At 65.0% G+C, this 230,686-nt stretch carries 187 protein-coding genes, 3 tRNA genes and 1 riboswitch (1 of these 191 cut by a window edge); of the genes, 116 read left to right on the top strand and 74 right to left on the bottom strand.

The window, feature by feature from the left end:
- The 4 genes from pyrE to D3I60_RS00930 all read left to right on the top strand — a co-directional run.
- Nucleotides 1–3, top strand: the 3' portion of a protein-coding gene (gene pyrE, locus D3I60_RS00945) for an orotate phosphoribosyltransferase (protein ID WP_062862586.1). The gene continues 564 nt to the left of window position 1, outside the view; 3 of the gene's 567 nt are visible here — the last part of the coding sequence; its start codon lies beyond the left edge, outside the window; it ends in the stop codon at nucleotides 1–3.
- 180 nt (nucleotides 4–183) lie between these two features.
- The gene (locus D3I60_RS00940) at nucleotides 184–1,059 is read left to right on the top strand and encodes an ABC transporter ATP-binding protein (protein WP_262774151.1); all 876 of its coding nucleotides are present in this window, start codon (nucleotides 184–186) and stop codon (nucleotides 1,057–1,059) included.
- A complete protein-coding gene (locus D3I60_RS00935) occupies nucleotides 1,059–2,714 on the top strand; it encodes an ABC transporter permease (protein ID WP_262774149.1) in 1,656 nt (551 codons plus the stop codon). Before D3I60_RS00940 ends, D3I60_RS00935 begins: the two co-directional genes overlap by 1 nt.
- Nucleotides 2,711–3,340 carry a TrmH family RNA methyltransferase gene (locus tag D3I60_RS00930; RefSeq protein WP_262774148.1) on the top strand — a complete coding sequence of 210 codons (630 nt, stop codon included), beginning with the start codon at nucleotides 2,711–2,713 and terminating at the stop codon, nucleotides 3,338–3,340. The genes D3I60_RS00935 and D3I60_RS00930 overlap by 4 nt, the downstream gene beginning before the upstream one ends.
- Nucleotides 3,341–3,752: 412 nt before the next feature.
- Here D3I60_RS00930 and D3I60_RS00925 read toward each other — a convergent pair whose 3' ends face one another.
- Together D3I60_RS00925 and D3I60_RS00920 are read right to left on the bottom strand one after the other, a co-directional pair.
- On the bottom strand, nucleotides 3,753–4,898 hold the full coding sequence (locus D3I60_RS00925) for an acyl-CoA dehydrogenase family protein (protein ID WP_262774146.1): 1,146 nt from the start codon (nucleotides 4,896–4,898) through the stop codon (nucleotides 3,753–3,755).
- A 38-nt stretch (nucleotides 4,899–4,936) separates the two neighbouring features.
- Nucleotides 4,937–6,130, bottom strand: coding sequence for an acyl-CoA dehydrogenase family protein (locus D3I60_RS00920; RefSeq protein WP_262774144.1), 1,194 nt, complete (start codon nucleotides 6,128–6,130; stop codon nucleotides 4,937–4,939).
- Between the two features lie 818 nt (nucleotides 6,131–6,948).
- On the opposite strand from D3I60_RS00920, the gene D3I60_RS00915 reads away from it, so the two are divergent.
- The 10 genes from D3I60_RS00915 (at nucleotide 6,949) to D3I60_RS00870 (ending at nucleotide 23,513) form a co-directional block, all read left to right on the top strand.
- Nucleotides 6,949–9,567 (top strand): AAA family ATPase, encoded by a 2,619-nt coding sequence (locus D3I60_RS00915; protein WP_262774142.1) that lies wholly within the window; start codon nucleotides 6,949–6,951, stop codon nucleotides 9,565–9,567.
- Nucleotides 9,552–12,245 (top strand): LuxR C-terminal-related transcriptional regulator, encoded by a 2,694-nt coding sequence (locus tag D3I60_RS00910; RefSeq protein WP_262774140.1) that lies wholly within the window; start codon nucleotides 9,552–9,554, stop codon nucleotides 12,243–12,245. Before D3I60_RS00915 ends, D3I60_RS00910 begins: the two co-directional genes overlap by 16 nt.
- Before the next feature lie 242 nt (nucleotides 12,246–12,487).
- Nucleotides 12,488–13,732, top strand: a complete 1,245-nt coding sequence (locus D3I60_RS00905) for a DUF1254 domain-containing protein (protein ID WP_262774138.1) — start codon at nucleotides 12,488–12,490, stop codon at nucleotides 13,730–13,732.
- Between the two features lie 223 nt (nucleotides 13,733–13,955).
- Complete coding sequence (locus D3I60_RS00900) at nucleotides 13,956–15,038, top strand: ATP-grasp domain-containing protein (protein WP_262774136.1); 1,083 nt, start codon at nucleotides 13,956–13,958, stop codon at nucleotides 15,036–15,038.
- Between the two features lie 7 nt (nucleotides 15,039–15,045).
- Nucleotides 15,046–16,314, top strand: a complete 1,269-nt coding sequence (locus D3I60_RS00895) for a hypothetical protein (RefSeq protein WP_262774134.1) — start codon at nucleotides 15,046–15,048, stop codon at nucleotides 16,312–16,314.
- Between the two features lie 239 nt (nucleotides 16,315–16,553).
- The gene (locus D3I60_RS00890) at nucleotides 16,554–19,238 is read left to right on the top strand and encodes a LuxR family transcriptional regulator (RefSeq protein WP_262774133.1); all 2,685 of its coding nucleotides are present in this window, start codon (nucleotides 16,554–16,556) and stop codon (nucleotides 19,236–19,238) included.
- A 238-nt stretch (nucleotides 19,239–19,476) separates the two neighbouring features.
- Nucleotides 19,477–20,472 (top strand): sugar transferase, encoded by a 996-nt coding sequence (locus D3I60_RS00885; RefSeq protein ID WP_262774131.1) that lies wholly within the window; start codon nucleotides 19,477–19,479, stop codon nucleotides 20,470–20,472.
- The gene (locus tag D3I60_RS00880) at nucleotides 20,469–21,092 is read left to right on the top strand and encodes an arsenate reductase/protein-tyrosine-phosphatase family protein (protein WP_262774129.1); all 624 of its coding nucleotides are present in this window, start codon (nucleotides 20,469–20,471) and stop codon (nucleotides 21,090–21,092) included. The genes D3I60_RS00885 and D3I60_RS00880 overlap by 4 nt, the downstream gene beginning before the upstream one ends.
- A 154-nt stretch (nucleotides 21,093–21,246) precedes the next feature.
- Complete coding sequence (locus tag D3I60_RS00875) at nucleotides 21,247–22,869, top strand: polysaccharide biosynthesis tyrosine autokinase (protein ID WP_262774126.1); 1,623 nt, start codon at nucleotides 21,247–21,249, stop codon at nucleotides 22,867–22,869.
- 5 nt (nucleotides 22,870–22,874) lie between these two features.
- Nucleotides 22,875–23,513 carry an arsenate reductase/protein-tyrosine-phosphatase family protein gene (locus tag D3I60_RS00870; RefSeq protein WP_262774124.1) on the top strand — a complete coding sequence of 213 codons (639 nt, stop codon included), beginning with the start codon at nucleotides 22,875–22,877 and terminating at the stop codon, nucleotides 23,511–23,513.
- Nucleotides 23,514–23,566: 53 nt separating this feature from the next.
- On the opposite strand, the gene D3I60_RS00865 is transcribed toward D3I60_RS00870, so the two are convergent.
- Nucleotides 23,567–24,835 (bottom strand): lipopolysaccharide biosynthesis protein, encoded by a 1,269-nt coding sequence (locus D3I60_RS00865; RefSeq protein WP_262774122.1) that lies wholly within the window; start codon nucleotides 24,833–24,835, stop codon nucleotides 23,567–23,569.
- Between the two features lie 301 nt (nucleotides 24,836–25,136).
- Here D3I60_RS00865 and D3I60_RS00860 point away from each other — a divergent pair, with 301 nt between their 5' ends.
- Together D3I60_RS00860 and D3I60_RS00855 are read left to right on the top strand one after the other, a co-directional pair.
- On the top strand, nucleotides 25,137–26,723 hold the full coding sequence (locus D3I60_RS00860) for a polysaccharide biosynthesis tyrosine autokinase (protein ID WP_262774119.1): 1,587 nt from the start codon (nucleotides 25,137–25,139) through the stop codon (nucleotides 26,721–26,723).
- Nucleotides 26,720–27,814, top strand: coding sequence for an EpsG family protein (locus tag D3I60_RS00855; protein ID WP_262774117.1), 1,095 nt, complete (start codon nucleotides 26,720–26,722; stop codon nucleotides 27,812–27,814). Before D3I60_RS00860 ends, D3I60_RS00855 begins: the two co-directional genes overlap by 4 nt.
- Here D3I60_RS00855 and D3I60_RS00850 read toward each other — a convergent pair.
- Nucleotides 27,804–28,868 carry a glycosyltransferase family 2 protein gene (locus D3I60_RS00850; protein ID WP_262774115.1) on the bottom strand — a complete coding sequence of 355 codons (1,065 nt, stop codon included), beginning with the start codon at nucleotides 28,866–28,868 and terminating at the stop codon, nucleotides 27,804–27,806. The two genes, D3I60_RS00855 and D3I60_RS00850, sit on opposite strands and share 11 nt — an antisense overlap.
- Nucleotides 28,858–29,928 carry a glycosyltransferase gene (locus D3I60_RS00845; protein ID WP_262774113.1) on the bottom strand — a complete coding sequence of 357 codons (1,071 nt, stop codon included), beginning with the start codon at nucleotides 29,926–29,928 and terminating at the stop codon, nucleotides 28,858–28,860. Before D3I60_RS00845 ends, D3I60_RS00850 begins: the two co-directional genes overlap by 11 nt.
- A gap of 318 nt (nucleotides 29,929–30,246) precedes the next feature.
- Between D3I60_RS00845 and D3I60_RS00840 the strand changes: the two genes are divergently transcribed.
- The 4 genes from D3I60_RS00840 to D3I60_RS00825 are packed head-to-tail and all read left to right on the top strand — an operon-like array spanning nucleotide 30,247 to nucleotide 36,576.
- Nucleotides 30,247–32,205, top strand: a complete 1,959-nt coding sequence (locus D3I60_RS00840) for an SDR family NAD(P)-dependent oxidoreductase (protein ID WP_262774111.1) — start codon at nucleotides 30,247–30,249, stop codon at nucleotides 32,203–32,205.
- A gap of 32 nt (nucleotides 32,206–32,237) precedes the next feature.
- On the top strand, nucleotides 32,238–33,356 hold the full coding sequence (locus D3I60_RS00835) for an aminotransferase class I/II-fold pyridoxal phosphate-dependent enzyme (RefSeq protein WP_262774109.1): 1,119 nt from the start codon (nucleotides 32,238–32,240) through the stop codon (nucleotides 33,354–33,356).
- The gene (locus D3I60_RS00830) at nucleotides 33,353–34,333 is read left to right on the top strand and encodes an LCP family protein (RefSeq protein ID WP_262774107.1); all 981 of its coding nucleotides are present in this window, start codon (nucleotides 33,353–33,355) and stop codon (nucleotides 34,331–34,333) included. The genes D3I60_RS00835 and D3I60_RS00830 overlap by 4 nt, the downstream gene beginning before the upstream one ends.
- On the top strand, nucleotides 34,330–36,576 hold the full coding sequence (locus D3I60_RS00825) for a helix-turn-helix transcriptional regulator (RefSeq protein WP_262774106.1): 2,247 nt from the start codon (nucleotides 34,330–34,332) through the stop codon (nucleotides 36,574–36,576). The genes D3I60_RS00830 and D3I60_RS00825 overlap by 4 nt, the downstream gene beginning before the upstream one ends.
- An 84-nt stretch (nucleotides 36,577–36,660) precedes the next feature.
- Here D3I60_RS00825 and D3I60_RS00820 read toward each other — a convergent pair whose 3' ends face one another.
- The 4 genes from D3I60_RS00820 to D3I60_RS00805 all read right to left on the bottom strand — a co-directional run bounded on the left by D3I60_RS00820 (nucleotide 36,661) and on the right by D3I60_RS00805 (nucleotide 41,866).
- Nucleotides 36,661–38,334, bottom strand: a complete 1,674-nt coding sequence (locus D3I60_RS00820) for an FAD/NAD(P)-binding protein (RefSeq protein WP_262774104.1) — start codon at nucleotides 38,332–38,334, stop codon at nucleotides 36,661–36,663.
- A gap of 219 nt (nucleotides 38,335–38,553) precedes the next feature.
- On the bottom strand, nucleotides 38,554–40,290 hold the full coding sequence (locus D3I60_RS00815) for an ABC transporter permease (protein WP_262774103.1): 1,737 nt from the start codon (nucleotides 40,288–40,290) through the stop codon (nucleotides 38,554–38,556).
- Nucleotides 40,287–41,225 carry an ABC transporter ATP-binding protein gene (locus D3I60_RS00810; RefSeq protein WP_262774101.1) on the bottom strand — a complete coding sequence of 313 codons (939 nt, stop codon included), beginning with the start codon at nucleotides 41,223–41,225 and terminating at the stop codon, nucleotides 40,287–40,289. The genes D3I60_RS00815 and D3I60_RS00810 overlap by 4 nt, the downstream gene beginning before the upstream one ends.
- Nucleotides 41,222–41,866, bottom strand: coding sequence for a TetR/AcrR family transcriptional regulator (locus D3I60_RS00805; RefSeq protein ID WP_262774099.1), 645 nt, complete (start codon nucleotides 41,864–41,866; stop codon nucleotides 41,222–41,224). Before D3I60_RS00805 ends, D3I60_RS00810 begins: the two co-directional genes overlap by 4 nt.
- 133 nt (nucleotides 41,867–41,999) lie before the next feature.
- Here D3I60_RS00805 and D3I60_RS00800 point away from each other — a divergent pair, with 133 nt between their 5' ends.
- Together D3I60_RS00800 and D3I60_RS00795 are read left to right on the top strand one after the other, a co-directional pair.
- The gene (locus D3I60_RS00800) at nucleotides 42,000–42,341 is read left to right on the top strand and encodes an ArsR/SmtB family transcription factor (protein WP_262774097.1); all 342 of its coding nucleotides are present in this window, start codon (nucleotides 42,000–42,002) and stop codon (nucleotides 42,339–42,341) included.
- 31 nt (nucleotides 42,342–42,372) lie between these two features.
- Nucleotides 42,373–42,861, top strand: coding sequence for an SRPBCC family protein (locus D3I60_RS00795; RefSeq protein WP_262774095.1), 489 nt, complete (start codon nucleotides 42,373–42,375; stop codon nucleotides 42,859–42,861).
- 120 nt (nucleotides 42,862–42,981) lie between these two features.
- On the opposite strand, the gene D3I60_RS00790 is transcribed toward D3I60_RS00795, so the two are convergent.
- Entirely contained in the window at nucleotides 42,982–44,316 is a 1,335-nt protein-coding gene (locus D3I60_RS00790) for an MFS transporter (protein ID WP_262774093.1), read from the bottom strand.
- A 234-nt stretch (nucleotides 44,317–44,550) separates the two neighbouring features.
- Between D3I60_RS00790 and D3I60_RS00785 the strand changes: the two genes are divergently transcribed.
- On the top strand, nucleotides 44,551–46,464 hold the full coding sequence (locus D3I60_RS00785; RefSeq protein ID WP_262774091.1) for a BCCT family transporter: 1,914 nt from the start codon (nucleotides 44,551–44,553) through the stop codon (nucleotides 46,462–46,464).
- 273 nt (nucleotides 46,465–46,737) lie between these two features.
- Entirely contained in the window at nucleotides 46,738–47,763 is a 1,026-nt protein-coding gene (fbaA, locus tag D3I60_RS00780) for a class II fructose-bisphosphate aldolase (RefSeq protein WP_262774089.1), read from the top strand.
- Between the two features lie 224 nt (nucleotides 47,764–47,987).
- On the opposite strand, the gene D3I60_RS00775 is transcribed toward fbaA, so the two are convergent.
- Nucleotides 47,988–49,526, bottom strand: coding sequence for an alanine/glycine:cation symporter family protein (locus D3I60_RS00775; RefSeq protein ID WP_262774087.1), 1,539 nt, complete (start codon nucleotides 49,524–49,526; stop codon nucleotides 47,988–47,990).
- Nucleotides 49,527–50,001: 475 nt separating this feature from the next.
- On the opposite strand from D3I60_RS00775, the gene D3I60_RS00770 reads away from it, so the two are divergent.
- The 4 genes from D3I60_RS00770 to D3I60_RS00755 all read left to right on the top strand — a co-directional run bounded on the left by D3I60_RS00770 (nucleotide 50,002) and on the right by D3I60_RS00755 (nucleotide 55,726).
- A complete protein-coding gene (locus tag D3I60_RS00770; protein ID WP_262774085.1) occupies nucleotides 50,002–51,636 on the top strand; it encodes an ABC transporter substrate-binding protein in 1,635 nt (544 codons plus the stop codon).
- A gap of 141 nt (nucleotides 51,637–51,777) precedes the next feature.
- Complete coding sequence (locus D3I60_RS00765; RefSeq protein WP_262774083.1) at nucleotides 51,778–52,869, top strand: ABC transporter permease; 1,092 nt, start codon at nucleotides 51,778–51,780, stop codon at nucleotides 52,867–52,869.
- Entirely contained in the window at nucleotides 52,869–53,930 is a 1,062-nt protein-coding gene (locus D3I60_RS00760) for an ABC transporter permease (RefSeq protein WP_262774081.1), read from the top strand. Before D3I60_RS00765 ends, D3I60_RS00760 begins: the two co-directional genes overlap by 1 nt.
- Nucleotides 53,927–55,726 carry a dipeptide ABC transporter ATP-binding protein gene (locus D3I60_RS00755; RefSeq protein WP_262774080.1) on the top strand — a complete coding sequence of 600 codons (1,800 nt, stop codon included), beginning with the start codon at nucleotides 53,927–53,929 and terminating at the stop codon, nucleotides 55,724–55,726. The genes D3I60_RS00760 and D3I60_RS00755 overlap by 4 nt, the downstream gene beginning before the upstream one ends.
- Before the next feature lie 67 nt (nucleotides 55,727–55,793).
- On the opposite strand, the gene D3I60_RS00750 is transcribed toward D3I60_RS00755, so the two are convergent.
- Nucleotides 55,794–56,453 carry a TetR/AcrR family transcriptional regulator gene (locus tag D3I60_RS00750; RefSeq protein WP_262774079.1) on the bottom strand — a complete coding sequence of 220 codons (660 nt, stop codon included), beginning with the start codon at nucleotides 56,451–56,453 and terminating at the stop codon, nucleotides 55,794–55,796.
- A gap of 317 nt (nucleotides 56,454–56,770) precedes the next feature.
- On the opposite strand from D3I60_RS00750, the gene D3I60_RS00745 reads away from it, so the two are divergent.
- A complete protein-coding gene (locus tag D3I60_RS00745; protein WP_262774077.1) occupies nucleotides 56,771–57,349 on the top strand; it encodes an NADPH-dependent FMN reductase in 579 nt (192 codons plus the stop codon).
- Nucleotides 57,350–57,550: 201 nt separating this feature from the next.
- Nucleotides 57,551–58,312: a 3-hydroxyacyl-CoA dehydrogenase gene (locus tag D3I60_RS00740; RefSeq protein WP_262774075.1), complete on the top strand. Its 762-nt coding sequence runs from the start codon at nucleotides 57,551–57,553 to the stop codon at nucleotides 58,310–58,312.
- 14 nt (nucleotides 58,313–58,326) lie between these two features.
- On the opposite strand, the gene D3I60_RS00735 is transcribed toward D3I60_RS00740, so the two are convergent.
- Both D3I60_RS00735 and D3I60_RS00730 read right to left on the bottom strand, forming a co-directional pair.
- Nucleotides 58,327–58,959: a response regulator gene (locus D3I60_RS00735; RefSeq protein WP_262774073.1), complete on the bottom strand. Its 633-nt coding sequence runs from the start codon at nucleotides 58,957–58,959 to the stop codon at nucleotides 58,327–58,329.
- Complete coding sequence (locus D3I60_RS00730) at nucleotides 58,956–60,365, bottom strand: sensor histidine kinase (RefSeq protein WP_262774071.1); 1,410 nt, start codon at nucleotides 60,363–60,365, stop codon at nucleotides 58,956–58,958. The genes D3I60_RS00735 and D3I60_RS00730 overlap by 4 nt, the downstream gene beginning before the upstream one ends.
- 512 nt (nucleotides 60,366–60,877) lie before the next feature.
- On the opposite strand from D3I60_RS00730, the gene D3I60_RS00725 reads away from it, so the two are divergent.
- The gene (locus D3I60_RS00725) at nucleotides 60,878–61,264 is read left to right on the top strand and encodes a CPBP family intramembrane glutamic endopeptidase (protein WP_262774284.1); all 387 of its coding nucleotides are present in this window, start codon (nucleotides 60,878–60,880) and stop codon (nucleotides 61,262–61,264) included.
- Here the strand turns inward: D3I60_RS00725 and D3I60_RS00720 are convergent.
- The 3 genes from D3I60_RS00720 to D3I60_RS00710 all read right to left on the bottom strand — a co-directional run bounded on the left by D3I60_RS00720 (nucleotide 61,261) and on the right by D3I60_RS00710 (nucleotide 65,224).
- The gene (locus D3I60_RS00720; protein WP_262774069.1) at nucleotides 61,261–62,154 is read right to left on the bottom strand and encodes a hypothetical protein; all 894 of its coding nucleotides are present in this window, start codon (nucleotides 62,152–62,154) and stop codon (nucleotides 61,261–61,263) included. The two genes, D3I60_RS00725 and D3I60_RS00720, sit on opposite strands and share 4 nt — an antisense overlap.
- A 104-nt stretch (nucleotides 62,155–62,258) precedes the next feature.
- The gene (locus D3I60_RS00715; RefSeq protein WP_262774067.1) at nucleotides 62,259–64,316 is read right to left on the bottom strand and encodes a sensor histidine kinase; all 2,058 of its coding nucleotides are present in this window, start codon (nucleotides 64,314–64,316) and stop codon (nucleotides 62,259–62,261) included.
- Nucleotides 64,313–65,224, bottom strand: a complete 912-nt coding sequence (locus D3I60_RS00710) for a hypothetical protein (protein ID WP_262774065.1) — start codon at nucleotides 65,222–65,224, stop codon at nucleotides 64,313–64,315. Before D3I60_RS00710 ends, D3I60_RS00715 begins: the two co-directional genes overlap by 4 nt.
- 168 nt (nucleotides 65,225–65,392) lie before the next feature.
- On the opposite strand from D3I60_RS00710, the gene D3I60_RS00705 reads away from it, so the two are divergent.
- Nucleotides 65,393–66,124 carry a response regulator gene (locus D3I60_RS00705; RefSeq protein WP_262774063.1) on the top strand — a complete coding sequence of 244 codons (732 nt, stop codon included), beginning with the start codon at nucleotides 65,393–65,395 and terminating at the stop codon, nucleotides 66,122–66,124.
- Between the two features lie 48 nt (nucleotides 66,125–66,172).
- On the opposite strand, the gene D3I60_RS00700 is transcribed toward D3I60_RS00705, so the two are convergent.
- Nucleotides 66,173–67,204 (bottom strand): nitronate monooxygenase, encoded by a 1,032-nt coding sequence (locus D3I60_RS00700; protein ID WP_262774061.1) that lies wholly within the window; start codon nucleotides 67,202–67,204, stop codon nucleotides 66,173–66,175.
- Between the two features lie 253 nt (nucleotides 67,205–67,457).
- On the opposite strand from D3I60_RS00700, the gene D3I60_RS00695 reads away from it, so the two are divergent.
- Nucleotides 67,458–69,011: an acyltransferase family protein gene (locus D3I60_RS00695; RefSeq protein ID WP_262774059.1), complete on the top strand. Its 1,554-nt coding sequence runs from the start codon at nucleotides 67,458–67,460 to the stop codon at nucleotides 69,009–69,011.
- Nucleotides 69,012–69,063: 52 nt separating this feature from the next.
- Here D3I60_RS00695 and D3I60_RS00690 read toward each other — a convergent pair whose 3' ends face one another.
- Entirely contained in the window at nucleotides 69,064–69,555 is a 492-nt protein-coding gene (locus D3I60_RS00690) for an SRPBCC domain-containing protein (protein WP_262774057.1), read from the bottom strand.
- Nucleotides 69,552–70,004: an ArsR/SmtB family transcription factor gene (locus D3I60_RS00685; protein ID WP_262774055.1), complete on the bottom strand. Its 453-nt coding sequence runs from the start codon at nucleotides 70,002–70,004 to the stop codon at nucleotides 69,552–69,554. The genes D3I60_RS00690 and D3I60_RS00685 overlap by 4 nt, the downstream gene beginning before the upstream one ends.
- Nucleotides 70,005–70,387: 383 nt before the next feature.
- On the opposite strand from D3I60_RS00685, the gene D3I60_RS00680 reads away from it, so the two are divergent.
- From D3I60_RS00680 to D3I60_RS00615, 14 genes are all read left to right on the top strand, one after another.
- Entirely contained in the window at nucleotides 70,388–72,052 is a 1,665-nt protein-coding gene (locus D3I60_RS00680; RefSeq protein WP_262774053.1) for an ABC transporter substrate-binding protein, read from the top strand.
- Nucleotides 72,049–73,056, top strand: coding sequence for an ABC transporter permease (locus D3I60_RS00675; RefSeq protein ID WP_262774051.1), 1,008 nt, complete (start codon nucleotides 72,049–72,051; stop codon nucleotides 73,054–73,056). The genes D3I60_RS00680 and D3I60_RS00675 overlap by 4 nt, the downstream gene beginning before the upstream one ends.
- Complete coding sequence (locus tag D3I60_RS00670; protein WP_262774049.1) at nucleotides 73,053–73,940, top strand: ABC transporter permease; 888 nt, start codon at nucleotides 73,053–73,055, stop codon at nucleotides 73,938–73,940. Before D3I60_RS00675 ends, D3I60_RS00670 begins: the two co-directional genes overlap by 4 nt.
- Nucleotides 73,940–75,811: a dipeptide ABC transporter ATP-binding protein gene (locus tag D3I60_RS00665; protein WP_262774047.1), complete on the top strand. Its 1,872-nt coding sequence runs from the start codon at nucleotides 73,940–73,942 to the stop codon at nucleotides 75,809–75,811. The genes D3I60_RS00670 and D3I60_RS00665 overlap by 1 nt, the downstream gene beginning before the upstream one ends.
- On the top strand, nucleotides 75,804–77,225 hold the full coding sequence (locus D3I60_RS00660; RefSeq protein ID WP_262774045.1) for an NtaA/DmoA family FMN-dependent monooxygenase: 1,422 nt from the start codon (nucleotides 75,804–75,806) through the stop codon (nucleotides 77,223–77,225). Before D3I60_RS00665 ends, D3I60_RS00660 begins: the two co-directional genes overlap by 8 nt.
- A gap of 1 nt (nucleotide 77,226) precedes the next feature.
- Nucleotides 77,227–77,859 carry an NAD(P)H-dependent oxidoreductase gene (locus D3I60_RS00655; protein ID WP_262774043.1) on the top strand — a complete coding sequence of 211 codons (633 nt, stop codon included), beginning with the start codon at nucleotides 77,227–77,229 and terminating at the stop codon, nucleotides 77,857–77,859.
- Nucleotides 77,856–78,818, top strand: a complete 963-nt coding sequence (locus tag D3I60_RS00650) for an LLM class flavin-dependent oxidoreductase (RefSeq protein ID WP_262774041.1) — start codon at nucleotides 77,856–77,858, stop codon at nucleotides 78,816–78,818. Before D3I60_RS00655 ends, D3I60_RS00650 begins: the two co-directional genes overlap by 4 nt.
- Complete coding sequence (locus D3I60_RS00645; protein WP_262774039.1) at nucleotides 78,805–80,781, top strand: FAD/NAD(P)-binding protein; 1,977 nt, start codon at nucleotides 78,805–78,807, stop codon at nucleotides 80,779–80,781. Before D3I60_RS00650 ends, D3I60_RS00645 begins: the two co-directional genes overlap by 14 nt.
- Nucleotides 80,782–80,954: 173 nt before the next feature.
- Nucleotides 80,955–82,241 (top strand): trans-sulfuration enzyme family protein, encoded by a 1,287-nt coding sequence (locus D3I60_RS00640; protein WP_262774037.1) that lies wholly within the window; start codon nucleotides 80,955–80,957, stop codon nucleotides 82,239–82,241.
- Between the two features lie 216 nt (nucleotides 82,242–82,457).
- Nucleotides 82,458–84,365, top strand: a complete 1,908-nt coding sequence (locus tag D3I60_RS00635; protein ID WP_262774036.1) for a sensor histidine kinase — start codon at nucleotides 82,458–82,460, stop codon at nucleotides 84,363–84,365.
- Nucleotides 84,353–84,997: a response regulator transcription factor gene (locus tag D3I60_RS00630; protein WP_262774034.1), complete on the top strand. Its 645-nt coding sequence runs from the start codon at nucleotides 84,353–84,355 to the stop codon at nucleotides 84,995–84,997. The genes D3I60_RS00635 and D3I60_RS00630 overlap by 13 nt, the downstream gene beginning before the upstream one ends.
- Nucleotide 84,998: 1 nt before the next feature.
- Nucleotides 84,999–85,934 (top strand): DUF4097 domain-containing protein, encoded by a 936-nt coding sequence (locus D3I60_RS00625; protein WP_262774033.1) that lies wholly within the window; start codon nucleotides 84,999–85,001, stop codon nucleotides 85,932–85,934.
- A 68-nt stretch (nucleotides 85,935–86,002) separates the two neighbouring features.
- A complete protein-coding gene (locus D3I60_RS00620) occupies nucleotides 86,003–86,752 on the top strand; it encodes an SDR family oxidoreductase (RefSeq protein ID WP_262774031.1) in 750 nt (249 codons plus the stop codon).
- A gap of 100 nt (nucleotides 86,753–86,852) precedes the next feature.
- The gene (locus D3I60_RS00615) at nucleotides 86,853–87,392 is read left to right on the top strand and encodes a DUF421 domain-containing protein (protein ID WP_262774029.1); all 540 of its coding nucleotides are present in this window, start codon (nucleotides 86,853–86,855) and stop codon (nucleotides 87,390–87,392) included.
- Between the two features lie 3 nt (nucleotides 87,393–87,395).
- On the opposite strand, the gene D3I60_RS00610 is transcribed toward D3I60_RS00615, so the two are convergent.
- Complete coding sequence (locus tag D3I60_RS00610) at nucleotides 87,396–88,391, bottom strand: amidohydrolase family protein (protein ID WP_346659541.1); 996 nt, start codon at nucleotides 88,389–88,391, stop codon at nucleotides 87,396–87,398.
- 69 nt (nucleotides 88,392–88,460) lie between these two features.
- On the opposite strand from D3I60_RS00610, the gene D3I60_RS00605 reads away from it, so the two are divergent.
- On the top strand, nucleotides 88,461–89,303 hold the full coding sequence (locus D3I60_RS00605) for a DUF402 domain-containing protein (RefSeq protein WP_262774027.1): 843 nt from the start codon (nucleotides 88,461–88,463) through the stop codon (nucleotides 89,301–89,303).
- Nucleotides 89,304–89,378: 75 nt separating this feature from the next.
- The gene (locus D3I60_RS00600; protein ID WP_262774026.1) at nucleotides 89,379–90,401 is read left to right on the top strand and encodes an NADP-dependent oxidoreductase; all 1,023 of its coding nucleotides are present in this window, start codon (nucleotides 89,379–89,381) and stop codon (nucleotides 90,399–90,401) included.
- Between the two features lie 93 nt (nucleotides 90,402–90,494).
- Here the strand turns inward: D3I60_RS00600 and D3I60_RS00595 are convergent, their stop codons facing one another.
- The 5 genes from D3I60_RS00595 to D3I60_RS00575 all read right to left on the bottom strand — a co-directional run bounded on the left by D3I60_RS00595 (nucleotide 90,495) and on the right by D3I60_RS00575 (nucleotide 98,635).
- Complete coding sequence (locus D3I60_RS00595) at nucleotides 90,495–91,949, bottom strand: rhamnulokinase (RefSeq protein WP_262774025.1); 1,455 nt, start codon at nucleotides 91,947–91,949, stop codon at nucleotides 90,495–90,497.
- 29 nt (nucleotides 91,950–91,978) lie between these two features.
- Nucleotides 91,979–94,021, bottom strand: a complete 2,043-nt coding sequence (locus D3I60_RS00590) for a bifunctional aldolase/short-chain dehydrogenase (RefSeq protein WP_262774023.1) — start codon at nucleotides 94,019–94,021, stop codon at nucleotides 91,979–91,981.
- 1,259 nt (nucleotides 94,022–95,280) lie between these two features.
- The gene (locus D3I60_RS00585) at nucleotides 95,281–96,042 is read right to left on the bottom strand and encodes a DeoR/GlpR family DNA-binding transcription regulator (RefSeq protein ID WP_262774021.1); all 762 of its coding nucleotides are present in this window, start codon (nucleotides 96,040–96,042) and stop codon (nucleotides 95,281–95,283) included.
- A 23-nt stretch (nucleotides 96,043–96,065) separates the two neighbouring features.
- Nucleotides 96,066–97,499 (bottom strand): xylulokinase, encoded by a 1,434-nt coding sequence (locus D3I60_RS00580; protein ID WP_262774020.1) that lies wholly within the window; start codon nucleotides 97,497–97,499, stop codon nucleotides 96,066–96,068.
- Nucleotides 97,496–98,635, bottom strand: coding sequence for a 2-hydroxyacid dehydrogenase (locus D3I60_RS00575; RefSeq protein ID WP_262774019.1), 1,140 nt, complete (start codon nucleotides 98,633–98,635; stop codon nucleotides 97,496–97,498). Before D3I60_RS00575 ends, D3I60_RS00580 begins: the two co-directional genes overlap by 4 nt.
- Before the next feature lie 177 nt (nucleotides 98,636–98,812).
- Here D3I60_RS00575 and D3I60_RS00570 point away from each other — a divergent pair, with 177 nt between their 5' ends.
- On the top strand, nucleotides 98,813–99,553 hold the full coding sequence (locus tag D3I60_RS00570; protein WP_262774018.1) for a DeoR/GlpR family DNA-binding transcription regulator: 741 nt from the start codon (nucleotides 98,813–98,815) through the stop codon (nucleotides 99,551–99,553).
- 21 nt (nucleotides 99,554–99,574) lie between these two features.
- Here the strand turns inward: D3I60_RS00570 and D3I60_RS00565 are convergent, their stop codons facing one another.
- The 3 genes from D3I60_RS00565 to D3I60_RS00555 all read right to left on the bottom strand — a co-directional run bounded on the left by D3I60_RS00565 (nucleotide 99,575) and on the right by D3I60_RS00555 (nucleotide 103,104).
- Nucleotides 99,575–101,008: an MFS transporter gene (locus D3I60_RS00565; protein ID WP_262774016.1), complete on the bottom strand. Its 1,434-nt coding sequence runs from the start codon at nucleotides 101,006–101,008 to the stop codon at nucleotides 99,575–99,577.
- A gap of 176 nt (nucleotides 101,009–101,184) precedes the next feature.
- Nucleotides 101,185–101,514, bottom strand: coding sequence for a carboxymuconolactone decarboxylase family protein (locus D3I60_RS00560; protein WP_262774014.1), 330 nt, complete (start codon nucleotides 101,512–101,514; stop codon nucleotides 101,185–101,187).
- A gap of 87 nt (nucleotides 101,515–101,601) precedes the next feature.
- Nucleotides 101,602–103,104 carry an MFS transporter gene (locus tag D3I60_RS00555; protein WP_262774012.1) on the bottom strand — a complete coding sequence of 501 codons (1,503 nt, stop codon included), beginning with the start codon at nucleotides 103,102–103,104 and terminating at the stop codon, nucleotides 101,602–101,604.
- A 177-nt stretch (nucleotides 103,105–103,281) separates the two neighbouring features.
- Here D3I60_RS00555 and D3I60_RS00550 point away from each other — a divergent pair, with 177 nt between their 5' ends.
- A complete protein-coding gene (locus D3I60_RS00550; protein ID WP_262774010.1) occupies nucleotides 103,282–104,013 on the top strand; it encodes a hypothetical protein in 732 nt (243 codons plus the stop codon).
- Nucleotides 104,014–104,046: 33 nt separating this feature from the next.
- On the opposite strand, the gene rhaI is transcribed toward D3I60_RS00550, so the two are convergent.
- Genes rhaI through D3I60_RS00535 form a run of 3 tightly spaced genes read right to left on the bottom strand, consistent with a single transcriptional unit; the run spans nucleotide 104,047 to nucleotide 107,021 of the window.
- Entirely contained in the window at nucleotides 104,047–105,216 is a 1,170-nt protein-coding gene (rhaI, locus tag D3I60_RS00545) for an L-rhamnose isomerase (protein WP_262774008.1), read from the bottom strand.
- A gap of 58 nt (nucleotides 105,217–105,274) precedes the next feature.
- On the bottom strand, nucleotides 105,275–105,658 hold the full coding sequence (locus tag D3I60_RS00540) for an L-rhamnose mutarotase (protein ID WP_262774006.1): 384 nt from the start codon (nucleotides 105,656–105,658) through the stop codon (nucleotides 105,275–105,277).
- Nucleotide 105,659: 1 nt separating this feature from the next.
- The gene (locus tag D3I60_RS00535; RefSeq protein ID WP_262774005.1) at nucleotides 105,660–107,021 is read right to left on the bottom strand and encodes an MFS transporter; all 1,362 of its coding nucleotides are present in this window, start codon (nucleotides 107,019–107,021) and stop codon (nucleotides 105,660–105,662) included.
- A gap of 313 nt (nucleotides 107,022–107,334) precedes the next feature.
- On the opposite strand from D3I60_RS00535, the gene D3I60_RS00530 reads away from it, so the two are divergent.
- The gene (locus D3I60_RS00530; protein WP_262774003.1) at nucleotides 107,335–108,342 is read left to right on the top strand and encodes a LacI family DNA-binding transcriptional regulator; all 1,008 of its coding nucleotides are present in this window, start codon (nucleotides 107,335–107,337) and stop codon (nucleotides 108,340–108,342) included.
- A gap of 7 nt (nucleotides 108,343–108,349) precedes the next feature.
- Here D3I60_RS00530 and D3I60_RS00525 read toward each other — a convergent pair whose 3' ends face one another.
- Nucleotides 108,350–109,351, bottom strand: coding sequence for an asparaginase (locus tag D3I60_RS00525; RefSeq protein ID WP_262774001.1), 1,002 nt, complete (start codon nucleotides 109,349–109,351; stop codon nucleotides 108,350–108,352).
- A gap of 53 nt (nucleotides 109,352–109,404) precedes the next feature.
- Between D3I60_RS00525 and D3I60_RS00520 the strand changes: the two genes are divergently transcribed.
- Genes D3I60_RS00520 through D3I60_RS00495 form a run of 6 tightly spaced genes read left to right on the top strand, consistent with a single transcriptional unit; the run spans nucleotide 109,405 to nucleotide 118,193 of the window.
- Nucleotides 109,405–109,839 carry an MmcQ/YjbR family DNA-binding protein gene (locus tag D3I60_RS00520; RefSeq protein WP_262773999.1) on the top strand — a complete coding sequence of 145 codons (435 nt, stop codon included), beginning with the start codon at nucleotides 109,405–109,407 and terminating at the stop codon, nucleotides 109,837–109,839.
- A 55-nt stretch (nucleotides 109,840–109,894) separates the two neighbouring features.
- The gene (locus D3I60_RS00515) at nucleotides 109,895–111,358 is read left to right on the top strand and encodes a DUF3375 domain-containing protein (protein WP_262773997.1); all 1,464 of its coding nucleotides are present in this window, start codon (nucleotides 109,895–109,897) and stop codon (nucleotides 111,356–111,358) included.
- Complete coding sequence (locus D3I60_RS00510) at nucleotides 111,355–112,155, top strand: DUF4194 domain-containing protein (RefSeq protein WP_440588543.1); 801 nt, start codon at nucleotides 111,355–111,357, stop codon at nucleotides 112,153–112,155. The genes D3I60_RS00515 and D3I60_RS00510 overlap by 4 nt, the downstream gene beginning before the upstream one ends.
- The gene (locus D3I60_RS00505) at nucleotides 112,152–115,682 is read left to right on the top strand and encodes an ATP-binding protein (RefSeq protein ID WP_262773995.1); all 3,531 of its coding nucleotides are present in this window, start codon (nucleotides 112,152–112,154) and stop codon (nucleotides 115,680–115,682) included. Before D3I60_RS00510 ends, D3I60_RS00505 begins: the two co-directional genes overlap by 4 nt.
- On the top strand, nucleotides 115,679–117,040 hold the full coding sequence (locus D3I60_RS00500; RefSeq protein ID WP_262773994.1) for a Wadjet anti-phage system protein JetD domain-containing protein: 1,362 nt from the start codon (nucleotides 115,679–115,681) through the stop codon (nucleotides 117,038–117,040). The genes D3I60_RS00505 and D3I60_RS00500 overlap by 4 nt, the downstream gene beginning before the upstream one ends.
- Complete coding sequence (locus D3I60_RS00495; protein ID WP_262773992.1) at nucleotides 117,027–118,193, top strand: MFS transporter; 1,167 nt, start codon at nucleotides 117,027–117,029, stop codon at nucleotides 118,191–118,193. The genes D3I60_RS00500 and D3I60_RS00495 overlap by 14 nt, the downstream gene beginning before the upstream one ends.
- Before the next feature lie 23 nt (nucleotides 118,194–118,216).
- Here D3I60_RS00495 and D3I60_RS00490 read toward each other — a convergent pair whose 3' ends face one another.
- Complete coding sequence (locus tag D3I60_RS00490; protein WP_262773990.1) at nucleotides 118,217–119,296, bottom strand: Fic family protein; 1,080 nt, start codon at nucleotides 119,294–119,296, stop codon at nucleotides 118,217–118,219.
- Between the two features lie 335 nt (nucleotides 119,297–119,631).
- Between D3I60_RS00490 and poxB the strand changes: the two genes are divergently transcribed.
- Nucleotides 119,632–121,347: a ubiquinone-dependent pyruvate dehydrogenase gene (gene poxB / locus D3I60_RS00485; RefSeq protein WP_262773988.1), complete on the top strand. Its 1,716-nt coding sequence runs from the start codon at nucleotides 119,632–119,634 to the stop codon at nucleotides 121,345–121,347.
- 224 nt (nucleotides 121,348–121,571) lie between these two features.
- Here poxB and ribH read toward each other — a convergent pair whose 3' ends face one another.
- The 4 genes from ribH to ribD all read right to left on the bottom strand — a co-directional run bounded on the left by ribH (nucleotide 121,572) and on the right by ribD (nucleotide 125,523).
- Nucleotides 121,572–122,042 (bottom strand): 6,7-dimethyl-8-ribityllumazine synthase, encoded by a 471-nt coding sequence (gene ribH, locus D3I60_RS00480; protein WP_262773987.1) that lies wholly within the window; start codon nucleotides 122,040–122,042, stop codon nucleotides 121,572–121,574.
- 175 nt (nucleotides 122,043–122,217) lie between these two features.
- Nucleotides 122,218–123,639 (bottom strand): GTP cyclohydrolase II, encoded by a 1,422-nt coding sequence (gene ribA, locus D3I60_RS00475; protein ID WP_262773985.1) that lies wholly within the window; start codon nucleotides 123,637–123,639, stop codon nucleotides 122,218–122,220.
- Nucleotides 123,632–124,375 (bottom strand): riboflavin synthase, encoded by a 744-nt coding sequence (locus tag D3I60_RS00470; RefSeq protein WP_262773983.1) that lies wholly within the window; start codon nucleotides 124,373–124,375, stop codon nucleotides 123,632–123,634. The genes ribA and D3I60_RS00470 overlap by 8 nt, the downstream gene beginning before the upstream one ends.
- Before the next feature lie 53 nt (nucleotides 124,376–124,428).
- Nucleotides 124,429–125,523, bottom strand: a complete 1,095-nt coding sequence (ribD, locus tag D3I60_RS00465; protein ID WP_262773981.1) for a bifunctional diaminohydroxyphosphoribosylaminopyrimidine deaminase/5-amino-6-(5-phosphoribosylamino)uracil reductase RibD — start codon at nucleotides 125,521–125,523, stop codon at nucleotides 124,429–124,431.
- A 114-nt stretch (nucleotides 125,524–125,637) separates the two neighbouring features.
- Nucleotides 125,638–125,766: riboswitch (FMN riboswitch) on the bottom strand.
- 200 nt (nucleotides 125,767–125,966) lie between these two features.
- Between ribD and D3I60_RS00460 the strand changes: the two genes are divergently transcribed.
- The 3 genes from D3I60_RS00460 to D3I60_RS00450 all read left to right on the top strand — a co-directional run bounded on the left by D3I60_RS00460 (nucleotide 125,967) and on the right by D3I60_RS00450 (nucleotide 128,687).
- Entirely contained in the window at nucleotides 125,967–126,455 is a 489-nt protein-coding gene (locus D3I60_RS00460) for a MarR family winged helix-turn-helix transcriptional regulator (RefSeq protein WP_262773980.1), read from the top strand.
- A gap of 88 nt (nucleotides 126,456–126,543) precedes the next feature.
- On the top strand, nucleotides 126,544–127,857 hold the full coding sequence (locus D3I60_RS00455; RefSeq protein ID WP_262773978.1) for an MFS transporter: 1,314 nt from the start codon (nucleotides 126,544–126,546) through the stop codon (nucleotides 127,855–127,857).
- 230 nt (nucleotides 127,858–128,087) lie between these two features.
- Nucleotides 128,088–128,687, top strand: coding sequence for a DUF805 domain-containing protein (locus D3I60_RS00450; protein WP_262773976.1), 600 nt, complete (start codon nucleotides 128,088–128,090; stop codon nucleotides 128,685–128,687).
- A 309-nt stretch (nucleotides 128,688–128,996) separates the two neighbouring features.
- On the opposite strand, the gene D3I60_RS00445 is transcribed toward D3I60_RS00450, so the two are convergent.
- Nucleotides 128,997–130,076, bottom strand: a complete 1,080-nt coding sequence (locus D3I60_RS00445; RefSeq protein WP_262773974.1) for a tellurite resistance/C4-dicarboxylate transporter family protein — start codon at nucleotides 130,074–130,076, stop codon at nucleotides 128,997–128,999.
- A 377-nt stretch (nucleotides 130,077–130,453) separates the two neighbouring features.
- On the opposite strand from D3I60_RS00445, the gene D3I60_RS00440 reads away from it, so the two are divergent.
- Nucleotides 130,454–131,311: an ATP-binding cassette domain-containing protein gene (locus tag D3I60_RS00440; RefSeq protein WP_262773973.1), complete on the top strand. Its 858-nt coding sequence runs from the start codon at nucleotides 130,454–130,456 to the stop codon at nucleotides 131,309–131,311.
- 40 nt (nucleotides 131,312–131,351) lie between these two features.
- Nucleotides 131,352–133,529 carry a YhgE/Pip domain-containing protein gene (locus D3I60_RS00435; protein WP_262773971.1) on the top strand — a complete coding sequence of 726 codons (2,178 nt, stop codon included), beginning with the start codon at nucleotides 131,352–131,354 and terminating at the stop codon, nucleotides 133,527–133,529.
- 25 nt (nucleotides 133,530–133,554) lie between these two features.
- Here D3I60_RS00435 and D3I60_RS00430 read toward each other — a convergent pair whose 3' ends face one another.
- Nucleotides 133,555–134,274 (bottom strand): AAA family ATPase, encoded by a 720-nt coding sequence (locus tag D3I60_RS00430; RefSeq protein ID WP_262773969.1) that lies wholly within the window; start codon nucleotides 134,272–134,274, stop codon nucleotides 133,555–133,557.
- Nucleotides 134,275–134,367: 93 nt separating this feature from the next.
- Nucleotides 134,368–134,967, bottom strand: a complete 600-nt coding sequence (locus D3I60_RS00425) for a LysE/ArgO family amino acid transporter (RefSeq protein ID WP_262773967.1) — start codon at nucleotides 134,965–134,967, stop codon at nucleotides 134,368–134,370.
- Nucleotides 134,968–135,037: 70 nt separating this feature from the next.
- On the opposite strand from D3I60_RS00425, the gene D3I60_RS00420 reads away from it, so the two are divergent.
- Complete coding sequence (locus D3I60_RS00420) at nucleotides 135,038–135,937, top strand: ArgP/LysG family DNA-binding transcriptional regulator (protein WP_262773965.1); 900 nt, start codon at nucleotides 135,038–135,040, stop codon at nucleotides 135,935–135,937.
- A gap of 18 nt (nucleotides 135,938–135,955) precedes the next feature.
- Here D3I60_RS00420 and D3I60_RS00415 read toward each other — a convergent pair whose 3' ends face one another.
- Nucleotides 135,956–136,558 carry a TetR/AcrR family transcriptional regulator gene (locus tag D3I60_RS00415; protein ID WP_262773964.1) on the bottom strand — a complete coding sequence of 201 codons (603 nt, stop codon included), beginning with the start codon at nucleotides 136,556–136,558 and terminating at the stop codon, nucleotides 135,956–135,958.
- 148 nt (nucleotides 136,559–136,706) lie between these two features.
- Here D3I60_RS00415 and D3I60_RS00410 point away from each other — a divergent pair, with 148 nt between their 5' ends.
- The 3 genes from D3I60_RS00410 to D3I60_RS00400 all read left to right on the top strand — a co-directional run bounded on the left by D3I60_RS00410 (nucleotide 136,707) and on the right by D3I60_RS00400 (nucleotide 139,744).
- Nucleotides 136,707–137,180, top strand: coding sequence for a hypothetical protein (locus D3I60_RS00410; RefSeq protein ID WP_262773962.1), 474 nt, complete (start codon nucleotides 136,707–136,709; stop codon nucleotides 137,178–137,180).
- Between the two features lie 18 nt (nucleotides 137,181–137,198).
- Entirely contained in the window at nucleotides 137,199–137,531 is a 333-nt protein-coding gene (locus D3I60_RS00405; RefSeq protein ID WP_262773960.1) for a hypothetical protein, read from the top strand.
- 74 nt (nucleotides 137,532–137,605) lie between these two features.
- Complete coding sequence (locus D3I60_RS00400) at nucleotides 137,606–139,744, top strand: RecQ family ATP-dependent DNA helicase (protein WP_262773958.1); 2,139 nt, start codon at nucleotides 137,606–137,608, stop codon at nucleotides 139,742–139,744.
- Nucleotides 139,745–139,747: 3 nt separating this feature from the next.
- Here D3I60_RS00400 and D3I60_RS00395 read toward each other — a convergent pair whose 3' ends face one another.
- From D3I60_RS00395 to D3I60_RS00385, 3 genes are all read right to left on the bottom strand, one after another.
- The gene (locus tag D3I60_RS00395) at nucleotides 139,748–140,233 is read right to left on the bottom strand and encodes a hypothetical protein (protein WP_262773956.1); all 486 of its coding nucleotides are present in this window, start codon (nucleotides 140,231–140,233) and stop codon (nucleotides 139,748–139,750) included.
- A gap of 63 nt (nucleotides 140,234–140,296) precedes the next feature.
- Nucleotides 140,297–141,058 carry a VOC family protein gene (locus D3I60_RS00390; protein ID WP_262773954.1) on the bottom strand — a complete coding sequence of 254 codons (762 nt, stop codon included), beginning with the start codon at nucleotides 141,056–141,058 and terminating at the stop codon, nucleotides 140,297–140,299.
- A gap of 66 nt (nucleotides 141,059–141,124) precedes the next feature.
- The gene (locus D3I60_RS00385; RefSeq protein WP_262773953.1) at nucleotides 141,125–141,898 is read right to left on the bottom strand and encodes an isocitrate lyase/PEP mutase family protein; all 774 of its coding nucleotides are present in this window, start codon (nucleotides 141,896–141,898) and stop codon (nucleotides 141,125–141,127) included.
- Nucleotides 141,899–141,997: 99 nt separating this feature from the next.
- On the opposite strand from D3I60_RS00385, the gene D3I60_RS00380 reads away from it, so the two are divergent.
- Nucleotides 141,998–142,732: a DUF998 domain-containing protein gene (locus D3I60_RS00380; protein WP_262773952.1), complete on the top strand. Its 735-nt coding sequence runs from the start codon at nucleotides 141,998–142,000 to the stop codon at nucleotides 142,730–142,732.
- Between the two features lie 4 nt (nucleotides 142,733–142,736).
- On the opposite strand, the gene D3I60_RS00375 is transcribed toward D3I60_RS00380, so the two are convergent.
- Nucleotides 142,737–144,461, bottom strand: coding sequence for an amidase (locus tag D3I60_RS00375; protein ID WP_262773951.1), 1,725 nt, complete (start codon nucleotides 144,459–144,461; stop codon nucleotides 142,737–142,739).
- Between the two features lie 195 nt (nucleotides 144,462–144,656).
- On the opposite strand from D3I60_RS00375, the gene D3I60_RS00370 reads away from it, so the two are divergent.
- Entirely contained in the window at nucleotides 144,657–145,349 is a 693-nt protein-coding gene (locus tag D3I60_RS00370) for a helix-turn-helix domain-containing protein (protein ID WP_262773950.1), read from the top strand.
- Between the two features lie 38 nt (nucleotides 145,350–145,387).
- Here the strand turns inward: D3I60_RS00370 and narI are convergent, their stop codons facing one another.
- The 5 genes from narI to D3I60_RS00345 form a co-directional block, all read right to left on the bottom strand.
- A complete protein-coding gene (gene narI, locus D3I60_RS00365; RefSeq protein WP_262773949.1) occupies nucleotides 145,388–146,119 on the bottom strand; it encodes a respiratory nitrate reductase subunit gamma in 732 nt (243 codons plus the stop codon).
- The gene (gene narJ / locus D3I60_RS00360) at nucleotides 146,116–146,967 is read right to left on the bottom strand and encodes a nitrate reductase molybdenum cofactor assembly chaperone (protein WP_262773948.1); all 852 of its coding nucleotides are present in this window, start codon (nucleotides 146,965–146,967) and stop codon (nucleotides 146,116–146,118) included. The genes narI and narJ overlap by 4 nt, the downstream gene beginning before the upstream one ends.
- 1 nt (nucleotide 146,968) lies before the next feature.
- Nucleotides 146,969–148,621, bottom strand: coding sequence for a nitrate reductase subunit beta (gene narH, locus D3I60_RS00355; RefSeq protein WP_262773947.1), 1,653 nt, complete (start codon nucleotides 148,619–148,621; stop codon nucleotides 146,969–146,971).
- Between the two features lie 62 nt (nucleotides 148,622–148,683).
- A complete protein-coding gene (locus D3I60_RS00350) occupies nucleotides 148,684–152,466 on the bottom strand; it encodes a nitrate reductase subunit alpha (protein ID WP_440588542.1) in 3,783 nt (1,260 codons plus the stop codon).
- On the bottom strand, nucleotides 152,463–153,812 hold the full coding sequence (locus D3I60_RS00345; RefSeq protein ID WP_262773946.1) for an MFS transporter: 1,350 nt from the start codon (nucleotides 153,810–153,812) through the stop codon (nucleotides 152,463–152,465). The genes D3I60_RS00350 and D3I60_RS00345 overlap by 4 nt, the downstream gene beginning before the upstream one ends.
- A gap of 208 nt (nucleotides 153,813–154,020) precedes the next feature.
- On the opposite strand from D3I60_RS00345, the gene mobA reads away from it, so the two are divergent.
- Nucleotides 154,021–154,935: a molybdenum cofactor guanylyltransferase gene (gene mobA / locus D3I60_RS00340; RefSeq protein ID WP_262773945.1), complete on the top strand. Its 915-nt coding sequence runs from the start codon at nucleotides 154,021–154,023 to the stop codon at nucleotides 154,933–154,935.
- On the opposite strand, the gene D3I60_RS00335 is transcribed toward mobA, so the two are convergent.
- Together D3I60_RS00335 and ykgO are read right to left on the bottom strand one after the other, a co-directional pair.
- The gene (locus D3I60_RS00335) at nucleotides 154,916–155,230 is read right to left on the bottom strand and encodes a hypothetical protein (protein ID WP_262773944.1); all 315 of its coding nucleotides are present in this window, start codon (nucleotides 155,228–155,230) and stop codon (nucleotides 154,916–154,918) included. The genes mobA and D3I60_RS00335 overlap by 20 nt on opposite strands.
- Nucleotides 155,231–155,573: 343 nt before the next feature.
- Nucleotides 155,574–155,696, bottom strand: a complete 123-nt coding sequence (gene ykgO, locus D3I60_RS00330; RefSeq protein ID WP_262773943.1) for a type B 50S ribosomal protein L36 — start codon at nucleotides 155,694–155,696, stop codon at nucleotides 155,574–155,576.
- A 45-nt stretch (nucleotides 155,697–155,741) separates the two neighbouring features.
- On the opposite strand from ykgO, the gene D3I60_RS00325 reads away from it, so the two are divergent.
- Entirely contained in the window at nucleotides 155,742–156,776 is a 1,035-nt protein-coding gene (locus tag D3I60_RS00325) for a GTP-binding protein (RefSeq protein ID WP_262773942.1), read from the top strand.
- 40 nt (nucleotides 156,777–156,816) lie between these two features.
- Here D3I60_RS00325 and D3I60_RS00320 read toward each other — a convergent pair whose 3' ends face one another.
- The gene (locus tag D3I60_RS00320; RefSeq protein WP_262773941.1) at nucleotides 156,817–157,218 is read right to left on the bottom strand and encodes a Fur family transcriptional regulator; all 402 of its coding nucleotides are present in this window, start codon (nucleotides 157,216–157,218) and stop codon (nucleotides 156,817–156,819) included.
- 210 nt (nucleotides 157,219–157,428) lie between these two features.
- On the opposite strand from D3I60_RS00320, the gene D3I60_RS00315 reads away from it, so the two are divergent.
- The gene (locus D3I60_RS00315; protein WP_262773940.1) at nucleotides 157,429–158,586 is read left to right on the top strand and encodes a CobW family GTP-binding protein; all 1,158 of its coding nucleotides are present in this window, start codon (nucleotides 157,429–157,431) and stop codon (nucleotides 158,584–158,586) included.
- A gap of 337 nt (nucleotides 158,587–158,923) precedes the next feature.
- Nucleotides 158,924–162,583: an efflux RND transporter permease subunit gene (locus D3I60_RS00310; protein ID WP_262773939.1), complete on the top strand. Its 3,660-nt coding sequence runs from the start codon at nucleotides 158,924–158,926 to the stop codon at nucleotides 162,581–162,583.
- An 82-nt stretch (nucleotides 162,584–162,665) separates the two neighbouring features.
- Here the strand turns inward: D3I60_RS00310 and D3I60_RS00305 are convergent, their stop codons facing one another.
- Nucleotides 162,666–163,451: a FadR/GntR family transcriptional regulator gene (locus tag D3I60_RS00305; RefSeq protein WP_262773938.1), complete on the bottom strand. Its 786-nt coding sequence runs from the start codon at nucleotides 163,449–163,451 to the stop codon at nucleotides 162,666–162,668.
- Between the two features lie 231 nt (nucleotides 163,452–163,682).
- Between D3I60_RS00305 and D3I60_RS00300 the strand changes: the two genes are divergently transcribed.
- Together D3I60_RS00300 and D3I60_RS00295 are read left to right on the top strand one after the other, a co-directional pair.
- A complete protein-coding gene (locus D3I60_RS00300) occupies nucleotides 163,683–165,371 on the top strand; it encodes an L-lactate permease (RefSeq protein ID WP_262773937.1) in 1,689 nt (562 codons plus the stop codon).
- 89 nt (nucleotides 165,372–165,460) lie between these two features.
- Nucleotides 165,461–166,729: an alpha-hydroxy acid oxidase gene (locus D3I60_RS00295; RefSeq protein WP_262773936.1), complete on the top strand. Its 1,269-nt coding sequence runs from the start codon at nucleotides 165,461–165,463 to the stop codon at nucleotides 166,727–166,729.
- A gap of 143 nt (nucleotides 166,730–166,872) precedes the next feature.
- Here D3I60_RS00295 and fepB read toward each other — a convergent pair whose 3' ends face one another.
- Nucleotides 166,873–167,904 (bottom strand): Fe2+-enterobactin ABC transporter substrate-binding protein, encoded by a 1,032-nt coding sequence (gene fepB, locus D3I60_RS00290; protein WP_262773935.1) that lies wholly within the window; start codon nucleotides 167,902–167,904, stop codon nucleotides 166,873–166,875.
- Between the two features lie 135 nt (nucleotides 167,905–168,039).
- Here fepB and D3I60_RS00285 point away from each other — a divergent pair, with 135 nt between their 5' ends.
- From D3I60_RS00285 to D3I60_RS00255, 7 genes are all read left to right on the top strand, one after another.
- A complete protein-coding gene (locus tag D3I60_RS00285; RefSeq protein ID WP_262773934.1) occupies nucleotides 168,040–169,068 on the top strand; it encodes an ABC transporter substrate-binding protein in 1,029 nt (342 codons plus the stop codon).
- Between the two features lie 42 nt (nucleotides 169,069–169,110).
- On the top strand, nucleotides 169,111–169,794 hold the full coding sequence (locus D3I60_RS19255) for an AAA family ATPase (RefSeq protein ID WP_369415264.1): 684 nt from the start codon (nucleotides 169,111–169,113) through the stop codon (nucleotides 169,792–169,794).
- Between the two features lie 220 nt (nucleotides 169,795–170,014).
- Complete coding sequence (gene dnaK / locus D3I60_RS00275) at nucleotides 170,015–171,877, top strand: molecular chaperone DnaK (RefSeq protein ID WP_262773932.1); 1,863 nt, start codon at nucleotides 170,015–170,017, stop codon at nucleotides 171,875–171,877.
- On the top strand, nucleotides 171,877–172,551 hold the full coding sequence (locus tag D3I60_RS00270) for a nucleotide exchange factor GrpE (RefSeq protein ID WP_262773931.1): 675 nt from the start codon (nucleotides 171,877–171,879) through the stop codon (nucleotides 172,549–172,551). The genes dnaK and D3I60_RS00270 overlap by 1 nt, the downstream gene beginning before the upstream one ends.
- A 181-nt stretch (nucleotides 172,552–172,732) precedes the next feature.
- Nucleotides 172,733–173,746, top strand: coding sequence for a DnaJ C-terminal domain-containing protein (locus D3I60_RS00265; RefSeq protein WP_262773930.1), 1,014 nt, complete (start codon nucleotides 172,733–172,735; stop codon nucleotides 173,744–173,746).
- A gap of 14 nt (nucleotides 173,747–173,760) precedes the next feature.
- The gene (locus D3I60_RS00260; RefSeq protein WP_262773929.1) at nucleotides 173,761–174,201 is read left to right on the top strand and encodes a heat shock protein transcriptional repressor HspR; all 441 of its coding nucleotides are present in this window, start codon (nucleotides 173,761–173,763) and stop codon (nucleotides 174,199–174,201) included.
- A gap of 149 nt (nucleotides 174,202–174,350) precedes the next feature.
- Nucleotides 174,351–175,226, top strand: coding sequence for a DUF1206 domain-containing protein (locus tag D3I60_RS00255; RefSeq protein ID WP_262773928.1), 876 nt, complete (start codon nucleotides 174,351–174,353; stop codon nucleotides 175,224–175,226).
- A gap of 126 nt (nucleotides 175,227–175,352) precedes the next feature.
- On the opposite strand, the gene D3I60_RS00250 is transcribed toward D3I60_RS00255, so the two are convergent.
- The 3 genes from D3I60_RS00250 to D3I60_RS00240 form a co-directional block, all read right to left on the bottom strand.
- Nucleotides 175,353–176,687: an LPXTG cell wall anchor domain-containing protein gene (locus D3I60_RS00250; protein WP_262773927.1), complete on the bottom strand. Its 1,335-nt coding sequence runs from the start codon at nucleotides 176,685–176,687 to the stop codon at nucleotides 175,353–175,355.
- A gap of 241 nt (nucleotides 176,688–176,928) precedes the next feature.
- On the bottom strand, nucleotides 176,929–178,842 hold the full coding sequence (locus D3I60_RS00245) for a hypothetical protein (RefSeq protein WP_262773926.1): 1,914 nt from the start codon (nucleotides 178,840–178,842) through the stop codon (nucleotides 176,929–176,931).
- Nucleotides 178,843–179,063: 221 nt separating this feature from the next.
- Complete coding sequence (locus D3I60_RS00240; RefSeq protein ID WP_262773925.1) at nucleotides 179,064–180,179, bottom strand: diacylglycerol/lipid kinase family protein; 1,116 nt, start codon at nucleotides 180,177–180,179, stop codon at nucleotides 179,064–179,066.
- 81 nt (nucleotides 180,180–180,260) lie between these two features.
- Here D3I60_RS00240 and serS point away from each other — a divergent pair, with 81 nt between their 5' ends.
- On the top strand, nucleotides 180,261–181,541 hold the full coding sequence (gene serS / locus D3I60_RS00235; RefSeq protein WP_262773924.1) for a serine--tRNA ligase: 1,281 nt from the start codon (nucleotides 180,261–180,263) through the stop codon (nucleotides 181,539–181,541).
- 111 nt (nucleotides 181,542–181,652) lie between these two features.
- Complete coding sequence (locus D3I60_RS00230; RefSeq protein ID WP_262773922.1) at nucleotides 181,653–182,513, top strand: HAD family hydrolase; 861 nt, start codon at nucleotides 181,653–181,655, stop codon at nucleotides 182,511–182,513.
- Nucleotides 182,514–182,581: 68 nt separating this feature from the next.
- Here D3I60_RS00230 and D3I60_RS00225 read toward each other — a convergent pair whose 3' ends face one another.
- The 5 genes from D3I60_RS00225 to ilvA all read right to left on the bottom strand — a co-directional run bounded on the left by D3I60_RS00225 (nucleotide 182,582) and on the right by ilvA (nucleotide 187,092).
- Complete coding sequence (locus D3I60_RS00225; RefSeq protein WP_262773920.1) at nucleotides 182,582–183,424, bottom strand: HAD family hydrolase; 843 nt, start codon at nucleotides 183,422–183,424, stop codon at nucleotides 182,582–182,584.
- Entirely contained in the window at nucleotides 183,424–183,993 is a 570-nt protein-coding gene (locus D3I60_RS00220) for a hypothetical protein (RefSeq protein ID WP_262773918.1), read from the bottom strand. The genes D3I60_RS00225 and D3I60_RS00220 overlap by 1 nt, the downstream gene beginning before the upstream one ends.
- A complete protein-coding gene (locus tag D3I60_RS00215; RefSeq protein WP_276584300.1) occupies nucleotides 183,990–184,595 on the bottom strand; it encodes a proteasome activator in 606 nt (201 codons plus the stop codon). Before D3I60_RS00215 ends, D3I60_RS00220 begins: the two co-directional genes overlap by 4 nt.
- Nucleotides 184,596–184,598: 3 nt before the next feature.
- A complete protein-coding gene (locus tag D3I60_RS00210; protein ID WP_262773916.1) occupies nucleotides 184,599–185,603 on the bottom strand; it encodes an NAD(P)H-quinone oxidoreductase in 1,005 nt (334 codons plus the stop codon).
- 217 nt (nucleotides 185,604–185,820) lie between these two features.
- A complete protein-coding gene (ilvA, locus tag D3I60_RS00205; protein ID WP_262774275.1) occupies nucleotides 185,821–187,092 on the bottom strand; it encodes a threonine ammonia-lyase IlvA in 1,272 nt (423 codons plus the stop codon).
- Between the two features lie 265 nt (nucleotides 187,093–187,357).
- Here ilvA and D3I60_RS00200 point away from each other — a divergent pair, with 265 nt between their 5' ends.
- Together D3I60_RS00200 and D3I60_RS00195 are read left to right on the top strand one after the other, a co-directional pair.
- A complete protein-coding gene (locus tag D3I60_RS00200) occupies nucleotides 187,358–189,859 on the top strand; it encodes a maltokinase N-terminal cap-like domain-containing protein (RefSeq protein ID WP_262773914.1) in 2,502 nt (833 codons plus the stop codon).
- A gap of 173 nt (nucleotides 189,860–190,032) precedes the next feature.
- Nucleotides 190,033–190,120, top strand: a tRNA-Ser gene (locus D3I60_RS00195).
- A gap of 200 nt (nucleotides 190,121–190,320) precedes the next feature.
- Here D3I60_RS00195 and D3I60_RS00190 read toward each other — a convergent pair.
- The 3 genes from D3I60_RS00190 to D3I60_RS00180 form a co-directional block, all read right to left on the bottom strand.
- Nucleotides 190,321–190,917, bottom strand: coding sequence for a hypothetical protein (locus D3I60_RS00190; RefSeq protein ID WP_262773912.1), 597 nt, complete (start codon nucleotides 190,915–190,917; stop codon nucleotides 190,321–190,323).
- Nucleotides 190,918–191,596: 679 nt separating this feature from the next.
- Nucleotides 191,597–192,085, bottom strand: a complete 489-nt coding sequence (locus D3I60_RS00185; protein ID WP_262773911.1) for a DUF1648 domain-containing protein — start codon at nucleotides 192,083–192,085, stop codon at nucleotides 191,597–191,599.
- Nucleotides 192,086–192,576: 491 nt separating this feature from the next.
- Complete coding sequence (locus D3I60_RS00180) at nucleotides 192,577–193,998, bottom strand: APC family permease (protein ID WP_262773910.1); 1,422 nt, start codon at nucleotides 193,996–193,998, stop codon at nucleotides 192,577–192,579.
- Between the two features lie 14 nt (nucleotides 193,999–194,012).
- On the opposite strand from D3I60_RS00180, the gene D3I60_RS00175 reads away from it, so the two are divergent.
- From D3I60_RS00175 to D3I60_RS00165, 3 genes are all read left to right on the top strand, one after another.
- Nucleotides 194,013–194,219, top strand: coding sequence for a hypothetical protein (locus D3I60_RS00175; RefSeq protein ID WP_262773908.1), 207 nt, complete (start codon nucleotides 194,013–194,015; stop codon nucleotides 194,217–194,219).
- A 91-nt stretch (nucleotides 194,220–194,310) separates the two neighbouring features.
- Entirely contained in the window at nucleotides 194,311–195,393 is a 1,083-nt protein-coding gene (locus D3I60_RS00170) for an MBL fold metallo-hydrolase (RefSeq protein ID WP_262773906.1), read from the top strand.
- A 44-nt stretch (nucleotides 195,394–195,437) separates the two neighbouring features.
- Nucleotides 195,438–196,586 (top strand): C45 family autoproteolytic acyltransferase/hydolase, encoded by a 1,149-nt coding sequence (locus tag D3I60_RS00165; RefSeq protein WP_262773904.1) that lies wholly within the window; start codon nucleotides 195,438–195,440, stop codon nucleotides 196,584–196,586.
- 28 nt (nucleotides 196,587–196,614) lie between these two features.
- On the opposite strand, the gene D3I60_RS00160 is transcribed toward D3I60_RS00165, so the two are convergent.
- Entirely contained in the window at nucleotides 196,615–197,595 is a 981-nt protein-coding gene (locus D3I60_RS00160; RefSeq protein ID WP_262773902.1) for a hypothetical protein, read from the bottom strand.
- Nucleotides 197,596–197,692: 97 nt separating this feature from the next.
- Nucleotides 197,693–198,349 carry a TetR/AcrR family transcriptional regulator gene (locus D3I60_RS00155; protein ID WP_262773900.1) on the bottom strand — a complete coding sequence of 219 codons (657 nt, stop codon included), beginning with the start codon at nucleotides 198,347–198,349 and terminating at the stop codon, nucleotides 197,693–197,695.
- 208 nt (nucleotides 198,350–198,557) lie between these two features.
- On the opposite strand from D3I60_RS00155, the gene D3I60_RS00150 reads away from it, so the two are divergent.
- Entirely contained in the window at nucleotides 198,558–201,518 is a 2,961-nt protein-coding gene (locus D3I60_RS00150) for an MMPL family transporter (RefSeq protein ID WP_262773898.1), read from the top strand.
- Entirely contained in the window at nucleotides 201,515–203,905 is a 2,391-nt protein-coding gene (locus D3I60_RS19120) for a YhgE/Pip family protein (protein ID WP_262773897.1), read from the top strand. Before D3I60_RS00150 ends, D3I60_RS19120 begins: the two co-directional genes overlap by 4 nt.
- Nucleotides 203,906–204,161: 256 nt before the next feature.
- Here D3I60_RS19120 and D3I60_RS00140 read toward each other — a convergent pair whose 3' ends face one another.
- Together D3I60_RS00140 and D3I60_RS00135 are read right to left on the bottom strand one after the other, a co-directional pair.
- A complete protein-coding gene (locus D3I60_RS00140; protein WP_262773896.1) occupies nucleotides 204,162–206,513 on the bottom strand; it encodes an FAD/NAD(P)-binding protein in 2,352 nt (783 codons plus the stop codon).
- Nucleotides 206,510–208,555 (bottom strand): LCP family protein, encoded by a 2,046-nt coding sequence (locus tag D3I60_RS00135; protein ID WP_262773894.1) that lies wholly within the window; start codon nucleotides 208,553–208,555, stop codon nucleotides 206,510–206,512. The genes D3I60_RS00140 and D3I60_RS00135 overlap by 4 nt, the downstream gene beginning before the upstream one ends.
- Nucleotides 208,556–209,400: 845 nt before the next feature.
- Here D3I60_RS00135 and D3I60_RS00130 point away from each other — a divergent pair.
- The 4 genes from D3I60_RS00130 to D3I60_RS00115 all read left to right on the top strand — a co-directional run bounded on the left by D3I60_RS00130 (nucleotide 209,401) and on the right by D3I60_RS00115 (nucleotide 213,239).
- Nucleotides 209,401–209,489, top strand: a tRNA-Ser gene (locus D3I60_RS00130).
- 184 nt (nucleotides 209,490–209,673) lie between these two features.
- Nucleotides 209,674–210,921 (top strand): FAD-dependent oxidoreductase, encoded by a 1,248-nt coding sequence (locus D3I60_RS00125; RefSeq protein ID WP_262773892.1) that lies wholly within the window; start codon nucleotides 209,674–209,676, stop codon nucleotides 210,919–210,921.
- Between the two features lie 116 nt (nucleotides 210,922–211,037).
- Nucleotides 211,038–212,129 carry a proline racemase family protein gene (locus D3I60_RS00120; RefSeq protein ID WP_262773890.1) on the top strand — a complete coding sequence of 364 codons (1,092 nt, stop codon included), beginning with the start codon at nucleotides 211,038–211,040 and terminating at the stop codon, nucleotides 212,127–212,129.
- Nucleotides 212,130–212,234: 105 nt separating this feature from the next.
- Nucleotides 212,235–213,239: an Ldh family oxidoreductase gene (locus D3I60_RS00115; protein ID WP_262773888.1), complete on the top strand. Its 1,005-nt coding sequence runs from the start codon at nucleotides 212,235–212,237 to the stop codon at nucleotides 213,237–213,239.
- A gap of 87 nt (nucleotides 213,240–213,326) precedes the next feature.
- Here the strand turns inward: D3I60_RS00115 and D3I60_RS00110 are convergent, their stop codons facing one another.
- Entirely contained in the window at nucleotides 213,327–215,087 is a 1,761-nt protein-coding gene (locus D3I60_RS00110) for a PucR family transcriptional regulator (protein WP_262773886.1), read from the bottom strand.
- A gap of 113 nt (nucleotides 215,088–215,200) precedes the next feature.
- Between D3I60_RS00110 and D3I60_RS00105 the strand changes: the two genes are divergently transcribed.
- The 5 genes from D3I60_RS00105 to D3I60_RS00085 all read left to right on the top strand — a co-directional run bounded on the left by D3I60_RS00105 (nucleotide 215,201) and on the right by D3I60_RS00085 (nucleotide 220,536).
- Entirely contained in the window at nucleotides 215,201–216,685 is a 1,485-nt protein-coding gene (locus tag D3I60_RS00105; protein WP_262773884.1) for a CoA-acylating methylmalonate-semialdehyde dehydrogenase, read from the top strand.
- An 80-nt stretch (nucleotides 216,686–216,765) separates the two neighbouring features.
- Nucleotides 216,766–218,181 (top strand): aspartate aminotransferase family protein, encoded by a 1,416-nt coding sequence (locus D3I60_RS00100; RefSeq protein ID WP_262773882.1) that lies wholly within the window; start codon nucleotides 216,766–216,768, stop codon nucleotides 218,179–218,181.
- Between the two features lie 265 nt (nucleotides 218,182–218,446).
- Nucleotides 218,447–219,826, top strand: coding sequence for an inorganic phosphate transporter (locus D3I60_RS00095; protein WP_262773880.1), 1,380 nt, complete (start codon nucleotides 218,447–218,449; stop codon nucleotides 219,824–219,826).
- Complete coding sequence (locus D3I60_RS00090) at nucleotides 219,823–220,056, top strand: hypothetical protein (RefSeq protein ID WP_172171696.1); 234 nt, start codon at nucleotides 219,823–219,825, stop codon at nucleotides 220,054–220,056. Before D3I60_RS00095 ends, D3I60_RS00090 begins: the two co-directional genes overlap by 4 nt.
- Before the next feature lie 312 nt (nucleotides 220,057–220,368).
- A complete protein-coding gene (locus tag D3I60_RS00085; protein ID WP_262773876.1) occupies nucleotides 220,369–220,536 on the top strand; it encodes a hypothetical protein in 168 nt (55 codons plus the stop codon).
- A 213-nt stretch (nucleotides 220,537–220,749) separates the two neighbouring features.
- Here D3I60_RS00085 and D3I60_RS00080 read toward each other — a convergent pair whose 3' ends face one another.
- Complete coding sequence (locus D3I60_RS00080) at nucleotides 220,750–222,582, bottom strand: phosphoenolpyruvate carboxykinase (GTP) (RefSeq protein ID WP_262773874.1); 1,833 nt, start codon at nucleotides 222,580–222,582, stop codon at nucleotides 220,750–220,752.
- 374 nt (nucleotides 222,583–222,956) lie between these two features.
- Between D3I60_RS00080 and D3I60_RS00075 the strand changes: the two genes are divergently transcribed.
- A tRNA-Arg gene (locus tag D3I60_RS00075) sits at nucleotides 222,957–223,029 on the top strand.
- Here the strand turns inward: D3I60_RS00075 and D3I60_RS19250 are convergent.
- Nucleotides 222,988–223,308, bottom strand: a complete 321-nt coding sequence (locus D3I60_RS19250) for a helix-turn-helix domain-containing protein (RefSeq protein WP_369415265.1) — start codon at nucleotides 223,306–223,308, stop codon at nucleotides 222,988–222,990. The genes D3I60_RS00075 and D3I60_RS19250 overlap by 42 nt on opposite strands.
- A gap of 97 nt (nucleotides 223,309–223,405) precedes the next feature.
- Here D3I60_RS19250 and D3I60_RS00070 point away from each other — a divergent pair, with 97 nt between their 5' ends.
- From D3I60_RS00070 to D3I60_RS00005, 14 genes are all read left to right on the top strand, one after another.
- Nucleotides 223,406–223,609, top strand: a complete 204-nt coding sequence (locus tag D3I60_RS00070) for a helix-turn-helix domain-containing protein (protein ID WP_262773872.1) — start codon at nucleotides 223,406–223,408, stop codon at nucleotides 223,607–223,609.
- On the top strand, nucleotides 223,606–223,785 hold the full coding sequence (locus tag D3I60_RS00065) for a hypothetical protein (RefSeq protein ID WP_262773871.1): 180 nt from the start codon (nucleotides 223,606–223,608) through the stop codon (nucleotides 223,783–223,785). Before D3I60_RS00070 ends, D3I60_RS00065 begins: the two co-directional genes overlap by 4 nt.
- Nucleotides 223,782–224,042, top strand: coding sequence for a hypothetical protein (locus D3I60_RS00060; RefSeq protein ID WP_262773869.1), 261 nt, complete (start codon nucleotides 223,782–223,784; stop codon nucleotides 224,040–224,042). Before D3I60_RS00065 ends, D3I60_RS00060 begins: the two co-directional genes overlap by 4 nt.
- Nucleotides 224,029–224,238 (top strand): hypothetical protein, encoded by a 210-nt coding sequence (locus D3I60_RS00055; protein WP_262773867.1) that lies wholly within the window; start codon nucleotides 224,029–224,031, stop codon nucleotides 224,236–224,238. The genes D3I60_RS00060 and D3I60_RS00055 overlap by 14 nt, the downstream gene beginning before the upstream one ends.
- Nucleotides 224,235–224,522 (top strand): hypothetical protein, encoded by a 288-nt coding sequence (locus D3I60_RS00050; protein WP_262773865.1) that lies wholly within the window; start codon nucleotides 224,235–224,237, stop codon nucleotides 224,520–224,522. The genes D3I60_RS00055 and D3I60_RS00050 overlap by 4 nt, the downstream gene beginning before the upstream one ends.
- Nucleotides 224,519–224,824, top strand: a complete 306-nt coding sequence (locus D3I60_RS00045) for a hypothetical protein (protein ID WP_262773863.1) — start codon at nucleotides 224,519–224,521, stop codon at nucleotides 224,822–224,824. The genes D3I60_RS00050 and D3I60_RS00045 overlap by 4 nt, the downstream gene beginning before the upstream one ends.
- Nucleotides 224,821–225,078 carry a WhiB family transcriptional regulator gene (locus D3I60_RS00040; RefSeq protein WP_262773862.1) on the top strand — a complete coding sequence of 86 codons (258 nt, stop codon included), beginning with the start codon at nucleotides 224,821–224,823 and terminating at the stop codon, nucleotides 225,076–225,078. Before D3I60_RS00045 ends, D3I60_RS00040 begins: the two co-directional genes overlap by 4 nt.
- 373 nt (nucleotides 225,079–225,451) lie before the next feature.
- Nucleotides 225,452–225,718, top strand: coding sequence for a hypothetical protein (locus D3I60_RS00035; protein WP_262773861.1), 267 nt, complete (start codon nucleotides 225,452–225,454; stop codon nucleotides 225,716–225,718).
- Between the two features lie 172 nt (nucleotides 225,719–225,890).
- Nucleotides 225,891–226,193, top strand: coding sequence for a hypothetical protein (locus tag D3I60_RS00030; protein WP_262773860.1), 303 nt, complete (start codon nucleotides 225,891–225,893; stop codon nucleotides 226,191–226,193).
- Nucleotides 226,190–226,408 (top strand): helix-turn-helix transcriptional regulator, encoded by a 219-nt coding sequence (locus tag D3I60_RS00025; RefSeq protein WP_262773858.1) that lies wholly within the window; start codon nucleotides 226,190–226,192, stop codon nucleotides 226,406–226,408. The genes D3I60_RS00030 and D3I60_RS00025 overlap by 4 nt, the downstream gene beginning before the upstream one ends.
- Nucleotides 226,405–226,740 (top strand): HNH endonuclease, encoded by a 336-nt coding sequence (locus tag D3I60_RS00020; protein WP_262773856.1) that lies wholly within the window; start codon nucleotides 226,405–226,407, stop codon nucleotides 226,738–226,740. The genes D3I60_RS00025 and D3I60_RS00020 overlap by 4 nt, the downstream gene beginning before the upstream one ends.
- Nucleotides 226,737–228,887, top strand: a complete 2,151-nt coding sequence (locus tag D3I60_RS00015) for a phage terminase family protein (RefSeq protein WP_262773855.1) — start codon at nucleotides 226,737–226,739, stop codon at nucleotides 228,885–228,887. Before D3I60_RS00020 ends, D3I60_RS00015 begins: the two co-directional genes overlap by 4 nt.
- 87 nt (nucleotides 228,888–228,974) lie before the next feature.
- Nucleotides 228,975–230,168, top strand: coding sequence for a phage portal protein (locus D3I60_RS00010; protein WP_262773853.1), 1,194 nt, complete (start codon nucleotides 228,975–228,977; stop codon nucleotides 230,166–230,168).
- A partial coding sequence (locus tag D3I60_RS00005; RefSeq protein ID WP_262773851.1) for an HK97 family phage prohead protease occupies nucleotides 230,165–230,686 on the top strand: 522 nt, incomplete at its 3' end. The genes D3I60_RS00010 and D3I60_RS00005, both read left to right, overlap by 4 nt.

Here is a 230,686-nt window from a genome sequence, read left to right as displayed (position 1 = left end):
TGAGGCCCGCCTCGGCGAGGTGGGGCGAGACGGTGCCGCCTCGGCGAACTCGGCTCACCGATCACGACCTGGGACTCGACTGGCAATTCTGTCGAAATCGAGGACGTGGTTTGAAACAAGTCTCTTATTTCAACACGATAGATGAGACACTCCCCAAGAACTGTTTGATGTAAAGGATGACGCGTGCTCACACTGAAAGAGGTTTCCCTGCGCAAAGGGAAGCGGACATATCTGGACGAGGTGAGTTTCACCGCCGAGGCGGGCCGGATCACCGCAGTCGTGGGAACCCGCTCGGCGGGCCGCACCGAATTGGTGCGCATCATCATGGGCCTCATCGCCGCTGATGAGGGCACCATCGAACTCGAGGACTTCGAACTCGACTTCGGCGACCGACAGAACTTCGGCTATCTGCCCGCCGAGCGCGGCGGATACCCGAACATGCGCGTACTCGACCAGATCGTCTACCTCGCCCGCCTGCACGGGATCACCCTGGGCGCGGCCGAACGGAATGCGCTGACCCTGCTTGGCCATCTCGAGCTCGCCGACCGCGGCTACGCACCGCTGAAGAACCTCTCCGGCGCCGAGATCGCCCGCGTCGACATCGCCGCGACCCTGGCCGCCGACCCGGACGTCGTCGTCATCGACGATGCCTTCGCCGGCCTCGACGCCGCCTCGCTGCGCCTGGTCACGTCCCTGCTGCGGGCCCACGCATCCTCGGGTGTGCCTGTCATCCTGGCCACCGACGACTGGGAGGCGGCACAGACGTTCGCCGATGATGTCATCATTCTGAGCCAGGGCAAGGTGACCGCCTCGGGCAGCGTCGAGAAGCTGCTCGGTGACCCGCACTACCGCGTCGAGACGACGGATACCGAGACGGCCGCCTCGGCGCTGAAATCCCGAACGGGAATCAGCGATGTGAAGTCCGTCGGACGCGAGGGCGTGAACTTCCGCGCGAATGATGCGAAGTCAGCCGCCGCTGCCGTGGCCGAGCTGAAGAATGTGAAGAACTTCGAAAGTGTCCGCCCGACACTGTCCGAGCAGTACAAGGAGGCTCTGTAATGGCGCGCAAAGACAATGGTGCGAATGACGAGTCCCCGGAACCGCTCGTGTCCAAGGGCACGGCCGGCGAAGGCATCGACGACCTCGGTGTGCCCGTCGACGACGATGTGATCGAAGACGAGTCCACCGCCGAGGCGGTCGACTCGGACGACGAGGCGACCGCCGCTGGTGCGACCACGGGAGCGGCCGCCTCGGCGAAGAAGGGCACCGAGGCGAAGGACGCGAACGAGTCCGGCGCCACCGCCGGCCTCGACGACGTTCCCTTCGAACTCGCCGAGGACACCCCCGATCCCGACGAACTGCCGGAGACCGGACTGGTCTCGGAGTTCGTCGATGTCGGCAACCGCCAGGCCGCGTGGCTCGTGTCGAACCGTGAGTCCACCACGGCCATGCGCAGCCCCTACTTCCTGGTCACGGCCGCCGTGATCATCCTCGGCGTGCTGGCCGCGATCATCTCCGGAATCGTCGCCGACGTGCAGAAGGACTCGGGCACCCCGACCATGGCGATGGTCGGAGTCGGCGAGCAGGCGGCGATGTACGAACAGCAGCTGGGTGTGAAGATCACCGACGCCAAGGACGCGCCCGCAGCCGAGAAGCTCGTGCGTGAAGGCAAGGTCGACGCTGCGTTCATCCAGGACCCGAGCGGTCAGGGACAGCCGACGATCATCGCCCTCGACAAGCAGCCCGATGCCCTGCTCGAGAAGCTCGCGCCGAAGACCGAGGCGACGCTGCTCGAGACCCCGGCCGTCGACGGTGCCGTGGCCACCCCGCTGCTGTGGGGCATGGTCGCGTTGTCGCTGCTCGTCGTCGCCACCCTGGGGACTGCGCTGTACCAGAACCTGCGCTTGGAGAAGCGCAACCGGATCACCGAGATCATCGCAGCCACGATTCCGCCGCGCGCCTCGGCCTCGGGCCGGGTCACAGGCATGCTGACCCTGGTCGTCGTCCACCTCGTTGCGGCCGCCGTCATCACCGAGCTTGGACTCTCACTGTCGGGTAAGACGTCCCTGGCATTCGCCATGCTGCCGGGCCTGGGCTGGTTCGCGCTGGCACTGCTCCTCACCGCCTGGTCGGTGTTCGCGCTGCTCGTCTGGGCGTCGACCGTCGTCGGCTCCAAGGTACGCGCCACCTTCCTCACGATCATCGGCGTCATCACCGTGGCGGGCTTCTTCGCTCCGGTCATCATCGGCCCCTCGGGCACCGTCGCGAAGGTGCTGTCGTGGACGCCGTTCACCTCGCCGCTGGGCATCGCCGGCCGCTCCTTCGCCGGTCAGGCCGAGTGGTGGGAGGGCCTCGTCGCCGCCGGCATCGCCCTGGTCCTCGCCGTCATCCTCCATGCTCTGGCCTCGGGTGCGTACGTGCGCTCGGTGCTGTCCGGTGGCGGTCGCGGCGGCAAGACCGTGAAGATGAGCAAGCGCGCGCAGAAGGTCGGTGCCACCACCTCGGCGAAGGGCGCCGCGAAGTCGGACTCGAGCGCCGATGACGCGGATGATGCCGATTCGGACGACACGGACGACGCGGATGCGGACTCGGACGACGCGAAGTCGGCGGCCACCTCGGCGAAGGAATCCGGCGCGAAGAAGTCAGGCGTGAAGTCCGGCGGAGAAGACGAAAAGGACGCGAAGTCGGCGGATGATTCCCGCGACGACAAGTGACCGAAAGCGCTGAACCGCAGGTGGGGGTCGGTCCATGGACCGGCCCCTGGCCTGTGGGCGAGCACTTCGATCCGGAGCTGCTGGCTCAGGGTGATCGGCGCAATGTCGTCGACAAGTATCGGTACTGGAAGCACGATGCGATCGTGGCCGACCTCGATGCCTCGCGGCACGATTTCCACGTCGGAGTCGAGAACTGGCAGCACGACCTCAACATCGGTTCGGTCGTGCGCACCGCCAACGCCTTCAACGCCGCAGCCGTGCACATCGTCGGCAGACGCCGCTGGAACCGGCGTGGAGCGATGGTCACCGACAAGTACCAGCACGTCATCCACCATCCGAGCGTGGACGACCTGCTCAGCTGGTGCGCCGAGAACGACGTGCCTCTGCTGGGCATCGACAACTTCCCGGACTCCGTGCCGCTGGAAACCTACGACCTGCCTCGGCGCTGCCTGCTGCTGTTCGGCCAGGAAGGACCGGGACTGAGCGAGGTAGCGCACCAGGCGAGCCGCGACGTGCTCTCGATCGCGCAGTACGGTTCGACACGGTCGATGAACGCCGCAGCCGCCGCCGCGATCACCATGCACTCCTGGATCCGCCGGCACGTGTACGACCAGCCCGTGAACTGACTTCTCTGCCGGCAACGGAGGCCTCGCAGGGGAGGATTTGGTCTCCCTGGGGAAGTCCCGTCCTCCTCGTACAGGAGGCCGCGGTCTCGCCGAGGAGGCCCTGGCTAAGCTATTGAACGAACTCGACGATTCAACAGGTGTTGCAACGACAGCTTGAATCCGCCGCGCTCAGATCAACGCGGATCGCCCCAACAATCCAACTCTGCCGGAGCGCGGTGGACCGAGACGCCGTCACGGAGGTTGCCGACCGGCATACTGAGACGAAGAAGCGCCGAGGCGGCACGACGATTATCGTGCCGCCTCGGCGCTTCCGTGCTGCCGGGAGCCGGCTGCCTCGGTGGGCGTTGATAGGCCCCGACGACGCAGCGCCGCACCCTCGAGGTCGAACGTGCGGCGCTGAAGCGCCGCTGCCTCAGCTGAGGTCGGCGGCGTGGGGTTCGATGAGTCCGCCGAGTTCGGCGAGCTCCGCGGTCAGCGAATCCGAGTCGTCGAAGGTGCGGGTCATGACCGTCAGGCGCTTGGCGTAGTGACCGATGGGGTATTCCATGGTCATGCCGATGCCGCCGTGCATCTGGATCGACTCCTGGCTGATGTTGCGAGCAGCCCGGTCGACGACGATCTTCGCGGCGATGACGTCGCGGTGGCGGTCCTTCTCGGCGCCCGGAACTTCGGAAGTCACGGCCAGGCGAGAGTACAGAGCCATGCTGCGCGCGTACTCGAGTTCGGCGTAGAGATCGGCGGCGCGGTGCTGCAGGGCTTGGTTCGCACCGATCGGAGCACCGAACTGCTCACGGGTCTTCAGATACTCGGCAGTCATCGTCAGAGAGGCTTCGAGCGCACCGACGGCCTCAGCCATGATTGCAGCGTTGCCCAGGTCGAGGACCTCGGACAGCACGGCGTTGGCGTCGGCTGCGTCGAGGCGCTGGGCGGCGACCCCCTCGAGCTTGAGGTTCGCGCTTCCCAGACCATCGGCCTGGCGCTGAGCCACACGGGTCAGACCCTCGGCATCGGCGGCGACGAGGTAGAGGCCCAGCTCGCCGTTCTGCGTGGCGGTGACGACGAAGTGGTCGGCGACGTCTCCGCCGAGCACATTGTTCTTCTCACCGGTGAGGGTGAAGCTGCCGTCGGCACCGGAGACCTGAGTCTGCGGAGCGTCGACTGCGTAGCGCAGTCCGGGCTCGAGCGCTGCGAGAGCGAGGAAGGTCTGGCCCTCTGCCACACCGGGCAGGATGGCCTGTTTCTGCTCCTCGCTGCCGCCGAGCAGAACGGCATTGGCACCGAGGACTGCGGTAGCCAGGAACGGTTCGAGGACGAGTGAGCGACCGAACGCCTCGGCGACCACGGCCACCTCGTTGAAGGTCATGTCCGCGCCGCCGTAGGACTCGGGAATCGCAAGTCCGAGCAGACCCATCTCGGCGAAGGCCTGCCACTTCTCGCGGGAGATGCCCTCGTCGCTGCGAAGGATCTCTTCGCGCTTGGCGATGTCGTACTCGCTGCGCAGGTACTTGTTCAGTGTGCTGGCGAGTTCTTGCTGAATGTCGTTGAGTTCAAGATCCATTGTTGTCCTTCTTGGGAGATCGAGTGAGCGTCGGTACCTCAGAGACCGAGCAGTGCCTTCGAGATGATTCCGCGCTGCACCTCGGACGAACCGCCGTAGATGGTGACCTTGCGGGTGTTGAAATAGCCGGGCAGTGCGTCGACGGCACCATTGGGCAGATCGGACAGGCCCTGGCCCTGCACACGGTCGGAGACGAAGTCGAGACCCTGCGGACCGAGTACGTCGACGAGGAGTTCGGAGATGTCCTCCTGCAGCTGGGAGCCCTTGAGCTTGAGCACCGACGAGCGCGGATCCGGCTTGTCGGATCCCGAGGCCTGGGTGGAAAGGATCCTCAGCTGGGTCATCTCGAGAGCGGTGAGTTCGGCTTCGATCTTCGTCAGACGAGCGGAGAACAGGGGATCGTCGAGCAGAGTGCCGCGAGCGGTCTTCGTCACCGCGGCATAGGCCTTGGCGCGGGCGAGGTTGACCTTCGAGCCGCCGATGCGGGCGATTCCGGTGCGCTCGTTGCCGAGGAGGAACTTCGCGTAGGTCCAGCCCTTGTTCTCTTCGCCGACGAGGTTCCGGACGGGCACCTCGACATTGTCGAAGAAGACTTCGTTGACCTCGTGGCCGCCGTCGATGAGCTGGATCGGACGGACGGTGACGCCGGGGGTCTTCATGTCGATGAGCAGGAAGGAGATGCCGGCCTGCTTCTTCACGTCCGGGTCGGTGCGCACCAGGTTGAAGATCCAGTCGCCGTACTGGCCCAGGGTCGTCCAGGTCTTCTGACCGTTGACGATGTACTTATCGCCCTGGCGCACCGCAGTCGTCTTGAGCGAGGCGAGGTCCGAACCGGCGTTGGGCTCGGAGAATCCCTGCGACCACCAGATGTCGATGTTCGCGGTGGCGGGCAGGAAACGTTCCTTGATCTCCTGCGAGCCGAAGGTGGCAATGACGGGTCCGACCATGGAGACGTTGAACGGCAGCGGCTGCGGAACGCAGGCCAGCTGCATCTCTTCGAGCCAGATGTGACGCTGCACGGGAGTCCAGTCCTGGCCGCCCCATTCGACCGGCCAGTTCGGCACGGCGTAGCCGTGCTGGTTGAGGATCCGCTGCGAGGTGACTATGTCATCCTTGCTCAGCTCCTGGCCGGTGGCGACCTTGAAGCGGAGTTCCTCAGGGATCTCCGTGCGGTAGAACTGACGCATCTGCTGCGCGAATTCGCGCTCTTCTGCATTCAGTAGTGTGTCCATGCGAACTCCTTATAGATCGTTCAGTAACTTTCCTCCAATGGTACGGTCCGGTGTTCGGGCTCACAAGTGGGCGAGGGGTGCGTGGGGCGTCGATTGTGCCATCTGCGAATAGTGCGAAGTCGCCTTCGGGGGCAGTGCCCAGCGGTCTCCTTCTTGACAGGCTGCCCGGCGGTCGGGGAGCCCTGAAGCGATCAGAAGGAAGCTTTTGATCGCCCGGAAATCGATACATATGTAGTATTTCATTCTTGTCACGCTTAGACATTTTCTATATTACAAATTCTTAACGTTGTGAACATATATGGTGCAGACCCGCGTCCCCGTCCTACTATCAGAGAAGTTCCTCGGCTGTCTGCGGACGACTGATCGAACCTTGCAACTGCGTATGGCACATCGAAGTGCGAAATCCCCCCCCGGTTGCTCGAAACGCGATCTCTGAGAGAAGTGGACGACGGGATGATTGGCTTATCCCAAACCGGCTGCATGGCCGGTGAAATCAAATGCGCGGATCCCCTCGAATCCGATGCCGACGTGACTCGTTCGGCGCCGATCTCGCCTGCGGGAAATGAAACACCCTGCTGTGGAATCCGGAAGATCCGTACTTCGCGGCATCGTGTTTCGCGTGCCGTCGTGGTCGGCGGCCCCGCTGCCGTGACTGGTCGCCGCGGTGAAATCTCTGTGGCTGATTCCGAGGTCTGTCAGCTCAACCACCTCGTAATCGACTGGTGCTGGACCTCGGAGGCCCTATCGTGTACCGAGGGAAACTCGCTCTTGGGCTGTCTCGAAGGTGCGGATGAAGCCGCGCGCATAAGTGAGACGACATGACCGCCCCTGTCGTCTCGCGTTCTTCCGTGGTCGGCTCGACAGTGGCGCGGCAGTCCGAAATCGTCGATATCGCCGCGATCCTCGCGGATCCGACCATCAATGGAGCTCTGGTCATCGGCGCGACGGGAATGGGAAAGACCACCGTCCTCAACGCGGTGGCGGCCAATCTCGAGACCGAAGTCCCCGTCTTCCGGTTCCGCGGTTCGAATCTGATCGCCAACAGAGATCTCGGCATCTTCGAAGTCCTGCTCTCCACCGAGGGGGAAGCCTCCGATGAGATCTCATTGGGCGCCGCATTCTCGATCGTGACGCGAGCGATCGCACGATCCGCGATCGAACACACTCCTGTGGTCGTCGTCGACAATGCCGATCGAGTAGACGAGCAGTCGTTGTCGATCATCTCGCAGCTGGCGGCGGAAGGCCGCATCAGGGTTCTGGCTGCCGCTGAGACGGTCAGACGCCCGGTGGACCTTCTTGCCGTTCTGTGGGGTTCCGGCAAGGTCGTCCGCATCGACCTGGGAAGCTTGGACGACTCGGCCATTCGGGACTGTGCCCGAGAAGCCGGTTACGAAGTCGACGAACAGGTTCTCGCCGATCTCCGAACGCGGTCACGCGGCAATCCTCGTCTGCTCAGCCGGCTCTTCATCGACCGAGAGTCGACTCCGCTTGCGCGCCGAGGTGCTGAAGACCGAGTCCTGTGGAACGTCCTCCCGGCTCAGCGCCGGGTTCTCGAACTCGTCGCCATGATCGGATCACTTCCGTACGATGCTCTGCAGGCCATGTGCGATGTCGATCTGCTGGACAATCTCGTCGAGCGGGGAGTCTTGGCCATCGGCAAGGACAGATACTCCGAAGTGTCTTTGGTCGAAGCGGCCCTGGCGCAGGTCATGCGTGACAGCGTTCCGTCTTCGCGTTCCCTGGAGCTGCTCCGCGAAGTCCTGCCCGTGCTGGCTCCCATGACTCTCCACGGCGCTGCGCTGTTCGGGAAAGTCAGGTGGATGCAGGAATGGGGCGTCCACGTCGATCCGGATGCGATTCTCCGGGCTGCCTCCTGGGCCAACGGACGTGGTGACTTCGCCGGAGCGGTAGGAATGCTGAGGAGTTCGCATTCGGATATTCCGGAGCTGCACCTGGAGCTGGCCCGCGCGGAGTACGGCCGCGGAGACACCGTCGAAGCCGAGGCCATCCTCGATCGACTCATCTCCTCCTCGACCGACGGAGACGGCTCTGACGAATTCCTCTCACGCCTTGCGTGCCTCGAACTGCGCGTCACTGATCCCCGCGAACCTCAGAGCCTGAGAACCGAGTGGGTCCGGGACCGTCTCGTCAACGCAGTCGATATCGGGCGGTTGGACGTCACCAGAGCTCAGTTCGTCATGCGGGGAGGGCGATTCGACGAGGCGCAGATGATCTCTGAACGCGTCCTGCGCGATTTCAGCTGTCTGACTCGCCACCGACAGCGCGCCTGCTCGATCCTCGGGGCTGCGGCGGTGATACGAGGGCGGATCGAACGCGGACACACATATCTGGTCCAAGCCGAAGCGATGTTCGACCTCCCCGACACCACAAGTTTCGAAGTCGAGGATTCGGCTCCCCAGATCTTCGCCGGTCATTATCTCGCCGGTTCATGGGACAGGGCCAGGGCCGCATTGAAGCACACGGCCCCGCGCATGGATACTCCGACTGCGGCAGCTCTCATCGATCTGTGGACGGGGCACATCACGCGTGCCCACCAGAGTCTGGACAGAGCATCTCGCGATCGGGACGAGAGCGAGCAGGATCGGGCACTCAGGCTCGCCGCACTGCAGTTGGCCGAGGGCTGTCTGCGGATGCGTGAGGCGTCGACATCGCTTGCGACGAAGACGGTCCCAGGAAAACGGACCTCGCATCGACGCGACAGGCAGAGATTCGGCCGCCGTGCGTACGGCCGAGAATCCGGAACGATCCGCGGTGTGCCGAATTCCGAGTACGACTGGCTGCTGGACTTCACAACCGATCTTCTCGAACTCCAATCACTGGCTTTGTCAGACCCGGAGGAGTCGGCCGAAGAACTCTATGCGCTCGGCACCGCAGCCGATGAACTCGGCGCACACGCGCTCGCCGTCTATGCCTGGATGGAGGCGAGCCGGAACGGCAGCAGGTCGGCACAGCTGGACCTCGGCAGGGCTGCCGACCACGTCGACGGAGAGTTGGGGCGATTGGCAGCCGCCATCGCCCGGGCCTATGACGACGGGGGAGACGCTGCGATGACCGACGCTGCCGCAGCGGCACTGAACTTCGGTGCGGTCGTGATGTCCGTCGATCTTGCACGAACCGCACGTGACAAGGCAGTGAAGAAGGGTGACGCGGTCGGAGTCAAGCGTGCCCGGGCCCTGTTGGACTCGAGTCTGCGCACGATCACGTTCGATGCCGGCGGTGCCGATCTCTCGGCAATGCTCACCGATATCGAGAAGCGACTGGTGCTCGGAGTAGCCGATGGATCCACCAATGCAGAACTCGGTGCTCAGCTGTATCTGTCGGTTCGAACCGTGGAATGGCACCTCGGCCGGATCTATCGACGACTGCATGTCAGCGATCGCCAGGAACTCAAGCAGATCGCATGGAGGTTGACATGACCGGTCAGGTGAATCTGCACCGCCCCCCACTTCTGGGCCGGGAGGCCGAGCTGCGAGCTATCGAACAGTCGTTGACCGACTCATCCGTTGCCGGCATTCTCATCGGCGGTGATGTCGGAATGGGCAAGTCACGTCTGGCGAGGGAGATCCATCGGCGACGCGGCGGACAGGAGACTTGGCTGCGTGGCGATCGAGTGCTGAGCGCGGCGCCCTTCGGCGTCTTCGCAATGATCGTCGATCTCGATGATCCGGTCGGTCTGCCCAAGCGAGTGATCGAAGCGCTGACCGGAGGTGCTCAGACTCCGACGGTGTTCGTCGATAACGCTCACCATCTCGATGCGCGCAGTCTGCGCCTGCTGACGCAGCTGGCGTCCACGGGAACGATTCGGATCGTGGCGATGACTCGTCAGCCAGCTGTCAGAAATTCCTGGCCCTTCGCCGAACTCGTCGACGAACAGGCCATGGCACAGATCACTCTCGGCCAGCTGACGCAGAGGGATCTGCGCACTGCGGTCGAATACAGCTTCGGAGGAATAGCGGCCCAAGCGGTATTGGACATCGTCGATTTCCACTCGGGACGCAATCCCGGCAAACTGTTCGAACTCCTCGGCTACTGCAAGCGGAAGAACCGACTGCTACTGCGAAACGGCGTCGTCATCCTCGATGGACTCGACACGGACTTCGACGTTCGGGCGCGTGATTTCGCCCGAATCGATCTGGAGGAGTACTCGGACGAAGAGCGGACCGCGCTCGAGCTTGTGGTCATGGCAGGCGAGATCGACATCGAACTCATGCTCTCCCTCGGGCTCGGAGCGGCGGCAGATCGGCTGGTCGACCTCGATGTCCTGCGGATCGTCGGTGCTGCCAGCCGTGTCTATGTCGCGCGCGAGCACCACGCGTCCGAGACGATTCGGGTGAGCATTCCCATCGGCCGCAGCCGAAAATGGTTCGCCATCGTCCGGGACTATCCGGACAAGCCGAGCGACAGATCTCGGATGCTGCGGACGGAATGGGCATTGGGCTGCGGGATCGACCTCGATGACCGGCAGATCATCGATGCCGCGATGATCGCCATCGAAGCGACCGAGTGGCATCGCGCCCTGCGGATCATGGCCGATCTTCCCACGGGCAACCTGAATGCCGCGGAACTCTTCGAGCTCGCGTATCTCTACTGCAACGTCGGTCAGCTCGAACTCGGGCTCGACCTGCTTGCGCATTGCCTGCACAAAGCGTGCTGTCCAGGACTGGTGATCGCGGCTGCCGTGGTCTGGGGAAACCGTCAGACCGCGTATCGATCCGCGGCACTCGAGGCGACGTCCTTCCTCGACGCACTCGACAGAATGGCCGACGACGACAGCGAGTGCTGCGCCGTCAGCACCTGCTCCGCTCATTCCGAGGAGCACAGTCAGGCAGCGAAATGGTTTGCAGCCGATGGTCTCAGCGTCGACTCGGCCAAAGATCTGCTCCAGACGATTCTGTCCGTCGTCGGCGCCGGCGGCCACCATGACGAGGGTGCTCTGTCTCGACGTCCCGACGGCGATCTGCTGCGCACTCATGCTCTCGACGAATCGCTTCCCGATATGTACCGAATGGCCGCAGGATTGGTCTGCGGCTCCTTCGAACTGGAGAAGGGACGACCCGGAAAAGCTCTTGAGATCCTCAACTTCGTCAAGCGCGAGCTCCGTTCGTTGGGCATGGGAAGCATGATCCTGAGATTGCTCGACGCTCGCACTCGGATGGAACAGGGAGACCTCGCTGCGGCTCGACGGTCGCTGCAGGTGCCGCGAACGAACGACATCGCTCAGCTCGCAGCCCGCAGCGGCGTCAGTGACATCATGGAAGCAGAGATTCTGCTCCGTGAAGGAGAGATCGACTCGGCCCTGCGGTTCGCTCGAGCGGGTGTCGAGGCGCTGGACTATTGGAACCAGTCGTCTGCCCTCGCAGCGGCACTGGGTCTTGCCCAGTACCTTGCCACGCTCAGCGGAGAGTCGCAGATGGCCGAAGAGTTCGATATTCGCTTCGTTCGCCTCGTCCGTTCCAGTTTCCAGATGGAGTACAGGCGAGCGGTCGCGCATGCCCTCATCTCCCGTCGGCTGCGCAACTCCGATTCGGAAGCCGAGAGGGAGCTGAACCGGATGCTCGAGGACGCGGAGAGGGAAGAATCATTCGGTTTGGCCGCGGAGATCCGCTGCCTGCTCTTCCGCCACTTCGGTGACGCCGATTCGGACGCGATGTGTCGACTCGCCGCGGCGGGGGAGGGACAGACATTCCGATTCTTGGGAGCAGTGGGATCGGCTCTGCGGGAGAAGGACTCGGCGAGCCTGCTGAAGATCGCCGAGGCGCAGCGATCAGCGGCACCGGACGTTGCCGCACGATGTGTGCAGCTGGCGAAGGACCGCCTCAAGCATCGAGGCAACCTGCCGTCGACGGTTGTCTCCTCCGAGCTGCCGATTGAACTGACGGAACGGGAACGGGAGATCTGCGGACTTCTGGTCAAGGGCCGATCGAACGCGGAGATCGCGGAGCAGCTCGGAGCTGCCGTCCGCACCGTGGAGGGGCATGCTTACCGCCTCTACCGAAAACTGGGAATCACTCGCCGAGACCAGGTCGCCGAGGCATTTGCGAGGCTGAATATCGAGATCGCAGGTCGAGCAAAGCAGAAGACCGACAGCATCTGAGCGTGCGTTCCGGCGCACGGCGCAGTGAAGCGGCCGCCGTCCGACAGGCATGGAACGCGGCGGCACGACCACAACCGGCCCGCAGCTGGTGGATCTCGACGTCCGGATCCGATCTGGATTCCACGACAGGGTTCGGATTCGTTGAGATCTGACGCTGAGGCGACTTCCCTCTGGCAAGCGATCGAACTCGAGGGGCAGTATGCGTAAGCTGAAGGATATGACGAGAGATGGGGAATTCTGCCGTGACTATATCTGATGCATTGGCGCGCGACGCCTACATCTATGCCTATTCCATCGACAAGGCGTACTCGTTCTTGTACGAGACGACGATCGAACCAGGACGACCGTTCAACGAGTTCCAGAAACTTCGCGATCTTGCCGACGACACATACACGGCACATCCCACCATCAATAACGACACATTGCATCTGCAGGGGTGGTTCGACGTTGCGGCGGAACCAGTGGTGGTTACGGTGCCCGACTTCGACGAGGGGCGCTATTGGATCCTCCACACGATGGATCTCGGCCACTACACGAACGCTATGATCGGTTCCCGGGTCCGCAAGACAAAAGGGGGAACCTTCCTTTTCGCCGCATCCGATTGGGACGGTGCGATTCCAGACAGCGTCGACGAGGTCGTCCGGTCTGATTCCCACCTCATCAAGGTGATGGGCCGAATAATGACGGTTGGTGGTCCGGACCTCGGCGTTGCTCGCTCCTTGATGGACGAATGGACGCTTGAGACCCTCTCGGTCTACTTGGGCGAGGCATCACCGCCGCCGGAGGAGCGCCGTTTTCCGGACCCGGAGAGCTCGACCTGGTTGGAGCGCGTGAACTTCGTCCTCGCCGATGGGAGTATGGCTCGGGCTGACGCGGAATGGCTGACGCGATTCACTGCGTTGGGTCTTGAGGCGGGGAGGGCCGATTTCACTGAAGAACAGCGTGCTGCTGCGGTCCGCGGGGAAGAGCTTGGTCTGGCTCACCTCAAAGAGTTGGCGCCGACTCTCACCAACTCGAAGCAAGTCCTGGGAACGCGGGAGGAACTCGGTTCGGGACCGCGGGATCTCTTCGCTGTGGGAACGCTGATCGGTCAATGGGGTCTTCCGCCGGTGGAGTCGGTCTACGTGAAGATCGAGGTGGGATCCGATGGTCTGCCTTTGAACGGTTCCGGCGGAAAATGCTATCGCGCAACGTTCGATGCGCCCGACGTCACGGAGTTCTGGTCGTTCACTGCATACGGTTTGGACAGCAGGCTGATGGAACACAACTCACTGAATCGGCATTCTCGCGGGGATCGTACGATGACCCGCAACGAAGACGGCACTTTCTCTCTCCTCCTCGGGTCTGAGGTCGAGTATGACGGAGAAGACCCGAATTTCCTCCCGATTCCCGAGAAGGACACCTATCTGATTCTGCGTCTCTACGGACCCAGTGAAGCGATTCAGAACGGCGAATACGCGGCGCCCGAATTCACCGTGGTCGACTGAATCCTGCCGATCGACGCGAGGACCACTTCTGGCGTCAAGGCCGTGCAGAAGCTTTTCCGAATGGCGACCGGGCCCGGAGGCGCCTTCGCGCAGTGCTTTCGGTAAACCGCAAAGATCCCTGCAACCGGACAGCGGACAGCTGCCGCACAGCTATTGTGAAAAGACATCGGGAACCTACACTTCGAATGTCGAGACCAGGAGTCCGGAAGGTCGGGAGAGATCATTGAGAGCTGAAGATGCGCCGATCGTGATCGGCTCCGCGGGGCGACGGCTCTACCTCATCGACTGGTTTCGGACGGCGATCGAGACCCTCGGTCTCAACAGTCGGATCATCATCGCCGAGAACGATCCCACCAGCGCTGCCTCATCCTATGGCGATGAGATGCGTCTGCTGCCGCCCTACACCGATCCGTCCTACGCCGATGAGCTCCTGCGGCTCGTCGATGAATTCGAGCCGAGGCTCCTCCTGTCCGCGAACGACTACGAGCTCATGCATCTGCACGTGGACACGAATATCGCCATCGGTCTGCGTGGGAGGGGCATCGTCGTTCCCGGGGTCTCGCCCGCCTGGCAGAAGGGCTGCGCGGACAAGCTCCACATGTCGCGCATGCTCGACGACATCGGTGTGAGGACTCCGAGGACAGTGACGGGAAGTGAACTCGACCGTCTCCTGGACACAGCGGCCTCCTCTGACGAGTTCGTGGTCAAACATCGATTCGGCTCTCGCTCATCCGGGTTGGCTCTTGTCACCGCGAATCGGCTCGAAGAAGCCGTCATCAGTTCCGCGAAGACCGTCAGGCGCCGGGCAGACTGCACGGACGTCCTCGACGAAGTCATCGTCCAACCGCGGGCGCCGGGACGCGAATACGGGGTGGACATCGTCTCGAGCCTCGTGGACGAAGGGGTCCTGTCCGGGGTATTCGCGCGACGCAAGCTGCGGATGCGCGCAGGGGAGACCGACAAAGCCGTGACCGTCGACCCCGAACTCTTCCGCGACGTCGCGGGCAAGATCGCTCGCGCCGCAGAGATGTCCGGACTCATCGACCTCGATATCTTCCTCGACGATGCCGGCACAGCCTCGGTGATCGACATCAACCCCCGGTTCGGAGGCGGCTACCCATTCGTGCACCTCGCCGGGGCCGATGTCCCTCTCTACTACCTGAGCCAGATCTTCGGACTCAGGATCGATGACACGTGGCGTGACTACGAATACGGAGTCGTCGCCGCCAAATATCAGGAGACGCGTGTGACCGCTCGCGGCCAGAGAAGTAACGATTCGGCGAGGTCCGCCGTCAACGTCGCATAGGCAAGGTATGGCAGCCATGGATTCCTCGGACGAACCACCGATCACTGACCCGCCGACGCCTGCGTTCGTCATCGATGAGGCGACGCTCGGAACCCTGGTGAGTCGATTCCATACGGCATTGTCGAGGCATTGGCCGAATTCCGTCATGTCCTACTCCGTGAAGACCAATTCACTCCCGTGGCTGCTGAGCTACATGAAGCAGAGAGGAATCCGGGCAGAGGTCGTCTCCGATACCGAATACGGACTGGCACGTGCCCTCGGCTTCGCCCCGGAACGAATCGTGTACAACGGTCCGGTCAAGAGCCGTGCGCTTCTGCGGAGTGCGTTGGCCGACGGCACACTGACGAATCTGGACTCCGGCAGAGAGGTCAGGTGGGCGGCGGAACTGGCCAGGGAGAAACCCGATCTGGACGTCCGGGTGGGGCTGCGCGTCAATTGGGACCTCGAGCGGCTGTGCCCCGGGGAGAGCACCGTGGGCGATCAGTCGAGTCGCTTCGGATTCGATTTCGGCAACGGCAGCCTCGGTGAGGCCATCGCCGAACTGACCACGGCCGGCGCGAAGGTGGCCGGGCTCCACATGCACCGCAACTCCCGGACGAGCAGTCCGAAGGTCTTTCAGGCATCCGCCGCAGTCGCGTCCGAGATCATCTCGACTCTCGGCCTCGAGCTGGACTGGCTCGACATCGGCGGAGGATTCTTCGGCAGTCTGAATGACGCCGCACGCTTTGACGAGTACATCTCAGGCATCCGTTCGACCCTCACTGATGTCGTCGATCCCCGGCGGACCCAGTTGGTCATCGAGCCGGGAGGGTCGGTGATCGCCGCTCCAGTCGAACTCCACGCGCAGGTGCTCGACGTCAAAGACATCGGGCGGCAGCGCTTCGTCATCACCGACACGAGCAGGGTCGACCTCGATCCGCTCTTCCGCAAGACCACCCCGTTCGACATCCGCGCCGAGGCGGCAGCGCAGCAGACCCATCCGGAGCAGGTGATCGCCGGCTTCACCTGCATGGAGGACGATCGGCTTCTGGTGCTCAACGACCATCCGACCCTGTGCGAAGGCGATCGCATCGTCTTCCGCAAGGTCGGGGCCTACACGATGGCCTACCGGTCCTCTTTCATCGAATACCCTCCCGCCGTCTACCTTCGACACGATGACGGGCTGCTTTCGCTCATCCGGCCTCGCGGCGAGGTCGAGGACTACCTGCGGTCCAATGGTTGGACGGACGACCCGGCGACGTCCTCGGCCGGATCGTCGGCGATCGCGGCGAGCTGATCGCCGCGCTGAGCGGTCTCACTCACGGGTGCACGACCGTCCGTGCCGACATCTGAGTAAGACTGAGTACCTGCGCCAGTGCTGTCCCGATCATGACTGAGTACTGACTCGAACATGTCCGGGCATGACCACCTGTCCACGGCTCGGTCACGGCACGATCATGAGGTCATGGACACAGCAACGACTCTGCGTGCGCGATCACACGGCGACGCAGACACAGGCACGAAGCGGAGCTCATGATGACGATGCAGATCCGTGACACCGAGCTCGATCAGATGCGCACCCTGTTGGCAAGGCACAGCGCGGTCGCTGTTATCGGCCCGCCGGGAATGGGCGGCGATGAGATGCTGTCGGCACTGGAGGCCGATGCCGATGGGCCCGTCATCAGGGTTCCGATCGGGCAGGCTGAGGACGCGAGGCCCTATTCCGGGTTGGAGATCATCTTCTCGGCACTGAGAGCGCTGGAGCCGAAGAGCTTCGGATCCGTCTTACTCGACAGCCGACCGAGACCGGACTCCGGTGCGGACACGGCAACCGCACTGGACATCGCCGACGAGGTCACCCGTCGGATCGCCAGTCTGGATCTGAAGCACACGACCCTGGCGATCGTGCCCGATGCCGATTTCATGGACCGATCGTCACAATTGGTGCTGAGTCATCTTCTTCGTCGCATCGCAGGAAGTCGACTGAGGTTCGCGGTCTCGACCGGCGAGCTCAACCCGAGCAGCCTGCTCGCCGGAGTCCCGAGCGTGGAACTCAAGCGCGTCAGCGATCGACGGATGGCTGATCTGGCGGACAGCCTGACGGGCGGTCGGATAGCCCCTGGAGTCGCCGCGACGGTCGTCCGCACCGCGTCGGGCCGTCCCTCCGCGCTGTACGGAGTGATCGAGCGTCTGCCGCGGAACCAGATGGAAGGGGATCAGGCACTCGACCTGCCCCTGCGGGTCGGGCCGAATGCCGAGGACATGGTCAGAACCGGGACGGTCGGTCTCAGCGCCGACGCGAACGAGCTCCTGAGCCTGATGTGCCTGGCCCCACTGTCTCCTCGGCCCGCAGCTCTCGGAGACTCTCACGACAGCGTGGAATGGTTTGCGGAGCTGGAATCCCGCGGCATCGTCGAAAGAGACGGAGCATACAGCCGCTGTTCGCAGGAGCTGATTCGTGCCATCAGGCACGGGCAGTCGAGCGCCGAGGCCCGTCTGAGCGGCCACATGCTGCTGGCCGGGCGCTGCGGGGGAATCTACCCGGAACTGCATCATTGGCACCGGTCCTTCTTCGACGCCGCTGACGAGACGCCGCTGACCCTGCTCGACGATGCCTGCCATCTTGTCCGGGAGCACATGGTGTGGGCAGGAGTCGAATTCGCGGAGCGGGCGATGGCCCTGGGCCCGGACACCGAGGGAGTCTCCTCATTTCTCAATGACCTGGCCGAGCGGCTGCTGGACCGTGGGCAGATCAGCTTCGCCCTACGCTACCTCGACCATTCCGCCCGCAGCGGCTCCGTCAAGGACTCGCTCCGAGCACGGGCTCTGCGGATCTGGGCCGAGTTCCTCTCCCAGCAGTCGGTTCCGCTGCGTCTGCGCAACCAATGGAGCAGGAGCGAGGTCGCAGAGGCGCCCATGGAAGTCGCCCACCTGCAGCTGGTCATCGGTCTGTGCCATGCCCTGCGACGGGAGACTGCCGAGGCCCAGGAGCTGTTGGAAACCGCGCGCAGCCTCGGCGCTCATTTCGACAAGGCGTCTCGCGAGATGTCCGTGTCCCTCGGCATTCTGCTCGAATGCGGGCGCGGACTCGACGAGCGTGCGCTCGAAGCATTCGAGAACCTCGACGCCGCCGACGACGTCGATCCCATCGGTCTGCTTCTGCTGTCGCTGGGCCTCATGATGACGGAGAACTACGATTCCGCTCTGGCGACGCTGGACTGCCTGGACGACGGTGGAGGCCGTGGAGAGGCCTGGGAGGTCCAGTCTCTGTGCATGCGCGCCGAGATCGCGATCCGGCGCGGCGAAATCGGACTGGCGATAGGGCTCATCGACAGGTGCGCTCCGAGCGTCGACGTCGAGCAGACGATTCGTCGTGACCGACTCCTGCTTCTCACGTGTTGGAGCCTTCTTGCACAAGGACGTGCCAGCGACGCGGACGCCGTGGAGTCCGCGCTCACCACTCATGCGATGGCCTCACAGAACCGCAGCCTGCTGGCCGAACTCAACGCGCTCCAAGGCAACTATCTCCTTCGCGTCGGACTCCCGGCTGAGGCGGTGCGCCATCTCCATCGATGTGAGGAACTCGCATCGAATGAACTCAATCCGAATATCATCCGGTACGAGCCGGACCTCATCGAAGCGCTGCTGGCGACCGGTCGGCGCGAGCACGCCGGAATGCTGGTCCAGGTCTTTCACGGAAAGGTCGAGAGGGCCCCGTCGCGGTGGGCCGATCTGGCCCTGGAGCGGTCCCGGGTTCTGCTGCTCCCGACAGACGCCGGTGTGGCAGCCATGGGACGCCTGCTCGGTTCCTGGCGGCCCGAAGACTCCCAGTTCGAGAAGGGAGTGACACTGCTGGTCATGGCCCGAAAGATGGCCGAATCGGGCGCCGCCGCAGCTGCTGCAGAGCGATCCCGCTTGGCAGCGGGCATCTTCCGGGAGGTCGGATCCGACCACCTCGCCGCAGCAGCGCGCTGCGAACCCGCCGAGGCGGCCGCACAGCCTGCGCGCAACAGCCTCTTGGATGCGCTGAGTCCGGATGAGCGAGAAGTGGTCGGACTGGTGAGCGAAGGACTGAAGAATCGGGAGATCGCTTCGCGGATCTTCGTCTCCCTGCGCACCGTCGAGCTGAGACTGACCTCCGTGTACCGCAAGCTCGAAGTCGGCTCGCGCACCGAACTCATCGCCCGACTGGCCAGGGGACCAGAGGTCTCAGTGGCATGAGCCTGCACCCCCCCCAGCGACAAGAACCCGGGGACGACCACATCAGATCAGCGGCAACCCGCCGGTTCGTCGCGTGCCGATGGTCGAGGTCGGAACGGGTGCTTAGCCTGAGAAACAGCCGGAGAACGAAGGAGTGAGTCACCATGCCGTCAACCGAAACGAGCGGGCGCATCGACGCCTGTGTCCACCGATTCGACACCGGCACCCAGATCGTCATCACAGCGAAGGACGGCCACCGATGATCGGATATCACATTGCCAAGAGGATGCTCGACATCATCGCGGCACTCCTCGCCCTGGTCGTTCTCTCACCGATCTTCATCGTCGTCGCCGTCCTGGTGGTCGCTCTGCTGGGTTCGCCGATCTTCTTCACTCAGCAGAGAGTGACGAAGGGAGAGAAGGTCTTCCGACTCTGGAAGTTCCGCACCATGCTCAACACCGACCCGGCGCGGGGACTGGTCACGGACGCCCAGCGGATGACGCGGTTCGGCCGGCTGCTGCGCTCGAGCAGCCTGGACGAACTGCCGAGCCTGTGGAACATCCTGCATGGAGAGATGAGTTTCATCGGCCCACGGCCCCTGCCGACTCACTACCTTCCGCACTATTCCCCACAGCAGCGGCGCAGGCACCTGGTCCGTGCAGGTCTGAGCGGATCGGCGCAGGTCAGCGGCCGCAACCACGTGCACTGGGACGACCGGTTCGATCTAGATGTCGATTACGTGGACACGGTGAGCCTCGCGCTCGACCTGCGGATCATCATCCGAACCATCGGAATCGTGCTGCGCGCCGACGGGATCAGTCAGGACGGAGAGGCGACCGCCGACAACTTCGGCGGAACGCTGAAATCCGACCTTCTGGTCTTCGATGACGAAGTGCGCAGCGAACGGACCCGGAGCTGGTCGGTCCGGAGCACAGCCGGCCACGAGGTCGGGCACTGCGATATCTCGGCTGCCGGTGATGACACCGTGGTGATCCGCTTCGATGCCCATCCGGAAGCCGAGAACGACGAGAAGGTCCGGCGCGAGGTCATCCGCCTCGTGACGAACCGTGCCCGGGCCACCGAAGCGACCTTCGCGGTCTGGGTCCTGCCCACGGGCAGTGAGGACCTGGCGATTCTCACCGAAGCCGGCTTCGACGATTGTGACGAGCCTGCTGATCTGTCGAGATTCGGGCACAGGCCCGGCCCCGATCAGACGGTCGCCGTGTGCACTCTGTGGCCGGAGTCCGCCTCATGACGGAGCGAGAGAAGAGCGGAGACTGGGCCGTGATGCCTGCAGGGTTTCGGATCCTTGTGGTCGGAGCGACTGACACCTGCCGGTCTCCGCTGGCCGCACGCATTCTGCAACGCGAATTCGACGACAGGGCCCCTGGCGAGTTCACCGTCTCGACTGCCGGTGCACAAGCCGTCGCGGGACGACCGGTGGCTGTCGAGGTGTTGGAACTGGCGGCTCGACGCAACATCAGACTGCACGGCTGCGTCGCCAAGGAACTCGACGAGGCGGCCATCAACGGGGCCGACCTCATTCTCGTCATGGATCGGCCGCTGCGCAGAGAAGTCGTCAAGCTGGTCCCGCACGTCCTGCGGATCACGTTCACTCTGCGGGAATTCGCCCGCATCGTCCCTGCGATCCGTCCCGAGCAGCTGGCGAGTCCCGCAGGGAGGTGGCAGTCGCTGGTCGCGCTGGCTCCGCGCTATCGCACCGCACCGCGAGGCGACGGCAGCGACGATGACGTCGTCGACCCGCTGCATCGTTCTCTGCGGGCGTTCGACCGTATGGGCTCTCAGATCGATCAGGCCGTCGAGGCGATCGGAGCGTGGGACGTGCGGGAGTTCGTCCCGGAAGACAGACGCTGAGCTTCGATGGTCGGGGTGTGGGCTCGTCCGCCGCAGCCTCCTTGCGGGACGCCGCAAGCCCGACGAGGAGACCGATCGCCCACGGCACCGCGAACGTAGAGTTGAGGACGATCAGCAGCGCCGCTGTCCGTCCTCCGACCCGATTGGAACCGAGATGAGTATCGTCGACTACGTGCGGATCCTGCGCAAGAACGCCGTTGTGCTGATCGTGATGATTGCGGCGGGTGGACTGTGTGCGGCGGCCGCGTTCTTCCTGCAGTCGCGTGAGTACACGTCCCAGACCGAACTGTTCGTCTCGACGGTCGAAGCCGCGAATCCGGATCAGAGGCAGATCGCCTCCGCCTTCGTCCAAGAGCGGGTGCGCACCTATGTCGACCTGGCGAACTCCAGGAACGTGCTCGAACCGGTCATCAGCGAGCTGGACATCGACGTCAGCCCTGAGGAACTCGCCGACACGGTCTCAGCCTCATCGGACCCAGGGACCGTGATGCTCACCGTCGACGCCACCGCCGCCTCACCGGGCCAAGCGGCGGTGCTGTCCGAGTCGGTGGCGGACAATCTCTCGAAGACGATCACCGACCTCGAATCCCGACACGGAAAGGCACAGTCGGGCATTCGCCTGACGATCGCCAATGACGCGATCGTCCCGGTGTCTCCCGACGGCCCTGCACTGTGGATGTACGTGGTCTTCGGCATGCTGCTCGGGGCCGCAGCCGGCATCGCTGTCGCACTGTTCCGATCGGCTGTGGACTCGAAGCTCCGCGATATCGCCGGGATCCGAGAGATCACGAAGGCGCCGATCCTCGGGTCGCTGCCGATGCACCACGACTCCCGGATGGGTACGGCGGCACAGCATCAGGACTCGCCGTACGCCGAGGCGATCCGACGGCTGCGGACGAATCTGCGTTTCGCGCGGGTCGAGGCCTCGAGCAACATCCTGGCGGTCACCTCGTCGATACCGTCCGAAGGAAAGACCTCGACCAGCATCGAACTGGCCGTTTCGCTGGCTCAGTCCGGGCAGCGTGTCGCTCTCGTCGACGTTGATCTTCGGCAGCCGGCAATCGCTGACAGGCTCGGCTTGGAGAACTCCGCCGGCCTGACGACGGCCTTGGTCGGCGCCGCCGACGTCCACGATCTGCTCCAGCCCTGGGGCCAGGACGAACTCTATGTCCTGACCGCCGGAGACAGAGTCGCCAATCCGGTCGAGCTCATCGAATCGAGGGCGATGGCCAAACTCATGGCGGTCTTGGGCAATGACTTCGACACGGTTCTTCTCGACTGCCCTCCGGTGCTGCCGGTGACGGACGGCCTGCTCCTCGCCATGTCCGCCGGACGGATCGTCCATGTCGTCGCCGTGAACCAGGCTTCCCGCAATGAACTCGACGAAGCACTGCAGGATCTGTCCGTGGTCGGCACCCCGCTCAGCCTCGTCGTCAACAAGGTTCCCCTCGGCCATGCGGATCTCAGCGGTTATGCAGTGGCCTATACCTCCGCCACGCAGGCAGCCCCCGCGCAGCCGCAGCCGGTCTACTCAGGTGGCCGGTCGAGGCGCGATCACACGATTATTGCGGAGCGAGCGGCCCCGGTCGGCTGGATTTCTGATCAGCTCGGATCGGAGACGACGACCCACATTCCCCGGGTCTGGCCAGGAACTGAGCCGGGAACCGAGCCGGGACGAGGACCACAGGACGAGAAGTCTCCCAAATCCTCAGCGATGCTTGCAAGAAGGTCCGCGAAGAAGTCGAACCGTCGCTTCGGCCCCGGACGTCGGAGTTGATCCCTGTGGGGATCTCGAGCGGGTCGTCGAGTCTGACAACGGGGCCGGCCGATCGCGAACGCCTTGAGTTCAGGATCCTCGTCATCTGCACTGGCAATCTGTTCCGTTCGCCGCTGGCTGCCGGACTTCTCCAACAGGGCTTCGACGAGGTGGCCCCGGGTGGATTCCGGGTCGACAGTGCCGGAACGGTGGGAGTCAGCGGCGCACCTGTGACGAATGAGGTGAGGTCGTTGGCGGCAGAATGGGGCTTCGACCTCAGCGGGTTTCGGGCCAGACGACTGGAGCGCTCCGACATCATCGATGCCGATCTCATCATCGGCATGGAACGATGGCATCGCAGCCAAGCCGTGATCCTCGAACCCGGCGCACTCAGACGGTCGTTCACCCTGCGTGAGTTCGCGAGGATCATCCGACCGTTCTCGACGGTCGACGGGCTCACCTCGAGGAGGCGCTGGACGCAGCTGGTCGCGCAGGCTCAGCGATCACGCATGCCGCATGCCGACGGGCCCGATGGCGACGACGTCGTCGACCCCCACGACGACTGGTCCCGACTGAGTGAGACGATGATCGACCAGATGGTTCCCGACGTCTTCGACATCGTCGACTGGGAGCACCGCAGCACTGCGGGTGCACCGCGCAGTTGAGCTCGCACGGGCGCGGTTCCCCATGCTGAGCCGCCGAGGTGGGCACTATCGGTTCAGCCGGAAAGATGCGCGCCATCGGCGGGCACTGCGGCGCGGGCTTCATCGCGTCGTGGTCTCGAGCAGAGGATCTCGCCGACCAACCGGACCATCGAACCGAGGAACACCGCCAGGCTGCCCGCCTCGACCGCCGGCGTCCCGATCGATCCGGCGGCGCCTCCTCCCACCAGCACCGCGACGATCGCTGCGGCACCGACGAAGAACGTCGACCAATACCGGTTGAGGACCAGCAGGTTCGCCGATGCCAAGTACGTTGGGAGCGTGCAGACGGCCGCCAGCGACAGGAAGAGCACGGAGACACGAGTGAGTTCGAATCCGGCACCATAGACCGCCGACAGCAGCCAGGGGCCGATGAAGAGCGCGAGGACGACGAACGGGACGAGAGCGAACAGCCCGATCGCGCACAGCCGCTTGACCCGTTCACGCAGGACGAGTGCGCCGTCGGACTCGTAGACTGCGCGAAAACGCGGCAGCACGACGGTCTCGATCGATGCCCCGACCAGATTCGCGAAGACGACCAGGTAGGCGGCCGAGGCATAACGACCGACGTCTTCCGGTGAGCCGAACCAGGCCACGACTGCCAAGGGGACATAGGACAGCAGGGAATAGACCGCCTGCATCATCGACATCGGGACGCCGGCGGTCAGGAGAGCCTTGACCTCACCGCGGACCGTGGTACGCGACGTCACTTCGACCGCCGTCTCAGCAGAACGCGCCGAGGCGGTCCACACCGTGACGACCGTCCCACCGACCGTGACCACGGTGGCCGCCCACAGCGCCGTAACCGGTGATCCGGTGGCCAGGATGACAACGGTCACGACGGCGGCAGAGACCACAGCCACGATGATGAGAATGAGGCCGAAGGCGAAGAGACGTTCGGTCTTCTGCAGCCGTGCGTAGAACAGGTCTCCGATCGATTCGCTGACCTTGATGAGCAGCAGCGGCCAGGCCAATGAACTCTGGATCTGCTCGGGACCGAACACGACCAGTCCGACGATGATGAGGACGGACAGCCCGACTGTCGACAAGCGACAACTGAGATAGATCGACCACCGGACCGTTCGCTGCAGGGTGACGAAGAGATTGCGCAGCCCCAGCTGGGAGGCGATGAAGACGGGAGCCATCATCGCGATGAGGGTGGAATAGTGGCCGACAGCGGTGGGCCCGCTCTGTTGGGCGAACAGCCAGACGATGTACCACTGGGCACCGGCAATGGCGATGTTTCCCAGGGTGACGAGGAAGAAGGCCGAACGTGAGCTATTCACCTTTTTCCTCCTGCTTCCCGGCCGTGCACGACGGCGGTGCCCGTCGAATCGTCTGGCCCGAGTTCCAGTATGGTCCCAGTCCGCCGGCGATCGGCCCGCCGCTCAGCCTCTTTGCGGAAGTGTGCGTCAGCGGTGCGGCATTCCGTGCATTCGGCGCGGAGAACCGTAGCGACTGCCGAATCCCGGTTCCGGACCGGACGGTTCTCAGTAGGCTGATGACGTGAGCATGAGCCCCGGACATCGAGCATCGCTGCGATGTCATCTCCTGCCGGTTCTCCGGCCCAACCGAAAATGACGTCTGATGAAAATCCCGCAGCTCCTCCGCCTCCTCCGCCGTCACCTCATCCTGCTCGTCGTCACGCTGATCGCCGGTGGGGTGGCCGGATTCGGGATCTCCGCCCTGCTGCCTCCAACCTATTCGGCACGGACCGAACTCTTCGTGTCCGTGCCGACTTCGGGCGATCCCTATGAGATGCGCATGGCCTCCGACTTCATCAAGGAGAGGATCCAGACCTACGTGGGAATGGTCGGCACCGAATCCGTCCTCGAACCGGTCGTCAGCGACCTCGACCTCGACACGACACCGGGGGAGTTGGCCTCTCGGGTGGAGGCGATCAGCGATCCCGAGACAGTCCTCATCACCATCCAGGCCAGCGCGGACGATGCCGACAGCGCCGCGCGACTGTCGACCGCGGTCTCTCGCAGTCTGACGGAGCGGATCAGCATGCTGGAGAATCCGGGAAAGACGGATTCTTCGGCGATCGACCTGATAGAAGCCAATGAGGCGGTGCCGCCCACCCGACCTGACGGACTGCCGCGTTGGCTGTTCATCCCGATCGGTGCTCTGCTCGGTCTGGCGGCGGGAATCGCCGTCGCAGTGGTGCGGGGAACCTACGACAACGTCGTTCGGACGAAGAACGATCTGGCGGCGGTCACCTCGGTGCCCCTGTTGGCAGCTGTCCCGGAAGACCGCGACATCACCTACCGTTCGAACAGGGACGGTCCCGCGATCAGCGGCGTCCGCGGAGAGTCCATCCTGCGGCTGCGGACGAACCTCTGCTTCGCTCATGTCGACGAAGACAGCACGGTGCTGCTCGTCTCGTCGTCACGGCCGGGAGAGGGCAAGACGACGGTCGGGATCGATCTGGCCATCGCCAGTGCACGTGCAGGACACAACGTCGTCCTCGTCGACGCCGACCTGCGTCGACCCACGGTGGCGGCGCGCCTGGGCCTCGAAGGTGCGGTCGGGCTGACGACCGCCTTGGTCAGCGGGCTCGGACTCGACGAGCTGCTGCAGACCTGGGGCGATGACGATCTGCACGTACTGGCCGCCGGCCAGATTCCGCCCAACCCCACGGAGCTGCTCGAGACCCGGGCGATGAGCGAACTGGTGTCCGAACTCGCCGGCAGATTCGACCTCGTCATCATCGACAGCCCACCGCTGCTGCCGGTGGCCGACGGCCTCGTCCTGTCCAAGCTCGCCAACAGGACCCTTCTCGTCGCCGCGGCCGGAGGAGTCAAATCGCGGACCGTCGCCGAGTCGGTGAGAGCACTCGATGAGTTGGGATCCCCGATCGGGCTCGTGCTCAATCGGGCAGAGATGTCGAGCGCAGAAGTCGATAGGCACAGAACGTACGGCATCCACACAGTGCTTGCCGACGGCCCGGGAGACGCGCGAGGACATGGCGGGCACGACAGCCCGGGAGACGTGGTGGGCCCGGAAGACGTGCGAGGACATGACGGGCGGGATCACCCGGAAGACGCGGAAGGTCCGGGCCGGCAGGAACGACCGGCCACCTCGGTGGGGGCTTCGGTCGAGGACTCGGACGGTCCTGAGACGAGGCCGATGCCGTTGGTCCGCGACGACGGCGGCTACTCCCGATCATGATCGCCATCTGGTTCGCCCTGACGACGGTCTGGGTGCTCATGCTGGTTCTCAGCTGGAGGATCCCGAAGCTGCGGCATTGGAGCAACGCGGTGCTCCCGCTGGTGTCCCTCGTGCTCATCAACACGATCGTCGCAGCGGTGAGCAACTTCGACATCTCCGACAAGTCGATCTATTCGATGGAGTTTCAGATCCTCAGCTTCGCCCCTGCCGACGAAGTCTTCTACACCTACGCTGCGGAGGGGCGGGAGCCCGCGTTCCTCGTCCTCAGCTGGATCATCGGTCTGTGCACCCATGACCCGAATGTCTACTTCTTCATCGTCGCGCTGCTGGGGTCGACGATCATGGCTTTGGCTCTGCTGTGGCTGCTCCGATCTGCGTGGCAGGTCACGCTCGTGTACTACATCACCTTCTGCTTCGGCTTCTTCACCGGGTATTCGAGCTACCTCCTGCGGCAGGGACTGTCGTTGGTGTTCCTCATCCTCGGGCTCGTCGCGCTGTGCCGTCACACCCGACTGTGGAAGATAGTCGTGCTTCTGGTCGTCGCGTCGCTCTTCCACTGGTCGGCCATACCCGCAGCGCTGATCGTCCTCGGCATCCGCGTGCTGCCGAAGGTGCCGACCATCGTCCTTCTGGGTGTGTGGGCGCTGTTCTCACTGCTGTACCTGTCGGGCCTCAACGCGGCTCTGCTGGCGCCGTTGGCGTCCTCATCCGAAGAGATCGAGATGTATACCGACCCCGCGAACGCCGAACTCTACACAGGCGGGACGAACCGGTTGGACTTCTGGGTCCTCGGCTTCGGCGTCCTGGTGTTCGGCTATGTCGTGCTGCGGAAGTTCGACAATCTGCCCGAGTGGTACGGCCAGCTGTACCACGCCTTCATCTTGCTGAATACGTATTATCTGGCCCTGGGATTCGTCTACTACAGCGACAGGATAGCGGCATATTCGTGGTCGATCGTCCCGCTGGTCGTGACCGTGCCGGTGATCTCCCTGGCCGGGTGGAAGCAGGGGTGGGGCAGCGTGACGCTCATGGCCGGTTTCCTCGGTTGGAGTGAGTACATCGGTCTCATGGACAACCTGCTCAACGCCTGAAGCCGCCCGGGGCCGCGGTCCGTGTTCGGCGAGCCTGCGCGGCCAGCAGCCATGTGAGTGCGAACAGCGCGCGGTGGCCGATGAGGTTGTAGGCGGTCCCGAAGGTCTGCTGGATCGTGCCCAGACCGCGAAGACTCACATGCGGGGCCGAATCCCGATACCGCCTGGCCGTCGTCAGCTTCGTCCGCAGCGGAAAGTCACACCCCCGGTGATGGAGGTCCTTGGTTGAGGACACCGCATTCTTGGCCCGAATGTAGCCGGCCGCGGCTCGCAGCCTGGTCGAACCCACCTCGGCGGCGAATTCCTGGAGCGCATCGTTGACGCTCATCAGCTCATCGTGTTTGCCGGAGAGGAACTGCCGAGTCACCGACGACGAATTGTCCTGCCGGTAGTAGTAGCCGAGCAGAGGCAGATGGACCGCGGAGACCGCTCCGCGGGCGACGGCGAGGTTGAACAGCAGATCTTCGCCGAGGCTGACCCCGGCGGGAAACCGGGCCCCGGACCTCTCCACGGTCCGACGGCGGTACGCCTTGTTCCAGACGGTGTTGAGCGATTCGTCGACGATCCTCGGGGCCAGATATTCGGCATCGAGCACTCGTCGGGGTCGGCTGCCGAGGCTCCTCTCGCCCGCACACAGGTGCCGGGGGACCACTGCCCGGTCACGCGCCTCGGCGAGGGCGATCGGGTCTCCGGTGGTCTCGAAGGTGACCACATCGGCTCCTGCAGAGTCGGGCCCGGCGACGGCGGCGAGCAGACAGGGACTGAGCATCTCGTCGTCGGCGTCGACGAACATGATCCATTCGCCTCGCGCGACGTCGAGGCCGGCGTTGCGTGCCCTCGACGTCCCTCCGTGGTCGGCGAGCAGACGCACCACACGGTCATCGGCCGTGGCGAAATCCTCGATGATCGCCGGTGTCGAATCGGTCGAACCGTCATCGATGACGATGAGTTCGAGCTCCTCATGGCACTGGGCGAGGACCGATCGTAGGCAGTCCGCGAGGAATCGTTCCCCGTTGAAGACGGGAACGATGATCGAGATCAGCTCATTCGACATGCTGATTCGTCTCCAGCGCAGGTGAGGTGGCTCCGCTTCCGACGAGGGTTCGCAGGAATCGACGTATCCCGTCGGCCGCATGCGAGTAGTCGAGAGTGCTGCGGTCGAAGGGCATCGGCTCGAGCAGCCGCCCCGAAGTCCAGTCGGCGGCGATCCGGGCGGCCAGTTCCGCGGTCTCACCGTCGGCGGCGAGGCGTGCTGAGGGAATATCGCGGACCCCTTTGACGTCGAATGCGTAACTGGGGCATCCCATCGCCAAGCTCTCCAGCATGACCCGGGGGAGCCCCTCCCATTGCGCGGTGTGCACCAGGGCATGACTGCGCTCCAAAGCGGCGGCGGCATCGCCGGGTCCGATCGCGGTGACGATGCCGGACAGGCCCCGGAACTCGATCTCTGCGCGGCTCTCGGTGCGGAATCGTCCCTCGCCGAGCATCTCCAGTCGGAAGACTAGCCCGCTGTCGCGCAGATGAGCAGCGATGTCGAGGGCGAGGTGGGGGCGTTTCCGAGACGAGAACTCTCCGATCCAGCAGAGCCGGAGAGGCCCCTCCGGCACCGGTCTCACCGGGTAGTCGAGCAGATCGAGACCGACTCCCGACGCCAGATGCAGGTGCGGGCGACCGGCGAAGCGGGTGGCGAACCAGCGCTGATCGTCGGAGTTCAGCGAGATGATTCCGGCTGTGCGCGGCAGAAGTGCGCGTTCGATGAGGGGCCAGATCCGGTCTCCGATCGAGCGGGCCTCGTTCCAATGGAGACCGTGGCAGAAGTAGACGACCGGGGCCGTTCCGACCGCCAGCCTCACCAGCGCCGAGGCGGTCGCCGAGTTCGTGACGATGACGTCGAGGCCCTCACGCTGCGACCACCTGCGCAGACCGGTCAGGGCCTGAAACATCCGCCGATCGGGACGGCGGGAGAGGCCGGGGATCACGGTCGATCGGGCCGCCTCCATCGGCGATCCCGCTGCGAAGCTGACATGATGACCGTGCGAACGCCACGCCTCGGCGATCTCGATGAAGAAGGAGTCCAACATTCCGCCAGTGCTGGCCAACAGTCCGATTCTCACTTCACGTCACCGTCCCTTACATCTGCGCACTCGTCGACATCCTCAGAATAGGAGGCGGAAGCAGTGGACAGCCGGTGATGCGGAGCTGACTACGGTCTCCCGCAGACGCCGTGCGGTTCACCGTCGGGGCCCGACCACACGATCGTCCCACGGCCTCTGAACAGCGGTTTTGCCTCGACCCTCGGCTGAAGTCGAAAGCGCATCGAGTGGCTGAGTAACGGGTACCAGTGATGACCTGTCCATGACAGAGTAATGACACGAAGCTGTCCGGAGTCGACCCCCTAGTGACCGGGGTTGAGGTGCGGAAGCCTGGGCATCGTGAAAACTCTCAATGATCTCCCAGAACCCCTGTCCGCCCCCGGTGAGACTCAGCCCCGTCGGCTCCGCTCCAGCTCCGTCGGACTCGCCTGCATGGACGCGGGAGCCCTCATCGTGTCGTGGTTCCTCGTCGTCTCACTCTTCGGCCGAGTCTGGGGAGGTGAGTTCTTCCTCCTGCTGCCGATGCTCATCATCGGCCAGCTCGGACTCGGCTACCTGCTCTCGCTCTATCGGAACCGATACCAGCTCGGCTCCGACCACGAGCTGCGCAATCAGGGCATGGTCGCAGCCGTCCTCTTCACCGGCACGTCACTGGCCGGTGTCGTCCCCGAATACCGCGAGGACATTCCCTGGCTGCTGCTGGCGCTCCTCTTCGCGCAGGCACTGATGATCTTCGGCAGGCAGCTCATCCGCGTGCTCCGGCAGCTGCGCCTCGTGCCCGTGTCCGGTGAACCGGTCGTCATCGTCGGCGCCGGGGACCTCGGTGCTTCGTTGGTCTCGCAGATGATGGCCGACCCGCTCAGCCCGTATCGCCCCGTGGCGATCGTCGATGATGACTCCACGAAGGTCCGGCAGCTCATCCACGGGGTTCCCGTCCGCGGATCGACCTCCGCCATCGCCGAGGTGGTCGCTTCCTCCAACGCGGCAGGTGTGATCGTCGGCATCGCCGACGCTCCTGCGACGGTCTTCGCCTCTTTGGTGCAGCGTCTCGACTCCGAGCAGATCTGGGTCAGGGCCGTCCCCTCACCGCTGGACATGCTCTCCTCGGATGTCGGCATCTCCGACATCCGCGACCTCGACGTCACGGATCTCATCGGTCGACCGGCGGTGGAGCCGGAAAGCGAACAGATCTCTCAGCTCGTCGAAGGACGGACCGTCCTCGTCACCGGAGCCGGCGGATCGATCGGCTCGGAACTGTGTCGGATCATCTCCCGACACAGTCCCCGCCGGCTCATCATGCTCGACCGTGACGAGTCCGAGCTGCACTCTCTGTGCATGAGCCTCGAAGGACGCGCCCTGATGGACTCACCGGACCTCGTCCTCGCCGACATCCGCGATTTTCAGGCGCTCGACCGCGCCTTCACCGAACTCAAACCGGACATCGTCGTCCACGCGGCCGCTCTCAAGCATCTGCCGATGCTCGAGAGCTACCCAGCCGAAGGGTGGAAGACCAATGTGCACGGTTCACTCAATGTGCTGCGTGCCGCGCAGAATCACGGCGTGGGCCGCTTCGTCAACATCTCCACGGACAAGGCCGCGAACCCCAGCAGCGAACTCGGGCGGTCGAAGTTCGTCGCGGAGCGATTCACCGCCCACTTCGCTGCGGCAACCGGCCTTCCCTACGTCTCGGTGCGATTCGGGAACGTCCTCGGCTCTCGCGGATCGGTGCTCATCTCGTTCGCCGACCAGATCCGCCGCGGCGGACCGCTGACCGTGACCCATCCCGATGTCACACGCTTCTTCATGACCATTCCCGAGGCCTGCCTGCTCGTACTGCGCGCCGCCGCTCTGGGCAGCAGCGGACAGACGCAGGTGCTGGACATGGGCGAACCCGTGCGCATCGTCGATCTCGCCAAGCGGCTGATGGCGGTGACGGGACGAACGTGCCCGATCGTCTACACGGGGCTGCGCGCCGGAGAGAAGCTCAACGAAGAGCTCTTCTCCCCGGAGGAGCTCGACCGAACCTCGGCGAATGGGGTGTCGTGGACCGTCGACGTGCTTCCTCTGGACCCTGATGCCGTGCCCGATCCGCACGCCTCGCTCGACGACATTCGACGCTGTTACCTCAGCACGGTCGATTCCGCGCAGTCACCGTTGACTGCGGCCTCGGCCGAGCCGGTCGATGACGCCGACGCCCGGACGTCGGAACCGGCGATCTCCGACTCCCAGAAGATGCCGGGCATCGAGGTCGACCGCGGCGCAGGGGTCCTCGGGCTGACCGCACAGGGACGGGCATGATGAAGATGCGGATCCCCCTCTGCCTCCCTTCCGTGGGAGAGCTGGAAGAACAGGCGATGGTCTCTGCCCTGAGGTCGGGCTGGGTCGCCCCGGCCGGTCCTCAGCTCGCCGAGTTCGAGACACGCCTGGCAGCCGTGACCGGCCGGAGGCATGCGGTGGCGGTGAGCTCCGGAACCGCGGCGCTGCATCTGGCTCTGCTCTCACAGGGGATCGGGCGCGGCGACCGTGTGGCGATTCCGACCCTCACCTTCGCAGCGACGGTCAACGCCGTCCACTATGTGGGTGCCGAACCGGTCTTCATCGACTGCGACGAAGCGGGCCTCATCGACACGTCCGTCCTCGAAGTCGCATGCTCCGAAGCGCTGACCACTGACCGACCGATCCGAGCGGTGCTGCCTGTCGACCTCTACGGCAGACCCGCCGACTATCCGCGGATCACCCGCATCGCCGAAAACTACGGTGCCGTCGTCCTGTCCGACGCCGCGGAATCGCTGGGTGCCGGAACCCCAGGCGCCCCGGCCGGATCCCCAGGTGCTCCGGCCGGATCCTTCGGAACCGTCGCGGCAGTGTCGTTCAACGGCAACAAGATCATCACGACCTCCTCGGGCGGGGCGGTTCTGTGTTCCGATCTGGAGACCGCCGAACGGGTCCGCTACCTGTCGACGCAGGCGAGGCAGCCGGTGCTCCACTATGAGCACACCGAGGTGGGGTACAACTACCGCCTGTCCAACCTCCTCGCTGCTTTGGGCACCGCACAGCTGAAGCGGCTCGACGCGATCGTGGAGAGGAAACGCGAGCATCACCGCAGCTATGCTCGGGCGCTGTCGCACATCGCAGGGCTCGACCTGCTCCCCGCTGCCGAGGGCAACTGCTGGATGAGCGTCCTCATCGTCGGCCCGGAATCGGGCACGGACGCGTGGACATTGGGAGAGACCCTGCTCCACCGCGGAATCGAAACACGTCCGGTGTTCAAACCGATGCACATGCAGCCCGTCCACGCCGGTTGCGATCTGCGCTATATCACCGGTCGCGCTGAGGCGCTCTACGGCACCGGTCTCGCCCTGCCGTCGAGCACAGACCTGACTGCCGGCGACAGGGACATGGTCACTGCCGAGATCGCCGCTGCCATCGGAGAGGCGGTCACGGTATGAGAAGGCGGGCTGCAATCCTGGCAGCGGGCCTCACGGTCGTCGCACTGCTCGTACTCGGAGCAGGACTCGGCGCCTATAACGGGTATCTCGCGATGACCTGGGATTCAAGCGTGACGACGATCACTGATCCCGACCTCGCCGCGCAGCTGGGGGAACCGACCGAGACAGCTTCGTCCGGGGAATCCTCGGCCGTCGACATCCTCATCATCGGCGGCGAGCACACGCAGAACGACACGGGCGCCGCCGACGGCAGGGGCCTGGACGCCGGGCTCGTCATGCTCGCCCACATTCCCGCCGACCGCAGCGGAGTCCAGCTCGTCTCGATTCCCGAAGACGCCTCGGTGAGTGTCCCGGGAGGCGGCCAGGACACGATCAATGCCGCTGTCTCACTCGGCCCGCCGATGGCGGTGCGAGCCGTGTCGAATCTCCTCGGAACGGGGATCGACCATGTGGTCCTCGTCGATCTGGCCATGCTCGATGCCGTGGCCGAACTCCTCGGAGGAATCGAGGTCGAGTCGACGGTGGCGTTCGAATCCGCAGGCCACAGCTTCACCTCGGGGCCAAACCTGCTCGACAGCTCCTCGGCGCTCGCCTTCTTCAGCGGCGACCGTACGCTCAGCCCGCAGCGGTTCCTCAACCGGCAGGAATTCATCCGTGCCGCCGGCTCTCAGCTCGTCTCGACGGGTCATCTGTCCGATCCGCTGAAGATCACTGCCGCCATCAGACAGGTCAGTCCCTATCTGAGCGTGGACTCGGGGTTCGACGCCAGCACGCTCGTGGGGCTCAGTTCGCAGCTGAGGGCGATCGGTGAGGACGATATCGACTTCATCACGCTTCCGACCGCACACGGAGAAGCCACCGTCGACGACGGCGGACGGCTTCGAGCGGACACATACGATGTGGAGGAGTTGAAACGATCGATCGCTGCCGATTCCGTCGGCGACTTCGCTGCCGAAGTCACGGTGCGACCCCGATGATCGACCAAGCTGCACTGCGACTGACCGTGGCTCAGATGCGGGATCAGTTCGATCTCGCCGAGGATGAGGCCGCGGCCCTGCAGATCGCCAGCGGCGGCTGGGTGTCCTTCGCCAAAGCGGCTCTCGACGCCGTCGAGTCCAGCGGGCGGGGACTGTTCGAAGTCGTCAGCTCCTCGGCCCTGGCCGATTTCGTGGTGGCGCACTTGGACGAGTTCTCGCTGTCGCTCTCACCTGCGGATCAGCGTGCGCTCGGGGTGCTGTCGCTGCTCGAGGGATTCGATGACGATGTGGCCGAGGTCGCTCTGGAAGCGGCTTTCGACCACTGGCCAGAGCATCTTCGAGCCGATGTCCCCACGGTGATTCTGCGCCTGCAGATCTCTGGGGCGGTGACCTCTGGTCCCAGGGGCACTCCGTGGCACGTGCCCGTCCTCGTCGCGGCCTGGGCCCGCAGAGTCCTCACCGAGGCCGTACCCGAGTGTGAGAGTGAGACCATCGAGAGCTCCCTGGCCGCGGCTCTCACCACACAGGAGGAATTGGCGGGGCCTGTGGACACTCTGCTGGTGGACAACGCGGTTGCCCTGGCCCGCAGGACACGAGGCTGGAGCCTGCTCGATCGGATATTCCAAACCTGCGGTTATCCGATCTTCTACCTCTTTCCCCGGTCCAGCATTCCGGCGTTCGCCCGCCTTCCGGCAACGGCCCTGCGCGCGGTTCCGGAACTCGAGGAGATCACGACGGTGGCGACCATGGCGCAGGAGGCCCTGCTCGGTCTCGACACGGAAGCGGACTTCCCGGAAACGGTTCGGGCCTGCGTGGCTCGTCTGACCGCTCCTGGGGCAGCACACGACAAATACACGGTACAGCCGGATCACAGTGACTCCGAAGACGAGTCTGTGCCTATCGAAGAGATCGGAAGTTCCATGAGATTCCATACAGTGATGAATGAGATGGCACGTCTCGGCCATGCCGGGGAGCACCGCACAGCAGCTGAGTCAGGATCGTCCTGGACGACTGGCGGAGTGGCTCGGCGATCCCACCGGGTCGTTCGCCTGCAGGCGTCGATCCACAGTGTGCTGGCCGATGAACCCGGTCGTGCGCTGGCACTGCTGCGGTCGATCGAGGACGAGGTGAAGGAGGAGGCGGTGCCAGGGGACTCTCTGCCCCCAGCCGTCATCGCCTGGTCAGCTCTGGCGTCGTATCTCGCGGGAGATCAGGAGCGTGCCGACGCAGAGCTCGCCGAGTTCGCGCTGTTCGACCATCCTCCGTTCGTGCAGGAGCAGGTCTTCCGACCTGCAGCGCTCGTCGTCCAGGCCTACCGCAGTCTCGACGCCGTGAACCTCGCGGATGTCGAAGCGGTGGTGCGTCGGATGCATGACTATCCGGACATGGGCGAACTGTGGTATCACGTGCCGATCATCGAGCGGAAGCTCGTTCAGCTGGTGGCCACCTCCCGGTCGGCTCTGCTGCGGTCGGAGGAGTCGATCAATGTGCACGCGTACAGGGCCGCCTCGGACAGGCGCATTGAATCCCTGGTCGCCTCGCGCATCGGTATGCTCATCTGTCTCGGACAGCTGCATCGTGCCGAGACTCTGTTGGAGTCGATCACCGGACCCTATGGCGCCGGGCAGGTGCTTCAGGCTCGCGGCGAACTGGCGGCGGGACGCAATGGGGCGGCTGTGCGCATCGCCGAGGCACAGTACTACGAGAACCACATCTGTACGCGGGACAGGGCCGACCTCACGGGAATCAAAGCCGCCGCACTGCTTCGCCTCGGCCAGACGAGTCAGGCATTGGATTCCTTCGCGGAGCTGCTGGAACTCTCCGTCCTGGTGGGGTCGCTTCTGCCGGTCGTTCAGATGCCCATCGTCGAACGACGTGAGCTCTTCCGGGCCAGTGCGAACAGGCCGGTCTGGCAGAAGATCTCGAGGATCGTCTCACCCTCGCTCGGCGACGAATTCACCGTCGCAGGGGCACCGGAAGCTCTGATCGGACGCTTGGGCGACCTCGGTGCGGCCGTGATCGGAGTGGTGGACTCGCCGACGCTCGGCCACCGTGAAATGGTCCTGCTCGAAAGTCTCGAACGCGGGGCGAGCGTGTCCGAAATCGCCCACGATCTGATGTTGGTTCAAGGCACGGTCAAGAACAATCTCTCGTCCCTCTACCGCAAGCTCGGAGTCAACAGTCGCGACGCGGCGGTCGCGCGGGCCCGGAGCCTCGGCTACCTCGATGCCGGCGGCGCATAGAGGACGACCCGACGGTTCCGTCGCCGCAGGGCCGCGGTCACAGCGCGGGAACCTGCCACTCATGCGGGGGCCTGCGTACCGCGGTCACAACGCGGGGACCTGCACCCGCGCATCCAGCGTCTGCCGATCGAAGAGGTCGACGACGAGTTCCTCGGCGACCTGACCGGCCAGCGAGAGGATCCTGATCACACTCTCGATGTGCCAATAGGCGGCCGCCCCCTGAGTGTGGCCGGCGATGAGCGGTCCGAGGACGAAGATCCCCGACGCGGCGCGGAACGACGCATCCAGGACGAGGCCCGTCCGTGAAGCCGAGGGGCGGGCGACGCCGGATCCGAGCATCTGACGCAGCAGGGCGGACCGGGTGTCGGTCACCCGTTCGAACCCCGTCCCGTTGACGATGACGGCATAGTCTCGAGCCGGTGATGTCGATGAGGAGTCCGGCGCCGCGGCCTGGCGCGCCGGATCCACGGTGACGGCCAGTCGGCCCGCGGTGATCCGGGCTTCGCGGAAACGACCGGGAACGAAACCGATGGTTCCCTCATCGATGCCCTCGACGAGGAGGTCGAGAGAATCGCCTCCGGAGCGGCGCAGCAGATCATTGATGATGAGACCGTGCTCGGCGGCCATCGAGCATCTCTCGTAGTCGTCCATATAGGCCAGAGAGGAGCCGACCGCTCCGATGAGCACCGCAATAGTCGAATTGGCGGTGCCCTTCTCGATCGCGGCGGTCAGCTCCGCCGCGACCGTGCGGCTGAGTTCCTGTGCCCGCAGCGGCTCACCCGCCTCAGCGGCGGACAGCAGCCGGTCGAGCAGCGGTGTCGACGCGGTCTCTCCCGGGCGATCATGGTGCCAGTAGTGCGGTCGTCCCCGGGAGCAGAGGATGTGAAGGCGCGCTGCGGTGGCGCGGCGGAGCCGGTGCGAGGCGAGGATGAACTCCAGTGCATCGGCATTGCCCCCGACGAGGAGGATGTCGCGCTGGTCGACCGGCAGGGACTCGAGCCGCGCCCAGGTCCGCTCGATCACATGGTCGAGGCTCGGTTCGTGAAGGTCGGCGATGATGCCTGAGTCGAGCTCGTCCTCCGCGCTGCCGGCAGCCGAGCCGCGCCCGCCGTCGACGACGATGAGCTCTTTGACGGGAGGTGAGCCGATCGCCAGGAGCAGCGAGCGAGCGTGCAGCTCGAATCGGCTCCCACCCGTGACGGCGTTCTCGCGCAGAAGGACACCGGCTGGGGTGTGTGTGATCTCGTCGATGTCTGCGTGGACGAAGTCGACCTCGGCGACATCGCGAGCCTCCTCGAGTGCCGCAGAGACGAGTTCGGCAAGATGCTGACCATAGAGACGCCGGGGAAGATAGAGACGCTCCCACCGGCTCTGTCGTATGTCCTGCTCGTGGCGGAGGATCCAGTTGATCTCCATGGCCTCAGCGAGAGGGGAGTCCGGGGCCCTGCCGGCTGCGGCCCACCGCAGCATCTCCTCACGCTGGCCCTCCAGCCAGGCGATGAAAACGCCGCGTTCACGGTCGGGGAGGAAATGCTCGAGATCGGAGATGAGCAGCGATGATCGTCCCGAGCGATGTCCATAGGGCAGGCCCGAGTGGAACTGCTGGTCACGGTCGATGACGGTGATGCGCACAGGCTCGAGGAGTTCGGTCCTCCTCGCGGTCAGGCGCGAGAGGATCTCCAGGAGACCGTGAGTCCCTGACGCACCGGAGCCGAGGATCGCGATATCGGTCATCAAGGGGATTGAGCTGCTCATCATGGCGGGCGCCTCTTCGGTGGGGTGCGTTCGGAAGGAGTGCAGGGTCCTGGGACCGCATGCGACGGGGGAGAAGCCGTCGAGGACGGCCCGAGGTGTATCCAGCGTAGAACTGCGCGGAGTCATCTCAGGTGACGAATCCATTCCGATCCCGCGCTGACGATCATGACCCCCGGACGCCCATTCGCTCAGCGGGCCGCTCTCTCACGCAGCCCACGCCCCTCACGCGGTCACCAGATCCCGCCTTCGGAACCCGAGCATGCCCGCCCCGGTGAGAACCACAGCGATCACGACGAACCAGAGCACCGCCTCGGCGGAGAGATCCTGGGCCGGATATTGGCCGATATGGGTGAACAGGGACAGATCGAGGACAGCGTCGTCGAGCTGCATCAGTCCGCCGAAGAGGGCGAGCACCGCCGAGGCGCCGAAGACGATCCAACTCAGGCTCATCAGCCGCGGGACGAATCCATAGAGCAGGTAGGCGAACCCGAGCAGCGCCCAGATCGACGGCGTCTGCGCGAGATGCCCGAGCAGGGTCGGCCACACCAGGGACCAATCGTCCATCGACATCGCGGCTCCCACCCCTTCACCGAGGCCGGCCATGCCCATCAGCCAACCGGCCCCGACCAGAGTCACCACTGCCCAGGAAACCAACCATCCGCTGCGGGAGACTGCGGTCGCGAGCACCGGTTCGGTGTGGAATGACGCTTCCTCGGACCGCACCCCGCCTGCGGCGATGACGGCATAGGCGGCAACGATGATCGCGAAGTACAGGGCCATATAGCCAAGGTAGCCGTCAACGATTCCGGACCGCCCGCCCATGATCGACAGGATCTCCGGGGGCATTCCCGCGGCTCCTTCGTCCATGGGCCCGGTGAACGAACCGAACACCACGCCCATGACCAGCATGCTGATCGACCACCAGATCAGATTCGAGGCCTGCAGCCGCAGGGCCAGACCCAGGGGTGTCGACAGCAGCGGTCCCGCCTGCGACCGGCCCGGCCGTTCGGCGACGATCCCGGCACCCAGATCACGACGTGACTGCAGCACCAACGCCAAGACGGTCAGGACCGCGAACAGACCGACGGAGTACAGCAGCGGCCACCAGCGGTCGAGGGTGAACGGCGCTGTCTGCTGCGCCCATCCCAAGGGTGAGAGCCACGACAGCCAATCGAGCGAACCCCCGGACACCGCCGACATGTCGCCGATTCCACGGAGGACGAAGGTGAGCGCGAGCACCGCGCCGGCCATCGACGAGGCAGCCCTGGCGAAGGCGCTCAGCTGCACCGTGACCGCGGTGACTGCGGCGAAGACACACCCCACCGCGCCGATTCCGACCGTGAACAGCACCGTCGCCGACCACGAATCCGGTTCGGCCTGAGAGAACCCGAACGCCGCCGCCATGCCCGCGCTGAGCAGGAGATTCATGATCACCGTGAGCACGAGGGCCGCGATGAGCTGAGTATGCCGACCGGTGACGCCGGCGCGGACGAGTTCGGCCCGCCCGGTCTGCTCCTCGGCGCGCGTATGCCGGGAGACGGTGAGGATCGACATCAGAGCCGCCCCGATCATGAGGAACACCCCGTACATGCCGACGATGAACCGCGGGATCGTCACCTGGTCGAGCCCGTAACCCGGCCCCGTGATGAGCGCCATCACCGGATTCTTCGCGAACGCCGTCATCGCCTGCAGCGAATCCGAATCCATGACCACGGCGATCGCATTCGCGAAATACGCGGTGAGTGCGGAGAGAGCAAGCACCCAGACAGGCAGCCACAACCGGTCCCGTCGGAGCATGAACCTCAGCAGATGGCCCAGCCCTGCCAGGGTTTCCCCGCCGAGGCGGCCACGCCGTTCCCGCTCATGTGCACCATGATGATGCCCGGTTTGCGGTGAGTTCCCGGGACCTCCGTGGACAGTGCGATCCCCGTCGTCCGTGTATGCGGCCAGCAGATTCATGACTCCTCCTTGCCGTAGTGACGCAGCAGCAGCTGCTCGAGAGTCGGCGGGGTCGCGGTGAGCGAGTCGACATCGTGTTCGCCGAGCGCCCGCATGATCCGGGGCAGCTGCGCCGTATCGGCGCTGAAATGCAGCCGTGATCCTTCGCGGACGAGGTCGTGGACACCGGTCATCTCGGCCAGGGCGGGCACATCGTGTTCGAGCCCGACGGTGATCGTCGTCCGGGACAGGTGTCGCAGCTCCGACAGAGTTCCCGTCTCGACGATGCGTCCGGAGCGGATGATCGACACCCGATCGGCCAGGGCCTCGACCTGGGCGAGGATGTGGCTGGAGAGCAGCACCGTGCGACCGGCCTCCTTCGCCTCGCGGATGCAGTCCTGGAACACCGCCTCCATGAGCGGGTCGAGCCCGGCCGTCGGCTCGTCGAGGAGCAGCAGTTCGACGTCCGAGGCCAGTGCGGAGATGAGCGCAACCTTCTGCCGGTTGCCCTTCGAATAGGTCCGGCCCTTCTTCCGCGGGTCGAGGTCGAAGCGTTCGATGAGTTCATCGCGGCGGCGTCTGTCGACCCCTCCGCGCAGCCGGGCGAACAGGTCGATCGCCTCACCGCCGGTCAGTCCCGGCCACAGTTCCACATCGCCGGGAACATAGGCCAGGCGGCGGTGCAGGGGCACCGCCTTCGACCAGGGATCCTCGCCGAGGAGGCGCACCGTACCCGAGTTGTGTCGCAGGATTCCGAGCAGAATCCGGATCGTCGTCGACTTGCCGGCGCCGTTGGGGCCGAGGAAGCCGTGGACTTCGCCGCGCGCGACCTCGAGGTCGAGGCCGTCGAGCGCGCGGACGCGTCCGTAGGATTTCACGACGTCTCGCATCGAGATCGCCGCCGAGACGGAGGCTCTGCTGTCGTCGATGCGGCGGGTGCGGGTCAGGGTGCTCATGATTCCTCATCTCCTAAATCAGAGTCTTCCGGGACGGACTCGATCGCTCCGTGCAGGTAGAGATCGAGCAGATGCGGGGCGAGTCGGGTCATCATGTCGGTGGTGTCTTCGGTGCCGAGAACCGAATGCAGGCGATGTTCGAGGATGGAGGGGGCCAGCGCCATGACCGCGATGGTCGCCGCCTGTCCATGAGGATCTTCGCTCTGTCGGAAGGTGTATCCGGCGAAACCGTCGGTGAGATAGGACTCGACGAGGTCGACGTAGTGGTCGAAGTACCGCTGACCGTGCTCACTCGGGTCGAGCAGGGACTTGACCAGGTAGTCCACGGCGGTGGACATCTCAGGATCGTCGAACATCATCTGCACGGCCATGGTGGCGTAGCTGGCGTTTTTCGCCTTCGACTCGGTGATCCGTTCGAACACGTGCTCGTCGCAGGCGCTGCGCAGTCCGTCCTTCGACCCGAAATGGTGGATGACCAATCCGGGGGAGACCTCGGCTGCAGCGGCGATGCCGCGAACAGTCGTCTTCGTGAACCCGTGGCGGGCGAACTCGGCGACGGCGGCAGTCAGGATCTTCTCCGCTGTCTCGGGCGAGGAGTTCGGAGAGCGGCGGGAGTCGGAATCCGGATCTGTTGAACGCATGTTTAATATTAAACGCGTGTTCAAGCGCGGGTGTCAATGGTTCGGATGCAGAAAGTTCTCGCACCTCTGTTCTGGATGAAAAAGTTCTCCCGCCTCTATTTACATACAACCAGTCGGTTGTATGATTGACCGCATGAAAGGACTTCTCGATGACGAGGCGGATGCGCTTTTCCAGGCATTGGCCGACCGCACCCGGCGCGATATCGTGCGTCGAGTCGCAGGGGAGGGACTTTCCGTGTCCGATCTGGCCGACGGCTACGACATGAGCTTCGCCGCAGTGCAGAAGCACGTCGCGGTCCTCGAACGTGCAGGACTGGTGACGAAGCGCCGAGTCGGCAAGCGGCAGATCGCTCACGCAGAGGTGGGCCCGCTCCGCACCATCAGGAGCATGCTCGCCGAGCTCGAAGGCCAGTGGGTCGAACGAGTGCAGAGAATCGACGACCTTCTGGCCGGGGACCAACGGGCCGGGTCGTGAGGCAGACCACCACAACGCTCGAGGAGCAGCCATGCCTGTCACCGACACATTTCATGACGAAGAGACACTGACGCTGACGATCGTCGCCGAATTCGCGGCGCCGGTCGAGCGGGTGTGGGAGGTCTACGCCGACCCCCGCCAGCTCGAGCAGATCTGGGGTCCTCCGACGTATCCTGCCACGGTCGTCGACCATGCGCTCGAACCCGGCGGCAGAGTCACGTACTTCATGACGAGTCCGGAGGGGGAGAAGTTCTGCGGGCTGTGGGAGCTGACCTCAGTCGATCGTCCGAAGCGACTGGAGTTCCAAGACTACTTCGCCGATGAGGACTTCGCCGTCGTCGAATCGATGCCCGGAAGCAGCTGCATCTACAGCTTCGAAGCGATCGAGACCGGCACCCGCGTCACCTACGAATCCGTCTTCGACTCGGTCGAAGGGCTGCGCACCGTGCTGGAGATGGGTGTCATCGAAGGCTCGACCGGCGCGATCAACCAGATCGACGACCTGCTGGCCCACGGCTGAGGCGCGAACCGACCCGACCGGACTCGCAGAGGACGATTCTGCGGGAGACTTATGTTGCTTCGCGCCGCTGAAATCAACATTCTTCTCCCGCGGAACGGCGCACAGTCGCCGGGGTCCGATTCAGCCCTGCGTCCGGGCCTGCATGGAGCGTGCCGGGGCGTCGGGTCGGACGGGGATGATGAGAGCCAGGCCGATGGCCAGAACGATGAGGATGCCCAGCGTCCCCGCCCGCTGGAAGCCGAAGAGCGTGATCGCCAGCGCGAACATGGCCGGACCGAGGAAGCTCACGGCCCTTCCCGTCGTGGCATAGAGCCCGAAGTTCTCCCCGGCCGATTCCGGCGGCGTGATCCGGGCCAGGAACGACCGGCTTGATGCCTGAACCGGACCGACGCAGAAGCTCAGGATCAGGGCGCAGACCCAGAACACGTCCGCCTCGGCGCTGAAGAGGATCGGCAGCCCGCCTAGGATGATGACGATGAGGCCGGCGATGATGACGGGCTTCGGACCGAGCCGATCATCGAACCATCCGGCGATCATTGCCCCGGCGCCCGCTGCGACGTTCGCGGCCACACCGAGGATGATGATCTCCGAGGCGGAGAAGCCGTAGCTGCCGGCCGCGAGGACGCCCGCGAAGGAGAAGATCGCGGCGAGACCGTCCCGGAAGACCGCCGAGGCGATGAAGAACCGCAGCGTCTGATGCTCGGCCGACCACATCCGGATCAGACGGCGGACGAGGCCCGCATAGTCGGACAGGAACGCCCGGATCGGATGCCCACCCGAGGTGCCCTTGGCGTTCGCGCCCGGTGCCGAGAACAGGACGGGGAGTGCGAAGATCGCGAACCACACGGCTGACAGCACCGCGACGATGCGGAACCGCAGCCCCTCTTCGTCGCTGGCGCCGAGGAAGCCGACCTCGGGTTGGATGACGAGGACGAGGAGGATGACGAGGAGGACAAGCCCTCCGACGTAGCCCATGCCCCAGCCGAATCCGGAGACCTTGCCGACGTTGTCGGGGTCGGTGATGCGGACCATGATGCCGTTGTAGGACACCTCGGCGAATTCGAAGAAGACGCTGCCCACAGCCAGGAGCAGCAGGCCCAGCCACAGGTAGTCGGGGGAGTCGCGGACGAAGAAGAGCCCGAACATCGTGAGCACGACGATCCCGGTGTGCACGCCCAGCCACAGACGATGGCGTCCCCCGGCGTCGGCTCGCGTGCCGGCCGCCGGAGCGATGACGGCGATGACGAAACCGGCTGCGGCCATCGACCAGCCCAACGCCGAGGAGCCGGCTTCCTCGGTCGCGGCGACGGACTTCGTCAGATATGGAGAGAAGACGAAGGTGATGATCACAGCGTTGAAGGACGCCGAACCCCAGTCCCACAGTGCCCAATTGAAGATGCGCAGGCGATTGCCCGAACCGGGGCTCGAACCGGGTGAAGTCAGCGTCGAGGCCATGAGGCCACTGTACTGAATGCCGGGTCCGAAACGTGGGGTGAGCCGTGGGGCGATTCCCCGGCTTGGTCCGCTCTTCTCGCAAGTCGACTTTCCTGTTGCGGCGCAGAGCGAATTCTCTGCGTGACCAGGGATTTCACCCCTGCTGTGGGCGTCTTGGCTGAAAGTTGCCTTGAAGGAGACTGGGAAATGGGGCAGAGTGAAACGGTAATCCAATCATCCGATAAGGAGAGCGAAATGAGTAACCCCGACACGAATTTCCAGTCGGGAAACGGGTTGGGACCGGGCCCGGAAGAGCAGCTGCTCTTCGGTGAACCCGACCCCGTAGAACTGCATCTGCCTGAGAAGCTCCACATCGGCGAATCCGATTCCGACGACGCGATCACGCAGAAGCTGCGCCGGCAAGGAGTGCACATCGGCAAGGGCATGATCGCTCCGCGCGTATTCTGGCCGGCGCTGATCATCATCGTCGGAATCGTCGTGTTCTCCGTGTCCCTGCCCGAGGGCACGGGCCAGGTCATCTCGAGCATCCAGAACTGGATCGTCACGGACCTCGGCTGGTATTACATGCTCGTCGTCGGACTCTTCGTCGCCTTCGCCATCGTCGTCGGCTTCTCGAAATTCGGCAAGATCAAGCTCGGCAAGGACGATGACGAACCCGAATTCGGCGTGATGTCCTGGTTCGCGATGCTCTTCGCCGCCGGCATGGGTATCGGCCTCGTCTTCTACGGTGTGGCCGAACCGCTCACCTACGCCACCACCGGGCCGAAGCCCGGCTGGGCCGGCGGGGAGGTCGAGAACGCGCAGATGGGCATGGCCCAGACCTTCGTCCACTGGGGACTGCACCCCTGGGCGCTCTACGCGGTGCTCGGCATGGCGCTGGCCTATGCCATCCATCGTCGCGGTCGCCCTCTGTCGATCCGGTGGGCACTCGAGCCTCTGCTCGGCAATAAGGTCAAGGGCTGGGCCGGAGACGTCATCGACATCATCGCGATCTTCGGCACCGTCTTCGGCATCGCCACCTCGCTGGGCCTCGGTGTCCAGCAGATCTCGGCTGGACTCAAACACATCGGGGTCGTCGGCGACTACGACAACACCTTCCTCATCATCCTCATCGTCATCATCACCTTCCTCGCCACCGCTTCGGTGGTCTCCGGTGTGGGCGCAGGCATCAAATGGCTGTCGAACATCAACCTCACGATGGCCGGCGTCCTGCTTGTCACGGTCCTGGTGCTTGGCCCCACTCTGTTCCTATTCCAGAACTTCGTCGAATCACTCGGAGTCTGGCTGGCGAACGTGCTGAACATGACCTTCGACATCGGTGCCTACTCCGGCAAGGAGGGGGCCGAATGGAACTCGAGTTGGACCCTCTTCTACTGGGGCTGGTGGATCTCCTGGGCACCTTTCGTCGGTGTCTTCATCGCACGCATCTCCCGCGGGCGCACGGTCCGCGAGTTCATCGCCGGTGTCCTGCTGGTGCCGTCGATCGTCGGCTTCTTCTGGTTCTCCGTCCTCGGCGGTACCGGCATCTACCGTCAGATCTTCGGCTCCGGTGACCTTGTCGATCCGGATGAGGGAGTCGTCGCCGAGCGTGTCCTCTTCGACGTCCTCGGCGACCTGCCGTTGGGCTCGATCCTCTCGGTCATCGCGATCATCCTCGTGGCGATCTTCTTCATCACTTCCTCGGACTCCGGCTCGCTCGTCGTCGACATGCTCGCCTCGGGCGGTCACCCGAACCCGCCGATCTGGTCACGCGTGCTCTGGGCGCTGATGGAAGGTGCGATCGCCATCGCGCTGCTCGTCGCTGGCGGTCTGACCGCGCTGCAGGCGGGATCGCTGGTCACAGCGTTGCCGTTCTCGATCGTGCTGCTGCTCGTCTGTGTGTCCACACTCAAGGCCTTCGGCATGGAGGCCAAGCGGACCGCCGCGATCGAACGTGCCGCACGCTACCGTGCGGTCGGTGAGCACCTGGCCGACGACTTCGACGAATACCTGGGCGAGAAGGTCGACGAGCGCATCGACTACCGGCTCAGCAGTTCGCAGGGTCTGCTCGGCAAGCAGCGGTCGAAGTCGGCCGGTCGCGAAAGCAATCGCGGCGGCCGCGACGTGCCGACCCGGGAGACGGAGACACCTCCAAACTCCGAGTCCTGACCCGCCCGGGTCCTCATCCGCACCGCGGCGGCTCACCGCCGTTGAAACCGCCCGACCCGATGGTCGGCCGGTTTCGTCGTTCACGGGCGATGCCAAGGGCGGGCATCCTCGGTGAGGGGACCGGAAACCGCACACCGGGACTTGCCCGCAGAACTCGTCAGGGGAATGCCTCCTCGGTGAGGTGAGGCCGTCGGTCGGGCCACCTGCCACGGCCGGGACGGAACGAGTAGGCTGGTGGCAGCAGATACGGCCGACCCCGACCAAGGAGCATGTATGCCCATCGCCAGCCCCGAAGTGTATGCCGAGATGATCGACCGCGCGAAGTCCCAGGGCTTCGCCTACCCCGCGATCAACTGCACCTCCTCGCAGACGATCAACGCCGCCATCCGCGGCTTCGCCGAAGCCGGTTCCGACGGCATCGTGCAGATCTCCACGGGAGGCGCCGAATACATGTCCGGCCCGACGGTCAAGGACCGTGTCCGCGGTGCGATCGCGTTCTCCGTCTTCGCCGCCGAGGTGGCTAAGAGCTACGACGTCAACATCGCACTGCACACCGACCACGCACCGAAGGACGCCGTCGAAGCCTGGGTCAAGCCCCTGGTGGCCGCGTCGACCGAGCGCGTGAGGAACGGCGGTGAGCCCTACTTCCAGTCGCACATGTGGGACGGTTCGGCCGTTCCCCTCGACGAGAACCTCACCCTCGCCGAGGAGCTGCTCGAGCTCTCGGCGGCCGCACACTCGATCCTCGAGATCGAGGTCGGCGTCGTCGGCGGCGAAGAAGACGGCGTCGAGAACGAGATCAATGACAAGCTCTACACTACGGTCGAGGACGGGCTGGCCACCGCGCGGGCGCTGGGCACCGGTGAGAAGGGCCGCTACCTCACGGCTCTGACCTTCGGCAACGTCCACGGCGTGTACAAGCCCGGCAATGTGAAGCTGCGTCCCGAACTCCTCGGTGAGATCCAGGACAAGGTCGGCGCCGAGGTCGGCAAGGACGCTCCCTTCGACCTCGTCTTCCACGGCGGCTCGGGCTCGAGCGCAGAGGAGATCGCCGAGGCGGTCCGCCACGGAGTCGTGAAGATGAACATCGACACCGACACCCAGTACGCCTTCACTCGTCCCGTCGTCGAGCACATGTTCCGCAACTACGACGGAGTGCTCAAGATCGACGGCGAGGTCGGAGACAAGAAGCTCTACGACCCGCGCTCCTACGGCAAGGCCGCGGAGAAGGGCATGGCCGAGCGCATCGTCGAAGCCTGCCAGAACCTCGGCTCGGCAGGCACCAGCCTGAACAAGTGAGCTGAGGGGGCGCGGGGCAGGCGGCGCAGGCCAAACGTAGGTCGCTATCGGACATTTCTGAGCGCCAGAAATGTCCGATAGTGCCCTACGTTTGCCGACCGAAGTCCGATTGCGACCTATTCTCTCGGCGGGTGAATGGCACGAGGCCCGGGACGCCATTGTCCCGGGCCTCGTAGTCTGTCCCTCGGATCGGCAGACGAGGTGTCTGCCGATCGGGTGGGGAATCAGCCTTCAGGCACCGCTTCGCCGGCCTTGAGCCGAGCAACCCGCTGATCCCAGAAGTCGGCGTTGCGCACTCCGATCTTCTCGGGCTCGAACACCGGGTCCAGTCCGTGCTTGGTCTGGCGTTCGAAGTCGCGCAGGAGCTTGAACGCCGGCTGCTGCAGGATGAGGATGCCGATGATGTTCAGCCAGGCCATGAGGCCCACGCCGATATCGCCGAGCGCCCAGGCGCTGCCTGCCGTCGACATCGCACCCACGGCGACGGCGACGAGGATGAGCAGCTGCAGCACGCGCTTGCCGATGGCGAGCACCAGGGTGTTCTTGGCCTTGCCAAGTAGGTACACGAGGTTCGTCTCCGCCATGTAGTAGTAGGCGACGATCGTGGTCAGCGCGAAGAGGAAGATCGAGATCGCGATGAAGCTGGCACCGAAGCCGTGGATCATCGAGTCGAGTCCCGCCTGAGGCCACTTCTCGCCCGGAGTCGCGGCGATCTCCTCGGCCATCTGTCCGCGACCGGTGCCGATGATCGTCGTCTCGTCGGCATCGAAGACCTTGTACATGCCGGTGGAGAGGATCATGAACGCGGTCGCCGAGCACACGAACAGGGTGTCGATGTAGACCGATCCGGCCTGCACGAGTCCCTGCTTCGAAGGGTGCGAGACCTCGGCAGCCGAGGCTGCGTGCGGTCCGGTTCCCTGTCCGGCTTCGTTCGAGTAGATGCCGCGCTGGACGCCCCACTGGACCGCCATGCCGATGATGCCGCCGAAGGCTGCTTCCGGTCCGGCATCGATGCCGAAGGCCGAGTTGAACATCAGTTGGAAGACCGGAACGATCTGGTCGGCGTTGATGATGGTCACGGCGATGGCCGCAACGATGTAGATGACGGCCATGAACGGCACGGCCAGCGAAGCGAAGTGCGCGATGCGCTTGATTCCGCCGACGACGATGAAGCCCATGATGATGACGAGCGCGATTGCGGTGCCCCAGGTGGGAACGCTCCAGGCGTTCTCGACGGCGCCGGAGATCGCATTGGACTGGATGCCCGGCAGCATGAAGGACATGGCGATGACGGTCACGGCCGCGAAGACCATGCCGTAGACCTTGAACAGGCCGCGGGCCTTGGTGTGGCGGTAGGCCTTCTCGAGGTAGAAGGCCGGGCCGCCGCGGTACTCACCGGTACGGGGATCCTGTTCCTTGAAGATCTGTCCCAGGGTGGATTCGACGTAGGACGTCGAGGCGCCGAGGAGGGCAGAGATCCACATCCAGACGACGGCACCGGGGCCGCCGAAGCCGATGGCGGTGGCGACACCGGCGATATTGCCGACGCCGACGCGACCTGCCAGAGAGATCGCCAGAGCCTGGAAGGACGAGACTCCCTCATTGGAGCTCTTTCCCGTGAACATCTGCTTGAAGATGGCGGGGATCTGACGGATCTGAACCGCGCGCGAGCGGATCGTGAAATAGACACCTGCGCCGAGGCACAGGTAGACGAGGGCGGATGACCACACAACCCCGTTGAGCCAGTCGATGAAAGCGGACACGCTTCTCCATTCGTTCTTCAGTGCCGGGATCGCCGACACGGTGTTGCTTATCTAGCATCTGTGCCAGAGCACCGGCCGGCGGGGGACCGGCCAGTTTCACGAGAGTTTCCCTAGCGTTCTCTGTGATGCACCTCATAAGTCAAGCCGATTGTCATCGGTGACGCAAATCGCATTCGCCGAGGCGCCTCCCCGTCGCGCTGCCGTGGACGCGGTCGTGTGATTTCACGGGGCCGGGGAACGGTTCGCGGCAGGAGCGTGCGCGATATGGGGCGATGCTGGAGGGGATCTCAGCCATTGCGGCAAGGGACGTTTCGCTGTGTCGTCAGGGCCGCCTCGGCGAATTGTTGCGAAGTCGTTGCGAACTGGATCACTTCATGTGCGTCAGTTCACTATTTGGGACGGGAACCGTAAGATGTGGTGCGGATCTCTTCGAGCAAAGAAGACACGAAGAGCACTTGTGAAAGACAGGAACACCATGAAACGACGAACTGGCGCAAAGGCCGTGGCCATCGCTGCGGCCGGCGCTCTGCTCCTCTCCGCCTGCTCGACCTCGACGACCGGAGGCGGCGGCGGGGACGACAAAGGCGGAATGCTCACGGTCGGAACCACGGACAAGGTCGTGGCTCTCGACCCGGCTGCTGCGTACGACAACGGAAGCTCGCTCGTCGAACAGCAGATCTACCCGTACATCCTCGCCTACAAGCCGGGTACGGCCGAGCTCAACCCTTCGATCGCCGAGTCCGCTGACTTCACCGAGCCGACGAAGTACGAGGTCAAGCTCAAGGACGGACTCAAATACGCCAACGGCAACGAACTGACCTCCTCGGACGTGAAGTTCTCCTTCGATCGTCAGCTGAAGATCCAGGATCCCAACGGGCCCTCTTCGCTGCTGGGCGGTCTTAAGTCCGTGGAGACCCCGGATGAGAAGACCGTCGTCTTCAACCTCAAGCGCAAGAACGACCAGACCTGGCCCGGAGTCCTCGCCAGCGCCGCTGGCCCGATCGTCGATGAAGACGTATTCTCGGCCGACAAGGTCACGAAGGACCAGGAGATCGTCGACGGCAAGGCCTTCGCCGGCCCGTATACGATCGACGGCTTCAAGTTCAACGAGCTGATCACCTACAAGGCGAATCCGGACTACAAGGGCTTCATCGAGCCGGCCAAGACCGAGACCGTGCAGATGAAGTACTACTCGGACGCGAACAACATGAAGCTCGACGTCCAGGAGAACACCATCGACGTCGCGTGGCGTTCGCTCTCGGCCACCGACGTCGAGGACCTCGGCAAGAACGAGGACCTCAAGGTCCACAAGGGGCCCGGCGGCGAGATCCGCTACATCGTGTTCAACTACGACACGATGCCCTTCGGTGCGAAGACCGATGACGCCGACGAGAAGAAGGCGCTCGCTGTCCGCCAGGCCATGGCCGACTCCGTCGACCGTCAGGCGATCGCCAGCCAGGTCTACAAGGACACCTTCACTCCGCTGTATTCGCATGTGCCCGACGGGCTTCCCGGCTCCGATGAACCGCTGAAGGCCGAATACGGCGACGGCAAGGGCGGCGCCGACGTCGAGAAGGCGAAGAAAGCGCTCAAGGATGCCGGAGTCAAGACCCCGGTCGAGCTCAAGCTCCAGTACAACCCTGACCACTACGGCCCCTCCTCGGGTGATGAGTATGCCCTGGTCAAGGACCAGCTGGACAAGACCGGGCTGTTCAAGGTCAAGCTGCAGTCGACCGAGTGGGTGCAGTACTCGAAGGACCGCACCGATGACGTCTACCCGATGTACCAGCTGGGTTGGTTCCCGGACTACTCGGATGCCGACAACTACCTCATGCCGTTCTTCTACGACACGGATGAGACTCCGTCGTTCCTCGCCAACCACTACCGTGATGAGGCGATGAACAAGGAGCTCAACGCTCAGTCCTCGATCGCTGATAAGGGCAAGCGCGAAGATGCCCTGAAGAAGATCCAGGGCGAGCTGGCCGACGAACTGCCGACCCTGCCGCTGCTGCAGGGCAACCAGATCGCCGTGTCCGGCAAGGACGTCAAGGGCGTCGACGACACCCTCGACCCCGCGTTCCAGTTCCGTCTGGCACTGCTGAGCAAGTGATCACCCACACGAGGTGCAGGTGAGCCGATCAGGCCGCCTGCACCTCGTGGCGCGTCCGCGGTCAGCTCCGTACACCTGCAGTGACCCTCACTGAGTTGCGCCCTGTCGCGAACGCGTCGAAACACATCTCATAAGGAACACATGTCTGCTGCCATCAGCGAACCAGGGGCTGAGGCCGCCGAGACTTCGGTCGCGGTCAAGAAGCCCTCGGGAGGCGGTCTGGGACGTTATGTCCTCATCCGCTTCCTGCTCATCATTCCCACCATCTTCATTCTCACCACTCTGGTGTTCTTCCTCATGCGCATCACCGGTGACCCGATCACCGCAGCGCTGGGCGGACGTCTGACAAAGGCCCAACTGGCCGAGCGCGTCCACGCCGCCGGCTACGACCGGCCCATCCTCGTCCAGTACTTCGAATACTTGGGCAATCTGCTCAAGGGCGACTTCGGCACTGCGGTCTCCGACGGGCAGCCGGTCTCGTCGATCCTGCTCAACTACGGTGCAGCGACCGTCGAACTCGTCTTCTATGCGCTCATCGTCGCGTTCATCCTCGGCATCCCGCTGGGCATGCTCGCCGCCTACCACCGCGACAAAGCCCCGGACGCGGCACTGCGGGTGCTCGCGATCCTCGGCTACGCGACCCCGGTGTTCTTCGCTGGCATGATCCTCAAACTCGTCTTCGGCGTCTTCCTGCCGATCCTTCCCGTCGCCGGCCGCGGCACCACAGAGACCGAATACGTCATGTCCGGTGTCGTCGGCCCGACGAGGTTCTACCTCATCGACGCCCTGCGCATCGGCAACTTCTCCGTCCTCGGCGACGTCCTCGCCCATGCGGTGCTGCCGGCGATCGCGCTCGGCGTACTCACCGCCGGAGTGTTCCTCCGGCTCGTGCGCACGAACCTCATCGGCACGCTCGAGCAGCAGTACGTCGACTCCGGTCGATCCCGCGGAATCTCCGAATACCGCCTGGTCACCAAGCATGCGTACCGTCCTGCGCTGATCCCGATCATCACGGTCATGGGTATGCAGATCGCGCTCATGCTCGCCGGCGCCGTGCTCACCGAGACGACGTTCGAGTGGAAGGGGCTCGGCTTCAAACTCGCCGAGTACCTGACCGCCCGTGATTTCGTGGCAGTGCAGGGAATCGTCGTGTTCCTCGCCGTCATCGTCGCGGTCACGAACTTCCTCGTCGACGTCATCGCCGCGTTCATCGACCCGAGAGTGAGGTACTGATGTCCACTCCAGACAACCCGCAGAACCAGGGCCCGGTTGAAGAGGCCCAGACCTTCGCCGAGGAGGCTCCCGGCTCCGGAGTACCGGCAGCGGCGTTCGACGACCGGGCCAAGAAGTCCTGGTTCTCCCGCCTGCCGATCATCTCGCATCTGCGCCAGTCCGTGGGGCTGCAGCGCGGAATGCTCATCACCGGCCTCGTGCTGTGCGGAATCGTGCTCATCTGCGCGATCTTCGCACCGCTCATCGCCCCGTACGGCTTCAACCAGCTGGGCACATCCGAAGGCAACTTCGGGTCGAAGCTGCCACCCGGCGGCACCCACATCTGGGGGACGACCGTCGGCGGCTACGATGTCTTCTCCCGTGTCGTCTGGGGTGCCCAGACCGCAGTGGCCGTCATCGTCGTGGCCGTGGTCATGTCGATCTTCGCCGGCGTCATCCTCGGTCTCGTCTCCGGCTACATCGGCGGATGGCTCGACCGCATCCTCGTCGTCATCGCCGATGCCGTCTACGCCTTCCCGACCCTGCTGCTGGCGCTTGTCATGTCGATTGCGATCTCCGGCGGGCAGTCGAGTGCGTGGGGCGGCATCGCCGCGGCCGCATTCTCGATCACGGTCGTCTTCATCCCGCAGTATTTCCGCGTCGTCCGTGCCGAGACCCTGCGGCTGAAGGCCGAACCCTTCGTCGAATCGGCGATCGTCCTCGGCGCGTCGAAGACGCGGATCATCTCCAAGCACATCTTCCGCAATGCCACGCGGACCTTGCCGCTGATCTTCACACTCAACTCCTCCGAGGCGATCCTGACCTTGGCCGGACTCGGGTTCCTGGGCTTCGGCATCGAACCCACCTCGGCGTCGGAATGGGGATACGACCTCAACAAGGCACTGCCGGACGTCACCTCCGGTGTGTGGTGGACGGCGGTGTTCCCGGGCGTGGCCATCGTGCTCACGGTGCTGGGAATCACCCTGGTCGGTGAGTCGATGAACGACCTCAACGACCCGCGTCTGCGCGTGCGGCGCAAAGCCAAGGTCAAGAACGTCAAGCCCGCGGAGGTCACGGCATGAGCAAGCAGAAACACGAGCAAGCCGCCTCGGCGACGGGCAGCATCCTCGATGTCGACAGTCTCGACGTCACCTTCTCCACCGATGGCGGGGAGGTCCACGCCGTCAAGGACGTGTCGCTGAGCGTCTCGCCCGGTGAGGTGCTGGCGATCGTGGGTGAGTCGGGGTCCGGTAAGACCGTGACCGCCCGGTCCATCCTCGGTCTGCTGCCCGAGACGGCGCAGCGCTCCGGGGCCATCGTCATCTCCGGGCAGAACGTGCTCAGCGTCTCCGCCGATGAGCTGCGGGCCATGCGCGGCCGGGATGTGGCAATGGTCTTCCAAGAGCCGTCGACGGCGCTCAACCCCGTCTTCACGGTCGGGTGGCAGATCGCCGAAGGTCTGCGGGCGCACGATAAGAAGGCGAGCAAGGCCGACCTCAAATCTCGCGTCGTCAAGGCCATGCGGCAGGTCGGGATCCCCGATGCCGAAAGCCGTTTCGACTACTACCCGCACCAGTTCTCGGGCGGGCAGAAGCAGCGCATCGTCATCGCCATGGCCCTGGCTCTCGGGGCGAAGCTCATCGTCGCCGACGAGCCGACCACCGCCCTCGACGTCACCGTGCAGGCCGAGATCCTCGACCTGCTGCGCGAACTGCGCGACGAGACGGGCACCGCCATCGTGCTCATCACCCACAATATGGGCGTCGTCGCCGACCTCGCCGATCGAGTGGCCGTGATGCTGCGCGGGGACCTCGTCGAGGTCTCGTCCGTCGAACAGCTCTTCAATGATCCGCAGGAACAGTACACGCGCGAACTCCTCGCCGCTGTGCCGCGGATCGGGTCGACCGTGGCCGGCAGCCGCAAGGCCGCCGCCGACTCAGCACGCACCGCCTCGACGGGGGAGACCTCGGATGGGGTCGCCTCGGCGGGGGAGACGTCGGACGGGGCTGCCTCGGCGAAGGAGGGAGCCGCCTCGGCGAAGAACGGGGACGCGCGCGAATCCATCGTGACCGCGCGCGAGCTCGACATCGTCTACCCGGGCGGGATCGGCAAGTCGGACTTCCACGCGGTGAAGAAGGTCAGCTTCGACATCAGGGCCGGCGAGGTCTACGGGCTCGTCGGTGAGTCGGGGTCGGGCAAGACGACGATCGGACGCGCGATCGCGGGCCTGACCAGGGCAAGCGGCGGCAGTCTTTCCGTGCTCGGACATGAGATGGTCGGGTTCAAGGAGCGGGAGTTCACGAAGATCCGGCGTCGGATCGGGTTCGTGTTCCAGGACCCGGCGGCATCATTCAATCCGCACCTGACGATCGGGGAGTGCATCGCCGAGCCGTTCGCGATCCACCGTCGGGAGATGAGTCCGTACGACCGGTCGCAGCGAGTGCTCGAGCTCCTCGATTCCGTGCAGCTGCCGAAGGCGTATGCGGCGCGGTATCCGCATGAGCTCTCCGGCGGTCAGCGTCAGAGGGCGTCGCTGGCGCGCGGACTGGCGCTCGATCCGGAGCTGCTCATCGCCGATGAGCCGACCTCGGCGTTGGATGTGTCCGTGCAGGCGAAGGTGCTCGAGCTCTTCGTCGAGCTGCAGAACCGCTTCGACTTCGCGGCCCTGTTCATCAGCCACGATCTCGCCGTGGTCGACATGCTCTCCGACCGCATCGGGGTGCTCTTCCACGGTGAGCTGCTCGAAGAGGGCACGGGTGAGCAGGTGCTCGGTGCGCCGCGTGAGGACTACACGAAGCGCCTCATCGCCTCACTGCCGGTCCCGGACCCGAAGGAGCAGGCGAAGCGCCGCGAGCTGGCAAGAACCCTTCGCCCCTGATTACTACCTGACGGCGGCGCAGCAACCTCGCGCGAGGTTGCTGCGCCGCCGTCAGATAGCAACGGGGTCAGTTGGTGTCGGCGATGAAGTCGAGCATTCCGGCCTGATTGACCGGCAGGGCCAGCAGGCGGTCGAGTTCGGCTTCGTCGGGGTCGATACCGAGGATGCGCATCGAGTACTGAGTGAAGTCGCGCTCGATCATGTCAGGCGTCAGGTCGCCCGTCGGCCGGTACCACAGCGAGAGCGAATTGCAGATCGAGTGGATGGCGCGAGTGGCCAGAGCCGCACTGCTGACGCGGAACTTCCCTACGTCGATGCCGGCCTGGACGATATCGCCCATGATCTCGCGGGCCTCCCGCTGGAGTTCTTTCACGCGGACGGCGTTGTCGCCGGTGAGCCGTTCGGTGTCGCGCAGCAGCACGGTGGAGACCGAGACGTTCTCCATGCGATAGCGGGCGAGGTAGCGCACCGCCACGGCCAGCTGGTCGACGACATCGTCATCGACGTCGGCGATGACCGCTCGGCAGTGTTCGACGTACCAGGTATACGCTGTGTGGACGAGCTCGTAGAGAGCTTCCTGTTTGGATGGGAAGTAGTAGTAGAGCGCTGAGAGGCTCAGACCTGCTGTCTGTGCGATATCGCGGATGGACGCGCCGTCGAATCCTTTGTCCGCGAAGGTGTCCCGGGCCGAGCGGAGAATATTGTTGCGGCCGTTGGTTGAGCGCACGATGACCGGACTCCTTGCCTTGTTTTCCGTTGAAGCCGACTTTTTAACGAACAGTCTTTCACTTGCCCAACGACCATACACGACAGGTGGTCTCTGCGGGCCTGATTTCGCGCGGAATCACGGTATCACCGTGTTCGGCGTCCGGCTCCAATTGTGATCAGCATCACACCCGCGACCGGAATGATTGAGTCTTCAACAATGTTGGGCAGTGTGGAGTTGTAGCCGATCCGGTTCGCCCAGGTCGCAGGCTCCACCCGAGAACTCGACCGCCATGGCCGCCCGGCCGGTGGACACCGCTCAACGATTTGAGGACGCATATGCTCAACATTGCCATCATTCCCGGAACTTCCCGCCCGCAGGCCCTCAACCCGCAGATCGTGAACTGGGTCGAGCAGCAGCTGGCCGCCAATGACGATGTCCGCGCCGAGGTCGTCGACTTCGGCACCTTCGACCTGCCGCTGCTCGACGAGATCATCCCGGCGGGTGCGAAGATGTACGCCAACGACCACACGAAGGCCTGGGGCGCGAAGCTCGAAGAGTTCGACGCCTTCATCTTCGTCACTCCTGAGTACAACCACTCGATCTCCGGCTCGCTGAAGAATGCCCTCGACTTCGTCGCCACCGAGTTCAACCACAAGGTCGCCGGCATCGTGAACTACGGCGCCGACAAGGGAGTGCGCGCTGCTGAGCACCTGCGCCACATCCTCGCGAACTACAAGCTGGCCGTCGTGCGTGACCAGGCATCATTCTCGATCTTCACCGACGTCGCCGACGGCACGTTCACCCCGACCGAGGTCTCTGCCGCCCCGTTCGCATCCATGGTCGACGACATCGTCGCCTGGGGCGAGGCCCTGAAGTCCGTGCGCGAAGCCCGCGCCGAGGAGCAGGCCGCCTGAGTCTGCCGACAGCGCTGAACTGAGACAGGCCCGCCGGTCACCCGACCGGCGGGCCTCGTCGTCCCCGCCGCGACCGACACCATATCGGCCTGGTGATCGCCTCCCCGAGGCGGCCCGGCCCGACCGTGCACAGTGACCGTCCCCACGCCTGCGTTAGAGTCACAGTGATCAACCGTTCACTCAGCGATGCAAAGGACACCCATGGAACTGAAGAACACCGTCGCCCTCGTCACCGGCGGAGCCTCCGGACTCGGCCGCGCGACCACCGAACGCCTCCTGGCCGCTGGCGCCCAGGTCGTCATGGTCGACCTCAACGCCGAGGTCGGGCAGCAGGCGTCAGCCGAACTCGGCGATGCCGCTCACTTCGTCACCGCCGACGTCACCAACGAAGAGCAGGTTCAGGCCGCAGTCGACACCGCCACCGGGCTCGGCGCGCTGCGCGTCGTCGTCAACTGCGCCGGTGTCGCGACGCCCGGGAAGCTCGTCTCCCGCAAGGGCCCGCTGCCGCTCGAGGCGTTCCAGAAGGTGCTGAACATCAACATCGTCGGCACCGTCAACGTCTGCCGCCTCGCCGCCGCGGCCATGCAGGACCAGGAAGCGGAGGGCGAAGAGCGCGGGGTCATCGTCAACACCGCATCGGTGGCGGCTTTCGACGGTCAGATCGGCCAGATCGCCTACTCGGCGTCCAAGGGTGCTGTGGCCGCGGTGACCCTGCCGATGGCCCGCGAACTCGCCGCCTCCCTCATCCGCGTCGTCACGATCGCTCCGGGCATCTTCGAGACCCCGATGATGGCAGGCCTGCCCGACGACGCGCAGGAGTCCCTGGGCAAGTCCGTGCCGCATCCGGCTCGGCTGGGCAAGCCCGCCGAGTACGCGCAGCTCGTCGAATCGATCGTCGCCAACCCGATGCTCAACGGTGAGACGATCCGCCTCGACGGTGCCATCCGGATGGCACCGAAATGATCGGCTAGGGAAGTTCAGCGGTGTGCGTTGACGAGCAGCGCCAGCTGCACCCGGGAGGTCACCTCCAGCTTGTCGAAGATGCGCGCCAAGTGGGTCTTCACCGTCGCCGTCGAGACGAACAGTGCCCTGGCCACCTGCGCGTTCGTCAAACCCTGCGCGACCGCCTCGGCGATCTCCCGCTCCCTGGTCGACAGGGAAACTAGCGGATCCCGACCCGGCGCCGAGGCAGCCGGACGGGACGACATCAACGTGGCCAAGGCGGTCTCCGACAGCGTGCGGGTGCCGTCGGCTGCCGCGCGAACGGCATTGATGAGCTCTTCCGGCGGGGTGTCCTTGAGGATGTAGCCTGCCGCCCCGGACTGCAGGGCGCGGTGGATGAAATCGTCGGTCCCGAAGGCCGTGAGCATGAGCACCTGCGGATGTTCGGGATCGGACAGCAGCGTCTGCGCGGCCTCGAGGCCGTCGAGGCGGGGCATCCGGATGTCCATGAGCACGAGGTCGGGACTCAGCCGACGGGCGAGGTCGATGGCTTCGACTCCGTCGACCGCCTCGGCGATGACCTCGATATCGGTCGCCGCGCCGAGGAGGAGCTTGAGCCCCGAGCGCATGAGCGATTCGTCGTCGGCGATGACTACCCGAATGCTCATGTCTGCGTCTCCTGCTCGTCGGGGGAGTCGATCGTACCGGCAGTTCCCGGGGCGTCGCCGTCTGTGAAGATGTCGGCACCGACGGGAATGCGGGCGCGGAGGGTGAACTCCGGGGTCGTCGTCACCGTGAGATCGCCGCCCATGGCCTCCATTCTCTCCCGCAGTCCGAGCAGCCCCAATCCGGATCCGGTGACGAGCTGCTGTGCTCCGGCGCGGAAGGCCGGGGCCAGGCCCGTGTGCGGATTGCTGGCGACGAGTTCGAGGTGACCGTCGGCCTCGTCGAAACCGACCTTGATCGTCACCTTCTGGCCCGGGGCATGCTTGACCGCGTTCGTGATCGCTTCCTGGACGAAGCGGTAGATCGTCGTCTGCTCGAGTGCCCCGCACCGGTGGAGCGCCTCGGCGGTCACCGGTTCGCGGTATCGCAGTTCGGCGGTGTCGCCCCTGGCCGCGACGAGGCGGTCGATGTCGGGGTCGATGACCGTGCCCTGGTCATCGCTGCGCAGCATCGTGAGCACCTCACGGAGTTCGACGCCGGAGCGGCGGGCAGCATCGGCGATGAGACGAGCACTTTCGCGGACTTCGTCGGGGTCGAGGTCCTGCCGCACGGACAGCGCACCGGAGTACATCGCGATGACGGACAGGTGATGGGACAGGGAGTCGTGCATGTCGCGGGCGATGCCGCGGCGCACCTCGGCAATGGCGCGGTCCTGCCGGGAGCGTTCGCGCAGCAGGGTCTGCGCGGCGGAGTCGATGAAGCCCTGTTCGCGGGAGCCGCGGATGACGCCGACGATGACGATGACGGCGTAGAGCGTGCTGCCGAAGACGAACACGGGAAGATCGAAAGCCCCCGCCGCCTGCGGAGTGAGGACGTAGGTCGCGGAGAACGCTGCCAGTGTGGCGGCGAGCCCGCCGAAGTCGAGTGCCCAACTGCGTCGGGCCGACAGTGAGACGAGCATGACCGAGGCGGCGAAGGCGCCGAGGATGCTGACAGTGCCCAGGAGGATCCCGATGATCCCGACGGTGACAGGAACCCAGCCGCCCGGTCGGCGCTGCAGAGTTTCGACAGATCCGTCGGCTGCGAGGAACTCATCGCCGCCGTGGCCGGTGACGGTGAGGAACTCGCGCAGCTTCTCCGCGGCCAGCACCTTCGGACGCAGCTGTTTGCGCGGCACCCGGCGTCCATCGACGACGAGGACGATGGGCAGACAGACGAAGGAGACGAGGCCGAAGGCGACGTGGACGAAGATCTCGGCACTGAGCGCATCCGCCCGGGGGCCCGCATCCTCGGTTGCCGGCCATTGGTTTCCGACGATGACGACGAGCAGGAGCACGCCGACGACGGCGGAGATGCCTGTCCAGAGGAGGGCATGCGCCAGAGGGCGGCGGACGAGGCGAGGAGTCACCCTTCGAGCCTACCGGGGTGACGCCTGTGAGGCTGTCGTCCGAAAGGATGAGTTCTGCCGGACACAGTGGTCGCAAGCCCCCGTCCAGAGGCCATCTGACGTGCGCATTCATTCGATCGGATGACACGAATCATGCCCTCGGCCGATGGTGGGCGGCCGTCGGTTTCGAAAGGGTGGAGACATGAGAGATCAACCCCACTCACTGCGCTTTCATCGGCAGTTCGCCGCGCAACCGGGACACCGGTGGTTCAAGCCGATCCTCGTGGCGCTCCTGACCTCGGTGTTCTACCTGATCGCCGTCATCGGCCTGTTCACGGCCTTCTTCGTCTGGGCACTGTTCGCCCTCGGCGCCGACGGTGAATTCAACTCGTGGTCGGACCAGCTCTTCGACATGAACACGACCACGGGCGTCCTCTTCGGACTCGTCAGCGTCATCCTCATGTGGCCGGCCGTCGAGTTCGCGACCCTATGCATCTACAGGCGCTCGTTCTCCTCGATCATCTCGCTCCTGGCTGCGTCACCCTGCCTCGGCCGTCCTCATTCCCGTGCCGGTCTTCGTCGTCGGCCACGTCTACGACCTGCCGGGACTCATCGACGTCGGCATCTTCGCCGTCATCGTCGGCACCCTGACCATCATCACCGGCAGCCTCGAAGCCGGAATCGCCTTCCACATCGTCAACAACGTCTTCGCATTCGGGCTGGGTGTGCTCGCCGGTGCCGACCTCAATGCGACGAGCGCCCCCACGGTCGAGGTCGTCATGTCGATCGCGGCTCCTATCGTCTTCGGCATCATGGTCGTCCTCGATCATCGCCGCCGAGGTGGATCGGCCTTTCGCCGAGGCGGCCCGACCGACCGTGAACCGATGCGTCCCCGTAGGGGCCGGCCCGAAACGGCCTAAGGGGTTCGATGCTCCGCGGATAGAAGCCGATCGATGAGCTCGTCTGCCGTGATGCCCTCGGCCCTGGCGGCAGCATCGACGCGCTCGAGCATCGCAGGAGACAGAGTCGGCGATGGCGGAGTCGAACCATGCTGAGTCGGATGAGTCTGTGCCGATCCGGTCGACGTTCCAGCATGAGCGCCAGTTATCGTGTTCGTGACTGCCGCGGCCGGCGCCGCCTCCGTCGGCTTCGTCCCGGCCCTGAGCAGCAGTGAAGTCAGCGGCACGATGACGACTCCGAGTGCGGCGAGGATCCATACGATCCCGTTGAGGCGGGTCAGCCACTCGAGTTCCCACGCCGATTCCACCCAGATCGTGACGAGTACCAGGCTAGTGCCGAGAGTAAGCAGTCCGAGCGTGATCGGCAGCCCGATCCGCACCAACCAGGATCGGGGTGCCAGCAGCAGAATGAGCGCGGATATCGACGCGACAGCCGTGACAAGGACGAGCGAGGACAGGGCCTGGAAGAGGACCTCTCCGAGCTCATAGTCTTCCGGATCTGCGAATGGATCACCCCAGATGAACCACAGACTCAGCGCCATCGTGACCGCTGACATGCCGATCGTGGCGATCCCGAACCATTGGGTCCGACGCCCGATGAGCGTGGCACCGCAGAACGCTGCGACGCTGACGGCGCCGGTCAGAGCCGTGGTGCCGATGACCTTGAAGGTCGCCTCGGACTCGATGTCACCGAGGAGGACGATGATCCCGCCGATCGCAGCCAGGCTGAAAGCCACGACGATGGTGATGGCAATCGTGCGCCGCAGAATCCGCACCGATCGTCTCGGTGCATTCGGATCAGACGCCGACGAGGCCGGAGAGGCAGACAGCGAAGGGGGCGGCTGTGACATGGGGATACAGTCCTTCCTGAGGGGAGCAGGTGGGGACTTTCAGTATGACACCGATCGACCGACGCCTACCTGATCCGCCGCGAATCCGCGTCTCCCTCGGACCCTCACCACACCGGCAGCGACGCCCTCACAGCGAACCCGCCGGTAGCCGTCGGCCCCACCTGCAGGCTCCCGCCCAGAGCTTCGACACGTTCGCGCATTCCCTTGATGCCGAAACCTCCGCCGAGGTGGCTGTGCCCACCCGCGTCCGACCCGCCGTCGGGTTCCCCGTTGAGAACGGAGATCTCGAGTCGGGGCCCGATGACCGTGACGGTGACCGTCACCGGGGCGCCGGCGGCATGCCGAAGTGCATTCGACAGGCTCTCCTGTACCACGCGGAATGCGGTGAGGCTCGTCGTCGGCGGAAGCGACAGAGGCTCGGAGGGGAAGTCGAGCTCGACGACCGCACCGGAGCCGCGCGTTACATCGACGAGCGCGGGAATGTCCTCGACGGTCGGCTGCGGGGCCAGGTCTGCGTCCCGGCCGCCGCGGAGGATGGCGAGCAGTCCGCGCATCTCGGTCAGCGCCTGGCGAGCCGATCCCGCCATCGAATCGAACTCGCTGAGGCTCCGTTCATCGAGTCCGGGCAGACGGTACTTCGCTGTCGTCGCCTGCACGCTGATGACCGACATGCTGTGGGCGACGACATCATGGAGCTCCTGTGCGATCCGATTGCGCTCTTCCAACTCCTGTCGTTTCGCCAGCTCCGCGGCACTGAGTTCGCGTTCGGATTCGAGCTGCCGGCGACCTCTGATGAGCAGGTTGCCGATGACGCCGATGACTCCTGCGCCGGCGGCGATGGCTGCGGTGGTGATGACGTTCGACAGGGCCCCGGGCAGCTCGCCGGCATGCGGCAGGATCAGGGCGAGCACGCCGATGAGCGCACTGCCCGACCACAGTGCGACGAGGTGGATCCAGCGGTGACGCAGACCGATGATGAGGTGGAGGAACACGAGAGCCAACAGCGAGGTGACCGTGAACGGACGGACTGCTCCCGAGACGTCTGCGGTGAGCAGAATGCCCGCCGCCTGAGAGGCGAGTCCGAGACCGATTGCCGGGATCGGCCAGCGCACGGCAAGCAGGAGCGCGGCGCTGAGGCCGAACGCGAGAAGCATCGCATAGACGGTCGGGATGCCATAGAGGACGGTGGTCACCGGCCAGGCGACTGCCACGAGCACGGCACCGACGAATGCTGCGATGAGCCAGAACCAGCCCTGGCTCCCCGCGAGGGCCGACAAAGGCGAGGACTGCGCCGGATGACGCGGCAGTTCTGAGCGAGCCGCCTGCGGCGCGGCGGACAAGTAAGAACCTGGCGTCTGGGCCGAGTGTTCCGGCTGGGCCGACTGCATCGCGGCAGCTGCCCCATCAGTCGACAGCGCGGCGCGGATCGCAACGATCTCGAGCAGGGCCATGGCATGAAGGACGAAAGGGAACGTCAGCAGCAGAACGATGCCGACGACGAACTGGAAGGCCGCCTCGGCGGAGAACCCGAGGTCCGTGACCGGTGAGTTCGTCACCCACGCGACGACCCAATCGACCGTGTCGCCGTCGTCGTCGGGCAGGAACCGCCCCCAGAAGAAGAAAGTGGTGCCGCCGAGGCCGCCAGCGAACCAGGCAAGGGAGACGGAGAACGTGAGGAGTCGGATCGGCAGCGCGAACACGGTTTCGAAGAGCAGATCCAGCCACGCCCGAGCATCGGACAGCGGAGCCAGCCACCAGCGGAGTCCGCGTCCACGTGGACGCGGAGCAGCTTCGGCGATGGGGGCACCCCACGTGCGGGCACGGGCCCGGGAGAGGTTGCCGAACGCGCGGGCCACAGTCAGCGTCAGCGGCAGGAGGAGCACACCGACCCAGACGATGACCGTGGCGATCGAGACCGAGAACAGAGCGATGAGCACCGGAAACGCGATAAGGGAGACGAGCAGGCTCGGGGCGACGAGGCCGGCATCGCGGCCGAGATTGTGCCACAGTCCGGCCCACCACGAACGCGGCGCGGCCGCGGCCTGGGAATCGGCGGTCGTTGCGGAATTCGGGCCGATCTGCGGAGGCTCTGCTGGGCGGGGCACGTCTCCAGCGTACGTGTCGGCGGGTGCGGGGGAGGTGAGATCGGGGGAGTGGTTCACAGCGTGATTCCTTCCTGTGCTGTGTTTGAGGTCGAGTGCGCGGTGCCGACCGCAGTGTCAGTGCGAGCGGTGCTGCGAGATCCGAGGACCTTCGGATGGAAGCGCGAGAGCATCCACACTCCGCCGATGCCGATGGCTGAGGAGACGAGCAGACCGAGAGTGGCCGGCGGAGTCAGGCCGGTGTACTCGCCGAAGAACGCGGCACCGATGATGACGGCGACGATCGGGTCGATGACGGTGAGGCCGGCCAGCACCGTCTCGGCAGGGCCGCAGGCGTACGCGGTCTGGACGAGCCAGAACCCCGCCGCCGATGCCAGACCGACCGCGGCCAGCAGCGTCCACCAGCGCAGACCGAATGTATCGAGCCCGGGCAGTCCCGATATGACGACCGACCGCGCCAGGACGTGCGTGGCAGCGGCGACCGTGCCGAAGACGACCCCGGTCATGATGACCCGGGGAATGTGTCCTGCGGAGCTGAACGAGAACAGTCCGGCGAAGAGGGTGAGTGCGATGAGCACGGCGAGCAGCCAGGTCACCGACTGCTCGTTCACGGAGATCTCGTGAGCGAACCTCGCTGAGGTGGCCACGAAGGTGAAGATGCCGAAGAGCGTGACCGCGATGCTGATGAGCAGCGGTGCACCGAGGCGGAGCCCGAAGTACCCCCGACCGATGAGGACGGCGAAGACGAGGGAGACCGCGCCGATGGGTTGGACGATGGCGACCGGCCCGAGCCCGAGCGCGACGACGTTGAGCACCGTGACCAGCCCCATGAGGCCGAGCCCGGTGACCCAGATGGCGCGACGGCGCAGGCCCGGAGCCATGTCAGCCACGGCATGCTGCTGGAAGTGGGTGCCCAAGGCCAGGCAGAACGCTGCTGCAGTGGCGAGGATGACGGCGGTGATGATCATAACTCGAACGTTAGGGAGCCGGTATGCGCAGGCACATCATACGCAGGAGTGAAATGAGTGCCGCACGTATCACCCATGAGGATGAGATCTGCGCGAAACCGGCCCCGAGCGGCAGATTCTCGGGGATTGCGAGGATTCTCCGACCCCGCTGTCCGGTAGATTTGGACCATGCCGGGATTTGAGGACGCGGGGAACGGAGTCGGGGGAGCCGCCTCAGCGAGTGTGCCGCCTCCGTCGGAGACGACGATCAGGGTCGCCATCGTCGACGATCAGGCGATGGTGCGGCAGGGGTTCGGGGCGCTGCTCGACGCGCAGTCGGACATGCAGGTCGTCGGCAGCGCCGATGACGGGTCCGCCGTCGTCGACCTCGTCCGCCGCACGAACCCCGATGTCATCCTCATGGACATTCGGATGCCGACGCTCAACGGGCTCGACGCCACCCGAGCGATCTTCAACATGCCCGGCGACCACCCGCGGGTCATCATGCTCACCACGTTCGACGCCGATGAGTACGTGTTCTCCGCGCTCCGGGCCGGTGCCAGCGGATTCCTCCTCAAGGACGCCACCGCCGAAGACATGATCACCGCGGTCCGTGTCGTTGCCGGCGGGGAATCGCTGCTCGCGCCCTCGGTGACCCGCCGCCTCATCGCCGAATACGTCGCCGGGCCCACTGTGGCCAAGGACACCGCGGTGCTCGGTCAGCTCACCGACCGAGAGATCGACGTGATGACCCTGGTGGCGAAGGGGCACGCCAACGCCGAGGTGGCCGAACAGCTCTACCTCGCCGAACAGACCGTGAAGACCCACGTCTCGAGGATCCTGTCGAAGCTGGGGTTGCGCGACCGCACCCAGATCGTCGTCGCCGCCTATGAGTCCGGGTTGGTCGTCGCCGGCAGCTGACGGGCGCGGTTCGGAGAGGGGCGTCTGCGGGGGACGCCCGCCCGCTGACTATTCGCGGGCGAAGCGGGCGCCGAGGTCCTTGACGATGGTCTCGGCCGATCCCTCCCGCGCACTGCGGTAGCCGGTTCCCGCCCACAGGTGCAGGCCGTGCGGGTCATCTGACTTTTTCGCCGCGGCCCGGAACTCCTTCGTCAGATGGTGCACTGCCGGGTAGGCGTCGACGGCGATCGAGTCGAACCTCCGCACGAAGTCATTGACCAACGAACGCGCGGGGCGCCCGGTGAACGCCCTGGTCAGCTGGGTGTCCGTGAACTCATCGGCGGCGAGTGCGGCCCGATGCGTCGGTGCCGTCCCCGCCTCGTCGGAGCGCAGCAGCAGGGTGCCGACAACGACTGAGCTCGCCCCCGCACCGAGGAGCTCGCCCACCATGGCCTCACCGTTGACTCCGCCTCCGGCTGCCAAGGGCAGGTCCGTCTCGGCGAGGATGTCCCGGACGAGATCGACGGTCGCGCGGTCCTCGATGGTCCGCGTCGGATCGGCCGTACCTGAATGTCCGCCGGCACGCGGTCCCTGGGCGACGAGCCCGTCGACCCCGACTTCGGCGGCCGCGCGAGCCTCGGGAACCGAGGTCACCGTGGCGACGACCTGAGTGCCGACGGCGTGGAGACGATCGACCGCCTCGGCAGTGGGCAGATTGAACGTCATCGAAACCAGGGGAACGGGGTGCTCGGTGAGCCAGTCGAGTTTGTCGTCGAAGTGGTCGTCATCCTCGATCGGTTCGGGATCGAGCGTGATCCCGCGGGCGGCTGCGGCCGGTTCCAGCGCACTGACGAAGTCGTCGAAAGCCTCGCGATCGACGGGGACGGGATTCGGAGCGAAGAGGTTGACGCCGAAGTTCGAGGTCGTCTCGCGCATGCGTGTGACCAGTGGAGCGAGGGCCTCGGCGGTGAGATAGCCGCCCGCGACGAAGGGGAATCCGCCGGCCCGGGCGACCGCCTCGGTGAGTTCGGGCGTCGTCGTCCCACCGGCCATGGGTGCTCCGATGATGGGCAGCGGGGTCTTCGCGAAGGCGATCGTCACGGTTCTCTCCTTTGTCATGGCCGGAAACCCGGCTCGGTGTATGTCGCCGGGCGAGGCGGCCGCGTGGTCGGGCGTGCTCATCGCCATTCTCACACGCTCGGATGTCGTGAGTATGAGACGGTCAGTCGACGGCATCCCTCGGAAGTATCGGTCGGTGGGTGAGAGGTCGGCTCTTCGGCGTGATGTGCCGAGGCAGATGCGGTTCCTAACTTCGGTGTCATCGCACCTCGACGACCCGGAAAAGGGAACCGATATGACATTGACGCTCAACGACCCGCTGCCGTCCGATGATCCCCATGAGAACACGCAGCTCGCCGCCAGCACCGCCCCGAACACACCGCCCGCGTCGCCGGGCGGCCAGGCCGAGACCGGGCAGGCCCCGGCCAAACCTCACCGCGACCGGGCCATCGACCTTCTGCGCTTCGGCTGCCTCGTCGTCGTGGTCATCCTCCATTCGATGATGAGCTCGGCGGTGCTCGGACCCGGCGGCACTGTGGAGCCTGTGGTCGCGCTGTCGAACACCGCCCGGTTCGCCGCCGCCTCCTGGTTCTTCCAGATCATGCCGTTGTTCTTCGTCATCGGCGGGTACGCGGGCATCACGGGCTGGCGCCGCACACGCGCCCGAGGCGGCACATGGGCCGACTATCTGCGTGCCCGCCTGCGCAGGCTCGTCGTGCCCCTCGCTGTGCTCATCGGCCTCGCTGGTCTCGGGCTGTCTGCGGCCGGTGAGCTGGGCGTCTCGCCCGACCTCCTCGCCGAGGCCAGCCTGCGGATCGGCCAACCGCTGTGGTTCCTCGCCGTCTACGTCGGCCTCACCGCGCTCGTCCCGGTCGCCGTGCATGTCCACGAAACCGCGCCGAGGCGGTCGCTTGCGACCCTCGCTGGTGGCTTCATCGTCGTCGACGGTCTGGTCGCGGTCACCGGCATGACCGGCCTCGGCTACCTGAACTTTCTGTTTGTGTGGCCCCTGGTCCAGCAGCTCGGGTTCTTCTACGCCGATGCGCTCGATCGTCCCGTCCGCAGGTTCCTCGCCTGGACGGTGCTCGCGGCAGCGCTGCTGGCCCTGGTCGGGCTCGTCTCCGCCGGTGTGTACAGCCCCAACATGCTCGTCAACCTCAACCCGCCGACCGGTGCTCTCGTCCTGCTCGGGGTGGTCCAACTGTGCGGAATGCGGCTCGTCCACGCCCGGCTGGGTCGAATGCTCAATGCTGCGGACGAGATCGAGGGCAGTCCCACCGGTGAGACGGCACTCGACCCCCGAGCGCTTCGTGCGCAGATCTGGGGCCGGGTCATCACTTGGGGCAATCGGTATGGGATGCACGTCTACCTGTGGCATATGAGCATCGTCATCGTCCTCATCGGCTCACTGGGCGCGCTCACTCAGGCGGTGTCCTTCGTGCCCGGTGCGTCCGAGTTCGTGCTTCCGGAGATCGGGTCGTCGTGGTGGTGGGCCACACGTCTGCCCTGGCTGATCGTCGTGATGGTGCTGTCCGGCCTGGTGGCCATGGCTGCCGAGCGAATTCCGCTTCCATCGGAACAGCGGCTCGCCTCGGTCGGGCGCACGATCGTCGAGCACGTCCGGGAGATGTTGGGGCACGGGTCGGCAGGTGCCCGCGCAGGTGCCGGCGACATCGGGCCGACTGTCGGACGTCCGCGGCTGCGGGCCGCCATCGCCGTCGGTGCCGCCACGGCCGGCATCGCCGTGGCGCTGTTCGTCGGTATCGCCCCATTGGCCTGGACGGTGGCTGTTTTCGGCCTGCTCATCACCTCGCTCACCGTCTCTGCCGGGCTGACCGCGCAGGGCTGACTGCCCAACTGTGCCCGGCCCGCGTGACGGACCGGGCACAGCCGCGCACGAGTCATTCCACCGAGGCGGCCAACTGGTCGGTGACGGTGCCCCACCCGTCGAAGAAGCCGAGCTCCTCGTGGCGGGCCCGCTGTTCAGGGCTGCCGTGTCGGACGATGGCGTGGTAGTCGGTGCCGGCGGGATGGTCGCCGAGGATGATCTCCGTGGTCATCGCCACCGGGTCGGGCAGAGCCGGATGCCAGGAGCTGTTGACCGCATTCGTGAAGACGAGCCGGCTGCCCTCCTCGATGACGAGGAACACTGCATCGACATGAGGGTGCCATTGGGTGCCGTCCTCGCTCATCTGGGTGACGAAGGCGCCGCCCGGAGTGAGTTCGAGAGAATTCACGCGCAATTGCAGCGGCGCTGGGATCCACCATTGGGCCAACTGATCCGGTGTGGTCCAGGCGTCCCACAGGGCCTGCTTCGGGGCGCGGATGACGCGTTGGATGCTGAGATCGAGGTCCGGATTCTGATTTCGGGTGCGAGAGAGTTGGGTGGTCATGATTCCTCCTTGGTGACGAACTCTTCGGTGACGAACTTTTCGAGCCGATCGGTGCTCTCTTCCCAGATCCGCCGTTGTTCCTCCAGCCAGCCGGTGAGCAGGCGGAAGCGATTCTGATTGAGAACGCAGGTGCGTACTCGCCCGGACTTCTCGGTTCTGATCAGTCCGCACGATTCGAGGCTGTGCACATGTTTCATGAATGACGGCAGGGAGATCGACAGCGGACTCGCCAGTTCCCCGACGCTGGCCGGGCCGGCGCCGAGGCGCGCGATGACCCTGCGTCGTGTGGGATCCGCCAGCGCCGCAAACATCGCGTCGAGCTCGTCCGATAGATTCTGATGCTTAGCCATAAGGCTAAGCATTACACCATTGGGTGGCTCGAAGGAAGGGACAGTCGAATGCTCTATGACGAAGGATGACGTCGGCCAGCGGGGACTATTGTTGAGCAATCGGGTTTACTGATACTGTGTGATTCGTCAATATTCCACGACATCACTTCAGCAGAGGGCATGATGATCGCTTTCAAGAATTCGCAGACCTGGGCGTTGTCCGCGCGGTTCGAAGCTCTTGATTGTTGCCGTCGAATGTCGGCTTCTTTGCGAATGACCAGCTGATCAACTGCGGTCGGAGCGGATCGAACCGCTACTGATGCGGCGTCGTCGAGTCCCGGCCGGCCTCCTTCTTCCCTGGGGTCTCCGCCTCCTTGGGGCTCGGGCTGCCTGTTCGAGGCTGCCCGCTTCTGTTTCTTAATTGTTGAGCAATACATGCCTAATGTTCGGCGGAGATCTGCTCAAAATCCTCCCTCCCATCACTGACACATCTCAGGATTCTCATGACCTTTGCCGAAATGTCTGCCTCCGAATTTGTCCACTCGACCGATACCCGCCGCATGGGCACTGCTGAGAACCGTGCCGGCGTCCTGCTGGCGGCACTTGCTGCAGGCTCCCTCCTCCTGACCGGGTGCTCCGGTTCGGCGCAGGCCGACGGAGAGAATGCCACCCCCCAGGACGGCGGGGTTCTCAAGGTCGCCTACGACGTCGACCCGACCTGCCTCGACGGCCAGCAGGTCGGTCAGAATGTCACGCTCAACATCACTCGCCAGATCACGGACTCGCTGACTGATCAGGATCCGAAGACCGGTGAGATCAAGCCCTGGCTCGCGCAGTCCTGGGACGTCTCCGATGATGCGAAGACCTTCACCTTCCATCTCCGCGACGGAGTGAAGTTCCAGGACGGCACGGACTTCACCTCTGCCTCGGTGAAGGAGAACATCGAAGCGATCGAGGACCTCGGAGCCAAGGCCACGATCGGTCAGTCATATATTGACGGGTTGACGTCGATCGAAACTCCCGACGAGCAGACCGTGACGTTCTCCTTCGACAAGGCCAATGCACAGTTCCTCCAGGCGACGTCGACGATGAACCTCGGCTTCTACTCGTCGAAGACGCTCAAACAGACCGCGGAGCAGCGCTGCACCGGCAAAGACCTCGTCGGCACCGGCCCCTTCGCGCTCGACAAGGTCGAACACAACAAGGCCATCATCCTGAAGCGCAATGACGACTACGACTGGCCGTCCTCACTGGCCGGCCATGACGGCCCCGCCCACCTCGACGGCATCGAGTTCTCGATCGTCCCCGAAGCCTCGGTGCGCAACGGGTCGCTGCTCTCGGGCCAGGTCGATGTCGACACCTCTGTGCAGTCTCAGGATGAGAAGACCCTCGAGGCTCAGGGCCTCGACATCGTCTCCCGCGCCAATCCGGGTGTCGTGTACAACCTCGTGCCGAAGACCACCGGCGCGATCGCCTCGGACAAGGCGGTGCGCAAGGCTCTGATCAAAGGCATCGACCGGGAGCAGCTGAATACGGTCGTCTCCGACCATCAGGCTCCGGCCACCTCGGTGCTGGCGAAGTCGACCCCGGGGTACGAAGATCTCTCGGCCGCGCTGGCCTACGACCCTGACGGGGCGAAGAAGCTGCTCGACGACGCCGGGTGGAAGCCCGGAGCCGACGGCATCCGGGTCAAAGACGGCACGAAGCTGTCGACGACGCTGACCTACTGGCAGGACGCCCCGTTCCTCGAGCTCGTTCAGCAGCAGCTGCGCACCATCGGCTTCGACCTGCAGCTGGAGAAGAAGACGATCGCCGAGGTCACCGCGCTTCAAGCCGAAGGGAAAGAGGACTTCACGTTCGGCAACCTGACCCGTTCGGACGCGGACATCCTCCGCAACTACTTCGGCGCGAAGGAGCAGAACGCGAACTCGCGCAAGCCCGGCGAGATCGACGAGATCCTCGCCCGCACCACCGAGACCCTGGACGAGGACGAACGAAAGGCCGACTTCACCGAGGCGGCCGAACTCATCCTCGATGAGGGGTACTCGATTCCGATCGTCGAACTCACCGGCATCGTCGGGACCGGCAGAGACGTCCACGACTTCTCGTTCGAAGCCTCGTCGCGCTACCAGCTCTACGACACCTGGCTGGGTGGTGACCAGGGATGAGTCTGCGCTACCTCGCCTCCCGACTGGTCCAAGGACTGTTCGTCCTGTGGGTCGCGTTCACCCTCAGCTTCTTCCTCCTCTACTGGCTGCCCGGGGATCCGATCATCGCGATGCTCGGTGCCGGGGGAGAGCTGCAGAGCTATGATTCCGCCGAGGTGGCCCGGCTGAGAGCCGAATTCCACCTCGATCAGCCGCTCATCGTCCAATACCTCTTCGCTCTCGGCGACCTGCTCTGCTTCGACTTGGGCACGTCGATACAGGCCGGCACCCCCGTCACCGAGGCGATTGCCACCGCTCTGCCGTCCACGCTCGCGCTCGCCGCATCGGCTCTGGTCATTGCGCTCGTCGTCGGGACAGCCATCGCCGTGGCTGCGACTCTGACCCGCCGTCCGTGGCTGCGTGACACCCTTGCCGCACTGCCGGGGCTCGGGGTGGCCCTGCCGACGTTCTGGGTCGGGCTGATGCTGCTGCAGATCTTCTCCTTCCGGCTCCCGCTCCTTCCCGCAGTCGGCACCGGAAGCCCGGCCGCCATCGTGCTGCCGGCAGTGACTTTGGCGATCCCGCTGTCGGCGATCATCGCCCAGGTCCTGTTCCGTTCGCTGCAGAACGCATGGATCCACCCCTTCGTGACGACGTTCCGCGCATCTGGCTACACCCGCCTGCGACTGCTGCTGCGTCAGGCCCTGCCCGTTGCCCTGCTGCCGGCGCTGACGATGGGCGGTGTGCTGTTCGGCCAGGCGCTCGCCGGATCCGTGGTCGTCGAGAACGTGTTCTCGCGACAGGGACTCGGTCGGCTCGCTCAGACCGCTGTGGCCGGGCAGGACATCCCGCTCGTCCAAGGCATCGTCCTCTTCGCCGCGGCCGTGTTCGTCCTCGTCAACCTCATCACCGATCTGTCCTACCCCCTGCTCGACCCGCGGTTGCGCGACGCCGGTCGCACGGTCGAGAAGAAGGACAGCGGCACCTTCGCCGAGGCGGCCGGAAACGAAGGAGCGCGCCCATGAGTGTCGCGACCGAATTGCAGAAGAACAATCTGAACGAGGTCGTCGAAGCAGGCGGACTGCATCGCTTCACCTCGGCGGTGGGTGCCTCTCGGATCGGGATCGTCGAGGTCATCGCGATCATCGTCCTCGGACTCGCAGCCCTCGCCGCGCTGTGGCCCGGCCTGCTCACCAGCGTCGATCCGCTCACCGGGGACCCGGCCGTCCGTCTGCTGCCGCCGAGCGCCGAACACGTCTTCGGCACCGACCAGCTCGGCCGCGACGTCTTCTCCCGCACCGTCCACGGTTCGGCGCAGACGCTGGCGGCCAGCCTCGCCGCCGTTCTCATCGGGGTCGGCGTCGGTGTCCTCATCGGTCTGCTCTCCGGATTCTTCTCCGGGGTTCTCGATGCAGTCTTCATGCGCATCGTCGACGTTCTCCAGGCCGTGCCCGGTCTGCTGCTGTCGATGGCCGTGATCACCGCGCTGGGCTTCGGCACCCTCAACGTCGCCGTGGCCGTCGGCGTCGCGGCTGTCCCCTCGTTCGCTCGCCTCACCCGCGCCGAGGTGACCCGGTGGCGGTCGACCGAATTCGTCCGTGCCTCCCGCGCCGACGGACTCTCCGCCGCATCGGTCCTGGCCCGACACATCCTGCCTCAGGTCAGAGGCCCGATCGTGGCCCTGCTCGCCCTCGAATTCGGGTCCGCGGTGCTCGCCGTCTCGGCCTTGAGCTTCCTCGGCTTCGGAGCCCCTCCACCGCAGCCCGAATGGGGACTGCTCGTCTCCGAGGGTCGTGACTTCCTCGCCGCCGCATGGTGGATGACAACATTCCCGGGACTCGTCGTGGCCGCCGTCGTGCTTGCCGCGAACCGCCTGTCCCATGCCGTCAATTCCGAGAAGGGATTCTGATGATCCACACCGATCTCCTCGCCTGGCCCTCGGCCGGTGCAGGCACCGAAGTCCTCGACGGTGCCGGGGCACCCGCGACCGATTCCCGACTCGAGGCCTCCACCGCCGTGGAGAGTCCAGTCGGCGCTTCGGCAGCGGATTCCCGGCTCGAGCCGATGCCCCATGAGAACGAGGCGGTCCTCGACGTCGCGGGGCTCAGTGTCACCTACCCCGGTGCCGCAGCCCCTGCGATCTCCGACGTCGACCTCAGGTTTGCGCCAGGTGAGACTCTCGCGATCGTCGGAGAATCCGGATCGGGGAAATCGACGACGGCCGCGGCTCTCACCGGTCTCCTTCCCGCTGGGACGAGAGTCGAGGCGGCCACGCACAGCCACCTCGGCGAGGATCTCACCTCGGCGAAGCCGCGCACCTGGCAGCGGATCCTCGGAACGGGCATCGCGTACGTTCCGCAGGACGCAGGCGCCGGGCTCAACCCGGTGCGCACGATCGCCTCCGCCCTGTCGGAGACTCTGGCGGTCAACGGGTATGCGAAACCGCAGATCAGGCCCCGCATCACCGAGGTGCTCTCGGCAGTGGGGCTCGACTTCGAGCTCCACGGGCGACGGCATCCGCACGAGCTCTCCGGCGGACAGCGCCAACGTGTGCTCATCGCCAATGCCATCGCCGCCCGGCCGTCGCTCATCATCGCCGACGAACCCACTTCGGCACTCGACGCGACGGTCGCCAAGCAGGTCCTCGACGTGTTGAGCAGCCTCGTCGCCGGATCACAGACCGCGCTCGTACTCATCACCCACGACCTCGGGGTTGCGAAGGAACGCGCCGCGAAACTCCTGGTCATGCAGGCCGGACGCATCGTCGAGGCCGGGCCCACCGACCGGGTCCTCGCCGAACCTCGGCACGCCTACACACGGTCGCTGCTCGCTGCGGCACCGCACCTCGGGTGGGGGAGGCTGCGGCCGAACAGCGGCACGGCCGTCCCGGACCCCACCGGCACCGAGGCGGTCCTGGCCGGCCGCGGACTCGTGCGGGACTTCGGCGGGGATCGTCCCGCGGTCAACGGGCTCGATATCGCCTTGCGGAAAGGGGCGACCGTGGGAATCGTCGGCGAGTCCGGATCGGGGAAGACCACGTCGGCGAGGATCCTCCTCGGCGCCGACCGGGCGGATGCCGGCGAGATCACCCTCCATGGAAAGCCTGTCGGGCGGTATCGGCGGAAAGACCTCGGCCGGCGGATCCGCTACGTCCACCAGGATTCGAGTGCCGCTCTCGACCCGCACTACTCGGTGGAGAGAATCCTCACCGAACCCCTGCGCGGTCACCGCATCGGCACCCGTGCCGACCGACCGGCTCGGGTACGGGAACTCCTCGACTCCGTCGCCCTCGAGCACAGCCTGCTCACCCGCACGCCGCGGGAGCTCTCCGGCGGGCAGCGGCAGCGGTTGGCGATCGCGCGGGCGCTGGCCGTCGATCCCGAGGTGATCATCCTCGACGAACCCGTTTCCGCGCTCGACGTCGGCGTGCAGGCGCAGATCCTCCAGCTGCTCGTCGACCTGCAGGCCCGCCTCGGCGTCGCCTACCTCTTCATCTCCCACGACCTCGCCGTCATCGAACAGATCGCTGATGACGTCATCGTCATGAAGGACGGGCTGGCAGTCGAATCCGGACCGACCGCTCGCGTCCTCCACGAAAGCCGCCATCACTACACGCGGGCGCTCATCGACGCGGTGCCGTGCTTCGACGACTCTGCCGTGCGCACGATTGCAGCCGACTCCGGGAATACTGCCGGCACCGCCGCCCACACCAGCACCACCACTGACAGCACGGCCACCGCCGTCGAACCCACCGAACCGACAGGAGCGAATCATGCCTGACCTCGACAGCTCACATACCTCCGGCAGTCCCGACCGCAGCATCCTGGGCCAGCCGCGACAGGTCCACCTCGCCGCCCACTTCCCCGGAGTGAATAACACGACCGTATGGTCCGATCCCGCCTCGGGCAGCCATATCGAATTCGACTCGTTCTCTCACCTCGCTCAGACCGCCGAGGCCGGGCTCTTCGACTTCTTCTTCCTCGCCGAAGGACTGCGCCTGCGCGAACACCAGGGCCGGATCTTCGACCTCGACGTCGTCGGCCGCCCGAACACCACTGCCGTGCTCTCCGCCCTCGCCGCCGTCACCAAGCACATCGGGCTGGCGGGCACATTGAGTTCGACATTCAACGAACCCTTCGACATCGCGCGTCGGCTCGCGACCATCGACCATCTCTCGAACGGTCGCGCCGCCTGGAACGTCGTGACCACCTCGAACGCGTTCACCGGGGAGAACTTCCGCCGCGGCGGCTACCTCGACTACGCCGACCGCTACCGCCGCGCCGAGGACTTCATCGACGTGGCCCGGAAACTGTGGGACACCGCCGCCGGAGACGGAGCGTTCACGCATGACAGCGATTTCTTCGACATCTCCGGCCGATTCCCGGCCGGCGCCCTGCCCGGCGGTCACCCGGTCGTCTTCCAGGCCGGGGACTCCGACTCCGGCCGCGACTTCGCCGTCGGTTCGGCCGACGTCGTCTTCACCCGCCACTCCGACCCCGAATCCGGCCGGAGGTTCTACGCGGACGTGAAGTCCCGCCTCGCTCGCTACGGTCGGACCGAGGACTCACTGAAGATCTACCCGGGCGTCTCCATCATCCTCGGAGACACCCCCGCCGAGGCGATCGAGCACTCGCGTGAGGTCGCCTCCCAGCAGGTCAGCGAGGCCGGTGCCATCGCGTTCCTCGAACGCGTCTGGGATCGTGACCTCTCCGCGTTCGACCCGAACGGCCCCCTGCCCGATGTGCCGCCGGCCGGCGAATCGATCTCCCAGGGGCGGGTCAAGCACATCAAGGACGCGGAAGCGACGATCGCATCCTGGCGGCAGATCGCCGAAGCCGAGAAGCTGACCGCACGCGAACTCGTCATCAGGGTCTCGGCCCGCCACTCCTACGTCGGCACACCGGCCCAGGTCGCGGCCGAACTCGCCGAGGCTGTCCGGACCAAGGCTGCCGACGGCTTCATCCTCGTCCCCCACCTCACACCGGGCGGACTCGACGAGGTCGTCGAGAAGGTCGTGCCCGAGCTCCAGGAACTCGGTGTCTACCGCACCGAGTACCCCGACGGCTCCCTGCGCGAGAACATCGGACTGCCCGCGGCCCGCTCGGCCGCCGACTGGGCCGCCGCTCGTCGCGACGCCCGGGGCGCCGCCGACAGCCATAGCCCCCACGTCCGCGAACTCAAGGAGGTGGGCTGACATGTCCAGCGTCGTCCTGCTCTCGGCCAGCCCTGCGGGGAACTCGAAGACCGAGGCGCTGCTCGAATTCATCGCTCGCCGCCTCAGCCAATACGGTCACCGCACGGAGTTCATCAAGCTCCGACATCTGCCCGCCGGGCCCCTCCTGGCGGGGGATTCGAGTGACAGTCTCATCGCCTCGGCGCGGGCCACGATCGCCGCCGCCGACGCCGTGGTCGTCGGGTCGCCCGTCTTCAAAGCCACGTACACCGGACTGCTCAAGGTATTCGTCGATCTGCTGCCGATGGACGTCCTGCACGGCAAACCCGTGCTGCCGGTGCTCACCGGCGGGTCCGTCGCCCACGTCCTCGCCCTCGACTACGGACTCAAACCGCTGCTGGCCACCCTCGGGGCGAGCTCGATCGGGCGCGGCCGCTTCGTCTCATCGAGCAACATCCTCCCGGCCACGGACACGACGCCGCCGAGTATCGACGAATCAGTCGAACGCGACGTCATCGACGCCATCGATCATTTCGATTCGGAACTGACCGTCCGTGCCCGGTCCTGCCCCCACGCCGAGGCAGTCGATGCCGAACCACTGGATCCCGAAACTCTCATCACCGCCCCGACCGCAACCGAGAGGAAACCCTCATGAGCCTCATCATCGCCACCACTCTCGCCCCTGACCCGACCACCGGCCCGGCGACCGCGAAGACCCTTGACGGCCATGCCGACTTCGCCCTCATTCCCGATGATCTCACCGGACTCGACGCGATCGAGTTCGCGTCCTGGATCGGACCGCTCACCAGCCGCCTCGGAATCCTCCCCGAGGCACGCATCACCCATCTCGAACCCTTCCACCTGGCCACCGCCTCGGCGACGCTCGACTATGTGGCCCGCGCCCGTGCCGGACTGGCCGTCGACATCTCGACCACCCCCACCGAGGCGGACCTCTTCGGCCGCCGCGCCTCCGCTCCGGCGGCCGACGCCTGGGCCGAAGCCGCCGGAGTCATCGACGTCATCCGCCGCCTCTGGGACTCGTGGGATGATGATGCGATCATTCGCGACCGGGCCACCGATCGTTACATCGACCGCGACCGCCTCCACTACATCGATGCACATCTGCGGGATTCGACCGGCACCGACTACTCCGTGCTCGGCCCCTCGATCACACCCCGTCCGCCGCAGGGGCATCCGCCGATCGTCGTCCGTGCAGAGACCGGCAACGAGGCGGCCCGTGCCGCAGCAGACCTCGTCCTCGTCGACGAGGCCGCCGGCAGCGTCTCGCTCGAGGACCTGCACACCGAGCTGGCCTCGGGAGCACCGGTGCTTGCAGTGCTGCCGGCCCCAGCCACTCGCGTCGAAGCGGCCGAGCTCGTCGGATCCGTGCGCGTCCTCTCCGAGCGCGGGGCCTCGGGGGTGCTGCTGACCACATCGGCTGAGGAACAGCTCGAGTTCAGCGTCCGTCTCGTCTCCGAGATCATCCCCTCCCTGCATGCGGCGGGCCTGCGCGAGACCCCGGGGGCCGCTGCCGCACGCAACGGCGGCGGCCCGGCCGACCTGCGCACCCGCCTCGGACTGGCTCCGGCAGTGAGCCTCTATGCCGGTGCGTGAGCATCCGGGGCAGGTGGGGCACTCCGACCAGAGTGCCGACCTCACGTTCATCGGCGCCGGTCCGAAGACACTGGGCATCCTGCTCGCGCTCGCCGCGACAGAGGACGCCGGAGCGGGCCTGTGCATCCACCTCATCGACCCGTTCCCGCCAGGGGCCGGACGGATCTGGCGGACCGAACAGTCGCCGCACCTGTGGATGAACTCACGCACCGAGGACATCACGATCTTCCCCGACGAGTCCTGCCGCCTGGTCCGCCCCGGCATCATGGGACCGACCCTGCACGAGTGGATCCACGGGTCTGGCCGGGACCGTCTGACCGAAGCAGGTCTCGGCGCCGAGGCGGAAGCGCTCGATTCCCAGTCGTTTGCCGGCCGCCGGGTCCAGGGGCACTATCTGTCGGCGGCCTTCGAGCTCGCTCTCGAGCGGCTCGCCGCCGAGGTGCACATCCACCGAGCCCGCGCCGAGGCGGTCGTTCGCGGCGTGGGAGACCGCGGTTTCGTGGTCACCACTTCGACCGGTGCGACGATCGCCACCGACGTCCTCGTCTCGGCGCAGGGGCATCTCGATATGCACCCCGCCGCGCAGGAAGCGGTGCTGGCCGACCATGCGACCGCTTCGCAGGGGGAAGGGCTGTACTATCAGGCCCCCGGATACACTGCCGACCTCGACTTCAGCGGCATCCCCGCCGCCGCAGAGGTGCTCACCCGCGGGCTCGGGCTCGCATTCGTCGACTTCATGGTTATGGTCACCGAAGGCCGCGGCGGTGAGTTCGTCGACGAGGGGGAGCGGCTCCGCTATGTGCCTTCAGGCACCGAACCGGTGCTGTGGGTCGGGTCCTCGCGGGGAATCTCATACAGTCCGAAACTCGGCTACAGCCGCGCCGTCATCCCCGGCGCACCAGCCGTGGAGCTGCGGTATCTGGACCGTCTGGCAGACGGCGCCGAGAGTGAGGGAGGGGATCGTCGCGGAGGTCGGGACCGCCTCGGCGAGAGCTCCCGGTTCATCGACTTCACCGCAGTCCTCGGTCCGCTGTTCGAACTCGAACTCACGTACGCCCATTACGAGCACGTGCTGTGGAAGCGCGGCATCGACGCACCCTCCCTGCTCGAGTGCATCGACGAAGCCGCCGAGCGGGTCCGCACGGGCCGCTCGGATGCGAACGGCGTCGAGACCATCGCCGGGGCTGCCCGCGAAGTCATCACCGACGAGGCAGACCTGTTCGAACTGGCCCGCATCGACCGACCGCTGGCCGATCTGCGCTGTGATGATCTCACCGCTGCAGAGGCGAGCGTGCGCGATCACATCGCCGGGGCGCTGGAGCGCAGCGCCGATGCACACCACTCGGCCGACCTCGCCGTCTTCGACGCTCTGGTCAAAGCGTATGTGCAGATCAGGATGCTCGTCCGCGAGGGTCGGGTCAGCACTGACGATCGCGCGGAATTCGTCGAAGGCGGCCTCCATTCGCTGTTCTCCTTCATCGGCAGCGGCCCGCCTCCGGAGAGAGTCAAGCAGATCCTGGCTCTCCACGAGGCGGGTCTCGTCCGGTTCCTCGGTCCCGGGTTGAGCATCGAGGCCCACGCCGCCGGTTTCACCGCCCGCTCTACCGCTCACCCGGAGGCGAAGACGTTCACGCATCTCGTCGATGCGCGACTGGCGCGGCAGAGCGCGGAGAATGCAGCAGATCCGGTCTTCGAAGCACTGCGTTCGGAGGGTCGACTGCAGCTCGAGGCTGCGGCTCATGCGAAGCTGCGCACCGATGGGGCCGGTCGTGCTCTCGACGCGCTTGGTCGGGTGCAGGAGGACCTGTTCCTGCTCGGCCCCGCGGTTTCCGGGTCGACGGCCGAGGCCTTCAGTCGCCCGCACACCGGTGCTCCGGTGTTCGCTGACAACGAGCGCATCGCCGCGACGATACTCGACTCGGTAGCGTCAGGATCTGCCCGTCGGGAGCTCCTGGCAGGGTGACCGGCCGCCTCGGCGAAGGATGACGACTCTGTGCGTCGAAAGATGACGACGATCAACGACATATGACATGCCGTGACAATGCGCGTCAACGGGCACGCACGAACGAGATTCGGCCACTCACACTGATGAAACCGCAGATTCAGCGGTGCCCATCAGTGAAGGAAGGATCCGCCGTGAGTTCACCCCGTCTCGAACCCACCCCAACCGCCGGAATCTCGACCCGATCGGTGCACTCGGGAGCCATCCCCGAGGCGCACACCGGTTCGGTCGTGGCCCCGATCTTCCAGACCTCCACCTTCATGATGGACACCCCGGGTCAGACCCGCGCCGGCTTCGACTACGCGCGCACGGGCACGCCGAACCGCAGCGACCTCGAACAGGCGCTGTGCGAATTGGAGGGCGCGTCATTCGCCGCGGCCGTCAACTCGGGAACCTCGGCCGAGGTGGCCGTGTTCTCCGCGCTGCTTCGTCCCGGTGACGAGGTCATCCTGCCCCGCGACGTCTACGGTGGTACCTTCCGCCTCCTGCAGAACGAATACGTGCGCTGGGGAGTGGTCATCCGCACCGTCGACCTCACCGACACCGCGGCGCTCGCCGCCGCCATCAACGACAACACCGCAATCATCTGGGTCGAGACCCCGAGCAACCCCGGACTCGACATCATCGATATCGCCGAGGCGGCCCGCCTCGCCCATACCGCGAACGCCCTGCTGGCCGTGGATTCGACCTTCGCGACCCCTGTGCTGCAGCGTCCGCTGGAGCTCGGCGCCGATATCGTCGTCCATTCGACGACGAAGTTCATCAACGGCCACTCCGATGTCATCGGCGGTGCGGTCCTCGTCGGTGACGGGACGAGCTGTCCCCGCGCCGCCGAGGTGGTCGACCGTCTCGAGAGCCACCTCGCCTCTGTCGGGCTGGGCATCTCCCCGTTCGACGCCTGGCTGACCCGGCGCGGGATCAAGACCCTGCCGGTGCGGATGAAGGCGCACTGCGCCAACGCGCAGGCAGTCGCCGAATGGCTCGAGACCCGCGACGAAGTGGCCGAGGTGATCTATCCGGGTCTGCCGTCCCACCCCGGGCATGAGGTGGCGAAGCGGCAGATGAGCGGATTCGGGGGAGTAGTATCCCTGCGCACCGACACCGAAGAGCGGGCGTTGGCGCTGGTGGCGAACACGAAGCTCATCACCCTGGCTGAATCGCTCGGAGGAGTCGAGTCCCTCATCGACCACCCGGCGACGATGACGCATCTGTCCGTGGCCGGCAGCGAGGTCAGCGTCTCCGGCAGGTTCATCCGCCTGTCCGTCGGGATCGAAGACATCGACGACATCCTCGCCGACCTCGCGCAGGCGCTCGACGCCACGTCCGGTGATGCGGGCACGAGTCCTGCCGACGGAGCCGCACATACCGCTCCTGCGGGACAGCACCACGTCTCGTCTCCAGCGGTTGCGGTCCCCGTATAGCCGACGGCATCACGTACCGGGAGCGACACTTCCTCCCGGTGCTTCGGCATCCCTCACCCTTCGTGGCAGACCACCTCGTTGCAGCGAGGTGATTCGTCGCGAAGGGTGAGGGATGTGCGGTTGGTGTCTGCGGTCACAGGGTGTCGGGAAAACCCGACGTAGGGGCGGAGGTCTTCGTGCTGTTCGCGAGCCCGCGGCTCCCGTAGCGTATTTGCTATGAGTGAGAAGACCCCCGAGAACCCGCAGGACCAGGAGCCGCTCGGCCCCGATCCGCAGGAGCCTCAACCCCCACAGCGCGAAGAGTCAATCAGCGCCGAAGCGATCGTCAACGCACCGCCGACCACCGAAGTCGAGGCAGCAGCGGCCGACGAACCGACCGCTCGCGAAGCAGGAGAGTTCCGGACGAAACCCGTCGACCTCGACGTGCCGTTCGCGACGGGCTCGACCCGAGTGGTGGGAGCCGGCGAACAGGCCCAGCGTCCTGACTACCCGCCGATGAGCCCCACCAGACCGGTCACCTACACTCATCCGACGGCTCCTGCGCAGCCTGGCCCCCGCACCCATCCCTCGGCTCAGGCCGCACCCTCCGGGTACGCGCCCTCGAACAACCCGAACTACCCCACCCCACCCGGCCACGCCCCTCAACCCGGACCGCTCCAAGCACCACAACCCGGCCCCCAGTTCGGTCGGCCCGCGCCGCATGCACAACCCATGCCGACAGCGCAGCCGATGCCGATGGCACAGCCGATGCCGCGTCCGGGGCCGCCTCGGCGGATGAAACCCAAACGTGACCCCGTCGCTTACGCCCCGGTCACCGGTTCGCTGCCGCTGACCCGGGACGAGGTCACCGAGATCCCCGCCGACGGACCCATCACCTGGCCCAAACGCCCCACCGGAATCATCGGCGTCGCGAACCTCGTGCTCTCCGCCGTCCTCGCCCTGATCTGGGCGTGGATCCCGCTGGGACTGCTGTTCACCGGAATCGGCGGCATCTTCGCCCTCGGTCTGGGCGTCCTCGCCCTCCTCGTCTGGGTCCTCGTCCAGCAGGGCGCGAACAACGCCGAACGCTACCGGGCCGAACTCATCTACTCCGATAAGATCCCCGTCCCGAAGATCGAAAGCAGCAATCGCGAGCCCGGCATGGGCCGGTTCCTCCACAACCGTTGGCTGCAGGTGAAATCCGGTGCCTTCTGGCGCTCGACCGCCCACCACTACATCAAGATGCTCCTCGGCCTGATCGTCGTCGCCGGCACCATCGCCGCAATCTGCGGATCCATCTTCGGCATCTTCGCCGCCATCAACCCCCAGGGAGTCAATACCTTCTTCATCGGCGAAACCATCGACGGACCTGCCCGCATCGGTGTGGCCATCGGCTCCGTCATCGTCCTCGCCAGCTCCCTGGCCATCCTGTGGTTCGCCCCGCTGCTCGACCGCGCCCTCGATCGGGCCCTGCTCGCACCGGCCCGCACCGTGGCACTGCAGGCCGAGGTCACCGAACTCGACCGGGCCCGCATGGCCGGCATCGAGGCGGCCGCTGCGGAGCGCCTGCGCATCGAACGCGACCTCCACGACGGGGCTCAGCCCCGGCTCGTCGCGCTGACCATGACCTTGGGCATGGCGAAGACGAAGATCGACTCCGATCCGGAACGGGCGAAGGAACTCGTGGCCGAAGCCCATACCGAAGCCAAGGGCATCGTCACCGAACTCCGTCAGCTCGCCCGCGGAATCCACCCCGCTGTGCTCACCGACCGCGGCCTCGACGCCGCAGTCTCGGCGCTGGCCGGCCGGTCGACGATCCCCGTCGATGTGGATGTCCGACTCGAGGGGCGGATCGGGCGCGAAGCCGAAGCCGTGTCCTACTTCGTCGTCGCCGAATGCCTGACGAACATCACCAAACACTCGGGAGCCACTCGCGCCAGCGTGTTCATCGCCCCGACCGAGACCGGTGTGCAGATCGTCGTCACCGACAACGGCCACGGCGGCGCACGCGTCGACCGCACCGGCCGTCACACCGGCATCGCCGGTCTCATCGACCGGGTCGAAGCCGCTCGTGGCACACTGAATCTGACCAGCCCCGCAGGTGGGCCAACGACTGTAGTTGTGGAGGTGCCATGCGCATCGTAATCGCTGAAGACTCTGCCGTCCTGCGGGCCGGACTCGAAAGACTGCTCGCCGATGCCGGTCACGAGATCATCGCCGCCGTGCCCGACGCCAACGAACTCCTCGCCGTCGTCCACAACGACCCGCCGGATCTCGCCGTCATCGACGTGCGCATGCCTCCGACGTTCACCGATGAGGGCATCCGCGCCGCCGTCCTCATCCGCAAGCAGAATCCGGACGTCAAGGTCCTCGTGTTCAGCCAGTACGTGGAAGAGCAGTACGCGTCCGAACTCATCGCCGAGAACACCGGCGGCTTCGGCTACCTGCTCAAGGACCGGGTCGCCGACGTCGAAGACTTCCTCACCGCCGTCGACGAGGTTGCAGGCGGCGGCACCGTCCTCGACCCGGAGGTCGTGTCCCAGATCCTCGTGCGCACGCGCAAGAAGGACGGATTGTCGACACTGAGCCCTCGCGAGATCGAGGTCCTCCAGCTCATGGCCGAAGGCAAGTCCAACGCCGCGATCGCCCGCACCCTGTACCTCAGTGCCGGTGCCGTAGAAAAGCACATCTCCTCGGTGTTCACGAAGTTCGGTCTCACTGCCGACACCTCGGAGAACCGTCGAGTCCTCGCCGTCCTCACATTCCTCGGAGCATAGAATGCCTGCCACAGTACGCATCAGCGAATCCGCCCGCGTCGGTCTGCGTGCGGTCCTGATCATCCTCGCCGCCGTCGTCCTCCTCATCCCCGTCGTCGTCAGCACCGCTCAAGGAGCCTCCCGCCTCGACTACGGGCGGATCGACTCGACCGAACCGCTGCCCGAAGCGATGAAAGAACTCAAGATCGGCCTCGACTCCGGCGGTGCCGTCGACATCAAGACCGCCGATGTCGCCGAGGCGACCGTGAAGCTCACCGGCACCGGTCCCCGTGACAGCTCCGCGAACCTTGAGGTTCACAGTCGAGCCGATACCGCCGAGGTGGCGGTGAAGAACGGCGGGAAACTCGAGAACACCCGGTTGACCGTCACCATCCCGACCAGTGAGGCGAAAGACCTTGCGCTGGACTTCGACGGCAACTACGGCCGGTTCGACGTCACCGGCGACTTCGCCGAGATCAACGCTGATACCGGCGGTGGAACCGCGAACGTGACCGGTTCGGCTCAGAAGGTGCGGACCACGAGCGATTGGGGTGCCACCTACCTGGACGGTGACTTCGGGACGGTGTCGGCCAAGACCGGGGTCGGTGCCATCGAAGGCGAGAACCTCAGCGTCAGCGACCGCATCGACGTGGTCAGTTCGACGGGAACGGTCGATCTCGACTTCACCAATCAGGCGATGCCCGTCGGCGGAATCATCGCGAAGACAGAAGAAGGTTCGATCGACATGCGGGTGCCGAATCTCAAGCTCACCTCAGAAGAGCTGGATGAGGACTTCTTCTACCGGATCAACGCGAAGTCCAATGACGGCACCGTCGACCTCGCCTCCGATCTGGAGAAGTACGATGTGGCGGATGACCCGAAGGAAGCCAAAGGCAAGATCCTCGTTCCGGTCTCGGCCACAGCCGATACTGGTACCGTCACAGTCAACCAGAACTGAGAAACGACCGGCGCACGGGCGGCCTCGACTGCGGGCCCGCCCGTGCGGCGTCTGAAGGGTCGACGATCATGCAGATCACCGTCTATGGAGCCACTGGAACCTTCGGCAGGCAGTTGGTGCCCCAGCTGCGCGAACGCGGACACACTGTCATCGCCGCTCATCGCGGAAGCGGAGTCGACACGGTGACCGGTCAGGGAGTCGCCGAGGCGGCCGAAGGCAGCGACGTCCTCGTCGACTGCGTCAATCGGCTGACGACGAATGCGCGCAAAGCCATCGATTTCTTCTCTCGCAGCTCCCGTTCGATCGCCGAGGCGGCCGCCGAACAGCCCGGCACCTCCGTGGTCGTCCTGTCGATCGCGTTCCGCCCCGAGGCCGCCGAGTCGCGGCTGCTGGGCTACTACCAGGGCAAAGCCATGCAGGAGCGGATCTTCCGCCGGCTCGTCCCAGACGAGCAGCTGCTGATGTTCCGGTCGGCTCAGTGGTTCGAACTCGTCGACACGATGACGGTCAAGGCCGGGCCGCTGCGTTTCGTGCCGAAGATGCGCGTGCAGGCCCTGGCTGTCGCCGAGGCGGCCCGCATGATGGCCGAAGCCATCGACGCGCGCGAGCGCGGCACGATCGAGGTCGCCGGTCCCGAGATCAGCGACTTCGCTGAGATCGCCCGCCGTCTCACCGCGGCAAGAGCCCGGAAGGCAGGTACGAGACGTGCGAAGGTCATCGGCATTCCCCTGCCCGGGCCGATGGCCCGCGACGGACTCATCCCACCGTCACCGAGGATGTCCGACGTGACCGTCGACGAATGGGTGCGCTCGGTCTGAGTACCGGATGAGGCGTTGAGTCCCGTGTGAAGCGCTGATCCGGTTCCCAGCGCAGCGACCCGAATCCAGGGCAGGGGTATCATCCGTTCCGGAGGTAATCATGGATTGGATGGAATACGGGCTCGACTGGGTCGACGCGGTCAGGATCGTCGTCTCATGCGTGGCCTTCTACTTCGGGATCATTCTGCTCCTGCGCATCTTCGGCCAGCGCACGCTGGCGAGTCTGTCGAGTTTCGACGTGGCCGCGATCATCGCGATCGGTGCGATCATCGGCCGGTCCATCCTCGGCGATACACCGACTCTGGCGGGCGGAATCCTGGGTCTGGCGACCCTGCTGATCCTGCAGGCGCTCAGCGGATTCGGCCGACGCTTCGGATTCGTGCGCAGCTTCGTGAACTCCCCTGCGGTGGTGCTCATGGCCGGTCCCGAGATCCTCACGCACAACCTGTCGAAGAGCCACGTCGACCATGACGAACTCATCGCCAAACTTCGATCTGCCGGCATCCGCAATCGTGATGAGGTGGCGTGCGTGATCCTCGAATCGACCGGTCAGATCAGCGTCATCCGGCGCGGTGCCCCGATCGCCGAGGAGATGCTCACCGGGGTCGTCGGCGCTGATCGGGTGCCCCGAGACAGCTGAGATTCAGTCGAGGCCGAGAACCTTCGCTCCGTTGGCCCACAGCACCGAGCGCATCCAATCGTCACCGAGGCCCAGGGCGGCGAGCCCCGAGATCTGGTCGACGTACGGGTAGGGGATGTTCGGGAAATCCGAGCCGAGGATGACCTTGTCCTGCAGTCGGGCCAGGCGGTCGCGGTAGTCGGGGGCCACCTCGGCGGGGGTGGAGAAATACCCGGAGGCGAACATCGTCGTGTCGAGATGGACGTTGTCGTATCTCTCGGCGAGGTCGGCGAATTCGTCGTACTCGGGCATGCCCATATGGGCGATGACGAATGTCAGCTGCGGGAACCGCTCGAGGACGTTCGCCACCGCCTGCGGGCCGGTGTACTTGCCGGCCAGGGGAGCGGATCCGGCATGGATGACGATGGGCACGCGCGCTGCTTCGAGAGCCTTCCACGCGGGGTCGAGGACCTCATCATCGGGTGAGAACACACCTACCTGGACGTGGACTTTGAACAGCGTCGCCCCGGCCGCCAGCGCCTTCGGCACGTAGTCGGCGCACTCGGGCTCGGCATAGAGGGTGCCGCAGTGGATGACGTCGCCGTGGGCGGCGGCGAACTCGGCGTTCCATTCGTTCAGCCACGCGGCCATTCCGGGTTTGTGTGGGTAGGTCAGGGCCGGGATCGCGCGCAGGCCGAGCTCGCGGACGATATTCAGGCGGGTGTCCGTGTCGAATCGGTAGTTGATCGGCCAGTCGCGGCCGTAGTTGTCCGCGGCATTGTCGAAGTACTCCCACACCTTGTCGAGCACGTTCTGCGGTAGGAAGTGGACGTGGATGTCGGCGAGTCCCGGTAGGCCGAGGGCGCTGACGTAGTCGGGGACCTCGGCATCGGAGCGCGGCGGAACGGTCATCGTATCGGGGACCTCGACGACCCGGCCGATCGTCGTCTCCGGGGCGGGATTCGCGGTCGTACGGGCAGGTGAGGGGGTCTGAGTGGCTGCACCATCGGAGTCGTCCATGGCCCCACTCTATGACCTCGCCGCCCGGGTCTTCAGCGCTCGCCCATGCCCGACGCATAGACTGCCCGCATGAGCCTGCGCGATCCGTTCACGATCCCCACTCCGTTCCAGGTTAGACCCGTGGGGCAGGCGCCGTACTGGCCTCCGGGGCAGACCGTGACCTGGACGTTCCGTCGTTTCGATTTCGGCCGCGACCTCGCCGAGGTGGCCCGCCCGATGCGTGTCATCGCCGACGGACCCGAGGGCTCTGTCCTGTGGTTGGCCGGGGGTACCCCGACACAGGAGACCCGCATCGTCGGGTGGGAGGACGCGAACGCCCACGATGTGCCGTTGAAGGCACGGTTCCGGCCGCTGGCCGAGGCGCCGACGAGGATCAATGTCGAGGGCACGTGGCGGGGGCGCGGGGTGCTCAAGATCGTCCCTCCCGAGGTTCCGTTCTCCGTGTGGGTGTTGCTCAAAGATGCTGTGGGCGGTGTCGATCGTCCAGAGTTCGGCGGCGTGCGGGTTGAGTGGTACATCAATCTTGAGGCCACGCACCGTCGCACCAACAATTTGCTGTTCACCAGCGATCACATCCTCGATATCACCTTCCCGATCGCGTCTATGCCCCTGCACGCCGAGGACGGCCGGCTCGACCCGACCGGCGCCGTGTTCAAGGACGTCGACGAACTCGCCGCGGCGGCGAACTATGGAGCGTGGCCGAAGGAGTGGTCGGAGATCATCCGGGACAATGGCAGCCATCTGCTCGACCACCTCGGCGATTTCGGTTGGGCCTTCGATCCCGAATGGGAGACGGTGGCCCGCGATCTGGTGGGGAAGGCCCGACTGGGTGCCGCCTCGGTTTCAGAAAAATCGTTCGATCAGGAACATCGGGCGATTCCGAATGGTTGTTATGACCGACAGCATCGGTGATCGTCGCGGATGCACCTGTCGCCTCAATGAAGCACACAAGCGAAGAATGATCTGCTGCTGAAAGGAACCGTCTCCATGACGACCAACCATCGGATTCGCCTGAACTCGCGCCCCGTGGGCGCTCCCACTGCAGAGAACTACCTGCTCGACGAGGTGCCTGTGCCGACCCCGGGCGAGGGGCAGGTGCTGCTGCGCACCCTCTATCTCTCGCTCGATCCGTACATGCGCGGGCGGATGTCGGACGCGAAGTCCTACGCCAAGCCCGTCGAGGTCGGCGATGTCATGGTCGGAGCCACCGTGTCCGAGGTCGTCGAATCCAATGCCGATGGCTTCGCCGCCGGTGAGATCGTGCTCGGCTACGGCGGTTGGCAGGAGTATTCGGTCGAGTCGACCGGACACCTGCGCAAGATCGACCCGGAGATCGCGCCGATCTCCACTCACCTCGGTGTGCTCGGCATGCCCGGGTTCACCGCGTACGCGGGTCTGCTCGAGATCGGTCAGCCCAAGGCCGGCGAGACCGTGGCCGTGGCCGCTGCGACCGGTCCTGTCGGATCCGTCGTCGGACAGATCGCGAAGATCAAGGGAGCGACAGCCGTCGGCATCGCCGGCGGACCGGACAAGATCGCTCACCTGCGTGAGCTCGGCTTCGACGTGGCGTTGGACCACCGGAGCGGGAACTTGCGGCAGGAGCTGAAAGATGCTGTGCCACAGGGACTCGACGTCTACTTCGAGAACGTCGGCGGAGACGTGTTCAACGCCGTGCTGCCCAGGCTCAATACCTTCGCGCGCGTTCCCGTGTGCGGACTCGTTGCCAACTACAACCTCACTTCGCTGCCGGAGGGACCGGACCGTTCGGGTGCGCTCATGGGCCAGATCCTCACGAAGTCGCTGTTGGTCCGCGGGTTCATCCAGACCGAGTTCGCCGAACGTCTGACCCCGCAGTTCCTTACGGACATGAGCGGCTGGCTCAAGGAAGGCAAGGTCCGCTTCCGTGAGGACATCCGCCCCGGTCTCGACAAGGCTCCCGAATACTTCAACGACCTGCTCACCGGCGGAAACTTCGGCAAGATGGTCGTCGCCGTGGGTGTCGAGAGCTGAGGCTTCGGTTCATCACCGATGTCGCGCGGAAGAGGCGGCGTCGGCCGAGACTGGCCGACGCCGCCTCCATTCTGTTGAAGTCCGCATCGCGATTCAGGCCGGGAGGTACTCGGTGACGGGGAACGAATTCCTCACGACCTGACGCAGTTCGTCCAAACTGCTGGTCGGATCGACTTGTCCGACCGCTCGCGCCTGGACGAGCAGATTGCCGATCGCCGTCGCCTCGACAGGCCCGGCGATCACCTTCCGTTCAGCACGGTTCGCGGTCAGCTGGCAGAGCAGAGTGTTCTGCGAACCGCCGCCGACGATGTGGATCGCCTCGACGTTTCTCCCGGTCAGCTGCTCCGCAGTCGCCAGGGTCTTGGCATACGCGGCGGCGAGGGATTCGAGGATGGACCGGACCACCTCGGCGCGGGTGCGCGGAGGTTCGACACCGTGCTCAGTGCACCAATCACGGATGCGCGTGGGCATGTCCCCTGGCGGGGTGAATCGGTCATCGGACGGATCGAACACGGCAACGGGAGTCTCGATCGCTGCAGCCTCGGCGAGCAGGCTCTCGAGGTCCGAACTGCGCTGGGCATCGGTGGCGTCGTGTTCCCACTGCCGCATCGATTCGCTGAGAAGCCACAGACCTGACACGTTCTTGAGGAACCGGATCGTCCCGTCGACTCCGCCCTCGTTCGTGAAATTTGCCTGGCGGGCTGCCTCGGTCACAACCGGTTCGTCGATCTCGAGTCCGACAAGAGACCAGGTGCCGCTGGAGATGAATGCCGAGTTCGTCCCTTCCAGAGGAACTGCGACCACCGCCGAGGCGGTGTCGTGGCTGCCCACGGCCGTAACCTGGATCGGTGCGGTGGCCCCGAGACGCTGAGCCACAGGTGGAGAGAGTTCGCCGATGCGCTCGCCCGGAGCAATGAGATCAGGCAGCAGATCGGCAGGCAGCCCGAGATTCTCCATGAGGCCGGTGTCCCAGCTGCCGTCATGAACTGAGAGCAGCCCAGTGGTAGAGGCGTTCGTAAGCTCCGAGCGCATCTGACCGGTGAGCCAGAAGGCGATGAGATCAGGAACGAGCAAGGCTCGGTCGGCGAGGTCGAGGAACCCGGATTCGGCTTCGACCGCTAACTGGAACACGGTGTTGAAGTCGAGGTGTTGCAGACCGTTGTGCGCGAAGAGCTCGTCCGGGGCAACGCGTTTGTGGACGATTTCGACACCGCGCAGATTCCGTCCGTCCCGATAATGGTGCGGAATTCCGAGCAGCTCACCACTGCGCAGCATTCCATAGTCGACGGCCCACGAGTCGATGCCGATGCTCACCAATCCTGGACTCCTGAGGAAGGCTTCTCGGAGGCCCATGCTCAATTCGGCGAAGAGTGACTGGATATTCCAGTGCATGCTCCCGCCCAAGAACTGCGGCACATTCGCGAATCGAGCCACGGGCTTCATACGCAGCACACCGTCGCTCACCCCGCCCATGATGACCCGGCCGCTCGTTGCGCCCAGATCGACCGCGGCGAGAGTGAGACCGGCAGCAGAATCAGTGGTGTCCATATGTGTGAGGATCTCCGTTCGAACGCGGCTCAGCGCAGGAACGCTGCAGCGACACCGGCATCGACGGGCACGTGCAGACCGGTCGTATGCGAGAAGTCGGAAGTACACAAAGCATAGACGGCGTTGGCCACATTCTCCGGAACGACCTCGCGGCCGAGGATCGTCCGCTGAGCATAGAACTTGCCGAGGTCCTTCTCTTCCACCCCATAGGTCTTGGCGCGCTGGGCGCCCCAACCGCCGGCGAAGATTCCGGAGCCGCGGACCACGCCGTCGGGGTTGATGCCGTTGACGCGGATGCCGTACTTGCCGAGTTCGGCGGCGAGCAGTCGCACCTGGTGGGCCTGATCGGCCTTGGTGGCCGAGTAGGCGATGTTGTTGGGGCCCGCGAAAACGGAGTTCTTCGAGGAGATGTAGACGATATCGCCGCCCATGCCCTGGTCGACGAGGATCTGCGCGGCGTTCTTCGACACGAGGAACGAACCCTTGGCCATGACGTTGTGCTGGAGGTCCCAGTCCTTCTCCGTGGTCTCGAACAGGGACTTCGACAGAGAGAGTCCGGCGTTGTTGACGACGAGGTCGATGCCGCCGAAAGCGAGCACCGCTTCATTCAGTGCCGCCTGCACTCCGGCTTCGTCGGAGACATCGGCGGCGACCCCGATGGCGACATCGGTGTTGCCGAGTTCGGCGGCTGCCACCTGGGCTTTCTCGAGGTCGAGGTCTGCGATGACAACGCAGGCGCCCTCGTTCGCCAAGCGGGTGGCGATGGCCTTGCCGATGCCGCTGGCGGCACCGGTGACGAAGGCGATCCGCGAGGCCATGGGCTTGGGGGCCGGCTTGCGCTTGAGTTTCGCCTCCTCCAGTGCCCAGTATTCGATCCGGAACTTCTCTTCTTCCGAGATCGGGCTGTAGCTCGAGAGCGCCTCGGCGCCGCGCATGACGTTGATGGCGTTGACGTAGAACTCGCCGGCGACGCGAGCGGTCTGCTTATCGGCACCATAGGAGAACATGCCGACACCGGGGAGCAGGATGATGGCCGGATCGGCACCGCGGATGGCGGGGGAGTCGGCGGTGGCGTAGCGATCGTAATAGGCCTGGTAGTCCGCGCGGTAGGCCTCATGAAGGGCCGGCAGGGCGGCGACGATGTCCTCGACCGAGGTATCGGCGGGCAGGTCGATGACCAGGGGCTTGACCTTGGTCCGCAGGAAGTGGTCGGGGCAGCTGGTGCCGAGTTCCGCCAGCGGGGCGAGCTTCTCACTTGCGAGAAAGTCGAGGACGACATCGGAGTCGGTGAAGTGGCCGACCATGGCGCGGTCGGCCGAAGCGATCCCGCGCAGGTGAGGGGCGAGGGCGGCGGCCTTGGCGCGGCGCTCGGCCTCGGGGAGGGCGGTGAAGCCCGAGCGGGTGGCACCGAAGGGTTCGGCTGCGCCGTTGTCCTCGATGTATGTGGCCGCGGTGTCGATGATCCAGCGGGAGTTCGCCTCGGATTCCGCCGAGGTGTCACCCCAGGCTGTGATCCCGTGGCCGCCGAGGATGGTGCCGATGGCCTGCGGGTTCGCTTCCTTGATCGCGGCGATGTCGAGTCCGAGCTGGAAGCCGGGGCGGCGCCATGGCACCCAGACGACCTTGTCGCCGAAGATCTGCTTCGTCAGTGCTTCGCCGTCCGCTGAGGTGGCGATGGCGATTCCGGAGTCCGGGTGGAGGTGGTCGACGTGCTTGGCGTCGACGAGCCCATGCATCGCGGTGTCGATGGAGGGAGCGGCTCCGCCCTTACCGTGGAGGGTGTAGTCAAAGGCCGCGACCATCTCGTCCTCGCGTTCGATGCCGGGGTAGGTGCCGGTCATGGCGCGCATCCGGTCGAGACGGAGCACCGCCAGTCCTTCGGGCGTGAGCGTGCCGAGGTCCCCGCCCGAGCCCTTGACCCAGAGGAGTTCGACCTCTTCGCCCGTAACCGGGTCGACATCGGTGCCCTTCGCCGAGGAGTTCCCTCCTGCGTAGTTGGTGGTGCGAGGATCGGCTCCCAGCGAGTTGGATCGCTGGACGAGTTCTTCCACGGTGGGGTTGATGGCGGTCACGGGGGCTCCCTTGGGTGAGTGACGATGTGTGCGTTCATGTTTAATTTAACAGTTTGGCACATGTTTGGGAAGAGGTGGCGGTGCGTCGGTAGGTAGGGTTGCCGGGTGGGTGGCCATTGGTGCGGGTCGGCGCGGATTTGGACAAGCTGCGGATCGACATGTGCCTTGAGGGTCAAGCGGCCCAGTCGGATAGGTTCAGGATCTGCGTGGCGAGGCCGTCGGATTTTCGCTCGCCCGTGCCGATTCGATGGACGGTGCTGGGTGCTGCCTGTCGAGGTGCCTGGCCATTGGGGTGCCGCCAAGAGTTGCGCTTCGCTTTCGGCAATCCTGGGATTACCGGAGTCAAGCATCGTGTCGACGCGGGCTAGGTGGATGTCGATGACTGCTTGCACTTTTTCGGGGCCGAGTCGGCCAAATTTTCGTAGGAGCTCGACGTCGTTCTTGACGGCACGCAGAACGCGATGAGTTCGGCTGTGGTCGGCACTTTCGAGCGTGTTTGGCACGTCGACTGCGTCTTCAGCCGTGTTGGACATGCGCAGGAAAACGAAGATCTGCTCTCGTAGTGAATTGCCGGTCCATGCGGACCTCCATTCGCGCGTGTCGATAAGGAGGTCCGCGATGTCCAATGCCCAGGCTGGACGCCCATCGCCTCGTGTGAGAAGCTGCATGATTACGGAAGGTCTTGTGATACCGCGTTCGCGGAGTGTTGCTCCGAGTCCATCGCGAGTAAGCAGTTCAACCTCGGGGTGGACCAAGTCGGGGAAGTGATCTGCGATCCGGTCAGTTCTGTGCGGCCAGCACCTCGCAATGATGCGGTAGTCGAGTTTCTCCGCGTGGCAGAGGTGCAGGAGCAGATCGACGTCCTGCCTTCGTACGCCGGAGGCGCCAACCATGACAAGGGCAGGCTTGGTAGCGATGAGGTCATCGAGGAGTCATTCGGGTGTGGGGCTCCGCTCGAGAAACAGGGCGCCGTCGAGTGTGCCGGCTACGTGACTTTTTCAAACGCCCGGAACTCCGAACAGGACCACACGTTGGTCGACGTAGTCGAGCAGATTCATCCCAACCACTCCCGCGTTGAACTGCATCCTCATCAGTGGACGTGTCCCATGCGGCGAGCCTATCTCCGAGCGCCGACGCCGGTTGCGCGCTGACGAAAGAACACTGGTGATTGGGGAGGTGCTAGTGGTTGAGCTGAGCCGATTCGCGCGACTTCGCGAAGCTGCTAACGTTCGTTTCGATGTCAGCCGCGAAGGTACTAGTCAAATAAACTCCACCAACCCCCGTGACCCGTCCAACCGCGAATCCCCCGGGTCCAACTCCGTCACCAGCATCGACACCTCATCCAGCGCCAACGACTTCGCCACCGACACCTGCTCCAGCTTCGATGAGTCCGCGCACAGCACTGTCCGCCGAGCATGCGCCGCGAAGACCTTCTTCACCTGGGCCTCCGCCAACGACACCTCGGTGCATCCGGCTGAGGCATCGACCCCGCCGGTCGAGGCGAAGAACATTTCGGTGTGGAAGTCGGCGGCATTGCGTGTCGCCAATTCCCCCACCAGGCTGCCTGTGCTCGGCTCGCGCTGACCACCTGTGAGCAGGGCGGTCACTCCGGCCAAACGGTCGAGCGCCTCGGCGGTGGGGGCGGAGTTCGTGAGCACGGTGAGATCTTCGCGGGGACCCATCGCCTCGGCGAGGGTGGTGATAGTGCTCGAGGCGTCGAAGGCGATGACGCCGCGCATCGGAATGAGCGAGAGGGCCTTCTGGGCGATAATCGACTTCGCCCCGGCGCGAACGGCCTGGCGCTGTTCGAAGGGGCGGGCGGTGACTACGGGCACGGCGCCGCCCCTCACCCGACGCAACAGGCCTTCGTCCTCGAGTTCGCCGAGGTCACGGCGGATCGTCATCGACGAGACATCCAGCGAGGACGCCACCTGCTCGATTCGGAGCTCGCCGTTCGCATCCAGCAACGCAAGGAGCTTCTGCCTGCGCTCCTGGGAGGAGAGACTTGAACCGATGACCATGGTTCTCATCCTAGACGGGACCCCTACCGATCCCGCGCCACCTCGAGCAGCCGCCCGAACCGCTCCAGCTTCCTCTCATACGCCTCCCGCATCGCAACATCGGGCGTGAACCGCGACCGGATCTCCCCGCTGAACCCGCGGATGTCCGCAATATCCAGTCGTCCGATGGCCAGTCCACCGAGGAACGCCGCGCCGTGCGCCGCACCATGACCGGTCCTCGGCCTGGCCGCCTCGACCTGGAGCACATCGGCCTTGATCTGCATCCACACATCCGAGGCCGAACCCCCGCCGGTGCTCAGTATCCGCGGCACTTCGAAACCGTGCTCGTGCAGGATCCGCAGGTCCGTGGCCAGCGCCAGGGCATTGCCCTCCATCGCGGCGAGCATGAGATCCACCCCGTCGCTGCCCAGATCGATGCCGTCGATGAGCCCTCGCGTCCGCTGATTCCAACTGGGCGTGCGCTCCCCGGCCAGCGCCGGGACGAATGTGAGCCTGGACGGCCGCGACCTCTCCTGCAGTGGCCCGAGTTCGCGCAGATCCTGCTCACCGCCGGCTGTGCGGTTGAGCCAGTCCACAGTGGCACCCGCGGTGACCTGGGCGGTGATGAGCAGATCGACACCGGGAACACAGTGGCGCGAGTGGATGAAACCGGGGACACGGGTGCCGCCCGGCACCGGGAGGATCGTCACGCTCGAGAAACCGCTCATCTCGACGAGCGGATCACCCACCTCGAGGGCTCCGGCCTCCAGGGCGCTCCCGATCGAATCGATGGCGCCCGCGGCCACCGGAGTCCCGGCCGGAATCCCGGTGAGCGAGGACGCCGCCGAGGTGACCGTGCCGATGATCTGAGTCGTGGGCACCACCTCGGGCAGCAGTTCGAGGCCGAAGCCCGCCCCGGTCAGGCGTTCATCGAACCGTCCGGACGCCTCGTCGAAGGCCTGCATGAGCGAGGCGGTGCTGTCGTCGAGAGCCGCCGCCCCCGTGAGTCGGTGGGCGATGAAGCCATTGGCGCTGAGCACCTGCGCCGTGCGCACGGCGATCTCCGGACGCTCCTCCTGCACCCAGGCGAGCTTCGCGGTGCCGAAGAAGGGATCGCCTCCGTGCCGGTGTCCCGGAGCGATGTTCTCGATGCGCTCGCCCTGGCCCACGGCCCGTCGGTCGAGCCAGGTCAGTGCCGGCCCCGCCGCGACACCGCAGGCGTCGATGGGAACCAGGGTCGGCGCCTGACTCGTCACCGCCACCGCCGCCACCGGGTCCCCGGCGACCACGGTCGAGCAGATGTCGAGCAGCGTCGACCACCACACCTCGGCGTCCTGTTCGGCACCGTCGCCGTCCTGCCTCACGGTGGTGGGATACCGGGCGACTGAGTCCCGAAGCATCCGGCCGTCCATCGACGAGGCGACGACCTTGACCCCGGAGGTGCCGACGTCGATTCCGAGCAGAATCTCCATACTCATCGCGCTGCCTCGGCGGGCGTCGAAGTGGCAGTCTTCGAAGGCGTACCGTCGACCGACGCAACCGGTGCCGCCGCACCCGCAGCGAACGGCCGTGCCTCGGTGAGCGGGTGCAGTGGTGCCTCGCCGTCGAGGGCCAGCCGCAGCTCCCGGGCTACACCGTGGGCGGCACGCTCGGCGGTCTGAGTGCTGGCACCCGCGATGTGCGGGGTGACGACGATATCGTGGCCCGCGCGGGCCAGCTTGAGGATCCGTTCGTCCATGTCCACGGGCTCATCGGGGAAGACGTCGAAGGCTGCGGCGCCGAGGTGACCGGACTCGATCGCATCGGCGACGGCACCGTAGTCGACCAGCGGTCCGCGCGCGGCGTTGACGAGGATGCTGCCGGGCCGCATGAGGCCGAGGCGACTGGCGTCGACGAGGTTCTCGGTCTCCGGAGTGAGCCGGGCATGGATCGACACGGCATCGGCCCGGGAGAAGAGCTCGTCGACCTCGGCGACACGGGTGACGACTCCGTCGAGGGCACCCGCGGGCAGGTACGGGTCGTGGACGAGCACCTCGGCGCCCATGGCACTGAGCACCGTGGCTACATGGGAGCCGACGGCACCGGCACCCACCAGCCCGATCGTCGAGCCGGACACCTCGCGGCCGACCTGGTCGTGGCGGTAGAAGCCACCCCGCCATTCGCGGTTCATGAGGGTGTTATGCGCGACGGGAATCCGACGGAAGGCCGCGAGCAGCAGCCCCAGGGTCATCTCGGCGGTGGCGATGCCATTGCGGCCGGGAACGTTGACGACGAGCACACCGCGCTCGCGGGCCGCCTCGACGTTGATATTCGTCGGTCCGCCTCGGGAGACGCCGATGAAGCGGAGCTGGGGGCAGGCTTCGAGCACCCTCTCGGACACCGGCGCGAGCTGGGTGACGAGTGCGGTCTTGCCGGCAAGTGCCGCGATGAGCTCGTCCTCGGTCCCGGAGGCCTCATTCACCTCGGCGACGGAACCGAAGGGGACATCCGGCCAGGGAAGAAGCAGCTCCTCGATCTCTGCCCGTCCGGGGAGCTCGGCCTCGAGCGCCCGGGCGAAGGTGCCGGGGAGGATGAAGTTGTCGCCTGCGGCCAGAACGGCTGGTGTCGTGCTCATCGTGTTTCCTTGTCTCGTTCGTGTGTGCGTGCTGTGTATCGGAAGTCTTTGTGTGGATCGGTGGGTGTCTGCGTGTGTTGTCGAAAGTGTGCCATGTGCCGGACGCCCGGCACTCGCTTGAGGTAGCGGCACCCTGAAATCAAGGACCGGCACCCTAATATTGGGAGTATGGGGTCATTGGCATCTGAAGAGCGACGGAACTGGCTGCTGTCCGAACTCAAGGCCGCGGAATCGGTCTCCCTCACAAGTGCCGCCCAGGCCTTGGGCGTGAGCGAGATGACAGTGCGCCGCGATCTCGACTCCCTCGAATCGGCTGGGCTCGCCCGGCGCGTGCGCGGGGGAGCGGTGTCCTCCGGACCGGTGAGCTTCGAGAACCGCGATCGCAGCCATGCCGCGGAGAAGCGCGTCATCGCCGAGAAGCTGCTCCCGCTCGTCCCTGCCGAGGGCGTCATCGCGATGGACTCCTCGACGACGATGCACCGCCTCGCGAGCCTCATCACGGGAGCCGGCCGTCTGACGGTGGTGACGAACGGCCTCCTCACCTTCGAGACCCTGCAACGGCGCCCCGGTGTCATCGCCGTCCTCACGGGCGGCACGGCGGACGAACGCAGCGATTCGCTCGTCGGCCCGGTGGCCACCGCGACGCTCGACTCCATGCGGTTCCCCGTCTTCTTCGCCTCGGCGGCGGCCATCGACCCGTACGGCTGCTCCGAGGACACCTTCGAGGAGGCGGAGGTCAAACGGGCCTTCTCCCGTGTCTCCGCCGAGTTGGTCGTCGGGGCCCATGCGCAGAAGCTCGGGCGGACGGCGACTGCCTCGGCGGTGCGGGCCGAGGAGATCACCACCCTGGCCACGGACCTCGCCCCGGGAACGAGGGAGCTGGACGCATATCGCGATTCGATTGCCACGATTCTCTGATCCTCCGGATGCCGGGCCCGATCAGGCCCGGGCCGAACCCGGCGTCTCCGGAGTCTCGGGGACGGCGGGGTCCACCGGTGCGACATCTTCCGGGGAATCCGGTGAGCCCGCGCCGACGGCGGATGCGGCCGGCGCCACGGGCTCCGTGGCAGCAGCCGCCGCGGAGCCCGCAGCCGCCTCGGCGGTCTCCCGATCGGCCTTCGCCAGCGCATCCTGATCGACCTTCTGCAGGAAGCTCAGCCCGAAGGACACGAGGTAGGTGCAGGCCAGGGCGATGACGGTGCCGGTTGTGCCGATGGCGTCCCAGAGCAAAGTGACGATGAGCGAACCGATGAACTGGGACAGTCCGGCGGCGAGGTTGAGCAGTGCGACAGCGTTGCCGCGGCGATGCGGGTCGAGTGCCGGCATGAGCGCCGAGAGCGGAACATAGGCGGCGATGGCGAAGCCGAAGACGATGACGGCAATCGCGGTGAGCCAGGGATTGGGTCCGAAGACCGTCGGCACGAAGTACATGAGCAGGGTGGCTGTGAACATGCCGATCGCCCCGAACCAGCGCACGGTGCGCACCCAGCCGATCTTGTCGCCGAGCACTCCCCACATGAGGTTCGTGAAGACGGTGACGAGGTAGACGAGGCTCCACAGCTGCAGCCATGTCGTCTGCGCGAAGCCGATATCGCGGACGAAGACGATGGGCAGCATGACGATGAAGCCGTAGAGGGAGACCTGGTTGATGATGCGCTGGATCATGCCGTAGGCGAGCTGCACGTTCTGGAAGGGCATCGCGATAGTCTCGCCGAGGACCTTCCCGAGACCGGCGGCGGTGCGCGGTCCGGAGTGCTCGGGCCCACGTCCCTTGACGAGGAATGCCGCCATGATCCCGCCGACGAGGACGAAGCCGATCGAACTCCACAGCGTCGGGAGTTCGCCCATGACGGGGATGACGAGGCTGGGAAGATACGAGCCGAAGACTCCGACACCGATGGAGTAGAAGCACCAGAACCAGCCCATCGCCGAGGACAGACGGTTCGAGGGCGCGGCATAGGAGATCCAGACGACGAAGCCGTATACGAACATCGGATAGGCGAAGGCGCGGATCGCGTAGAGGATGAGCGTCGCGGTGTAGTTGGCCTGCATCACGCCGAAGAGCAGAAAGCCGATGTGGAAGACGATCCAGGCGACCACGGCGATCGTCATCACCCGACGCGGTCCGAAGTATTCGGCGAGGACGCCCGAGGCGAAGGCCGCGATCGCAGCCATGAGGCCGTAGACGGTGAAGATGGTGCCGATCTGGCCGGTGTTGAAACCGACAGAATTGGACAGGTAGTCGGAGAGGAACGCCTGCTCCAGGCCGTCGCCGGTCATGAAGAAGGCGATCGCCACATATCCCCAGAACAGGGACATCGACAACCCGAGGAAGTTGCGTGTAGGCGCCGGGGGCGCAGTGGTCGTGGACATCAGATGCTCGACTCCTTCGTCATCGAAACTGTGCCCCATGGCACATGCACATGTAAGAGTATGTCATATCATGTGAGAAGTTGTGAAGAATAATCGCCGAGGTGAATGCGCGAGAGGGAGCACCGCCCGTGGGCAGCGCTCCCTCCTGCGTGATCCCGGCTTGCGCGATCAGCGGCTCATTCGTCCTCGCTGATCGCCTTCATGGCTTTCCAGCCGTGGGTGACCCCGCCGCCGGCGCGCAGAGCGGCGGCGACCATGACGGCCTCGGATACATCGGCCTGGGAGGCCCCGGCCTTGACGGCGCGCCGGGAATGGTCCTCGATGCAGTAGGGGCACTGCGTGGTCACCGCGACGCCGACGGCGATGAGTTCACGGGTGGCCAGATCCAGATTGCCGGTGTCCTTGGCGAACACGGCCTTGTCGAACCCGAAGAAGGCCGAGACCATCTCCGGTGCGCCCTCCTTGATATCGGTCATGAACGTCGCTTCATTGGTGTGCGAGTGCATCTGCTGGTCCTTTCGTGGGGTGATTGGTGGCGGAGCCCGGAGTCTCCGGGCGCTGCTGTCCCGGAGCCTCCGGGGGATCAGAGGGTCTCATGCGGCGGGTCGTTCGGCGTCGACGATAATCGCGGTGATGACGGCGGCGGCGAGGAGCGAGATCGCGCCGACGGTCAGTGCGCCGGTATAACCGGTCACCAGCGCCTCGGCGGATTGAGTGATGAGGGCGGCATCGCCGTCCTTGCGCCCCTGGGCCAGCCGTGCGAGCGCATCGGGCACATGATTGCTGGTGATGGCGACGGCGATGCTCGAGGTCACGGCCATTCCCATGGCGGTGCCGATCTGCTGGCCGGTGTTGAGCAGTGCGGAGGCGATCCCGGTGTCCTGGGGTGCCGCACTGCTCACGGCCGCCGAGGTGAGCGGCACGAAGTTGAGAGCGAAGCCGAAGGCGGTGGCGAAGATCGCCGGCATCAGATGTGCCCAGTAGGAGGTGTCCGTGCCGATGAAGGTCAGCGAGAACAGGCCGGCGGCGGCGATGAGCATTCCGACTCCGATCACCCAGCGCGGGGCGAGGCTGGCGGCGAGCTTCGAGCTGATCCCGGCGCCGAGGACGATGCCGATGGCGAAGGGCAGCCAGGCCAGGCCGGTCTGCAGGGGCGTGAAGTCGAGCACGTACTGCATATAGAGGTTGAGCAGGTAGAACATGCCCAGAGGGCCGAAGGAGACCATGAGCATCCCGAAGTATGCACCCGAGCGGTTGCGATTGCCGAAGATCCGCAGAGGCAGCATCGGATCGGACGTCCTCGACTGCACCAGGACGAACACGAGCAGCAGGACCGCGGCGGCGCCGAGAGATCCGAGGGTGACCGGGTCTGACCACCCGTGTTCGCCGCCGCGGGTGATGGCATAGACGAGGGACGCCATGGCTCCCGTGCCGAGGACGGCGCCGGGCATGTCGAGTCGTCCCTGATGGCTGTCGGCCTCGACCAGGGTCCGAGTGCCGGCGAGCAGGATCAGCCCGATGGGGAGATTGAGATAGAACATCCAATTCCAGCCGAGGGTGCCCGCGAGCACACCGCCCACGAGGAGCCCGACGGCGATGCCGAGGCCCGACATCGCCCCGTAGAGAGCGAGCGCGGTGGTTCGCTGCTTGCCGGCGGGGAAGGTGGAATTGATCGACGCGAGCACATTCGGCGCGGTCAGCGCCGCGCCGACGCCTTGAATGGCGCGAGCGAGGATGATCATGATGCCGCTGGTGGACAGTCCCGCGAGCAGTGCTCCCGCCATGAAGACGATGAGTCCGATGCGCAGCAGACGGCGACGTCCGTAGAGATCGCCGAGGCGGCCGCCGAAGAGCAGGAGGGCCCCGAAGAGGAGAATGTAGGCGTTGACGACCCAGGGCATCGTGCCGGCTGACATGCCGAGATCGGCCTGGATGGCGGGCAGGCCCACATTGGCGATGACGTCGTTGAGGACGATGAGCAGCTGGCCGCCGGAGACGACGAGCATCGGGACGAGGAGTCCCTTCCTCGTCGGTGCTTCGGCGCGCTGCCCGGCGGGAGCGGTGGATGATGTGGATTCGGTGGATGGAGTGGTCATCGGTGTCCTATACCTCATAGGGGTATTATCGGAGCTCACGATACCCCCATGGAGTATTCCAAACAAGTCTCGGCGGCCATACGGGTGGCGCCTCGCCTATGACGAATCGCAGGTGGGGGCTCCGATCCGATGACATAGCATCGAGATGGGGATGATGCCTATTGACAAGGAGCGGCGATGGCGGAGACGAACGATGTTCCGGGCGGTGGCGGTGAGGGCAACCCGGACGGTGGCGGTGGGATTGCCGGTCGCCCCGGCCGGTCCCGTCCGTTCATTGCGGCAGGGACGACCGCGGGTGTGGCGACTCTGTTCCTGCTGCTGCGGCTGATGGCCGTTGCCGACTGGAACTGGGGGACAGCGTCCTCGATCGCCGAGACCCTGGACTTCTCCGATGCTCTCCCGATCGTCCTCGGCACCCTCTTCGCGGAACCGACTCTCACCGGCATTCTGCTGGCGGTCCTGCTGCCACTGGCGTTCATCGAGCTGATCTGGCCGGCCGTCGACCTGGGGCGGGGCCGGACCCTGAGCGAACTGCTGTTCCCTGCGGCGCTCCTGGCAGCCTCGGTGACGTGGTTGCTCAGTTTCCGCTCACTCTGGTTCGTTGTCGGTGCTCTCGGGGTCGGAATCCTCGTCGTTCTGCTGCGACTGCTGTGGCGTGAGGGGGTTGGTCATGATCTGGTGGGTCGGTTGCTGCGGCGGCTCGGAATCGCCTCGGTGGTCGGATTCCTGGTGCTGGCCGTATTCGTCGATACCCCGTGGATGGCGCACGAGGAGATCACCGTCGATGGGCAGACGCATACCGGTTATGTGCTCACCGCAGAGGCAGGATTCATCCGGGTCCTCACGGATGAGCGGGAGGTGCTCATCATCAGTTCCTCGGCCATCACCGGCCGCGGTATCCTCGACTGATCCGGGCCTTCGCCGATGGCATGGGATGCGGGCTCAGGCGCCCCAACCGGCCTGGGCTCCGCCGACGCGGTCGGCTGCGATCTGCTCCTGGTAGCCGGATTCGCGGAAGGCACGGATAGGGTCGGCCGGCAGTCCGCGGGATACTCGCCAGTCAGCGAGGTCGCCGCGCACATCGGTGTAGAACGCATCCATGAAGATGTCGTTGGCGGTGATGACATCGCCGGCCCGCTGAGCCTCGGTGAGTGCCTCTGTGTCGATGAGGAGTGCGCGGGCGGTCATCTCCTGGACATTGAGCACAGACCGGATCTGACCTTCGATCTTGTTCTCCACGTTGTGGCACTGGTCGAGCATGAACGCGATATCGGGACTGTTGAGGCCGTCTCCGCGAATCACCTCGTGGATGATTCGGAAGAGCTGGAATGGATCTGCGGTGCCGACCATGAGGTCGTCATCGGCGTAGAACCGGGAATTGAAGTCGAACGAGCCCAGCTTGCCCAGGCGCAGCAGCTGCATGACGATGAATTCGATGTTCGTGCCCGGAGCATGGTGGCCGGTGTCGAGGCAGACCAGCGCCTTGTCGCCGAGCGCTGCGACCTGGGTGTAGCTCGTGCCCCAGTCGGGCACATCCGTATGGTAGAACGAGGGCTCGAAGAATTTGTATTCGAGCACCATCCGCTGTTCCTCGCCGAGACGGTCGTAGATCTGGGAAAGCGAATCGTGGAGGCGGTCCTGACGGCCCCGCATGTCCGCTTGGCCAGGGTAGTTCGATCCTTCGGCCAGCCAGATCTTGAGGTCCCTGGATCCCGTTCGATCCATGACGTCGATGCATTCGAGATGGGCGTCGATGGCCTTGGCGCGGATGCGATCGTCCTCATGGGTGAGGGCACCGAATTTATAGTCGTCGTCCTGGAATGTGTTCGAGTTGACGGTGCCCAAACGCACCCCGAGTCCGGCGGCATGGGCAGCCAGATCATCGAAATCGCAGAGGTCCCACGGAATGTGCAGGGCCACCTGTGGAGCGAGTCCGGTGAGTTCGTGGACCTTTGCGGCATCGGCGATCTTCTCGAATGGGTCCCGCGGTGTGCCCGGGGTGCCGAAGACCTTGAACCGAGTACCGGAGTTCCCGAACGCCCAGGAGGGCAGTTCGATCTCCTGTGCGGCGAGCTGATCGGTGATGTCGGCGAAGGTGGGGCGAGCGGTCATGAGAATGGGTGTTCCTTACTGTTGCTGTGATGCTGAGTTCAGGGCAAGGGCTGAGGGATCAGCGGGTCGCTGGATCCGATGCAGTGGTCACTCGGGGGTGTACTTCGGCCCGGGCCGCAGCGAGTTGGTCCTCGAGGTGGAAGACCTCGCGGATTCGTTCCGGTCCTGCGTCGAACGACCCGCCGGCAGTGAAGTACGGAGACATCGACTGCTGCCAAGCAGCGTTGATCTCCGTCAGCTCCATTCCCTTCTGCGCGGCCTCGTAGTCGTCCGTTTCGAGATAGCCGATGACCATGCCGGTCGGATCCGCGAACAGGGAGTAGTTGCGCCAACCGGCGGATTCGAGGGCCTCGAGCATGTCCGGCCATACGGCCCGGTGGGCCGCGACGTACTCATCGAGGCGGGCAGGATCGACCTGCATGCGGAAGCACACCCGCTCCATCTCAGCGTTCCCTGACTGCGGTGGAATCGGTCGAACCGGATGTTGCGGTTCCGTCGGTGCGGATATTGCCCGCGGCCACCTCGGTGGCGTGATCGGCATCGAGGAGGCGGCCGTAGCGTTCGATCTCGATCTCTTCGAGGGTCTTGTTCTGGGTGTTCGGTGCCCAGATCATGCCGATGAGCAGGGCTGCGACGAGGAGTCCGACGATGAGGAACCCGACGCCGTGGATGCCGGTCTTCTCGAGCATGAGAGGGAACCACAGGGACAGGACGCCGACCATGACTCGCACGATCATGAACATGAAGCCCTGGGCTGAGGCACGGTAGCGGGTGGCGAAGAGCTCGGCCGCCCACAGTCCGTAGAAGGCCTGAGCGCCCAGTCCGGATGAGATACCCCAGCCGATGGCGAAGACGAGGAGGGAGAACCAACCGGCCGGTCCCCAGATGAGCACGGCCCAGGCGATGACGCCGAGTCCGGCGCCGAAGCCGTAGAGCCAGCGGCGGGAGACCTTGTCGCCGTAGCGCATGAAGCCGAAGAACGTTGCGGCGCTGGTCAGACCCCAGACGAGGACCTGCAACAGGTACTGGGAGCGGGCGTCGGTGAGTCCGGTGGCCTCGTAGATGCGGGGCTGGAAGATTCCGGCCTGACCGGCCACCGTGTTCCACAGGCCGTAGACGCCGATGAGGAAGAGGAGTGCTGTGATGTTCTTCTTCTTGGTGAACATCTCAAAGATCCCGCGGTAGGTGCCCACGGTGTTCGGGTTGGCCTGCTTCTCCGTCCAGCGACGCGATTCGCTCAGCCCGCGGCGGACCCACCAGGTGATGAAGGCGATGACGAAGAGGTGGGCGAAGATGATGCGGGAGCCGAGCAGGCCCATGGGTTCGAGCAGGGCGGCCAGGAGGAAGCCGATCATCGGCCCGATCGACCAGGCCAACTGGGCCACACCGACATGGCCGGCCCGACGGCCGTCGGGGGCCTCCTCGGCGATATAGGTCCAAGCGGCGGTGACACCGGCACCGACGGCGATGCCTGTGAGGACGAAGCCGATGAGCAGCGAGGCGAAGTTGAACGCGAAGATCGCGAACAGCGTGCCGAACATGTACAGGAGCAGGTCGTAGGTATAGATGAACTTCCGACCGTAGCGGTCACAGAGCGGACCGCCGATCGCCGCACCGATCGCGGCACCGAAGGCGTTGGCGCTCAAGGCGGACAGCAGGCCGACGGCCATGCTGTCGAGGCCGAATTCGGTCTGCCACAGGCTGATGCTCGTGGCGATCGCGATGATCGAGCCGGCTTCGATGTAGTTCGACATAGCCACGGCGACCGTGGCCTTCCATTTGGACGACGTCGTTGTGTCCTTCATAGGTTCCTCCAGGATGGCTCGGTGATCGCGACTTCGCGAATCCGACGGGCTTGATGGTGACGGTGAAAGGTGTGAGTGTGAAAATCGATAGTATTGAAACGTTTCAATATTGTTGCTCGGAACACTAGCATGTAGTTCGGGTCACATCAAGGCAGTTGTTGGCGGCTGTGTGGGTCGAGGAGGGTGCGACGGCCGGAGTGACGGTGCGTCAGGCACAATGAGACATGCCTGCCGACAATATTCCAGAGAGCCACGGTACGGATTGCGGCACAGTGCGGACGTCTGAAGCAGTACGGATGACAAAGGGAGACTCATGGCGAAAGTGAGCATGCGCGAGGTCGCCGATCGCGCGGGAGTCTCGGTCGGCACGGTCTCCCACGTCGTCAACGGATCGTCGAAGGTCGCCGAAGCGACGGCGCGGAAAGTCAATGAGGCGATCGAGGAACTTGGCTTCGTGCGCAATGCCGCGGCCAGGCAGCTGCGATCTGGGCACAGCAATAGTCTCGGCCTCGTCGTGCTCGATACGTCGAACCCTTTCTTCGCCTCTGTTGCGCATGGTGCCAGGCAGGCTTGTGATGAGGCCGGATTGGCGCTGCTCATCGGGGACTCCGGTACTGACGAACAGCGTGAGGGGAAGTACCTCGACCTCTTCGCCGAACAGCGAGTCAATGGTCTGCTCGTTACTCCGACCGGCTCGGATCTGTCGCGCCTCGAATCGATCGCGTCTCGGGGCACTCCCGTCATGCTCGTCGACCGTGACTCGAATGGCTATGCACTGTCCTCGGTGACGGTGGACAATATCGCCGGAGGGCGGATGGCGCTCGACCACATCATTGCCGGAGGCTGCATACGACCGGTCTTCATCGGGGGACCGCAGTCGCTGCCGCAAGTCGCCGATCGCTTGGCCGGAGCTGCGGAGAGGGCGCATCAGTCCGGACTTGATCTGCCGGTGTACAGCACCCCGGAACTGACGATCCTGGCGGGGCGCGATGCGGGCGAGAAAGTCGTCGGTCTGCCGGCAGACCGACGACCCGATGCGGTCTTCTGCGCCAATGATCTGCTGGCGGTCGGTTTCATGCAGGCCGTCATCATGTTCAGCGACCTGCGCATCCCTGATGACATTGCGATTCTCGGCTATGACGACATCGACTATGCGTTCTCAACGATCGTGCCGCTGACATCGGTCCGGCAACCGGCCGCGATGGTCGGGCGGACGGCGGTGGAGACACTCCTGCAGGAGAACGCATCGGCGTCGGGCGATCATCACGATCGCCGGTTCACCCCGGAACTCGTGGTTCGGGGGTCGACCCGACCGGTGTGAGCAGGTGTTACGCGGAGTGAGCGAACACCTCGGCGAGGTCAAGGCCGAAGCTCAGCGCCAGGTTGAGCACGATGCGGGCCCTGCGGGCATCGAGGATGCCAGCGGGCACGAGTCCCGCTTCGAGCAGGCCGATCTCTCCTCCCGGATAGCCGTAGGTGCGGTGCAGGCTCGCACCCGAACCGGTGCGTGAGGCCAGCACCACGGGCATCCTCTCCGCCAGTCGAGCCACAGCGGGCAGCAGCTCCTCGGGGACGTGGCCGCCGCCGACCCCGGAGACCACGGCGCCGTCGAAGCCGGAACCGGCGATGAGATCAAGGGTCTCCTCCGGTTCGCCCATCCCCACCTCGGCGAGGGCGACCTTGCTCAGCTGAGACGGACGGGGAAGTCCGGCGAACGGTGATTTCGGAGGCTGGGGCGCGTGCGGGAGATGGAGATCGTCTTCGCTCAGCCATCCGATCGCGCCGAGGATGGGCCCGGAGGAGAACGCGGCCGTCGAGGTGGTGTGCGACTTCGTCACGAACCTCGGATCGTGGACCTCGTCATTGAATACAAGGGACGCAGGCAGGTTTCTGACCTGGTCGGACAGGGCAGTGAGGGCGGCAGAACGGACATTGGCGGGGCCGTCGGCTCCGGGCAGGGTCGGATTGCGCATGGCCCCGGTGACAGCGATATGAGTGCTCGAGTCATTGAGCAGCCAGAGCCCGAACGCGGACTCTTCAAGAGTGTCGGTGCCTTGGGTGAGGACGATTCCGTCGGCCCCGGACGTACGGGCGAGCTCGACGACGTCGAAGAGCATCTCGAGGGTGACATTGGCGCTCGAAACCTGCGCAACCTGAGTGAAATCGGCCTGCAGATCCGGCCAGACCTGATCGAGTCCCGCGGCCGCAGCGATCTCCGCGCCGCTGAGCGCTGGAGCAACCCCACCTGATGCATCGGCGGTCGACGCAATGGTCCCGCCGAGTGCGGCCAAGAGCAGGTGAGGGGCGGTGCGTGGCGGAATCTCAGGCATGATTCGAGTCTAACGTCAGTTCCTACGTCAGTGGCCTTTGCTAGTCTCCACGCATGGACCCCGCCACCGTGCTCCGCTCGGCCCACGACCAAGCCATGCAGTACCCCTCGGTCGAGCTCGACCACCCATTCGGACCGGACAATGCCGTGTACAAAGTGCGCGGGAAGATGTTCATGATGGCATACGAGCTGCGGGGAGTTCCGAGTCTCAACCTCAAGATCGATCCCCTCGACGGTGAGGTGCTGCGCGACGCCTATGCGGAGATCTCACCCGGCTATCACATGAACAAGAAGCACTGGATCACCGTCGCTGGGGAGGGAAGCGATGACGGCGGCGAACCCGGCGCCGCAACGGCCGGCGTTCGTCTCGATCCCGACCTTCTCCACGACCTCGTGCTCGAGTCCTATTGTCTTGTCGTGGCCAAGATGCCCAAGAAGGACCGACCTGTTGACCCTGACACCTTCGGAGGGAGGATCGACAGCCGTTGACCTCACTCGACTCGCGAATTGGCGCGCACCCGCCTAGGCGCAGAGAATAGTCCCTATGTCCGCCCTGTCATCCGCGCTCGCCTACCGGCGACTGCTCGAATCGAATGCCACCCTGCGCATGCTCCGGGCCGACAACCTCGCTGTCATGGCCGGAACCCTCGATGCCCACCTCGGCAAGCCCGGCACCAGGATGAACACCGAGGATCTGCACGAAAGCATCGACGCCGACCTCGAGGAGCTCCGCGACCACTTCGACCTCTCGCTGCGGACAGCGAAGGCGTACTGCGATGACTGGCGTCGCGCCGAAATCCTCGTCCGCCGTCCCGCCACCGCCGCCAGAGGCGAAACCTACGAACTCTCCGCCGCCGGCTTCGATGCCATCCGCATGCTCGAGCAGCTGCGCACCCCACCACAGACCGCCACCGAATCCCGGCTGGTCAGCCTCGCCCAATCCGTGCGACAGCTGGCCATCGACACCGACCCGGACAGCTCTCGCCGCCTCGCCTCCTTGCGCGCCGAACGCGACCGCATCGACGCCGAGATCGCCCGTGTGCGCCGCGGTGATCCGCGCTCCGTTGTCCTCGACAGGCGCCGCGCGAACGAACGCGTCTCCGACATCCTCCAGCAGGCGCAGGGACTGCCCGCCGACTTCGCCCGCGTGCGCGCCCGCTTCGAAGAACTGAATCAGGAACTGCGGGTCTCGATCCTCGCCGCCGAAGACTCCCAGTCCCAAGTACTCGACGAAGTGTTCCGCGGCGTCGACCTCATCGAATCCTCCGACGAAGGTCGGACGTTCTCGGCGTTCTCCGCCCTCGTCCGCGACCCCGAACAGTCCGCGGCCTTCGACGACGACATCGCCGCCATCCTCGACCGGGACTTCTCCGCCACCCTCTCTCTGGCCACCCGCCGTTCCCTGCGCACCCTGATGCGCCAGATGAAGGACGGGTCCCACGAGGTTTCGGACATTCTCACCGAGTTCGCTCGTGGCCTGCGCCGCTACGTCCACTCCCACGAATTCCAACGCGACCGCGTCATGCGCACTCTCCTCCAAGAGGGTCTCGCCGCGGCCGCACCCGTGTCGCAGGAGCTCAAACCCTACGACGAGATCGGCATCGACCTCGAACTCTCCAGCGTCTCACTCGGCAGCGTCGGCGAGGTCATCCTCCACGACCCCGAGGAGTTCAACGCCGGAGCGGAACTCGGCGAGGCCACGGACTCCGAGATCGACTTCGCCGAACTCATCGCTGTCGCCCGCGAATCCGAAATCGACTTCGCCGAACTCACCGAGAACATCAACTCCGTCGTCACCTCCACCCACGAGGCCTCCGTCGCGGAGGTGCTCGAAACCTTCCCCGCCACACAGGGACTCGCCAGCGTCGTCGGCCTGTTGTCCCTGGCCAGCACCTATGGCCACGTCGATGTCGGCAACCGCGAAATCCTCACCTGGGCCGGCGTCGACGGCATCGTCCGCACTGCCGCGATCCGCCGCCACTACTTCACCGAAGGCGTCACCCTATGAGCCCCACCCACCACGACAACGACACAGCCCCCGGGGTCGCCTCGGTGATGGAATCCACCGACTCCGCGGACGACCTCAGCCACAACCCCAGCGGTCTGTGGTCCGGTGACACCGGAACGCTGGGAGAGCGCACCCGCCGAGTGCTGCTCGAACTGCTCAAAGGGCCGTATGTGTCTGGGACGCAGGCCCCGCAGCTGTGGGCAGCCCTCGTCGCGGACGAGAGCCTCGTCCGTTCGCGCCTGCACGATCTGTTCCTCGACCTCGTCATCGACCGGGTCGACGAATTCGCATTCACCCGCAAGATCGTCACCGACGAGATCGACGCACCCGCCGCGGTGCGCAGCGAACGACTCACCTTCCTCGACACGGCAATGCTGCTGGTGCTTCGGCAGCTGCTGTTGGCCGCGCCGGGAGAGAAACGCGTCATCGTCGATCGCGAAGAGGTCTATGAACGCCTCGCGATCTACCGCACAGGGGACGAATCGACCTTCCAGCGCAATCTCAACGGCGCGTGGTCGCGGATGAGCAACCGACTGCGTGTGCTCCACAAAGCCGGTGAAGACCGCTTCGAGATCTCTCCGATGGTGAAGTTCCTCATCGACGAGGACCGCGTGCGCGAGCTCATCGCCGTCTACGAACGCATCGCCGCTGGTGAGACCGGTGCCGGAGAAATCGACGCTGACGAGACCGATGACGGTGAGGACTCCATCGCCGAGACGGTCGTGGACAACACCGACACCGACGCATCCGATGCCGATATCGACATCGACGCCGACACCGAGGAGGACGAAGCGTGACAGAGGCACTCTTCCCGCTCGACGCGGCGTTCGTCGCCGACCAGGCGCGTGCTCGCGGAGCGAACCGACCCGACGTCGGCAGCCAGTGGCGCCTGAGCGAGATCCAGATCGCGAACTGGGGCACCTTCGACGCCGACATCCACCGCATCCCCGTCTCTCACAAGGGTCACCTCATCACCGGGCCCTCGGGCTCGGGCAAGTCCTCCCTCCTCGACGGAATCGCCGCCGTGCTCACCCCGGACAAGTGGCTGCGCTTCAACGTCGCCGCTCAGACCGCGGGCGCTCGCCTCGACCAGCGCAGCCTCGTCAGCTACGTCCGCGGGGCCTGGACTCGCACCGCGGATTCCGAAGAGGACCGGGTCGTCAGCAAATATCTGCGTCCGCGCGCCACCTGGAGCGGAATCATCCTCCGCTACGACAACGGCAGCGACAAGCCCCTGTCGTTGGCCCGACTCTTCTTCATCAAGGGTTCGGGCACGAAGGCGACGGACCTCTCCGACGCCTGTGTCCTCGAGCGCGCGGACCTCGACCTCTCCGACCTCCAGCACTATGCGCGCTCCGGACTCGAGACCCGCAAACTCAAGGCCGATCATCCTGATGCGGTGGTCACCTCGAACGGCCACCACGGGAAGTTCTATGCACGGATGCGCAAGACCTTCGGCATGGCCGACGAGTCCGCACTCCAGCTGCTGCACAAGACACAGTCGGCGAAGAGCCTGGACAGCCTCGACCGGCTCTTCCGAGACCATATGCTCGAAAGTCCGGTGACCTTCGACCTCGCCGAGACCGCCGTCGCCCAGTTCGGTGACCTCAAGGACGCTCATGACCATGTCGTCGAACTGCGCAAACAGCGCGACCATCTGCTGCAGCTGCGCGAAGCCGCCTCCCGATTCGAGACCGCCAACGACATCGCCGCGAAGTCGATCGCGCTCAGCGAAGCTCTGCTGCCGTACCAGAAGCGGCGCGAGCTCGATATCCTCCGCACCGACCTCTCGGCGCTGACCAGACAGATCGTCGAACTCGAAGTCGCCGCCGACCGCGCCAAACGCGACTTCGACGCTGCCGTCGACGAATACGACTTGGCCAGACGGGCCACTTTGGAGCTCGGCGGGTCCGAGGCCGAACACCTTCAGCAGCGCATCGACACCGCCGAAACCGAACGCCGCGCCATCGCCGAACGTTGGTCTGGGCTGGCTCGTCAGCTTGAGCAGGCCGGCATCGAGCACGCCCCGACCACGGCCGCCGAATTCGCCGAACTGCAGGCTCAGATCGCCTCCAGCCTCGACGACGACACGCAGGTCGCCGGACCCAGCCACGCCGATCACGACCGGTTCTCCCAGGCGAGGGCGAAGGTGCGCGAGCTCGAAGGGGAGATCGAATCCCTGCGGCGGTCCGGATCGACCGTGCCGAACAACCTCATGACGATCAGGTCCGAGCTCGCTGCCGGCACCGGACTGAGCGAGAAGGCGCTGCCGTTCGCAGCCGAACTCATCGAAGTCGACCCCGACGAGGCCCGGTGGACGGGTGCTATCGAGAGGGTGCTGCGCCCCATGGCACTGACCGTCCTCGTCCGTTCTGAGAACCTCTCGGCTGTGCGCACGTGGGTGGATTCCCATCGTATCCGCGGCCGCCTTGTCTTCGAGGAGATCCCGCGCTCAGTGCCGAGCCCCCGCCCTGTGGGCAGTGAGAAGTCGCTGGTCAACAAGGTGAATGTCAGCGACACCGGCTTCGGCGTCTGGGTCCGGACCACCTTGTCCGAACGCTTCGACTTCGCCTGTGTCGACCACCCGGACGAACTCGACGACCATCCGCGCGCCGTCACCGTCAAGGGCCAGGTCAAGACCTCACGCACCCGTTACGAGAAGGACGACCGGCGGGCCATCGACGATCGCAGCCAATGGGTCCTCGGCGACCGCGAAGCGAAACTCGAAGCCCTCGTCGAATCCCTCAAGGAGGCTCAGTCGGAACTGGCCGCGGCCGAACAGGTGGTCGCGGCTGCTGACGCCGAAACCGCACGGGTCCACCGTCGCCGCGGCCTCCTCGCCGGTATTCGCGAACAGTCCTGGCGCGACGTCGACCGAGACGGAGCGGCCGAGAAGGTCGCGACTCTCGAGCGGCAGCTGGCCGAACTCGAAGATGCCGACGGAGACCTGCAGCAGGCGATCGGTGCCGAACGTGAGGCGAAAGCAGTCAAGGACGCGGCCGAGACAGCGAAGAACGACGCCGACTATGCTCTGCGCCGAGCGAACGAGGAATCTACGGGTCTGCGCTCGAACATGACCCGGATCGAAGACGACGTCAACTCCGGTCGGGTGGCGGAAGTCGAGGGCCACCTCGGCGAACAATTGGACGAACGGTTCCGGAAGATCCAACGCAGCATCAAGCGGGAGAACCTCGCCGAGGTGGGCCAGCAGGTCTCGCAGGTGCTGCAGGAGGAGAAGGACCGGGCGCAAGCCGATGCAAGTCGGTCGGGGCAGTCCGTGACTCGGTTGGCTGCCGAGTTCAAGGCCGCGTGGCCGTCTGTATCGTCCCAGCTCACTGCGGAAGTCGATGATCGTCGCGCGTACCTGTCGATGCTCGACGAGATCCTCGCGCACGGCTTGCCCGATCATGAGAACCGTTTCCGGGATCTGCTGCAGCAGCGGTCCCGGGACCTCATCGGCGAACTCCTCAACGAGATCCACGCCGCCCCGCGTGAGATCGAGGATCGGGTCGCGCCGATCAATTCGTCCCTTCTGCGGTCGCAGTTCGACGAGGACCGGTACCTGCGGCTGAAGGTCAAGACCCGGCGGTCCGAGACCGTCAACGCCTTCATCGCCGATCTCCGGCTCGTGGCGAGCGGCAGCTGGGGTGAGGACGATATGGAGACTGCGGAGAGGAAGTACGACACCCTCGCCGAGGTGATGCGCCGATTCGCGTCCAGCGAGCACGTCGACAAGGTCTGGAAGACCCAGTGCCTGGACACACGCCTGCACGTGAGCTTCCTCGCCGAGGAGATCGACGATCATGGTCGTGCACATGCCACCTACGATTCGGGTGCGGCGATGTCCGGTGGTCAGCAGCAGAAGCTCGTGATCTTCTGCCTGGCGGCAGCGCTGCGCTATCAGCTCGCCGACCCGGATGAGGCGATCTCGAAGTACGGCACGATCATCCTCGACGAGGCCTTCGACAAAGCGGATACGCGGTATACGCGTATGGCCTTGGACATCTTCATCGAGTTCGGATTCCACATGGTGCTGGCGACTCCGCAGAAGCTGCTGCAGACGATCGAACCCTATGTGGGAGCGGCCACATCGATCGAGAATCCGAGTCGGCAGAAGACCCTGACCTCGACGATGGTGTGGGACGAGACGGAGCTGGACGGGGCTGGAACTGAGTCGGTCTCGGAGTCAGAGTCGGCCGACGGCGCGGACGAGGAGTCGGCTGGACCTGGTGGGTTAGGTGATTCCAAGGGTTCGGACAGTTCCGAGAGCGTCCGTGTGGCCGGTGAAGTCGAGCTTGAATTCGAGGAGTCGGACGCCCGATGACGATGCTCTCTGTCGCCGAGGCCCGGACGAAGGCACGCGCTCGCCTGAATTCGTCCATGGCCTCGTGGGCGGCGGAGGCGACAGGTGAGGTGCGTGTTGAGATCGCCCTCAAACCACCGACGGAGAAGCAGGTGCTCTCCGATCAGGCTGCTGCCGCCGACTGGGCCGGCAGTTGGCGGGCGGTCCGGGAGGTTGCGGGGGCGGCAGCCGAGGGCGCACCTGCAGACCTCGAGATCGATTGGGAAGAACGCAGCTGGGGCCGCGTCGGCAGTCAACGCGTTCCGGTCCGACTGCGACTGCTGACCCCTGATGCTGTGGCCGCTTACGTCGGCGGCGACACCGCTCGAGAATGGCGGAGACTGCGAGACCGTGCCGTCAGCATCCGGCAGCGACTCGGGTCCGTATCGAACGGCATCGCGGCGACTCGCGACGCGGACGCGGAGGTCAGCTCGGACGGGGACTCCCTTGCCGCGGCGATACGTTCCCACTCGAAACGGATCCTCTCCTTGTCCGACGCCGCATTCGTTACTGTCATCGACGTCGTCGACTGGCTGTGCACCCATCCGCTCGGATCGCTGCGACCCAGACAGCTGCCCATCCGCGGGGTGGACTCGAAATGGTTCGAGACCCACCGCAGCCTCGTCACCGCCCTGCTCGGAGGGATCGGCCAGGCCGATGCGGTGACCGTCCTCGACGCCGAACCGCGACTGCGCCTGCGTATCCTCGACGGGACCCTGATCGGCGCCGTGGATCATGAGGTCACCGTCGATCGCACCTCGGTCAGAGCAGCCGCCGTGCCCCTCGACGATGTGACCGCTCCGATCTCCCAACTCGGTCGACTGCCCATATCGCCGAGGCTGGTCTTCGTCTTCGAGAACCTCGAATCCGTGCTCGCCATGCCGGAATGGCCGGGTGCCGTGGCCGTACACGGCTCGGGCTATGCCGTCAACGGGGTCGCTCGATTGGACTGGATCGCCGGTACGCGCGTGATCTATTGGGGCGACCTCGACTCCCATGGTTTCGCGATCCTCAACCGCCTGCGCAGCCACCTGCCGGAGGTCGAATCCGTGCTCATGGACGAAGCAACACTGCTCACGCACCAGGATCTCTGGGTACCGGAACCGAAGCCGAGCACCGGCACCTTCGCGCATCTCACCGGCACCGAGGCACGTGCCCTCGAACGACTACATGCTGAAGGAGGCGTCCGGCTCGAACAGGAACGCATCCCGTGGGATATGGCTCTGAACCGGCTGCGGACCGCGGCTGAGATGGAGACCTCGGGTCACCTCAGCGAAGGAACAGGTCATGGCGTGGGAACGGAGCACCGCCTCGGGGAGGGCCTCGATGGCGACCGATAAGCCGCGCGGGGGACTGACCGCCCTCTGCGTCGCCGAACTGGTGTGCTGGGGTCTGCTCTACTACTCCCTGCCGGTGGCGGTCACCCCGATCTCTGACGATATGGGCTGGAGCCACACGACGGTGACGGCGGCGCTGACCGTCGGGCTCATCGTCTCAGCACTCATGGGACCCAGTATCGGGCGGATGCTCGACCGGCACGGCCCGCAGCTGATCATGGGTGCGGGTACGGCCATCGGAGTTGTCGCCCTCGGACTCGTCGCGATCGCGCCGAATCTCGCCGTGTTCTTCGCCGCCTGGATCCTCGCCGGATTCGCCCAGGCAGCGACGCTCTACCCACCGGCTTTCGCCGTCATCACCCGCTGGTACGGGGCGGAACGGACGAAGCCCCTGACGACGATCACGCTCGTCGGCGGGCTCGCATCAACGGTCTTCGCCCCGATCATCGCCTGGCTCATCGACAGCCTCGGCTGGCGGGGAACCTACGGACTGCTCGCCGGACTGCTCGCCGCACTCGCACTGCCGATGCACCTGTTGTTCCTCAACCGCACCTGGACCGACGAGGCGGCCGCATCCACGGTCAAGCCGAGCCGGGCCGAACTGCGCCGAATCACTCGACACCCGCGCTTCATCACCCTGCAGATCACGGTCGCGATCGCCACGTTCACCCTGTTCGCGGTGACGATCAACATCATCCCGCTCATCATCGAACGCGGTGCCGACTACAGTCTGGCGGCCATCGCCCTCGGCCTCGTCGGCTTCGGTCAGGTGGCAGGACGATTCGGCTACCCGGGTCTGGAACGGCACTCGTCGACACGGTCGCGGACGGTCATCCTCTTCGCCTCGGGCGCCGTCGGACTGTGGCTGCTCGCCCTGGTTCCCAGCCCGATCTGGCTGCTCATCGGCATTGCCATGCTAGCCGGTGGTGTGCGCGGCTGCATGACATTGCTGCAGGCCACGGCGGTCTCCGACCGGTGGGGGACGAGGAACTTCGGGGCCGTCAACGGCGTCTTCGTCGCGCCGATCACCGCGGGCACGGCGCTTGCGCCGGTCGCGGGTCCGGCGCTGGCCGGGGTACTCGGCGGGTACCCGATGATGGCGGTGACCATGGCCGGGCTGCTCACGCTGGCGACCCTGCTGTCGGCGCGGACGTGAATGGAGCTGCTCTGGTTCAAGCGTCAGGACGGTCGCGAGAGCACCCTCAGCAAGCGTGAGTTGATGAAGAGGCGGTCTCTGCCGACTTTGACGGTGTCCAACATCGACTGAGACACGAGCTCATTCAGCCATTTGGAAGCCGTTGGTCGAGAGACCTCACCGCGCTCGATGACATCGACGATTCGGCAATAGGGGCGCTCGAACAGAAGGTCGAGCATGTCGGAGTTGGCACCGATCGCTGTCTTCGCTTTCACTTCCAAGCGGAAGTCTTCCTGAAGTTCTTGGACCTTGTCGATGAGATCAAGCGTGAGGTTCGCTGTCTGTCGGACTCCTTCGAGCATGAAGAGAATCCACTCTTCCCACGCCGAATCTCTCGTGACCTCCAGCAGGAGTCGGTAATACTCATTCTTGTTTTCGATGATGTACCGGGAAAGATACAGCACCGGTTCCCGTAGAAGTTCGGATTCGATCAGCATGAGTATGTTGAGAATTCGTCCGGTCCGACCGTTCCCATCCGGGAATGGGTGAATGGCTTCGAAGTGGTAGTGAGCTGCCGCCATGACTACCAGGGGGTCGAGCTTGTGCTCCCCGTGTACAAAGCGTTCCCAGTCATTGAGTTTATCGGCGATGACGCTGGGGCCGTCCGGTGGAGTGTACCGAACAGTGTGTGCGATTGAGTCTCCGATGAATGTGCCGGGAAGATCGCGGATGTGCATGTCTCGGCCGTTGACGCTCGAACAGACCTGTGTTGCAGTAATGGTGGACAAAGGGCGAGAGTCCAGTGCGGCGATCCCTGTGTAGAGCGCGGTTCTGTAGCGAAGGGTCTCGCGTGTTGCAGGGTTGGCATGAGTGCTCTCTACCGAAGCAAGTTGGAACAGTTCATCTGTAGTCGTCACGATGTTCTCGATTTCCGAGCTCGCCTGTGCTTCGAGCAGTGTGACCGCGTTGAGCAGTATCGACGGATTGGGTAGGCGGTGCACCGCCTGATCGAGCGCGGCCAACCCGGCCCGTGCCTCTGTTGTCGCTTTGAGGACCTCACGGGATTCGAGCTTCTCAACCGGCGGTTCTCGCAGTTCATTGTATGGCTCAGTCGGTGTCCACATATGACAAGTCTATTGCCACGTTCATCGAACATGTAAAAAAATCGGAGAATTTTTTACACGTTTCGAAGATATGGCAAATTGCTTGACACATCATTCGGGCACTTCTGCGAACCTCCTGGCAAGCACCTCGTCGGAGGATTCCGTGCTGCGAACCCATCCGTCAGCGCCGCCTCGGCGGAGATATTCCCGCAGTCAAGGGTGAGGAATCGGACAGCATCGGCGGCGAATCCGGGTCTAGACTGGCAGTGCGGTCAAGGCCCCGAGCGCGGGGCAGCCCCTGCCGGGGATACGCATCAGCGCATCTCCGGCGTTCATGGTTCAACGGAAGGAAGTCAATGCCCACCGTCGCCAGAAACATCGTCGATACCCTCGTCGCCAGCGGAGTCAAGCGCGTCTACGGCATCCCGGGTGATTCGCTCAACGGATTTACCGATGCCCTCCGCGTGAACCCGCAGCTCGAATGGGTTCACGTCCGCCACGAGGAGGCCGCTTCCTTCGCCGCCAGCGGCGAGGCCGCCCTGACCGGTGAACTCGCGGTCTGCGCCGGCAGCTGCGGACCCGGCAACCTTCACCTCATCAACGGGCTCTTCGACGCCCAGCGTTCGCGGGTTCCCGTGCTGGCCATCGCCGCCCAGATCCCCAGCGACGAGATCGGCTCGAACTACTTCCAGGAGACCCACCCGACCGAGCTGTTCCGTGACTGCAGCGTCTACGTCGAGAACGTCTCCTCAGCCGAGCAGATGCCCCGACTGCTGCGCATCGCCATGCGTGAGGCCATCGAGAAGCGCGGCGTGGCCGTCCTCGTCATCCCCGGTGACGTCGGTCTGGCCGACATCGATGCCGCCGCCGAGGTGGTCAAGGCCTATCCGTCGCACATGATCCCCGCGGAGTCCCAGGTCGAAGCTGCGGCCAAGGCACTCAACAAGGGCAAGAAGACGACGATCCTCGCCGGTGCCGGCACCGAAGGCGCCCATGATGAGCTGCTCGCCATCGCCGAGAAGCTCCAGGCCCCGATCGTCCATACGATGCGCGGCAAGGAATTCGTCGAACCCGACAATCCATATGATGTGGGCATGACCGGTCTGCTCGGATTCTCCTCCGGCTACGCCGCGCTCAAGGACTGCGACACTCTGCTCATGCTCGGTACCGATCTGCCCTACCAGCAGTTCTACCCCGAGGACGCCACCGTCATCCAAGTCGATGTGCGCGGGTCCCAGATCGGCAGGCGCACGAAGGTCGACATTCCGCTTGTCGGAACGGTCGCCGACACCGTCGAGGCGCTGCTGCCGAAGATCAAGGCCAACCGCAGCAGCACGCATCTGAACTCCCTGACCAAGCACTATCAGAGGACGCGCAAGGACCTCGACGAGCTGGCCACACCATCCAAGCGGACGATCCACCCGCAGTACCTGACCCGGCTCCTCGACGAGATGGCCGATGACGACGCCGTCTTCATTCCCGACGTCGGATCACCCGTGGTGTGGGCGGCGCGCTACCTGACGATGAACGGCAAGCGTCGCCTCATCGGGTCCTTCAGCCACGGATCGATGGCCAACGCCCTGTCCCAGAGCGTCGGCGTGCAGTCGGCGTTCGAGGACCGGCAGACCATTGCGCTCGCCGGTGACGGCGGACTGGCCATGCTGCTCGGTGAGCTCATCACGCTCACGCAGAACAAACTGCCGGTCAAGACTGTCGTGTACAACAACTCCTCGCTCAACTTCGTCGAGCTCGAGATGAAGGCGGCCGGTTTCGTCACGTTCGGAACGGACCTCGACAACCCCGACTTCTCCACCATCGCCGAGGCGGTCGGGATCAAGGGCTTCCGTGTCGAGAAGTCCAAGGACCTGCCGAAGGTCGTCAAGGAGTTCCTCGCCTACCCGGGGCCTGCGGTCCTCGATGTCGTCACCGAACGTCAGGAGCTGTCGATGCCGCCGTCGATCACCGTCGAGCAGGCCAAGGGCTTCGCGCTCTACGCGATCCGCACGGTGCTCTCGGGCAAGGGCGACGAACTCATCGATCTCGCCCGGACGAACATCCGTCAGCTCTTCTGAGCTGAGTAAGGTCGCGCCGCCTGCGCCGCCTGCGGCGCCGGCGCAACCTGCCGCACAGCACGATAAGTGTGCGCAGATTGCCACTTGGGACACCCAAACGGGCAATCTGCGCACACTTGTCTTCGCGGAAGCAGGGCTCGACGGGGCCGGTCGGCTCGAAAGCACGATCAGCCCGAAGGCCCGCCAGCTTGGCCGAGCCTTTCAGCCCAGCCCAGCTCAGCTGTTCAGCTCTGAGGGTACGGCGCCAGGACCTGAGCTGTGGCGAGCGCTGCGGTCATCGCCTCATGGCCCTTGTCCTCGACCGAGCCCTCGAGCCCGGCACGGTCGAGTCCCTGCTGTTCGGTGTCGCAGGTGAGCACCCCGAAGCCGACGGGCTTGCCGGAGTCGATGGCGACCCGGTTGAGGCCGTCGGTGGCGGCTTGGCAGACGTAGTCGAAGTGCGGGGTGCCGCCGCGGATGACCACGCCGAGAGCGACGACCGCGTCGAAGTGCGGTGCCAGGCGGGCCGCGGCGACGGGCAGTTCGAAGCTGCCGGGCACGCGGATGAGCGTGGCTTCGGCTCCGGCCTCGGCGGCGGCGCGCTGGGCCCCGTCGACGAGTCCGTCCATGATCTGGGTGTGCCAGGAGGCGGCGACGATGGCGACGCGCAGGTCAGCGGCTTCGACGGTGAGTTCTGGTGCTCCGGAATGAGCCATGATCGTGTCCTTTGTTCGAAGGCTCCGCAGAGCCTGGTTCGTGTCTGTGTGGGTCGGATAGAGGGGGCGGCCCGCTCGCATATGGAGCCGGAAGCTCGCCGAGGCGGCTGCCGCACCCGTGGGTCCGTTCGGTCCCAGCGGGGCCGGATGTCCTCGCCGAGGCGGTTGCCGCTCGTCAGCTGGCGACGGCTCCGGCTGTGCCCGCGCCAGTGCCGGATGTGCCCGTGACCTCCGGCAGCGAGAGCACATGGTGCATGCGTTCGCGCTTCGTGGCCAGGTAGTGCGTGTTCTCCGGCCGCGCCGCGACCTCGAGTGGAACCACAGCTTCGACCGTGATGCCCAGCTCTTCGAGAGCCGAGGTCTTCGCCGGGTTGTTCGTGAGCAGGCGGATGCGAGTCAGCCCGAGTGAGCGCAGGATGGTCGCCGCGGCACGGTAGTCGCGGGCGTCGTCGGTGAACCCGAGATCCCTGTTCGCATCCACGGTATCCCGCCCCTGATCCTGCAGAGCGTAAGCGCGCAGCTTGTTGCTCAGCCCGATTCCGCGACCCTCGTGACCGGTCAGATAGAGCACCGCCCCACCGTGTTCGGCGATGAGGCCGAGCGCCAGGTCGAGCTGCTCACCGCAGTCACACCGGTGCGAACCGAAGACGTCCCCGGTCAGGCACTCCGAATGCAGCCGCACGAGAGGCGCCGGACCCGCTGCGTCAGAATCCGGGGACCCCGCAAACACGCCGAGGTGGTCATGCCCGTTGATCGTGAACGCGCGGGCCCGCAGGCTGCCGTGCTCCGACGGCAGAGCGACCTCCGCGGTCGCCTCAACCGGTTCGTCCCTGCCGGGTGCACCGGCGACGTTCACTGAGGCGGCCGCCTCAGTGCGGGAAGCATCCGCAGTCGATGACACGGCCGGGGCCGAAGACACGCCCGGGACCGCTGCAACGGCCGCCGGGGAGTCGTTCGACGCATCCGTGGCATGCAGCTCGAGGTAGGCGACGAGCTGTTCGATCGAGACCATGACGAGGTCGTGGGCGTCGGCGAAGTCGCGGACCGCGTCGAAGCGCATCATCGAACCGTCGTCGTGGACCACCTCGGCGATCATCGCCACCGGATGAGCACCGGCCAGGCGCGCGAACTCGACCCCGGCCTCGGTGTGACCCGGACGTTCGCGGACCCCGCCGTCCTTGGCGATGAGCGGGAAGATGTGGCCGGGCCGCGAGATCGCAGCCGGATCCGGATCGGCGGCGGCGAGGACTCGACCGGTTGCGGCGCGTTCGGCGGCGCTGATGCCCGTGGTCACCCCGACAGCGTCGCAGCTGACCGTGTAGGCGGTGCCCTTCGGATCCTCGTTGTCGGTGACCATCGGCGGCAGACGCAGGGACGCGGCTCGGTCGGCGGTCATGGGTGCGCAGATGACGCCCGAGGTGTGCCGGACGAAGAAGCCCATCGTCGTGGGATCGGCGAACTCGGCGGCCATGATGAGGTCGCCCTCGTTCTCCCGGTCCTCATCATCGACGACGAGGATGGGCCGGCCGGCGGCGACGGCTGCGATGGCCGCATCGATGGGATCGAGGCGGCTGGCGTGGGCGATGGGATCAGTCATGATCGACTCCTTGCTGGGTGCTGTTCGAAAGCGATGAGTCCGCCGAGGCGGGGCTCGAGTGAGTGGGGACCGCGTCGGCGGCGACAACTGCGTCACCCGCAGGGACGTGGTCGGCTTGGGTGCGGAAGGACAGGAGGCGCGCGGTGTACTTCGCGAGCACGTCGACCTCGACGTTCACGGCCGCGCCTACCGGCAGCTCGCCGAACGTCGTGTGTGCCAGGGTAGCCGGAATGAGGCCGACCTCCACCCACGCCGAGGATGCGCTCGGTTCGGACACGGCCGTCAGCGTCAGCGACACACCGTTGAGGGCGATCGACCCCTTGATCGCGGTCAGCGGTGCGAGGTCGTTCGGGATCCCGATGCGCAGGGTCGACCAGTCGGGTCGGTCGATGCGGTCGAGGAGTTCGCCGCGTCCGTCGACGTGTCCTTGGACGACATGGCCGTCGAAGCGCCCCGAGGCGGGCGTGCAGCGTTCCAGGTTGACGCGGTCGCCCGTGGTCAAGGCGCCGAGCCCGGTCAGGCGGAGGGTCTCGCCCATGACCTCGGCGGTGAAGAGGCCGGGGCATTGCTCGGTGGGCCGCCTCGTCGAAGTCAGGCAGACTCCGTTGACGGACAGCGAGCCGCCGAGGTCGAGGTCGGCGACGAGAGGGCCCGCGTCGATGGTGATCGCGGCCGAATCGTTCGTGTGCTCGATGGACTCGACGGTGCCGAGTTCTTCGATGATTCCGGTGAACATGTGACTCCAGATTCTTCAGGCGGTGGTCGGTGGTGGCTGGGGGAATGCGGCGACTACGTACCTGGTTCGGGGGAGCCGGTTTCGGCAGGTTCCGGATCCGCAGTTGTGAAGTGCAGCAGGAAGTCCGAGCCGAGCCGTGACACCGCCTGTGTCCCCGTGTCGTCGGGGATCAGCTGCAGCGCCTCGGACAGGGTGCCGATGTCCAAGCCGTCGACGCTGCTGCGGCCGGGGCCGATGAGAAGCGGAGCCTGATAGCAGAAGACCTCGTCGACGACCCCCGCGGAGAAGAACGCGCCCAGCACCGTCGGCCCGCCTTCGACGAGGAGATGGCGCACTCCTGCGGCGTACAGTTCGTCCAGGGCCGCACGGACATCGTGGGTGCGCAGCTGCAGAGTGTTCGGATTGAGGGCGAGAAACGATGTGACAGGCAGTTCCGAGGTGCCGAGCACGACGGGCCGCGGCTGGTCGTCAAGTGAGATTCCGTCCGGGCCGCGTGCATTGAGACGCGGATCGTCGGCCAAGGCGGTGCCGGTGCCGACGAGGATGGCGTCGACTCGGGCTCTGACCTCGTGAGCGTGTGCGCGAGACTCCGCGGAGGTGATCCACTGACTGGTTCCGTCGGCGGCGGCGACGGCCCCGTCGAGGCTCTGTGCGATCTTCGCTGTGACGAACGGGCGGGCCTCGGCCGTCGACCGGACCCAGCGGGAATTGAGAGCGCGGGAGTCCTCTTCGTGCAGTCGCGAACGGACCGTCAGTCCCGCCTCGGCGAGGGCCTTTCCACCGCCCGCGGCCAGGGGATTCGGGTCGGGGGAGGCGAAGACGACGGAGGGGATCGCGGCGTTGATGACCGCCTCGGTGCAGGGGCCGGTCCGGCCGTGGTGGGCGCAGGGTTCGAGCGTGACGAACAGCGTCGAGGTGGTCAGATCGATGTCGAGGTCGTGGGCGGTGGTGATTGCGTCCACCTCGGCGTGGGGCGTGCCCGCACCTCCGTGGTGACCGGTGACGATCTGCCCGTCGGCTGTCAGGATTGCCGCGCCCACCAGCGGATTCGCTCCGCGAACACCTTCGCGGGCCGCATTGAGTGCGGCGGTCATCGCCGCGGATTCGAGGTCCGTGAATTCCGCTGCGTCATCTGGCTGCGCGCCCATGAAAAAACCTCCCGAGCCTTCGCCGGGAGGGAGGATATTGCGGGTGCAACCATCAGGGCGTCTCATTCGCGTGCGACGGTGCGGTCGATTGCACCAGACACAGCGGCCGAGGCCACCATGCTCCTCCCATCCAGACTCTGACTGTCGGTTTCGGAATTTCACCGAATCAACCGTCTGCACGAATGCGAGCGGCTCGCGGACTATGACCGCCGGTACGGAATTTCACCGTCCCCGGAACATGTGAGGCCAGAGTAGCATGACCATCACCGAGGCGGCCGTGAGGTCCGTCACATGGTGGCATCCGGGCGGGGCGGGGCGGTTCTGCGTGCGGATGGGGAGGAGCGTCTCCGTGGTCCGGGCGGGCCGGCATTCGCGAGCGGCGGGAAGGCGCTCCCGGTGACCGTGATTTGCCGAAATGTATAACTTGGGTATATAAATAAGTTATGGATGATGTGGATTCGGCCGAACTCGTGTCGCGGCTCGTTGTCGTCTCGTCGCGCCTGACCAGAGCGTTTCGACGAGTGATCGGCAATGAGAACTCGCTGGCGGCGCTGCGTGCGCTCGCAGTCGTCGAGCAGTATCAGCCCGTACGGGTGGGCCATTTCGCGCAAGGATATCTGTGCTCTCAGCCTGCGGCGACGAAGCTCCTCGCCAAACTCGAAGAAGCCGGACTTGTCGTGCGCGAATCCAGTCCCTCGGACGGCCGCGCGTCGCAGTTCTCTCTCACCGATGCCGGACGGGCGAGGCTGGCGGAGAACCGATCGATCATGATCGAGCAGATGCAGCCCTACTTCGAGTCGCTGAGTGTCGAGGAGCGCCAGAGTGTCGATCGTGCGCTCGGGCTGGTCTCGGACTTCCTCAAGGACCGCCACCCGGTCGACGGCGTCGACGAGCCCGCCGACGAATCGGACTCCGACTCGGCCGCGGTCTAGCCGCCGAACACATCTCAGTTTTTCAACCACGCTTCCGAAGCGGACTTCGGAGCGGAACGCACCATAGGAAAGGGGACGCGACCAGCAGATGAGAGCGTCAGCAGACAACGAAACAACAGGGGACGAAACACCCGGCGATTCCGGGGCGGGAGCGTCGATCCTTCGCCAGCCACGTGCTGTCTGGGCGGTCGCGTTCGCTGCGGTCATCGCCTTCATGGGCATCGGTCTGGTCGATCCGATCCTGCCGGCCATCTCGGCCGAGCTCGACGCCACCCCCGCCCAATCGATGTTGCTGTTCACCAGCTATCTGTTCATCACCGGCGGAATGATGTTCTTCACGAGCTTCCTGTCATCCCGCCTCGGTGCGAAGACCACGCTGCTCATCGGTCTCGTCCTCATCGTCGCGTTCGCGGCTCTGGCCGGATTCTCCGGTTCCGTCGACCAGATCATCGGCTTCCGTGCCGGCTGGGGTCTGGGCAACGCGCTGTTCATCTCCACCGCTCTGTCGACGATCGTCGGTGCTGCGTCCGGTGGTGCTGAGAAGGCGATCATCCTCTACGAGGCGGCTCTCGGCGTCGGAATCGCCACCGGCCCGCTGCTCGGCGGTCTCCTCGGCGGGATCTCCTGGCGCGGACCGTTCTTCGGCACCGCAGTGCTTATGGCCATCGGCTTCATCGCCATCGTTGTGCTGCTGCCGGGAGGCACGAGCTCGAACGGGGCCTCGGCGGAGCCGACCAAGCTCAGCGCTACGTTCCGTGCGCTCGCCCGTCCGGGTGTGGCCATCCTCGGCGTCTCCGCTCTGCTCTACAACTTCGGCTTCTTCATCCTGCTGGCCTACAGCCCATTCCCTGTCGAGGCTGCCGCCGCGAAGCTGGGCATGGATGACTTCGGCGCCATGGGCCTCGGCTACGTCTTCTTCGGTTGGGGCATCTGCGTGGCGATCACCTCGGTGTTCGGCGCTCCCGTGCTGACCAAGCGGATCGGGCGTCGTCGCAGCCTCATCGTCACCCTGGTCGCACTGGCTGTGCTGCTGGGCGTGATGTCCTTCCTCGTCGAGTCGCTGGCCGGAATCATCGTCTGCATCATCGTGGCCGGCATGCTTCTGGGTGTGCTCAACACGGTGTTCACGGAATCGGCGATGGAGGTCAGCGACCTGCCTCGTCCGGTCGCCTCGGGGACCTATTCGGGTGTGCGTTTCATCGGCGGTGCCGTTGCGCCGATCGTCGCCGGTGCGGTGTCGGAGTCGATCAGTGCGGGATCTCCGTACCTCTTCGGTGCGGGGGCCGTGCTGCTGTCGGTCGTCGTCATCTCGCTCGGCTGGAAGAAGCTGCGTCGCGTCGACGGGCATATCGATGAGTCGCCGGTCGACGAGGCTTATGCCCTCACCGGAGGTGACGCCTGAGGCGGCGGCGAATCGCTGATCACGGCGTCCGAGGAATCATTCCTCGGGCGCCGTTTCCGTGTCCGGACCATGACAAATGAGTGAATCATGCGCTGTGTTGCAGATCTGAAACCGGTTCGACACATGATCGATGGAAAGCCTGGTGCAGAATAGATTTCGCGCTTCCTGAAGATCGGCTGATCAAATTCGGCTCATCAACGACGGAGCGCGATCGGAAACGTCACCTACAGATGAAGGTCATCATGTCCTACGACGCGAATGCAGCATACAACTCCGGCGCACCCGGTCAAGGAGCTCCCGGTGCCGCCGGCCAGGGCTACGGAGGGCAGGGCTTCGGTGGAGCACGACGCGGTGCCGCCAGCCCCGATGACCTCTCACTGCCGCTCTACGGCGCTTCCTTCGGCCAGGCCGTCAAGCGCTTCTTCAAGAACTACGTCAACTTCAAGGGACGCGCCTCGCGCAGCGAGTACTGGTTCGCCTACCTGTTCATTGGTCTGCTGATGATAGTTCCTGCCATCCTGTACTCCATCGGACTGGGGATGATGGGTGCCTCCGCATCGATGGCGGCGGCCGACCCATACGGTATGTCTGCAGCCGCAGGCCCGTCCGGTGGGTCGATTGCTCTGACCGCTATCGGCGGAATCCTCATGGGCATCATCGGTCTGGCTGTCCTCTTGCCGCAGCTCGCCATCTCGTGGCGTCGGCTCCATGACGGGAACTTCCCCGGTCCCATGTGGTTCCTGGGACTCATCCCCGGCGTCGGCGGGATCATCGTGCTCGTGCTGATGATCATGCCATCCAAGCCCGAGGGTCAGCGCTTCGACGTCTGATTTCGAGGTCTGACCGAGGCGCCTGTGCTCGGACGGAGCATCACGTCTAGTTGCTGACACGTAACACAGCTGCGCAGCCATAATGCCCCGTCAGTGTCATCTCGCATCATTGCAAGAGTGCGAGATGCCGCCGGCGGGGCGTTGTGCTGCCGGGAGGGCGCATTGCGAGTACCGGGGAGAGGTGCGACGTGTAGTGGGAATTGAGTTCGGCGGTGCCCGATGCGCGACTGCAATCCCCTCGCCGAGGAGGTCCGACGTCGGCGCCGATTGCCGGCTTTCTAATATGCCCCGCCGAGGAGGACCGACCGATCAACGACTGCGGAGGGCCCTGACGAAAGACAGGACCATCGAGACGAAGACGATCGCCCAGACGGTCAGGGCGATCCAGTACCAGTGGTGCCCGATCCATTCGATCGCCGGCACATGGTCCGACCGGCCCAGGCAGATGCTCGCCGCTGCGTACATGCCGACAGGGAACACCATGCTCCACAGTCCGGCCGCATATGTCATCGGCACCCGGTGGACGGCATGCCTCCAGACTCCCGCGGCGACGAGCGCCGGGATGAGCCACGTGGCGATCGCCCACAGCAGCGCCGAGGAAGCGCCGACCAGTACACGTGTCGCCTCGAGCAGGGGAGCGTCGCCGAGATCGAGAATCCGCGAACCCGCAACGATCGTGATTGCCAGTGCCCCCATCGTCACCCAATACGGAGCATCGAGGTCCTTGGGCCCGAACCGATGTTGAAGCACGCGCACGCCGATCGCAATCACGCAGACGACGTAGAGCGCCAGTCCAACGGCCCACATGATCACCGCCGCGAGCGCGAGGAATGTGACCAGACCGGGTGCGGCATATGCGGTGTTCGGAAGCTCGATCCCCAGGCTCGCGGCGACCACCGCCACTGACTGAGCGGCCACCGCCCACACAAGCCACGTGCCGTTCACCCCTGCAGATACCGGCCGTGTGCTCGATCCGAGGATCGCGGTGAAGGGAATCCCGTACCCGAGCACCAGCCAGAGCAGAACGCCGAGACCGAAGAAGGCGAGGGCCAGCGGGATCATGCCGAAACCGACGAGCCCCGTCGCCAGGACATTCGTGCCTGCCACAGCGGTGAAGAAACCGAATGCCCGGGAGGGATCATGCAGGTCGGCGCGAACTGCTTCTGGATATCGGAGGATCCGCACCACGGTGAGTACGGTGAAGAACACATACAGAGCGACGGCGAGCCAGAACAGACCCACTGACAGCGCGTGCAGCTCTTTGAGCTCGGCACCGATCGACACGATCCCGGTCGCCATCACAGAGGCGAAACATCCGGGTGCCAGCGTTGAAGGGCTCAGCCCCCACCGTCTGTGCAGTCCGGTGAGGTTACGATCGGCCGTGCTCATTCGCTCCTCATTCTCGTCGCCGTGTGTCGGGGGACATCGACGTCTTCGATAGTACGACCCCACCCTTGAAGCCGCGTTGCAGCCCCGCCCTCCTGGTCCGCGCCGCGGCCCCCACCGAGAGGCCGCCGAGAGGCCGCCCGATGGCCTCTGTCCGGAGAATCGATGTGCAATTCGTGACATCTGGGTCTTCTCGAGTCACTCTCCCATCATTTTCATGAGAGAATTCACTAGTGTTACCAGTGAGTAACTTCACGTGGAGTCGCCCGCTCCACACCCCCACGTGCCGGTGGTGGCGTAGTCTGCAGTCACCTGCGCGGTGCAGAATTCTCCGGCACTGACCGGATCGACGAGGGCACAGACGATTGGGAGCGATGGCTATGGAGAGCACTAGGGACACTCTCGCCGAGGACACCGACATCGACGCGCCAGCGGTCGCGCTGCGCGGTTGGTCGCTGTCCGGCAAACAGGGCGATGTGTTCACCGATATCGACCTCGAGGTGCCGACCGGTGCCATTGCCGTCGTCCGTGGGCCCGCCGGCAGCGGGAAGACCTCTCTCCTCCTGTCCTTGGCTGGAAGGATGCGGGTCTCCGAGGGGGAGGGCCGCCTCGGCGATATCGATATCCGCAAGCGGGCCCGCACCGTGCGCGGGCAGGTTGCTGTCGGACATATCGGTGGGCTGACGGACCTTGAGGACGACTTCACGGTTGCGCAGCACGTCGCCGAACGACAGATCATGCTCCAGCCCTGGTACAAGCCGTGGGCGTCGAAATCGACCCTGCGAGAGGTCATCGGTCTCATCCGGGACACCTTCACCACGGCTACGGAGATCATCGATGAACTCCCGCCGGGGACGTTCTCGAAGCAGGACGCCCAGCGCGCGGACTTCCTCATCGACGATGACGGAGAGGTATTCGTCTCCGAGCTGAGTGAGCTGCAGAAATTCTTCCTCGAATTCGGGCTGGCGAGCCTCAGCCGCCCACCTGTCGTCGTCATCGACAATATCGACTACCTGCGCGAATCCGCCGACCGAGCCCGTGCTTGGGCCGGGATCCTCATCTACCAGCAGCTGCGCAGATCACGGGATCTGGAGAACCCGCTCACGGTCATCGTCTCCTGCGAGGACTCGAGTGAACTCGACATCGCCACCAGATCGCTCGGCTTTCGCGCGGAGCCGCCGCTGGTCGAACTCGAACTGCCGCCCCACCCTCCCGCTCAACGCGGGTCCAAACACTGAACTACCTGCCCCACGTATACGAATCCGAGGAGATTCCCGAATGTTCTCCCTGCCCTGGTTAGAACTCTCACGATTCAAACGCCACACGATCACGCGCTTGGCGATGATCGTCATCATCGTCATCCCGTCGATCTACGGCGGGCTGTACCTGGCTTCGAACTGGAACCCGACCGAGCACCTCGACAAGCTGCAGGCGGCAATCGTCAACGAGGATACCGGCGCGGAGAAGCCCGACTCGGACGGAGAGAAGCTCAACGCCGGTCAGGAACTCGTCGACGAGATCACGCCGAAGGGCGAAGGCGGATTCGACTGGCAGGAGACCAGTCAGAAAGAAGCCGACGAGGGACTGGCCGAAGGGAAGTACTTCGCGGTCCTCGAGATCCCCTCGGACTTCTCCGAGATGCTCGTGTCGACCGGAGGTGACGATCCGGAGCAGGCAGGGCTGCAGCTGCGCACCGACGACGCCCACAACTTCATCGTCGGACAGGTGGCCGGGACCATCCTCTCCGAGATCAAGGGCGGACTGAGCAAGACGACGACCGCCGAGTACGTCAACCAGGTGTATCTCGGATTCAACGACATCCATTCGGAGACGGAGAAAGCTGCAAACGGTGCGTCCGACCTGCACGACGGAGCAGGCCAGCTCCACGACGGCACCGGAGAGCTCGTGGACGGGACGACGAAGCTCGACAAAGGAATCGGAACGCTGCAGACCGGGCTCATCGACCTCGATCAGGGTGCGGGCGAGCTGAAGAAGGGCAGCGGCGACCTCGCCGACGGAGCCGATACCCTGGCGAAATCCACCACCGAGGCGAAGAACGGATCGAAGAAACTCGCCGACGGTGCCGGGCAGGTCGCCGACGGCACCTCAGAGCTGCGCGATACCGCCGATGAGGCGACGGAGAAAGCCGAAGACGTCAAACGCAAGGCCGACGACGTCGTCGACGGAGCGCGGCCGAAGCTCGAGCGCGCCGAAGGGGACTTCGACGACGCCCGCACCACCGTGCGCGGGGACATGGACGACCGGATCAAGCAGCTGAAGGAGGACTATCCGGACGACCCGAACGTCAAGAAACTCGCCGAGGATGCCAACGGCCTCGGCGAGGACCTCGATTCCGCGCACAAGCGCGCCTCCGATGCCAAGGATGAAGCCAAGAGCCTCGAGGACAAGCTGACCGACGCGGTCGACGGAGTGATGGACAAGATCCGCACGGCCGATAAGAAGATCGGTCAGCTCGACGACGGAGCGCAGAAGGTCGCGACTGGTGCCGATGACCTCCATTCCGGTCTGGTCAAGCTCGACGCCGGAGCAGGCAAGCTCGCCAAAGGGGCCGGCGACCTGCATGACGGGGCCGTCCAGCTCAAGGACGGCACGGCGAAGGCCGAAGACGGAGTCGGTGATCTCAAGGACGGTTCGGAACAGCTCGTCGACGGGTCGACCGAACTCGACAAGGGTGCGGGCAAGCTTGATGACGGTTCCGGAGAACTCGCCGACGGGCTGGAGAAAGGACTCGAGCAGATCCCGACCTACGACAAGAAGGACCGGGAGAACCGTTCGGATGTCGTGGCGGTTCCCGTCGATGCAGACAAGGTCAAGGACAACGCCGTCGATGCCTATGGCGAAGGACTGTCCGCGTTCTTCGTCTCCCTGGCTCTGTGGATCGGCGGAATGATCACCTACATGGTGCTCAACGCCATCCCATACCGAGCACTGTTCTCATCGGCCACCTCGTCGCGCATCGCATGGGCCGGCTACGTTCCCGGGCTGCTGTTCGGCATCGCCCAAGTCGCGGTCCTCTATGCGATCCTCGCCTTCACCTTGGACTTCTCGGCCGGATCGTGGTTGTGGACACTGCTGTTCTCGATGCTCGTGGCGGCCTGTTTCCACTCCGTGCACCAGTTGTGTGTCGCGGCCTTGGGCGGTGTCGGCAGGCTGATTGCCCTGGTTCTGCTGATGCTGCAGATCGCATCGGCAGGCGGAACCTATCCGGTGGAGACGGCGCCGAAGGTCTTCCAGATCATCTCGCCGTTCCTGCCGATGACGCACGCGGTCAGCGGCCTGCGCACACTGGTTGCCGGTGGTGACATGTTCATCGCCGCGCAGGCAGCCGTGGTCCTGCTGCTGATGACTGCAATCTGTCTGGTCGCCACAACTGTGGTCTGCAGCCGCAAACGCATGGTCACGCTCACTCAGCTCCACCCGAGCCTGCAACTGTAGGCCGGGCCGGGGCTCGGCTGGCGGCTCAGCCTTCGAGGTAGCGCAGGTACCGTTGCGGGTCGTGGAGGAAGCGGCGCCAGTGATCGACCATTTCGAGGTCCTCCCATTGGGATTCTCGCAAGCCCCAGTCGCCGACCTCGATGATCTTCGCACTGTCGGCTCTGGCGAGGATGGGGGAGTGGGTGGCCATGACGGTCTGCAGGCCCTTCCGCTGGCGTTCGCGGACGAGCTGAAGAAGAGTCAGCGAGGCTGTGAAAGACAGGGCGCTCTCCGGCTCGTCGAGGATCCACAGTCCCAGCTCCATGAAACGGCTCGTGAGCATGTCGACGAACATCTCGCCGTGCGAGCGCTGAGCATAGTGATAGCCGCGCATTGAATCGACGCTCATGAGATAGGCCATGTTCTCGTGCATCGTTTCAGCACGGAGGAAGAACCCGCTGCGATTCGTCGTCGCTCCGCGCACGATCTGCAGGTGTTCACTCAGCTCGGGAGGGGCCTCGACGTGATCGCGCACCTCCCAATCGGAGCCGCCGCCGTGCGGGAGCTCGAGGGCCGTGGCGATGGCCTCGATGATGGTCGACTTGCCTGAGCCGTTCTCGCCGACGAAGACGGTCGTCCGATCGAACTCGAAGCCGGACAGAACGTCGCGAACGGCCGGCAGATCACGCAGCCACGGGCTCAGCTCCGGAGGGGCCAGGGAATGCTTGGCCACTGATCGCAGCGGCAGATCGATGCGGGGATCCATGTCTGGGACGGTATCGCTCGGCCCCGACACGACCGCGGATCCTCCACCTGGCGGCCGACCCGAATGCCGGCACAGTCTGCAGCGACTTCCCGGCTACCCGAGCGCCAGCCGCACGGCCAGCACCACAAGCACGACGGCGATGACGATGTCGAGGACTTGCCAGACCCGCGGCCGTCCCAGGTATCGGGAGAGTCCGCGGGCGCCGTAGCCGATGACGAGGAACCAGCTGACCGAGCCGAGCATCGCCCCGAACGTGAACGGCCATACCCCGTCCGGGCCCTGCTGATTCGCGAGGTTGCCGAGCATGACGACGGTGTCGATGTAGACACCGGGGTTGAGGAACGTCAGCGCCAGTGTGGTGACGATGATGGACTTGAGGGTCCGCTGGTGTGTGTCCGCCTTCAGCCCGGTGGCTTCGCGCGCCGATTTCAGGCTCGTCCACGCGAACCACAGCAGGTAGGCCACGCCCAGCCACCGCAGGACTTCGAGCGCCCACGGCGCGAGCAGCACGATCGCCCCGATCCCCACTGTGCCCGCCGCGATGAGCAGCACGTCGGCGACGATGCAGATGGTGACCACGACGCCGAGGTGCTCGCGCCGGATCCCCTGCCGCAGCAGGAGTGCGTTCTGCGGGCCGACGGCGATGATGAGGGACCAGCCGGTGAGGAGTCCGGTGACGAGATGAGTGAACACGGACTCAACAGTAGAGACCGATAGTTCAGAAGAAAAACAACAGAATATGCATCTGATGCACAATTGCTTCATGAACATCGATCACGTCAAGGCGCTCGCCGCCGCTGTCGACGAAGGCACCGTCGAGGGAGCGGCCTTCGTTCTGGGCATCACCGCCTCGGCGGCTAGTCAGCGCATCCGCACACTCGAGTCCCGCCTCGGGCAGGTGCTCATCCGACGAACGAATCCGATCACCGTCACCGGGGCGGGGCAGGCGATCCTCCGCTACGCCCGGCAGGTTGAGCTGCTCGAGTCCGAGGCGCTCGACCGGCTGCACGGCATCGACGCCGACTCCCTCGGAAAGGGGCGGTCCGGAGCCGAGCGGAGTGAGCCCACCGTGCTGCGGGTGGGTGTGAACGCCGATTCGATGGCGACGTGGTTCCGTCCGATCTTCGCCGAGGCGGCCGACTGGGACGATGTCGTCCTCCGCATCGAGATGGTCGACCAGGACAAAGCGCTGCCGCTCCTGGCATCGGGGGAGGTGCTCGGCACGATCACCTCGACAGCGACGGGCGGCTATGGGACGACGGTCGCCGACCTCGGGGCGATGCGCTACGTCGCCGTGGCCGAACGCTCCCTGCTCGATCGGCATTCCACCGGCACCGAGGCGGATCTGACCGTGCTGCCGATGGTGAACTTCGGACAGGACGATGACCTGCAGTTCGAGTTCCTCCGCCGCTGCGGAATCGACGGGAGGCCGCCGATGTCGGTGGTGCCGGGGTCGGCGGAGTTCGCGGCGGCGGTGGAGGCGGGCCTCGGCTGGGGGATGGTGCCGGTCATGCAGCTCGACGGTCTGGACGCAGACCTCGTCGAGATCGGCGCCGATCCGCATATCGACGTCCCGCTGTACTGGCACCACTGGACGTTGGCCTCGGACAAACTGGCCAGACTCACCGAGTCGCTGGGGCGTGCGGCCGCCGCCATGCGGTGATTCTCTGCCGGGCCCCGATCATGGCTCGCCGTGCCGCTCAGGGCGGAGGAGTTCGTCGATCGTCCACTTGATCTGCTCATGGATCACGTCGACGGTCGTGGTCTCCGGCTTGATGATCGCATGCAGGCTGAGGCCGTCGATGGTGGTGAAGAGCAGGGTGGCTGCCGGTTTCACCGCGTCGGGGTCGATATGCCCTTCGCGGGCGAGCTGATTCAGCCAGCGATGCAGGGCGTCGTAGGTGATTTCGTGGGCGTGCTCGAGAAGCCGGTGGGAGACACCGCGTCTCTCTGGGCCGAGGGCGTGCAGATGCATGCCGAACCACGCCTCGAGCTGAAGATCCCGGTGCTCATGATTCGGCAGGAACTGGGCGCAGCACTCGTACAGACGGTCGGCAGGGCTGACCGTTGTGTCGGAGATGGAGAAGTCGTTGACAACGGTATCGAAGGCACGCCGCATGACGGCTTCGTGGAGATCGGATTGGGTGGGGAAGTAATGGCGCAGCGTCGATGGTCCGACTCCTGCTTCCTTGGCCACTGCGCGAACGCTGAGGTTTGCATGCCCAGGCTGCGACCCCTCAGCTAGGCGAATCGCCGCGGCGATGATCTCATCTCGCTTCGACAACCGTGACTCCTTGCTTCATTGACAACGATAGTTCTGCTCAGTGTATAGTACGTTGTACTAGTACGGTGTGCCAACGCGTCGAAACGGCGTGGCAGGAACAGCGTGCTGACCCGACCAGAGGACCCGAACGGAAGAAGAGAGAGCCCTCATGATCGACAGTCTGCAGGAATTCGCCGGAAACTTTCCCGACTGGCTGCAGTGGGCGGGCGTTCTGCTCGTCTCGGCCATCCCCTTCGTCGAGTCGTATTTCGGCTCCGTCATCGGAGTTGCCATCGGCCTGCATCCCGTGGTCGCCATCGTCGTGGCCGTCATCGGCAACGTCATCTCGATGCTCGCCTTCGTTTATGGGGCCGGTGCCATCCGCGACAAGGCGACGAAGAACAAAGAGGTCGAGGAGAAGCCGAAACGACAGCGGCTCAAGCGCATGTTCGACAAATTCGGCGTGCCGGGAGTCTCGCTGCTCGGCCAGACGCTCCTGCCTTCGCAGATCACATCGTCCGCGATGGTCGGCTTCGGTGCGAACCGCAATGTCGTAGCCTTCTGGCAGGTCATCTCGATCATCCTCTGGGGCGTCCTCTTCGGAGTGCTTGCTACCTTGGGCATCGAGCTGGCGCTGCGCTGATTGGTCAATTTCGGAGAGATGATGAACCCCGGCCTGGATGACTTCGCACAGAAACTGACGTCGATCGGTCATGTCGACCGCATCAGTGAGACGTCCTTTGCTGTGCGCACTGCTGATCCGGTGCTGCCCAGGTCGGCGATTGTGGAAACAACTCAGGCGGATCTCGAGTTGCGGCTCACCGACCTAGTCGGCGGGCACCCGGAGCAGATTTGGGGCCAGCCTGGGCTGACGTCTGACGAGGCAGCCTGGCGGCTGCTGGCCGTGCATGTGGAGGAGACCATCGACTGCATGGACGAGGATGGTCAGACGGTTGTGATCCTCGCGGGCGGTGTTTCGGTCAAGGGCAAGTAGCCCTTCCCCGAGGCGGCCGACCGTCAACTGCCCGTGCAGGCAGTCGTGTCACACCCTCCACCTAGACTGGCCCCATGACGGAATCCACCTCGACATCCCCACCCGCGGCCGAATCGTCCGGTGCCCCCGACGACTTCGCGATCGAGGCGCAGCGCATCCTCGCCGAGCTCACCGCGAATCCTAACGCGCAGTTCCGCGACGGCCAGCTCGAGTCCATCCGTGACCTCGTGCAGGCGAAGAAACGCGTCCTTGTCGTCCAGCGCACCGGGTGGGGCAAGTCCGCGGTGTACTTCGTGGCTACTCGGATGCTTCGGGCTTCAGGCACCGGGCCGAGCCTCATCATCTCCCCGCTGCTGGCACTCATGCGCGACCAGATCGCCGCGGCCGAACGTGCCGGAGTCCGCGCCGCCAGCCTCAACTCCTCGAACGTCACCGAATGGGACTCCGTGCTCGAGGACCTCAAGGCCGGCAGCCTCGACGTCCTCCTGGTCTCCCCGGAGAGGCTGAACAATCCGCAGTTCCGCGACGAAGTGCTGCCGCAGCTGCTGGCCTTCCTCGGCCTCATCGTCGTCGACGAAGCCCACTGCATCTCCGATTGGGGCCACGATTTCCGCCCCGACTACCGCCGCATCGGCCGGATCCTGTCCGAACTGCCACGTGACACCCCGGTTCTCGCGACGACCGCGACCGCGAACTCCCGCGTCGTCACCGACGTCGCCGAACAGCTCGGCGACGACACCACCGTCGTCCGCGGCGAACTCGCCCGAGATTCCCTGCGCCTCGGCGTCCTCCCAGGGCTCGACGCCAGTGCCCGCATCGCCTGGCTGGCCTCCCATCTCAACGACTTCACCGGGTCCGGAATCGTCTACACGCTCACCGTCTCCGCCGCCGAGGACATCACCCGAATGCTGCGCGAACAAGGCCACGAGGTCCGCGCCTATACGGGCCGGACCGATGCCGAAGAACGCGCGGAACTCGAGCAGCAGCTCAAGGACAATCGGATCAAGGCGCTGGTGGCCACCTCGGCGCTGGGCATGGGATTCGACAAACCCGACCTCGGATTCGTCATCCACATCGGCGCGCCCTCCTCAGCCGTGGCCTACTACCAGCAGGTCGGCCGAGCCGGCCGCGCCACAGACTCCGCCGATGTCCTCCTGTTGCCCGGAGCGGAAGACGAACAGATCTGGGAGTACTTTGCGACCGCATCGATGCCCAATCAGGACGACGCGAACGCCGTGCTCGCAGCCCTCGCCGAGGCGGACTGCCCCCTGTCCGTGGCCCGCTTGGAAACTTTGGTCGGAACCAAACGCTCCCGACTCAACCTGCTGCTCAAGACCCTCGAGGTCGAAGACGCAGTGTCGAAGGTAAAGGGCGGATACGTCTCGACCGGGCTGGGGTGGACCTATGACCGGGAACGCTATGAGAAGGTCGCGGCCGTCCGAGCCGAAGAGGCCCAGGCCATGCTCGATTATGAGGCGACCGGGCAGTGTCGGATGGAGTTCCTCATCCGTCAGCTCGACGATCCCGACCCGAAACCCTGCGGCCGCTGCGACAACTGTGCGGGAGTGTGGTTCTCTGCCGAGATCTCCGACGAACAGCGCCAAGCGGCGGCCGGCAACCTGCACAAGATCGGCCTGCCGATCGAGCCGCGCAGCACCTGGCCCAGCGGATTGGCCAATATCGGTGTCCCTCTCAAAGGGCGGATCCCGGCTGAAGAGCTCGCCGAGGAGGGACGTGCCATCGCCCGCCTCTCCGACCTTGGTCAGGGGCAGAGTCTGCGCTCGTTTCTCGCCCCTGATGCTCCCGACGCCGAGGTGCCCGGTCAGATCGGCAAGTGGTGTCTGGAAGTCCTGGCACAGTGGAATTGGAAAACACGGCCCGAGGTAGTCGTATCGATCCCGAGCAACCGACGTCCCGTGACGGTGCGGTCTCTGGCCGCGAATCTCGCCGCGGCCGGCCGACTTGTGGACGGCGGGGAACTGCTCCAGGTAGGCGATCACGGCACCCCTGATGTCAACAGTGCTTTCCGCGTCAAGGACCTCTATGAGGCCTTCGTTGTTCCTCCGGAAGTCGAGGAGGCAGCGGCCGGGAAGTCAGTGCTGCTCGTCGACGACGAGGTCGTCTCGCGGTGGACGATGACGGTCTGTGCACGATTGCTGCGGCGAGCAGGAGCAACTTCGGTGCTGCCGTTTGCCCTTGCACTGCGGGCCTGAACGTCAGGCCCACCGCAGGTCTCTGACCAGCCTCGGCGTCGACCAGCGTCCGACCTGCCCTGCCCATGTCGACCACGGGTAGGAGAGGCGGACATGGAAATAGTTGACGTACTCGGCCACAGCGAACAGCCAGATGACGATGATGAGAACCGCGCTGAGTGAAACGCCGGGCCAAGCGACGACGATGCCGATGAGTGAGGCGAGAAGCACGATCGGGTTGCTGACTCGCAGAAACCGATAGATTCGAGCGACCGGTCTTGGAATCGGGGCCGGCAGATGATGCCGAGCGACCAGCCAATAGACTCCGGCTTGGACGAGGATGAAGAGCAGAGGGATCAGCCCTGACCACAGTGCGGCCTCGGCCCGATCTGCCGCGATGAAAGCGAGACGTGCCGGGACAATCGCGAAGACCGCTGCGGCGACGATCTCCCCGAGCCCGAGACTGAGGAATCGTCGCCGCAGCGGTGCAAAACGGTCGGTGTCAGTCACAGCCGGATCAGTGGCTGCCGCAGAGCAGCCGACCGAACCAGTGCCGTGCCGCCTCCGTGACGGTCACAGATTCTGCTGAAGCTGGAACGTCGCACCTTCCGGATCGGTGACCGTGACGATGCGTCCGTACGGGGAGTCTTCGGGACCGGCGTGCACCTTGCCGCCGAGCTCGGTCACCTTTCCTGCCGCGGCATCGGCGTCTTCGACGTTGAAGTAGGTGCGCCAAAAGGAGTTCTGTGCCCACTCGCTGGCGTCACAGATTCCGGCCACAGCCTCGTCACCATCGCCGTGCGTCGAGTACGGGAAGCCCTCCATCGGGGTGATGTCGAATGAGAAGACGTTGCCGTAGAACTCGTTCGCAGCCTGGTAGTTCGTCGTCATGAGTTCGAACCACACGGGGGTTCCCGGAGTGAGCGGGGTATCGAAGCCGGAGAACTCACCGGGCTGCCACATGCCGATAGGTGATCCCGTCGGATCGACGACGACGGCCATCTGGCCGAGTGGGCCGACGGGCATCGGGCCGACGACGTCCGCAGCACCGGCACCCAACGCTGCTTGGTGGACTCCGGCGATGTCCCCAGTGTGCAGGTAGGTCGACCAAGCCGTGGGCATCTCCGGGCTCGGGGTGCCGTCCATGTTCATGGCTCGCATGGCGCCGCCGACGTTGCCTCCGTCCTTCGTGATCATGTTGTAGTGGCCGAAGTCCTCACCCATGTCGGTGAATTCCCAGCCGAAGAGCTGATTGTAGAAGTTCTGGGCGGCATCGAGGTCCTGGCAGACATAGTCGATCCAGATCGGCTGGCCTTCGCGGGGGTTGGCAGGCATTGCGTCTCCTCTTGTGATGGGTGGAAGTGAGTTGCAGTGAATGGTGCCGACGGCAGGGGGATGACCCTACTGCCAAGCGCGCGTGAAATCCGCGAAGCAGTCGGTCAGCGCCGCCTGCAGAAGCGGACCGAAGGTCACGCGCCCGACCCCGAGCTCAGCGAGCTGGGCGAGGTCGAGTTCTTCGGGCACCGCGCCCTTGATCGGGTGCGCGGTGACGTTGAGCGGCAGAGTGATCTGCGCGAGGATCGACTTGAGTGCGCCCACATCGGGCAGACGGACGGGATAGACGGAGTCCGCGCCTGCGTCGGTGCACAGACGCAGACGTCGGACCACCTCGGCGGTGGGGTCTTCGAAGTCGCCGGGATATTTGAAAACGTCGGTGCGGGCGTTGATGACGACGTGGACTCTTTGAGCCTCGGCCGCTTGGCGCAGGCTCCAGATGTATTCGGCGTGCTCCTCGGGGCTGCGCATACTGCCCCGACTGTGGACCGTGTCCTCGATATTCACACCGATCGCTCCGGCCTCGAGGAGGCCTGCGATGAGCTCGGGAGCGGGGGTGTCGTAGCCGGATTCGAGATCCGCGGTGACCGGAACATCCACCGCCGAGGTGATCCTGGAGATCCCCTCGAGCGCTTGCTCGAGCGTCATCTGCTCACCGTCGCCGTGGCCGAGTGAATCGGCCAATGGGTGCGACCCGACGCTCAGAGCGTTGAAACCGACGTCGACCATCGCACGAGCCGACCAGGCATCCCAGACGGTCGGCAGCACGAGAGGTTCGTCCTGGTGATGCCCCTGCAGGAGGGTGAAAGCGCGTTCGGCGAGAACCGTGTAATCGACCATGGTCAATACTGTTCCACTGTTGTGCCTCGACACGCCAGGGGTCGGACTGGTTCACCAGAAGGTTTCAGGCAAGCGCAGTGATAGCGTGAACAACATCCGATGTCGCCGTACGGAGGAGCAGAGGTGGCCGGTTCGGGCACCATCCGCGTTTCGCCCAAACCCGAGCGGGTGTGGGCACTTCTCGCCGTGCTTGCCGGCATGGCCACGATCCTCATCGAGATTCCCGCTGCGCTGATGTCCGAAGGCGGCTATTCGTTCACGCAGCAGCCCATCAGCCATCTGGGGATGACCGGATGCGGGGACTGGGGAGACGTCGGAACCCCGATCGAGGTCTGCTCGCCGGCCCATCCCTTCGTCAACGGTGTTTCCATCATCGCCGGATCGATGCTTGCGATCATCGCCTTCATCTGGCATGACTGGATCGCCCCGAGTCGCTGGGGCAGGTGCGGGTCCTTCCTGCTCGCCGCCGGCGGAATGCTGTTGGCCGGAACCGGGATGTTCCCCGCCGATATCGATCCGACTCTGCATACTGTCTTCGGTTTCGGCGGATCCGGAATCCAGAATCTCGGTCTGCTCGCCGCGGGCGTTGCTTTGACTCGCTGGACCGAGAAGCGCTGGATCGGTCCCGTCGAATTCGGCGGGCTCACGCTCGGACTGGGCGCGTTCGGTCTCGCCGGAGCACTGTTCTTGGCCGCTCCCGAGACTTGGAACCTGCCCGTCGGCATTGTCGAGAGAGCCGCGTCCTACCCGTTCCTCATCTGGTTCATCCTTGCCGGATGGATGCAGCTGCGTGACGCCTCCAGGCGAAAACGCGAACTCGCTTCAGGGCGCTGAGTCTCTACAGCCGCGGAGTCCGCGGCGGCACCTGGCGACGGTTGCCCGTCGCCTCGAACGCTGCGGCGATCTCGATGAGCGCATTATCGTCCCAGCCGCGCCCGGCGATTGTCAGGCCCACGGGGATTCCGGTGTCGGTCATCGTGCCCATCGGCACCGTCACCGACGGGATTCCCAGATGACGCGGCACGAGGTTGCCGTTGGCCACCCATGTGCCGTTGCGCCATCCCAGGTCCGCAGACGTTTCATTGACGTCCATGTCCGCCGGGCCCACGTCGGCCATCGCCGGGAAGATCACCGCATCGAGAGCGTGGGCGTCCATCCACTCTTCGAGGTCGACCCGCCTCGTCTCCTCGAGCCCGCGCACGCCGGACTCAAGTTCAGGGATCTCTACCGGCGACGAATAGCCGTGGGCCCGCACCTGTTCGGGGTAAGTTGCGATGTCATCGTCGAACCCGTCGTACCGGTCCGGCAGCGCACCGGCTGGGTGGGGGAAGATCAAGGATCCGTCCACCTCGGCGAGGGTGTTCAGTTTCGGGTCGCCGTTCGCGGCGAGGAAGTCATCCCATCCCCACGACGAGAGGTCGTTGATCTCTCGATCGAGGTAGGAGGCGGTGACGAACCCCCGCGTCGCGATCGTCGGCGCACCGGGCCGGTCGCCCTCGTAGTTGCTCACGACCGGGAAGTCGGTCTCGACCACCTCGGCGCCTGCGGATTCGAGATCGGCTCGCGCCGCCTCCCATGCCTCGATCACCGAGGCGCGGGTGTCGATTCGCTGACCGGTGGGCCCGCCGATACCGCCGTCCGGGTTCGTTCCGGCCTCGTCATCGGCGTTGATGTACATCCGTGGCACGCCGAGGCGCTTGCCGGCCAACACCGTCTGTGCCGCCGCGAGCGTTTCCGGCAGCAGTGCGGCATAGGAGTCAGGGCGCACCGCGCTCGCCTTCGGGATGTCTACCCAGGGCTGGACGCGCCAGAAGTCCCCGCGAGTCCGCTCGTCGTCGGCGACGATGACGTCGAGGACCTCTGCCAGATCGGCCATTGTGCGAGTGTGGGGGACGACGACGTCCATGGTCGGCACGAGCGGCCAGTTTCCGCGCACGCTGATGACCCCGCGTGAGGGGGTGTAGGCGATGAGCGCATTGTGTGACGCCGGTGCACGACCCGATGACCAGGTCTCCTCGCCGAGGCCGAAGGCTGCGAAGCTCGCCGTCGTGGCCGTTCCCGAACCGTTCGACGAACCGGAGGCGAAGGCGCTGGTCAGCCAGTCGGCGTTGTAGGGACTTTCGGCGCGGCCGTAGAGTCCGCGCTGCATGCCGCCGTTGGCCATCGGCGGCATATTCGTCAGGCCCAGGCAGATGGCGCCGCCTGCGCGCAGCCGTTCGATCGTGAACGCATCCCTCTGCGCGATGAGGTCGGCGAAGGCCGGAGACCCGGAGGCGACCGTGAGGCCCGCGACCATGTAGCTGTCCTTCGCGGTGTACGGGATCCCGTCGAGGGGGCCGAGCGTACGGCCCGCGGCGCGGCGTTCGTCGGAAGCGGCCGCCTCGGCGAGGGCTTGCGGGTTCTTCACGATCACAGAGTTGAGCTTGGTGTCGGTGTCGGGGCCGTCGAATGCGGCGATCCGATCCTGGTAGGCCTCGACGAGCTCCACCGAGGTGGTGCGGCCGTCCTCGAGGGCGGCTCGCAGATCGGCGATGGACGCTTCGACGACATCGAACTTCGACATGATCTTCCTCCGGGCACTCGACGGTGCGTGCGCGATGTGGGTGTGTTCCTGCCCAGAGTAGCGCCGATCCGGTTGGGCTGCGCTGCGGATTTCGTTGTCGACGGCCAACGAGAACGTCTTCTACGCATTGTAGAATGGTGGTGGAGATGGTCTCCGAACTGTTCCCCACTGAGGCAGTCGCAAGGATGTGATGACATGCCGCGAAGAGTGAACGACTATCGAGGACTGGCCGAGGTCAGTCGGGTCCTGTTGCTGGGTGCCGTGCAGAATCACCCGGGCAGCCGTCTCAAGGAGCTCGCCGACGAGGTCGGATTGCACACGAACACGGCCCGTGACCATCTGCGGGTGCTCGTCGAGGAAGGGTTCGTCTATCTGCAGCCCGAATCGACAGGAGTGAGGGGCAGACCGCCGATGGTCTACCATCCGGTCGACGATCCGGAGTCGAACTCCGCCGCGGCTGAACGCATCGCCCGCGCACGCGAACATCACGACGTGCTGACCCGCCTCATGGCCGGAGCGGAGCTGCGTCCGACCGGCCTCGACGCACTCGGCGACCAAGCAGGCATTCAATTCGATCTGCTCTACGAACATCTCGACGATTCGGGAATGGAGCCCGAGCCCGATGCCGAAGAGCTGCGGATTTCATTGGCTCCATGTCCGCACTATCGGATGGTGGGTGACGATCGTGCGATCGCCTGCGGCATCCACGCAAAGATCGTCAAAGACCTCCTCAGCCAGGTGTCGGGTCCGCTTGAACTTGACCGGCTGCAGCCGTTCATTTCGGCGGACACCTGCCAGATTCTGCTGCGCGACGCCCACTGCCCGGGCACCTCAATGGAGTCGGAAGCCGGACCGGGGGACGGTGCCGCGCAGGACTCCCAGCCCTAGCAGGGCCTCGATGCCGGCTCGGATTCGCAGGACGATCCTCAGTAGTCGATGGTCTCCCATCCGCGGCGCTGCGGCTGACGTTGCCAGTCCTTCGAGCGGTAGATGATGTACGGCCTGGTCAGGTAGCCCAGTGGGGCGGCAAAGACGTGGACGAGTCGGGTGAACGGCCATAGCGCGAAGATGAGGATCGCGGACATGACATGGACCTTGAAGCCCAGTGGTGCCTGTGCCATGAGGCTGACATCCGGCTGGAACATCCAGAACTGACGGAACCACACGGACACGCCCTCACGATAGTCGTATCCGCCGAGGGCCGAGTCGAAGATCGTCGAGTACACCCCGGCGAAGATGACGACTGCGAGCATGAGGTACATCAGCTTGTCGAGACGGGTGGTCGCACCGAAGACCCGGTTGTTCGTCCTCCGGCGATAGATGAGCAGGACGAGCCCACCGACCGTCGCGGCCGCGGCGCCCAGGCCCACCGTGATCGCCATGAAGTGGTACATGTGGTCGGTGATGCCCACGGCAGAGGTCCAGGTCTTCGGGATGCCGAGGCCGATGACATGGCCCAGGAAGACGAAGATGATGCCGTAGTGGAACAGCGGCGAGCCGATCCGCAACAGCTTCGATTCGTAGATCTGACTCGACCTCGTCGTCCACCCGAACCGGTCGCGGCGGAAGCGCCAGACATGGCCGAGGACGAACACTGCCAGCGCCATGTAGGGGATGATCACCCACAGGAACGTCTCGAGCACTGTCGGTGAGTTCATGATCGCTCTCCTGTCACTTCCGTCAACGGAATGAATGTCTGTCCTCCGCCTGGCGAGCAGCCGCCCGGGGCCGCCTGGGCCGAGCCGGGCGGCATCGAGGCGTGAGGTGCCGCTGCCATCGCCGCCGCAGTCTCGGCCGCACTAGGCGGAGCGTCACCGTACCCGCCGAGCCCGTCGAGGCCGACGGTCTCCGTGGCCGGGCCCTCGGCGGCCAGTCGTTCGACGGCGTGGATGTCGTCACTGTCGAGGGCGGGAAGGGTGGCGCAGACGGCGCGGATCGTGCCCGCCCAAGGAGAGCTGATCTCGGTCAGGTGCAGGCGCAGCAGCTCGATCCCGGCCCGGTTGGCCAGCAGGATCCGCACTCCAGCATCGAGATCGTGCCCGGCCGCGAACTCGAGAACGTAGGAGAGATGGTCGGGAAGCTGTGTCTCATCCGTGTCCAGGCCCGCCGTCCGATAGATCTCCTTGATCTCCAGCAGGGCCTGCCCGCGCTTGCGTGTGTCGCCGTTGGAGAAATATGTGAGGAACAGGCAGCCGCGCCGCCTGGTATCGAAAGTCTCGACATAGTCGGCACGCAGACCGATGGGATCACCGGCACCGAGGTGGCCGATCGTCGCGCCGAGATCCTCCTTCAGGTGATCTGGGACTTCTGCATGGTCCAGCAGTGCTGAGATCTGCGGAAGCCGTTCAAGCAGATCCTCATCGGGGTAGTCGACGAGCCACGATGCGGCTGCGAAGACGGCTCGCAGCGCGTCATCGTCGATCCCCGGGGCCGTCTGCCCGCCGGACTCGGCATGCGCGGCGGCGAGTTTCGTCCACTTGGACAGGAATTTCAGCGGTCTGTACATCTCAGGCCCCTGTCTGTCCGTCTGCGCTGGGGAACAGTCCGGTCGGACGCCCCTTCCCGTCCCAGTTGAGCAGGTTGAGCCGACCACGCAGATGCGAGCGTCCTCCCTCGTCCTCGGCGCTGCGTTCGGCCAGCGGGTCCGACATCCCAGAGGTGCCCGCGAACCCCCTGGAGGCGATGTCGGGCATCTCGTTCATCCCAGGTCCGCCCTCGGCGTTGAGTGGGCAGTCCGAGCCGATGCCCTCGAGGCTGTGCGCCTGCTCCGAGTGGCCGGCGGGGATGACATAGCGTTCGTCGTACTTCGCGATCGCCAGAAGCCGGTACATGTCCTCCATCTCCTCAGGATCCATCCCCACCGAGTGCGGGATGCGCTCATCGGGTTCGATGCCCATATTGATGTCGCGCATGAACGCCCGCATGGCGGCCATGCGCCGGAGCACATCGGCGACGATATCGGTGTCCCCGGCAGTGAAGAGGTTTGCGAGGTATTCGATGGGGATGCGCAGCTCGTCGATCGCGGCGAAGAGGTTCACCGCGTTCTCCGCGTCGTAGCCGGTGTCCTTGACCACGTCGACGACCGGCGACAGCGGCGGGATATACCAGACCATCGGCATCGTCCGGTACTCCGGATGCAGCGGCAACGCGAGGTCGTAGTCCTTGATGAGCTTGTACACCGGGGAGCGCTGGGCCGCCATGATCCAATCGTGGGGGATGCCGGCCTGTTCGGCTGCGTTCATGACATCGGGATCGTGCGGGTCGAGGATGAGGTTCTTCTGCGCTGCGAAGAGGTCCTTCTCATCGGGCACCGACGCCGCCTCGGTGACACGATCGGCATCGTAGAAGACCAACCCGATGTAGCGCAGACGGCCGACGCAGGTCTCCGCGCACACGGTGGGTTCGCCGTTCTCGATCCGCGGATAGCAGAAAGTGCATTTCTCGGCCTTGCCGGTGCGGTGGTTGAAGTAGATTTTCTTGTACGGGCAGCCGGAGATGCACATCCGCCAGCCGCGGCAGGAATCCTGGTCGACGAGGACGATGCCGTCCTCCTCACGCTTGTAGATTGCGCCCGACGGGCAGGAGGCGACGCAAGAGGGGTTGAGGCAGTGCTCGCAGATGCGGGGCAGGTAGAACATGAAGGTCTCTTCGAACTCGAGCTTGACCTTGTCTCCGATCGATTTGAGCATCGGGTCGAGATCGGCCTTCGCGTAGGTTCCGCCGAGGTCGTCGTCCCAGTTGCCCGACCATTTGATGTCCATGCGCTCGCCGGTGAGCAGGGACTTCGGCGGTGCCGTGGGAATGTGCTTCTGCTCCGGAGCCGAGAGCAGGTTGTCGTACTCGTAGCTCCACGGCTCGTAGTAGTCCTCGATGCCCGGCAGCTTCGGGTTCGAGAAGATGGATGCGAGCTTCTTCAGCTTGCCGCCGGCCTTGAGCTTGAGCCGGCCGTTCCTGCTCAGCGCCCAGCCGCCCTGCCACTTATCCTGATCCTCGTAGCCGCGCGGGTAGCCCTGCCCGGGCCGGGTCTCCACGTTGTTGAACCACACGTATTCGGTGCCCTTGCGGTTCGTCCACGCCTGTTTGCACGTGACCGAGCATGTGTGGCAGCCGATGCATTTGTCGAGGTTCATCACCATCGCCATCTGCGCCATGATTCTCATCAGTGTTCCTCCTGTCCCCGAGCCGGTGTCCGGTACTGATCGTCTGTGTGGGCCACGGCTGCTCAGTACTCCACGTTCTGGTTGCTGCGACGTCGGATCACGGTCACCTCGTCGCGCTGATTGCCTGTGGGCCCGTAGTAGTTGAAGGCGAAAGACAGCTGGCCGTACCCACCTACGAGGTGAGTCGGCTTGATCATGATCCGCGTCAGGGAGTTGTGGATGCCCCCGCGCTGTCCGGTCGTCTCAGTGAGCGGAACATTGACCGTTCGCTCCTGCGCGTGGTGCATGAACGCCGTCCCCTTCGGCATCCGGTGGGACACGACGGCACGGGCGGCGACGACGCCGTTGCGGTTGATCGCCTCGATCCAGTCGTTGTCGGCGATGCCGACGGCCTCGGCGTCCTCGACGCTCATCCAGATCGTCTGCCCGCCGCGGCCGAGGCTCATCATGAAGAAGTTCTCCTGATACATCGAGTGGATCGCCCATTTGTTGTGCGGGGTCAGGTAGCGCACCGCGATCGCGGTGCCGTCCGAGTCGCCGATCTGCGGTTCGCCGAACAGAGCATTCATGTCCAAAGGCGGGCGGAACGTCGGCAGTGCGTCACCCATCTCCATGAACCAGTCATGGTCGACGTAGAACTGATAGCGCCCGGTCAGCGTGTGCCAGGGTTTGAGCCGCTCCACATTGATCGTGAAGGGCGAGTAGCGGCGGCCGCCGGACTCGGAGCCTGACCATTCCGGGGAGGTGATCACCGGCACTGGTGCGGCCTTCGCATCCTCGAAGGAGACCTGTTTGCCCTCGTGCTCGGCGGAGAGATCTGCCAGCTTCTGGCCGGTGCGCCGCTCGAGGGTGGTGAAGCCCTCGGTGGCCATCAGCCCGTTCGTCGTGCCGGACAGACCGAGGATGTAGTCGGCGGCGCGCCGGTCGGTGTCCAGTCGCGGCTGGCCCTTGCCCGCACCCCTGCTCGCGACTCCGTTGAGCCGACGCAGCCGTTCGACGTGATGGTCGACGTCATACCGGATGCCGCGGGCGTTCATCCCCTGGGACTCGAGCAGCGGACCGATCGAGGTGTACTTGTCGTGGATGGCGGTGTAGTCGCGTTCGACCTCGACGAGTTTGGGCATGGTCTTGCCCGGCACCGGTTCGCATTCGCCGAACTTCCAGTCCCTGACCCGCCCGTGCGGGGTGTTCAGGGCGTCCGGGCTGTCGTGCTGGAGCGGTTGGGCCACGACATCCGTGCGCGTGCCCAGATGGGTGCGGGCGAGCTCCGAGAACCTCTCGGCGATCGTCGCCCAGGTCTCCCAATCGTTGCGTGACTGCCAAGGGGTGGAGATCGCCGGGTTGAACGTGTTGACGAAGGGATGCATGTCCGTCGTCGACAGGTCGTGCTTCTCGTACCAGGTGGCCGCCGGCAATATGACGTCCGAATGAAGCGTCGTCGTGGTCATCCTGAAATCGAGGGTCAGGAGCAGGTCGATTTTGCCCTGGGGAGCATCCTCGCGCCAGTCGACGTCGCGCGGTCGCAGATTCTCGGTCGTCTCCTCGGCGGAGACCGAGCTGTCGACACCGAGCAGGTGCTTGAGGAAGTACTGGTCGCCCTTGGCCGAGGAGCCCAATGTGTTCGCCCGCCACATCGACCAGATGCGCGGATAGTTGTTCTCCGCATCCGGGTCCTCGACGGCGAAGCGAAGCCTTCCGGCCTTGAGCTCGTCGACGATGTGCTCCGCGCTCGTCTTCCCGGCCGCGCTCGCCGCCTCTGCGATGTCGAGAGGATTGTCATCGAAGGTCGGATAGTACGGCTGCCACCCGAGACGCGCGGATTGAGCGACGGCATCGGCAGTCGACATCCCCGTGAACTTTCCGTGCCCGGCCCGCGCCGAGAGCATATCGGCCCCGAACTGGTCGTAGCGCCATTGATCGGTGTGCATGTACCAGTATGTCGTCTGCGTCATCTGCCGCGGCGGACGCACCCAGTCCAGGGCATTGGCCAGGTGCAGCCACCCGGTGAAGGGACGGATCTTCTCCTGCCCGACATAGTGTGCCCAGCCGCCGCCGTTGACTCCCTGCGTGCCGCACAGCGTGGTCAGGGTGAGGAAGGTGCGGTAAGTCTGGTCCGAGTGGAACCAGTGGTTCGTACCAGCGCCCATGATGATCATCGATCGGCCCTTCGAATCACGCGCATTGGCGGCGAATTCGCGGCCGATGCGGGCAGCAGCCTGCCACGGCACACCCGTGATCGCCTCCTGCCAGGCTGGAGTGTTCGGACTCGACGCGTCCTCATAGTTCTCTGCCCACCTTCCGGGCAGACCCGGCCTTCCGACACCGTATTCGGCGAGCATGAGGTCGAAGACCGTAGTCATGATCCTCTCGCCGAGGCGGACGACCGGAACCCCGCGCGTGATCTCATCGATCTCGCCCTGCGCGGCGGTGTCGAAGCGCGGCAGCCGGACCTCGACGGCATCGGCGTTGGTCTCGGCGGCCTCGGCGATGGACAGGGCCGGGTCGATGTCCTCGAGATCGAGGTTCCATCTGCCCTCACCATCGGCGGCGAAGCGGTGGCCCAAGGTGCCGTTGGGCACAGCCGGTGAGTTCGTGGTCTTGTCCCACAGTGCAGGTTTGAAGTCCGCGTCCTCGGTGTCGGCCTCGGGCGTGACCGAGGGGCCGAGGTCGGAGGCGGTGACGAAGCGACCGGGCCGATAGCTGTCGCCGTCTCGTTCGAGTTCGACGAGGAACGGCAGGTCCGTGTACCTGCGCACATAGGAGTCGAAGTAGTCCGTCGTCGTGTCGACGAAGAACTCCTTGAGGATGACGTGGCCCATCGCCATGGCCAGGGCTCCGTCGGTCCCGGTGGCCGGCGCCAGCCACTCATCGGCGAACTTCACGTTCTCCGCATAGTCCGGGGCGATGGAGATGACCTTCTGCCCGTGGTAACGAGCCTCAGCCATCCAATGGGCGTCCGGGGTACGAGTCAGCGGCACATTAGAGCCCCACATCATCAGATACGAGGAGTTCCACCAATCACCGGACTCGGGCACATCGGTCTGATCGCCGAAGACCTGCGGGGAAGCCGGTGGCAGGTCCGCGTACCAGTCATAGAAGGACAGCATCGACCCGCCGATGAGCTGGTGGAAGCGGGCGCCCGAGGAGAAGGAGACCGGGCTCATGGCGGGAATCGGGGAGAAGCCCGTCGTACGGTCGGGGCCGAGAAATTTCACGGTGTAGACATAGGCGGCGGCGACGATCTCGACGGCCTCGGCCCAGGTCGCACGCACGAGCCCGCCCTTTCCTCGCACGGATTTGTAGCGGCGGGCCTTGACCGGGTCCTCGACGATGGACTTCCATGCCAACACCGGGTCGTGGTCGTTGGCGGCCTTGGCCTCGCGGAAGAGTCGCAGCAGAGCCCCGCGGACATAGGGGTAGCGGACTCGGGTGGGGGAGTAGGTGTACCAGGAGAACGAGGCACCGCGAGGACAGCCGCGCGGCTCGTATTCGGGCATGTCCGGGCCAGGGCTCGGGTAGTCCGTGGCCTGGGACTCCCAGGTGATGAGCCCGTCCTTGACGTAGACATGCCAAGAGCATGAACCGGTGCAGTTGACGCCGTGAGTGGAACGGACGACCTTGTCGTGTGACCAGCGGTTGCGATAGAACGAGTCGCCCTGCCGACCGCCGGAATAGTGGATCTCGCGCTTGTCCTCGCTCATCGTCGCCCGGGGCGTGAAGAACTTCCGACTGCCGATGAGAGCGTCCATGAGCGAGTTGTCGGTGCCCGGACGGTCGGTCCCAGGCGTCGAGGACTCCGCCGGCGTGTGCTGGTCCCTGCCCTGCCCGATGTTCTCGGTGCTCATGACCGTGTCTCCTTGTCGTCGTCGCTGATACGTGACTTCGTGTGGCCGCTGTCAGTTCCGGAGTGATCGGCGCTCGAGTCGGCGGTGGGGGCTGAGGCGGTGTCGTCAGAGCTCACGGGTTCGGTTGGTGGCGTCGCCAGCGGGTTGGCGCCGATCCAGAGAGTGATGAGGAGCGCGATGACTGTGAAGCCGGCGAGCAGCAGCAGACCCAGGGAATAGTCGTGGGTCGCCGACCACATCGCTCCCAGCAGCAGAGGCGGGACGAATCCGCCCAGTCCGCCGGCGGCGCCGACGAAGCCCGTGATCGAGCCGACCCTTGCAGGATCCGAGCGCTGCGCGATAAGCGCAAAGGTCGCACCGGAGGCCAGTCCGAAGCCTGCCGACATCGCAATGAACTCTGAGGTGTAGACGACGAACTCCAGGGGATGGAAAGACAGGGCGATGGCGCAGATGGCGACGAGTGAGTAGGCCATGCCGAGGGTCTTCACCGCACCGAGGTGATCGGCGAGGATTCCGCCCAGCGGGCGGGTGATGACTGCGACGATGACGAAGCCGGCCATGCGCAGGGATGCATCGGCGGGTTCGAGGTCGTAGTCGTTGTTGAAGTAAGTCGGCAGGTAGACGGAGAAAGCGACATAGCCGCCGAAGGCGAGTGCGTAGAGATAAGCAGCCTGCCAGGTCAGCTTGACCGACAGCGTCTGTCCCAGGGTGGTGATGAGGCTCTGGCGCACAGGCTGCCAGTCCGGCGGATTGCGCATCATGGTGAAAGCCAGGAGCGCGTAGACGACGAGAACGACGGCTGCGACCACGAAGGGAAGCTGTGGCCAGATGTTGTACAGGGGCACAGTGGTGAAGGCCGCGATCGCGGTACCGCCCATGCCCATGCCGTAGACACCGATCGCCGAACCGCGGGACTCTTTGGGGAACCAGCGATTGACGTAGGGGACGCCGACGGCGAAGCTCGTGCCGGCGATGCCGAGGAAGAATCCGCCGACGATGAGCGTGGCGTAGTTGTATTGGCCGATGAAACCGACGAAGAGCACCGGAATGACCGTGATGAGGGCGATGAACGACATCATGAGGCGGCCGCCGAGGCGGTCGGTCAGTGCTCCGACGACAATTCGTCCCAGTGAGCCGACGAGGACGGGCACGGCCACGAGCAGCGCCGAGTCGTCGGTGAGATTCTCTTCGACGAAGTGTGGTCCCAGCGGGCTGATGAGCGACCAAGCCCAGAAGGTCACAGTGAAGCCGAGAGTAGCGAAGATCAGTGCCCTGGTCCGCTGCGCTTTCGTAGCCGAAGCAGGTGATCCGGCGGTCGATGGTTGATGCATCTCAGGCTGTGACATATTCTGCCCCTCCTCGACGAATGTGCCGACTGCTTTCGATCTCAGCAGAGTTGAGCGGAAAGTGGAACAGTTTCCACCGTATTTAATCCTGAAGGCGCTCAGGAGGCGTCTTCACAGGGACTCACCTCGTCTTACGAGGACGTGATGTGATTTAGGTCATATATCTGTTGCTTATTCTACTGTCTGTAGAAACACGTATGATCGAGCCATGTCGATCACAGTGATGATTCTCAGCGGCGGTCGGTCCCGGCGGTTCGGGGGCGTTCACAAGCCAGGTGTCCGTCTCGGCGGGCAGACGGTGATCTCGCGCATCCTCGGCACCGTCCGGCAGGCCGTGCCGGAAGCGGAGGTGTGGGTGGCCGGTACCACTGTCGGACTCACGGACGCCGAGGTGGACTCGGTCGGCAGCGTACGGGAGGAACCCGAGTTCTCGGGCCCCCTGGCCGGGATCGAAGCCGCTTCCCTTGCGATGGGAGACTCCGAAGTCACCGTGATCCTGGCCGGTGACATGCCGCTGGTGCGGCCGGACCATCTGCGGGCGCTCATCGTCGCGAGCCGGGAGTCCGGGCTGCCTGCTGCCGGTGTCGATGATCGCGGCAAGCTCCAGTTCCTCTGCGCCGCGTGGCCGACGGCGCTGCTGCGTCGACGCCTGGCCGATATCGGCCAGACGCAGGACAGGGCGGTCAAACTCCTTTTCAGCGGCCTCGAGGTCGCTCCTGTCGACGTTGACCCCGCGGAGATCGTCGACTTCGACACCCGTGAGGAGTATGAGCGCGTCGCCCGCAGAATCGAGGTCACGGACGCGGATGCGGTGGGCGATCCTCGGGACCGGACTGCGGCGGGTGCCGACGCTCCAAGTGGCGCCAGAGCCGTACCGGAGCAGGTGCTGCGGATGCGGGACCTTGCGGCGACCGAACTTCCGGAGGGGGAGTGGATGACAGATGCCGAGGTCGCGGCCGTGCTCGAGTTCGCTTCGCGCATCAAGCATTCGGACTCGTCGCTCAGCCCGGTCGTCGCCGCGTTCCTCGCCGGCAGACTCCACGCTGCGACGAGGGAGGGTGGGGCCTCTCTCGCGGAAGCGCTGGCTCAGGTGGAGGGGGCTCTCACTCGCTTTCGGGGCTGAGTCCGAGCCCGTTCACCAAGCTGTCGACGAACTCCAGGCCCTGGCGGTCACGGTCTGCGCCGACCGCCTGGTCGTCGCGGTCTGCCCCGTCGACGCAGCCGGCGAGGAAAGTGCCGAAAGGTCCGGAGGCTCGGGTCCCCGTCTCGTCGGACCAGCGAGCACTGGCAACGAGCAGCTCAGAGACGAGTTCGACGGCGGGCCGCGTATCCGCGAGCGGGACTCCCAGTGTGTGCGCGGCGGCCGAGAGTTCGTCCGCCATCGCCGCGATCCGCTCCGGTGAGTAGTCTCTGGGCATCTCGTCCTCCTTGGTCACCGACCCTAGCGCAGGGGTGATGGCGGGCGCGCTGTTTCGGCCGTGAGTAAATCCGGCCCACCTCGGTGATGGTGCCGAAGCGGGTCGGAGTCGGCGGTCATCCGGATAGGCGGCGGCCGCCTCGGCGAGGAGATTCCTCAGTCGCGAAATCTACTTCATGAGTGAGCGCCTCGAACCTCCTCTGCTGTCCCTGGCGATGCCCATGCGCACCCTCGAATCACTTGCGGAATTCGGTCGCCTCGCCGAGGCGGTCTAGGCTGCACATATCCGACACACGTGCAGCCGCGTCGAATCCGCGCCACAGCTGTTCGAGGGCGGTTGGGCCTCAGCCCTGGCGGGCTTTGAACCGCGGATCCTTCTTGTTGATGACGTAGACGCGACCGCGGCGGCGGACCACCTGCGAACCGGGCTGGGACTTCAGCGAACGCAGCGATCGACGAACCTTCATGAGCGTAACTCCTTAGTGAGAATGAGTATCATTAGACTCAATCCTATGTTCTCGATCGAAGGGAAGCGAATGCGGGAATCAGTTACGCGAGGGCGGGGGCCCGTCGCCGACGGAATCGAAGCGATCGCCGTCGTCGGGCTCTGCGCGGCCGAGCGCAGGCATTACGCGATGGGCCTGGCCCGTGACCGCGGCTATGTCTTCGTGCCTGCGGAGCAGACCGCGCAGGGCATCGACGCGATCGACCGCCTCGTCGATCTGGTCGGAATGACGTCCGGGGTGCACGGGTTCGTTCTCGAATATGGGGAAGGCGCGGACTGCGCGGAGATCATCGGGGGCCTGAGCGTCCCGGAGGCGCGAGCCCTCCTCGCCGACCTCGTCTGCGTGCTCGACCTCGCGTGCCTGCACAACGACCTCGATTCGGAGGCGCGTGCCGGTGCGCTCGTCGCGCAGATCGAATTCGCCTCCACCCTGGCCCTGTTGGTGCCCGAACCAGTCGATCCGAACGAGATCGAAGCAGCAGTCGGGCTGATCGCGCACCTGGCACCCGAGGCCAATCGCTTTCTGCTGCGCGACGGCGCGGTGCATGAGCCGGTGTGTTGGCGGTTCGGGCAGCGACCTCCCTCTGCAGGGTGGACGGCGGTGCTCAACTCGGAGTTTCAGCCCCCGGCCAGACCGGGAGGTGTCCGCGCCTGCCGCTTCGAGCAGGCGCGGCCCTTTCACCCGCAGCGACTGCAGGCAGTGCTGGGCGCCGCGCTCGGCGAAGGGTGTTGGGGTCGGATTGTTCGTTCTGCCGGCTTCGCGAAGCTGGCCTCCCGGCCCTACGTGACCGCGCACTGGGACCAAGCAGGCACTCTGCTCACGCTCTCACCGCTGTCCGTCGATCCCCTTCCCGGCGGAGGTGCAGAGCTGCTGGCGCTCGGTCAGGATCTGGCCTTCATCGGCGTCGACCTCGACGAGGTAGGGCTGTGCGAAGCGCTCGACGGTGCCGTTCTCACCGATGCTGAGCTGCTGGCAGGTCCGATGGCCTGGTTGGAGTATCACGACGAGTTCCCCGCATGGGACGCGGCGCACCGAGGCTGACACTCGCAGGCCCAGCGGCCCGTCACCGAGGCTGAGGCTCTCAGTCCACTGCCCGACAATCGGCGCACAGGCCGAAGATCTCGAAGACGTGATGAGTGATCTCGAAGCCGTTCGAGGCGGCGATCCGACGCATCCAGTCCTCACCCGGCGGGTCGATCTCGACGGCTGTGCCGCAGCGTTCGCAGACGAGATGGTGATGATGCTCGGTCTGTGCGCAGGCGCGGAAGAGCTGGGTCTCGGCGATGGTGATAGTATCGGCGTCGCCGCTTTGCGCGAGCGCATTGAGCTGTCGGTAGACGGTGGCCAAGCCGACGCTTGCGCCCGAGTCTTCGAGGCGGCGGTGGAGCTGCTTGGCAGAGACGAAGCGGGTCTCGGTCTCCAGGGCAGAGCCGATGAGTGCCTTCTGCGCGGTGCTGCGCGTCTTCTTCTGCGGCGCTGCCATGGGGAGTCCTCCCTTGTCGTCCCTGTCGAAGGCGCATATGCATGATCGTGCATATGCGAGAGAAGTAATGAAACACGTTACCATTAACGGGCGGTTCGCCCACACCTCTACGATTGACCCCGTGCCGAAAACGGGGCCCGCACGCACAACTGAACCCGCGCTGTCGAGCCACCGAGCACGAAAAGCGGGCACGACCACCGAGGAGGCACAATGAGCGGTCCCACACGCAGAGCTGCGATCCCGGTCATCCTGCTCACCGGCTACCTCGGTGCCGGAAAGACGAGCCTGCTCAACCACCTGCTGCGCCACCCCGACGCCCGCATCGGCGTCATCGTCAACGACTTCGGCGACCTCAACATCGACGCCGGACTCGTCGTCGGCCAGGTCGACGAACCGTTGTCGATCTCGGGAGGATGCGTGTGCTGTCTGACCGATGATTCCGAGCTCGAGGACGCTCTCGTGGCGATGACGAACCCCAAGCTGCGCCTCGACGCGATCATCGTCGAAGCCAGCGGATTCGCCGAACCCCTGACCTTGGCCCGGATGATCACCCGCATGGGCCACCACCGGTTCCACCTCGGCGGGGTCATCGACGTCGTCGACGCCACCATGTACTTCGACACCGTCGACACCTCGAACCTGCCGCCCCTGCGCTTCGCCGCGACGACATTGGTGCTGGTCAACAAGCTCGACCAAGTGCCCGCCGCCGACCGTGATAACACGGTCGAGGCCGTGCGTGCTCGCGTTCACGAACGCAATCCGCGCGTCATCGTCATCGGCACCCACCACGCCCGCCTCGACCCCACACTGATCTTCGACCCGGGCGAAGGAGAGCGGGACCCCCTCCGAAGCTGCTCCGACGCCGGTGACGACCCGATCCAACCTGAGTTGCCGATCCGGGAACTGCTGCGTCAGGCCTACGCCGAGGCGGCGGCCGACGAGTTCGGTGACGACGAGATCGACGCGGAATCCCTGCCGCATCGCCATGCCCAGTCGGTGACCGTCACCGGCAGCGGTCCTGTCGATCCGGATGCGGTGATGGATTTCGTCGAGGACCTCCCGCCCGGGGTATACCGGGTGAAGGGCACCGTGCTCGCGGCTGTAGGATCTTGCAGGCGCAGCTTCGATGTGCAGGCTGTGGGCCCGAACGTCTACGTCGCCGAGGCGGCCCGACCTGTCCCGAAGACACCGTCCTTAAGCGCGGGGAATGGTGATCGGCCGGATGCCGACAGCGTCCTCGTCGCCATCGGTGAGGACTTCGACACCGAGGCGGTCGAAGCCACTCTGACTGCCGCCCTCAACGTCGATGACGCGGGCCGGACGGACCGCTCCGAACGCTTCCTCCACCACGTCCGCCTCCACACCTAATTGCTACCTGACGGCGGCCTAGCAACCTCGCGCGAGGTTGCTAGGCCGCCGTCAGGTAGCAAGGGGAGGGGATCCTCCGGTTTTCTTCCGTGTTTCCTGAGGGTGGTCTGGGGGACAACTCCCGTGCCGGACACCGGCGACCGCTTCTAGGGTCGATACGTGCCCCACCGAACGGTCATGATCGACCTGCCGGGAACAGCAGTGAGAATTCATCCTTTTGGGGGACACCGTTGCCTACTTTTGGGCGATCCGCTGAGGCGATCCGCTTGGAAGACTGACTGGAGCGCCCTGCTCGCACCCCCGAACCCGGAGGACCCCTGTGCACCTGATCACCCGGATGAGTCTGAAGAACCGCCTCATCGTCGGATTGCTCACCCTCGTGATCGCCGTCTTCGGCATCGTCGCGACCACCTCACTCAACCAGGAGACGATGCCCTCGGTCGACCTGCCCGGCACTTCCGTGCAGGCCACCGTCCCCGGCGCTTCTCCGGAGGTCATCGAGGAGACGGTGACCAAGCCTCTCGAGACCGCGCTCGACGGTGTCGGCGAACTCGAATCGGTGACCACCTCCACCTCGTCGGGGAGGATGACCGCCGAGGTGACTTGGCCGTTCGGCAAGGACTCCGAAGAGATGACCGACGCCGTCCGGTCGGCCGTCGACGGAGTGAAGTCCGACCTGCCCGCCGATGCGGAAGCCGAGGTGCTGTCGTATCAGATGGATGAGGTCCCGGTGACGATGTTCGCCGTCTCCGGCGGAGACTCCGCCACCCTCGGCGACCGTCTTGAGACCGACCTCGTTCCCGAACTCCGCGCCCTCGACGGAGTGTCGAACGTCGAGGTCACCGGCCAGGACGAGCAGCGCGTCTCCATCACCTTCCGCCCCGAGGACGTGGCGGAGAAGAACGTCGTCGAATCCTCCGTGCCCGATGAGCTCGAAGCCGCCGGCACTGTCGTTCCCGCTGGCCAGAGTTCACAGGGCGACACGTCGATGGCCGTCGAGGTCGGCACCGAGGTCGACGCCGTCGAGCAGATCGAGAAGACGCCTCTGCGCACTGCGGACGGCACCGTGCTGCTGGGTGAGGTCGCCGACGTCGACCTCGACTCGGTCGAGAAGACCTCCCTGTCCCGTGCCGACGGCAGGAATTCGGTGACTGTGTCGGTGACGAAGGACCAGGACGCCAATGTCGTCGACGTCTCCCACAAGGTCGCCGACACCCTCGACAAGGTCGGTCCGAAGCTCGGCGAGGACACGGAATTCTCGACGATCTTCGATCAGGCCCCGGAGATCGAGAAGTCGATCCACGACCTCTCCGTCGAAGGCGGGCTCGGCCTGATCTTCGCGATCTTCGTCATCCTCGCCTTCCTCGGCTCGTTCCGTTCGACCATCGTCGCCGCGATCTCGATCCCGATGTCGCTGCTCATCGCGATGATCGGCCTCATGGTCGGCGATTACACGCTGAACATCCTCACTTTGGGCGCCCTGACGATCGCCGTCGGCCGCGTCGTCGACGACTCCATCGTCGTCATCGAGAACATCCGGAGACGCCAGGGCACGAGCGACCTGACGGTCGAAGACATCGTCGCCAGCGTCAAGCAGGTCGCCGGTGCCATCACTGCCTCGACTCTGACCACCGTCGCCGTGTTCCTGCCCATCGCGTTCGTCGACGGCATCGCCGGACAGCTGTTCCGGCCCTTCTCCGTCACCGTGTCCTTGGCACTGTTGGCCTCCCTCGTCGTGGCGCTGACGATCGTCCCCGTGTTCAGTTATTGGGTCCTGCGCCGCAGCCCCAAGCCGCTCTCGCCCAAACGGCAAGCCGCCACCGACCGCAGTTATGAGCTGTGGGCGGCGAAGCAGCACCGCCGCTCGGTGGCCCGTGCCGAACGCCGCCAGAAGGCGATCGAGAAGAAGAACGCCAAACGCGCGGCCAAGGGCAAGGACCCGCTGCCGGACGCGACCGTCGAACCCGTCGTCGCTCCCGCCCCCGGAAATGGTGAGGCCTCCGGCCGAGTCGATCGCCTCCAGCAGCGCAGCCTGCCGGCGATCATCTCCGCCCTGCACCACCCCTGGAGGACCATCGCCTTCTCCGTCGTCATCTTCATCGTCACGATGATGTGCGCGACCTTCCTCAAGACGGACCTGCTCGGATCGGCCGGGCAGAGCTCCGTGTACATCACGCAGACCCTTCCCGCCGGCGCTTCGCTCGAAGCCGGTGACAAGGCCGCGAAGCGCGTGGAAGCCGTGCTCGGCGATGATTCGGACGTCGACACTTACTCGACGACGGTCAACGGCCCGGAATCCGGAGCAGAGAACCAGTTCAACGTCACCCTGGCCGAAGACTCCGAGGCCGAGGTCGCGACGAACCGCCTCCGTACCCAACTCGACGACCTCGGGAAGGACGCGGGCGAGATCGACGTCCAGGACGCCGGCGGCTCCGTCAGCGAGGACGTAGAGGTCACCCTCTCGGGCACCGACCTGGGTGCGCTGCGAAAGGCTGCCGACGAGGTGACGAAGAAGATGGCGGACACCAACGGTGTCCAGTCCGCCCGCAACGACCTCGCAGCCGACCAGCCGGTCATCGAAGTCGACGTCGATCGGGAGAAAGCCGCCGACTACGGATTCAGCCAGGCTGAGGTCGGGCAGGCCATCGCCGCCGCACTCCACGGTGTCGAGGCCGGCACCATCACCCTCAACGGCCAGGAGCGCGACATCACCCTCGCCCCGACTCATCCGGATGCGGCCCCGGACGAGATCCGTGCTCTCGAACTGCCCGTCACCGAGGTGCAGACGCAGAACGCCCAGGAGGATGCGACAGACCGGGTCGAGGAGAAGACCGATGCCCGCGCCGAGGAGGCCAAGCGCAAGGCCGCTGACGAATCGGCCGAGCAGCTTGAGTCTGCGCGTGAAGCTCGAGACAACGCGGCCGACCAGCTCGAACAGGCCCGCAAGGCCCTGCGCGATGCCGAGAATCCGCCGCCGGCTCCGAGCCCGGGCGACATGGCTGCCGACCAGGTGGAACAGGCCCGCGAAGGGGTCGAACAGGCAGAGAAGGGGCTGAAGGAAGCCAACGACGCCATCGACGACCTCGTCGACGGCCAGCGTGAACAGGAGCAGAACCAGGAGGAGGAAGAGGCGCTTGCCGATGAGCAGGCCGCCATCCCCGACATCAAGGGTGAGCCGATCACCGTCGACGAGATCGCGCAGGTGAAGAAGACCGAGACCCCGGCGACGATCGACCGTGCCGACGGTGACCGGAAGGTCACCGTGTTCGCAACCCCGTCCAGCGGCCAGCTCGAAACGGTCACCGCCGCGGCCACTGACCTGACCGAGACCATGGATCTGCCCGACGGAGTCAGCTTCGACGTCGGCGGTGCCAGTCAGGAGCAGGCGGAATCGTTCGGTCAACTCGGGATGGCGATGGCCGTGGCGATCGTGCTCGTGTTCCTCGTGATGATCGCGACCTTCCGCAGCTTCGTCCAGCCGCTCATCCTGCTGGTGTCGATTCCATTCGCCGCGACCGGAGCCGTGCTGCTCCTGCTGGCGACTGGCACACCATTGGGCATTCCCTCGCTCATCGGTCTGCTCATGCTCATCGGCATCGTCGTGACGAACGCGATCGTGCTCATCGACCTCATCAACAAGCTGCGTGAGGACGGGCTCGACCTCAGGGACGCGATCGTCCACGGCACCCGACTGCGCCTGCGCCCGATCCTCATGACTGCGGCCGCGACGATCTTCGCCCTCGTGCCGATGTCGCTGGGGCTGACCGGTGGGGGAGTGCTCATTTCGCAGCCCCTGGCGATCGTCGTCATCGGCGGGCTCACCTCGTCGACGGTGCTCACGCTCATCCTCGTCCCCGCTCTCTACCTCCTCGTCGAACGGCGCAAAGAGGTCCGGGCGGCACATAAGGAGGAGAAGCGCGCCAAGAAGCGGGCGGAGAATCAAGCGCGGATCGAAGCGGAAACCGCCGAGGTGGCCCAGCGTTCCGACGATCAGTAAACCCCTCAATTGCTACCTGACGGCGGCCTAGCAACCTCGCGCGAGGTTGCTGGGCCGCCGTCAGGTAGCAATTGAGGGTGGGTTAGGTGTCGGAGAGGCCGGGTAAGCGTGAGGCGGCGAAGCGGATGTGTTCCTCGGTCAGGGCCGCGGCCTCCTCGGCGCGACCGGTGGTGATGGCGTCCATGATCCCGTGGTGTTGGGACTGCAGCTTCGCCATCAGCGCCTGCTGGTCGTCGACGCGGCTGAACGAGGAGAAGATCGATTTCCGCAGAGAGGTGCGGATGGCCCCGGTGAGGTCTGAGAACAGCTGATTGCCCGCCGCCTGCGCGATGGCGACGTGGAACGCGGTGTCCGCGTCGTTGAAGGTCTCCAAGCTGATCCCGGGAGTGTCCATCATCGCCAGCTGCGCATTCACCTCTGCCAGTGCGTCCTTATCGGCACGGGTCGCTGCGAGGATCGCGCTCGAGCGTTCGAGCTGGATGCGCGTCTCCGTCACGTCATCGATGCTGAAGTTCGTGAGCGCCACATGAAGGCGGAGGAACCGGGTGAGCGCTGCCGAGGGCATGGCGGCGATGAACGTGCCGGCACCGCGGCCGGACCCGCCCGAGGACCGGACGACTCCGAGACTGTCGAGCACGCGCAGCGCCTCGCGCACACTGGCGCGACTGACGCCGAGCTTCGTCGCGAGGTCGCGTTCGGCAGGCAGAGGATCTCCGACCCCCAGCGAACCGGTCATGATCTGCTCTTCGACGGCATCGATGACGAGCTCATACGTGCTCGATCGGCTAACGGGTTTCCAATCGGGGCCCGCAGCCGCCTCGGCGACGCCTGGCTGTTCCCGGCGGACCTCGTTCGTGTCATTGTTCATGGTCGTCTCCACCGCGCCATCATGTCATGCCTCTCGTTGCTCGTCGTTCTGCTCGTGGGGATGCGACCGGAACCGCCGGCGGAAAACATTTGACGCAGATCACACCCTCGCCCTATGCTCAGATTAATGGTCTGACCTCACAAAGGCCATACTGAACATTTCGATTATTCGAGTTCGGAGCGCGTTCACAGGGGAACGGACCCGATGTGGGCGGGCCGATTTGGAGAAACCATGTACACACCTGAAATCGCACCGGTGGCCGACAGCCTGCTGTGGTCGTCCCTGCTGGCGATCCTGCCGCTGCTGACGATCTTCGTCACTCTCGGCGCGCTCAAATGGAAGGCCCACTGGGCCGGACTGACCGCCGTCGGCGTCGCTCTCATCGTCGCGATCGCCGCCTACGGAATGCCGGTCGGACTCGCCGCGCTCTCGGCGACACAGGGGTTCGCCTTCGGACTGTTTCCGATCATGTGGATCGTCATCACGGCGATCTGGCTCTACGAACTCACCGTGCGCTCGGGGCGCTTCGAGGACCTGCGGTTGGTCATCAACGTCATCTCCGATGACCCGCGCATTCAGGCCATCATCGTCGCCTTCTGCTTCGGCGGCCTCCTCGAAGCGCTCGCCGGATTCGGCGCCCCGGTGGCGATCACCGGTGTCATGCTCGTCGCCGTCGGCTTCACCGCTATGCGAGCTGCCGTCGTCGTCCTCGTTGCCAACACCGCCCCCGTGGCCTTCGGCGCCATCGCCATCCCGATCATCACCGCCGGCACTCTGACGGGAATCGACTACCAGGACATCGGCGCCATGGTCGGTCACCAGACCCCGTTCCTCGCCGCGGTCGTGCCTCTCTTCCTCGTCCTGCTCGTCGACGGGCGTCGCGGGCTGAAGCAGATCTGGCCGCTGGCCCTCGTCGTGGGCATCGCCTTCGGCCTCGCCCAGTGGGTCTCCGCCACGTTCCTCTCCGTCGAACTCACCGACATCATCGCCTCCCTCGTCGGCCTCGCAGCCGTCGTCATCATGCTGCGCTTCTGGAAGCCGAAGGGCGGTCAGGACGCACTCGACCGTATGGCCGATGAGCGCGAACACGAAGGCGCCGATGCTCCCGATGCCGGCGGTGCCTCCGCCGCCGTTGCCACCGATGTGAAGAAGGAGACCGCGCCGCTGACCGGGTCCCGAGTCTTCCTCGCGCTCTTCCCCTATCTGCTCGTCATCGTCATCTTCTCCGTGGCCAAACTCGTGCCGGTACTCAACAACTGGCTGGCCTCGACCGATGTGAAGATCCCATGGCCCGGACTGGATGGAAACATCCTCAACGCCGCCGGCGAAGTCTCGACGAGCACGGTCTACAACTTCCAATGGCTGTCTTCGCCGGGCACCCTGCTGCTCATCTCCGGCATCATCGTCGCGATCGTGTACAAGATGTCGGCGAAGGACGCCGTCGACGTGTTCATCGTCAACGTCGTGAAGATGAAGTTCTCGATTCTCACCGTCGGTTCCGTTCTCGCGCTGGCCTATGTCATGAACCTCTCGGGCCAGACGATCACCATCGGAACCTGGATCGCCGGCACCGGTGCCTTCTTCGCCTTCCTCTCGCCGATCCTCGGCTGGCTGGGCACTGCTGTGACCGGTTCGGACACCTCGGCGAACGCACTGTTCGCGACCCTGCAGCAGACCGCCGCACACGAGGCCGGGCTCAACCCGCTGCTGCTCGTCGGCGCCAACAGCTCAGGAGGTGTCCTCGGCAAGATGGTCAGCCCGCAGAACCTCACAATCGCGGCCACTGCCGTCGGCCTGCTCGGCAAGGAGGCTTCGATCCTCCGCCGCGTCATCGGCTGGTCCCTGGGCATGCTCGTCGCCATGTGTCTGCTCGTCGGACTCCAGTCGACGGTACTGTCCTGGATGGTCCCCGGCTCCTGAGTCCGCGCGGCGCCGTCTCGCCGATCGGACCACCCGCACCAAGCCACCACCCACTGCTCATCAACCCCGCTTAAGAAGGAGCGAAAAACATGGTCAAGAGGCAGATTCCTCAGCCGGCCGAGATCTTCGAGCTGATGAGGTTCAAGAAGTTCGAACTCGACCCGAAGAAACGCCGCTTGGAGAATGCGCTGACGATCGAGGACTTGCGCAAGATCGCGAAGCGTCGGACCCCGGCCGCGGCGTTCGACTACACGGATGGTGCCGCCGAGGGCGAGATCTCGATGGAACGCTCGGTCCAGTCCTTCCGCGATATCGAGTTCCATCCCTCGATTCTTAAGGACGTCACGAACGTCGACACCTCGACCCAGATCATGGGTGGCAGCTCGGCCATGCCCTTCGGCATCGCGCCGACCGGCTTCACCCGACTCATGCAGACCGAGGGTGAGACCGCCGGCGCCGGAGCCGCCGGAGCTGCAGGCATCCCGTTCACGCTCTCGACGCTGGGCACGACGTCGATCGAGGACGTGAAGAAGACCAACCCGCATGGGCGAAACTGGTTCCAGCTCTATGTGATGAAGCAGCGCGACATCTCCTACGGCCTCGTCGAGCGGGCGAAGAACGCCGGGTTCGACACTCTCTTCTTCACCGTCGACGCCCCCGTCGCCGGTGCTCGCCTGCGCGATACCCGCAATGGCTTCTCGATTCCACCGCAGCTGACCCCGCAGACGATCCTCAACGCCATCCCTCGTCCCTGGTGGTGGTGGGACTTCCTGACCACCCCGAAGCTCGAATTCGCCTCCCTGTCGGAGACCGGCGGCACCGTCGGCGAGCTCCTCGATTCGGCGATGGACCCCTCCATCGACTTCGACGATCTCGCCGAGATCCGCGCCATGTGGCCCGGCAAGTTCTCCGTCAAGGGCGTACAGACGCTTGAGGACGCGAAGAAGCTCGCCGACCTCGGCGTCGATTCGATCGTCCTGTCCAACCACGGCGGGCGCCAGCTCGATCGCGCGCCCGTACCCTTCGAGCTTCTCCCCGAGGTGGCTCGTGAGATCGGCAAGGACGTGGAGATCATCATCGACACCGGAATCCGCAACGGCGCCGACATCGTCGCGTCCCTGGCCATGGGCGCGGACTTCACGCTCATCGGACGCGCTTACCTCTTCGGCCTCATGGCCGGCGGTCGGGCCGGAGTGGACCGGACGATCGAGATCCTCGGCGAGCAGGTCGAGCGCACCATGCGTCTGCTCCAGGTCGCCGATGTCTCCGAGCTCAACTCGACCCATGTGACCCAGCTGCGACAATTCAACCGCGACGAGCGTGCGGAGATCATCACCTCCCGCCCGGCCAAGGGCTGATTCGCCGAGGCGGCCCCGCCGGGGGCGCCCAGATCACCGAGGCGGCCCCGCCGCGGTCGCCCAGATGGCTCCATAGGCAGAGAACGGACGGCCGGCAGCGAGAAGTATCGTCGCTGCCGGCCGTCCGTTTCGGGTTCAGGCGATCACTTGCCGAATTCGTCCTCGACGCGGTCGAGGACGTTCGTGGCGGAGTAGTAATCGAGGCGGAACGAGTCGAGGCCCATCGGGTAGACGGCATCGTTCTTCACCGCCGGTGTGCTCTCGACCAGCGAGTTCTTCGCATACGACGCGGCGGTCTTCTCGTTCGCGTTGAACAGGAACACGGATTCGCCGGTGACGGCCTTCGACAGGTTCTCACCGGTGACTTCGACGATATCGGCACGTTTGCCCATTTCTCCTTGGCCGGCTGTGCCTTCGGGGACCTCGGCGAGTTCGAAGCCGACCTCTTCGAGGAGCTTGCCCTGAGCGGATTCCGGTGTCCAGATGTTCGCGCTGGCGCCGGACCCTCCGCCCTTGGCCTTCTCGTTGAAGATCATGCCGGTGACCGGCTGCTTCGGGGCGTCGATGGCGGACTTGACCTCCTCGGCGCGGGAACCGAATTCGTCGTTGACCTTCTTCGCCTCATCCTCTTGGCCGGTGATCTCACCGAGCTTGGTGGTGACCTCCTGCCAGTCCTTGTCGCCGTAGTCGATCACGACGGTCGGGGCGATGTCGCTGAGCTGATCGTAGATGGCGTTCGCCGAGTCCTGGCCGGTCTTCGAGACCACGATGAGGTCGGGTTCTTCGGCGAGCACGGCCTCGACATCGGGGTCGCCCTGGTAGAGGGCCTTGACGTCCTTCTCCTTCGCGACGTCGCTCCACTGCGTGAAGAAGCCTTGCGCGTCGGCAACGGGGGAATTTGGCATGGTGGCACCGGAGGCGGTGACCGGTGCGTCGACGGCGAGGAGGCTGCCGGTGAGGGTCACCGAGGTGGAGACGACCGATTCGGGCGCCTCGTCGATGGTCACTTCGTGGCCGGCGTCGTCCGTGATCGTCAGGGGCCATTGACCGTCGGCAGCGGCGTCGCCATTGCCGGGGTCGGAGGAGCCGGACCCGCCGCAGGCGCTGAGGCTGAGAGCGGTGATGAGGGTGACTGCGGCAAATACGCGTGTGCTGCCGGGTTTGACGCGGGACATAGGGGCCTTTCGAGAATGATTGCTTGCGAAGATGAGCCTAACCTAAGTAGACCCGGGAAACTGCGTTCGTGGTGAGATTTTGCCGATGGCGCGGTGTGTCGAGCGGGAGTGAACACTTAGGGTAGGCTCATCTTCGTGAAATCGACTCTGAAGAATCGGGCGGTCGCTGTGGCTGCCTCAGCTCTGACCATTGCCCTGCTTGCTGTCGGCTGTGCCGCAGAGGACGACAAAGGTGCCGACGGGGACGCCGGCAACAAAGATGTTGCGACAGGAGGCGAGGCCTTCGGCACGGCTGATGAGGAGACTGCGAAGCTCGGTAGCGATGCCGAGGCTGGGGTCTTCCCGCGGACGGTCAAGCATGCCAATGGCACGACGGAGATCGAAAAGAAACCCGAGCGCGTCGTCGTTCTCGACACGGGAGAGCTCGACGACGTCCTGTCGCTTGGCATCACCCCCGTCGGCATGGTGACGACCGAAGGTGCCAGCCCGGTGCCGAGCTACCTCGAAGACCAGGTCAAGGGAGTCGAGACGGTCGGTACGATTCAGGAGCTTGATCTCGAGAAGATCGCCTCACTCGAACCCGACCTCATCCTCGGCAGCCAGCTGCGCGCCGACAAACTCTATGACGAACTCGACTCCATTGCTCCGACGGTGTTCTCGATCCGTCCCGGGTTCCCGTGGAAAGAGAACTTCCGCCTAGTCGGTGAGGCGATGGGCATGGAAGACGAGACGACGAAGGAGCTTGAGGAATACGCTCGCGAGGCTGGAGAGCTCAAGGACTCCGTCGACGGCGACCCGACGATCTCGCTCGTGCGCTTCATGCCTGACCGCCTCCGTCTGTACGCGAATCAGTCGCTCATCGGAGTCATCCTCCACGATGCCGGGTTCAAGCGTCCGAAGAACCAGGACGTCGACGAGCTCGCCGTCGAGATCTCACCGGAGAACCTCGACCAGGCGGCCGGCGACTATGTCTTCTACACCAGCTACGGCGATCCGGAGGCGACCGGGGAGAAGAAGGCACTCGAATCGAGCCAATGGAAGGGGCTCGACGCGGTCAAGGACGGCAAGGCCATCCGCGTCAATGACGATGTCTGGTTCCTCGGCCTCGGCCCGACCGGGGCCGGTCAGATCCTCGATGATCTGGAGGACCACCTCGGCGAGTGAATCTCCGAGAGATTTCGCAGTGACGGCGAAGGAATCGCCTCTATGCTGACTTTCATCAACTGGCTCGGAGAGGTCACCATGGGATCAGCAGCACCTGCGAGAGGCGACGACGGGTGCGTCGGGGAACTTGACCGGAATTTCAAAGGACGCGAAAGCGGCCCATCGGGCAGTGCTGCGGTCACTCCTCTCGTAGTCATCGCCGGGGTTCCCGGGGCAGGCAAGACCGAAGCGCTCAGAGTATTACGGGGCCGATCGCCTCGGGTGCGGTCGGCGGATCCGGAGAACATGCGACGTCGGCTGCGTCAGTGGATGCCGTGGTTGCCGTACGCGCTCGTTCGACCGATTCTTCACACGATTGCCCACCTCCGCGTGCTTGCGCTCATGCTCAACAAGGCTGGCGGACCGCTGGTCGTCCATGATCCGGGCACTCGTCGATGGAGCCGCCGACTCATTGCGAGCCTCGCAGGGATTGTCGGATATCGACCGATGATCATCTTCATCGATACGGATCGAGATTCCGCGCTTCGCGGTCAGGCGCAACGGAAGAGGCTTGTCAGGCGACGCGCCTTCGACCGACATTGGAAGCGCTGGGTCGAACTGCGCGAACGCATCCTGCGTGGTGACAGACTCGGTGACGGTGAGCCCTGGGGCCGTGTCGTGCTGTCGCATCGGGACGATGTTGTCGATGAAGTTCTCGGCCTGCTCGATACCGCAGCAGCCGTCTGAAAAGAACTTCTCTCCCGCCGGAATAAAACCATCCTCAGCAAAGTTGAGTCTGGTGTACGCAACTTTGATGAGGCCGACTTGACGGTCGGAACCTCGAAGAGAATACTTGAGTCCGGTTGGCTCAATGTGTGCGGTCGAGTGGTTCTGACTCAAGAACCGGAGCCGCTCGATCGCACACATTCGAGTCGCAGGAACTCACGATCTGTAAGGAGAGAAAACTATGGCACGTGCAGTCGGAATCGACCTCGGAACCACGAACTCCGTCGTCACCGTCCTCGAGGGCGGCGACCCGAAGGTCATCGCAAACGCGGAAGGCGGTCGCACGACCCCGTCCGTCGTCGCAGTCAACAAGAACGGCGACTCCCTCGTCGGTGAGATCGCCAAGCGCCAGGCCGTCACGAATATCAAGAACACCGTCGCATCGGTCAAGCGCCACATGGGCACCGACTGGTCCACCGAGATCGGCGGCAAGAAGATGACGGCCCCCGAAGTTTCGGCCCGCATCCTCCAGAAGCTCAAGCACGACGCCGAAGAGTACCTGCAGGAGAAGGTCACCGACGCGGTGATCACCGTTCCCGCATACTTCAACGATGCTGAGCGCCAGGCAACCAAGGACGCCGGTGAGATCGCCGGCCTCAACGTCTCGCGCATCATCAACGAGCCCACCGCTGCCGCTCTGGCCTACGGCCTCGAGCGCGGCAAGGAAGACGAGCTCATCCTCGTCTTCGACCTCGGTGGCGGTACCTTCGACGTCTCCCTGCTGGAAGTCGGCAAGGACGAAGACGACTTCTCCACCATTCAGGTCCGTGCGACCTCCGGTGACAACCGCCTCGGCGGTGACGACTGGGATCAGCGCATCGTCGACTGGCTGGTCGAGCAGGTCAAGAACAACTACGGCGTGGACCTGACCAAGGATGCCACCGCTCTGCAGCGCCTCAAGGAAGCTGCTGAGCAGGCCAAGAAGGAACTGTCCTCGGCCACCAGCACGAACATCTCGCTGCAGTACCTGTCGATGAGCGAGAACGGACCCATCCACCTGGATGAGACCCTCACCCGTGCGAAGTTCGAGGACCTGACCAAGGACCTCCTCGAGCGTACCAAGGCTCCGTTCCACGCAGTCATGAAGGACGCCGGTGTCTCCGTCAGCGACATCGACCACGTCGTCCTCGTCGGCGGCTCGACCCGTATGCCCGGCGTCTCCGCCGTCGTCACCGAACTCACCGGAGGCAAGGAGCCCAACAAGGGTGTCAACCCCGATGAGGTCGTCGCCATCGGCGCCGCCGTTCAGGCCGGTGTCCTCGTGGGTGAGCGCAAGGACGTCCTGCTCATCGACGTCACCCCGCTCTCGCTCGGACTCGAGACCAAGGGCGGCGTGATGACCAAGCTCATCGAGCGCAACACCCCGATCCCGACTAAGCGTTCGGAGACCTTCACCACCGCTGAGGACAACCAGCCCTCCGTGTCGATCCAGGTCTTCCAGGGTGAGCGTGAGTTCACTCGCGACAACAAGAACCTCGGCACCTTCGAGCTGACCGGTATCGCTCCGGCTCCGCGCGGTGTGCCGCAGATCGAGGTCGCCTTCGACATCGACGCCAACGGCATCGTCCACGTGTCGGCCACCGACAAGGGCACCGGCACCGAGCAGTCGATGACGATCACCGGCGGTTCAGCACTGCCGAAGGAAGACATCGACCGCATGGTCCGCGAGGCCGAGGAGCACGCAGAAGAGGACAAGAAGCGCCGTGAGGCTGCCGACGTCCGCAACAATGCGGAGAACCTCGCCTACCAGACCGAGAAGCTGCTGACCGACAATGCCGACAAGCTGCCGGAAGAGCTCAAGACCGAGATGCAGGGCGATGTCGACGCTGTCAAGGAAGCCCTTAAGGGCGAAGACGACGACGCCGTGAAGAGCGCCTACGACAAGCTCGTGGAGAACCAGCAGAAGATCGGCGAAGCCATCTACAGCCAGCAGGGCGGTGCCGAAGGCGCCGAAGCTGCCGGTGAAGGCGCAGCCGATGCAAGCGCAGACGACGATGTCGTCGACGCCGAAGTTGTCGACGATGGGGATGAGGAGAAGAAGTAATGACTGCCGAGGGCAACGACAAGTCGTCCGAGGAGCCAGGCTTCACCTTCAGTGACAAGCGCCGGGTCGATCCGAACACCGGTGAGGTCCGTCCCGAGGCCGACGCCCAGTCGGCCTCGGCCGGGGCCGGCGACGAACCGACCGCGGACCCGAATGCCGAACAGGCTGGCGAGGCCGATGCCAGTGACCTCGGTGTGGACATCCCGTCCGATGCCTCGGGGCTCGAGGACATCGAGCCGGAGGCCGAGCCCGAACCGGGTTCGGAGGCAGCGGGATACCTGGCCGACCTCAAGCGCATCAACGCCGAATATGCGGCCTACCGGATGCGGGCCGACCGCGAACGTGAGCGTGCGGCGCTCGGCGGCACGATCAAGGTCGTCGAGGCCCTGATTCCCGTGCTCGACGAGGTCAAGCTCGCTCGCGACAACGGCGATGTCACCGGGCCTTTCGAGACCCACGTGAACAAGCTGGTCGAATCGCTGAACAAGCTCGGCGTCGAGCAGTACGGAGAGGTCGGCGACGAGTTCGATCCGAACATCCACGAAGCGCTCATGCAGCAGCCTTCGGATGAGGTCGAGAATCCGACGCTCTTCCTGGTCATGCAGCCGGGCTACCGGATCGGGGAGCGCATCATCCGCGCCGCCCGCGTCGGTGTCCAGCAGCCGGAGGACTGAGCAACGACCATGATCGCCGAGGCGGCCGCCCGCCCCGCACGCCGGTTCACCGACGTACGGGGCCGGGGAACCGCCTCGGCGGCGGTCCGGATCTTCTGGGCAGTGCCCCGGGGATGCGGATTGTGAGAGGACAAGTGAATACCGTGATGACAGGATTGATTGGAAGGAAAGGAGGTGCCAGGTGAATACCGGACCTCAGAATGATTGGTTCGACAAGGACTTCTACAAAACCCTCGGCGTCTCCAAGGATGCTTCCGACGCCGAGATCAAGAAGGCTTATCGCAAGCTCGCGCGCAAGTATCACCCGGACGCCAACCCCGGTGATGAGAAGGCCGAGGAGAAGTTCAAGGAGATCGGCCAGGCCCACCAGGTGCTCTCCGACAAGGAATCCCGGGCCCAGTACGATCAGGTCCGCGCCATGGGCGGCGGCGCCAGGTTCAGCGCCGGTTCCGGTGGACCCGGCGGGGCTGCCGGCGGCGGATTCGACGATGTGTTCTCCGACCTCTTCGGAGGCGGCGGACGCACCCGGACCCGCACGACCTACGGCGGTGGGGGAGACGTTCCCCCGGACCTGGCGGATCTGCTCGGCGGATTCGGCGGAGGTTTCGGCGGTGGCGGATACGGCGGCTACCAGCCTCCGGTCAAAGGTGGCGATATCAAGTCGAGCACGACGCTGTCGTTCACCGAAGCCATCGACGGTGCCTCGGTGAAGCTGAACATGCCCGGCGGGAAGCCGCTGACCGTGCGCACCCCGATCGGGGTCAAGGACGGACAGAAGATCCGCCTGGCCGGCAAGGGCAAGACCAGCCCCAACGGCGGCGAGCCCGGTGACGTCATCCTCACCGTGCACGTGAGCCCGCACCCGGTCTTCACCCGCGATGGTGACAATCTGCGGATGGATCTGCCGATCAGCTTCGACGAAGCGGCCCTCGGCGCCGAGGTCAAGGTGCCGACTCTGGGCGGAATGCCCGTCAAGCTCAAGGTCGCACCGGGTACACCGTCGGGACGGACCCTGCGCGTGCGGGGCAAAGGTGTGAAGACGAAGAAGGGCACCGGCGATCTGTTGGCGACAGTCGAGATCGTGGCGCCGAAGAACCTGTCCAAAGAAGCCAAGCAAGCGGTCGAGTCGTTCAAGGCCGCCACCGAAGGTGAGGATCCACGCGCCGGCTTGCTGGACAAAGCCAAGGCCAGCTGAGGTGGTGAATCACAATGCACATTTCATCGAGTGCGGCGGTGTATGTCATCTCGGTGGCCGCAGATCTGGCGGGCATGCACCCGCAGACTCTGCGGCAGTATGACCGGCTGGGTCTCGTCACTCCGGAACGCACCGCTGGCCGGGGCCGGCGTTACTCCGGGAAGGACATCGCCAAGCTGCGACTGATCCAGCAGCTGTCGCAGGACGAGGGAGTCAACCTCGTCGGGATCAAGAAGATCATCGACCTGCAGAATCAGGTCGATGCGCTCAAGAGCCGCAACGAGGAGCTTGAGGACGAGGTTCGGGCACGCCGGTCGGCGCAGGAACGCGATACGCGTGTCTTCGCTGCCGGAACCGTGGGCGGAGACGTCGTCTCGATCTCGAGGGGACGACGCCCACAGGGTCGTCCTGAACCGGGAGCTCTGGTGCTGTACAACCGGTTCCGACGCGGCTGAGCCTGACGAGGCCCGACTGGGACGCTGAGAACAGCGCCGAGGCGGAGTGCGAACCGAACTTTCGGTGCGCACTCCGCCTTTTCGCGTTACTCGACGAAGCAAGTTCATTGCGGCGCAGAAATGTATACATGTTGTGCGACACTGACTCTGTGAACGAGAAAGAGAAGGTTCGACAGGTCGCCGACAGCGCTGATTCGGCGGCTCAGGAAGCCGCGGACAGTCGTTGGTTCGAGCGGGTGGCCCGTGCGGGCTTCATCGCGAACGGACTGGTCCACGCCATCCTCGGTGCGACTGCTGTGACGATCGGACTAGGGCAGGGCGGCGGCGAAGCCGACCAGGCCGGAGCGGTCGGACAGATCGCTTCACAGCCCTTCGGCCTGGTGCTGATCGTCATCTGCTTCCTCGGCTGTGCGCTCATGGCGTTGTGGTGCTTGGTCAACGCGTTCTTCGGCGCGTCATCGCTGCGTGGTGCCGGAACTCGCGACCCGCAGGAGAAGCAGGGGAGGAAACAGTGGATCGACTTCTTCTCGATGGTCGGTCCTGCCATTGCCTATGTGGTGGTTGCCGCGACCTTCTCCCAATTCGTGTTCGGCGGAGGATCGGACTCGGGCAAGGCGAGCTCACAGGCGTCGACGACCGTGGCGAAGGCCCCGGGCGGACTGTATATCCTCATGGTTGCCGGCGCCGTGATAGCGATCGTCGGCATCGTGTTCTGTATCAATGGTCTGCGCCGGAAGTGGAAAGATGAGCTTCGTCGTCCGCGCAGCGCGTTCACCCGCTTCCTCGTCGGGTTCACCGGTGTTGTCGGGTATCTGGGCAAAGGTGCGACGCTGCTGTCGGTGGGCACCCTCATCGTGGTATCTGCGGCGACCGGTGATCCGGAGGAGTTCACTGGTATCGACGGTGCGCTCAAGGGCATGCGCGATCAGCCGTTCGGGCCGTACCTGCTGTTGGCTGTAGGCCTCGGCCTGGTCCTCTACGGAGTCTTCCTCGCCCTGCGCTCGAGGTACGACCGCATGGAATGAGCAGTAGTCTGCCTCACCTGCTTAGTTGCAGCGAAGAGAAGAAGGGCGCGAACCCGGTTGGGTTCGCGCCCTTCTTCGACTCACGCCCAGCTCAGTCGAGCCGGCACGTTCTCAAGTCGGTCGCTATCAGATCTCAGCGGGATCCTTGGCAACCTTCTTGCGGCGCATGGTCATGGCGACTGCAACTCCACCGATGAGGAGGAGGCCGGCGCCGCCGACGAGGCCGGTCAGTTCGGTACCGGTGCGGGGCAGGTCGCCGCCGTTGCCGGCATCTCCGTTGTCGCCATCTTCGTTTCCGCCGTTGCCGTCTTCATCGCCACCACCGGCGTTCGGATCTTCCTCAACCGAGAAGTCACCGGTCAGTTCGTCATCGCCGCAGGTGACGGTGACGTCGTATTCGCCGACGTAGGCCGATGCGTTGGAGGCGCTGGTGCCGTAGACGCTGACGTTGGCCTTGCCTTCGTCGTCAGCCTGGACGGTCTTGTCGAAGGCGGTGACGCTCGACTCGCCCTTGGGGTTGACGAGGAAGCGGACATCTTCACCGGGCTCGCAGTTCTCGACGGCGAGGGTGACGCCCTTATCTTCCTTGACGAAGTCAGCAGGCGTGATGGACTCGGGGGAGACGGTCAGCTTGGCTTCTTCAACCGGAGCGGTGGGCTCTTCGGTCTCGTCTTCGGTGATGACGAAATCCTGTGCCGGGGAGTTGGTTTCTGACTCCTGGTCGACGCCCCAGACGGAGTAGTCGCCGGCCGGAAGCGGTTCGTCGCCCTCGAACTTCAGGGTTGCGGAGATCTTTCCTTCGTCGTCGGCCTCGACTTCCTTGGTCGCGAACGGCGACGTTGCGTTGCCGCCGACGACGGTGACCTTGCTGTTCGGGGTGAAGCCCTCGCCGGTGACCTTGATGCCGTCCTTTGCGAACTCGCTCTCCGTGAACTTGTCGGCGTTGAGCGAAACCTTGGGATCGACCTCGGGGGCCTCGGGCTCGTCGGAATCACCAGCGGTGACCTCGAAGGTCATCTGGAAGGAGATGTTGCTGTCTGCACTGTCGTTGACGACGACGGAATAGGTGCCAACAAATGCGGGGTCATCGACACCGTAGACCTTGTGCGAGAAGCCTCCATCAGCGTCCGTGGTGGCGGTCGTTGTCAGCTCTTCGACATTCTGCCCACCTGTCGGGGCTACGGTGATCTCGTAGTCGTGGTCAGCCTGGAGGCCCGCACCAACGATATCGACACCCTTTTCAGCATTGCCGAAATCTGTCTGGGAAACGGTCTCGGTTGACAGTTCCACAGTTGCTTCGTCAGCCTGCGTGCTGGTTGATCCGGCCTGAGCCTTGAGGGCAGAAGGTGCGGCGGGCTGCTGAGTTGCCGAGGCGGGGGCTTCGGGGGCAGCGATGACTGGGGATGCAGCCAGGCCGGTGATGGCGATGGCCACCGCGGGTGCGAGGGCGAGCTTCTTCATGTATTTCCTTAGAGAATTACAGCTGGGTGTGAAGTATTGCGAATGTAACAGTAATGCAACATTCACCACACGCATAGTTGTGTTCGTTTTGTTCAGTCCTGGCTTCGGCCCTGTCGCAGAATTCATTCTCCATTCATCCTGCCTGCACGATTCGTTGCGGACTGCAGAACAGAAGGAAGGGCGGCTCAGCGTGTGCTGAGCCGCCCCTGCGAATCGATCCAAGCTGTCCGTCTGGCTCGTATCAGAAGCTCGTCGGAGTCTGTCCGAACTTGGTCTTGCGGCCGGTCAGTGCGATCGCGGCACCACCGACGAGGAGAAGCAGGGCTCCCGTCGTCAGTCCGCCGAGGTCGGCGCCGGTGCGAGGCAGCTGGCTGCCGTCATCGCCACCGTTGCCGGCATTGCCGTTGTCTCCACCATCGGAGCCGCCGCCGTTTGCGCCTTCGGTGACTGTGAAGGAGTCCTTCATGGTGTCATCACCGCAGGTCGCGGTCGCGGTGTAAGCACCGACGTAAGCCGAGACATCCGACGAGGTGCCGAAGACGTTGACCGAGGCATTGCCTTCATCGTCGGCCTTGACGGTGTTCTCGTAGGCCGTGACGTTGATGCCCTTCGGGTTGACCTCGAAGTGGACGTCTGCGCCGGGTTCGCAGTTCTCGACAGCGAGGGTGACGCCCTTCTTCTCGTTGGCGAAGTCCGCGGCCTCGAGCGTCTTCGGGGACACCGTGAAGGAAGCCTCGGCGGGAGCTTCGGTCTCGCCGTCGTCCCCGTCGTCACTGTCATCCTTGCCGTCGTCATTGCCGTCTTCGTTGCCGTCGTCGTCTCCGTCTTCGGCGACAACGTTGATGGCGCCGTTGAGGGTCTCGGACTCGGTGCCTTCGCGGTCGATGGTGACAGTGAACGGCACCTCGCCGACCTCGAGGTTCGCGGGGTCACCCTCGTACCAGAGGTGGAGCTCGTAGTCGCCGTCAGCTTCTGCGGTCTCAGTCTCCCCGGTCAGGGAGTCCTTGATCTTGTCGCCCTTCTTCACGCCGGAGACGGTGACAGTCACGCCCTTGTTCTTGTTGGAGAGATCCTCGGCGGTGATCTCCTTGGGGTCGACCTTCAAAGAGGCATCGATCGGATCGACAGCGTCGTCTTCGGTGATGACGAAGTCCTGAGCCGAGGAGTTGGTCTCGGTTTCCTGGTCGACGCCCCAGACGGAGTAGTCGCCGGCCGGAAGTGCTTCGTCACCTTCGAACTTCAGGGTTGCGGAGATCTCGCCGTCGGCGTTGGCTTCGACTTCCTGGGTTGCGAAGGGCGACGTTGCGGTGCCACCGACGACCGTGACAGTGCCGTTCGGGGTGAAGCCCTCGCCGGTGACCTCGATGCCATTCTCGTCGAAGTCGCTTTGCGAGATCTCGGTGGTGCTGAGCGAGACCGTCGGGTCGCCCTCCGCCTGGACGTCGACCTCGGCGTTGCCGGCGACGGTCTTGGCGTCCGTGCCTTCCCGCTGCACCTGAAGGGCGAAAGCGACGGATTCCTGCGTGACCTCCTTGGCCGAGCGCAGCTTCATCGTCGCGGTTGAACCCTGAGCGGTGACGGCAGGACCGGTCAGTCCGGACTTGGCAGCGACCTTGTCGCCCTTCTCGAGGCCGGTGACCTTGACGGTCACACCGTCCTCGTGGAGCTCTTCGGCGGTGACTTCACTCGAGGTGACCTGCACCGAGGCATTGATGGGGTTGGCCTTGTCCTCGGACTTGTCGTCGTCCCTGGAGTCCTTGTCCTCGTCCTTGGGGGCAGGAGCGGGCTTCGGGTCGACCTTCTTCGGAGTCTTCTTCGCCTCGTCCTTCTTATCCGCTTTGTCCTCGGCGGCCTTCTTCTCGTCCGCCTTCTTCTCAGCGGCCTTCTTGGCTACCTCGGCTTTCTCCTCGGCCTTCTTTTCGGCTGCCGCCTTCTCTGCAGCTGCCTTCTTCTCGGCTTCAGCCTTCTCAGCCGCGGCCTTCTTGGCCTCTTCCTTCTTCTTGGCTTCGGCCCTTTCGGCTTCAACCTTCTTCTGCTGGTCAGCCTTCTGCGTGGACGCCGCCTGAGCGGACGTCGATTCCGCAGCAGCGACCGGGCTCGCGACAAGCCCGGTGAACGCGAGTGCGACTGCCGGCGCGAGGATGATCTTCTTCATTGGAGTGCCTTCAATCTCTGTGGCGAGGGGTGTGATACGGCACTCATCCTAGGTTCCGAGGGTTTTCCAAACTATTTCTGTACGTTTTGTTCAGGTTTAAAAGCGGTAACACTTAGGTGAATTCTTTAACCGTTTCGTGACCTACTCGTCGGTAAAAGAATGGCTATCAGTGCCGCCTCGGCGAGGGGACGCGTCGGCCGCGCTAATTCAGCGGTTCTGAGCTAGACCGGCCACGCCTCGGCGCGGATCTGCTTGCGCTGTTCGACGGTGGGCACGCGGACGGTCAGGGCGGAGGGGTCGACCTCCATCTCGAGGTAGGACGACTGTCCCAGCGGGTCGCCGTCGATCTGGACATCGACCTCGTCGCCGGCTTCGATGACGACCTTTCGGCACTTCCGGATGTTCGTGTGCAGCCCGCGTGAGGCCCGACGGCCGGCGATCGATGCAAGCACGCCGACCCATTGGCCGAGGTTCTTCGGGCTGACAATGAGCACGTCGAGCATGCCGTCGTCGATGACGGCCTGCGGAAGCAGCTGGATGCCTCCCTGCAGGCGGCCGCAGTTGCCGCCGAGCACCGAACGCACCCTGGCCGAGATCCGATATTCGTCGTCGAACGTGACCTTGACGTGACTGGGTTTGCCGGTGAGCTTCCGTGATCCCGCTTCGACGTAGGCGAGCCATCCGAGGCGGGCCTTGAGATCGTCGTTGGTATCGGCCATGACCGCTGCGTCGAAGCCGAGTCCGGTCATCACGGTGAAGACATGGGTATCGCCGTCGGGGGCGATCTTAGCCGTCCCCACGTCGATTTCCCGGTTGCGTCCCCACAGGGCGATCCGCAGCGCCCACTCCGTCTTGTCGAGGACGAGATCGATATTGCGGGCGAGCAGATTCCCGGTTCCCAACGGCACGATGCCCAGCGGAGTGGAGGTTCCCGCCAGCGCCGAGGCGACCGCGCGAATGGTGCCGTCCCCGCCAGCGGCGATGACGACGTCGACCCCCTCGTCGAGGGCACGGACCGTGGCCCCCTCACCGGAATCCTCGAGGGTGGTCTCGAGCACGAGCGGAGGGTTCCATCCCTCGAAACGACAGATCGCCTCGGCGGTGGCGGCCAATTTGCGCACATCGGTCTTCGTGGGATTGACGATGAGCGCGGCACGGTATCGGGCCGCATCATCGACCGCCTCGTCGGAGAGGTTCGCCGGGTGGGCGTAGCGTCTCATCGTGTTGAGCGTGCGTCGCACTCCGCTGCGGCGGCCGATGAGGAACGCGGCCACGAGCACGGCGAGGGCACCGATGACGATGGCCCAGGTCATCAGGGGGTCCAACTCGATGATCATGTCCCAAATCTACAGTGCCCCGGTCGTGTGCAGGCTGAGTGCCGAATGTCGAAAACACGACCGGCCCGTTAAGCTGAGAGGGTGATCGATCTAGCGCTTCTCAGAGACAACCCGGCCCTGTTCAAGGCATCGCAGGAGGCTCGCGGGGCATCCGTCGAGCTCATCGACGAGGTCATCGCCGCCGATTCCGCTCGTCGTGCGGCCATCACCGCCTTCGAAGACGCACGTGCGGATCAGAAGTCGTTCTCCTCCCAGATCGCGAAGGCTCCGAAGGGGGACAAGCCGGCACTCATCGCCGAGGGCAAGGCGAAGTCCGAGGCCGTGAAGTCGCTGTCCGCGGAGTCCGAGGAGGCCACTTTCGCCTTCGACCAGCTCGTGTCGAAGGTTCCGAACCTCATCATCGAGGGGATCCCTGCCGGCGGCGAAGAGAACTTCGTGACGCTCAAGACCGTGGGCGAACCCCGCGACTTCACCTCTGACGGCTTCGAACCGCTCGATCACCTCGAGATCGGCGAGAAGCTGAAGGCCATCGACACCCAGCGGGGAACGAAGGTCTCCGGATCGCGTTTCCACTACCTCACCGGTTTCGGCGCGAAGCTGGAGATGGCCCTGCTCAACCTCGCCCGCGACGTCGCCGAAGAAGCCGGGTTCAGCCCGACCATCACCCCGACCCTGGTCCGTCCCGAAGTCATGCGCGGCACCGGGTTCCTCGGTGAGCACGCCGATGAGGTGTACCGTCTCGAAGCCGACGACCTGTTCCTCGTCGGCACCTCCGAGGTGCCCCTGGCCGGCTACCACATGGACGAGATCATCGACCTCTCCGACGGTCCGCTGCGCTACGCCGGCATCTCCTCCTGCTACCGCCGCGAGGCCGGCTCCTACGGCAAGGACACCCGCGGAATCATCCGCGTCCACCAGTTCCAGAAGGTTGAGATGTTCGCCTACGTCCCGGTCGAGGATGCCGAAGCCGAACACGAGCGGATGCTGTCGCTGCAGGAGAAGATGCTCGGACTGTGCGAGCTTCCCTACCGGGTCATCGATACAGCTGCCGGCGACCTCGGTGATTCGGCCGCCCGCAAGTTCGACTGCGAAGCCTGGGTGCCGACTCAGGGCACCTACCGGGAACTGACCTCGACGTCGAACTGCACGACGTTCCAGGCCCGCAGACTGCAGATCCGCGAACGTCGCGACGGATCGACCCGGCCCGTCGCGACCCTCAACGGGACCATGGCCAACACCCGCTGGCTGGTGCCGATCCTCGAGAACCATCAGCAGGCGGACGGTTCGGTCACGGTGCCCGAGGCGCTGCGACCCTACCTCGGCGGGATGACCGCACAGGGACCGGAAGGACCGCGCTACTGAGCCTGTGCCGGGACGCGGGGCACTGACCGTGCGGCGGAAATCAGCGGGACTCGGTGGGGTTCGGTCGCCTCGGCGCCGGGATTAACGACAACAAGAAGATTGACGCATACGTTGGGAGACACATTGACCCCGCACCTCATCGCACTCGATGTCGACGGCACGATCGTCGGCTACGACGGAACCCTGTCGGAGTCGGTGAAGCAGGTGCTCGATCGGCTCGCCGAGGAGGGCCACCACCTCGTGGTCTCCACCGGCCGTGCCCTGCCGGGCGCGCTCGAGGTCGTCCACGCGCTCGACCTCAAACACGGCTTCATCGTGTGCTCGAACGGATCCGTCGTCGTCCGCCTCGACCCCGAGCTGCCGTTGGGGTGGGAGCTGCACCATGTCGTGTCCTTCGACCCGAAGGATGCGCTCGAGCAGATGCACGCGGCGCTGCCGACGGCGCTCTTCCTCGTCGAGGATCCGGATCTGCACCGGTGGGCGTCCGGGGCGTTCCCGGTCGGCGAACTCGCCGAATCCGACACCCTCGACATCGTCGACTTCGACGAGCTGCTGACCAAGCGAGCCACCCGCATCGTCATGCGCGAGGTCAACGGCACCGCCGAGGAGTTCGCCGCCGCCGTTGACTCGCTCGGACTGCATGAGGTCAGCTATTCGGTGGGCTGGAGCAACTGGCTCGACATCGCCCCGGACGGGGTCTCGAAGGCCAGCGGTCTGGAGATCGTGGCCGAGGAACTCGGGGTCAAGCACGCCCACACTGTGGGGGCCGGGGACGGACTCAACGACCTCGAGATGATCGAATGGGTCGAACACGGAATCGTCATGGGGCAGTCGAAGGACGAACTCAAGGTGCTCGCGAGCGTGGTCACCGATTCGGTCGACGACGACGGTTTGGCGGTAGCACTGGTCGATTACTTCAGCCTCGACTCAGCGCTCCTCGAGGCAGAGGGCACCACCAACACCCGCCCCTAATTACTACCTGACGGCGGCCCAGCAACCTCGCGCGAGGTATCTGGGCCGCCGTCACGTAGCAATAAGGACTAGTTGGGGCGGGTGTCTAAGACTGCGTCGAGGTAGCGGGCGACACCGTCGTCGTCGACTGCCTCCGTCACGGCAGCGGCGATCGCCTTGACCGACCCCAGCGCATTGCCCATCGCGACCCCGTGCCCGGCCCACGACAGCATCTCGATGTCATTGGGCATATCCCCGAATGCCATCACCTGCGACCGCGCCACTCCGAGGTGGTCGGACAGATCCGACAGCGTCTTCGCCTTCGTGATCCCATGCGGCGCCAGTTCGACGAGCCCGTTGTCCGGTTCGGAGAACGATGCATGACAGGTGCCGTCGACGAGCGGATCGATGAGGTCGTGCATCGCCTGCGAATCGCTCGTCTCCAGGCGCACGAGCACCTTGACGACGTCCTCGCCGGCGAGTTCGGAGACATCGTCGATGATCCGGGCCTCGCGTGGTCGGCCGGTGACGAAATCCCGGTCGATGAAACCGCCGTTGAGAGTCTCGTAGGCGAACCGAGCCTCGGGATGATCGACGCGGACCGCCGCGGTGATCTTCGCCAGCGACTGTGAGTCGATGGTGTGTACATCGACGACGGACTGAGAGGCTATGTCGTAGACGACCGCACCGTTGAGGCACACCACCCGACCGAGATCGGGGATCTGCTCGGCGATCGGTGCCAACCATCGCATGGGCCGCCCGGTGACGAGCACGAACGGGATTCCCGCGTCCTGGCAGCGATGGATCGCATCGATCGTGGCCGTCGAGATCGGCTTCCAGTTCAGCAGCAGAGTGCCGTCGATATCGCTGGCGACGAGGCCGAGGTCGAAGTCATCCGGCGGCAGGGTAGCGGGGCTGATCGGAGGTCTCATTATGCCTCCACCCTAGCGAGAATCTCCCGCGCTCGCCCCAGCAGCTCCTCGGCATCCGTGATGAACCGAACCGTGGCTTCCGCATTCGAGTCGATCGACCGTCCCGATGGCCCGTCCGACCGTGCCATCGACGCCGCGAGCACCGCCTCGCCGACCTTCGACGAGGCCTTCGTCAGCAGCTCCGGTGCGTCGCCGACGGCCTGCCGAGCGGGCCCGGGCACCACCTGACCGGTGACGGGGTAGCGGGCGTGGAGGGCCGCGGTGAGGTCGTCGACGACGTCGACGAGCGCGTTGAGCCGGTGGGTGCCGTCGACGATGACGTCGATCGGATCCTTCGCCGAGGCGGCCGTGACCGAGCCGTCTGATGATCCCGCCGAGGCGGTTCCCGAAATGGCGCTGCCACCGGAGTCCCGTGACTCGTGGAGGGCCACCGCGGTGGTGTAGTACCGGTCGACTGCGCGGATGAAGCGGTCGCGGTTGTGGCGCCACAAACCGGTGCCGAACCGGTCATCGTCCTTGACCGCGGTCGGATTCGCCTTCTTGCGCAGACCGGAGAAGAAGCCCTTCACAGATAGTTGCCGGTGCCGCGATCGTCGCGGTCCGACTCCGTCTTCTTGCCGGGCTGCCCGTCGGCCGGCGTCATCCCAGGCGGAACCATTCCCGGAGGCAGTTGGCCGCGACCGGCCATCTGCTGGGCCATGGCCTGCTGGGCCATGATCGCGGTCTGGATCCCGTGGAAGAGACCCTCTAACCACCCGACGAGCTGGGCCTGGGCGATCCGCAGCTCCGAGGTCGTCGGGGGTCCGTCGGCCGAGTCGAAGGGCAGGTCGAGGCGCTCGAGCTCCTCGATGAGGTCATTCGACAGCCCCTCTTCGAGTTCGTCGATGGAGCGGCGATGGATCTCGGCGAGGCGCTCGCGTCCCTTCTCGTCGAGCTCGGTACCGCGGACCTCCTCGAGCAGCTGCTTGACCATGGTGCCGATGCGCATCACCTTCGCCGGTGACGAGACATCCGCCTGATCGTGCTGCGCCTTGGCGAGGCCGGACTGCACACTGTCGGCGTTCGCCGCACCGTTCGCGTTCTCCGCTTCGTCTTTGTTCGGTGCGTCCGCGGCGCTCGTCTCACCCGCGGAGTTCTGGACGTCGTCCGCGGACTCGGGATTCTCAGCCATTGGTCATGCACCTTCCTCATCGACGATGAGCAGAACTTTTCCGATGTTCGCCCCGTCCTCCAGCGTCTGATGTGCACGGACGACGTCGGCCAACGGCATGGCTTCGTGGATGATGGGGCGGATGTCGCCCGAGATCACGGCCGGCCAGAGACGGTCGGCCACCTCGGCGACGATGGCGATCTTCTGGTCCTTCGGCCGCGCCCGCAGGGTCGTGGCGGAGACTGACTTGCGCGGCTGCATGAGCCAGCCGAGGTTGATTTCGGTCTTCGTTCCGCCCTGCATGCCGATGATGACGAGGCGGCCGTCGGTGCCCAGCGCCTTGATATTGCGCTCGAGGTACTTCGCGCCGATGATGTCGAGGATGACATCGGCTCCTGTCGACCCGTCGTCGTGGGTGCAGATCTCGTGCACGCGTTCGACGAAGTCCTCTTCGCGGTAGTTGATGACGGCATCGGCACCGAGCTCGCGGCAGAATTCGGCCTTCTTCTCGGAGCCGACGGTCACGACGATCTTCACGCCGAGGTGGCGCGCAATCTGGATCGCGGCCGTGCCGATTCCGGAGCCGCCGCCGTGGACGAGCAGCCATTCGCCTGCCTGCACCTGTGCGCGGCCGACGATGTTGGACCAGACGGTCGACAGCACCTCAGGCAGGGCCGCCGCCTCAGTGAGGTCGAAGCCGTCGGGGACGGGAAGCAGCTGACCTGCGGGAACGGGCACGTATTCGGCGTATCCGCCACCTGAGAGCAGAGCCGCCACCCGGGCGCCGACGGACCAGCCGGTGACGTCGGCGCCGATCTTTTCGATCGTGCCGGAGACCTCGAGGCCGGGAATCTCGGTGGCCCCTGGTGGAGGATCGTAGAATCCGCGGCGCTGCAGCAGGTCAGCCCTGTTGACGCCGGCGGCATGGACACGGACGAGGACTTCATCGGCGGCGATGTCTGGTGTGGGTTCGTCGGTGACCTGCAGAACCTCGGGCTCACCGGGGGAGGAAATCGTGATAGCGCGCATGCGTCCACTCTAGTAGCTGGGTGCGCGAGTGGGCAGGGGCATCCGCGAGGTGGGGGTTCGGTGGAGGGCCACCCGGGATGAGGCAGGGTGGCACAGGATGCTGCACGGCTCGAATTTAGGTCGCTATCGGATACTGGCCCTCGAATGTAGGTCGCTATCGGATACTTCTGAGCTCCAGAAGTATCCGATAGCGACCTAGATTCGGCAGCGAAGCCGCTCAGGCGAAGAGGCGGAACATCGGCGAGTTCTGGTGGACTCGCTCGACCTCGATATTCGATGCCTCCATTCGTTCGAGCAGGTTCGGCAGGTCTTCGGCATAGCCGAGCTGAATGCCGACGAACGCCGGTCCGGTCTCCCTGTCGGAGCGTTTGACGTACTCGAACATCGCGATGTCGTCCTCGGGCCCGAGCACCTCGTTGAGGAACCGGCGCAGGGCACCGGGCTCCTGCGGGAAGTCGACGATGAAGTAGTGCTTGAGGCCTTCGTGGACGAGTGATCGTTCGAGGATCTCCGGGTAGCGGGAGATGTCGTTGTTGCCGCCGGAGACCAGGCACACCACGGTCGACCCGGGTTCGATCGTGATCGGCTTGTCCGAGTCCGGGCCGCCGATCCCGGCCGAGGCCAGGGCGCCGGAGGGCTCGGCGATGATGCCGTCGACCTGGTACATATCGAGCATCTCGGTGGCCACCGCGCCCTCGGCGACGGGGCGGATGTCGAGGCCGAGGTCGGCTATGACGTCATAGGTGATGTTGCCGGCCCGTCGCACGGCGGTGCCATCGGCGAAACGGTCGATGTTCTCCAAGGTCACGGGGTGGCCGGCCTTGAGCGCTGCGATCATCGAGGCGGCTCCGGCAGGTTCGGCGCCGATGACCTTCGTGTTCGGCATCCGTTCGGCCGCATAGGCGGCGATTCCCGCGAGCACTCCGCCGCCGCCGACAGGAACGATGATGTAGTCGGGGTCGGTCTCGAGCTGAGCGTGGATCTCGGCGGCCACGGTGCCCTGACCGGCGATGGTGCGCATATCGTCGAAGGCCGAGACCAGGAGTGCCTCATTGCGTTCGGCGAACCGGTACGCCAGCGCCGAGGCGTCGTCGTAGGTGGAGCCGGCGATCTCGATCGTCACCTGCTCCCCGCCGAAGTGACGGACGCGTTCGATCTTCTGCTTCGGGGTCGTCTTCGGTACGAAGATCGTGCCCTGGATGCCCAGTTCCTTGCAGGCGCGGGCGAAGCCCTGGGCATGGTTGCCCGCCGAGGCGCAGACGACACCGCGGGAGCGTTCGTCGGCATCGAGTTGGAGCATGAAGTTGAAGGCGCCGCGGATCTTGTAGGACCGCACCATCTGCAGGTCCTCGCGCTTGAGGTAGACCGTGGAACCGGTCGCGGTCGTCAACCGCTCGCAGATCTGAAGTGGCGACAGGATGACGGAATCGGAAATTCGCTGCGCAGCCGCCTCGACCTCGCCGGCGAGTGTGAGCTTCTGGGGAGTCATGTCTGTTTCAACCACCAGACTATTGTGCGCCCTTTGTCTTGCTATTTGGCAACTCGTATCGATATGAGGACAGCCGCGGGGCCGCTGAGAACCCGCCCCGGCCCGGCCCGCTAGGACCGTCCTGCGTCCCTCCCGTACTCGCCTCGCACCTACCCGAACCCGGTGATTCGGCTCCCGACTTCGGGGTTTCGGGTGCGCCCTGGACCGCGAATACCCCATATCATGATTGGATGGAGGATGCCCGTAATCCCTTCTAGGAGACGTCATGGCCATCAGCAGTGAGCTCGAACAACTGTTAGCCAGCTGGATACCCCGACAGCCGTGGTTCCCCAAGCTCGCAGCAGATTTCGGGACCGACCCCGACATCACCCCCATGTCGGTGGCCCGCGCGTTCACCTATACCGCCGAGGAACTCGGTGGTTTTGCGGGCCTCGTGACCGTCATCTCCGTCGGCGACGGCCCCACCCTGCGTCGCCTCAACATCCCCCTGACCCTGCGCGGGGCCGAGGACATGCACCTGCGCCACGCCCTCATCGGCCGCGTCGACGACCTCGCGCTCGGCACCGTCTACGTCTACGACGGCGCCGCCGATCCCGTCTTCGTCAACCTCATGGCCGACGCGATCACGAAGCGCAAGGTCTTCGACGGCGGGCAGCTGTCCACCGAATCCCTGCGCCACAGCCAGGAGAAGACCGAGGCCCGGGGCCGTGCGCCCATGCCGTTCCCCGTGACCGCGAACGGGGCGGCCGCCTCGGCGAATGGATCGACGAACACCGCCGCCGAGGCGGTCCCACCGAAGCCATCGATCGGTGACCTCACGGTCGGAGCTGAGGACGTCATGCCCGTCGAGATCCGCCCGATCGAGGTCTCGGACTCCGGGCAGCACAAGTCGACCGTCATCATCCACGACGAATACGAGCCGCTGGAGCTCTCGTTCTTCCGCGTCCTCGAGAACGGAATGCCGTCGTCGCTGACGATTCCTGTCCTGCTGACCGAGGCGGGTTCGCGCAGCGTGCCCGAGGTCATCGGCTGGGGTTCGGGCCGCTGGTACGACATGTTCGAGGTCCAGGAGATGGAGGCGCCGATGGCGCTCCTCTCCCACGTCGATGTCGATGCCGAACCCGCATGGCGAGAAGCCGTGAACACGGTGTGCGCCGTCGACTCCGGTTCGATCGGGGCCTACAATGCCCACGCCGCGGAGATGGGGCGGCGCATCGGCGAACTGCACACCGACATGGCCGCCGAGTTCGGGGTCGTCGAAGGCGCCGGAGAGCCGACGAAGCAGTTGGTGCAGAAGTGGGTCGAACGCATCGACTGGGCGCTGGGCCGGGCTCCTCTGGCCCTGGATTCGCTGGTGCCGGAGCTGCGCGGCCATCGAGCCCGGCTGCAGGGACTCGAGACCATCGGCACCCTGCAGAAGATTCACGGCGAGCTGACGCTCGATCATGTGGTCAGCTCTTCCACCGACGGCTATTCGGTTGTGAAGTTCACGGACTCGACGGACTCGGACCCCAAGCCCGCCGCCTTCGACCTCGTGGCACTGCTGCGCAGCATCGACTACGCCGCCGGTTTCGCCCGCCTCCAGCGCACCGATGCGCTCGACTCCGAGGACGGCTCGCTGGTCGTCAGCGGATTCGGCAATGATCCGGGAGCGCTGCGCGCGATCTTCGATTCGCCCGAATACCTGTGGGCCTCGCAGGTCCAGAACTCGCTGCTGTCCGGATATTCGCGAGCTCGTGGCGACAGCATCGGGCTGACCGATCCCGTGCTGCGCGCGGCACTGGTCGACCGGCTTCTCGTCGAGGTCGTCACCGAGCTGCGCAACCGCCCGAACTGGCTGTCCGTGCCGTTGGCCACGCTCACCCTCGTCCTCAAAGGCAAGCCCGCCCGCACCGAGGAGGCCGCAGAACCCCGCCCCAGCTGGGCTGATTCCGGCGAGGCGGAGACCGATGCAGCCGAGGACTCACCTGTTTCCGGCGACGCAACCGGTGCTGCTGGCGCAGAGGACTCGGATGCGGATGCCGAGCCGAACGACTCCTTCGCCGTGGCTCCTCCTGCCGACGAGGCGACCGCCGCCGATTCGGAATCGGTCTCTGCGGCACCTCGCGGCACCTCCGGCGCCGTCGCGGCTGCGATCGCGAACTCAGATGCCGATGACTCGGACGCCGAGGACTTGGCAACCGATGAATCCGAAGCTGGTGAACCCGAATCCGCTGGTTCCGCGACCAACGAGTCCGAAGCCGGTGAAACCGAACCCGACGAGGTCGAAGTCGCCGATGCTGCGGAGAACACCGTTGACGCGGTCGCAGATCCCGATATCGACGATGTCGAGGACTCGACCGTGGTCCCGCCCCAGGACGATGCACCCGAAGCGGCTCCGGCTCCTGCCGAAGACGAAGAATTCGTCGACGAGGAAGAACCGGAAGCTCCGGTCCGACGAGTCCCGGCCTCGTTCGCGGCGCGCGGCGCCACCTCGGAGGACGCCGACAGCACTGGACACGAATCGCAGCCGGCCAAGCCGAAGGACGCACCGAAGCTCGGCCACACGTGGAGCGAACGTTCGCAGAACTCCGGCAGCGACCGCGGAACATTCGGCGAGCAGATCTCCGACCAGCCGGACAAGAGTCGCGACGATTCCGTGGCACGGCCCGACGAATCAACGGGCAAGTCCCGGGACGATTCGAAGACTGCCGGAGGGTCCGTGTTCGATGACCTCCTGGGCACCGAGCGTAAGCGGAACCGGATGAAGAAGCGTAAGAAAGGCTGACCACTAGTGGTGACCCGTCGCCTCGGCGTCGGTCGTGCCCGCTTCGATGAAATTCTTGCGCTCAGTTGCCAATTGGCAGATGCTGTCGCGGTTGTGAGAAACTATGGTGGCTCGACCTTGCGTCGAGCAGGCCGGGTTCGCTCCATCGCTGTCACAGGCATGGAGGAACCGAGGGAAGCGTGTCCGAGCGGCCGAAGGAGACGGTCTTGAAAACCGTTGTGCGGCGACCCCGCACCGTGGGTTCGAATCCCACCGCTTCCGCCCATGTGATGTCCCACGTCATCGTTCACTCGATGGCGTGGGACATTTCTTATTTCTGACCCGAGGATGTCTCGCGTCATCGTGCACATTTGTGGGGGGTCATGCCTCACGGCATCGTTCTTTTCTTCTTCTGATAGTCCTTGCTCGCGCCGAGTGTGTGTTCAGCAATGAACTTCGCCTCCGTCCCGGTCGAGTTCGAGTCACAGTCCCAGTGCTTCGGCAAGGTTGGCAGGCATGATCGCGATAGTGTTACCACTGCGGCCCATGACGATTCCGACGCGTTCTTCGCCAGCGTCCAGTGACTTCACGAGTCGGTGGGAGTATCTCTTGTTGATGTAACCGTATATTCGCTTCGCCCCAGGGCGCGCGACAGTGATTACTTGAGCGACCTGCACACCCTCGGACTCCCTGCGAAGATCGATGCGATCACCGGCCTTCATACGTGCGGCACCGTGGTTCTTCCAACCACGAACATTGAGATAGAGAATGCTGACGCGCGCCAAAGCCAAACTTCCCGGCGAAAGTCGCTTCCCGGATTCGACACTCACAAACCGGTACTCATCGGCACCGCGTTCAATTCGGAACGCGAATGTGCGGGCCTTACGGCCCGTGAATTCCATGGCGGGAACCTCGCCCGGCAACCATTTTTCAAGCACCACAGTTCCACCTCCAAAACCAGGTGGTGCATCCAGCTGTGTGCCGGCAACAGAGGCGCTGTGCGCAGCTGATTTCATGCGCTGTGCGAGCATCCACGAGGCTGACGCCACGACTAAGAGAACTCCGACCATCACCCACATGTGGAGACCTCCATGTCGTCCGATTCTGCGGTTGTGGGATCGGGGAAGCGGACCCGGAGAAGTGGTGGGCCACCTTGGAATGCCCCGGGTTGTCGCGACAACCCGAGACAAGCACTCACCACATCACGTCCGTTCACCGTTTCAGGTTTTTCTAAGGGGACGGAACGAAACCCAAATAAGGGCACTGTTCAGGAAGTGGAGAGTTCCCGTACTCTACACATCTAGTATGTGAAAACGCTGTTAGAGGAAAAGAAGTAGCCGCACGTCCGTCGGGAGCTTGGCGACTGCTGAACCCAACCGCCATGCCGCCCCGGCCCTCCACGGTGAGGGTCGGGACGTCCTTATGCCTGAAAGGGGCGGGACTGAAAGCGAGCGAAATCGCTTGGAGGCCGTCGCCATTGCTAGGGCAGAAGCTCCGCGAGAACTGGAGAGGGCTCTAGCTGTGGTTGACTTTGCAGGAGAAGTTTCGGTCGATGCCAATCGAGTCTCACTGCTCGGCTCCCAGAGGAAGCGTGATGAGGAGTCGATTGCTCAAGACTTCGCATGGGACAACGAGGGTGGGACCAATCCGCAATAACTGCCAGCGGGTTCTTCAGAATGTGGGTTCTCCGACGTCAGCTACGAGGACAGGTGAAGCCCCTTGCTCCCAGGCCATCGCAAGCTTCCAGACAGCATGTTTCTATATGCGTGAAGCTGACCACGACCGCCACACGCCGACTATCAAAGATCCGGCTAGGGCAAGCCCTCCAGTGAAGAGCAGTGGGCTATTGGTCCAGCCGAACGCGGCGAGGACAGTTCCTGCGTACATGACTGTGAAGGACGCAGCTGCCCATACCAGTAACCTTTCAATCTCAGCGTGGACGGCGGCGCTGTTTTCGGCGTCAGGCAAAAGTGGCAGTCTGGCCTCATGAGGGCGGCGCGAAAGCCCTGCCAGTCCCAGCACGATGGCGACGATAATTGCAACGACCGGCAGGAGAGTCCACTTCTGCCCGTAGGAGTCAGCTTTGCCAAGAAGGGTGAAGTGGGTTGGAACTTCGTCAGGGATAATTGAGAATCCGACGATCACTACTGCTGTCAACGCGGCTGTAAATAGAATTGAAATCCGCCTGATCCACAACGTGATTGATCGCGATTCAGGTGTCCCGGCTTCAGAAGTTTCGTCGCCCATACGTTTAAAACTATCAAACAGGGTTACCGAGACAGACCGTGGCTGAACCGCCTAGGGGACAGTCTCACATGCGGACACTCGAGCACTCGCGGCAACGCGACAGGCCAGTAGGTGTGGCCCGGATCTGGACAGAATCTGGACATACGCTAGAGCACGAGCGAACATCATCGAGCAACGCAGAACCCCGGAATCTCAACGAACGCGCCCCTTGCCTGGGGTACTACAGTGGTTCGGATTTCACCGCTTCCGCCCAATGAAGAGCCCCGGAACTCAGCGTCATCAGCGAAGAGTTCGGGGGCTGTCACATGCCCACCACGGCGCGTCAGCATTCGCGGCTCAGCCTCTGCTTCCGCCCGTGCAAAGCCAAGCGAACTTTTTGCCAGGCAGACCTATCGATAACCGCGCTTGGCCCTGAACGACGGGATTTCTGCGATGCACCGCTTGAGCGACGGTCCGAGTGGTGTCGCTGCCGAAGACCTAGTCGCGCAGCCTCAGTCGCGGACCGGCTCTCCCGGTTCGGGAGCCTCGGGCGTCGAATCCCCGGCCTCGGGCTCTTCGGGCTCGGACATCTCGGCATCGGCCTCGGGGTCGTCGAAGCTGCGTACCGAGCGGCGGAAGCCGCGGGTCAGCACGGCCAGGTACACGATGCCGATGGCCAGCCATACGAGGCCGCCGATGAGCGCGGTTCCGTGCAGGCTCGCCCATAGGACTCCGGTGAGGACGGCACCGATGGTGGGCATGATGACGTAATTGAACGTCGACTTGAAGTCCACCACCTGTCTGGTCCGGAACGCATAGTGGGCAATGACCGTGAGGTTGACGAATGTGAAGGCGATGAGCGCACCGAAGTTGATGAGCGCCGAGATGAGCTCGAGGCTGAACGACATCGCCAACAGGCACACCGCACCGACGAGCACGATATTGAACACCGGAGTGTGCGTCTTCGGGTTGATGTATCCGAAGGCCTTCCGCGGCAGCACCCCGTTGCGGCCCATCACGAGCATCATCCGCGACACCGACGCATGCGAGGCCAGCCCCGAGGCGGCGGTCGCAGCGAATGCCGCAGCCACGAAGAACAGCTGGAACACGTGGCCGCCGGTGATCATGCCGATCTCAGGCAGCGGATCGTCGACGATGGTGAACTGCGAATTGTCGGGGAAGAGCAGCTGCGCGAAGTAGCCGGCGACGAGGAAGATGAGACCTCCGGCGAGAACGGTGAGCATGATCGCCTTCGGCATGAGGCTGACGTGCTTCGCCTCATTCGTGTACATCGTCACCGCGTCGAAGCCGATGAACGAGAAGCACACGACGGTCGCACCGGTGAGAACCGCGCCGAGGTGGACGCCCTCATGGATGAACGGCTCCGGACTGAACACGACTCCGGCCCCTTCGCCGGCGTTGAGCTGCATGACGGCGAGCACGCAGAATGTGGCGACGAGGACGACCGCGAAGACGAGGAGGATGCCGTTGATGTTCGCGGTGCCCCGCATCGATGACAGGACGATGCCGGTCATGACGATCGTATAGACGACGACCCACACCCACGGAGGAGCGTCGGGCGCCATCGATTCCATATAGAGCCGGATGATGAGGCAGTTGACCATCGGCAGCAGCAGATAGTCCAGAAGGGAGGTCCAACCGACGAGGAAGCCGAGCGCCGGTGACATCGTCTCCCGCGTATAGGTGTAGGCCGAACCGGCAGTGGGGAAGACTTTGACCATCTTGCCGTAGCTGAAGGCCGTGAAGATCATGACGATGAGAGCAACGAGGTACGCCGCCGGAACGGCTCCGTTCGTCTGTTCCGAAACGATTCCGAAAGTGTCGAAGACGACCGTCGGCGTCATGTAGCCGAGTCCGAGTCCGACGATGGACCACAGTCCGAGGTTGCGCTTCAGTGAGCCAGAGGCAGCCATATCAATCCTCCCCAATGAGTCTTGCCGCCCGCCGGGCCGTCGATGTCGCCATCGATGACCGACCCGGAAGTGATGTGCGTCATGATCTTAACGCCCAAGGTACTGAAAGCGAAACCATCGCCGAAGATCGGGACGGGTATCAGTGTGAAATCGTGACCTTTCCGATGAAAACCGTCAATATCGTCAACGATATCGGTAGTCTCGGCGGGGCATCACGATGACCGGTTATCGAACGAACCGTCAGCGCCGACGCGAAACAGAGTAGATTGCATTCAACGGACAATGTGGCCCCACGAGAGGTGTGAGAGCAGTATGACGATCGAAACGCTCAGTTTCCAACAGTCGGCGGCATGGAAGGATCGAGTCCTGCCGCCGGTCGAACAGGTCGCCGAAGGTGTCTGGGCCCTCCCGGTCCCGATCCCCAACAACCCTCTCGTCTACACCTACTGCTATGCCCTCGCCGATGGCTCCGGCGTCGTCCTCATCGATCCGGGCTGGGACGGCAAGGACCAGTACCTGGCGCTCACCTCGGCGCTGGCCGACCTCGGCTTCACGGTCGCCGATATCCACGGAATCGCCATTACCCACTACCACCGCGACCATATCGGGCTCGTGCCCGCACTCCTCGCGAAGAATCCCGACGCCTGGGTCGCCATGCACGGCGAGGACCTGCGCGCGATCAAGCGCTTCTACACCAACGCCGTCGACCTCGGCACCGGCATCGACCCCAACCTCAACATCGCCCGCGCCTACGGAGTCCCCGAAGATCGCTGGGCCGAAGTCGAAAGCCTCCAGGTCGGATCGAACAAGGGCGGGTCGAAGAGCGACTCGATGAGCCTGTACAGACAGGCGATGAGCCGGCTGCCCGAGAACATCCACGTCCTCGATGACGGCACCGAGCTCCCGCTCGACGACGGTCGATTGACGGCCATGTGGACGCCGGGGCACACCTACGGACACTCGGCGTTCGTCCGCGACGAAGACAAACTGTTCTTCTCCGGCGACCATGTGCTGCCGACGATCACCCCGAACATCGGCCTCGACTCCGGGGCGATCACGCACAGCCTCGGCGACTACCTGCGCTCGCTGGAGAAGATCGGCGAGCTCGACGAGGATGTGGCGGTGCTGCCGGCCCACGGCTTCCGCTTCACCGGAATCCACGATCGCAAGGTCGAACTCGTCGAACATCATCATGAGCGCCTCGGCGAGATCCGCGCCCGCATGGAGGCCACCGACGACCACAGCGTCTACTCGATCGCGGCGGGCCTGCATTGGTCCCGCGGCTTCGAGAGCCTGCACAACTTCAACCTCTTCGCCGCCCTTGCCGAAACCGCCGCGCACATGCATTATCTCGGTATCGACATCGGCGTCGGCTCTCTCGTCGGCAAGGACTGAGCCGGGCCTGGCCTGAAGAAGAGAGACAGCAAGGAGGAACCAGCATGAGCACCGAATTCGTTCCCGCCGCCGAGGTGCGGCCCGTGGCCTTCGCCGTCCACGCGAGCGACCATGTCGAGCGCGGTCGCCGTCGTGGTGAGGAGCTGCGCACGGGAATCGCCTCCACCGTGGACGCGTATCGGCGCTACTTCTCGCATCTGTCCATCGCCGAGGCGGCCGTGGAGTCCGCGGCGGAGTCGAGTCGGCGGCGACTGCAGAAATGGTGGCCGACCGGCGCAGAGGAGGTCGAAGCCGTCGCCGCCGGTGCGGGCATCGAGGTCATAGAGCTCATGGAGATCATCGCTCGCACCGAGATCATGACCCAGGCGAAGGCCGCGCCGACCGAATGCTCGACCGTCAGCCACACGAGTCCGGGTGCCTCTGTGGCCGCGCAGAACTGGGACTGGGCCGCGGACTTCTCCACACTGTGGCATTTCAATGATGTCGGCTCCGTGCCCGGGCAGCACCGACATGTGGGCATCGCCGAGTTCGGAATGCTCGGCAAGATCGGTCTCAATGAGGCCGGCGTCGGCGTGCTGCTCAATATCCTCAAGCACACCGGCGACACGGCCGGGGGAGTGCCCATCCACATGATCCTCGCCCGTGTCCTGGCAGAAGCGGGCACCCTCGCCGAGGCGCTCGAGATCATCGACTCCGCCCCGACGTCATCGTCATCGATCATCACCGTCATCACCGCCGAGGCGGCCGTCCAGGTGGAGATCGCCGGTGGGTGCAAGCGCGAACGGCGGGCCAGGGCTGATCACACGGCCGACGGAGAGACGGGCACGTCCGGATTCCTCCTGCACACGAACCATTTCCTGCACCCGGACCTGCTCGACGGCGCACTCGAGCTGCGCCCCGATTCGACCTCGCAGGAACGCTATCGTCACCTCGCCGAGGCGGTCGTGCGCTTCGAAGCCGAACGTGCCGTGGCGCGTGACAGCGGGGCTGTCACAGTCGGGGACCTCACGAAGCTGCTGACGACGGGCCCGGGAGAAGCGCCCGTATGCTGCACTCCGGCGCCCGGCGCCGCCTATGGAGATCGTTCGGCGACCCTGGTGAGCGTGCGCATCGACCCTGCACGCAGGCAGATCGACCTCGCTCCCGGCTCACCAGCCGACGGTCTGGACGGGAACCGCCGCTTCCAGCTCTGAACCGGCGGCGGTCCCACACGTGGTCGGGTCAGTCGGAACTCTCGGTCGCCTCGGCGGCTTCCTGCTCGCGCATCTCGATGACCGCGTCGAGGGCGGAGGCGATCGCATCATCGTTCTCCAGTGCGGCTTGGATGAGTCGCCATGGCACGAGGTCGAGATTCTGATCGCCGATGACGAAGCGGATGAACGGCTGCCTGCTGCGCGGATCATCGGCTTCGAGCTCGGCGCCGTAGCGCCACTGGCCGAAGGCGATGCGGCGCACCGTCTCACCGATGAAGCGCATGGCGCCGGCGGTGAAGGGAGCCTCGTCCTCGGCGATCATGTCGTCGGGGCCGTCGTAGCGGACCGCGACCTGCTTGCCCAGACGGGCGAGGCTCTCCCGGTCGAAGCCCCACGAACTCGGATCGGCCTGCTCCTGAGTCCAGGCGGCGATGCCTGGTTCGACGGTGCCGATGAAGCGGGTGAGGAATTCGACCTCCTCCTCGCTCGAGTTCTCGGCATTGAGCACGCCGAGCGAGAGTCCTGTGCACTTGCGCCGCGGCTGTCCGTCCCCGCCGAGGAGCTCACTGGCCTTGTCGAGCACAGCGGTGAACACCTCGGCGCTGCGCTGATCGACGGCGGCCAGCACGATTCCCACCAGCGGGATCGGCTCACCGGCAGCCGGACCGTCGGCATTGTCGGGACGGATGAATGGCATCCCGTTGCCGGTCGACTCGTCGTGGTCCCAGACCCCGCCGATCGCACGCAGATAGGTTTCGCCGAGGTAGCGGATGAGTCCTTCGAAGAAGCGGCGGTTCTCCGGCTTGAGGATCTCTTCGGTGTTCGGGAACTTCGAGAGCACGAAGAGTTCGAGCATCGGCAGTGATTTCGGCCCGAAGTCCTTCGGGAACTTCACGGTCTCCCCGTCCTCCTTCTCGAAGGTCTCGGGGAGGTCGGCGAGGACGAACGCGCCGAGGCGGACGTCCATATTGTTGATGAAAGCAGAGAATTCGCGCTGGAGTTCGTTCACGGGCACCACCTTAGTGCCTCGAACCGCGTCGTCGAGTGTGTTCAGACCTTGTTATAGGGGCAGAAGCGTTCAGACCTCTGTATAGAGGCAGAAGTCTTCAACCATCGCTGTCGGAGCAGAAATCGATGAGGTGCATGAGGACCTCGACGATGAGGCTCGGATCGATGTCGACGTGCTCGTCCATCTTCTTCCCGGCCGCCGCAGTCAGGGCGATCCTGTTGAACACGGAGATGATGACCGTGAGGAAGTCGCCGAGCGGCTGCTTCGTCGTTGCGCCGGCGACATCGAGGGCCGTGGTTACGAGTGCGGCCAGCCGATCGAGCTGAGTGGCGTTGAGTTCGACATAGCGGGCGTGGAGATGCGGAACCCGCAGGCAGTAGAGCTCGATCTCCTGTTCCGTGATCGTCTCGGCCACGGTCTGCTTCTTCTCATTGAAGACATCGTCGATGAACTGCGTCATCAGCGCTTTGATCTCCGGCACCTCGGCAGTGGCCATGAGCTGCTCAGACCACCGCTGGATCGTGGCATCGAGGCGATCGAGGTTCTCCGAGATGCGCATCTCGATGATCGCGAGCACCAGATCGTCACGGCTGGAGAAGTTCGAATAGAACGCCCCGCGGGTCAGGCCTCCGGCCTCGCAGATCTCTTCGATCGAGGCGCCATCGATGCCGCGCACGGCGAAGACCGAGGTGCCGGCCTGGACGAGGGTGGACCGGGTCTGGCGTCTGCGTGGGCTGAGTTCGTCTGTGTTCATCGTCATTTCGTTGCGGTGGGGTCGGCGGTGGCCAGGTGGTGCAGTCGTCTGCGCCGGCATCGGAGCGGGCGGCGACGGTGTGGCGGCGAACGAGGTGCCTGAGCATCTCATGAGAATCCTCGCTCAACCTGGGATCCATTTGCATGGAGGGTGGGTATTGCACAACAATACAATACTGCATCCAATACACTTTTGTATCGAGGTTTTCGTGTCAACTTTCCTCTACGCCCTGGGCCGTCGTGCCTATCGGACCCCGTGGCGATTCATCGCCGCGTGGCTGCTGATCTTCGTCCTCGTCGGTGCCGGAGTCGCCGCCTTCGCCAAGGACTTCGACAATGACTTCACACTCCCGGGCTCGGAGGCGCAGACCGCTCTCGACTCGATGAAGGCGACGTTCCCCGAAGCCGCCGGGGTCTCCGCCTCGGTGATCGTCGTCGCCGACGACGGCGATTCGGTGGAGGACGAGAAGTACAAGGACGCGATCGAAGACGAGATCGACCGCATCGAGGACCTCCCGCACGTCGACACAGTGACCTCCCCATATTCCGACCTCGTCAAGGGCGCCATCAGCAAGGACGAGACGGCGGCCATGATCTCCGTCCAATACGACGGCACTCAGCAGGACGTCGGGGAGGACGCCGGCGACGACCTCATCGAAGCCCTCGACCCGCTGCGCGATGCCCTGCCCGGAGCGCAGGTCGAAGGCGGCGGTGAGCTCTTCCAGATCACCGGCGTCGAGATCTCCTGGGTCGAAGGCATCGGCGTCGTCATCGCCTTCATCGTCCTCCTGCTCACCCTCGGTTCCTTCCGTGCCGCGGGAATGCCGCTGATCACCGCGCTCATCGGCGTCGGCATCTCCGTGCTTCTCATCGTCGGCGGCACCGCATTCGCGACGATCAACTCCTCATCGATCATGCTCGCGCTCATGCTCGGCCTGGCCGTGGGCATCGACTATGCGCTCTTCATCGTCTCCCGCGCCCGAGACCTCCTCGCCGAAGGCCACGACCCCATCGGGGCGACCGGACGCGCCGTCGCGACCGCCGGATCCGCGGTCGTCTTCGCGGGCATGACCGTGATGATCGCGCTCCTCGGTCTGTCCCTGGCCGGAATCCCCTTCCTCACGATCATGGGCATCGGAGCCTCCGGTTCGGTCGCCGTGGCCGTGCTGATCGCCCTGACGATGGTCCCCGCTCTGCTGGGACTCGTGAAGTCCAAGATCACCCCGAAGCCGACGAAGCGCTATCGGAAGGCCTACGCCGCGGCCGCTCAGCGGGCGACGGCGGGCACGGCCGCCTCGGCGCAGGGATCATCGACCGTCACCGAGGCAGGCGACGGTTCCACAGGAACCCCCACTGAGTCGACCGACCCGGCACTGCGGGAGAGGATCGCCGACGAGGCGCGCGCCGAAGGCGGCGACCCGTACCCGCCGACGATCATGGATAGGTTCTTCGCCGGGTGGCTCAAAGTCGTCACGAAGATCCCGCTGCTGACGATCGTCGTCATCGTCGGCGGGCTCGCGCTCTTCGCGATCCCCGCCACCCAGCTTCAGCTGTCCCTGCCCACCGCAGGCGATCAGGAGCAGGGCACCCCGGCGCGGGCGACCTACGACCTCATCGACGAACACTTCGGACCCGGCTACAACGGGCCCCTGGTCATGACCAGCCAGATCGTGACCAGCGACGATCCGCTCGGAGACGTCGAGGAGATCGAGAAGCGCATCGAGAAGGTCGACGGCGTCGAACAGGTCATCATGGCCACCCCGAACCGGGATGCGACCGTCGGGCTCTTCCAGATCATTCCGACGACGGCCTCCGACGACCCGGCGACCCTCGACACGGTCGATCGGCTGCGGGACCTGAGCACGGAGATCGAGGACGACTTCGACTTCGACACCGCCGTCACCGGTGCCACCGCGATCCAGATCGACGTCTCCGACCAGCTCGGCAAGGCTCTGGTGCCCTTCGGCATCTTCGTCGTCGGACTCTCCATCATCCTGCTCATGATGGTCTTCCGCTCCGTGGCGGTGCCGATCAAGGCCACCGGCGGGTTCCTCCTCTCCGTCTTCGCCTCCTTCGGCACGGTCGTCCTCGTCTTCCACGACGGTCTCTTCGCCGGCCCCTTGGGCATCGACGGCACGGGACCGGTCATCAGCTTCCTGCCGATCATCGTCATGGGCATCCTCTTCGGCCTCGCGATGGACTACGAGGTGTTCCTCGTCTCGGGCATGCGCGAAGCCTATGTCCACGGCTCCTCGGCCAAGGACGCCATCAGAGCCGGATTCGCTTCCTCCGCCCGCGTCGTCTCGGCCGCGGCGATCATCATGTTCTCCGTCTTCGCGGCCTTCGTGCCCGCCGGCGAACCGATCATCAAGTCGATCGCGCTCGCCTTGGCCGCCGGCATCTTCGTCGACGCCTTCCTCGTGCGCATGTCGCTGGTGCCGGCGATCATGCAGCTGCTCGGCGATAAGGCCTGGTGGCTGCCGAAGTGGCTCGATCGGATCCTGCCGCGCCTCGACGTCGAAGGAGAGGGCCTCGCCCACGAAGTGGCCCTGCGCGACTGGCCGGAGCCGAACTCGGACTACCGGGTCTACGGACGCGGAATCGGCGTGTACTCCGGGGACCGCGGCTTCGCCCGCGTCGACATCTCCCTGCTGCCCGGCCAGATCCTCGTCGCCAGCGGCGATTCCCGCCGAGCCCTCCTGCTCGCCGTGTCCGGCCGCGTCGGACTCACGGCAGGGGAGATGAAGATCGGCCAGAACGTCCTGCCCGAACACGCCGGACGGGTCCGCCGACAGGTTCCCTACCTCGACCTCAACCGGGGCGAAGCCGACCGGATGATCAGTCCGCGCGACATCTCTCGGATGGCCGCCTCGGCGCCGGATCTGCTCGTCATCGACGGGGCGGAGAAGCTCGCGGCCGGAGCACGGGAATCGGCCGGACCGGCACGGGACCTGCGCGATCTGCTGCCGCAGCTCGTCGCCGAAGGCACCACCGTCATCCTCGGCCTGCCCGATTGGGATGTGACAGGGATCTTCGATCCCGAAACGAACTACCTCCACCTCGACCTCGACGAGGCTCGACCTGATGAGCGAGGCGGAACCGACAGCGAATCCGGCGGCGAACACACCCACGCCGTCGATAGCACCAACATGGAAGGTGTGCAGTCGTGAGACTCGAACGTGCGAACTCGAAGAAGCCGGTGAACTGGCTCTCCCTCCTCGGCCTGGTCCTCATCCCGATCATTGTGGCGGCCGGATTCATCCTCGCCACGTGGAAGAGCGGTGATCGTCTCGAGACCATCGAAGCCGCCATCGTCAACAATGACGATGGGGCGAAGGTCGACGGCAAGACCGTGCCGATCGGCCGTCAGCTGACCAGCGGTCTGGTGGGTGAGGACGAGAACAACATCCACTGGGTGATCACCGACGAAGAGGACGCGCAGAACGGGCTGTCGGACGGCACATACGCCGCGAAGCTGACGATCCCCGAAGGCTTCTCCCGCGCTGTAACCTCGGTCGATGATGCGAAGTCGGCGACGCAGACGCAGCTCGACGTCGACGTGTCCGGGACCGCTCCCGCGCTCGATACGCAGATCTCCCGATCGGTCGCCGAGGTGGCGCGGACGACCTTCAACACGCAGATGACCGAGAACTACCTCGACAACATCTATGTCGGCTTCAACAAGATGGGTGACCAGATGAAGGACCTCGGCGACGCCGCCGGGGAACTCGACAAGGGTGCCGAAGGCCTCAAGGAAGGCACCGGACAGTCCGCCGAGGGTGCCGGCGAGTTGGCGAAGGGCATGAAGCAGCTCGGAGACAACGGCGGCGAACTCAAGTCCGGTGCCACGGAGCTGTCGAAGGGTGCCGGCGAACTGTCCAAGGGTGCCTCGGAGATGTCCGGGGGTCTGAACGAACTCGACAAGAAGACATCGAAGCTGCCCGAGAGCACGCAGAAGCTGGCCGATGGTTCCGGTGAGCTCTCCGACGGTGTCGACGAGTACACGAAGTCGATCGACGAGATCATCAAGGGCTTCGCCGGGTCCGGAGACTCGGGTGAAGGCGGTCTGGGTGACATCACCAAGGGCGGCAAGGAGCTCGAGAAGGGCGCCGACGGTGTGTCCAAGGGCGCCTCCGGCCTCTCCGACGGACTGCACCAGTACCGGGATGGATTGAAAGAAGGCGCCGACAAGGCCGATCAGCTGGCCGGGACGAAGCCTGATCTCGACGCGCTCGTGGCTGCGAAAATCATGACCAAGGCGGAGGCGGAGCAGGCGCGGGCAGAGATGTGCCCGACCGGCACCCCCGATCAGGTCTGCCAGGGCATCGAACAGGCCTACGCACAGGGGCTGCTCAACGGCACCTCGGGTGGTCTGAACCAGGCCGTCGACGGGCTCGAGCAGGAGCAGAACGGTTCGTCCCTCCTCGGCGGGTCCGATGACCTCGCCAAGGGTGCGTCGGAACTCTCCGATGGTGTGACCAAGTTCGTCAAGGGACTCGAAGACGGCCTCGGTGACCTGATGAAGGGCATGGAGGACATCTCGAAGAACGCCCCGAAGCTGCTCGAGGCCTCGAAGGGGCTGCGTGACGGTGCCGCCGGCCTCGCCGACGGCAACCAGCAGCTCGCCGACGGAATGCCGGCCCTGTCCAAGGGCATCGGCAAGGTCGCCGACGGTTCCGCGGAACTCTCCGACGGTGCCGGTCAGCTCAGTGATGGGCTGAGCGAATACAGCACCGGCGTCGGCAAATACACCGACGGCGTCTCCGAAGCTGCGACCGGCACCTCTGAACTCTCAGCCGGCCTCGACAAGCTCGATGAGGGTACGGGCAAGTACGCAAAGGGCGTGAGCAAGTTCGCCGATGGCGTCAAGGACGGTGCGGACGAAGTGCCGTCCTACACGGCTCCGGAACGTGACCGCTTGGCCAAGGTCGCCTCGGCGAATATCGAATCCCCAGACACGGACAGCGTCACGGATGTGCTGGCGGGATCGACGATCGCGCTGCTCATCATGCTCGCTCTGTGGATCGGCGGACTCGTCACCTATACGGTGCTCAAGCCGATCCCGGCATGGGCTCTGCTCTCGACGAAGTCCTCGTTCGCAGTGTGGGCGCGCGGACTGCTGCCCGGTCTCGTCGTCGGCGTGCTGCAGGCGCTCGTGCTCTCGATCCTCGCGGTCACCGTGATGGACATCGACGCGACCCAGGGCTTCGACATCGCAGTGCTCACGTTCGTCTCAGCGATCGTGTTCATGATCCTGAACTTCGCTCTCGTCGCGTGGTTCGGGGGAGTGGGCCGGTTCCTCTCGGTCATCGCCGTCGTGCTGGCAGTGGCCGGTCGGACGATCGGAGCGGTGCCGCAGTTCTTCGACTTCGTGGCGCCGATCCTGCCGCTGACTCCGTCGATGAACGGCTTCGCAGCGATCGCCGCCGGCACCACCGGTCAAGCTGCCGCATACGGCGGACTGCTGGCCTGGGCAGTCATCGGCATCGTGATGTCGCTGCTGGCCATCGTCCGGGCCCGGACCACGAAGCCCGAAGCCGCCCTCGAAATGGCGTAGTCGCCGGGGCTGCCGCGCCTGAGGCTGTTTCGGTACACCCTTTTCTGAAATGCTCACTTTCTTCCATGTGCATTACAGAGAAGGGTGTACCGAAACTCGCCTCGTGCATTGCGCGGCGCGGATTTCGGCAACTGCCGCGGGTGGTGTGGGGCGCTGGCGGAACTGGGTCGTCAGCGTCCGCGGAGTCGCGGATGGGCCGAGAGTCGCAGGCGGCGGTGGTGTGAGTACCTAGGTTGCGCGGACTTGGTGCGGGGTGTCAGAGGAGGTCGAGGATCGCCTCGGCGGCTGCGTGCGAGTCGTTGAGCGTGGCCGCGTTCGTGCCCGGATTCGCTGCGATCGCCAGCCCCCACTGCTTCGACGACAGTTGGATCGACAGAGCGAACCGGCGCGGGTGGACGTTGCCCTCGACATCGATCGTGCGGTACGGCCGAGACGTGAGGGCGAGTCCGTTGAGTAACTTCTCCCGACCGTCGTCCAAGGTCAGGCGGGCCGCGGTGAGCTGACCGCGTTCGAGCATCCCGTACAGCAGGACATCGGCTGCGCGCGAGACGGAGTTCGTCGGAGACGCGGCATCGATGACGACGCTGCCCGTGATCGCTCCAGCGGCCTGAGCAGAGGTCACTGTGAAGATCTCTGGCCGCGGCTTCTGCGCCTCATTGGTGAGTCCCTTTGCTTCGGCAGTGTGGCTCTCGACCCCGTCCGGGCGTGCGGTGATGCCGGAACTTGCGTTCTCTGCTTCAGCTTCGGGCGCCTCTGGATTCTCGCGGAGAGCGTCAGGGTTCTCTTCGATACGCATATCGGGGCCGATGAAGGACACGATTCCCGCCTCGGCGAGGGCGATGAGTTCGGCGATCCGCTGTGGGGGAGGTCCATCGCAGATGCCGGAGACGAAGCCCTCGAACCAGCCGAGGATCTCCATGTCGATGCTCACGCGGTCGATGTGGCCTGCGACGATGAGCTCCTTGAGCAGCATCCGGGACTGCCACAGCACGGTGAAGAGCGCCTTCTCCGGGCTGCCGGTCGGACCGGCCAGAGAGCTGCGCAGGTCGGTGCGCAGGAAGTCGAGCATCCACTCGTGCAGAGAACCTGCCTCTCCCGGCTCACGGCTGGTGAAGAGCTCGCCTTCGAGCGGGTCGAGCAGGGTGTGCAGTGACATGCGGTCGGCGGGATCGGGCACGAGTGCCTCTTCGATCTCCGACCAGGCGAAGGCCTCGCGGGTGACGCGGCCCTGACGGGCGGGATCCTCGGTGGCCGTGGCGCTGGCTGTTCGTGCAGCGCTGGTCGCGGCCGCGGCGCTGGCTGTTCGCGCAGCGCTGGTCGCGGCCGTGGCGCTTGCCGCAGCGCGAGCGGTCGCGGCGGCCCGAGCCTCGGTCGCGCCGGCTTCGCCCGCCTGCTGCGGGTGGGTCTCCTGCCAGGTGCGTCGGGTCAGGTGGCGTGAGACGGCTTCGCCGATGGCCTCGCGCAGCTGGCCCGGGTCATCGGCGAACGCTTCGGGACGGACCTGGGAGAGCGTGTGATAGTACGCCAAACGCAGGTCGGCGAGGATGAGTGGCCACAGCTGATCATTGAATCGGGCATCGGCCTTGCGTTCCCCGCCGAGGTTCTCGATCCCGGCGAGCAGAGCGATATTGTCCTTCGTGAAATACCGCAGGGGCCAGTCCCGCCGAGGATGTTCATGACAGATCGGTTTGCTGCGGTACGGGATTCCGCGTCGTGATCCCAGCGCCAGCCGCGGTTCGTCACCGCTGGGCACATATCGCAGCAGTCCGCCGGTCTGCGCCTCATATCGACCGCCCCGCTCATGAGTGAACAGAGTCTGCAGGTCGAAGTAGTTGAGCCCCATGCCACGGACGATGACCCGCTCACCGGGGGCCACCTCGGTGACGGGGGTTTCCGCGGGCAGACCCTGCGGCAGGTACAGGCCGCCGCCCAGTTCGGCGAAAGCGGCGAGGCGGGCGCGCTCCTCCGGCTGAGCGCTGGGGATGTGACCGACGGCGAGCACGACGGCGCTGGCGACGATCGTCGTGCCGTTCTGGCAGCGCACGAGCTGCTCGGGGACAGTGGCACGTGAACTCTCTGCCACCGATTGGGGGAGGTCCATTGCGGGCAGGTCGATGACGGATTCGGCCTTCGTCCGGTGTTCGACGATCTCGACGAAGTCCGGTGCGCCCTCGCGGATGCGCCGGTAGGCGTCGCGGAGGTAGCGGCCGTAGAGGCTGCGGCTGGGGAAGGTCGAGTGCAGCGGTTCGGTGCCGCCGTTGGCAAGGTACCACTCGGCCATGGACGGTCCGGTCGGTGCTTCGTCGGGGCCGAGGAAGCTGCAGCTGGAGTCGGGGAAGACGGTCTGCTCGGCGATGGTGGTGTTCATCAGCAGAGACTCGGGCTGGTCGGTGCGCCACACGATTCCCGCGCCGGGCGGGTACGGGTCGATGAGGTGGATGGTCAGCGCAGTCTCGGTGGTGGCGTCAGCCGCGCTGCGGGACGCGCCGACGGTGCCGGCGAAGCGTTTCGCAGCCAGAGCCACGAGCCTCTCCAGAACGGTGAGACCTCGCGGTCCGACACCGATGATCGCGACCGCGGGGGCAGGAGTCTGTGAAGCCTGACTCACCCCTGCTCGCCGGTTCCGCCGTTGGGCCCGGGGTAGCCGGGGAAATCGTCACCGGGCTTGAAGCCCTTCGGGTAGCACTTGCCTTCGGCGTTGGGCTCACCCGGCGTTGCCGCTTCGGTGGCGTCCGCCTCGGCGCCGGCCTCATCCGTGGATCCATCCGCGGAATCGGCTGGTTCACCGGTGGCAGTGTCTTCGGTGCTGTCCTCGGCCGAGTCCGTGCTTTCCTCAGATTCCTGGGACTTGCTGCCGTCGTTCGTCGGCTTCGGGGTCTCCTCGCCGTCGGATGCGCCCTTGACCTCGTCGAGGATCCATTTGTGGAGGACGTCGTAGTCAGGGTCATAGGTCGGGGTGACGTCGTTGTTGATCTGAACCGTGGTGACGTCGCCCTTCTGCATCATCATGGCGAGTTCGATGAATGCGGGGATCTCGTTCTGCGGGATCGACGTGGCGATGTTCCGCGTCGCGGAGTTCGCGAGCTTCGGATAGGCCGTGGCGATCTCCTGCGGATCGATCTGCTCGAGCGTGGTCTTGAGCATCCGCTGCTGGCGGCACATGCGGTCGTAGTTGTCGCTGCCTTCGCGGGAGCGGACGTACCAGAGTGCGTCCTTGCCCTTGAGCGTCTGCGGGCCCGGATCGACCCAGCCGTAGATCTCGTTCTTCACACCCGACATCGACTTTCCGCCGCCCATCGGGATCGGGCGTTCGACGTCGATCTTCACTCCGCCGATGGCGTCGACGACGTCTTCGAATCCGGCCATGTCGACCGAGGACCAATAGTCGAGTTTGAGGCCCAGAGAGCCCTCGACTGCTTGCATCGTCGCCCACATTCCCGGTTCGAGTCCGTGCGTATTGCCGATCTGGTCGGGGTTCTGTTCGCCCCACTGCCACACGGCGTTGATGAGGTCCTGCGAGGAGTCGCCGGAGGGGCGGAATCCGTCGGGCCACGCCTTGTCGAGTTCGCTGCCTTCGGGGAAGACCGGGAACGCGAGGTTACGGGGCACGGAGATGAGCGCGGCGTTGCCGGTCTTCGTGTCGATGGAGGCCACGAGCATCGTGTCCGGGCGGGTGCCCTCACGGTCGTCGCCGTTGTCGCGGCCCATGAGGAAGACATTGATATAGGGCTTGTCGGCCCAGAGTTCTTCGGCGCTGTGAGATTTGCCCGTACTGTCGCCGAAGAGACTGGCAACCGTGTCGGACTGCACGCGGGCGAAGACCGATCCGACGCCGAGCGGGATGCCGATGATAAGGGCGAGGGAGACGACGAGGACGCCGGCCATCTTGTTCTGCCAGGGCCGGTATCGGTGCCCGCGACGCAGGCCGAGATGGGATACGACCATCACGAGGATCCAGATCACGGCCACGAGCACGGCGGCGATGGCGAGGAAGTTGAGCAGCGAGGGGCTGGCGACGACCGTGGCGACCGCGCGCACGGGTCCCTTGACCAGCAGATAGACGAGCCCGACGAGCAGAGTGAGGACGAAGAGACCGAAGACGATGAGTCCGACGGGCCGGAAGCGTGTGCGCAGCAGCCCGACACCGGGCAGCAGGGTGCTCAGAGAGGTCCAGCCGACGAGGCTGGGGAACGATTCACCGAGGCGGGAGGAATGACGGCGGGACCGTCCGTGACCGCGTCCGGTCGATCTCTCGCCGTGGGCGAAGTCGCCGTTGGATGATCTTTCGGAGGACGACCTGGCAGCTGCGGCCGTGCCGCCGGCGCCGACGGCTGCTGCGGCCGCGGCGCCGCGCGCTGACCGTGCACCGGATGCCCTCTTCCGGCCCCGACCGCGGGATTCGGCTGCATGCCGTTCGCGGGCGTCGCGGCGAGTTGTCGGAGCGGAATCCGTGTCGACGTCGCTGTCTGCGCGGTCGTCGTCGCGGGAATCCCTCGCCGAGGCGGCCGATTCGTCCCGTGCGAAGGTGCGCGGAGCATCGTGGGCAGGACCGCGCCGTGAGCCGGCGCCCGGATCATCCTGTGTGTTCGAGCTTGCTGCCGCGGCCACTCCGGCCGCAGAGGCTCCGCTGGCGGCGGCAGCTCGCAGCATGCGGGCTTCGCGTCGAGTGCGTGGGGCAACCGGGCGCGGAGGCGGTGCATGCGGCGAGCGGGTCGCTGATCCGTCTCCACGGGGGCTGTCGCCGAGTCGGCTGTCAGATGAATCGTCGGATCGGCGGGAGCTTGTGCGGAACGAATAGTCGGATCGGGCATCGGCTGACCGTGTGGAGCCCTGACCAGACTTCTGGACGGGGTTCTGGTCCGAGTTCGAGCGGGACCGGCGAGGGTTCACCGCCGAGGTCGGCAGCTGCTGCGAGTCGCGACGCTGGGAGTCCGAGCGGCGAGGCTCAGACTGCCGAGAATTCTGTTGCGGCGAGCTCGACTGCGGTGTCGAGTCGCTTTCACTGGCGGCGGTGTCGCCGCGGAACCGGGGGCGAGAGGAGGCGCGGAGCCGACGACCAGCTGTCTGGGAATCGGGGTCGCTCCCATGCGGTCCGCGCTTGTCAGGGGGAAACTCTGGCAAGTTGTCTACTCCTCAAAAACTGTCTTCTCGTGCAGTACGGCCCGCTCGCCGTTCTCGTTTCCGGCGCAGGGCACACCGCGGCATTCGGTTTTTCTACCGGCGTTCCTGCGAAGATCTGAGACCAGACCGCAAAGCACATCACGCCGATTTTACGCCTGCACATTGATGAATGCTGGAATTCCGGTGTGGGGGAGCGGAACAAAGGGGACGTTCGGCCCGGATTCGCGCCCATCACAGGTCGACTCGACTATGACGAAGCCCACTCTCCGCAGCCGCGCTTTGCCCTGGATGGCTCCTTTCCCTTAGGCTGTACCCGTAGTGCTGGAGGGTCTGTCGGCGGGCATTTCGCCGGAGCAGATCACCGCAGTGCAGATGGAGTCGTGGCTGAGCGGCCGAAAGCGTCACCCTGCTAAGGTGAAGTCCTCCGATAGGGGGACCGTGGGTTCAAATCCCACCGGCTCCGCGTTTGGCAGAACCCCTGCGATCTGGATCAGGTCGCAGGGGTTCTGCGTTTCCGACCTGTCTTCTCTCAAGGACCGCCCGGCGTGTCCTGCAATGGATTGTCCTAGACTGATTGGAATTTCGGCGTCCTCGGCTCTGGCGAGGTGACGAAACCGCCGATTCGGGGACCAACGGAGGGCAACCGAATGAAGACAGTCATCATCGGAGGCGGCGTGGTCGGGTTGACCAGCGCTTACGAACTGGCTCTGCGAGGGCACACGGTCACCGTCATCGAGGCCGCCCGTTGCGGCGCCGGCGCCTCGCGCGGGAACGCCGCGAAGATCGCCATTGCCGAGAGCACTCCGGTACCCGCCCCAGGGGTGCTGCTTCAGGGGATCCGATGGATGCTCAGGCCCGACAGTCCGCTGTCGATCAGACCGTCGCTCGCACCCGGCTACCTCAGATTTCTGCTGCAGATGGCCGCACACTGCAATGCGCGTGACTTCGAAGCCGGCCTCGATCTCCACCTGCGTCTCGGCGAGGACGCGAACGACCTCTTCGACGAGTACCAGACCCAAGGCATCGACTTCGAGATGCACGACCGCGGTGTGCTGTTGGCCTTCGAGACTCGGGAACGCTTCGATGAGCACTGCGCGAGCCTGCCGGCCTTCGAAGCTGCTGGCCACCACCCGCTGCGCCTCCACGACGATGCTGTACGCGAAGCCGAACCGGCCCTGAGCAGTCGCATCCGCCACGGTCTGTTCTTCTCCGCCGACCGACAGATCGAACCCGACTCCCTGACGGCGGGCCTTCTCGCGAAACTCTCCGCTCTCGGTGTCATCGTGCGGGAGAACACCAGCGTCGGACACTTAGTCCGTTCCGGTGACGCCGTGACCGCCGTCGTCACCTCCGATGCTGAGGTCATCGCAACTGACGCTCTTGTCATCTCCGCCGGCGTTCCGTCCGGGGCTCTGGCCAAGCAACTCGGCCAGAAGATCCCGATCTGCTCGGGCAAGGGCTACAGCCTCGACTACTCACCTGCTCCGATTCGGCTGCGCACATCTCTGACTCTCGAAGATGCTCGCGTCGCCGTCACTCCGCTGAACGGCAAGCTCAGGCTCGCCGGCACGATGGAGTTCGGCAGCACGGACGACAACGTCAACGAGGTTCGCGTCGACGCGATCCGCCGGGCGGCTCAGGAAGCATTCCGCGATTGGGGCGACGGTCAGGGAGAACTGGCTCCATGGGCTGGGTCGCGCCCCATGACTCCCGATGGCCTTCCCGTCATCGGGCGCCTGGACTCCGTGAAGAACGCCTACATCAATTCCGGACATTCGATGCTCGGTCTGACACTGGCACCGGGATCTGCCCGACTGCTTGCCGGACTCATATCCGACGGGCATTCGACGCTTCCCGACGAACTGCTCGCACGCGTGTCCCCGAACCGATTCTGAACGACTCACGCCAACGCCACACGGACCCGAACGGACGAGGATGGGCTCATGACCACACAGCAAGTCACGGGCAGCGAAGTCGTGTCTGAGGCCCGCCCGAACAGAGACGAGGGAACGTGAAGAACAGACAGCTCATTCAGGCAGTCGATGTCCACGCGGCCGGCGAACCCGGCCGAGTGCTCATCGGCTCGGGACTGCGGGTCAAAGGTGCGACGATAGCCGAGAAGCTGCGCTACTGCGAAGAGCACCTCGACGACTTCCGGAACCTCATCCTCCACGAACCCCGCGGCTATCCCGGCCTGTGCTCCCCGATCGTCGTGCCGGCGACGGATCCGAGCTGCGATTTCGGAATGATCGTCATGGAGCAGGGCGGGTTCAAGCCGATGTCCGGTTCGAACCTCATCTGCACCGTCACGGCGCTGATCGAGACGGGGTCCGTCGATGTCAGCGAACCGGTCACCGAGCTGCAGGTCGATACCGCCGCCGGTGTCGTCACGGTCCGCGCCGAGGTGGAGGCCGGCCGAGCGAAGTCGGTGACCTTCGATAATGTTCCGGCTTTCGTCCACGGACTCGACCTGCCTCTCGAGGTGCAGGGGTACGGGACGATCCCCGTCGACATCGTCTTCGGTGGTCAATTCTACGTACAGACTGCGGCGGACAACCTCGGCGTGGAGCTTGATCCGGGCAATGCCAAGGAGATCATCAGGGCAGCCAGCGTGTTGCGGCAGGCGGCGAACGAGACTTTCGAGGTGAGGCATCCTCTCATCCCTGAAATCGATTCGATCGGTCTGCCGCTGATCCACGGACCCGCCCGAACAGAGGGCACTGACGGACGCAACGCGGTCGTCCTGCCCAACGGCATCGTCGACCTCGGCGATCCGAGTACGTGGACCGGGACTTTTGACCGCTCTCCGTGCGGCACCGGTACGAGCGGTCGAGTGGCGGCCAAGCACGCCCGCGGCGAACTGCGCGTCGGCCAGCGATTCGTCCACGAATCGATGATGGGCACGACCTTCACCGCCGGGGTGAAGGAAGAGACCGAGATCGGCGGAATTCCAGCCGTCATCACTTCGATCACCGGGCGCGGGTGGATCACAGGATTCCAGCAGCTCGTGCTCGAGGCCGATGATCCGTTTCCGGTCGGCTTTACCGTCGGCGACATCTGGAGCGGTGGTACGAGCGCAGCGGAACCAGGAGTCGACAGTTGAGAAGCGGATATGGCGGGGCAGGATCGATGACTGTTCGAGCGGTAGTCTGCTGATTGAGGGCAATGGTCGAAGCCGACACGATTCGTTGCACACGAGGAGCGCACAATGACGAATGAACCCGACTGCATCTCTTTCGATGATCTTGTCTCAGCGATCGAAGCCAAGCTCATCGGAGCCGGTGCCTCTCCATCAGTCGCCGAAGTGCTGGCGACCAACTGCGCCACCTGTGAACGCGACGGCACTCTCAGCCACGGAGTCTTCCGCGTGGCCGGATACCTCGATTCGCTGACCCGCGGTTGGGCAGATGGGGCCGCGCTAACGAGCATCGACGTGGTCGGCCCTTCCTATATCCGCATCGACGGTCACAACGGTTTCGCCCAACCCGCACTCGCCGAGGCGAGGCCGGCGATCGACCAAGCGCTCGACGACACCGGTGTCGCCGTCATCGCCCTGCGCAATACCCATCACTTCAGTGCCCTGTGGCCCGACCTCGAGGCCTTTGCCCGCGACGGCCGGGTGGCGATGGGAATGATCGCCAGCGGCAAGCTCGCCGTCGTCCCCGAGGGGGCCACCCGGCCGGTCTTCAGCACCAATCCGTTCGGCTTCGCCACGCCCGTGGCTGACGCGGCCCCGATCGTCTTCGACTTCTCCACATCGTCGATGTCACACGGGGACCTGCAGCTGCTGCGGGCAGAGGGCCAGGACGTTCCGGTCGGGACCGGGGTCGACTCGACTGGCGCGGATACCACGGATCCGAACGCCATCCTCGACGGCGGCGGCATCCGCCCCATCGGCGGGCACAAGGGTGCGCTGCTGTCGTTCATGATCGAAACGCTCGCGGCAGGGCTGACCGGCGGTGCCTTCACCTATGAGGTAGACGCGGAGGCCCCCGTGGGCGCCCACACCTTCCGGACCGGTCAGCTATTCATCGTCATCAATCCCGAACGAGGCGGCAACGACGCCTATCTGGGCCGCGTCCGCGAATTCGTCGACATGCTCCGCGACGCAGGTATGGATCGTCAGCCCGGTGATCGGCGCTATGCCAATCGCGCCGAGGCGGCCGAACGCGGAATCCCTATCACCGACACGATTCGCTCCCTGTTCGACTGAATTGCTGTTGACCGATCGAAGCTTGCTCTGTCCCGAGCAGCACACGACCCCGCTGGAGGGAGTCGTCGACTCCGTCGAGTACAGTCCTCAGCCGTACATCCTCCACCACAGCAGCGCCACGTGCAGCGCCGTGCGCGACTCCGCGTCATCGAGCGAGACGCCGAGGCGATCCTGCAGACGCGTGGTCCGTGCGTAGAGTGCGGGCCGGGACAGGTGCCCGGCACGCGCCATCGCTGACTTGTTCCCACCATGGGTGAGATAGAGCTCGAGGAAATCGAGCAGTTCTTCGTCCGCGGAATCCGTGGGCGAACGCAGATCTGCGTCCCGGCGACCGCCGCCGCTCGTTTCGCCGAGCAGGGGCCCGAGCTCTCCCTCGGCGAAGGCGCGGAGTCGCGAGTCCTCGGCCAGCAGAGACAGAAGCCCGCGAATGCGAACGTCCGAGGAGCGGTAGAACGAACGCTCACGCACATCGAGCGTCGACGCGACCTCGGCGACGTGAGAGGCTGCTTCGAGACCGGCGACAGCGCGAAGCAGTGAGGTGCTGCTCCGGCCGACCCCGACCACCCAGCTCGCAGAGAGTCCCTCGAGCTCGGCGAGGAGGCGGTTGAGACGGTCGTCGGCGTCATCGGTGCCGCGCGGATTCGCCAGCGTGGTCCCTGCCTGCTCGGATTCGGCGCCCGCGACTGGAGTCCGCCGACGCTGCGGGCCCCCGGTCCTCCCGCGACCGGGCCCCAGAACGAACCCGAAAACACCCGACTGCAGGCTCGTCATGAGCAGACCCAGATTGAGGCGCGAGGCGGCAGAGGAGATCTCCTGAGTCAGGCCGCGCTCCTGCAGCTGCACCCGAGTCGGATCGGTGTCGGCCTCACGATCGATGCGGACGACCACCGGGGTGAGCTCGGCCCCTTCAGCAGGAGTGAATCCCAGAGAGCGGGCGCGCTCCCGTGCCGAACGCTCGTCGATGCCTTCGGAGTCCGTGATCTCTCGGATCAGGCCGCTTTGGGCCTGCAGCAGCAGATCCTGCTCATCGCGATCGGCCATTCGAGTCAGCGTCAGGGCTTCACCCGCGCGTTCGATGACCTGCTCGAGATCGGCGACGGACTCGGCGCCGCCGGGCACAACAAGCCGGCCCCACCGGCGAGAACGCAGCCCCACCGGCGTCTGCCGCCACTGCGACGGCGCGTGACCGCCGGGTGTCGTGCTCGCTCCGCTGACGAGGTCGACCCACTTCTGCGCGAGATCCTGCGAACCACGGCCGGAATGGGCGAGAACCCGATGGGACACATCCTCGAGGACCACCGCCGTGCCCAGCAGTTCGGCCGTGCGAACGACGATCGTCTGCGCTTCGGCCCTATCAAGGCTCAGCTGCGTGTACGTCTCGTGGATCTCCCGGGCATGTTCGAGCCGCGAGATCTGCTGTGCGAGAAGGCTGCGGTGCGCGAGCTCGGTGATCCTGACGAACTTCACCCGACGCGGCAGGACGATGACAGGCAGTTCCCTCGCCGAGGCGGCCGCGGCCGCGATCTCGCGCGCTTCCTCATCGTGTGTCGAGTTCTCATCGACGAGTTCGATGATCGTCCCAGCGGCACCTGCGCGCTCGAGCTGGTCAAGGAACTCCGTCATCGCCTCAGGCGAATGGCGGAAGGCTGTGGCGGTGGTCAACACGAGCTCTCCACCCTCGAGGAAGCGCTCGACATGCTCGGAATCGGCGATGTGGACCCAGCGGATCGCCCGGCCGAGGCCTGCTTCGCCGGCAAGCACCGCAGGCTCTGCAGCCTTGATCTCCTCGAACTCGAGCAGTCCGGCGATGCTCAGCGATGCCCCGCTCGACTCTCGCGCAGTGTCCATTGACACAGTGTAAAGCCGAGGGCGAAGATTCTGACACTCTGACACTTCCGAGATCGGCAGAGCGGACAGAGGATGGATTCAACCGACGAACCGACGACGCAGAAGGACCCTACATGGCAACGCTCTCCCACTGGATCAACGGACAGACCGTCACCGCGGACACCGACACCCGCCTCGGCGATATCACGAACCCGGCCACCGGAGTCGTCAGTGGCCAGGTGGCCCTGGGGTCGAAGGCCACCGTGGAATCGGCGATTGCCGCGGCCTCCGCCGCATTCCCCGCCTGGCGCGACACCTCGCTGTCACGGCGCACGTCCATCCTCTTCTCCTTCCGCGAGCTTCTCAATGCCCGCAAGCAGGAGCTCGCGGAGATCATCACCGCCGAACACGGCAAGGTCCTCTCTGACGCCCTCGGCGAAGTCGCCCGCGGGCAGGAGGTCGTCGAATTCGCGTGCGCCATCGCCGGCCACCTGAGAGGCGGTCATACGGAGAACGCGTCGACGAAACTCGACGTCCACTCCCTGCGCCAGCCGATCGGCGTCGCCGCGATCATCTCTCCCTTCAACTTTCCGGCCATGGTTCCGATGTGGTTCTTCCCCGTCGCCATCGCCACCGGAAACACCGTCGTGCTCAAGCCCTCGGAGAAGGATCCGTCGGCCGCGAACTGGCTCGCCGAGCTGTGGAAGGAAGCAGGCCTGCCCGACGGCGTGTTCAATGTCGTTCACGGTGACAAGGAAGCCGTCGACACGATCCTCGAGAGCCCCGAGGTCGCCTCGGTGTCCTTCGTCGGGTCGACCCCGATCGCAAAGTACGTCTACGAGAACGGCACCGCCGTCGGAAAGCGCGTCCAGGCGCTCGGCGGAGCGAAGAACCATATGCTCGTCCTGCCCGATGCGGACCTCGACCTCGCCGCCGACGCTGCCGTCAACGCCGGCTACGGCGCCGCAGGAGAGCGCTGCATGGCGATCTCCGTCGTCGTTGCCGTCGATTCCGTCGCCGATGAGCTCGTGGCGAAGATCGCCGAGCGCACGAAGACCCTGCGCGTGGGCGACGGGGCGACCGAGCCGGACATGGGACCGCTCGTCACCGCCGCCCACCGCGACAAGGTTGCTGGCTACATCGATGCCGGCGCCGAGGCGGGAGCGACGGTCGTCCTCGACGGTCGGGAGAACACCCCGGCCGACGGGTTCTTCCTCAATCCGACCCTGTTCGATGACGTGACCACCGACATGTCGATCTACACTGATGAGATCTTCGGCCCCGTGCTCTGCGTCGTCCGCGTCCCCGGCTACGACGAGGGCCTCGACCTCATCAACGCCAACCCGTACGGCAACGGCACCGCGATCTTCACCAACGACGGGGGAGCGGCCCGCCGCTACGAGAACGAAGTCGAGGTCGGCATGGTCGGCATCAACGTCCCGATCCCCGTGCCCGTGGGCTACTACTCCTTCGGCGGGTGGAAGAATTCGCTGTTCGGCGACACCCACGCCTACGGCGACGAAGGCGTCCACTTCTTCACCCGTGGGAAGGTCGTGACCTCACGCTGGCTCGATCCCAGCCACGGCGGACTCAACCTCGGCTTCCCGACCAACGACTGAACACACCACCACGGACGTCCGCCCCGACCGGGGGCGGACGTGCTCTCAACGACGAACCACCTCGGCGAAGGAGCCCTGACATGACCACCACCGCGGATTCCCAGCTCACCGAATCGCACCTCGACGCTGATCGCTCGGGCGCTGATCGGATCGATGCGCAGCAGATCGAGGCCGGGCGACGTGCCCACGAACTCGACCGTGCGCACGTCTTCCACTCCTGGCAGGCTCAGGGGCCGTTCGACCCGATGACGATCGTCGACGCCGCCGGCCCCTACGTCTGGGACGGTGAGGGTCGAAAGCTGCTCGACCTGTCATCGCAGCTGGTCAACACGAATATCGGCCATCAGCACCCGGCCGTCGTTGCGGCCATCCAGGAGCAGGCCGGCCGGCTGTGCACCATCGCGCCGCAGCACGTCAACGACGCCCGCTCCGAGGCGGCCCGACTCATCACCGAACGTACACCGGGCAACCTCGATCATGTGTTCTTCACGAACGGGGGAGCCGACGCGAACGAGCACGCGATCCGGATGGCCCGACTGCACACCGGTCGGACGAAGGTGCTTTCGGCCTACCGCAGCTACCACGGCGGCACGCAGCTGGCCGTCAACGTCACCGGCGACCCGCGCAGGTTCGCCAACGACTACTCAGCTGAGGGCATCGTCCACTTCATGCCCGCCTACCCCTACCGGTCGTACTTCAACTCGACGTCCGAGGCCGAGGAGACGCAGCGGGCGCTGGCCCATCTCGAGGACATGATCACCCTCGAGGGGCCCGGCAATATCGCGGCCCTCATCCTCGAGACCGTTCCGGGCACCGCGGGGATCTACGCTCCACCTGCCGGTTACCTCGCCGGCGTGCGCGAGCTGACGGCGAAGTACGGGATCGTCTTCATCGCCGACGAGGTGATGGCCGGATTCGGCCGCACCGGTCGCTGGTTCGCCCTCGACCACTGGGACGTCACCCCGGACCTCATCACCTTCGCCAAGGGCGTGAACTCCGGATACGTCCCGCTCGGCGGGGTCGCCATCTCGGATGCGATCTTCGAGACCTTCCGCGATCGGGTCTATCCGGGCGGACTGACTTACTCAGGACATCCGCTCGCCTGTGCGGCAGCGGTCGCGACGATCACCGCGATGGAGGACGAGGGGATGATCGTCAATGCGGACCGCCTCGGCGAGGACATCATCGGCCCGGCACTGCGGGAGATGGCGCAGCGCCACCCCTCGGTCGGTGATGTCCGGGGTCTCGGCTGCTTCTGGGCCGTCGAGCTCGTGAAGGACCGGACGACGAAGGAGCCGCTGGCGGCGTACGGCGGCAGCTCGCCGGAGATGAACGAGGTCATCGGAGTGCTCAAGGCCGAAGGCGTGCTGCCGTTCGCGAACTTCAACCGAATCCACGTCGTGCCGCCGCTCAATACCCCGGATGAGGACGTGCGATTCGGGCTCGCCGCCCTGGATCGGGCACTCGACGTCGCGGATCGGTACGTCACGGAGTAGATTCGTCACGCGTGAAGGAGGAGTCGCCTCGGCGAGGGACTGCTGTTTTCGGGCCCCGTTCGGAATGTGAGTGCTATTGCACTCTCAGCCGGGCGGGGCCCGTTTGCGCACGTCAAAAGTGAACAAAAGGTGAACGAGGTGGAGTAGGGTCGAATTGCGGGTGAAGAGCGGTTGAATCTGTGGGTAGACTTCTGCGGGATAGTGATGGCTGGCCGTCAGCTGCATCATCCACGGTCCGAATAGTGTCTACACCCAAGGTCGATTAGTGGAAATCATCTTCGTCGTCGTGCTCGTCATCGCATTGGCACTGTTCTTCGACTTCACCAATGGCTTTCACGATACGGCCAATGCCATGGCCACACCGATCGCAACCGGGGCCATCAAACCGAAGACGGCAGTCACGCTTGCCGCAATCCTCAACCTCGTCGGTGCCTTCCTCTCCACCGAGGTGGCCAAGACCATCTCGGGCGGCATCATCAAGGAAGGCGGCGGGGGAGTCCAGATCACTCCCGACTTCATCCTCGCCGGCCTCATCGGGGCCATCATCTGGAACATGGCGACGTGGCGCTTCGGCCTACCGTCATCCTCGTCCCACGCACTCTTCGGCGGCCTCATCGGTGCGGCCATCGTCGGTGCCGGACTCAACTCCGTCGACTACGGAGTGTTCCTGTCCAAGGTCGTCATCCCGGCTCTGGCCGCCCCTCTCATCGCAGGGTTCAGCGCCTATCTGTGCACGAAGATCGCCTACGCGATCACCCGCCGCAACGAGGAGGGCAAAACCGCTCGCCGTGCACCGTTCAAGTACGGGCAGATCTTCTCGTCCTCGCTGGTGGCTCTCGCCCACGGAACGAACGATGCGCAGAAGACGATGGGCGTCATCACCCTCGTGCTCGTCTCCGCGAACCTGCAGGAGCACGGCACCGGCCCGCATATCTGGGTGATCACCGCATGTGCTCTGGCCATCGCGCTGGGCACCTATGTCGGCGGTTGGCGCATCATCGACACTCTCGGCACGAAGCTGACGACGGTCAAGCCCGCTCAGGGACTGTCGGCCGAGACGTCGACGGCTGCGGCCATCCTCGCCTCCTCGCACCTCGGCTTCGCCCTGTCGACGACGCAGGTGGCCTCCGGTTCCGTGCTCGGTTCGGGGCTGGGCCGCAAAGGTGCCGATGTCCAGTGGTCGACGGCCGGACGGATCGCCTCCGGTTGGCTGCTGACGATTCCAGCCGCCGCGATCGTCGGCGGCATCGCCGCCGGCATCGCTCACTTGGGAACGGTCGGCGTCGTCGTCGACACGGTCATCGCCGTCGTCGTGGTGCTGTGGATCTACCTCAGCTCCCGCCGGGTCGAGGAGACGGACATCTCGAACTTCGACACCGTCGGCGAGGCTGTCAACATCCGCGGCCGCAAGCGCAAGCTGCGCAAGGACCGCAACCGCAAACGTGCTCAGGAGAAGCGGGAAGCCCGCTACGAGGCCTGGGCGGAGAAGCAGGCGGCGAAAGAGAAGCGCCGTGCCCACCGCAATGCGAAGAAGAACGGGGCGGTTCCCGCCGAGGCTGCGAAGACGAGTTCATCGTCGACCGGATCTTCTTCCGGAGCCGATGCCGGCCGGGCAGATGCGAGCGATAAGGGAGACGCGAAATGATCGAGTGGAGTTCGTTCGCCATCGTTGCGGCCGCGACATGGGTCTCGGCCATCATCGTCATCACGCTGTTCTCCGTCGGAGTGCGGATGCGCGCCGCGCACCTCGACCGTGTCGAGGAGGGCCGCAGCAGTTCGGCCCTGCCGGTCGGCTACTGGGCGGTCTTCGGCATCTGCGGAGCAGTCGTGCTGCTCGGCGTCTACCTCATCGTCCCGGCCCTCCACGGCGCCTGAAGCGTCGGATGGCGACCGCTTGACGCCTCCGACGGTGCTTGACACCTCCGCGCTGCGGGCCGCGTGTCGTTTCTGAAGTGCTCGCCTGAGCTCTCTGGGCGATCCCCGTGTGACGCCGAGGCTGCACTCGTCAGCTGGCTGTTCGTCTTTCCCCTATTAAGACCACAGATGGTCATATCGCGGTGGGGCGTGGAGTCCTCACGGTGGAGACCGGAAGGACGCCTCAGTCAGTTCGCAACGCCGTGGTCAGGTGTCGTCGACATCGGGGGAGAGTTCGAGGGGAGGAAGTATCCGCTTCCGGATGCCCTGTTCGTGACGATCACCGCCCGCGGGGCGACCGCGCATCAGAACGCGCTGATCGGCAAGCCGAGGAAGCCGGAGAAGGTCACCTGTCGCGTGTCGAGGGAGCTCAAGGCGAAACCGCGTGATGTGTTGGTATTTCTCCGTGAGGTTCATGGGGCGCAGGCGGCGCATCACTGAGTCTGCGCGGCTTCGGGCCTATAGCCCGGAGGCACTGACGGATCAGCGGCGGGCTCTCAATCGGTCAACCGCACAGCCTCAACGAAATACGACAATCCCCCAACCACCTCGGCGGCGGTTGGGGGATTGTCGATGAACGAACGGCTCAGACTGTCAGCGATGAAGCCAAACGACTCAGACTAGCCACACAGCTAAGCAACTCGGCCAAACGACTCAGGCGAGGCCGAGACGCTGGCGGAGGTTGTCGACCTCGGCGCGGAGTTCGGCAGGGACCGAATCGCCGAGCTCGGCGTACCATTCCTCGATGAGGCCGAGTTCGGTCTCCCACTCTTCGGGCTTGATGGCGAGAGCCTTGCGCAGCTGCTCGTCGGTGAAGTCGAGGCCTTCGGTGTCCAGGCCGCCTTCGACCGGGGTGAGGCCGAGCGGGGATTCCTGAGCATCGGCGGCGCCGGTGACGCGTTCGAAGACCCACTTGAGAACGCGCGAGTTCTCGGAGAATCCGGGCCACAGGAACGAGTTGTCGTCGTCGCGGCGGAACCAGTTGACGTAGAAGATCTTCGGCAGCTGGGCGCCCTCGGTGTTGCCGATGTTGATCCAGTGCTGCAGGTAGTCACCGACGTTGTAGCCGATGAACGGACGCATCGCCATGGGATCACGGCGGACGACGCCGACGGCACCCGTGGCAGCCGCGGTGGTCTCCGAGGAGAGCACCGAGCCCATGAACACACCGTGGGTCCAGTCCTGGGTCTCGGTCACGAGCGGCATCGTGGTCTTGCGACGACCGCCGAAGAGGATGGCCGAGATCGGCACACCGTTCGGGTTGGTCCACTCGGGAGCCAGGGTCGGAACGTTCGCGATCGGGGTGCAGAAACGCGAGTTCGGGTGAGCGGCCGGGGTGTCGGACTCAGGCGTCCAGTCGTTGCCCCTCCAGTCGGTGAGGTGGGCAGGCGCCTCGTCGGTCTTGCCTTCCCACCACACGTCACCGTCGTCGGTCAGCGCGACGTTGGTGAAGATGTTGCCGCCTGCCTCGATGGCGCGCATCGCGGTCGGGTTCGTGGTGTAACCGGTGCCCGGGGCGACCCCGAAGAGTCCGAATTCGGGGTTGACGGCGTAGAGCTGGCCGTCTTCGCCGAAGCGCATCCATGCGATGTCGTCACCGAGGGTCTCGGCCTTCCAACCGGGGATGGTCGGTTCGATCATGGCGAGGTTGGTCTTGCCGCAGGCCGAGGGGAAAGCGGCGGCGACGTACTTGACGACGCCTTCGGGGTTCGTCAGCTTGAGGATGAGCATGTGCTCGGCCAGCCAGCCTTCGTCGCGGGCGATCGCGGAGGCGATGCGCAGCGCGTAGCACTTCTTGCCCAGCAGAGCGTTGCCGCCGTAGCCGGAGCCAAAGGACCAGATGGCGCGATCTTCGGGGAAGTGAGTGATGTACTTGGTGGTATTGCAGGGCCAGGCGACGTCTTCCTGTCCCGATTCCAGCGGAGCGCCGACAGAGTGGACGCATTCGACGAACTTCGCGTCCTGGGCATCGATCGCATCGAGGGCGTACTTGCCCGAGCGGGCCATGACGAGCATGGAGAGGACGACGTAGGCCGAATCGGTGACCTCGATGCCGAACATCGGCTGGTCCGCCTCGGCGTGGCCCATGACGAAGGGGATGACGTACATGGTGCGTCCGCGCATCGAACCCTCGAAGAGACCGTTGAGCGTTTCCTTCATCTCCGCGGGAGCGACCCAGTTGTTGAGCGGACCGGCATCCTTCTCGTCTTCGGAGCAGATGTAGGTCCGGCCCTCGACGCGGGCGACGTCCTCGGGGTCGGAGGCCGCGTAGTAGGAGTCCTTGGTGCCGTTGACACGCTGGATGGTGCCGGCCTCGACGAGCTTCTCAGCGATCTCGTTCTTCTGTGCTTCGGAACCATCGATCCAGACGATGTCGTCCGGGGTGGTCAGGGCGGCGATCCGGCTGACGAATGAGAGCACCGACTTGTTCTCGGTCGGTGCGTTCTTCAGCTGGTCAGCGACGACATCATGGTCGAGGACAGTCATGAGTGGTCTCCTGGTCAATCGGGTGTGGGGTTTCGTCTCCGGCGGCTGGCGTCCGTCGAGCGGTTGGTACATATCCACCGTAGGATGGGAGCGGAAGCGAAAAACCCGCGTTTCGGTCACTCGAAGATGTGCATTGGATCACAGCCAGCGGTCGATTGACGCAAGCACGACAATCGGATGACGTGTTGTTTCAAATAATTGACGTTTTATTTCATAGTTGATAGACGGCTGAAATCTGCGATTACATCCCCTCTCGCCGAGGCGGCTCTGACCGTGAGGGCGAATGTGGCGAAGCGCACGTGCGTGCGATTTGAGCTTCGGTGAAACTGGTGTGTATAGTTGTTCGAGTTGCAGGGCGTGAGTCCAAGCGACATGCGCCACTAGCTCAACGGATAGAGCATCTGACTACGGATCAGAAGGTTGGGGGTTCGAATCCCTCGTGGCGCACTCACTACCCCCGTTCGGTCCATCCGGGCGGGGGTTTTTCAATTCACCCGATTCGATCCAGTCGATCGGCACGCCCGTGCGCAGCGCCCACGCCAGAAGGTCGGGGCGGCGCGGGGACGTGCGCCCGTTGATCCAGTTAGAGATCGTGTTGCGCGACACCTCAAGGTAGTCGGCCATCTCCTGTGAACTCACGCCCGAAGCGGTGAGTGACTTCGCGAGCCGGTCAGCGCGCGTGAACTCAAGCCTGTGCAAGATGTCTAAGTCGGGATTCTCGCTCATAGCTTAAGTATGCACAAATTAGTGCAACCGTGCAACAACTTATGCCTAGAAATGCTTGTGTGTTGCACAACCTAGTGAAGTGTGCAAACCTTGTGACATGCACAAGTTGGACTGTATGGGAACCGGCGAGGCAGCGGAACGCCTCAGCGTCGACCGTTCCACCCTCTCGCGTTGGGTCAAGAGCGGAAAGCTCGTTCCGATCATCCGAGGCAACGGCAAAACGGGCGAAATGTTCTTCGCCGAGGACGAGATAGAACGCGTCGCTGAACTCCGCGACGGGTCAAAGGAGACCACGAAATGATCACGCTCGATATCCTCGCCCGAGAACTCGGATGCACCCTCGAAGACCTCCGCGAATTCGCAACGTTCCCGTCCCACTCGTCTGGCACCGAGTTTGTGACTGACAACGCCGCCGAAGGCATCCGCGCCGAATGGTCGAAGAAAACCGGCATCAACTACACGGAGACCGTGCAGTGAGCGCGCTTAAGGCTGCAGGCATCAACACCGTGCTCATGGGTGCCATGTTCACTTCACTGCTCGGCTTCGGCTGGGTGCTCGCCATGATCAATGGCCAGCCCGTCGACGTGCTCAATACGTGGCTGTGGCTGTGGTCGGGAATCGCCTCGATTAGCCTCGCCGTCGCGCTGTTGACGTTCATCGTCGAGATCACCGACTACCTCGAAGCCAAGATGACCCGCACACCACGAGCACGAGGCCGTCATGTACGCCGGTAGCCTCCACGCCGCTCGTGTCCACTCCGAGCCGAAACAGAAGCTCAGCGTGTACAAATACCACCCGCGCGGCATGACATGGCTCGTCGTCGACGTGCCCGCCGGGATCGTTGTTGGCACGGCCGATTCGTGGGCCGAGGCCCTCGAAGTCGCCGCCCTGTTTCTCCGTGCCGCGCAAATGCCTGAGGTGTGCTCATGAGTGTCATCTTCCAGTCCGCCGCCGCGATGTGGTCAGAGATGAAGCTCGACTTCAACGCCCACATCGAACACGCCTACGCGCAAGCCGAAATCGCTACGAACGGCTGCATGGTCACAGCCGAGGCCCGTCGCCGTGGAATCACCGGCTACGAACTCATGACCGGCCCCTCAGCCCGCGCATACCGCTGGGCGACCGACGAACTCAAAGACCACTGGGACGCGACCCCGCGCCCGGATCTCGCCCAATTCGAGCTGGATTGGTTCATGAGCCGAGGTGGACTGTGAAGAGAACGCTCACTGACCTCTCCGAGATCGCCGTCGTCAACACCACCGGTGAACGCGTCCGCGTCCTCCGCCGCCGAGGTGTCCGCCACGACGAACAGATCATGGAAGCCCTCACCCGCGCCGGACACTTCGTCATCGGCACCCCCGGCGGATTCCGCTACCGCCGCGAAGGTAAACGGAAGTTCACGCGCCCCGAGCCTGCCACTGTGTACCTGCTCGACAACGAGGGCACTGCCACGCACGCCCTGCCCGGCGCGTACTTCACGAAGTACTACACGATCGTCAAAGGCGACGATCTGTGAGCGCGCAGCCAATCGCGTGCCGCGACTACGAACGCCACCACCCCGACGAGTGGTTTCCCGAGACTCCCGCAGCCCTCAAGCAGGCGAAGACGCTCTGCACCGGCTGTCCCATCGCCGCCCAATGCCTCGAGGTCGCCATGCGCGCCGAGGCCGGACACGGCGCCCACAACCGTTATGGCGTGTTCGGGGGACGTACCCCGTTAGAACGCCATGCGCTTCGCACAGCCGCCGCCTACAGCGGAGGTGACAACTGACCCACACATAGCACGACAGGCCGCGCTACCTGGCTCAAACAGCGTCTCAGTGTTGCATACGGGCACGACTGAGTCACCAACTCAAGCCGCCAACGTAAACCCCGCTGATTAGCGCAGCGGATGCCCACCTTGGCTGGGGATCTCGAACCGAACACAGACTGATCATCTGTCGGGACGAGGAACGCAGGGACACGCTCCGTTTAGGACGTGGCCCCAGAAGTCGTTCCTGTACCGGCAGATTGTGGCCCCGGTGGTGAAAATCGCTTATGGGGAGAGGGAACCGGCGCGGGTGCAGTGCGCTAGCTCCGATTGGGGAAGTGCACAAACCCGCAGCCGGTCAATAGAACACACACTGAGAGAAAGAGATCCGCACATGTCAGATCAGCCCCGCTTCACGAACACTCATGCACAGTGCCGAGCCAAGGCAATCGAGGTAGCTGCCGAAGTGGTGGGACTACCCGAGGACTATCAGCAGAAGTACAGCCAGTCAGGAAAGCCGATCAAGGGTGCAGGATTCCTCGGCGCGCTCGGTGCGACCACTCTCGACGGTGGTGCCGAGATGACCGCGAACACCTACCCTGACGCACTGATCGCCGTGGCATCGTACATTGCCACCGGCAGAATCGAGGCCGACCAGTGAGTGACAGGAGACGAATCGAGGAGTTGACCTCGCGTATCGCGCAGGTGGTCTTGGAGACCAGGGAAGAGGATACCGAGTGGGAGCTCGTGGGGAAGCTGGACGGCTTCGTAGTGGAGGGTGTCGTGAGAACGCCCACCCTCTGTATCAGCATCGAGCCGAGAGGACTGCTGCCATGAGTGAGAATCAGATCGTCCTCATCGGCATCGGCTGCTACCTGCTCGTCGCACTGATCGCTCTGTTCGTCACCTACGTCGTGATGAAGCTCAGATACCGGCTCGGGTTCACCCCGTATCCAGCCGGATACTGGCATGACGATGACAGCGCCACGTGCATCCTGTGCTCAGTGTTCTGGCCGTTCGTCATCCTCGGTCTCATCATCTACGGCCTATGGGTGGGAGTCCAGGTGTCGGGCACCCTCACCGCAAAACAAATCGAGACCGTGATCAACACCTACCGAGATGAGGCCAACCGATGACCGTGCCCCGTCGTGGTGGTGCCCCCGCCCACCTACCACCCCGCCTCATGACCCCGGCCCAGGTGGCCGTGGCCCTGGGTAAGACCCCCGAGGCCCTGCGCAAGATGAGACAGCGAGGCAAGGGGCCGAAGCCCACCAGGCTCAGTGAGCGTGACGTGCGCTATCACCCACAGGATGTGAGCGACTACATCAACAACCTGAGGCAGAAGCCGTGAGCAACAGCTGGTCGAGCGTGCCTTACAAGACACGACAGCACATCAAGTCACTGCTCATCGCTCGTGATGGACTGCGCTGTCACTGGTGTAAGAAGCGAATCAGAACGTTCAAAGACGCGACAGTCGAGCACATCAAACGACGCAAAGACGGCGGCGATGTGCTCGACCTTCGCAACCTCGCAATCGCGTGTTCGAACTGCAACTACTCGCAAGTCGGCGCGCGAAATCCTGTCGTCTTCGTCGACGGTCGCCGTTTTTTTGACACGGAATCCGCCGAACACCCCGCGCCCCGTGTTTATCCCTCCCCGGACCGCTCAGAAAAAACGCAATGACGGAAACAGCCGATCTGACCTCGAAAAACACCCTCGATCACCCCTCCGAAAACGGGGGAGATCGTCCGGGATTCACGTCGATGATTCCGGGACTCGACCTACCGCATCCGAAGCCGGGCCGACTCGCCGAGATCGTCGCGGCCAGTGTCGAGGCTCGCCGGGAGTCCGGCATCATCAGCGATCTCGATTCCGGGCTGGTGTCTCTCGTCGTCGCCGACGCGATGAAGCTCGACGCCTCGATCGGTCGGTCCAAACCATCCGGGCGCGCGAAGCTCGTGCAGGCAATGTCCGATGCCCTGGAATCGTTGCCCGCCCCCGAGGCCGCTGGCAGTAGCCTGCTGCAGGCGTACCTCTCGGCACTGCTCGGCGACGGCACCACCGACGACGAAGACGACGACCGTCGCCCGCTGCCAGATCTGCCCGAGCTCGACGAGTCTGCCGGTGTCACCGAGACCGGCATTCACCGAACCCTCGTCGCCCGCCGCGAGGCCGGACTCTCCACCCTCGAATTCGCCGCCCACGAAGAACTCGCCCTGACCACCGCCCGCGACCTCGACCGGTCGCTGCACATCGGCGCCGAATCCGGGTACGCGCTGCTCGCCTCGGTGATGCAGACCCTCCTCGAACGCCTGCCACGCCCCGAGGCCACCGTCACCGACCAGGAACGCGTCGACCAACTACTCGCCTCCGTCGTCGATGACACCCCATCACCGTGGAAGTACCTACCCGAGGCAGCGCATCACCCCGAACGCGACCCGTCCTACCTCACCGAGGTCGACGAAATCTGCGCCGTCGCCCGCGCCATGGGTCGCCACCTCATGCCCTGGCAGTACAAGGCGCTCGAAGTCGCCACTGAGTACCGGCTCGACTCGTTCGGCCTCCGCCGCTACCACTACGGGACGGTGCTGATCACCGTGCCCCGCCAGTCCGGTAAGACCGACCTCACCGTGCCACTGCAAGTCCATCGGGCACTGACTCGCACCGACCCCGCCGCCGTGTGGTACACCGCGCAGACCGGGCAAGACGCCCGAAAACGCATGATGGAATTCCTCGAACGCGTCGAGGAATCACTGCTGCAACTGCTGCTGTCCTCGTCTCGATCCAACGGTGCCGAAGGCGTGAAAGTGCGCGGCAAGCCCGGCGCACACGTCACCCGGTTCTCGCCGACATTCTCCGCCCTCCACGGTGAACACCCGCACCTGGTGACGATGGACGAGGTGTGGCACTTCACCAAGGAACTCGGCGACGCCCTCATCGGCGCAATCGAGCCGAGCCAGATCACCCTGGGCTCACGCGCCCAGATGTGGATGGTCTCGACGATGGGCACCGTCGCCTCGGAGTGGATGAACGACTACGTCGACCACGGTCGCGCCGGTGACAACCCCGACCTGTGCTACATCGAATACTCGATTCCCGAAGGTGCCGACCCGTTCGACCCGAAATCGTGGTGGCTGTTCCACCCGGCGCTGGGCAACACCATCGCCGAGGAAGACCTCGCCAAGCGTGCCCGCTCCGCCCAGGAATCCGCAGCACGTCGAGCGACATGGCTCCGCGCCTACTGCAACACCCTCGTCGCCAGTGACGGCACCCTCGTCGACCTCGCCGTGTGGGATGACCTCGCGATCGACGTCGAGCCGCCGGAGAACACGAGCGAGATTACGCTCGGTATCGAGGTCGCCCCGCGAAACGCTGCCGCCGCCGTCAGCGCGGCCTGGACGGATGCCCGCACCGGACGCCCGTGTGTGCGCATCGTCCACCAGGCTCCCGGCACCTCGTGGCTCGTGCCCTACGTCGACGACCTCGCAGGCCAGTGGGGATCACCGCTGGCCGCTGACAGCGCCGGTCCATCGTCCCGGTTCGTCAAAGCACTTGAGGATCTCGGCCACGACATCCGAACTCTCAGCATGGCCGAGTACGGGCAAGCGACCGAGGCGCTGCTCGACTACGCCGGTGCCGACGAAGTGCTCATCCATGACGGCAGCGACGAACTCCGCGCCCAGATGGCCGGTGCCGAGGTGCGCCGGTCGAACGGTGTCCGCCGGTTCTCCCGAGACGGTGCCGTCCCGACCCCGGCGCTCATCGGTGGAGCCGTCGCCCTCTACGCTCACGAACACCCCGAAGTGCCGACGCAAACGCTGCTCATCTGAACCGCTGCTGTCCCGGTATGTCCCAACCTGTCCCGATATGACCAGGTAAACGGGCCACCACAACATGCTCGGCCAGACGATTCTGGCATGTCGTTTATCTCTCGCATGTTCCCCGGCTTCGCACTCGCCCAGCGTGCAGCCGAATCCGCAGAGACCGGCAAACCCCTGATCAAACTCCCGCCCCGCGAGAACGTCGGCGACGTGTCCGACCGCGAAGCCGTCGGCCTCATCCCCGTCTACCGAGCCTTGCAGGTCATGACGACCTCGGCTGCACAACTGCCGCTGAACTTCGAGCGCGGGGGACAGACCGTCATCGTCAAGCACCCCTCCGATATCCCGGCGCTCGTGCGCAAGCCGGACCCCGACATGGACCGTTCCGACTGGATCGAACAGGCCGTGCTCTCCCTCGCCCTCGACGGAAACCTGTTCCTGCGCAAGATCAAACACCCCGACGGCACCACCGCCGCAGCGCGAATTCTGCCGCCCTCCGAGGTCACAATCACTCGCGACCCGAAGACTCGCCGCATCTGGTACAACCACGACGGCCAGAAACTCAGCTCCGCCGACATCAACCACCAGACGCTCATGCGCCTGCCAGGCCAGGTGCGGGGACTCGGCCCAATCCAGGCTGCTCGCCAGGAACTCGGCTCAGCCACCGATGTCCGCGACTACTCGACAAACTGGTTCCGAGGCTCCGGCCAGCCCAATGGCCTCATCTCCTCGAAGTCGTCGAAGACCCAAGACGAAGCCAAGCAGCTCCGCGATCGGTGGAACGAAGCCGCCGCCGATCCCGACAACCCCACCGGCGTGCGCGTCCTCGGCGGTGACAGCGAATACACCTCGCTCATGCTCAAGCCCGCCGACGCCCAGTGGCTCGAAGTGCGCAAGTTCACCGTCACCGACTTCGCCCGCCTGTTCGGCATCCCCTCGGCGCTCATGCTCGTCAGCCTCGACGGCAACAGCCTCACCTACTCGAACGTCGAGCAGGAATGGCTCGCATTCGCCCGGTTCACGCTCATGCAGTACCTCCGCAAGCTCGAAGAGGCACTGACCGACCTGTCCCCGGCAGGCCAGACCATCCGGTTCAACCTCGAAGGGCTGCTCCGATCCGACACGAGCAGCCGATACGCCTCGCACCGCGTCGCCCTCGAAGCTGGATTCCTCACCGTCGACGAAGTCCGCCGCATCGAAGGACGCCCACCCCTGACACCCGAGCAATGGGACGAAGTCAACACCCGCATCAAGACCCCGCGCGTCACCACACAGGAGACCCCAGCATGACTGACACCACGATCACACTCGACCAGCTCACCAACGCCGGATCTCTCGCCCGCCGCACCTATGAAGGATTCGAGATCCGCACCGGCGCAGACGCCAACGGTAAGCGCGAGATCGAAGGCATCGGCGTGCCCTACGGTTCCGAGTTCGCCACCGACTACTTCCGGGAACGCTTCGAACCCGGTGCGATCAAAGACGACGCCGGTGCTCTCGCCTATTGGCAGCACCGCGACCCCATCGGCAAGGTCACCGCATCGAAAGACACCGACGCGGGCCGTCAGGTCAAGCTCGCCCTATCCGACACCCCAACCGCAGCCGAGGCCCACACCCTGGCATCCGACGGTGTCGTGCGCGGCCTCTCGGTCGGATTCCGGCCCATCAAGTGGCGCGAAGAACACGACGAGACCGGAGACCTGCCGCCGCTGATCATCCACGAAGAGGTCGAGGTCCGCGAATACTCCCTCGTTCCATTCCCCGCCTACGCAGACGCCCAGATCTCGAACGTCCGCGCCCATCCCACC

It is taken from the genome of Brevibacterium permense (assembly GCF_025506275.1).
In the GTDB taxonomy this organism is placed as follows: domain Bacteria; phylum Actinomycetota; class Actinomycetes; order Actinomycetales; family Brevibacteriaceae; genus Brevibacterium; species Brevibacterium permense_A.
The sequence above is the reverse complement of the archived record's forward strand: the minus strand, read 5'-3'. Positions and strand labels throughout refer to the sequence as shown.

Excerpts from the sequence above, each read along its gene's own strand:
- D3I60_RS19250 (WP_369415265.1), bottom strand. The coding sequence starts at position 223,308 with ATGAGCGAGAATCCCGACTTAGACATCTTGCACAGGCTTGAGTTCACG.
- D3I60_RS00015 (WP_262773855.1), top strand. The coding sequence starts at position 226,737 with ATGACGGAAACAGCCGATCTGACCTCGAAAAACACCCTCGATCACCCC.
- D3I60_RS00380 (WP_262773952.1), top strand. The coding sequence starts at position 141,998 with ATGTCGCCGTACGGAGGAGCAGAGGTGGCCGGTTCGGGCACCATCCGC.
- D3I60_RS00550 (WP_262774010.1), top strand. The coding sequence starts at position 103,282 with ATGGCGGAGACGAACGATGTTCCGGGCGGTGGCGGTGAGGGCAACCCG.
- D3I60_RS00405 (WP_262773960.1), top strand. The coding sequence starts at position 137,199 with ATGATGAACCCCGGCCTGGATGACTTCGCACAGAAACTGACGTCGATC.
- D3I60_RS00200 (WP_262773914.1), top strand. The coding sequence starts at position 187,358 with ATGGCCATCAGCAGTGAGCTCGAACAACTGTTAGCCAGCTGGATACCC.
- D3I60_RS00760 (WP_262774081.1), top strand. The coding sequence starts at position 52,869 with ATGTCCACTCCAGACAACCCGCAGAACCAGGGCCCGGTTGAAGAGGCC.
- D3I60_RS00695 (WP_262774059.1), top strand. The coding sequence starts at position 67,458 with ATGACATTGACGCTCAACGACCCGCTGCCGTCCGATGATCCCCATGAG.
- D3I60_RS00675 (WP_262774051.1), top strand. The coding sequence starts at position 72,049 with ATGAGTCTGCGCTACCTCGCCTCCCGACTGGTCCAAGGACTGTTCGTC.
- D3I60_RS00530 (WP_262774003.1), top strand. The coding sequence starts at position 107,335 with ATGGCGAAAGTGAGCATGCGCGAGGTCGCCGATCGCGCGGGAGTCTCG.
- fbaA (WP_262774089.1), top strand. The coding sequence starts at position 46,738 with ATGCCCATCGCCAGCCCCGAAGTGTATGCCGAGATGATCGACCGCGCG.
- D3I60_RS00055 (WP_262773867.1), top strand. The coding sequence starts at position 224,029 with ATGTACGCCGGTAGCCTCCACGCCGCTCGTGTCCACTCCGAGCCGAAA.
- D3I60_RS00830 (WP_262774107.1), top strand. The coding sequence starts at position 33,353 with ATGAGAAGGCGGGCTGCAATCCTGGCAGCGGGCCTCACGGTCGTCGCA.
- ribH (WP_262773987.1), bottom strand. The coding sequence starts at position 122,042 with ATGGCTCATTCCGGAGCACCAGAACTCACCGTCGAAGCCGCTGACCTG.
- D3I60_RS00175 (WP_262773908.1), top strand. The coding sequence starts at position 194,013 with ATGAGTCTTGCCGCCCGCCGGGCCGTCGATGTCGCCATCGATGACCGA.
- D3I60_RS00270 (WP_262773931.1), top strand. The coding sequence starts at position 171,877 with ATGACTGCCGAGGGCAACGACAAGTCGTCCGAGGAGCCAGGCTTCACC.
- D3I60_RS00680 (WP_262774053.1), top strand. The coding sequence starts at position 70,388 with ATGACCTTTGCCGAAATGTCTGCCTCCGAATTTGTCCACTCGACCGAT.
- D3I60_RS00935 (WP_262774149.1), top strand. The coding sequence starts at position 1,059 with ATGGCGCGCAAAGACAATGGTGCGAATGACGAGTCCCCGGAACCGCTC.
- D3I60_RS00165 (WP_262773904.1), top strand. The coding sequence starts at position 195,438 with ATGAGCACCGAATTCGTTCCCGCCGCCGAGGTGCGGCCCGTGGCCTTC.
- D3I60_RS00520 (WP_262773999.1), top strand. The coding sequence starts at position 109,405 with ATGGACCCCGCCACCGTGCTCCGCTCGGCCCACGACCAAGCCATGCAG.
- ribA (WP_262773985.1), bottom strand. The coding sequence starts at position 123,639 with ATGACTGATCCCATCGCCCACGCCAGCCGCCTCGATCCCATCGATGCG.
- D3I60_RS00180 (WP_262773910.1), bottom strand. The coding sequence starts at position 193,998 with ATGGCTGCCTCTGGCTCACTGAAGCGCAACCTCGGACTGTGGTCCATC.
- D3I60_RS00705 (WP_262774063.1), top strand. The coding sequence starts at position 65,393 with ATGCCGGGATTTGAGGACGCGGGGAACGGAGTCGGGGGAGCCGCCTCA.
- D3I60_RS00925 (WP_262774146.1), bottom strand. The coding sequence starts at position 4,898 with ATGGATCTTGAACTCAACGACATTCAGCAAGAACTCGCCAGCACACTG.
- D3I60_RS00370 (WP_262773950.1), top strand. The coding sequence starts at position 144,657 with ATGCCGCGAAGAGTGAACGACTATCGAGGACTGGCCGAGGTCAGTCGG.
- D3I60_RS00305 (WP_262773938.1), bottom strand. The coding sequence starts at position 163,451 with ATGAACAATGACACGAACGAGGTCCGCCGGGAACAGCCAGGCGTCGCC.
- D3I60_RS00025 (WP_262773858.1), top strand. The coding sequence starts at position 226,190 with ATGACCGTGCCCCGTCGTGGTGGTGCCCCCGCCCACCTACCACCCCGC.
- D3I60_RS00620 (WP_262774031.1), top strand. The coding sequence starts at position 86,003 with ATGCAGATCACCGTCTATGGAGCCACTGGAACCTTCGGCAGGCAGTTG.
- D3I60_RS00430 (WP_262773969.1), bottom strand. The coding sequence starts at position 134,274 with ATGGATCCCCGCATCGATCTGCCGCTGCGATCAGTGGCCAAGCATTCC.
- D3I60_RS00880 (WP_262774129.1), top strand. The coding sequence starts at position 20,469 with ATGACGGAGCGAGAGAAGAGCGGAGACTGGGCCGTGATGCCTGCAGGG.
- D3I60_RS00580 (WP_262774020.1), bottom strand. The coding sequence starts at position 97,499 with ATGAGTATGGAGATTCTGCTCGGAATCGACGTCGGCACCTCCGGGGTC.
- D3I60_RS00890 (WP_262774133.1), top strand. The coding sequence starts at position 16,554 with ATGACGATGCAGATCCGTGACACCGAGCTCGATCAGATGCGCACCCTG.
- D3I60_RS00710 (WP_262774065.1), bottom strand. The coding sequence starts at position 65,224 with ATGATCATCACCGCCGTCATCCTCGCCACTGCAGCAGCGTTCTGCCTG.
- D3I60_RS00635 (WP_262774036.1), top strand. The coding sequence starts at position 82,458 with ATGAGTGAGAAGACCCCCGAGAACCCGCAGGACCAGGAGCCGCTCGGC.
- D3I60_RS00605 (WP_262774027.1), top strand. The coding sequence starts at position 88,461 with ATGAGCCTGCGCGATCCGTTCACGATCCCCACTCCGTTCCAGGTTAGA.
- ribD (WP_262773981.1), bottom strand. The coding sequence starts at position 125,523 with ATGGGCGCGCAGCCAGATGACGCAGCGGAATTCACGGACCTCGAATCC.
- D3I60_RS00400 (WP_262773958.1), top strand. The coding sequence starts at position 137,606 with ATGACGGAATCCACCTCGACATCCCCACCCGCGGCCGAATCGTCCGGT.
- D3I60_RS00820 (WP_262774104.1), bottom strand. The coding sequence starts at position 38,334 with ATGATGAGCAGCTCAATCCCCTTGATGACCGATATCGCGATCCTCGGC.
- D3I60_RS00460 (WP_262773980.1), top strand. The coding sequence starts at position 125,967 with ATGGATGATGTGGATTCGGCCGAACTCGTGTCGCGGCTCGTTGTCGTC.
- D3I60_RS00500 (WP_262773994.1), top strand. The coding sequence starts at position 115,679 with ATGACGATGCTCTCTGTCGCCGAGGCCCGGACGAAGGCACGCGCTCGC.
- D3I60_RS00320 (WP_262773941.1), bottom strand. The coding sequence starts at position 157,218 with ATGGCAGCGCCGCAGAAGAAGACGCGCAGCACCGCGCAGAAGGCACTC.
- D3I60_RS00850 (WP_262774115.1), bottom strand. The coding sequence starts at position 28,868 with ATGTCGAATGAGCTGATCTCGATCATCGTTCCCGTCTTCAACGGGGAA.
- D3I60_RS00390 (WP_262773954.1), bottom strand. The coding sequence starts at position 141,058 with ATGCCTGCCAACCCCCGCGAAGGCCAGCCGATCTGGATCGACTATGTC.
- rhaI (WP_262774008.1), bottom strand. The coding sequence starts at position 105,216 with ATGACCGCTCGCCCCACCTTCGCCGACATCACCGATCAGCTCGCCGCA.
- D3I60_RS00440 (WP_262773973.1), top strand. The coding sequence starts at position 130,454 with ATGGAGAGCACTAGGGACACTCTCGCCGAGGACACCGACATCGACGCG.
- D3I60_RS00650 (WP_262774041.1), top strand. The coding sequence starts at position 77,856 with ATGAGCCTCATCATCGCCACCACTCTCGCCCCTGACCCGACCACCGGC.
- D3I60_RS00555 (WP_262774012.1), bottom strand. The coding sequence starts at position 103,104 with ATGACCACTCCATCCACCGAATCCACATCATCCACCGCTCCCGCCGGG.
- D3I60_RS00765 (WP_262774083.1), top strand. The coding sequence starts at position 51,778 with ATGTCTGCTGCCATCAGCGAACCAGGGGCTGAGGCCGCCGAGACTTCG.
- D3I60_RS00135 (WP_262773894.1), bottom strand. The coding sequence starts at position 208,555 with ATGCTGCGAGCTGCCGCCGCCAGCGGAGCCTCTGCGGCCGGAGTGGCC.
- D3I60_RS00595 (WP_262774025.1), bottom strand. The coding sequence starts at position 91,949 with ATGGACACCACTGATTCTGCTGCCGGTCTCACTCTCGCCGCGGTCGAT.
- D3I60_RS00035 (WP_262773861.1), top strand. The coding sequence starts at position 225,452 with ATGTCAGATCAGCCCCGCTTCACGAACACTCATGCACAGTGCCGAGCC.
- D3I60_RS00855 (WP_262774117.1), top strand. The coding sequence starts at position 26,720 with ATGATCGCCATCTGGTTCGCCCTGACGACGGTCTGGGTGCTCATGCTG.
- ykgO (WP_262773943.1), bottom strand. The coding sequence starts at position 155,696 with ATGAAGGTTCGTCGATCGCTGCGTTCGCTGAAGTCCCAGCCCGGTTCG.
- D3I60_RS00090 (WP_172171696.1), top strand. The coding sequence starts at position 219,823 with ATGATCGAGTGGAGTTCGTTCGCCATCGTTGCGGCCGCGACATGGGTC.
- D3I60_RS00445 (WP_262773974.1), bottom strand. The coding sequence starts at position 130,076 with ATGAGCACGGCCGATCGTAACCTCACCGGACTGCACAGACGGTGGGGG.
- D3I60_RS00450 (WP_262773976.1), top strand. The coding sequence starts at position 128,088 with ATGAAGGTCATCATGTCCTACGACGCGAATGCAGCATACAACTCCGGC.
- D3I60_RS00785 (WP_262774091.1), top strand. The coding sequence starts at position 44,551 with ATGAGTAACCCCGACACGAATTTCCAGTCGGGAAACGGGTTGGGACCG.
- D3I60_RS00815 (WP_262774103.1), bottom strand. The coding sequence starts at position 40,290 with ATGAATCTGCTGGCCGCATACACGGACGACGGGGATCGCACTGTCCAC.
- D3I60_RS00895 (WP_262774134.1), top strand. The coding sequence starts at position 15,046 with ATGGCAGCCATGGATTCCTCGGACGAACCACCGATCACTGACCCGCCG.
- D3I60_RS00910 (WP_262774140.1), top strand. The coding sequence starts at position 9,552 with ATGGAGGTTGACATGACCGGTCAGGTGAATCTGCACCGCCCCCCACTT.
- D3I60_RS00920 (WP_262774144.1), bottom strand. The coding sequence starts at position 6,130 with ATGGACACACTACTGAATGCAGAAGAGCGCGAATTCGCGCAGCAGATG.
- D3I60_RS00215 (WP_276584300.1), bottom strand. The coding sequence starts at position 184,595 with ATGGCTGAGAATCCCGAGTCCGCGGACGACGTCCAGAACTCCGCGGGT.
- D3I60_RS00800 (WP_262774097.1), top strand. The coding sequence starts at position 42,000 with ATGAAAGGACTTCTCGATGACGAGGCGGATGCGCTTTTCCAGGCATTG.
- D3I60_RS00745 (WP_262774077.1), top strand. The coding sequence starts at position 56,771 with ATGCTCAACATTGCCATCATTCCCGGAACTTCCCGCCCGCAGGCCCTC.
- D3I60_RS00600 (WP_262774026.1), top strand. The coding sequence starts at position 89,379 with ATGACGACCAACCATCGGATTCGCCTGAACTCGCGCCCCGTGGGCGCT.
- mobA (WP_262773945.1), top strand. The coding sequence starts at position 154,021 with ATGTCGATCACAGTGATGATTCTCAGCGGCGGTCGGTCCCGGCGGTTC.
- D3I60_RS00670 (WP_262774049.1), top strand. The coding sequence starts at position 73,053 with ATGAGTGTCGCGACCGAATTGCAGAAGAACAATCTGAACGAGGTCGTC.
- D3I60_RS00385 (WP_262773953.1), bottom strand. The coding sequence starts at position 141,898 with ATGGTCGATTACACGGTTCTCGCCGAACGCGCTTTCACCCTCCTGCAG.
- D3I60_RS00755 (WP_262774080.1), top strand. The coding sequence starts at position 53,927 with ATGAGCAAGCAGAAACACGAGCAAGCCGCCTCGGCGACGGGCAGCATC.
- D3I60_RS00510 (WP_440588543.1), top strand. The coding sequence starts at position 111,355 with ATGAGCCCCACCCACCACGACAACGACACAGCCCCCGGGGTCGCCTCG.
- D3I60_RS00420 (WP_262773965.1), top strand. The coding sequence starts at position 135,038 with ATGAACATCGATCACGTCAAGGCGCTCGCCGCCGCTGTCGACGAAGGC.
- D3I60_RS00565 (WP_262774016.1), bottom strand. The coding sequence starts at position 101,008 with ATGTCCACGACCACTGCGCCCCCGGCGCCTACACGCAACTTCCTCGGG.
- D3I60_RS00585 (WP_262774021.1), bottom strand. The coding sequence starts at position 96,042 with ATGGTCATCGGTTCAAGTCTCTCCTCCCAGGAGCGCAGGCAGAAGCTC.
- D3I60_RS19255 (WP_369415264.1), top strand. The coding sequence starts at position 169,111 with ATGCTGACTTTCATCAACTGGCTCGGAGAGGTCACCATGGGATCAGCA.
- D3I60_RS00490 (WP_262773990.1), bottom strand. The coding sequence starts at position 119,296 with ATGTGGACACCGACTGAGCCATACAATGAACTGCGAGAACCGCCGGTT.
- D3I60_RS00010 (WP_262773853.1), top strand. The coding sequence starts at position 228,975 with ATGTCGTTTATCTCTCGCATGTTCCCCGGCTTCGCACTCGCCCAGCGT.
- D3I60_RS00295 (WP_262773936.1), top strand. The coding sequence starts at position 165,461 with ATGGTCAAGAGGCAGATTCCTCAGCCGGCCGAGATCTTCGAGCTGATG.
- D3I60_RS00740 (WP_262774075.1), top strand. The coding sequence starts at position 57,551 with ATGGAACTGAAGAACACCGTCGCCCTCGTCACCGGCGGAGCCTCCGGA.
- D3I60_RS00915 (WP_262774142.1), top strand. The coding sequence starts at position 6,949 with ATGACCGCCCCTGTCGTCTCGCGTTCTTCCGTGGTCGGCTCGACAGTG.
- D3I60_RS00065 (WP_262773871.1), top strand. The coding sequence starts at position 223,606 with ATGATCACGCTCGATATCCTCGCCCGAGAACTCGGATGCACCCTCGAA.
- D3I60_RS00795 (WP_262774095.1), top strand. The coding sequence starts at position 42,373 with ATGCCTGTCACCGACACATTTCATGACGAAGAGACACTGACGCTGACG.
- D3I60_RS00495 (WP_262773992.1), top strand. The coding sequence starts at position 117,027 with ATGGCGACCGATAAGCCGCGCGGGGGACTGACCGCCCTCTGCGTCGCC.
- D3I60_RS00345 (WP_262773946.1), bottom strand. The coding sequence starts at position 153,812 with ATGTCACAGCCTGAGATGCATCAACCATCGACCGCCGGATCACCTGCT.
- D3I60_RS00860 (WP_262774119.1), top strand. The coding sequence starts at position 25,137 with ATGAAAATCCCGCAGCTCCTCCGCCTCCTCCGCCGTCACCTCATCCTG.
- D3I60_RS00110 (WP_262773886.1), bottom strand. The coding sequence starts at position 215,087 with ATGGACACTGCGCGAGAGTCGAGCGGGGCATCGCTGAGCATCGCCGGA.
- D3I60_RS00885 (WP_262774131.1), top strand. The coding sequence starts at position 19,477 with ATGATCGGATATCACATTGCCAAGAGGATGCTCGACATCATCGCGGCA.
- D3I60_RS00375 (WP_262773951.1), bottom strand. The coding sequence starts at position 144,461 with ATGTCGAAGTTCGATGTCGTCGAAGCGTCCATCGCCGATCTGCGAGCC.
- D3I60_RS00770 (WP_262774085.1), top strand. The coding sequence starts at position 50,002 with ATGAAACGACGAACTGGCGCAAAGGCCGTGGCCATCGCTGCGGCCGGC.
- D3I60_RS00210 (WP_262773916.1), bottom strand. The coding sequence starts at position 185,603 with ATGCGCGCTATCACGATTTCCTCCCCCGGTGAGCCCGAGGTTCTGCAG.
- D3I60_RS00315 (WP_262773940.1), top strand. The coding sequence starts at position 157,429 with ATGAGCGGTCCCACACGCAGAGCTGCGATCCCGGTCATCCTGCTCACC.
- D3I60_RS00660 (WP_262774045.1), top strand. The coding sequence starts at position 75,804 with ATGCCTGACCTCGACAGCTCACATACCTCCGGCAGTCCCGACCGCAGC.
- D3I60_RS00630 (WP_262774034.1), top strand. The coding sequence starts at position 84,353 with ATGCGCATCGTAATCGCTGAAGACTCTGCCGTCCTGCGGGCCGGACTC.
- ilvA (WP_262774275.1), bottom strand. The coding sequence starts at position 187,092 with ATGACTCCCCAGAAGCTCACACTCGCCGGCGAGGTCGAGGCGGCTGCG.
- D3I60_RS00310 (WP_262773939.1), top strand. The coding sequence starts at position 158,924 with ATGAGTCTGAAGAACCGCCTCATCGTCGGATTGCTCACCCTCGTGATC.
- D3I60_RS00170 (WP_262773906.1), top strand. The coding sequence starts at position 194,311 with ATGACGATCGAAACGCTCAGTTTCCAACAGTCGGCGGCATGGAAGGAT.
- D3I60_RS00080 (WP_262773874.1), bottom strand. The coding sequence starts at position 222,582 with ATGACTGTCCTCGACCATGATGTCGTCGCTGACCAGCTGAAGAACGCA.
- D3I60_RS00455 (WP_262773978.1), top strand. The coding sequence starts at position 126,544 with ATGAGAGCGTCAGCAGACAACGAAACAACAGGGGACGAAACACCCGGC.
- D3I60_RS00300 (WP_262773937.1), top strand. The coding sequence starts at position 163,683 with ATGTACACACCTGAAATCGCACCGGTGGCCGACAGCCTGCTGTGGTCG.
- D3I60_RS00125 (WP_262773892.1), top strand. The coding sequence starts at position 209,674 with ATGAAGACAGTCATCATCGGAGGCGGCGTGGTCGGGTTGACCAGCGCT.
- narI (WP_262773949.1), bottom strand. The coding sequence starts at position 146,119 with ATGAACTCACCGACAGTGCTCGAGACGTTCCTGTGGGTGATCATCCCC.
- narJ (WP_262773948.1), bottom strand. The coding sequence starts at position 146,967 with ATGTACAGACCGCTGAAATTCCTGTCCAAGTGGACGAAACTCGCCGCC.
- fepB (WP_262773935.1), bottom strand. The coding sequence starts at position 167,904 with ATGTCCCGCGTCAAACCCGGCAGCACACGCGTATTTGCCGCAGTCACC.
- D3I60_RS00240 (WP_262773925.1), bottom strand. The coding sequence starts at position 180,179 with ATGATCATCGAGTTGGACCCCCTGATGACCTGGGCCATCGTCATCGGT.
- D3I60_RS00245 (WP_262773926.1), bottom strand. The coding sequence starts at position 178,842 with ATGAAGAAGATCATCCTCGCGCCGGCAGTCGCACTCGCGTTCACCGGG.
- poxB (WP_262773988.1), top strand. The coding sequence starts at position 119,632 with ATGCCCACCGTCGCCAGAAACATCGTCGATACCCTCGTCGCCAGCGGA.
- D3I60_RS00540 (WP_262774006.1), bottom strand. The coding sequence starts at position 105,658 with ATGGAGCGGGTGTGCTTCCGCATGCAGGTCGATCCTGCCCGCCTCGAT.
- D3I60_RS00410 (WP_262773962.1), top strand. The coding sequence starts at position 136,707 with ATGATCGACAGTCTGCAGGAATTCGCCGGAAACTTTCCCGACTGGCTG.
- D3I60_RS00615 (WP_262774029.1), top strand. The coding sequence starts at position 86,853 with ATGGATTGGATGGAATACGGGCTCGACTGGGTCGACGCGGTCAGGATC.
- D3I60_RS00735 (WP_262774073.1), bottom strand. The coding sequence starts at position 58,959 with ATGAGCATTCGGGTAGTCATCGCCGACGACGAATCGCTCATGCGCTCG.
- D3I60_RS00070 (WP_262773872.1), top strand. The coding sequence starts at position 223,406 with ATGCACAAGTTGGACTGTATGGGAACCGGCGAGGCAGCGGAACGCCTC.
- D3I60_RS00185 (WP_262773911.1), bottom strand. The coding sequence starts at position 192,085 with ATGGGCGACGAAACTTCTGAAGCCGGGACACCTGAATCGCGATCAATC.
- D3I60_RS00805 (WP_262774099.1), bottom strand. The coding sequence starts at position 41,866 with ATGCGTTCAACAGATCCGGATTCCGACTCCCGCCGCTCTCCGAACTCC.
- D3I60_RS00155 (WP_262773900.1), bottom strand. The coding sequence starts at position 198,349 with ATGAACACAGACGAACTCAGCCCACGCAGACGCCAGACCCGGTCCACC.
- D3I60_RS00350 (WP_440588542.1), bottom strand. The coding sequence starts at position 152,466 with ATGAGCACCGAGAACATCGGGCAGGGCAGGGACCAGCACACGCCGGCG.
- D3I60_RS00515 (WP_262773997.1), top strand. The coding sequence starts at position 109,895 with ATGTCCGCCCTGTCATCCGCGCTCGCCTACCGGCGACTGCTCGAATCG.
- D3I60_RS00535 (WP_262774005.1), bottom strand. The coding sequence starts at position 107,021 with ATGAAGGACACAACGACGTCGTCCAAATGGAAGGCCACGGTCGCCGTG.
- D3I60_RS00260 (WP_262773929.1), top strand. The coding sequence starts at position 173,761 with ATGCACATTTCATCGAGTGCGGCGGTGTATGTCATCTCGGTGGCCGCA.
- D3I60_RS00190 (WP_262773912.1), bottom strand. The coding sequence starts at position 190,917 with ATGTGGGTGATGGTCGGAGTTCTCTTAGTCGTGGCGTCAGCCTCGTGG.
- D3I60_RS00470 (WP_262773983.1), bottom strand. The coding sequence starts at position 124,375 with ATGTTCACCGGAATCATCGAAGAACTCGGCACCGTCGAGTCCATCGAG.
- D3I60_RS00050 (WP_262773865.1), top strand. The coding sequence starts at position 224,235 with ATGAGTGTCATCTTCCAGTCCGCCGCCGCGATGTGGTCAGAGATGAAG.
- D3I60_RS00435 (WP_262773971.1), top strand. The coding sequence starts at position 131,352 with ATGTTCTCCCTGCCCTGGTTAGAACTCTCACGATTCAAACGCCACACG.
- D3I60_RS00825 (WP_262774106.1), top strand. The coding sequence starts at position 34,330 with ATGATCGACCAAGCTGCACTGCGACTGACCGTGGCTCAGATGCGGGAT.
- D3I60_RS00560 (WP_262774014.1), bottom strand. The coding sequence starts at position 101,514 with ATGCACTCGCACACCAATGAAGCGACGTTCATGACCGATATCAAGGAG.
- D3I60_RS00250 (WP_262773927.1), bottom strand. The coding sequence starts at position 176,687 with ATGAAGAAGCTCGCCCTCGCACCCGCGGTGGCCATCGCCATCACCGGC.
- D3I60_RS00665 (WP_262774047.1), top strand. The coding sequence starts at position 73,940 with ATGATCCACACCGATCTCCTCGCCTGGCCCTCGGCCGGTGCAGGCACC.
- D3I60_RS00625 (WP_262774033.1), top strand. The coding sequence starts at position 84,999 with ATGCCTGCCACAGTACGCATCAGCGAATCCGCCCGCGTCGGTCTGCGT.
- D3I60_RS00575 (WP_262774019.1), bottom strand. The coding sequence starts at position 98,635 with ATGAGCACGACACCAGCCGTTCTGGCCGCAGGCGACAACTTCATCCTC.
- D3I60_RS00030 (WP_262773860.1), top strand. The coding sequence starts at position 225,891 with ATGAGTGAGAATCAGATCGTCCTCATCGGCATCGGCTGCTACCTGCTC.
- D3I60_RS00325 (WP_262773942.1), top strand. The coding sequence starts at position 155,742 with ATGTTCTCGATCGAAGGGAAGCGAATGCGGGAATCAGTTACGCGAGGG.
- D3I60_RS00720 (WP_262774069.1), bottom strand. The coding sequence starts at position 62,154 with ATGTCACAGCCGCCCCCTTCGCTGTCTGCCTCTCCGGCCTCGTCGGCG.
- D3I60_RS00790 (WP_262774093.1), bottom strand. The coding sequence starts at position 44,316 with ATGGCCTCGACGCTGACTTCACCCGGTTCGAGCCCCGGTTCGGGCAAT.
- D3I60_RS00610 (WP_346659541.1), bottom strand. The coding sequence starts at position 88,391 with ATGGACGACTCCGATGGTGCAGCCACTCAGACCCCCTCACCTGCCCGT.
- D3I60_RS00690 (WP_262774057.1), bottom strand. The coding sequence starts at position 69,555 with ATGACCACCCAACTCTCTCGCACCCGAAATCAGAATCCGGACCTCGAT.
- D3I60_RS00875 (WP_262774126.1), top strand. The coding sequence starts at position 21,247 with ATGAGTATCGTCGACTACGTGCGGATCCTGCGCAAGAACGCCGTTGTG.
- D3I60_RS00115 (WP_262773888.1), top strand. The coding sequence starts at position 212,235 with ATGACGAATGAACCCGACTGCATCTCTTTCGATGATCTTGTCTCAGCG.
- D3I60_RS00810 (WP_262774101.1), bottom strand. The coding sequence starts at position 41,225 with ATGAGCACCCTGACCCGCACCCGCCGCATCGACGACAGCAGAGCCTCC.
- D3I60_RS00655 (WP_262774043.1), top strand. The coding sequence starts at position 77,227 with ATGTCCAGCGTCGTCCTGCTCTCGGCCAGCCCTGCGGGGAACTCGAAG.
- D3I60_RS00100 (WP_262773882.1), top strand. The coding sequence starts at position 216,766 with ATGACCACCACCGCGGATTCCCAGCTCACCGAATCGCACCTCGACGCT.
- D3I60_RS00335 (WP_262773944.1), bottom strand. The coding sequence starts at position 155,230 with ATGCCCAGAGACTACTCACCGGAGCGGATCGCGGCGATGGCGGACGAA.
- D3I60_RS00225 (WP_262773920.1), bottom strand. The coding sequence starts at position 183,424 with ATGAGACCTCCGATCAGCCCCGCTACCCTGCCGCCGGATGACTTCGAC.
- narH (WP_262773947.1), bottom strand. The coding sequence starts at position 148,621 with ATGAGAATCATGGCGCAGATGGCGATGGTGATGAACCTCGACAAATGC.
- D3I60_RS00525 (WP_262774001.1), bottom strand. The coding sequence starts at position 109,351 with ATGCCTGAGATTCCGCCACGCACCGCCCCTCACCTGCTCTTGGCCGCA.
- dnaK (WP_262773932.1), top strand. The coding sequence starts at position 170,015 with ATGGCACGTGCAGTCGGAATCGACCTCGGAACCACGAACTCCGTCGTC.
- D3I60_RS00645 (WP_262774039.1), top strand. The coding sequence starts at position 78,805 with ATGCCGGTGCGTGAGCATCCGGGGCAGGTGGGGCACTCCGACCAGAGT.
- D3I60_RS00105 (WP_262773884.1), top strand. The coding sequence starts at position 215,201 with ATGGCAACGCTCTCCCACTGGATCAACGGACAGACCGTCACCGCGGAC.